186 protein-coding genes, 5 tRNA genes, 1 pseudogene and 2 riboswitches are annotated in these 230,686 nt (G+C 47.5%); of the genes and pseudogenes, 108 read left to right on the top strand and 84 right to left on the bottom strand.

What is annotated here, in order from left to right:
* Positions 1–57 precede the first annotated feature (57 nt).
* The 6 genes from GA0116948_RS21270 (at position 58) to GA0116948_RS21065 (ending at position 7,056) form a co-directional block, all read left to right on the top strand.
* Positions 58–228, top strand: a complete 171-nt coding sequence (locus GA0116948_RS21270) for a hypothetical protein (RefSeq protein ID WP_165798436.1) — start codon at positions 58–60, stop codon at positions 226–228.
* A gap of 197 nt (positions 229–425) precedes the next feature.
* Positions 426–2,522 carry an RHS repeat-associated core domain-containing protein gene (locus tag GA0116948_RS12125; RefSeq protein ID WP_089712503.1) on the top strand — a complete coding sequence of 699 codons (2,097 nt, stop codon included), beginning with the start codon at positions 426–428 and terminating at the stop codon, positions 2,520–2,522.
* Between the two features lie 14 nt (positions 2,523–2,536).
* Positions 2,537–2,797, top strand: a complete 261-nt coding sequence (locus tag GA0116948_RS12120; RefSeq protein ID WP_089712501.1) for an Imm32 family immunity protein — start codon at positions 2,537–2,539, stop codon at positions 2,795–2,797.
* A 121-nt stretch (positions 2,798–2,918) separates the two neighbouring features.
* Positions 2,919–6,290 (top strand): SH3 domain-containing protein, encoded by a 3,372-nt coding sequence (locus GA0116948_RS12115; RefSeq protein WP_089712499.1) that lies wholly within the window; start codon positions 2,919–2,921, stop codon positions 6,288–6,290.
* Positions 6,271–6,660: a hypothetical protein gene (locus tag GA0116948_RS12110; protein ID WP_123891768.1), complete on the top strand. Its 390-nt coding sequence runs from the start codon at positions 6,271–6,273 to the stop codon at positions 6,658–6,660. The genes GA0116948_RS12115 and GA0116948_RS12110 overlap by 20 nt, the downstream gene beginning before the upstream one ends.
* A 144-nt stretch (positions 6,661–6,804) precedes the next feature.
* On the top strand, positions 6,805–7,056 hold the full coding sequence (locus GA0116948_RS21065) for a hypothetical protein (RefSeq protein WP_123891769.1): 252 nt from the start codon (positions 6,805–6,807) through the stop codon (positions 7,054–7,056).
* 77 nt (positions 7,057–7,133) lie between these two features.
* Here the strand turns inward: GA0116948_RS21065 and GA0116948_RS21700 are convergent, their stop codons facing one another.
* On the bottom strand, positions 7,134–7,265 hold the full coding sequence (locus GA0116948_RS21700; protein WP_262487121.1) for a hypothetical protein: 132 nt from the start codon (positions 7,263–7,265) through the stop codon (positions 7,134–7,136).
* Positions 7,266–7,323: 58 nt separating this feature from the next.
* Here GA0116948_RS21700 and GA0116948_RS12105 point away from each other — a divergent pair, with 58 nt between their 5' ends.
* Together GA0116948_RS12105 and GA0116948_RS21780 are read left to right on the top strand one after the other, a co-directional pair.
* On the top strand, positions 7,324–7,653 hold the full coding sequence (locus tag GA0116948_RS12105) for a hypothetical protein (RefSeq protein WP_089712495.1): 330 nt from the start codon (positions 7,324–7,326) through the stop codon (positions 7,651–7,653).
* Between the two features lie 208 nt (positions 7,654–7,861).
* Positions 7,862–8,128, top strand: a complete 267-nt coding sequence (locus GA0116948_RS21780) for a transposase (RefSeq protein WP_089712493.1) — start codon at positions 7,862–7,864, stop codon at positions 8,126–8,128.
* 155 nt (positions 8,129–8,283) lie between these two features.
* Here the strand turns inward: GA0116948_RS21780 and GA0116948_RS12095 are convergent.
* The 3 genes from GA0116948_RS12095 to GA0116948_RS12085 all read right to left on the bottom strand — a co-directional run bounded on the left by GA0116948_RS12095 (position 8,284) and on the right by GA0116948_RS12085 (position 9,516).
* Positions 8,284–8,369: transfer RNA gene (locus tag GA0116948_RS12095), tRNA-Leu, on the bottom strand.
* A gap of 50 nt (positions 8,370–8,419) precedes the next feature.
* Positions 8,420–8,495, bottom strand: a tRNA-Gly gene (locus tag GA0116948_RS12090).
* Between the two features lie 157 nt (positions 8,496–8,652).
* Entirely contained in the window at positions 8,653–9,516 is an 864-nt protein-coding gene (locus GA0116948_RS12085; RefSeq protein WP_123891770.1) for an RHS repeat domain-containing protein, read from the bottom strand.
* 137 nt (positions 9,517–9,653) lie between these two features.
* Here GA0116948_RS12085 and GA0116948_RS12080 point away from each other — a divergent pair, with 137 nt between their 5' ends.
* From GA0116948_RS12080 to GA0116948_RS12070, 3 genes are all read left to right on the top strand, one after another.
* Entirely contained in the window at positions 9,654–10,679 is a 1,026-nt protein-coding gene (locus tag GA0116948_RS12080) for a DUF3667 domain-containing protein (RefSeq protein WP_165798437.1), read from the top strand.
* Positions 10,680–10,688: 9 nt separating this feature from the next.
* A complete protein-coding gene (locus GA0116948_RS12075) occupies positions 10,689–11,468 on the top strand; it encodes an enoyl-CoA hydratase-related protein (protein WP_089712487.1) in 780 nt (259 codons plus the stop codon).
* A gap of 63 nt (positions 11,469–11,531) precedes the next feature.
* A complete protein-coding gene (locus tag GA0116948_RS12070) occupies positions 11,532–12,050 on the top strand; it encodes a hypothetical protein (RefSeq protein WP_089712485.1) in 519 nt (172 codons plus the stop codon).
* Positions 12,051–12,128: 78 nt separating this feature from the next.
* On the opposite strand, the gene GA0116948_RS12065 is transcribed toward GA0116948_RS12070, so the two are convergent.
* The gene (locus GA0116948_RS12065) at positions 12,129–14,405 is read right to left on the bottom strand and encodes a Tex family protein (RefSeq protein ID WP_089712536.1); all 2,277 of its coding nucleotides are present in this window, start codon (positions 14,403–14,405) and stop codon (positions 12,129–12,131) included.
* A 220-nt stretch (positions 14,406–14,625) separates the two neighbouring features.
* On the opposite strand from GA0116948_RS12065, the gene mazG reads away from it, so the two are divergent.
* The 3 genes from mazG to GA0116948_RS12050 all read left to right on the top strand — a co-directional run bounded on the left by mazG (position 14,626) and on the right by GA0116948_RS12050 (position 20,547).
* Positions 14,626–15,399 carry a nucleoside triphosphate pyrophosphohydrolase gene (gene mazG / locus GA0116948_RS12060; RefSeq protein WP_089712482.1) on the top strand — a complete coding sequence of 258 codons (774 nt, stop codon included), beginning with the start codon at positions 14,626–14,628 and terminating at the stop codon, positions 15,397–15,399.
* 12 nt (positions 15,400–15,411) lie between these two features.
* Positions 15,412–19,167: a sensor histidine kinase gene (locus tag GA0116948_RS12055; RefSeq protein WP_089712480.1), complete on the top strand. Its 3,756-nt coding sequence runs from the start codon at positions 15,412–15,414 to the stop codon at positions 19,165–19,167.
* A 474-nt stretch (positions 19,168–19,641) separates the two neighbouring features.
* Positions 19,642–20,547 carry an Abi family protein gene (locus GA0116948_RS12050; protein ID WP_089712534.1) on the top strand — a complete coding sequence of 302 codons (906 nt, stop codon included), beginning with the start codon at positions 19,642–19,644 and terminating at the stop codon, positions 20,545–20,547.
* A gap of 2 nt (positions 20,548–20,549) precedes the next feature.
* On the opposite strand, the gene GA0116948_RS12045 is transcribed toward GA0116948_RS12050, so the two are convergent.
* The 4 genes from GA0116948_RS12045 to GA0116948_RS12030 form a co-directional block, all read right to left on the bottom strand.
* Positions 20,550–21,044 (bottom strand): GNAT family N-acetyltransferase, encoded by a 495-nt coding sequence (locus GA0116948_RS12045; protein WP_089712532.1) that lies wholly within the window; start codon positions 21,042–21,044, stop codon positions 20,550–20,552.
* A gap of 108 nt (positions 21,045–21,152) precedes the next feature.
* Entirely contained in the window at positions 21,153–22,097 is a 945-nt protein-coding gene (gene plsX / locus GA0116948_RS12040; RefSeq protein WP_089712479.1) for a phosphate acyltransferase PlsX, read from the bottom strand.
* A 46-nt stretch (positions 22,098–22,143) separates the two neighbouring features.
* Positions 22,144–22,338 carry a 50S ribosomal protein L32 gene (rpmF, locus tag GA0116948_RS12035; protein WP_089712477.1) on the bottom strand — a complete coding sequence of 65 codons (195 nt, stop codon included), beginning with the start codon at positions 22,336–22,338 and terminating at the stop codon, positions 22,144–22,146.
* A gap of 27 nt (positions 22,339–22,365) precedes the next feature.
* The gene (locus GA0116948_RS12030) at positions 22,366–22,902 is read right to left on the bottom strand and encodes a YceD family protein (RefSeq protein WP_089712475.1); all 537 of its coding nucleotides are present in this window, start codon (positions 22,900–22,902) and stop codon (positions 22,366–22,368) included.
* A 281-nt stretch (positions 22,903–23,183) separates the two neighbouring features.
* On the opposite strand from GA0116948_RS12030, the gene GA0116948_RS12025 reads away from it, so the two are divergent.
* The gene (locus GA0116948_RS12025; protein WP_165798438.1) at positions 23,184–25,628 is read left to right on the top strand and encodes a response regulator; all 2,445 of its coding nucleotides are present in this window, start codon (positions 23,184–23,186) and stop codon (positions 25,626–25,628) included.
* On the opposite strand, the gene GA0116948_RS12020 is transcribed toward GA0116948_RS12025, so the two are convergent.
* Entirely contained in the window at positions 25,625–26,503 is an 879-nt protein-coding gene (locus GA0116948_RS12020) for a fructosamine kinase family protein (RefSeq protein WP_089712472.1), read from the bottom strand. The two genes, GA0116948_RS12025 and GA0116948_RS12020, sit on opposite strands and share 4 nt — an antisense overlap.
* 18 nt (positions 26,504–26,521) lie before the next feature.
* On the opposite strand from GA0116948_RS12020, the gene GA0116948_RS12015 reads away from it, so the two are divergent.
* Positions 26,522–27,601, top strand: a complete 1,080-nt coding sequence (locus GA0116948_RS12015; RefSeq protein WP_089712470.1) for a DUF3810 domain-containing protein — start codon at positions 26,522–26,524, stop codon at positions 27,599–27,601.
* On the opposite strand, the gene GA0116948_RS12010 is transcribed toward GA0116948_RS12015, so the two are convergent.
* Complete coding sequence (locus GA0116948_RS12010) at positions 27,598–28,548, bottom strand: arginase (protein WP_089712468.1); 951 nt, start codon at positions 28,546–28,548, stop codon at positions 27,598–27,600. The two genes, GA0116948_RS12015 and GA0116948_RS12010, sit on opposite strands and share 4 nt — an antisense overlap.
* 229 nt (positions 28,549–28,777) lie before the next feature.
* Here GA0116948_RS12010 and GA0116948_RS12005 point away from each other — a divergent pair, with 229 nt between their 5' ends.
* The 6 genes from GA0116948_RS12005 (at position 28,778) to GA0116948_RS11980 (ending at position 34,719) form a co-directional block, all read left to right on the top strand.
* Positions 28,778–29,917 carry an acyl-CoA dehydrogenase gene (locus tag GA0116948_RS12005; RefSeq protein WP_089712530.1) on the top strand — a complete coding sequence of 380 codons (1,140 nt, stop codon included), beginning with the start codon at positions 28,778–28,780 and terminating at the stop codon, positions 29,915–29,917.
* A 120-nt stretch (positions 29,918–30,037) separates the two neighbouring features.
* Complete coding sequence (locus tag GA0116948_RS12000; RefSeq protein WP_089712466.1) at positions 30,038–30,709, top strand: YggS family pyridoxal phosphate-dependent enzyme; 672 nt, start codon at positions 30,038–30,040, stop codon at positions 30,707–30,709.
* Between the two features lie 335 nt (positions 30,710–31,044).
* Positions 31,045–32,292 (top strand): peroxiredoxin family protein, encoded by a 1,248-nt coding sequence (locus tag GA0116948_RS11995; protein WP_089712464.1) that lies wholly within the window; start codon positions 31,045–31,047, stop codon positions 32,290–32,292.
* A 181-nt stretch (positions 32,293–32,473) separates the two neighbouring features.
* A complete protein-coding gene (locus GA0116948_RS11990; protein WP_089712462.1) occupies positions 32,474–33,043 on the top strand; it encodes a hypothetical protein in 570 nt (189 codons plus the stop codon).
* A gap of 99 nt (positions 33,044–33,142) precedes the next feature.
* A complete protein-coding gene (locus GA0116948_RS11985) occupies positions 33,143–33,742 on the top strand; it encodes a hypothetical protein (RefSeq protein WP_089712459.1) in 600 nt (199 codons plus the stop codon).
* 62 nt (positions 33,743–33,804) lie between these two features.
* Positions 33,805–34,719: a hypothetical protein gene (locus GA0116948_RS11980; RefSeq protein ID WP_123891771.1), complete on the top strand. Its 915-nt coding sequence runs from the start codon at positions 33,805–33,807 to the stop codon at positions 34,717–34,719.
* Positions 34,720–34,745: 26 nt separating this feature from the next.
* Here GA0116948_RS11980 and GA0116948_RS11975 read toward each other — a convergent pair whose 3' ends face one another.
* The 8 genes from GA0116948_RS11975 to GA0116948_RS11940 all read right to left on the bottom strand — a co-directional run bounded on the left by GA0116948_RS11975 (position 34,746) and on the right by GA0116948_RS11940 (position 50,646).
* Positions 34,746–37,037: a S9 family peptidase gene (locus GA0116948_RS11975; protein WP_205686121.1), complete on the bottom strand. Its 2,292-nt coding sequence runs from the start codon at positions 37,035–37,037 to the stop codon at positions 34,746–34,748.
* A gap of 4 nt (positions 37,038–37,041) precedes the next feature.
* Positions 37,042–38,142 carry a thioredoxin family protein gene (locus tag GA0116948_RS11970; protein ID WP_089712456.1) on the bottom strand — a complete coding sequence of 367 codons (1,101 nt, stop codon included), beginning with the start codon at positions 38,140–38,142 and terminating at the stop codon, positions 37,042–37,044.
* Positions 38,139–40,553: a zinc-dependent metalloprotease gene (locus tag GA0116948_RS11965; RefSeq protein ID WP_089712454.1), complete on the bottom strand. Its 2,415-nt coding sequence runs from the start codon at positions 40,551–40,553 to the stop codon at positions 38,139–38,141. Before GA0116948_RS11965 ends, GA0116948_RS11970 begins: the two co-directional genes overlap by 4 nt.
* Positions 40,554–40,574: 21 nt before the next feature.
* Entirely contained in the window at positions 40,575–43,010 is a 2,436-nt protein-coding gene (locus tag GA0116948_RS11960; protein WP_089712452.1) for a zinc-dependent metalloprotease, read from the bottom strand.
* A gap of 31 nt (positions 43,011–43,041) precedes the next feature.
* Positions 43,042–43,989, bottom strand: coding sequence for a hypothetical protein (locus GA0116948_RS11955; protein WP_089712451.1), 948 nt, complete (start codon positions 43,987–43,989; stop codon positions 43,042–43,044).
* A 23-nt stretch (positions 43,990–44,012) separates the two neighbouring features.
* Complete coding sequence (locus GA0116948_RS11950) at positions 44,013–45,533, bottom strand: RagB/SusD family nutrient uptake outer membrane protein (RefSeq protein ID WP_089712449.1); 1,521 nt, start codon at positions 45,531–45,533, stop codon at positions 44,013–44,015.
* Positions 45,534–45,550: 17 nt separating this feature from the next.
* Positions 45,551–49,177 carry a SusC/RagA family TonB-linked outer membrane protein gene (locus tag GA0116948_RS11945; protein WP_089712447.1) on the bottom strand — a complete coding sequence of 1,209 codons (3,627 nt, stop codon included), beginning with the start codon at positions 49,175–49,177 and terminating at the stop codon, positions 45,551–45,553.
* A 296-nt stretch (positions 49,178–49,473) separates the two neighbouring features.
* Entirely contained in the window at positions 49,474–50,646 is a 1,173-nt protein-coding gene (locus GA0116948_RS11940; RefSeq protein WP_089712445.1) for a FecR family protein, read from the bottom strand.
* A gap of 208 nt (positions 50,647–50,854) precedes the next feature.
* Here GA0116948_RS11940 and GA0116948_RS11935 point away from each other — a divergent pair, with 208 nt between their 5' ends.
* Positions 50,855–51,460 (top strand): RNA polymerase sigma factor, encoded by a 606-nt coding sequence (locus GA0116948_RS11935; RefSeq protein WP_262487120.1) that lies wholly within the window; start codon positions 50,855–50,857, stop codon positions 51,458–51,460.
* Between the two features lie 32 nt (positions 51,461–51,492).
* On the opposite strand, the gene dcd is transcribed toward GA0116948_RS11935, so the two are convergent.
* Positions 51,493–52,029, bottom strand: a complete 537-nt coding sequence (gene dcd / locus GA0116948_RS11930) for a dCTP deaminase (RefSeq protein WP_089712442.1) — start codon at positions 52,027–52,029, stop codon at positions 51,493–51,495.
* Between the two features lie 145 nt (positions 52,030–52,174).
* Here dcd and GA0116948_RS11925 point away from each other — a divergent pair, with 145 nt between their 5' ends.
* The 7 genes from GA0116948_RS11925 (at position 52,175) to GA0116948_RS11895 (ending at position 60,112) form a co-directional block, all read left to right on the top strand.
* Complete coding sequence (locus GA0116948_RS11925) at positions 52,175–52,825, top strand: 4'-phosphopantetheinyl transferase family protein (RefSeq protein ID WP_089712440.1); 651 nt, start codon at positions 52,175–52,177, stop codon at positions 52,823–52,825.
* 101 nt (positions 52,826–52,926) lie between these two features.
* Entirely contained in the window at positions 52,927–53,430 is a 504-nt protein-coding gene (locus GA0116948_RS11920; protein WP_089712438.1) for a shikimate kinase, read from the top strand.
* Positions 53,423–53,812 carry a DUF423 domain-containing protein gene (locus GA0116948_RS11915; RefSeq protein WP_089712435.1) on the top strand — a complete coding sequence of 130 codons (390 nt, stop codon included), beginning with the start codon at positions 53,423–53,425 and terminating at the stop codon, positions 53,810–53,812. Before GA0116948_RS11920 ends, GA0116948_RS11915 begins: the two co-directional genes overlap by 8 nt.
* Before the next feature lie 172 nt (positions 53,813–53,984).
* Complete coding sequence (locus tag GA0116948_RS11910) at positions 53,985–55,160, top strand: alpha/beta hydrolase (protein ID WP_089712433.1); 1,176 nt, start codon at positions 53,985–53,987, stop codon at positions 55,158–55,160.
* Positions 55,161–55,181: 21 nt separating this feature from the next.
* Positions 55,182–56,618, top strand: a complete 1,437-nt coding sequence (locus GA0116948_RS11905) for an alpha/beta hydrolase family protein (protein ID WP_089712432.1) — start codon at positions 55,182–55,184, stop codon at positions 56,616–56,618.
* A 45-nt stretch (positions 56,619–56,663) separates the two neighbouring features.
* Positions 56,664–59,276: an FtsK/SpoIIIE family DNA translocase gene (locus GA0116948_RS11900; protein ID WP_089712430.1), complete on the top strand. Its 2,613-nt coding sequence runs from the start codon at positions 56,664–56,666 to the stop codon at positions 59,274–59,276.
* Positions 59,277–59,461: 185 nt separating this feature from the next.
* Positions 59,462–60,112, top strand: coding sequence for a LolA family protein (locus GA0116948_RS11895; RefSeq protein ID WP_089712427.1), 651 nt, complete (start codon positions 59,462–59,464; stop codon positions 60,110–60,112).
* Positions 60,113–60,330: 218 nt separating this feature from the next.
* Here the strand turns inward: GA0116948_RS11895 and GA0116948_RS11890 are convergent, their stop codons facing one another.
* Together GA0116948_RS11890 and GA0116948_RS11885 are read right to left on the bottom strand one after the other, a co-directional pair.
* Positions 60,331–60,579 carry a hypothetical protein gene (locus GA0116948_RS11890; protein ID WP_123891772.1) on the bottom strand — a complete coding sequence of 83 codons (249 nt, stop codon included), beginning with the start codon at positions 60,577–60,579 and terminating at the stop codon, positions 60,331–60,333.
* 104 nt (positions 60,580–60,683) lie between these two features.
* Positions 60,684–61,274 (bottom strand): TetR/AcrR family transcriptional regulator, encoded by a 591-nt coding sequence (locus tag GA0116948_RS11885; RefSeq protein WP_089712424.1) that lies wholly within the window; start codon positions 61,272–61,274, stop codon positions 60,684–60,686.
* Positions 61,275–61,485: 211 nt separating this feature from the next.
* On the opposite strand from GA0116948_RS11885, the gene lpdA reads away from it, so the two are divergent.
* Positions 61,486–62,892: a dihydrolipoyl dehydrogenase gene (gene lpdA / locus GA0116948_RS11880; RefSeq protein WP_089712422.1), complete on the top strand. Its 1,407-nt coding sequence runs from the start codon at positions 61,486–61,488 to the stop codon at positions 62,890–62,892.
* A 73-nt stretch (positions 62,893–62,965) separates the two neighbouring features.
* Here lpdA and GA0116948_RS11875 read toward each other — a convergent pair whose 3' ends face one another.
* Entirely contained in the window at positions 62,966–65,698 is a 2,733-nt protein-coding gene (locus GA0116948_RS11875) for a S8 family peptidase (protein WP_089712420.1), read from the bottom strand.
* Positions 65,699–66,216: 518 nt separating this feature from the next.
* Between GA0116948_RS11875 and GA0116948_RS11870 the strand changes: the two genes are divergently transcribed.
* Positions 66,217–67,041 (top strand): M57 family metalloprotease, encoded by an 825-nt coding sequence (locus GA0116948_RS11870; RefSeq protein WP_089712418.1) that lies wholly within the window; start codon positions 66,217–66,219, stop codon positions 67,039–67,041.
* A gap of 171 nt (positions 67,042–67,212) precedes the next feature.
* Here GA0116948_RS11870 and GA0116948_RS11865 read toward each other — a convergent pair whose 3' ends face one another.
* Both GA0116948_RS11865 and GA0116948_RS11860 read right to left on the bottom strand, forming a co-directional pair.
* The gene (locus GA0116948_RS11865) at positions 67,213–68,127 is read right to left on the bottom strand and encodes a class I SAM-dependent methyltransferase (protein ID WP_089712416.1); all 915 of its coding nucleotides are present in this window, start codon (positions 68,125–68,127) and stop codon (positions 67,213–67,215) included.
* A gap of 57 nt (positions 68,128–68,184) precedes the next feature.
* Positions 68,185–69,732, bottom strand: coding sequence for an acyl-CoA mutase large subunit family protein (locus tag GA0116948_RS11860; protein ID WP_089712414.1), 1,548 nt, complete (start codon positions 69,730–69,732; stop codon positions 68,185–68,187).
* A 97-nt stretch (positions 69,733–69,829) separates the two neighbouring features.
* On the opposite strand from GA0116948_RS11860, the gene GA0116948_RS11855 reads away from it, so the two are divergent.
* Complete coding sequence (locus GA0116948_RS11855; RefSeq protein ID WP_089712412.1) at positions 69,830–70,744, top strand: M23 family metallopeptidase; 915 nt, start codon at positions 69,830–69,832, stop codon at positions 70,742–70,744.
* A 77-nt stretch (positions 70,745–70,821) separates the two neighbouring features.
* Here GA0116948_RS11855 and GA0116948_RS11850 read toward each other — a convergent pair whose 3' ends face one another.
* The 3 genes from GA0116948_RS11850 to GA0116948_RS11840 form a co-directional block, all read right to left on the bottom strand.
* Positions 70,822–71,382 (bottom strand): DUF7935 family protein, encoded by a 561-nt coding sequence (locus tag GA0116948_RS11850; protein WP_089712411.1) that lies wholly within the window; start codon positions 71,380–71,382, stop codon positions 70,822–70,824.
* Between the two features lie 118 nt (positions 71,383–71,500).
* The gene (locus tag GA0116948_RS11845) at positions 71,501–72,697 is read right to left on the bottom strand and encodes a pyridoxal phosphate-dependent aminotransferase (protein WP_089712409.1); all 1,197 of its coding nucleotides are present in this window, start codon (positions 72,695–72,697) and stop codon (positions 71,501–71,503) included.
* 180 nt (positions 72,698–72,877) lie between these two features.
* On the bottom strand, positions 72,878–73,579 hold the full coding sequence (locus GA0116948_RS11840) for a DUF4397 domain-containing protein (protein ID WP_089712407.1): 702 nt from the start codon (positions 73,577–73,579) through the stop codon (positions 72,878–72,880).
* A 782-nt stretch (positions 73,580–74,361) separates the two neighbouring features.
* On the opposite strand from GA0116948_RS11840, the gene secDF reads away from it, so the two are divergent.
* A complete protein-coding gene (secDF, locus tag GA0116948_RS11835; protein WP_089712405.1) occupies positions 74,362–77,535 on the top strand; it encodes a protein translocase subunit SecDF in 3,174 nt (1,057 codons plus the stop codon).
* A 93-nt stretch (positions 77,536–77,628) separates the two neighbouring features.
* Here secDF and GA0116948_RS11830 read toward each other — a convergent pair whose 3' ends face one another.
* From GA0116948_RS11830 to nusB, 5 genes are all read right to left on the bottom strand, one after another.
* Positions 77,629–78,369, bottom strand: coding sequence for a hypothetical protein (locus GA0116948_RS11830; RefSeq protein ID WP_123891773.1), 741 nt, complete (start codon positions 78,367–78,369; stop codon positions 77,629–77,631).
* Between the two features lie 113 nt (positions 78,370–78,482).
* Positions 78,483–79,076, bottom strand: a complete 594-nt coding sequence (coaE, locus tag GA0116948_RS11825) for a dephospho-CoA kinase (protein ID WP_089712401.1) — start codon at positions 79,074–79,076, stop codon at positions 78,483–78,485.
* A 171-nt stretch (positions 79,077–79,247) separates the two neighbouring features.
* Positions 79,248–79,574 carry a preprotein translocase subunit YajC gene (yajC, locus tag GA0116948_RS11820; RefSeq protein WP_089712400.1) on the bottom strand — a complete coding sequence of 109 codons (327 nt, stop codon included), beginning with the start codon at positions 79,572–79,574 and terminating at the stop codon, positions 79,248–79,250.
* 43 nt (positions 79,575–79,617) lie between these two features.
* Complete coding sequence (locus GA0116948_RS11815; RefSeq protein WP_089712397.1) at positions 79,618–80,043, bottom strand: DUF1573 domain-containing protein; 426 nt, start codon at positions 80,041–80,043, stop codon at positions 79,618–79,620.
* A gap of 48 nt (positions 80,044–80,091) precedes the next feature.
* Positions 80,092–81,018: a transcription antitermination factor NusB gene (gene nusB, locus GA0116948_RS11810; RefSeq protein ID WP_089712395.1), complete on the bottom strand. Its 927-nt coding sequence runs from the start codon at positions 81,016–81,018 to the stop codon at positions 80,092–80,094.
* 339 nt (positions 81,019–81,357) lie between these two features.
* Between nusB and GA0116948_RS11800 the strand changes: the two genes are divergently transcribed.
* From GA0116948_RS11800 to GA0116948_RS11775, 5 genes are all read left to right on the top strand, one after another.
* Positions 81,358–81,636, top strand: coding sequence for a co-chaperone GroES (locus tag GA0116948_RS11800; protein WP_089712391.1), 279 nt, complete (start codon positions 81,358–81,360; stop codon positions 81,634–81,636).
* Positions 81,637–81,688: 52 nt separating this feature from the next.
* Entirely contained in the window at positions 81,689–83,326 is a 1,638-nt protein-coding gene (groL, locus tag GA0116948_RS11795; RefSeq protein ID WP_089712389.1) for a chaperonin GroEL, read from the top strand.
* A gap of 226 nt (positions 83,327–83,552) precedes the next feature.
* The gene (locus GA0116948_RS11785; RefSeq protein WP_089712385.1) at positions 83,553–84,065 is read left to right on the top strand and encodes an FKBP-type peptidyl-prolyl cis-trans isomerase; all 513 of its coding nucleotides are present in this window, start codon (positions 83,553–83,555) and stop codon (positions 84,063–84,065) included.
* Positions 84,066–84,102: 37 nt separating this feature from the next.
* Positions 84,103–85,530: an L-serine ammonia-lyase gene (locus GA0116948_RS11780; RefSeq protein WP_089712383.1), complete on the top strand. Its 1,428-nt coding sequence runs from the start codon at positions 84,103–84,105 to the stop codon at positions 85,528–85,530.
* Between the two features lie 127 nt (positions 85,531–85,657).
* A complete protein-coding gene (locus GA0116948_RS11775; protein ID WP_123891774.1) occupies positions 85,658–88,474 on the top strand; it encodes a BamA/TamA family outer membrane protein in 2,817 nt (938 codons plus the stop codon).
* A gap of 43 nt (positions 88,475–88,517) precedes the next feature.
* Here GA0116948_RS11775 and GA0116948_RS11770 read toward each other — a convergent pair whose 3' ends face one another.
* Together GA0116948_RS11770 and GA0116948_RS11765 are read right to left on the bottom strand one after the other, a co-directional pair.
* Positions 88,518–89,027 (bottom strand): hypothetical protein, encoded by a 510-nt coding sequence (locus GA0116948_RS11770; protein ID WP_123891775.1) that lies wholly within the window; start codon positions 89,025–89,027, stop codon positions 88,518–88,520.
* Positions 89,028–89,103: 76 nt separating this feature from the next.
* Entirely contained in the window at positions 89,104–91,740 is a 2,637-nt protein-coding gene (locus tag GA0116948_RS11765) for a valine--tRNA ligase (RefSeq protein WP_089712377.1), read from the bottom strand.
* A 409-nt stretch (positions 91,741–92,149) separates the two neighbouring features.
* Here GA0116948_RS11765 and GA0116948_RS11760 point away from each other — a divergent pair, with 409 nt between their 5' ends.
* The gene (locus GA0116948_RS11760) at positions 92,150–92,740 is read left to right on the top strand and encodes a collagen-like protein (RefSeq protein ID WP_123891776.1); all 591 of its coding nucleotides are present in this window, start codon (positions 92,150–92,152) and stop codon (positions 92,738–92,740) included.
* A 131-nt stretch (positions 92,741–92,871) separates the two neighbouring features.
* On the opposite strand, the gene GA0116948_RS11755 is transcribed toward GA0116948_RS11760, so the two are convergent.
* Complete coding sequence (locus GA0116948_RS11755; protein ID WP_089712372.1) at positions 92,872–93,897, bottom strand: threonine aldolase family protein; 1,026 nt, start codon at positions 93,895–93,897, stop codon at positions 92,872–92,874.
* Between the two features lie 320 nt (positions 93,898–94,217).
* On the opposite strand from GA0116948_RS11755, the gene GA0116948_RS11750 reads away from it, so the two are divergent.
* From GA0116948_RS11750 to GA0116948_RS11710, 9 genes are all read left to right on the top strand, one after another.
* The gene (locus GA0116948_RS11750; protein WP_089712370.1) at positions 94,218–95,075 is read left to right on the top strand and encodes a sigma-70 family RNA polymerase sigma factor; all 858 of its coding nucleotides are present in this window, start codon (positions 94,218–94,220) and stop codon (positions 95,073–95,075) included.
* 103 nt (positions 95,076–95,178) lie between these two features.
* Positions 95,179–96,048 carry a DUF4249 domain-containing protein gene (locus GA0116948_RS11745; protein ID WP_089712369.1) on the top strand — a complete coding sequence of 290 codons (870 nt, stop codon included), beginning with the start codon at positions 95,179–95,181 and terminating at the stop codon, positions 96,046–96,048.
* Positions 96,049–96,066: 18 nt separating this feature from the next.
* A complete protein-coding gene (gene trxB / locus GA0116948_RS11740) occupies positions 96,067–97,017 on the top strand; it encodes a thioredoxin-disulfide reductase (protein ID WP_089712367.1) in 951 nt (316 codons plus the stop codon).
* Positions 97,018–97,125: 108 nt separating this feature from the next.
* Entirely contained in the window at positions 97,126–97,476 is a 351-nt protein-coding gene (locus tag GA0116948_RS11735; RefSeq protein ID WP_089712365.1) for a dihydroneopterin aldolase, read from the top strand.
* Between the two features lie 152 nt (positions 97,477–97,628).
* Positions 97,629–98,381, top strand: a complete 753-nt coding sequence (locus tag GA0116948_RS11730) for a tetratricopeptide repeat protein (protein ID WP_089712364.1) — start codon at positions 97,629–97,631, stop codon at positions 98,379–98,381.
* Between the two features lie 42 nt (positions 98,382–98,423).
* Positions 98,424–99,299 (top strand): DUF3822 family protein, encoded by an 876-nt coding sequence (locus GA0116948_RS11725; protein WP_089712361.1) that lies wholly within the window; start codon positions 98,424–98,426, stop codon positions 99,297–99,299.
* Positions 99,290–99,859: an RsmD family RNA methyltransferase gene (locus GA0116948_RS11720; RefSeq protein ID WP_089712359.1), complete on the top strand. Its 570-nt coding sequence runs from the start codon at positions 99,290–99,292 to the stop codon at positions 99,857–99,859. Before GA0116948_RS11725 ends, GA0116948_RS11720 begins: the two co-directional genes overlap by 10 nt.
* A gap of 3 nt (positions 99,860–99,862) precedes the next feature.
* On the top strand, positions 99,863–100,336 hold the full coding sequence (gene coaD, locus GA0116948_RS11715) for a pantetheine-phosphate adenylyltransferase (RefSeq protein ID WP_089712357.1): 474 nt from the start codon (positions 99,863–99,865) through the stop codon (positions 100,334–100,336).
* A 49-nt stretch (positions 100,337–100,385) separates the two neighbouring features.
* Positions 100,386–100,826 carry a hotdog fold thioesterase gene (locus GA0116948_RS11710; protein ID WP_089712355.1) on the top strand — a complete coding sequence of 147 codons (441 nt, stop codon included), beginning with the start codon at positions 100,386–100,388 and terminating at the stop codon, positions 100,824–100,826.
* Between the two features lie 75 nt (positions 100,827–100,901).
* Here the strand turns inward: GA0116948_RS11710 and GA0116948_RS11705 are convergent, their stop codons facing one another.
* A complete protein-coding gene (locus tag GA0116948_RS11705) occupies positions 100,902–101,528 on the bottom strand; it encodes an NUDIX hydrolase (RefSeq protein ID WP_089712353.1) in 627 nt (208 codons plus the stop codon).
* A 110-nt stretch (positions 101,529–101,638) separates the two neighbouring features.
* On the opposite strand from GA0116948_RS11705, the gene pyrE reads away from it, so the two are divergent.
* On the top strand, positions 101,639–102,274 hold the full coding sequence (gene pyrE / locus GA0116948_RS11700) for an orotate phosphoribosyltransferase (protein ID WP_089712352.1): 636 nt from the start codon (positions 101,639–101,641) through the stop codon (positions 102,272–102,274).
* Between the two features lie 103 nt (positions 102,275–102,377).
* Positions 102,378–102,752 carry a heavy-metal-associated domain-containing protein gene (locus GA0116948_RS11695; RefSeq protein ID WP_089712350.1) on the top strand — a complete coding sequence of 125 codons (375 nt, stop codon included), beginning with the start codon at positions 102,378–102,380 and terminating at the stop codon, positions 102,750–102,752.
* A 175-nt stretch (positions 102,753–102,927) separates the two neighbouring features.
* Here the strand turns inward: GA0116948_RS11695 and GA0116948_RS11690 are convergent, their stop codons facing one another.
* Positions 102,928–103,383, bottom strand: a complete 456-nt coding sequence (locus GA0116948_RS11690) for an LEA type 2 family protein (RefSeq protein WP_089712348.1) — start codon at positions 103,381–103,383, stop codon at positions 102,928–102,930.
* A gap of 676 nt (positions 103,384–104,059) precedes the next feature.
* Between GA0116948_RS11690 and GA0116948_RS11685 the strand changes: the two genes are divergently transcribed.
* Together GA0116948_RS11685 and GA0116948_RS11680 are read left to right on the top strand one after the other, a co-directional pair.
* The gene (locus tag GA0116948_RS11685) at positions 104,060–104,701 is read left to right on the top strand and encodes a WbqC family protein (protein ID WP_089712346.1); all 642 of its coding nucleotides are present in this window, start codon (positions 104,060–104,062) and stop codon (positions 104,699–104,701) included.
* Positions 104,702–104,939: 238 nt separating this feature from the next.
* A complete protein-coding gene (locus tag GA0116948_RS11680) occupies positions 104,940–106,379 on the top strand; it encodes a type III PLP-dependent enzyme domain-containing protein (protein WP_089712345.1) in 1,440 nt (479 codons plus the stop codon).
* A 600-nt stretch (positions 106,380–106,979) separates the two neighbouring features.
* Here GA0116948_RS11680 and GA0116948_RS11675 read toward each other — a convergent pair.
* Together GA0116948_RS11675 and GA0116948_RS11670 are read right to left on the bottom strand one after the other, a co-directional pair.
* Positions 106,980–107,816: a hypothetical protein gene (locus tag GA0116948_RS11675; RefSeq protein ID WP_089712343.1), complete on the bottom strand. Its 837-nt coding sequence runs from the start codon at positions 107,814–107,816 to the stop codon at positions 106,980–106,982.
* A gap of 189 nt (positions 107,817–108,005) precedes the next feature.
* The gene (locus tag GA0116948_RS11670; RefSeq protein WP_089712341.1) at positions 108,006–108,452 is read right to left on the bottom strand and encodes an Hsp20/alpha crystallin family protein; all 447 of its coding nucleotides are present in this window, start codon (positions 108,450–108,452) and stop codon (positions 108,006–108,008) included.
* A gap of 228 nt (positions 108,453–108,680) precedes the next feature.
* Between GA0116948_RS11670 and GA0116948_RS11665 the strand changes: the two genes are divergently transcribed.
* The 13 genes from GA0116948_RS11665 (at position 108,681) to GA0116948_RS11605 (ending at position 119,296) form a co-directional block, all read left to right on the top strand.
* Positions 108,681–109,094 (top strand): BrxA/BrxB family bacilliredoxin, encoded by a 414-nt coding sequence (locus GA0116948_RS11665; protein ID WP_089712339.1) that lies wholly within the window; start codon positions 108,681–108,683, stop codon positions 109,092–109,094.
* Positions 109,095–109,241: 147 nt separating this feature from the next.
* On the top strand, positions 109,242–110,405 hold the full coding sequence (locus GA0116948_RS11660; protein ID WP_089712337.1) for a prolipoprotein diacylglyceryl transferase: 1,164 nt from the start codon (positions 109,242–109,244) through the stop codon (positions 110,403–110,405).
* A gap of 2 nt (positions 110,406–110,407) precedes the next feature.
* Positions 110,408–110,821 carry a hemerythrin domain-containing protein gene (locus GA0116948_RS11655; RefSeq protein WP_089712334.1) on the top strand — a complete coding sequence of 138 codons (414 nt, stop codon included), beginning with the start codon at positions 110,408–110,410 and terminating at the stop codon, positions 110,819–110,821.
* Between the two features lie 571 nt (positions 110,822–111,392).
* The gene (locus GA0116948_RS11650; RefSeq protein WP_089712331.1) at positions 111,393–111,959 is read left to right on the top strand and encodes an RNA polymerase sigma factor; all 567 of its coding nucleotides are present in this window, start codon (positions 111,393–111,395) and stop codon (positions 111,957–111,959) included.
* On the top strand, positions 111,959–112,528 hold the full coding sequence (locus GA0116948_RS11645) for a hypothetical protein (RefSeq protein WP_089712330.1): 570 nt from the start codon (positions 111,959–111,961) through the stop codon (positions 112,526–112,528). The genes GA0116948_RS11650 and GA0116948_RS11645 overlap by 1 nt, the downstream gene beginning before the upstream one ends.
* Positions 112,512–113,594, top strand: coding sequence for a hypothetical protein (locus GA0116948_RS11640; RefSeq protein WP_123891778.1), 1,083 nt, complete (start codon positions 112,512–112,514; stop codon positions 113,592–113,594). Before GA0116948_RS11645 ends, GA0116948_RS11640 begins: the two co-directional genes overlap by 17 nt.
* A 76-nt stretch (positions 113,595–113,670) precedes the next feature.
* On the top strand, positions 113,671–114,390 hold the full coding sequence (locus GA0116948_RS11635) for a head GIN domain-containing protein (protein WP_089712326.1): 720 nt from the start codon (positions 113,671–113,673) through the stop codon (positions 114,388–114,390).
* A gap of 100 nt (positions 114,391–114,490) precedes the next feature.
* Positions 114,491–114,982 (top strand): YajQ family cyclic di-GMP-binding protein, encoded by a 492-nt coding sequence (locus GA0116948_RS11630; protein WP_089712324.1) that lies wholly within the window; start codon positions 114,491–114,493, stop codon positions 114,980–114,982.
* An 87-nt stretch (positions 114,983–115,069) separates the two neighbouring features.
* Positions 115,070–115,318 (top strand): type B 50S ribosomal protein L31, encoded by a 249-nt coding sequence (locus GA0116948_RS11625; RefSeq protein WP_089712323.1) that lies wholly within the window; start codon positions 115,070–115,072, stop codon positions 115,316–115,318.
* A 62-nt stretch (positions 115,319–115,380) separates the two neighbouring features.
* Entirely contained in the window at positions 115,381–116,562 is a 1,182-nt protein-coding gene (locus GA0116948_RS11620) for a putative sugar nucleotidyl transferase (RefSeq protein WP_089712321.1), read from the top strand.
* 39 nt (positions 116,563–116,601) lie between these two features.
* The gene (gene tpiA / locus GA0116948_RS11615; RefSeq protein ID WP_089712319.1) at positions 116,602–117,360 is read left to right on the top strand and encodes a triose-phosphate isomerase; all 759 of its coding nucleotides are present in this window, start codon (positions 116,602–116,604) and stop codon (positions 117,358–117,360) included.
* Positions 117,361–117,547: 187 nt separating this feature from the next.
* Positions 117,548–118,168 carry a 2'-5' RNA ligase family protein gene (locus GA0116948_RS11610; RefSeq protein ID WP_089712317.1) on the top strand — a complete coding sequence of 207 codons (621 nt, stop codon included), beginning with the start codon at positions 117,548–117,550 and terminating at the stop codon, positions 118,166–118,168.
* Positions 118,169–119,020: 852 nt separating this feature from the next.
* Positions 119,021–119,296: an acylphosphatase gene (locus GA0116948_RS11605; protein WP_205686123.1), complete on the top strand. Its 276-nt coding sequence runs from the start codon at positions 119,021–119,023 to the stop codon at positions 119,294–119,296.
* Positions 119,297–119,619: 323 nt separating this feature from the next.
* On the opposite strand, the gene GA0116948_RS11600 is transcribed toward GA0116948_RS11605, so the two are convergent.
* From GA0116948_RS11600 to GA0116948_RS11530, 14 genes are all read right to left on the bottom strand, one after another.
* The gene (locus tag GA0116948_RS11600) at positions 119,620–121,695 is read right to left on the bottom strand and encodes a M56 family metallopeptidase (protein ID WP_089712315.1); all 2,076 of its coding nucleotides are present in this window, start codon (positions 121,693–121,695) and stop codon (positions 119,620–119,622) included.
* 69 nt (positions 121,696–121,764) lie between these two features.
* Positions 121,765–122,154: a BlaI/MecI/CopY family transcriptional regulator gene (locus tag GA0116948_RS11595; protein WP_089712313.1), complete on the bottom strand. Its 390-nt coding sequence runs from the start codon at positions 122,152–122,154 to the stop codon at positions 121,765–121,767.
* A gap of 365 nt (positions 122,155–122,519) precedes the next feature.
* Entirely contained in the window at positions 122,520–123,392 is an 873-nt protein-coding gene (locus GA0116948_RS11585) for a DUF4249 domain-containing protein (protein WP_089712308.1), read from the bottom strand.
* A gap of 5 nt (positions 123,393–123,397) precedes the next feature.
* The gene (locus GA0116948_RS11580) at positions 123,398–125,773 is read right to left on the bottom strand and encodes a TonB-dependent receptor (RefSeq protein WP_089712306.1); all 2,376 of its coding nucleotides are present in this window, start codon (positions 125,771–125,773) and stop codon (positions 123,398–123,400) included.
* Positions 125,774–126,134: 361 nt separating this feature from the next.
* Positions 126,135–126,779 (bottom strand): NAD(P)-dependent oxidoreductase, encoded by a 645-nt coding sequence (locus GA0116948_RS11575; protein ID WP_089712304.1) that lies wholly within the window; start codon positions 126,777–126,779, stop codon positions 126,135–126,137.
* Positions 126,780–126,960: 181 nt separating this feature from the next.
* On the bottom strand, positions 126,961–127,392 hold the full coding sequence (locus GA0116948_RS11570) for an Rrf2 family transcriptional regulator (protein ID WP_089712303.1): 432 nt from the start codon (positions 127,390–127,392) through the stop codon (positions 126,961–126,963).
* A gap of 173 nt (positions 127,393–127,565) precedes the next feature.
* The gene (locus GA0116948_RS11565) at positions 127,566–129,776 is read right to left on the bottom strand and encodes a sodium-translocating pyrophosphatase (RefSeq protein WP_089712301.1); all 2,211 of its coding nucleotides are present in this window, start codon (positions 129,774–129,776) and stop codon (positions 127,566–127,568) included.
* A 177-nt stretch (positions 129,777–129,953) separates the two neighbouring features.
* Positions 129,954–131,516, bottom strand: a complete 1,563-nt coding sequence (locus tag GA0116948_RS11560; protein WP_089712299.1) for an NAD(P)H-hydrate dehydratase — start codon at positions 131,514–131,516, stop codon at positions 129,954–129,956.
* A gap of 75 nt (positions 131,517–131,591) precedes the next feature.
* A complete protein-coding gene (locus GA0116948_RS11555) occupies positions 131,592–132,131 on the bottom strand; it encodes a hypothetical protein (RefSeq protein ID WP_123891779.1) in 540 nt (179 codons plus the stop codon).
* 48 nt (positions 132,132–132,179) lie between these two features.
* The gene (locus tag GA0116948_RS11550) at positions 132,180–132,644 is read right to left on the bottom strand and encodes a hypothetical protein (RefSeq protein WP_089712295.1); all 465 of its coding nucleotides are present in this window, start codon (positions 132,642–132,644) and stop codon (positions 132,180–132,182) included.
* Between the two features lie 148 nt (positions 132,645–132,792).
* A complete protein-coding gene (nhaA, locus tag GA0116948_RS11545; protein WP_089712293.1) occupies positions 132,793–133,938 on the bottom strand; it encodes a Na+/H+ antiporter NhaA in 1,146 nt (381 codons plus the stop codon).
* A gap of 45 nt (positions 133,939–133,983) precedes the next feature.
* Positions 133,984–136,197, bottom strand: a complete 2,214-nt coding sequence (locus GA0116948_RS11540; protein ID WP_165798441.1) for an OstA-like protein — start codon at positions 136,195–136,197, stop codon at positions 133,984–133,986.
* An 8-nt stretch (positions 136,198–136,205) separates the two neighbouring features.
* Positions 136,206–137,198: an MlaD family protein gene (locus tag GA0116948_RS11535; protein ID WP_089712289.1), complete on the bottom strand. Its 993-nt coding sequence runs from the start codon at positions 137,196–137,198 to the stop codon at positions 136,206–136,208.
* Between the two features lie 102 nt (positions 137,199–137,300).
* The gene (locus tag GA0116948_RS11530; protein WP_165798442.1) at positions 137,301–138,827 is read right to left on the bottom strand and encodes an N-acetylmuramoyl-L-alanine amidase family protein; all 1,527 of its coding nucleotides are present in this window, start codon (positions 138,825–138,827) and stop codon (positions 137,301–137,303) included.
* 281 nt (positions 138,828–139,108) lie between these two features.
* Between GA0116948_RS11530 and GA0116948_RS11525 the strand changes: the two genes are divergently transcribed.
* Complete coding sequence (locus GA0116948_RS11525; protein ID WP_139111385.1) at positions 139,109–141,853, top strand: putative LPS assembly protein LptD; 2,745 nt, start codon at positions 139,109–139,111, stop codon at positions 141,851–141,853.
* A 32-nt stretch (positions 141,854–141,885) separates the two neighbouring features.
* Here the strand turns inward: GA0116948_RS11525 and GA0116948_RS11520 are convergent, their stop codons facing one another.
* Positions 141,886–142,647 (bottom strand): lysophospholipid acyltransferase family protein, encoded by a 762-nt coding sequence (locus tag GA0116948_RS11520; RefSeq protein WP_165798443.1) that lies wholly within the window; start codon positions 142,645–142,647, stop codon positions 141,886–141,888.
* Between the two features lie 47 nt (positions 142,648–142,694).
* Positions 142,695–143,375, bottom strand: a complete 681-nt coding sequence (gene ung, locus GA0116948_RS11515; protein ID WP_089712279.1) for a uracil-DNA glycosylase — start codon at positions 143,373–143,375, stop codon at positions 142,695–142,697.
* A gap of 321 nt (positions 143,376–143,696) precedes the next feature.
* Between ung and GA0116948_RS11510 the strand changes: the two genes are divergently transcribed.
* The 3 genes from GA0116948_RS11510 (at position 143,697) to darG (ending at position 145,644) form a co-directional block, all read left to right on the top strand.
* A tRNA-Arg gene (locus GA0116948_RS11510) sits at positions 143,697–143,770 on the top strand.
* 306 nt (positions 143,771–144,076) lie between these two features.
* On the top strand, positions 144,077–144,583 hold the full coding sequence (gene darT / locus GA0116948_RS11505) for a type II toxin-antitoxin system toxin DNA ADP-ribosyl transferase DarT (RefSeq protein WP_205686124.1): 507 nt from the start codon (positions 144,077–144,079) through the stop codon (positions 144,581–144,583).
* The gene (gene darG, locus GA0116948_RS11500; RefSeq protein ID WP_089712277.1) at positions 144,583–145,644 is read left to right on the top strand and encodes a type II toxin-antitoxin system antitoxin DNA ADP-ribosyl glycohydrolase DarG; all 1,062 of its coding nucleotides are present in this window, start codon (positions 144,583–144,585) and stop codon (positions 145,642–145,644) included. The genes darT and darG overlap by 1 nt, the downstream gene beginning before the upstream one ends.
* A 24-nt stretch (positions 145,645–145,668) precedes the next feature.
* On the opposite strand, the gene GA0116948_RS11495 is transcribed toward darG, so the two are convergent.
* Together GA0116948_RS11495 and GA0116948_RS11490 are read right to left on the bottom strand one after the other, a co-directional pair.
* The gene (locus GA0116948_RS11495; RefSeq protein ID WP_089712275.1) at positions 145,669–146,025 is read right to left on the bottom strand and encodes a hypothetical protein; all 357 of its coding nucleotides are present in this window, start codon (positions 146,023–146,025) and stop codon (positions 145,669–145,671) included.
* A gap of 64 nt (positions 146,026–146,089) precedes the next feature.
* Positions 146,090–147,382 (bottom strand): S41 family peptidase, encoded by a 1,293-nt coding sequence (locus GA0116948_RS11490; RefSeq protein ID WP_089712272.1) that lies wholly within the window; start codon positions 147,380–147,382, stop codon positions 146,090–146,092.
* A 154-nt stretch (positions 147,383–147,536) separates the two neighbouring features.
* Here GA0116948_RS11490 and dcp point away from each other — a divergent pair, with 154 nt between their 5' ends.
* Positions 147,537–149,675, top strand: a complete 2,139-nt coding sequence (dcp, locus tag GA0116948_RS11485; protein ID WP_089712270.1) for a peptidyl-dipeptidase Dcp — start codon at positions 147,537–147,539, stop codon at positions 149,673–149,675.
* A gap of 81 nt (positions 149,676–149,756) precedes the next feature.
* Here the strand turns inward: dcp and GA0116948_RS11480 are convergent, their stop codons facing one another.
* Positions 149,757–150,134 (bottom strand): hypothetical protein, encoded by a 378-nt coding sequence (locus GA0116948_RS11480; protein ID WP_089712268.1) that lies wholly within the window; start codon positions 150,132–150,134, stop codon positions 149,757–149,759.
* 81 nt (positions 150,135–150,215) lie between these two features.
* Here GA0116948_RS11480 and GA0116948_RS11475 point away from each other — a divergent pair, with 81 nt between their 5' ends.
* Complete coding sequence (locus tag GA0116948_RS11475; RefSeq protein ID WP_089712265.1) at positions 150,216–150,581, top strand: DoxX family protein; 366 nt, start codon at positions 150,216–150,218, stop codon at positions 150,579–150,581.
* A 138-nt stretch (positions 150,582–150,719) separates the two neighbouring features.
* Here GA0116948_RS11475 and GA0116948_RS11470 read toward each other — a convergent pair whose 3' ends face one another.
* Positions 150,720–151,415 (bottom strand): Crp/Fnr family transcriptional regulator, encoded by a 696-nt coding sequence (locus GA0116948_RS11470; RefSeq protein WP_089712264.1) that lies wholly within the window; start codon positions 151,413–151,415, stop codon positions 150,720–150,722.
* 112 nt (positions 151,416–151,527) lie between these two features.
* Positions 151,528–152,799, bottom strand: a complete 1,272-nt coding sequence (locus GA0116948_RS11465) for a serine hydrolase domain-containing protein (RefSeq protein WP_240619198.1) — start codon at positions 152,797–152,799, stop codon at positions 151,528–151,530.
* 289 nt (positions 152,800–153,088) lie between these two features.
* On the opposite strand from GA0116948_RS11465, the gene GA0116948_RS11460 reads away from it, so the two are divergent.
* Positions 153,089–153,484 (top strand): hypothetical protein, encoded by a 396-nt coding sequence (locus GA0116948_RS11460; RefSeq protein WP_089712259.1) that lies wholly within the window; start codon positions 153,089–153,091, stop codon positions 153,482–153,484.
* A 575-nt stretch (positions 153,485–154,059) separates the two neighbouring features.
* Here GA0116948_RS11460 and GA0116948_RS11455 read toward each other — a convergent pair.
* The 5 genes from GA0116948_RS11455 to msrA all read right to left on the bottom strand — a co-directional run bounded on the left by GA0116948_RS11455 (position 154,060) and on the right by msrA (position 159,701).
* On the bottom strand, positions 154,060–154,446 hold the full coding sequence (locus GA0116948_RS11455) for a hypothetical protein (RefSeq protein WP_089712258.1): 387 nt from the start codon (positions 154,444–154,446) through the stop codon (positions 154,060–154,062).
* A 183-nt stretch (positions 154,447–154,629) separates the two neighbouring features.
* Entirely contained in the window at positions 154,630–158,031 is a 3,402-nt protein-coding gene (locus GA0116948_RS11450) for an ATP-binding protein (RefSeq protein WP_089712256.1), read from the bottom strand.
* A complete protein-coding gene (locus tag GA0116948_RS11445) occupies positions 158,028–158,438 on the bottom strand; it encodes a response regulator (protein ID WP_089712254.1) in 411 nt (136 codons plus the stop codon). Before GA0116948_RS11445 ends, GA0116948_RS11450 begins: the two co-directional genes overlap by 4 nt.
* 161 nt (positions 158,439–158,599) lie before the next feature.
* Complete coding sequence (locus tag GA0116948_RS11440) at positions 158,600–158,821, bottom strand: hypothetical protein (protein WP_089712252.1); 222 nt, start codon at positions 158,819–158,821, stop codon at positions 158,600–158,602.
* 232 nt (positions 158,822–159,053) lie between these two features.
* Entirely contained in the window at positions 159,054–159,701 is a 648-nt protein-coding gene (gene msrA, locus GA0116948_RS11435) for a peptide-methionine (S)-S-oxide reductase MsrA (protein ID WP_089712525.1), read from the bottom strand.
* Positions 159,702–159,929: 228 nt separating this feature from the next.
* Between msrA and GA0116948_RS11430 the strand changes: the two genes are divergently transcribed.
* The gene (locus GA0116948_RS11430; protein WP_089712250.1) at positions 159,930–162,047 is read left to right on the top strand and encodes an endonuclease MutS2; all 2,118 of its coding nucleotides are present in this window, start codon (positions 159,930–159,932) and stop codon (positions 162,045–162,047) included.
* 155 nt (positions 162,048–162,202) lie between these two features.
* Positions 162,203–162,287 (top strand) — tRNA-Ser (locus GA0116948_RS11425).
* A 443-nt stretch (positions 162,288–162,730) separates the two neighbouring features.
* On the opposite strand, the gene GA0116948_RS11420 is transcribed toward GA0116948_RS11425, so the two are convergent.
* A complete protein-coding gene (locus tag GA0116948_RS11420) occupies positions 162,731–165,097 on the bottom strand; it encodes an ABC transporter permease (RefSeq protein ID WP_089712248.1) in 2,367 nt (788 codons plus the stop codon).
* 314 nt (positions 165,098–165,411) lie between these two features.
* Between GA0116948_RS11420 and GA0116948_RS11415 the strand changes: the two genes are divergently transcribed.
* On the top strand, positions 165,412–166,434 hold the full coding sequence (locus tag GA0116948_RS11415; protein WP_089712245.1) for an LLM class flavin-dependent oxidoreductase: 1,023 nt from the start codon (positions 165,412–165,414) through the stop codon (positions 166,432–166,434).
* A 103-nt stretch (positions 166,435–166,537) separates the two neighbouring features.
* On the opposite strand, the gene katG is transcribed toward GA0116948_RS11415, so the two are convergent.
* Entirely contained in the window at positions 166,538–168,814 is a 2,277-nt protein-coding gene (gene katG, locus GA0116948_RS11410) for a catalase/peroxidase HPI (RefSeq protein ID WP_089712243.1), read from the bottom strand.
* A gap of 573 nt (positions 168,815–169,387) precedes the next feature.
* Here katG and GA0116948_RS11405 point away from each other — a divergent pair.
* Positions 169,388–170,140 carry a porin family protein gene (locus GA0116948_RS11405; RefSeq protein ID WP_165798444.1) on the top strand — a complete coding sequence of 251 codons (753 nt, stop codon included), beginning with the start codon at positions 169,388–169,390 and terminating at the stop codon, positions 170,138–170,140.
* A 238-nt stretch (positions 170,141–170,378) separates the two neighbouring features.
* On the opposite strand, the gene GA0116948_RS11400 is transcribed toward GA0116948_RS11405, so the two are convergent.
* Both GA0116948_RS11400 and GA0116948_RS11395 read right to left on the bottom strand, forming a co-directional pair.
* Positions 170,379–172,766, bottom strand: a complete 2,388-nt coding sequence (locus GA0116948_RS11400; protein WP_089712239.1) for an FtsX-like permease family protein — start codon at positions 172,764–172,766, stop codon at positions 170,379–170,381.
* A 162-nt stretch (positions 172,767–172,928) separates the two neighbouring features.
* The gene (locus GA0116948_RS11395) at positions 172,929–173,513 is read right to left on the bottom strand and encodes an NADPH-dependent FMN reductase (RefSeq protein WP_089712236.1); all 585 of its coding nucleotides are present in this window, start codon (positions 173,511–173,513) and stop codon (positions 172,929–172,931) included.
* A gap of 334 nt (positions 173,514–173,847) precedes the next feature.
* Between GA0116948_RS11395 and GA0116948_RS11390 the strand changes: the two genes are divergently transcribed.
* The 9 genes and pseudogenes from GA0116948_RS11390 (at position 173,848) to GA0116948_RS21060 (ending at position 180,485) form a co-directional block, all read left to right on the top strand.
* Positions 173,848–174,885, top strand: coding sequence for an aldo/keto reductase (locus GA0116948_RS11390; protein ID WP_089712235.1), 1,038 nt, complete (start codon positions 173,848–173,850; stop codon positions 174,883–174,885).
* 188 nt (positions 174,886–175,073) lie between these two features.
* Positions 175,074–175,466: a hypothetical protein gene (locus GA0116948_RS11385; protein WP_089712233.1), complete on the top strand. Its 393-nt coding sequence runs from the start codon at positions 175,074–175,076 to the stop codon at positions 175,464–175,466.
* A gap of 42 nt (positions 175,467–175,508) precedes the next feature.
* Positions 175,509–176,318: an SDR family oxidoreductase gene (locus GA0116948_RS11380; protein ID WP_089712231.1), complete on the top strand. Its 810-nt coding sequence runs from the start codon at positions 175,509–175,511 to the stop codon at positions 176,316–176,318.
* Positions 176,319–176,355: 37 nt separating this feature from the next.
* Positions 176,356–177,099 carry a hypothetical protein gene (locus tag GA0116948_RS11375; protein ID WP_089712229.1) on the top strand — a complete coding sequence of 248 codons (744 nt, stop codon included), beginning with the start codon at positions 176,356–176,358 and terminating at the stop codon, positions 177,097–177,099.
* Positions 177,100–177,205: 106 nt separating this feature from the next.
* Positions 177,206–177,430: riboswitch (cobalamin riboswitch) on the top strand.
* Between the two features lie 209 nt (positions 177,431–177,639).
* Positions 177,640–177,840, top strand: coding sequence for a hypothetical protein (locus GA0116948_RS11370; RefSeq protein WP_123891780.1), 201 nt, complete (start codon positions 177,640–177,642; stop codon positions 177,838–177,840).
* 235 nt (positions 177,841–178,075) lie between these two features.
* A riboswitch (cobalamin riboswitch) is annotated at positions 178,076–178,282 on the bottom strand.
* Positions 178,283–178,439: 157 nt separating this feature from the next.
* Positions 178,440–178,524: transfer RNA gene (locus tag GA0116948_RS11365), tRNA-Ser, on the top strand.
* Positions 178,525–178,968: 444 nt separating this feature from the next.
* Positions 178,969–179,199 (top strand): annotated as a pseudogene (locus GA0116948_RS21695) (RHS repeat-associated core domain-containing protein); the annotation flags it as partial.
* A gap of 243 nt (positions 179,200–179,442) precedes the next feature.
* Positions 179,443–179,907, top strand: coding sequence for a reprolysin-like metallopeptidase (locus GA0116948_RS21690; RefSeq protein WP_317041918.1), 465 nt, complete (start codon positions 179,443–179,445; stop codon positions 179,905–179,907).
* A gap of 2 nt (positions 179,908–179,909) precedes the next feature.
* Positions 179,910–180,485 carry a toxin-antitoxin system YwqK family antitoxin gene (locus GA0116948_RS21060; RefSeq protein WP_123891781.1) on the top strand — a complete coding sequence of 192 codons (576 nt, stop codon included), beginning with the start codon at positions 179,910–179,912 and terminating at the stop codon, positions 180,483–180,485.
* Between the two features lie 284 nt (positions 180,486–180,769).
* Here GA0116948_RS21060 and GA0116948_RS11350 read toward each other — a convergent pair whose 3' ends face one another.
* Positions 180,770–181,066, bottom strand: coding sequence for an NADPH-dependent FMN reductase family protein (locus tag GA0116948_RS11350; protein WP_089712221.1), 297 nt, complete (start codon positions 181,064–181,066; stop codon positions 180,770–180,772).
* A 94-nt stretch (positions 181,067–181,160) separates the two neighbouring features.
* Here GA0116948_RS11350 and GA0116948_RS11345 point away from each other — a divergent pair, with 94 nt between their 5' ends.
* Positions 181,161–182,048 carry a LysR family transcriptional regulator gene (locus tag GA0116948_RS11345; RefSeq protein ID WP_089712219.1) on the top strand — a complete coding sequence of 296 codons (888 nt, stop codon included), beginning with the start codon at positions 181,161–181,163 and terminating at the stop codon, positions 182,046–182,048.
* Positions 182,049–182,173: 125 nt separating this feature from the next.
* Here GA0116948_RS11345 and bla read toward each other — a convergent pair whose 3' ends face one another.
* Positions 182,174–183,022, bottom strand: coding sequence for a subclass B3 metallo-beta-lactamase (gene bla, locus GA0116948_RS11340; RefSeq protein WP_089712217.1), 849 nt, complete (start codon positions 183,020–183,022; stop codon positions 182,174–182,176).
* A 364-nt stretch (positions 183,023–183,386) separates the two neighbouring features.
* Between bla and GA0116948_RS11330 the strand changes: the two genes are divergently transcribed.
* From GA0116948_RS11330 to GA0116948_RS11290, 9 genes are all read left to right on the top strand, one after another.
* Positions 183,387–183,983, top strand: coding sequence for an RNA polymerase sigma factor (locus GA0116948_RS11330; protein WP_089712213.1), 597 nt, complete (start codon positions 183,387–183,389; stop codon positions 183,981–183,983).
* Positions 183,984–184,078: 95 nt separating this feature from the next.
* Positions 184,079–185,263 (top strand): FecR family protein, encoded by a 1,185-nt coding sequence (locus tag GA0116948_RS11325; protein ID WP_089712211.1) that lies wholly within the window; start codon positions 184,079–184,081, stop codon positions 185,261–185,263.
* A 167-nt stretch (positions 185,264–185,430) separates the two neighbouring features.
* On the top strand, positions 185,431–189,111 hold the full coding sequence (locus GA0116948_RS11320; protein ID WP_165798445.1) for a SusC/RagA family TonB-linked outer membrane protein: 3,681 nt from the start codon (positions 185,431–185,433) through the stop codon (positions 189,109–189,111).
* Between the two features lie 4 nt (positions 189,112–189,115).
* Positions 189,116–190,483 carry a RagB/SusD family nutrient uptake outer membrane protein gene (locus tag GA0116948_RS11315; RefSeq protein WP_089712207.1) on the top strand — a complete coding sequence of 456 codons (1,368 nt, stop codon included), beginning with the start codon at positions 189,116–189,118 and terminating at the stop codon, positions 190,481–190,483.
* 42 nt (positions 190,484–190,525) lie between these two features.
* Complete coding sequence (locus GA0116948_RS11310) at positions 190,526–191,455, top strand: ABC transporter ATP-binding protein (protein ID WP_089712205.1); 930 nt, start codon at positions 190,526–190,528, stop codon at positions 191,453–191,455.
* Between the two features lie 31 nt (positions 191,456–191,486).
* A complete protein-coding gene (locus tag GA0116948_RS11305; RefSeq protein ID WP_089712204.1) occupies positions 191,487–193,778 on the top strand; it encodes a Gldg family protein in 2,292 nt (763 codons plus the stop codon).
* A 10-nt stretch (positions 193,779–193,788) separates the two neighbouring features.
* Positions 193,789–195,114: a MutS-related protein gene (locus GA0116948_RS11300; protein ID WP_089712202.1), complete on the top strand. Its 1,326-nt coding sequence runs from the start codon at positions 193,789–193,791 to the stop codon at positions 195,112–195,114.
* Between the two features lie 3 nt (positions 195,115–195,117).
* Positions 195,118–196,440, top strand: coding sequence for a MutS-related protein (locus GA0116948_RS11295; protein ID WP_089712200.1), 1,323 nt, complete (start codon positions 195,118–195,120; stop codon positions 196,438–196,440).
* Between the two features lie 608 nt (positions 196,441–197,048).
* Positions 197,049–198,563 (top strand): carbohydrate-binding domain-containing protein, encoded by a 1,515-nt coding sequence (locus GA0116948_RS11290; protein ID WP_165798446.1) that lies wholly within the window; start codon positions 197,049–197,051, stop codon positions 198,561–198,563.
* 191 nt (positions 198,564–198,754) lie between these two features.
* Here the strand turns inward: GA0116948_RS11290 and GA0116948_RS11285 are convergent, their stop codons facing one another.
* From GA0116948_RS11285 to GA0116948_RS11250, 8 genes are all read right to left on the bottom strand, one after another.
* The gene (locus GA0116948_RS11285; RefSeq protein ID WP_165798447.1) at positions 198,755–200,263 is read right to left on the bottom strand and encodes a TlpA family protein disulfide reductase; all 1,509 of its coding nucleotides are present in this window, start codon (positions 200,261–200,263) and stop codon (positions 198,755–198,757) included.
* A gap of 284 nt (positions 200,264–200,547) precedes the next feature.
* Positions 200,548–201,387 carry an SGNH/GDSL hydrolase family protein gene (locus tag GA0116948_RS11280; protein ID WP_240619199.1) on the bottom strand — a complete coding sequence of 280 codons (840 nt, stop codon included), beginning with the start codon at positions 201,385–201,387 and terminating at the stop codon, positions 200,548–200,550.
* Between the two features lie 93 nt (positions 201,388–201,480).
* Positions 201,481–202,620, bottom strand: coding sequence for an NAD(P)/FAD-dependent oxidoreductase (locus tag GA0116948_RS11275; RefSeq protein WP_089712194.1), 1,140 nt, complete (start codon positions 202,618–202,620; stop codon positions 201,481–201,483).
* The gene (locus GA0116948_RS11270) at positions 202,617–203,321 is read right to left on the bottom strand and encodes a methyltransferase domain-containing protein (protein ID WP_089712192.1); all 705 of its coding nucleotides are present in this window, start codon (positions 203,319–203,321) and stop codon (positions 202,617–202,619) included. Before GA0116948_RS11270 ends, GA0116948_RS11275 begins: the two co-directional genes overlap by 4 nt.
* Positions 203,318–204,409 (bottom strand): type III polyketide synthase, encoded by a 1,092-nt coding sequence (locus GA0116948_RS11265; protein ID WP_089712190.1) that lies wholly within the window; start codon positions 204,407–204,409, stop codon positions 203,318–203,320. Before GA0116948_RS11265 ends, GA0116948_RS11270 begins: the two co-directional genes overlap by 4 nt.
* On the bottom strand, positions 204,402–205,277 hold the full coding sequence (locus GA0116948_RS11260; protein ID WP_240619200.1) for a UbiA family prenyltransferase: 876 nt from the start codon (positions 205,275–205,277) through the stop codon (positions 204,402–204,404). Before GA0116948_RS11260 ends, GA0116948_RS11265 begins: the two co-directional genes overlap by 8 nt.
* A gap of 44 nt (positions 205,278–205,321) precedes the next feature.
* On the bottom strand, positions 205,322–205,885 hold the full coding sequence (locus GA0116948_RS11255) for a YceI family protein (protein WP_165798448.1): 564 nt from the start codon (positions 205,883–205,885) through the stop codon (positions 205,322–205,324).
* Positions 205,886–205,942: 57 nt separating this feature from the next.
* A complete protein-coding gene (locus GA0116948_RS11250) occupies positions 205,943–206,134 on the bottom strand; it encodes a hypothetical protein (protein WP_123891782.1) in 192 nt (63 codons plus the stop codon).
* A gap of 224 nt (positions 206,135–206,358) precedes the next feature.
* Between GA0116948_RS11250 and GA0116948_RS11245 the strand changes: the two genes are divergently transcribed.
* Positions 206,359–209,592 (top strand): glycosyl hydrolase, encoded by a 3,234-nt coding sequence (locus GA0116948_RS11245; protein ID WP_089712184.1) that lies wholly within the window; start codon positions 206,359–206,361, stop codon positions 209,590–209,592.
* Between the two features lie 159 nt (positions 209,593–209,751).
* On the opposite strand, the gene GA0116948_RS11240 is transcribed toward GA0116948_RS11245, so the two are convergent.
* The gene (locus tag GA0116948_RS11240) at positions 209,752–210,729 is read right to left on the bottom strand and encodes a nucleoside hydrolase (RefSeq protein ID WP_089712519.1); all 978 of its coding nucleotides are present in this window, start codon (positions 210,727–210,729) and stop codon (positions 209,752–209,754) included.
* A gap of 409 nt (positions 210,730–211,138) precedes the next feature.
* Positions 211,139–212,185: a DNA topoisomerase subunit B gene (locus GA0116948_RS11230; RefSeq protein WP_089712180.1), complete on the bottom strand. Its 1,047-nt coding sequence runs from the start codon at positions 212,183–212,185 to the stop codon at positions 211,139–211,141.
* A gap of 80 nt (positions 212,186–212,265) precedes the next feature.
* Here GA0116948_RS11230 and GA0116948_RS11225 point away from each other — a divergent pair, with 80 nt between their 5' ends.
* From GA0116948_RS11225 to GA0116948_RS21685, 3 genes are all read left to right on the top strand, one after another.
* Positions 212,266–213,357 (top strand): Gfo/Idh/MocA family protein, encoded by a 1,092-nt coding sequence (locus GA0116948_RS11225; RefSeq protein ID WP_089712178.1) that lies wholly within the window; start codon positions 212,266–212,268, stop codon positions 213,355–213,357.
* Positions 213,358–213,467: 110 nt separating this feature from the next.
* Positions 213,468–214,289 carry a GNAT family N-acetyltransferase gene (locus tag GA0116948_RS11220; RefSeq protein ID WP_089712175.1) on the top strand — a complete coding sequence of 274 codons (822 nt, stop codon included), beginning with the start codon at positions 213,468–213,470 and terminating at the stop codon, positions 214,287–214,289.
* A 30-nt stretch (positions 214,290–214,319) separates the two neighbouring features.
* Entirely contained in the window at positions 214,320–214,448 is a 129-nt protein-coding gene (locus tag GA0116948_RS21685; RefSeq protein ID WP_262487112.1) for a hypothetical protein, read from the top strand.
* Here the strand turns inward: GA0116948_RS21685 and GA0116948_RS11215 are convergent.
* The gene (locus tag GA0116948_RS11215; RefSeq protein ID WP_123891783.1) at positions 214,438–214,779 is read right to left on the bottom strand and encodes a hypothetical protein; all 342 of its coding nucleotides are present in this window, start codon (positions 214,777–214,779) and stop codon (positions 214,438–214,440) included. The genes GA0116948_RS21685 and GA0116948_RS11215 overlap by 11 nt on opposite strands.
* 452 nt (positions 214,780–215,231) lie before the next feature.
* Here GA0116948_RS11215 and GA0116948_RS11210 point away from each other — a divergent pair, with 452 nt between their 5' ends.
* The 6 genes from GA0116948_RS11210 to GA0116948_RS11185 all read left to right on the top strand — a co-directional run bounded on the left by GA0116948_RS11210 (position 215,232) and on the right by GA0116948_RS11185 (position 226,184).
* Complete coding sequence (locus GA0116948_RS11210; protein ID WP_089712171.1) at positions 215,232–216,359, top strand: Gfo/Idh/MocA family protein; 1,128 nt, start codon at positions 215,232–215,234, stop codon at positions 216,357–216,359.
* 90 nt (positions 216,360–216,449) lie between these two features.
* Positions 216,450–217,040, top strand: a complete 591-nt coding sequence (locus tag GA0116948_RS11205) for a phage tail protein (protein WP_089712169.1) — start codon at positions 216,450–216,452, stop codon at positions 217,038–217,040.
* Positions 217,041–217,049: 9 nt separating this feature from the next.
* Positions 217,050–218,210, top strand: coding sequence for an ABC transporter substrate-binding protein (locus GA0116948_RS11200; RefSeq protein ID WP_089712167.1), 1,161 nt, complete (start codon positions 217,050–217,052; stop codon positions 218,208–218,210).
* Positions 218,211–218,222: 12 nt separating this feature from the next.
* The gene (locus tag GA0116948_RS11195) at positions 218,223–223,433 is read left to right on the top strand and encodes an Ig-like domain-containing protein (protein WP_089712165.1); all 5,211 of its coding nucleotides are present in this window, start codon (positions 218,223–218,225) and stop codon (positions 223,431–223,433) included.
* A 26-nt stretch (positions 223,434–223,459) separates the two neighbouring features.
* The gene (locus GA0116948_RS11190) at positions 223,460–224,452 is read left to right on the top strand and encodes a PorP/SprF family type IX secretion system membrane protein (RefSeq protein WP_089712164.1); all 993 of its coding nucleotides are present in this window, start codon (positions 223,460–223,462) and stop codon (positions 224,450–224,452) included.
* A 247-nt stretch (positions 224,453–224,699) separates the two neighbouring features.
* Positions 224,700–226,184, top strand: a complete 1,485-nt coding sequence (locus tag GA0116948_RS11185; RefSeq protein WP_165798549.1) for an ArnT family glycosyltransferase — start codon at positions 224,700–224,702, stop codon at positions 226,182–226,184.
* Between the two features lie 21 nt (positions 226,185–226,205).
* Here the strand turns inward: GA0116948_RS11185 and recQ are convergent, their stop codons facing one another.
* A complete protein-coding gene (recQ, locus tag GA0116948_RS11180) occupies positions 226,206–228,362 on the bottom strand; it encodes a DNA helicase RecQ (protein ID WP_205686192.1) in 2,157 nt (718 codons plus the stop codon).
* Positions 228,363–229,121: 759 nt separating this feature from the next.
* Here recQ and GA0116948_RS11175 point away from each other — a divergent pair.
* A complete protein-coding gene (locus GA0116948_RS11175) occupies positions 229,122–230,102 on the top strand; it encodes a sugar phosphate isomerase/epimerase family protein (RefSeq protein WP_205686191.1) in 981 nt (326 codons plus the stop codon).
* A 94-nt stretch (positions 230,103–230,196) separates the two neighbouring features.
* Positions 230,197–230,544, top strand: coding sequence for a hypothetical protein (locus GA0116948_RS11170; RefSeq protein ID WP_089712160.1), 348 nt, complete (start codon positions 230,197–230,199; stop codon positions 230,542–230,544).
* Positions 230,545–230,686: the final 142 nt, after the last annotated feature.

Here is a 230,686-nt window from a genome sequence, read left to right as displayed (position 1 = left end):
CGCAATTGGAATTTGTTTTTGGAGAGGGAGACCGGGCTCGAGGCGTCAACGCCGACCTTGGCAAGGTCGTTTACCCAAAGCCAGCAGGATACGCTATTTACGGGAGATAAACAATATGAGCTAAGCAACCACCTGGTAAACGTGCGGGCTACATTAAATGACAAAAAAATAGCAGTACCTTTAAACGACAGCACCACTGCCATTACCATAGGGATTACCAACCTATAGGCAGCAGCACCACGGCATTTAACCGGCTGTCCTACACGCCATCCGCGCCTGCCAGCAGTGGCGCCGCCCCCGATACCAGTGGCACAGGATTATACAACGGCAATATCAGTTACACTACCCTGGCCTTACCCGGCTTTAACCAAGGGATACCGGTAGGTTACAGCTATGGCTATGACCGGCTGAACCGGCTTCGCTACATGCGCTACCACCTCTTTGATTCGGTGGCCACCCAATGGAGCAACAGTAACACCGTAAACGACTATAAAGAAATTGTACGCTACGATGCCAACGGCAACATCCTGAACTACCAGCGCAACGGGACCACGCAAAACAGCCGCGCACTGGCCATGGATCAGTTGAGCTACTTCTACCAGCCCGGCAACAACCGACTTACCTATATCCGCGATGCGGTAAACAAAGACAACTACAAAGAAGACCTGGACAACCAACCGCTCAACAACTACCAATACGACCAGATTGGTAATCTGACCCAAGACCTGAGTGGCGGGGTAACGGCCATCCAATGGACAGTATATGGAAAGATCCGCAGCGTATCCCGCGGCACTGCCTACGGCATCAGCTATGGCTACGATCCTGGTGGCAACCGTATATCAAAAACCATCACCAGCAGTAACCCGTCCACCAGTTTCTACATCCGGGATGCCCAAGGCAACGTACTGGCGCTGTACGAATACAAGGCTGGTACACTCACCTGGAAAGAGCAACACCTGTACGGCAGCAAACGCCTGGGTATATGGCAGCCCAACCGCCCGGTAGGCGATAGCCTGCTCACCCAAAGCCGGCAGGATACGTTGTTTACAGGCGATAAACAATATGAGCTAAGCAACCACCTGGGCAATGTACTGGCTACGGTAAGCGACAAAAAAATAGCCGTACCTTTAAACGACAGCACCACAGCCTATTACACGGCTGCAATGTTATCGCAGACAGACTACTATCCCTTCGGGATGATCATGCCTGGGCGAGGCAGCCAGTATGATGCAGGCACGTCCAGTGGAGAAACCGGAGGAACCGGCAGCAGCGGCACCGGGGATTGCGCGGATGGATCATTACCGGATAACCTGCAGGTGAATCAGCGTGGTGCGGACGATCCGGCTGCGTATAAGGCCAGGAATAGTGTAGGGTTTACGGAGCGTTTTGTGGCGGATGGTAGTTCCTTTGTGGTGACGATAGACCCTGATGCTTCGGAGTGTGTGCCGGTGGTGCCGGGTGAGGGAAGTGGGGGAGTTGGAGGTGCACCGGAATACCATGATGGGTACCGGTATGGGTTTAATGGAAAGGAGAATGATAATGAGGTGAAGGGGGATGGGGATCAGCAGGATTATGGGTTTAGGATTTATAACCCACAAATAGGAAGATTTTTATCTACAGATCCATTAAGTAAAAAGGTTGCCTTTTATACCCCTTACCAGTTTTCGGGAAATAAGCCAATAGTAGCTGTAGATGTTGATGGTCAGGAAGATCGTTTTTATACAATATCCTTTTTTGATAAGCAAGGGAAGGCAGTTTTTACGAGCACACGTAATGAGGGAACGGTCATTGGAGTAGAACGGAATGGTTATGAACTATATGATAGGCCTGAGAAGTTTGTAGCAGAATATAATCTGGCGTTTGTAGATGGTACTTCCTATAGCCTGCGGGTAAGTTTTGATACCTATAAAGAAATGCAGGGTGTTAAACAATCCCAGTTTTTACCACAGGTTGTATCCCTCTCCATGTTGAAGGGAGTTGACATTGGTGTTGAAACATACGGTGGTGCTGAGTTATTGTATAGTGTATATTCTTTGTCTACGAGAGTATTGGCTCGCCAGATGGCAAAGGCGGCAGTTGATAACACTTTTGTTACGGTTGCCAAACAGACTGAAGGTAAGCTGGTTAAAACCGGAGTTAAAAACTTTGAAAATTTCGGTGGCGAATTTTTAGATGATGCGACTAGAACTGTTGAGACGCCTTTTGTTCCCAAAGTAGCGCCAACAGAATCTGGATTTAAGACATTATCCGAGTTGGGACTAAAGGATGGGATGAATGTTTCGCCAAACAAAGCCTTAGAGTTGGGTGAGCAATTTTTAGGTAAAGGTTACAAGGAGTTGGTCCCCAATAGTGGTCGATTTGTTTCTGCTGACGGTACTAGAGTTGTTAGGATGGGCGTTAGTGATATTACAGGTGCTCATGGTGGTTGGCCACACATGAATTTTGAAACGTTAATACCGAATCCCGCGAAGACGGGAAAAATGATGGTTGATAAGAATATTCACGTTTATTTAAAGGATTGATTAAAATATAATAAATGAAAGTAGTAAAAATTGAGGTGCCGTCATACGATCCGAACAAGGGTATTGAGTACAAATGGGAAAGCGGGTTTGAAATTGAAGCGAAAATTCAGGATGGGGTAATTAAGATTACAGCAAACAAAGAGGGGCTCGTTTCATTGGGTAACCACCTGTTAAATTTGGCACAAGATGATATTCCTTCAGGGTATCACTTACATTTTGATGAATATAATTCTTTAGATGAGGGATCATCTGAATTGGTTGTTCAAAAGAAATGACCTTCCCCTTAAAAACTGTAGTGCTGTAAATTATAAATTTAGGGTACACATCAATTAAGAAACTTTTCAGTGTTAGATTTGATCCACTTGTTGTTGCTGTTGTTATGCTGTTGATGTGTGCATGCAGCCACAAAACCAATCGAGCCTGGTATTGTATGCCCCATTAGACGAAGTAAAAACGGGCAACACCGTATCGGAAACCGCCTGGGGCAATAATGGGGTACTCAATGGCATAAGCTGGCAACCTTACGTGGTGCCGGTGTATGCCGCGCACGATTACCCGACTACCTATGCTTACAATACGCTGAACCAGGTAATCCAACAATATACACCGGATGCGGATACCAGCCATTTCTGGTACGACCGTATTGGCCGCCTGGCCGTATCCCAAAACGCAGAACAATACAAAGGCAGCAGCCTGCCCGCTCACCGTTATAGCTATACCCTGTACGATGCCATAGGCCGCACGGTGGAAGTGGGGGAGAAAAGCGGAGCCGCCGCCATCACCAGCATAGACCCCAAAAACGACGCCGCCCTGCAAGGCTGGCTATCTACCGGTCAGAACGCCCAGGTGACCCGCACGCTATACGATGGGGTGAACACGGCCCTGGTGAGTGATACCGCAATTACCTATCATCAAAACAACCTCCGCAAACGGGTGGTATCCTCCTTCTACCGCGATGCCGCTGCTACCCCAGCTACTACTTTCACTTACGACAATGCCACCCACTACAGTTATGATATAAACGGCAACGTAGACCACCTCTGGCAAGACATCGGCGCGCTAAAACCCATACAGGGTGCCAAAGCCTTAAAGCAAATTACATACGACTACGACCTGGTGAGCGGTAAAGTAAACCAGGTAAATTACCAGCCCGGCAAAGCCGACCAGTTCCTCTACCGGTATGACTATGATGCAGACAACCGTGTAACGGACGCTTACACCAGCCGGGATGGGCTGCTATGGCAACAGGACGTGCATTACCGCTACTACCTGCACGGGCCTTTAGCCCGCGAAGAAATAGGCGAACATAAAGTACAGGGCATAGACTACGCCTATACGCTCCAAGGCTGGCTGAAGGGGATGAACAGCACCCACCTGGAAGCCGGCAATGAAATAGGAAAAGATGGCCTGCCCGGCACCCCTTATAGCACCGTAGGCCGCGATGCGATCGGCTTTAGCCTGGGCTACTACCAAGGAGATTACCAACCTATAGGCAGCAGCACCACGGCATTTAACCGGCTGTCCTACACGCCACCCGCGCCTGCCAGCAGTGGCGCAGCCCCCGATACCAGCGGCACTGGGTTGTACAACGGCAACATCAGTTACACTACCCTGGCCTTACCCGGTTTTAACCAAGGCATACCGGTAGGCTACAGCTATGGCTACGACCGGCTGAACCGCCTGCGCTACATGCGCTACCACCTGTTTGATTCATCCGCCACCGGTTGGAGCAACAGCAACGCGGTAAACGACTATAAGGAGATCGTGCGCTACGATGCCAACGGCAATATCCTGAACTACCAGCGCAACGGCACCACGCAAAACAGCCGCGCACTGGCCATGGACCAACTGAGTTACTTCTACCAGCCCGGCAATAACCGGCTCACCTACATTGGCGATGCGGTAAACAAAGACAACTACAAAGAAGACCTGGACAACCAACCGCTCAACAACTACCAATACGACCAGATTGGTAATCTGACCCAAGACCTGAGTGGCGGGGTAACGGCCATCCAATGGACAGTATATGGAAAGATCCGCAGCGTATCCCGCGGCACTGCCTATGGGATCAGCTACGGCTATGATCCTGGTGGCAACCGTGTATCAAAAACCATCACCAGCAGTACCCCGTCCACCACTTTCTACATCCGGGATGCCCAAGGCAACGTACTGGCGCTGTACGAATACAAGGCCGGTGTACTCACCTGGAAAGAGCAGCACCTGTACGGCAGCAAACGCCTGGGTATATGGCAGCCCAACCGCCCGGTAGGCGATAGCCTGCTGACCCAAAGCCGGCAGGATACGGTGTTTACAGGCGATAAACAATATGAGCTAAGCAACCACCTGGGCAATGTACTGGCCACGGTAAGCGACAAGAAAATAGCCTTACCTTTAAACGACAGCACCACAGCCTATTACACGGCTGCAATGTTATCGCAGACAGACTACTATCCCTTCGGGATGATCATGCCTGGGCGAGGCAGCCAGTATGATGCAGGCACGTCCAGTGGAGAAACCGGAGGAACCGGCAGCAGCGGCACCGGGGATTGCGCGGATGGATCATTACCGGATAACCTGCAGGTGAATCAGCGTGGTGCGGACGATCCGGCTGCGTATAAGGCCAGGAATAGTGTAGGGTTTACGGAGCGTTTTGTGGCGGATGGTAGTTCCTTTGTGGTGACGATAGACCCTGATGCTTCGGAGTGTGTGCCGGTGGTGCCGGGTGAGGGAAGTGGGGGAGTTGGTGGTGCACCGGAGTATCATGGTGGTTACCGTTATGGATTTAATGGGCAGGAAAATAATAGTGAAATAGAAGGTGATGGAAGTATTGTATCATTTGAATATAGATTTCATGATGCTAGAGTTGGTCGCTTTTTTAGTGTTGATCTGCTGTCCGCTAATTTCCCATTTAATAGTCCTTACGCATTTGCACAAGATCGCGTGATTGATGGTGTAGAATTAGAAGGGGCAGAAGTAGTTTTGGTTAATGAGAAGCAAAATAAGCAAATCTACAATGCTGGTGTACATAATACTGACAAGACTGCAATTCATATCTATGCACACGGAACGCCATCTAACATGGGATTTCAATCAATAGGAAGAGATTGGTCTTCCGATCCTGCTGACTTCTTGGCAGCTTTGCAGTTGAGTGATGTTTATAAAATTGCAAATAAAACAGATAAGATAGTGGTTATATTACATTCTTGTAGAACAGGTAGGTCTTACTACGATGAGAAAGGAAATTATATACCATCCTATGCGGAGCAAATGAGCAAAGTATTTCCTAATTTAACATTAATAGCTCCTGATGAGCGTGATGTATTCAATGATAACGGAGAAATGGGACCTAGAGGGCTTGTATCTAATGACGTTAATAAAAGAGGTGATCCTTTGGATGGTAATCATGAAACGGGAGATAAGAGGGGACATTGGAATGTATTTGAAAATGGGAAGTGGATTGGCCAGTACAGTTCAGCATATAATGCATCTAGCAGACCCTCTTGGTGGGATAATACCTTTAACTATTCGGCAGTAAATATTCAGATTTTAGGTACAGTTAAGACTAATTCAGTAAATATTAGAAGTAGTACTGGATTTGGGAATAATATTATTGGTAAATTGCAAAAAGGGGATCTGGTAAATTTGACGGGTAATACAAGTGGGAAATGGTCTGAAGTTATATCATCATCAGGAACTTCTGGTTGGGTTTCAACTGATAAAATTGAGCTTAAAATTAAAATAATAGTTCATGATGAAAAGAAAAAGTAGCGTTAATTTTCCAATGATATTATTTATTATTTCGTTTTTGGTAAATATCTTATTATGCTGTTGGGCCTATCTGACAAAAACTACTATTAGAGAAGAAAAAATCATCATTAATACAGAAAAATCGTACGTATATCAATTGTCAAATGCAGAGACTTATAAAAAGGTCCTTATTCAAAAAGATAGAGAGGCATATAGGAGTTTGTTTGATAGTACGTTTGAAGAATTGCCTGTGCAGTCATTTTTGTTGTCTAGTACGTTTTATGCTCTAACTAAAGACAGTATTGCCAAAAGAGATATGGAGGCAGTGAAAGTAGAACTAAAAGCTCGATATGGGTTTGCGCCCCAAGCCTCTGGCAAAAGTGTTCAATAGGCAAAAGAAAAGCAGCTGAATAATCTACCTCCTAGGGAGTGTAAAATAAATAATGGCTGGGGGGAGTTTAATAGAAGTGGGCAAGCGCCACCTATTGTAAAGGCAGTTGCCAATCTAAGCCCTGTATTTGCAGTGCCTAATGCCTTGAGCGTACTTTCACAAAAACAAGATTTATATGGAATAAAAGCAGCAACGCCAACTGATCGATACTTTGCTATTTTAACACTAGTTGTAAGCGCTCCGGGATTGGATGCCGTGGCTCCTGTTATTGGAAAATTTGGTGCCAGCAAGACAACTGTAGAAAAAGCAGTTAGTGTAGGCTTCGGTGCTAACGCAGTAGGTACAGGCACAGGTTTCCTTAACGATGCCGGTGCTTTCGACAAGTTTAAGGAATAGTGTATCAAACGACAAATAAAAATTAATACCTTTTCTAATTATTGTTACATGTAACAAATTGTTGTTCCGCTTATTGTTCAAGGACCATCTTTCCTTTTTAGGTGTGTAGTTTTTGCAGGAATATTTTTCATAAGCGCTACTTTATTTTGCGCAAGCTTTACACCTAATATACCAGGAATAGTAGAAGCAATACTGGCAGGTTTAGGCATATTATGTTTAAGTAGTATTACCATCATCAAAACTTACATTATTGTTGGTACAATTACTATGAATGAACAAAAAATTATCATTCAGGAAAATAATGAACTTAAAAGTTACATGCTTTTCGAATTAGATAATCTGGAGCTTTTTGTTCTTGAAATTAAGGGGCAATTCTATTCGGGAAGATCGATGGCAACAAAACAAGGGGAAAATAATTTTCTAAAAATCGAATATCAGGGCGCAATTAAAGAATACCAGTTTTTGTTAGAACGTGAAAACGTATCCTTACTAAATGCAGTCCTTTTAGCCTGGACACAAAGCAGTGTTAACTTTGTATTACATAATGAGACCAGCAATAACTTCACTGACGATGCTTTTGTTCGCGATTGGAAATGATTCGAACTTGGATCTTTGTAGTCCTGACTAATATTGTATGTAACATGCGACGTAAAAGTGTAAGGTGTCGCACTTTTTCGCTATTGTATCTTTGTTGAAAAACAATAGCCTACTAGTATAAATTGGGACTACTCACTGTCGATAGCTTTTGATCTTGCCCTATTTTGAAGGACACTAAGTTAAGGTGCAAAAATCTTAATTTAGTAATATGACATCAAGAAAGAGCTACAACAGGGCGTTCAAAGAAAAGGCGGTTCAACTGGCTCAAAAATCTGGGGTTACACAAGTAGCGTCAGATCCGGGGATACATCCCAATATGATCTATATCTGGAAGCGGCAACTGGCAGGAATTGGCGATAAGGTCTTTCCCGGCAATGGACAGCTCAAACTCTTTCCCATAATACAAATGGACATGCTTATTTATATTGTCATAGAAAATTGTATAATGTTCCCCAGTCTCAACACCGATAGCTAATTTCTTCGCTTTTTCAAGCGCTATATGATTGGCCTGGCTATCCGCCCAAGCGCTACCAACATCCATCTCCCTCTCCAACCAAAAAACAAAAAAGCCCGCCATGAAGACGGGCTTTAAAGCCTTGCAATGTTAAAAACCGCTAACATTTCTCTATGTACCCGGGATGGGAGTTGAACCCACACTCGCATTGCTGCGAACGGGATTTTAAGTCCCGCGTGTCTACCGATTCCACCACCCGGGTAGACCACAAACAAAAATTCCAAACTGCCTGCGCAATTTGGAATCTGTTTTTGGAGCGGAAGACCGGGCTCGAACCGGCCACCCCGACCTTGGCAAGGTCGTGCTCTACCAAATGAGCTACTTCCGCTTATAGATAAGAACTTTCCAACTACCAAACCGTGACCGTGTTTTTTCGTTGGGATGGCAAAGATAGGAATTGTTTCCTTAAAACAAAAAGTTTTCTGTTTTTTATCACTACCTACCTCGCCATCCCGCCACCAGTAAGGTTTTAAGGGCATATATTTTTATTTCCCTAACTCATAAGTGTACTTAACAATGCCCAGGAGCTCCCGTTTTTTAGTATAACATTTCTCCTGCTGCGGCAGCCCATTCGCATCATAAGTATACTGCCATACGGTGTAATCGCCGGATTCGGCATTGACCGTAGTCATCTGCAGGAGGCGGCCCTGGGGGTCGTACTCAAACAGATAGTCCGGCAGCATGCGTTTATGCACAGTACTATAACGCAAAATAGCCGATAAATGTCCGCTGGAATCGTAATCGTAATATACGCGGCTGCTATGTACGCCTTTGCCTGTTTCTTGCTCTGCTGTTACCCTGAACTGATCGTCTGTGCGGAACAACACCACCGAAGTATCGGCGGGGTTGGTACTGCGTTGGCGCAGTATATTTAGCAGGCGGCCCTGGGCGTCGTAACGAAAGGTGCGGAACTCCGTAACGCGAAACTTTTGTTCGCGGGCAATGGAGGTAGATTGTATGGAAAGCAAGTGGCCCTGCTCGTTGTAGCGGTATTGCAGGGTCGTTATACTTGCCTCGCTGCTGTCTACTGTTTTGAGCAGTATGGCTTTAGGGCTGAACGTAGAAACCGTTACTGACCGCCCAGTAGCGCGCGATTTGGTGACAGCCGTGAGCTGCCGGTAATAATCGTCCAGCACTCGTTCACAGATAAAGTCATTGTCCGACGACAGGTCGGCATCCATGCTTTGTACCACCTGTTTGCGCACCTTGGCTGCTTTCAGTAAAGCCATGTTGGCGTTTGCCTGCTGATTGGCGTAAATGTCCTGGTAATAATACTGCGCCTGCGCCATGCCGGTAAATCCACCGGCGGCCAGTACGGAAAGAAAAAGCTGCTTAAAGGAAAGTTTCATATACAATGCAAATATAACGTTCGGCTGCATTGCTTATTGCACTGGTTTGCCGGCAAAGCATACCGGCCCTGGCGTATTTCTGCGTGCATGTAGGAATTATGCCCCGGGAAGCTTATTTTGTAAAAAAATAGATTGCCTTGAGTAATAACCTGCGGCACGACAAAAACTGCCTGAACTGCGGCCATGAAGTACCGGAAAGGTATTGTGGCCATTGTGGCCAGGAAAACATCCAGCCCCATGAAACGTTTGGACACCTCGTACACCATTTTGCAGCAGATGTGGTACACTACGACTCCAAGTTCCATACCTCTATCCAATACCTGTTATTTCGTCCCGGACGGCTCACCAAAGAATACCTGGCGGGTAAAAGGGTGTCTTTTATCAATCCCATCCGCCTGTACATCTTTGTATCCTTCGTGTTTTTCTTCACCGCATTTGCCATCACCCAAAAAGAGGAAGCGGGGCAGGAAAATGAAACAGGCATCCACCCGGCCGTCCTGGCCCAGGTGCGTGATTCCGTGATCAATGGGCTGCGCCAGGATGGCCTGGAAATATCAAAGGATGAAAAAGTGTATCCACTGGCAGATAAGGTAGGGAATGCCACTGCAAAACTAAACCTCGATACCACGGTGGCCTTTGGTAAATACAATACTGTAGCTCAGTATGACTCCGCCCAGGCCGCCCTGCCGGAAGCTCAGCGCGACACCCGCCGCCAGCGCTGGACTAACCGCCGGATTATTTACCTGAAAGGAAAATATGCAGGCGCTAATTTCCCGGAGTTGATGGCCGAAATCGTACAACACAATGGGCCCAAGGTGATGTTCCTGCTGCTGCCACTTTTTGCCCTATTGCTAAAAAGTATGTATAACTGGAAGCGATGGTATTATGCAGACCACGCCATTTTCAGTATTCACCTGCATAGCTTTTGGTTCCTGCTCATACTGGTGGTGTTGTTGCTGAACAGGATATTCGATACCGGTATGTTTAACCAGTGGGGTATATTGTTGGGTTTTGTTTACCTCGTGGCAGCCCTGCATAATAACTACCAGCAGGGCTGGATGAAAAGCCTGCTGAAAGCGGGGGCGCTTACTATCACTTATTTTATGGCGATCGTCTTCGTTATCGTGGCATTTGTCTTCTTGCTTCTGGGACTTATTCTGTAAATTGGGCGCATGCAACCGGAATTTTTGATCATACACCCACCACCGGCACAATACGTGGCCCACGTGCAGTTGCACCGGCCCGCAGCGCTCAATGCCCTGAACCTGCAACTGATGGCCGAACTGCGCCACACCCTCCGCTTGCTCGATGCAGATGATCAGGTGAGGGCCATCGTGATCAACGGCGATGAGCAAGCATTTGCAGCAGGGGCAGACATCAAACAAATGTCGGGAAAGAGCGCCATCGATAGGTATAATACCGATCAGTTCAGCACCTGGGACACCATACGGCGGATAAAAAAACCATTGATCGCCGCCGTCAGCGGATTTGCCTTAGGCGGCGGTTGTGAACTGGCCATGCTGTGCGACCTGATCGTGGCCAGCGAAACGGCCCGCTTCGGGCAGCCGGAAATTAAGCTGGGCATCATGCCCGCTGCCGGCGGCACCCAAAGGCTTACCCGCGCGGTAGGCAAGGCCCTGGCCATGGAAATGGTGCTCACCGGCCGGCAGCTCTCTGCCGCAGAAGCCCTGCAAGCAGGATTAATTAACAAGATAGTACCCGTAGCGTTATATTTACAGGAAGCCATTAAGCTGGCAGCCACCATGGCAACCATGAGTCCATTGGCGGTGCAAATGGACAAAGAAGCAGTACTCAAATCGTTCGATACCACCCTGGACGAATGCCTGCAATTTGAACAAAAGAATTTTTACCTGCTTTTTGCCACTGCAGATCAGCAGGAAGGTATGCAGGCTTTCGTGGAAAAACGGAAGCCCGTGTTCAAAGGGCGTTAATAATCATCACCAAATTGGAAAACCTTTGTGTTGCTGCACCATGCAGCAGCACCCATACTATCTATGCAAATCAATCGTTATGCTTCCCTGGCATTTATGCTGCTGGCACTGGCTGCCTGCAGGCCGGCAAATGAACAAGCTACCACGGCCAAGGCCAATAGCGGTACACCCATCGTCATAGACTCGATGGTGCTTTCCGGAGATACGGTGAACGTTACCCCGCTTACCTCCTGGAGTGCCTTTGAGCGCTTTGAAGGGCATTATGCCTATGAGATACACCTCATTAACCAGGAGCCGCTACACGGGCGTTTAAGAGCCCTGCTGGGCAGCCATGCGGAAGACTTCACCGAACGGTATCTGGTAGTGCCGCCCATAACGCTGGAAAACAAAGTGCTGTTCAACGAAGGCTGCATGCCCCATCACTGCCTGCAAGACGAGGCCGCCCTGGCCATAGATATGAAGCGGGATATTATTTATGTGGGCATTGCCGAAAACAAGCAGGTAACGCTTTGGGGCGAAAATGGTGATACCATATACCCCGCCAAGCTGCTGGAATGGCGGGATAAATTTAACGCGCAATAACGCTGGCAAGGCATAAAATAGAAGGGGGTACTTCTGCCAAGATGTACCCCCTTTAGTTCCCGGAAAATAAAAAATAGCTTAGTTAAATTTCTTGCGCAACTCATCCAGTTTCGACTGGAAGTCATTCACCGGGGCAGGCTTGGCTTCGGCTTTTTTGTGGCCGGAGTTAGCGGGCTGAGGGCGGTTGTTACGCGGTTCCTGGCGGCCGGAAGATGCCGGTGCAGCGGGCGTGTTCTCTTTCATGGAAAGCGAAATGCGCTTGCGGGAAGGATCTATTTCCAGCACGGTAACCGTTACTTTTTGGTTCAGCTTCACCACTTCATTAGGGTTGCCCACATAACGGTTGGAGAGGTGGGAAATATGCACCAGGCCATCCTGTTTTACGCCAATATCCACAAAGGCACCGAAGGCCGTAATATTGGTCACCACACCGGGCAGGGTCATGCCCACTTTTACATCTTCCATGCTTTTAATGCCATCGGCATATTCGAAGATGGCTATTTCATCGCGGGGATCGCGGCTGGGTTTGTCCAGCTCTTTCATAATATCTTCCAGGGTGAGCAAGCCCACTTCTTCACTCACATATTCTTTCAGGTTCAGGTTTTTGCGCAAGGCCTCTTGGGCCATCAGGTCGGCCACGGTGGTGTGTTGCTTACTGGCCATTTGTTCTACCAGTTTATAACGCTCGGGATGCACGGCAGAATTGTCTAGCGGGTTGTCCCCATTTTCAATGCGGAGAAAGCCCGCACATTGTTCAAATGCTTTTTCGCCCAGTCGTGGCACTTTTTTCAGTTGTAAGCGGTTGTGAAAGGCCCCGTTTTCTTTCCGGAATTTCACAATGTTTTCCGCCAGGGAAGGGCCTAATCCCGACACGTAGGCCAGCAGGTGTTTAGAAGCCGTGTTAAGATTTACGCCCACATTATTTACACAACTGATCACCACGCGGTCCAGGCTTTGTTTTAAATGGCTTTGGTTTACATCATGCTGGTATTGCCCTACGCCAATGGCTTTGGGGTCTATCTTCACCAGTTCGGCCAGCGGGTCTATGAGGCGGCGGCCTATGGATACGGCGCCACGCACGGTTACATCAAAGTCTGGGAATTCCTCCCGCGCCACTTCGGAAGCAGAGTACACGGAAGCGCCGCTTTCGTTTACCATGAACACATTTACCTTTTTACCAAAATCCAGTTTCTTAATAAATTCTTCTGTTTCGCGGCCCGCCGTGCCATTGCCCACCGCAATGGCGGCAATGTTGTGGCGCTCCACCCATTGGCGCAGCAGGTGCTCGGCGTCATCACGTTTATGATTTTTTTCCAGGGGATAAATCACATCGTTTTCCATCATATTACCCTGCTCATCCAGCGCCACCACTTTACATCCGGTGCGGTAACCAGGGTCCACGGCAATCACCGCCTTAGGCCCCAAAGGAGCGGCCAGCAACAGTTGGCGCAGGTTTTCTGCAAATACATTGATGGCTTCCACATCCGCCTTTTCTTTGGCCGCTGCGCGGAATTCATTTTCCAGCGAAGGACGCAGCAGGCGTTTGTATGCATCGGTACCAGCCTTGGCTACCTGTTCGCCGGCGGGATTACGCGCCAAAACAAATTGTTTGTTGATAATTTCCAGTGCATCCTCTTCCTGCGGGGCAATGGTGCCATACAGGAAGCCCTCTGCCTCGCCGCGCAGGATAGCCAGCACACGGTGGGAGGGAATATTCATCAGGTCTTCCTTAAAATCGAAGTAGTCTTTGTACTTAATGGCTTCTGCCTCCTTGCCTTCAATTACTTTAGAAGAGAAACCAGCGGTATGGGTAAAGAGTTTACGCATCTTATCGCGCAGCTCCGCGTTTTCATTGATCTTTTCTGCGATGATGTCGCGGGCACCTTTCAGGGCTTCCTCTATGGTTAGCACCTGCTCGTTGAGGAAAGGTTTGGCCAGTGTTTCCAGGTCGCCGTCTGCCTGTTCAAACAGCGTATCTGCCAGGGGCTCCAGGCCTTTTTCGATGGCCACGGTAGCACGGGTTTTGCGTTTGGGTTTGTATGGCAGGTACATATCTTCCAGTTCGGCCAGCACCCAGGAAGCTTCCAGTTTGGCTTCCAGTTCCGGGGTCATTTTGCCCTGATCGGTAATGGTGCGTATAATAAAGTTGCGGCGCTCTTCAATTTCTTCATACCGCTTCTTCAGGTCTTCTATACGGCCTATCTGCACTTCGTCCAGGCTGCCCGTTACCTCTTTACGGTAACGGCTGATAAAAGGTACAGTAGAACCTTCGGCCAGCAGGTTCATGGTGTTTTCGGCCTGCCGGGCGCTGATACCCAGTTCTGAAGAAATCAGTGCAATGTGTTTGCTATTCATATGTTTTACCCTTTTTAACACCGGGCCTTCCGGTAGGATGGGAGCGGCCCAAGGCCGCAAAAGTAAGTAAATTGGGTTTTACCCCCATAAAAAGAAATTAACATTTTTCATATAAGTATACATAGGGCTGTAACTCAATGCCAGCGCAGGTTATAGCTTATATAACACTGCCTTCCGCCCGCCGCTGCACGGTTTATCCCGATTTGCTTATTTTTACCAAATGCAACAACCGGCGCCCTTCGACAGATTATTACAAATTATGGACGACCTGCGGGAAAAATGCCCCTGGGATCGTAAACAAACCCTGGCCTCTTTACGGCAACTTACCCTGGAAGAAATGTATGAGCTAACGGACGCCATTAGCGCAACGGACTGGCCTAATATCCGCGAAGAACTGGGAGATGTGTTGCTGCACCTGGTGTTCTACGCAAAGATTGCCAGCGAACAACAGCAGTTTACCATGAACGATGTGATCAATGCCCTTTGCGAAAAACTGATTGTCCGCCACCCCCACATCTATGGCGATGTGCAGGCCGATACCGATGAAGCGGTAAAGCGCAATTGGGAAAAGATAAAACTAAAAGAAGGTAAAAAGTCGGTGCTGGCCGGCGTACCTGCCGGTATGCCCGCGCTGATAAAAGCCATGCGCCTGCAGGAAAAATCCAAACAGGTGGGCTTTGAGTGGGATAATACCCAACAGGTGTACGCCAAGCTGGAAGAAGAATTACAGGAGCTGCAACAAGCCATCAACAGTGGTGAGCAAGACGCCATAGAAGATGAAATGGGCGACGTATTATTTTCCCTGGTCAACTATGCCCGCTTTATAAAAGTGGATGCAGAAAATGCACTGGAACGGACTAACAAGAAATTCATCCGCCGCTTTCAGTGGATCGAAAACAAAGCCTCGGAAAAAGGCACCACCCTGGCGGATCTGTCGCTGGACGCGATGAACGCATTGTGGGAAGAAGTAAAACGCGAAGAAAAAAGCAAGTAGGCCACTCACACAATGGATGAAATTAAAGACATACGCCTTTTTGTGCTACGGCATGGTTACCTGCTGATCATGGCCGCCTGGCTCTTTACCCTGGCCTTTTTGTTTAACAACTACTGGTCTTATTATTCCTCTCCCCAGGGCGTGAAACGCAGCCTGGAAGAAAGCATCCAGGATAGGGAACGCAGTTTTTATCAACTGGCGGAAGACAAAAACCTGGTAAACCAACTCTTTGACCGCAGCTATGATGAAAAAACACTGGACCGGCTTACCCGCCAGCACTTTTATGTGTATGCCTACGAAGGGAATGACCAGCAACAATGGGAAACCTTCTGGAGTAGCAACGGCGTGCAGCCCGCAATAGTGAGTCCGCCCATGCTCAATGGTACCCGCTTTGAAAAACTAAAGAACGGGTATTACGAGGTTATTTACAAAAACATGAGCCAGGCCCCCCGTAAACGTTTTCTCATAGGCCTTATCCCGGTGAAGCTGGAATATGCGATCAATAACAACTACCTGGTAGATCACTTTTATGACAAACCTGCACTGGGCAAGGAATACGCTATTACCGACAAGCCGCCAGGCCTGCTGGTGGAAAACACAGAACATCAGCCTTTATTTTACCTCCATTATAACGAGCGCCTGGGTACCCCTCCCACTAACCTGATCAGCGTGGCACTGCGGGTACTGGCCTGCATTTGCGTACTGGTATTCATAAATTTGTTTGCTAACATGATGGTGCTGCGCTGGCATCCCTGGTATGGCTTTCTTTTCCTGCTGGTTACGGTGTTATTCATGCGCGCCTTCAGTTATGTATATGACTTCCCGTTTAACCTGCGGGCACTCCCTATTTTTACCCCGCTCATCTATGCCCGCGACGAGATATTCCGATCACTGGGCGACCTGCTGATCAATGTGCTGCTGTGTTTCTGGCTCATCCTGTTTTTCCGGGAACACCTCCAACGCATGAAGCTCCCGCAATTGAAAAAGAAGTGGCAGTGTTACCTGCTCATCGCCCTGGCTTGCTTTCTGCTTTACGGCGTAGGGCAGTTCCTGACCTCCTTGATAGAAAGCCTGGTCATCGATTCCCGCATTTCTTTTGACGTAACAAATTCGCTTTCGCTCAATGAATACAGTGTAGTAGGCTTTGTTATACTGGGTTTCATTTCATTCAGTTTCTTGTTTTTCTCCCAGATCATCAACTATTTCATCAACGAGCTAACCAATTTCCAGGTACGCACCAAGTATATTTTCCTGGCCTTCATCGGGGTCATCTGGCTGCTGTTTCACCTCAGCGATCCGGAACTGGGTTACTTCACCGTACTCGTATGTTGGCTGGTGGCCTACATGTTTCTGCTCGATACATTTGAATACCGGTTCGAAAACAGCATTGCCTCCGTACCCTTCCTGTTCTGGCTTTTCCTGCTTACGATCACTACTTCTGCGGTGCTGGTGTACTACAACAATGGAAAGGAAATTACCATCCGCGAACGGATGGCCGAAAACCTCTCCAAACAAAAAGATCCCTACCTGGAAATGCTGCTGGGCGATGTAGGGCAGAAGCTGGAACATGACGACCTGATCCCCACTTTCTTTGATGATGCTACCCGTGATGGCAAAAGAATATTGCTCAATGCCCTGCGCGAAAAATATTTCTCCGGTTACCTGAAACGTTTTAACGTTACGTTTTATACCTATGATGGCAATGGCGACCCCCTGTTCAATAATGATACTATCACGCTCAGCGCCTATAACCGCGACGTATTGCTCAACGCCGAAAACGCACTACAGGTAAGCGGTAACGACCTGTATTTTTACGAACGCAGTTTCAACGACTACAGTTATATCGGTAAAAAAGAATTTGCCAACGGATACCTGGTGTACGAACTCACCCCCGCCGTGGTAAACGTAGAACGCCTGTACCCCGAGTTACTGCTGGAAGGGGAGAGTGATGCCGGCAAGGAAAATACCAGCGCCTATTCTTATGCAGTGTACGACAAAGGTATCCTGGTGGCCAATTACAACGACTATCCCTTCCCGCTGCGCCTCAGCACTGCCGATATCCCGGTGAGCGATATCAGCCTGAAAACTAAAAAAGGATTTTCCCTGCTGTACTACCGTGCCGGGAAAGACAAGTCGGTAGTGGTGGTGAAGGAAGAACGCAACTTTATTGAATTTATCACCCTGTTTGCCTGGATGTTTTGCCTGTTCCTGCTCATCATCCTCGTGTATAAAATACTGGACCTGCTGATCCGTGCGCGCATGCGCCTGAGCAACCTCAAACAGTTGGTCAACATCAACATACGCCGGCAGGTGCATGGTACTATCATTTCTGTGGTGGTGCTGGCCTTTCTGGTGCTGGGTGCTACCACCATCCTGTTTTTCATTAGCCGCTCCAAAACCGAGAACCGCGAACGCCTGAGCAAGAACATCAACGAGGTGGCCCACGATATTGAAAAAGATTTCAATAACCAACGCATGCTGGATGGGGGCGTGGATGACCTGTATGCTCCCATTTTCCAAGCCCAGCAATCTTCTAATATGAGCGCCATTGCAGAAGACCGCAGCCTGGATATTAATGTATATGATCACGACGGTAACCTCCAGTTCAGCACCCAGCCCCTCATGACGGAAAAGGGATTGCTGTCGCGCAAAATGAATCCTAAGGCTTATTTTCAGTTGTTCCGCGAAAGCGAGGTATTGTACATCCAGGAAGAGAAAATCGGCAAACTAAGTTACCTCTCCGGTTATGTACCCCTGCGTAGTAATGGCACAGTGTATGCTTACCTGAATGTACCCTATTTTGCTACAGAAACAGAACTGAAACAACAGATATCCGACTTCCTGGTGGCACTGATAAATTTCAATGCGTTTATCTTTCTCATTGCCGGTATATTGGCCCTGCTTATTACCAATTCCATCACCCGTTCCTTTACCCTGGTTACGGAAAAGCTACGGCAATTTAACCTGGGCCAGCGCAATGATGAAATAGAGTGGACGAAGGATGATGAAATAGGATTGCTTGTGAAGGAATACAACAAAATGGTGCGCAAGCTGGAAGTGAGCGTGGCCCTGCTAGCCAAAAGTGAGCGAGAAGGTGCCTGGCGGGAAATGGCCCGGCAGGTGGCGCACGAGATTAAGAACCCGCTTACCCCCATGAAGCTCAGTATTCAATACCTGCAACGCGCCATTGCCGGCGATTCACCCAACGTAAAGGAACTGTCTACCAAGGTAGCTAATACCCTGGTGGAGCAAATAGAACACCTGTCTAATATTGCCAGCGATTTCTCTGCATTCGCCCATATTGGCGAATCGAATAATGAAAAACTGCTATTACAAGAGGTGCTGCAAAGCCTGGCACTGCTCTATGAAACCCTGCCGGAAGGGGATGTTACTTTCATGGCCCCAGACCAGCCTTATTATATCTTCGCCGACAAAACGCAAATGAACCGGTTGTTTACCAACCTGCTGCAAAATGCCATGCAAGCTATTCCCGAAGGCCGCAAAGGGGCCATCTACATACAGGTGCAGCCATCCGGCCAGCACCATGTAACGGTGAGTATCCGCGACAACGGTGCCGGCATCCCACCAGCAGTGCAGGCCAAAATCTTTGTGCCCAACTTCACCACCAAATCATCCGGTACTGGCCTGGGCCTGGCCATGTGCAAAAACATCGTAGAGCAAGCCCATGGCCACATCTGGTTCGAAACCACCCCCGGCGAGGGAACAGTATTCTTTGTAGAAATCCCTTTGATGAATTATGAATTATGAATTATGAATTATGAATTATGAATTATGAATTATGAATTATGAATTATGAATTGCTCCGGGTTTCATATGCTATGATTTATTAATCATGGTTTATTAATTGTAATTCTATAATTCACGATTCATGAATCATAAATCGCCATACATAATTATTACATAATAATCCATAATCCATAATTCATAATTCATAATTCATAATTCATAATTCATAATTCATAATTCATAATCCATAATCCATAATCCATAATTCATAATTCATAATTCATAATTCATAATTCATAATTCATAATTCATAATTAATTTGGTTGTTGATGAAAATTTACTTAGGTTTGCATCAACAGTACTCACCACGCTACCCATCAGAACAGCGTCCCAGGGTGAGTCTTTTGCTTTAATAGAATACCTCCTCTAAATTTATAAGCTATGCCTTACAAAGCGGGTTATCCGGGTTGTAGGGCATTTTTATTTACTGCCTATATGTACTATACAAAGTCAGCTACCTCCGTTGTCCGGCAACTGGAGCAACTACAGCAGCGTGGATTGGAAATAAAGGATATTCATGAAGCCCGCCATTTTTTGCTAACCATGGGTTATTACCGGCTAGCCGGCTACTGGTGGCCTATGCAGGCCGACAAAGTATCGCATGTGTTTAAACCTAACAGCCGTTTTGAGGATGTGGTTGCGTTGTATAATTTCGACCGCGAACTCCGTTTGTTGCTTTTTGGTATGATAGAGAAGATTGAAATTGCTTTGAGAACGGCGCTGGTATACTATCTATCTAATGAATTTAATGCGTGGTGGTTCCAGGATGCCGGTTTGTTCATCAACGTAAGGGAGCATGTAAAAACCCTGGCGCATATTGAAGAAGAGTTAGACCGGTCTAAAGATATTTTTATAAAAGACCATTTTAAACGCTACAAAAGCGATCAACGTTTTCCGCCCGCCTGGAAAACATTGGAAATTACCAGCTTTGGGAGTTTATCAAAACTATATGGCAATCTTAAACCCACCATTACTTCCAAAGACGTAATTGCAGCCGCTTTTCAAACGGTAAATCATACTTTCCTACCCAGTTGGTTGCAAAGCATTGCGCAGATTCGTAACATCTGTGCGCATCACGGACGTTTATGGAATAAAAACCTGCCTGGCAGGCCTAACCTGCTGCCTAAACCACCCGCGCCCTGGTTGAACAATGTGCCGCCTGCCACCATGCATCACCTGTTATATGTGCATGTATGTTGTATGAAATACCTTTTGAATGTAATTCACCCTGCCAATCCATTCACCAGCCGTTTACAGGCGCTTTTTGAAACCTATCCGAATGTAGATTTGAATGCACTGGGATTTCCGGCCCACTGGAACACGGAACCGTTGTGGCAGTAACCCTACAATATCTTCTGCAAAAATACCAAATCCAGCCACCGCTCAAATTTAAACCCTACCTGCGGCAGGCGGCCTACTTCCACAAAGCCATACTTTTTATGAAAGGCAATGCTGCTTTCATTGGCGGCATCAATGCCTGCCACCATGGTGTGCAGGCCCTGGGCCACGGCCAGGGCCATGAGTTCCCGCAGCAGGGTGCTGCCAATGCCCTGCCCACGGTAATGGGCGGCCAGGTATATGGAGTGTTCTACGCTGTATTTGTACCCTTCCTTGGGCCGGAAGCGGCCATAGCTCCCAAAGCCTATAGTCTGCCCTTCCAGCTCCGCCACGATCACCGGCATGCCGGTGGCCTGCTTGTCCTGCCACCAGGCTTCCTGTGCGGCCATAGAGCGGGGGGCATAGTCATAAATGGCGGTGGTATGCAGGATGGCTTCATTGGTAATGTCCAGGATGGCCGGCAGGTCGGCGGGTGTGGCGGAGCGGATGATAACAGGCATGAGCAGCAGATTAAAAATATTGTAAAGTACCAGCCCTGGGGGCCTGAAACGGCAAACGTTCATCCTGCTGGGCAAGATGAACGTTTGGGCAGGTGTATAACCTGGAAATTATTTGGCAATAAAGCTTTCTTTGATCTTTTCGAGTAGTTGGGTTTCCAGCATCCGTTCGGCTACGCCGATCATGTTTTTGAACGCGCGCTGGTGGGAAATGCCGTGGCCAATGATGACTGGTTCGGAAACACCGAGAACGGGAGTACCGCCATAGTATTCAAAATCAAAACGGTCTATATATTCGTCGTCAATACCGCGTCTTCTCGCAATTTCATGAAACGATTCCGCCATTTTCAATACAATGTTGCCGGTAAATCCTTCGCATACGATCACATCCGATTTGTCCGTAAAAATATCCCGGCCTTCTACGTTACCCACGAAATGAATGCGGGTTTCATCTTTCAGCATAGGATAGGCGGCTTGCGCCAGCAGGTTGCCCTTGCCTTCTTCTTCACCAATGTTTAGCAAACCTACCCTGGGCGTAGCTTCATTAAGAATGTGCTTCGAGTACAGGGATCCCAGTATGGCAAATTGTACAAGATTCTCCGGTTTGCAGTCTGCATTCAGACCCACATCCAGGAGCAATCCATACGTACCATTTTCGCGGGGTACCAGGGTGGCAATTGTGGGGCGTTGTACACCTTCAATGGCCTTGATAGAATAAAAAGTTCCTACCATCATCGCGCCGGTATTGCCAGCACTGATAAATGCGTCGATCTTTTTATGCTGCAACAGGTAAAAGCCGATGGCAATCGAGGATTGCTGCTTTTCTTTCAGTGCTCTGGTAGGGTGTTCATTCATCCCAATTACTTGCGATGCATGTACCACGGTATACCGCGACACGTCTAGTTGCGCTTCTTCCAGTAAAGGTTTCAGGGCTGCTTCGTCGCCGATCAGCACTAAATGGGCATCGGATGTAACAGTGTCGAAAAATAATTTTACTCCTTTAACGGCTTCCCCGGGAGCGTAGTCGCCACCCATCATATCAAGTCCTATTCTCATGTAACTTGTAAGTTTGTTTAGCTAGTTCCGGGTAAAAATAGTAAAATTATTTGGCGGCATTTTGTTTTTCCAATACTACTTTTCCTTTGTAGTATAACTTGTTTTCTACCCAATGAGCGCGGTGTCTCAGGTGTACTTCGCCGGTTACGCTGTCGGTACTCAAAGTATCAGCAAAAGCCTTGTAATGCGTTCTTCTCTTGGCTGAACGTTGCTGAGAGTGTCTGCGTTTCGGATTTGGCATTTTATTTAATTTTTAAGATGGTACTGATTAATTATTCTTGAATTTATCCAATCCCTTCCAGATTGGATTTGTTTTCTCTTCTTCCTGTTGGCTCATCCTGGCCAGCATAGCCAGCACTTCCGGGTCGCAACCACTAGTCCCATCCGGCAAATCCGGGTGGATATGCTGCATCGGGATACTCAGGTTGATGAACTCATAAATCCAGTCCGCCACATTTAAATGCGAATCGGTTCTGGCAATGTACGCTACATCCGGATCTTCATCGTTGCTCATCGCTTCGGGATTGTCCACCAGCTTTACGACCAGGTTAAAATCATCCCACAGCCGCAACTCAAATGGTGTCCCGCAACGGTCACAGTTTACAGTGGCTTTGCCACCAATTTCGAACTTCAGCATGAAAAAACCCGCCTTCTTGTCAAATGCAAGTTTTATCGTCGCCTCACAATCCCGAAAATCCTGCTCCCCGTAATTTTCAAAGAAACTATCCGTAATTTGGTACTCAAATGAGTGCACTCCAGGTGTTAAGCCCACAAAGGGTATATCAAATTCGCGGAGTGGTTTCATAAAAAAGTCCTCACTTTTAGAGGGATGCAAAGGTAGTTAATTATTTGAAAACGCAAAAATTTCCTGTATTTGAGCGCTTCCCAACCCATAATTATATATCTTTTTTTCTAAAAATATATGATATTTGAGTCACTTTAACCATTAAGTAAACAATTGCTTAGGTGCCCCGGTCAAGTTATCCTCTCCTGTTACTCCGGATTGATATTTGGTATACCGTTGCACCGGCCATAAGCCTGGTAATGATTACCCGAGTGTCGCAACACTCCTTTCACCGTAAACGCATGAATTTACTTAGAAAAGATGGAAGCAGGAAAAATCCTATGCCCGGCAGTATCCCCATATTGGCCGTACCTCCCATTTTTTCCCTGCCCATATCCAGCTATCTGAGCAATACGAGTGCCGGTATTATGGTGACCGACGATCAGCACCAATTAATCTGGCTGAACGAGGTGGTCCTCAAAAATACGCCGCCCCAGGACTTGGCAAACCTCCTGTACCTGCCCTTCGATGCCGTGGTGAGGCATTATTGTGTGCAGGTGGCCCAGCCCGTAGCCTTTGCCGCCCGTATGCAGGATCTCGTTCATCATAAAAAACCTTACATCGGCTGGGAAATAGCATTCCGCAACGGCCGCTACCGCGAGCTGAGTTATATACCCATTTTCGACGCCGGCGTATTTGTAGGCAGCATCTGGGAGGTGATTGATATTACCAAACACCACACTGTACAGCAGGAAATTCAGCGCAATGAGGAAAAGTTCCAGGTAGTGCTGGACAATCTCAATGCCGCCCTCTGCGAAACCGACCTAAATGGCAATATCACCAAGGCCTACGACGGCTTTTGCCGCATGAGCGGGATGGAGGAGGAACAGCTTATCGGGAAAAACCTGATAGACCTGTTCGTACCGGAAGAAAAACGCCCCTACGCCCGGTTGCTGCGCCAGCGCCGGCTGGATAAAAATATGCCCCTCCTGTATGAAATGGAGATAGAAACACCCCATGCTGGCCGGCGCTGGGTGCTGGCCAGTGCCACCAGTATCCGCAACCAGGATCAGGTGGCCACGGGAAGCATGAGCATATATATGGACATTACCCCCCAGAAAAGGTTACAGCGCGCCCTGGAACAGTCGCGCGAAGCGGCCGAACAGGCCCGGCAGGCCCAGAGGGAATTCCTGGCCAATATCAGCCACGAAATACGCAACCCGCTTACCGCCATCATCGGCATGTCGCACCTACTAGAAAATACCCCCCTCACCGCCGAACAGCGGGAATATGTGGGGATACTGAAATTATCCTCCGATTTTTTACTGGAACTGGTGGGTAACCTGCTAGACCTGTCTAAAATAGAAGCAGGCAAGCAGGAGGTGCAGCAACGGGAATTTCACCTTGTGGCCCTCCTGAAGTCGCTGCTAGACATCTTCCGGCTTAAAATGGGCAAAAAACCGGTAGTACTTACGCTGGAGGTAGACCCCTCCCTGCGCAACTGGCTCATTGGCGACGACCTGCTGTTGAAACAAATACTCCTGAACCTGCTGACCAACGCCGAAAAGTTTACCTCCGAGGGCGAAATCGCCATAAAAGTGCGCCCGGAAGGCGTGAGTGAAAATAAATTATGGCTTACCTTCCGGGTGTGCGATACCGGTATTGGGCTAGACCAGGAGCAGTGGAATGCCGTGTTTGAAGACTACCGGCAGGCGGTGCGCAACACCAGTGAGCGTTATGGCGGCACGGGGCTGGGCCTGGCTATTGTAAAACAGTTGGTAGAGCTACAGGGCGGCCGTATTTTCGTGGAAGAACTGCCCCTATACCGCACCTGCTTTTGCTTTACCCTGCCTTATACCGATACCGGCCGCAGTGCAGACCAGCGCCGTATGGCAGCGCAGGGTGACACCTATCCGGCCCCCATACCCGCCGTGCGCTTCGAAGAAGCTTACGTTCTGGTAGTGGAAGACAATATGATGAACCGGAAATACATTTCCGGCCTGCTGAACCGGGCCGGCCTGCGGTTTCAACTGGCCACCAATGGGCAGGATGCCCTGCACCTGCTACAGCACCGGCAGTTCGACCTCATCCTGATGGATTTGCGTATGCCGGGTGTAGATGGTTATGAACTGGCTGCCCGGGTAAGGGCCGATGAAATGCTGCCCAATGCCGCCACACCTATTGTGGCGGTAACCGCCAGCGCCGTAGAAGATACTGCCGACCAGGCCCGCCTGGCAGGCATTAATGATGTTTTATCCAAACCATACACTCCGGATCAGCTTATCCGGATACTACAGAAATTCCTTAACGAAGACGAAACAGCCCTTATGGAAACGCCCAACACTAATGGATATCAGTTCCAGTCTGCATTGGACACTAAATTCCTGGACGCCCTGTACGAGAACAACCTTGGTTATGCCTCCGATCTTTTCGAAGTATTCGTAAAGACTATTCACGAAGAAATGGCCAAGATTAAAACACTGCTGGAAGAGAAAGACTGGGAAGGCATGGGATTTCAGGTACATAAACTGAAACCCAATTTTTCCATGGTGGGGCTTACCGCCATTGCTGCCAATATGCAAACCCTGGAAAACTACCTGAAGAGCAATCAGCTAAATAAGCATTTGCCGGAAATACCAGGCCTGTTTGCCGAGGTGGAATCCGCCCTGGCGGCCAATATGCCAGTAGTAGAGGAAGAACTGAAAAAAATGCGCGCCTTCGAGGAAAACGGTCATCAACATCCCTAAAACGCCTGCAACACTGCTTTAATATCCGCGTAATAGCTGCCGCCAAAGAGCAGGTAATGCACCAGCAGGGGGTATAACTGGCAAATCCCAATGCGCGACTGCCAGCCATGGGAGAGGGGGTATATGGCCTGGTAGGCATAATGAAAACGCGTGTCGAAACCGCCGAAAAGCCGGGTCATAGCCAAGTCTATCTCCCGGTGGCCATAATATACAGCCGGGTCGTAAATGCAGGCCTTACCATGATCTCCCACCATAAAATTGCCGGACCACAAATCGCCATGCAGTAATGCCGGCGGTTCTGCCGGGAAGATTTCCGGCAGGCGCTTACACAGTTGCTCCAACTGTTGCACCGTTTCCTTATCCATCTTTTGCTGGTCAAAGGCCTCCCGGGCCAAAGGCAACAATCGGTTCATGGCATAAAATACAGGCCAGGAACTGTATGCCGTATTATATTGTTTCAGATTACCGATATAATTGGAGGTATGATAACCGAAGGTGCTATTAGATTGCCGGTGCAACTGTGCCAGCGATGCAGCAAAGTTTTCCCAAAAATCATTGACGGGTCTTGTTTTGGTAATCAACTCGGTTACCAGAAATGCATATGCGCCGGCGGTGCCGTAGAGGAGGGGTTTAGGAACTTTTATTGCATTTGTTTTGCCCAGGGTTTGCAGGCCATCGTACTCCTTGGCAAACATAGACGGGTAAAGCGTGGCGTTGTTCATTTTCAGAAACCATTGCCCTTCGTTACTTTCCACGCGATAGGTATCATTGATATCGCCCCCTGCGATGCTAACTGTGCGATTAATCTGTATTTTCACGCCCAGTTGCCGCGACAACGCAGCACTGAGGCTAGTTAGTAACGTTTCATCCATCATATTGCTCAGTGGATTATTATGGAATTAAAAGCGAAAATAAACAGGCAATTATACAACATCGCATCGCTTATAGTGGTGCTGCTCCTATTAAAATGGGCGTTTGAGAGTGCTGCATTTTCCCGCTTATACTTTCATAGGTGGTATCCTTGGGTGAGTGCAATCTTTCGATCCGCTTTAGGGATTGTAAAATTAAGTGTTGGCGATGTAATTTATAGCGTCTGGGTAGTAACGGCTTTTATTTTTCTGTTAAAGGTATGTTATAAAGCTATCACCTTGCAGTGGCAGCAGGTGTGTTATGCATTGCTGAAAGGCGTGCGCGCCCTGCTGGGCCTATACCTGGCCTTCCTGCTGCTGTGGGGCTATAATTACCAGCACGACGCCGTGGAGGAAAACTTAGGGATTAAAAGCGGGGAATATTCCGACACGGCCCTGCAAACGCTGGCAGATACGCTGCTGCGGGAGGTAAACGAGCTGCGCCCTGCCCTGGGCGATACGTTTGCGCTGCGGTTCACCATGCCCAACGATTCTCTCTTTGCCGCCGCCCGCGCGGCTTACAGCCGGGTGGCAGACAGCGTACCTGTATTACGCTACCGTCACCCATCGGTAAAAGGCTCCCTGTTTGCCCACTGGATGAATTATATGAATGTAGGTGGTTATCTCAATCCCTTTACCGGCGAGGCGCAGGTAAATACCACGGTACCCGGTTTCCTGCTACCCTTTAACGTATGCCATGAAATGGCCCATCAGCTAGGCTATGCCAGGGAGGAGGAAGCCAATTTTATTGGGTTCTTGGCCGCCAGCCACAGTGCAGACCTGCGTTTCCGGTATGGGGCGCATTACGAAATGCTGCTCTATACCATAGGCCAGTTGGGCCACCGCAACGATACCCTGGCCAAAACATTGTGGCAGCAGGCCTATGCAGGGGTGCGCAACGACTACCGTGCGGTAATAAAATTCTATAAACCCTATCATGGCGCCGCAGACGCTTATGCTACCTTATTATACGACCGCTACCTGAAAGCCAACAACCAGGAAGCGGGGATAGAGAGCTACAATGAAGTGGTGGCGTGGCTGCTGGCTTATTATAAAATTCGTTAGTTCATCATCAACACGTTTACGCTGCGCTGCAAAATGTTGAAGGCTATTTCCGCCATCAGGTTTTCCCGGTCTAGTGTAGGATTTACTTCAGTGATTTCGAAGCAGCAGATTTTGCGGTGTTGCATGAATTTGGAGATCAGGTCTTCCGCCTCACGCTCCCGCAGGCCGTTGCTCACCGGCGTGCCAGTACCCTTTGAAATTGAGGCATCCAGGCTATCTACATCAAAAGATACGTAGATGTAATCGCAATCGCTGAGGTAGCGGAATACAGCACGCGACACATTTTCCGGCCCCTTGCGCCGCACCTCACTGGTGGTGAACACCTTCATGCCGTACTGGTGGATCAAATATTCTTCCTCTTTTTCAAAATCGCGCAGGGAAATAAATACCACGTCTTCCGGCAGCACCTTGGGGCATATGCCGCCAATGTTTTTTAGTTTTTCCCACCAGAGAATGGTGTTTTCATCCAACTCATGGTTCTTACATGCCTGGTTATCCTCCCCGATGGCGGTGGCCAGGGGCATGCCATGCAGGTTGCCGGATGGGGTGGTAAATGGCGTGTGAAGGTCTGCATGAGCATCTATCCAGATAACGCCTAACTTGGCTTCGGGATGGGCCATTTTAAGGCCGGCAATGGTGGCCCCGGCATTACTATGATCGCCGGAAAGTACTACGGGAAACCAATTGGCTTTTACCGTATCGTACACGCTTTTGGTAATGCGCTCGTACATGCGGTACACCCCTTTTACCCGCTTGGCGTAGGGCGATTCAATGGGTTCAAACAATAATTTATTTTCCGTTTCGATCGTTTCCGTAGGAAAATGCACAAAGAAATTACTCATGAAGTCCAGCGCGGCGATCTTGATGGCTTCTACCCCCAGGCTGGCGCCCCGGGTGCCGGCGCCAATCTCCGAATTCACTTCTATAATTTTAATATTCTTCATCATACCGCCAAGCTAGGATATTTACCGGAACACCCCGGTGCAGCAAGCTGCAAAAGGTGTGCATTTAAACCGGAAAAACTAAATCAAATCCAACGGGGCCTGCGGATTATAAAACTAAATTCAATGTTTGCAGGGAAACAATGGATAAGCTGTAATTCTGGGGATGCTTCTTTTTTACCTGGGTATTAAGGGGTATTATTGTAAACACAGCACCAAAACACGTTATAAAAAAATGAATTACCAGTTAACAGCCGAACACCTGATGATCCGGCAGGCAGCCCGCGACTTTGCGGTGAATGAACTGCTGCCCGGTGTTATAGCACGCGATGAACACCAACAATTTCCGGCAGAACAGATCAAAAAACTGGGAGAACTGGGTTTTATGGGCATGATGGTAGACCCCAGATACGGAGGCGCAGGCCTGGACACTATTTCCTACACCCTGGCGATGGAAGAAATTTCTAAAATAGACGCTTCCGTGTCTGTCTGTATGAGTGTAAATAATTCATTGGTATGCTGGGGCCTGGAAAATTTTGGCACCGAGGAGCAAAAGCAGCAATACCTGATCCCCCTGGCCACTGGGCAGGTGATAGGCGCCTTCCTGCTCAGCGAGCCGGAAGCCGGCAGCGACGCCACTTCCCAGCGCACCACCGCTGAAGACAAGGGCGATCATTACCTGCTGAATGGAACAAAAAACTGGATCACCAACGGCAACTCTGCCGGCGTGTACCTGGTCATCGCGCAAACGCACCCCGAAAAAGGTAGCAAAGGCATTAATGCCCTGATTGTAGACAAACATGCCCCCGGCATTACGGTGGGCGCTAAAGAAAATAAACTGGGTATTCGTGGTAGCGATACCCACAGCATTATGTTCCAGGACGTGAAAGTGCCCAAGGCCAACCGCATTGGGGAGGATGGCTTCGGCTTTAAATTTGCCATGAAAACCCTGGCTGGAGGGCGCATTGGCATTGCCTCCCAGGCATTGGGCATTGCCAGCGGAGCCTATGAACTGGCCTTGCAATATGCCAAACAACGCAAGGCCTTTGGCAAGGAAATCAGTCAGCACCAGGCCATCCAGTTTAAACTGGCCGACATGGCCACCCAGATAGAAGCGGCCCGCCTGTTGGTACATAAAGCAGCGTGGGAAAAAGACCAACACCTGGACTATACCCTGAGCGGCTCTATGGCCAAGGTATTTGCCTCCGAAACCGCCATGGCGGTCACTGTAGAAGCCGTGCAGATACATGGGGGCTATGGCTACGTAAAGGAATACCACGTGGAGCGCCTGATGCGCGATGCCAAGATCACCCAGATCTATGAAGGCACTTCCGAGGTGCAGCGCATCGTGATTAGCCGGGCTATTTTAGCTTAAGTTACTAGGCAGTGGTCAATATAAAATGATAGCGGGCGGCGGTGTATATCTGCTGCCCGCTGCCGTTGGCAGGAGAGAAGGCTACCAGACACTTACTCCCTTTTTTACTACTTTCGCGTCATGTCTATACAACTTCCCGCTTACCAGCAAATACAGGCCGCCTTGCTTCCTTATGGCGCGCGGCTGGTAGCCGTATCCAAATTAAAACCGGTGGCCGATATAAAGGCGCTGTATGCCGCCGGCCAGCGCGCTTTTGGCGAGAACTATGTGCAGGAACTGGTGGAAAAACAGCCACAATTGCCTGCCGATATCGAGTGGCATTTCATTGGCCATCTGCAAACCAATAAGGTAAAATACCTGGCCTCCTTTGTAAGCGTGATCCATACGGTGGATAGCCTGAAGCTGCTCCAGGAAATAGAGAAACAGGCCGCCAAGCAGCAGCGGGTGATAGACTGTTTGTTGCAGGTACACATAGCCCAGGAAACCACTAAGTTTGGGCTGAACGAATCTGAACTTTTGCAACTGCTACCGGCCGTGCAGGCCGCCGGTTTTGCGCACGTACGCATTACCGGGTTAATGGGCATGGCCACTAACACGGAGGATGAAAGCCTCGTACAGGCAGAGTTTCAGCAACTGAAAGCCTTACAGGAAAAGGTGAAGGCACAGTTTTTTGCAGACCAGGTATATTTTAAAGAATTGTCTATGGGTATGAGCGGGGATTACCAATTGGCCTTACAGGCGGGTAGTACGCTGGTGCGCATTGGCAGTTTATTGTTTGGCGCGCGCGGGTAATGGCGGTGGTGGCCTTTCCGGGGATCATAGACCACCTGTTGTAAGGTAGGGTGATGGGATGCCCATGGATAAGTGGCTAGCCTTTGGGGGCTGGCTTTTTTTATTTGATCCTGTTGATGGGTTTTTGTTGGCCCTGTCGGGCAGGATATAGGCAGGCATAAGCATAGCGGAGGGTAGGTAAAGGCCTATAAATAGTAGGCCCAGGGTTGGGTATCCCCTGGCTTGCTGCTGCGCTGCGGTTATTTTTTCCCTGATATGCTTACTTTTGAAGGAGGCGTTGCCACCACCACGGCGCTGTTTGTACCTATTTATTTACGATTAACCAATCTTACAGCATGAAACAATTGCTCTTTTTCCTGGCCTGCTGCTCCGGCTTCCCCTGCCTGGCGGGCGATGGTGGTACATTTGCGAACGGCACCTGGCAGGGCCGCCTGCACCGCACCGATGGGGTAGACATCGTGTTTAATTTTGAGGTGAAGGATAGCGCTGCGCGCAAGGTGATCTACATCCGCAATGCCGGCGAGCGCCTGCTGGTAGATGAAGTATCTGTGAAGGGAGATTCAGTAAACTTTACCATGCCGTTTTTTGACTCCGAATTTAAAACGGCACTACAGCCCAATGGACGACTGGAAGGTCAGTGGATACGCCACCTGCCGGAGCGCAACGTAGTATTTCCCTTTACGGCCATCCCCCACGAAAGCGCACGCTTTTCTACTGCGGTGGCACCGGCAAAAAATGTAAGCGGTCGCTGGGCTACCTATTTCGTAACGCCCAAAGACACCGATTTTGCCGTAGGCGAATTTAAACAAACCGCTAGCAAAGTAACGGGTACCTTCCTCACCACCACTGGCGACTACCGTTTCCTGGAAGGCACCGTGAGCGGCGATACCCTGCGGCTAAGCACCTTCGACGGATCGCATGCATTTGTATTCCAGGCTATCATAAACGACGATCATTCTCTGAGCGAAGGGGTATTTTACGCAGGCCCAGGCAGCAAAGAACAATGGTATGCCCATAAGGATGCCAAGGCTTCCCTGCCTGCAGCAACCGCCCTGGCGGGCATGCGTCCTGGACAAACACAACTGGACTTTGCCTTTCCGGCGCTGGATGGCAAAATCGTTTCCATCAAAGACCCGGCTTTTAAAGGTAAGGTGGTGATTGTAACCCTGCTGGGCTCTTGGTGTCCCAACTGTATGGACGAAAATGCCTACCTCGCCAAATGGTATGAGCAAAATAAATCCAGGGGAGTGGCCATCATAGGGCTTGCTTACGAACGCACCACCGATGCCGCTGCTTCCGTAAAAGCGCTGCAACCTTTTATTCATCGATTTGGCATTACCTACCCCCTCTTGCTCACCGGTGTAACGCCCGGCGATCCGCAGAAAGGAGAGAAAACTCTGCCACAGCTTACTGGCGTGAAAGGATTTCCTACCACCATTTTCATAGACCGGGAGGGTAATGTGAAAGCAGTACATACCGGCTTTTCCGGACCAGGTACGGGCGAACATTATGAAACCTTTAAAAAGGAATTTAATGAACTGGTAGACCAACTGCTGAAACAACCGCTTGCCGCAGCCAACTAGTGGTGTCTATATATTTTGCGGGGTTGACCAAAAAGTATTGGTCAGCCCCTTTTTATTCGGGTACCTGATAAAAACCTATTATTGATTAAGCGATTCAAAAAAGCTTTCATTTTACTTTTTGGTCAGCCTCTTTCATTTTATGGAATTTTTTAATATTTTGTACCATTATAATCGTTGTCCTATGTCTAAGCCCGTGTTTTTTTTGATGGTTCTTTGTTGCCTCACCGCCTGCCATCCTACCACTTCCACTACCCACCCAAAGGATACTACCTTGCTGGTAACAGACACTGTGCATACGGTACAATCTGCGCCACCCCCTATAGGAAGCGCCCGGCCTGTAAATCCGTATGAGGGGCTCGATACGTCGGATGTGCCGCTGCCAGCACTGGCCCATGTAACCACCCTGGCGCTGGACACCCTACAAGGCCTGCCTGAATTTACGGACGGTTGTGTATTGATGGCCGCCGGCAGCCGCAAGGCATTCCGGGAGGGAATCTACCTGCTGGCCGGCGATTTTTCAGTGATCGTGATAAAGATAAAAGGCACACCAGTGTACCTGCATATATCGCACAAGATGGAGGCCGGGGAAGACGACCAGTGGTATGAAGGCCACGGTATTAAAGTACATATCCATTCCAATGACCGTACCGGGCCGGATGCCAACGATAGCATTATTTATGCCGGAATGATAGAAGTGGAGTGGGGCAATCAGAAAATATCCATCCCGGTGAATGGGGCAGTGGGCTGCTGATACAAAAAAAACAAGTATAAAAATAGAGGGCGATGCCGGATGTTGATTAACTTGCCCTACCGGTCTGATATTCGGCTGATAGCTAAATCTGTTGATTCTATGCATAAACTTGCCTTCATTTTTGCACTGGGTACACTCGGTGTGATGGCCTGTAATTCCAACATCAATACCAACACTGCCCAACAGCAGGATACTACTAATGCAACGATTGCCGATACTGCCTTAGCCGGCATGAATAAAACCGCTTCTGTAAATGATAGCGTGGCCGCCAATGCCCTGCCCAGCACCCGGCAGATAGATACCTCTGATGCGCCGATTGCCGCACTGGCCGGTGCTACCGCTTTAAAACTGGATAAGATGGTAGGCATTCCCGACTTTATCCAGGGCTGTACAGACGGATCGGCAGAAAGTGAAGCGGATCTTGATAAAGAGCAATTTATTTTTGTAAGCGATGGCCAGTTTGTGGGCATGCTTCAGGTAAATGGGGTGCGTGTGTTCCTGCGGGCAGACCTGAGCCACGATAGCAAAGAAGGCCAGGATGTGTGGTATAAAGGACATGGATTTGTCGTGCATCTCACCATTGCCCACCAGCAAACGCACGCGGCCACCGATACCTTTACCTACGATGGTACGCTGGAAGTGATGAAAGACGGCAAAAGCATTAGTAAGAAAAAGATATGGGGCGGCGGCGCCTGTTAAAATCATTATAAGTGTAGCAGGCAGTAGTTGTTTTATGCCCGATGAATATATTTGCAAACCCTATGTGTAAAGTAAGTATCAAATATTTAATGATCATGGCGGCCCTGCTGTTATGCGCTACGGCCTGTCATACCCGCTCTAATAAGCGGCTGAATGAAATGGCTTTGCAGGATAGTTGGTACGCCCTGCACCTGCAATGGAAGGTGAAAACCCTTACGCAATACGAATACATTGCCCGCAATGGAGAAAAACCCGGTGCCTGGTACCGCAAGGACGTTTATAATTTTGACCAGGACGGCTACCTGCAGGAAAATCAAATCTATTTTAACCAGGGCGCTTATCAGGACCTAAAACAGCCTGCACTTTATCTCCGCCAGGAATATACCTACGACAACCGGCAAAATCTGGTGCTTAAAAAAGTGTATGCCAGCGATGGTCACCTGAACTACCGCGAACGTTTTGTATACGATGATCATAACAGCCTGGCCCGCCAAACCGGCGTGAACGGAGGGGGCATCGATACCTTTCGCATTGCTTACCAAAATAAATATAACCGGGGTGGGCAGATCGTGGAGCGGCGCACCTCGGCCGGCAAGCCGCCCAAACCCGTGGCGAAAGAAATATACACTTACAACGCGAATGGCAATTTGGAAACAGAAAAGAAATATGGCAGCGATCCGGTGAAAAAGAATTTTTACCTGCTCTACAGCATCACCTCCAAATACAACGGCGACTGGCTACTCATTAGCCAGGAAAAGCGCGATGCCCTTGCCCATACGCTCTCTACCCTTACTTACGACCTGAAAGGGAACGTGCTTAAAAACCTGGTGAAAGATGATGATGGCAATATTGACAACAACGCCACCGATGTGATGACTTACGAATTTGATAAACGCGGCAACTGGACTATACAGACCGTTGCTGATGCAGCAGGCAAAGCTAAGACGTTTTATAAAAGGGAGATCGTGTATTACTAACAGCATGGATCATGTTCATTGCCCTATTATTGCTTCATTAGATCAGTGTTCTCGCCCAGGCCTTCGCCGTCAATCAAATACCGGCCAAAGAAGTGCCATTGTTTACGTTGGTAATAAGTTTTATAATCCCCTTCATAAGTATGCGTTTGCCCCGGCAGTATCAGGAGCTCAAAGTCTTTGCCGGCGTGAATAAGGGCGTCTGCCATCCGGAGCGTATTGCTGGGGTTCACGTTCATATCGTATTCTCCTGCAACCAGCAATAACTTTCCCTTTAAATTTTTTGCCAGGGATTGGTTTTTATCCACCTTAAACGTAAACGGGGTGGCCACTGCGTTTTTATTAGCGGTCACTTCGTCCGCAGCGCTATCGGCCCCCAGGCTAATGCCCTGGTAGCTTTCTCCCCAGGTGCGGTTATAGATGCTGTTATCATGATTGCCGGAAGAGGCAACACCCACCTTATAAAAATCGGGATAGGTACACAGGGCTGTAGCCGCCATGGCGCCGCCGCCGGAATGACCGGTGATGCCTACCCGGTGGATATCTATAAATGAATACCGCTGCGCAAGCTGTTCCAGCCCATACTTATCGTCTTCCAGTGCATAGTCTCTTAGTTGGCCATAGCCATATTTGTAATAAGCCGCGTTGCGATACGGCGAGCCGCCTCTGTGGCCCATACACACCACAATGCAACCCAGTTGCGCCAACGAAGTATTATTATACCGGTCTAACACAGTGAAGTCTGTCCACACGGTTTCCGTTTGCGGGCCGGGATATACCTGCGAGATCACCGGGTATTTGCGGGTGGAGTCGAAGTTATACGGTTTCCACATAATGCCATACAGGTTGGTGATGCCGTCTTTAGCTTTAACGGTAAAGGGCTCTGGTGTTTTCCAGCCATAGGCGTATAGTTTACTAATATCTGGCGTAAATACGGCCTTCACCCATTTGCCATGGCTGGTTCTTAATACAGTTTGAGGGGCCTGGTCAATGCGGGAATAGGTGTCCACTATGTATTGGCCCGTGGGTGAAATAAATACCTGGTGGGAGGCATCTTCCGGCGTGATGAGCTTTGCTGCGCCACCGGAGAGCGGTGATTCGTAAACGTGAGGGAAATTGGGATTACGCCCTTTTTCTTTGCCATAACCATAATACAATAGGGTGCGGTGCAGGGTATCCAACTGCAATATCCTGGCAGCTGTCCACTCACCATGTGTTACAGCGTTCTTCATGGTGCCATCCTTTGCATACAGGTAATAATGTCCCCAACCCGAACGGTCGGACCACCATAAAATGTCGTTGCCGCCATTCCATATTTTTACGGCAAACAGGTCGGTATTGATATATGGTTTACTTACTTCGTTAATCACTACGCGTACTTTGCCGTTTTGGATGTCTACGGCACAAAGCTCCATTTCATCACGGGTACGCCGGGATCTGGTAAAAAATATTTCCGGCGAACGGGCATCCGATGGGATTACCGTGATCTCCTGGTCCTGCCACTTCTCTATGTTCACCTGCACCAGCTTAGCATCTGCAACGTGGCCAATGAATAGTGCAAATTGTTTTACGTTTTTATCGCCGGGCAATTCATATTTGTAAGTTTCTACCCGTGGGCGAGGCCATGCCAGGGAATTGATCACTGACAGTACGCCTACCTTGCGGGTATCTTCCCTTACCAGGCAAAAGGTGGTGGCATTGTGCCAGTAGCGTTCCGTGAAAGAAAGAGCTGTTTCGTTGTTGGCCAACACCCTGTTTGGGGTAGCTGTATCGTGCAGGCTTTTTAAAACAATTTTATTCCCATCCTCATAAATTGTCCATTGCTTATCGGGGGAGATACTGCCAGGGGCCCATACCCGTTGTGCTGCCCGAGGGGTAGCAGTGGCTTTCGACAGTTTGCCCCGCACGTAGTTGTAAAGATAAATGTCTCCCTTGTAATCAAATTGCACAACATCCGGTGATGTTCCCAGTTTGGGCAATTGTTGCTGGGTGTCCGGCAGCCGGATGCTATCTACCGGCTCTTTTCGCAAGGCGGCCAATTGCGGAACAATTTTTTGCTTGTCAAAAAGCAGGTATTGCTGCTGCCTTTTAGGATCTACCAGGAAGGTATTTTTATGTGGAATGCCGCCATCGCTAAACCAGAATGCGTCGCTGTGATTTATGAACTGGGGGATGACCAGCAGCGTGCCTATCCGTGTGGCCAGGCTGTCTGCTTCGTATTTGTTGGCGGCCGCGTAGTCTGCTTTTTGCGCAAACAGTGCCATTGCAGCCAGTTGTAGACAGCCAGATAGCAGGCTACTCCGTATAAATTGTTGTACCATGTGCTTAATTGCGGATCATCGATTTAGCCATACCAGTTAGGAAATGGTCTTGAGATGTTTGCAGGATTTTCTCCGATATTTCGTTCAGCCTGGGGATAGGGATCTTTGTGCCTGCATTGCAAAACGTCCAGAAAGAATAGGCAATGCGCTGATTTTGCGGGCTAAAGTGATCAATATGATCAGCCAGGAGGTTAGATACTTTGAGTTTATCTTCTTCTCCTGCTGCCTGTGCAATATCCATGAGCAACAGCAGCTGGTCTTTATCAGGCAGGTCTGTAGTCATGAGCTCCCGGCGATGTGTATCAAATTCGGCTTTGTTATAAGGGTATCCTTTTTTGAAATAAAAACCTTCCAGCGCGTAGGCGGCAATTTTCCGGTACATATCGCCCAGCCGGTTTTCCACCACGGCTTTGCCATTTTCTTTTACAAATGCACGCCAGTTGGCACAGAGATAGGCAAAGTTTTCGCTGTGCACGTCCGAGAGGTAAAGGCGGTATCTGTTTTCGGCAAACAGGAACCAATTGGAAGCGGCAGTTCTTTGTTTATCGCTAAGGTGATGGAAGTATTCTTTTGCAAGTTGTTTGCCTTCGGTAATCTCCATCATTTCCAGTTTGGTGCGGATATAATTGCTGATAAAGGAATCTTGCCGGTTGCCCTCTGCGTATTGCCTGTTCATAACGGCAATTTTATTATCGGGTTGAAGCCCTGCCCGGATCTTTTCCATGAATTCATTGGCAGACATGGCACCTACAAACTTGTAAAGGATATCGCCATTTACGTTGAGCAGCAGGAAGGAGGGAAAGGCACCTATCTTGTATTTCTTCATGGCTGCCAGTCCTTCGCCCTGCTCCATGTCCAGACTAACACTGATGAGGTGGGCATTGAAAAAATCGGCCACACTATCTGTTTTAAACACCGTAGCGGCCATGGCCTTACAAGGGCCGCACCATTGCGTGTAGCAATCTACAAAAACTGTTTTGCCCGTGGTCTTGCCTTCCTGCAAAGCGGCGCTCAGCGCATCTTTTTGGAAAGCGATCTCCCGGTTTTGAGCCCGGGTGGGAAAACTGGCCAAGAGAAGTAGTATAAAGCAGTGTAGGATCCTCATTGTCCTTTGTTTATATAATTATTATTTAACTGAATTTTCATTAGTTTATAATGCTGCTGTACCATAGGGTCCTGGGTCGTATTGCAGGCCTGATCCAAATGTTGTATAAATGTATCCATGTAGGCATTCATTACTGCGCTAATATCTGACACGCCTCCAGATATCCTGTTTTTAGCAGCGAGGTCTATCAGCGCGCTGGTCATTGCAGCTTGTATAGCCAGCGTATAGGTGTTATTAGTGGCACTGGGCTGAAAGTCCTTAAAAATATAATGATCGATATTGCGAAACAGGTCGGCAGTGGTAAAGGCCTTGTTGCCTTGCATTTCTTCGGCTTGCAACAGGCCGCGGATCATGTCTGGGCTTACCAGCGCATTGATCACGGTTTGAGCTGTTCGCAGCATAATCTTCTCCGTGTTAGTACCATCGAGCGATTGCGCCCGGTTGTTTTTTATCCATTCTGGCAAGCCTTGTAGTAAATGCGTATTCAGAAAATCAAAAGTTTGTTGCTGCCGTTCTTTTGATACAAAGGTATAGGGTACTTCGTTATAATTTCGCATCACTACGGTGCTGTATTTCCCGCCAATATTGGGCAGCACACTGGTAACACAAGAACTGTATTGCGTTAAAAAATTAGTGGCAATGAGCAGGTAAGGAAACCATTCATCGTCTTCATTTTTCATAGCAGCCGTAATCTTTTCCAGTTGAGGGTAAAAATATTGGATGTTGCGAAGGCCCATCGCCGCCGCCTCCAGGTTATCTGACGACAGATCACCGTGTTGGGTGGCTGGACTTCTTTTATCTTCTGCGGTGTAATAATAATCTGGATCGATCACACCGTTTTTGAGAAAGTGGCGATTGCGTTTTTCTACTGTTTGTTCCCGGTAGGCCCATTCTATTGCAAAGCGGTCATAGCTGCCCACATGGGGAATCACGGAGGAAACGTCTACCGTTTCTCCTGGCTGTGGCAGGAAATTAAATAACAGGTCGTCCGTTACAGAAGATGTCATGCCGTGCGTGGCTACAAAGTGGGCATTCCTAAGCTGGGCAGGCGTGTAAGCTGCACTGCCGGCATAATTGGGGCGCATACCCAGTAGTTTGGCCATGGCTTGCGCTACCTTGTATTCCAGGAGATCGCTTTTCACGGCAGGGGAGTGCAAGTCTTCCTGTATCCTTTTATCGTACATTCCGCACTGCACAAAATATTTGGGCAGCAGGTCTTCCAGCATTTCTTCAGATACATTCATCCTTGCCGCCAGTATTTCACCTGTTCTTGGATCATCTATGAGGGTAGTGGCGGGTTCCTGATACGCGTTGCCCCACTTCACCATTATCTTGCCGGTGGCTATCCAGGCATCATCGGGTGAAGTAGTGATCTGCAATGCCTCTTTAAAACCGGCTGCTTCAAAGCATTTATTCCATTGCAGAATGCCCTTTTTAATGGCGGCTGCATATATGGCTGGAATGCTTTTATCAAGGTATACCAGGATAGGTTTTGCCGGTGTTACCAAAGTGCCTTGTTCGTATTTTTTTACATCTTCGGGCCTTACACGAAGGTCCCATTTTTTGATAACGGATACTTTTTTGGCGGTGTAGGTGGCACGGCCAAAGTCGGTATAGTTTTCGGTTTCAAAGCCTACCCGGCGATCGCTGTAGGTAACCGGCATCTTTGTTTTATCGAGTTGCTGGAAAATGAGTTCCAATTCATAGGTTGAAGCTTTGTCTTCTCCCTTGCCCGCGTTAGGATCTTTTGTGTAATCGGTTTGCGAATGGGTAACGGTAAATACTACGCCCTTATCTACCGGCTTTACCCCTAGCACGCCAGATCTGGCCGGGTCGGGGGTACTAAGCTGGCTGTAGTTCTGGAAGGAAAAAAGATCGCCTCCCTGGTTCAGCTGCTGGGTAATGTCTATGATATAACTGCCTGTCTTTTTTCCCCTGGCTTCTATGTGCAGCACATAACTCACGGGCTGTAAGGTAGACTTATCCAGCAGTTCCTGCATACCGGCATTTTCCGAAGCAGTTTCGCTGTAAGTATCGCGGGTTACGTTCAGGTTTTCATGAAATCCCCGTGTTATTTTTATAATGCCGGACGACTTTGCCAGGATGGCGGGTCCGTTTTTCAGGTCGCCGATTACAAGGATATCCCGGTTTTGCATCTCCGGATCTATTTGCATAAAATACCGGTCTTTATCCCGGTATACGGTAAAAGCCCCCGGCAGTGTTTGCATAGTTGGTTTATAAAAGTGTTCAAAAGCAGGGAGGCTGTCTGTTTCACTACTATGCCCTTTGGCGCCACTTCCTTCGTTTGCAGGGTAGGTCGTTTTTCTGCTATTGCCTTTAGCCGGGTGCTGGGCCATCGTTATCGGCATTCCCAGCGCTAGCAGGAGGCATATATTTAACATTTGTTTCATCTCAACTTTCAATGTTATGGACTATTTATTCAGTTTGTTATCCGGGTTTCCATTTTCCCACAGGGCTATCATATCAGCAATAGCCCGCAAATGCATTTTGGAAAGATGATCCGGGTTTTTGTCGGCAGCTGCCTTTGTGGTAGCGGCAATTTTATCTAGCTGCATTTTCATCAGCACGGCTATATTATCTGCCTGGTAGGCTGGGTTGATGGCTCCGTTTATTAGCTTTGACACATACGATTGTTGCAATAGCCGTTTGTAAGCAGAAATGGGTGTGGCATCTTCCACATGGGAAAATACCCCTTCGTACAGGTCATTAAAAAATGCAGCGGTGGTGTAAGGATCTTGGTTGTCGTGCAGGTGTTCCTGGCCGGCAATGTACAGGCATTTGTACAGAATCTTGCCCAAGTAAGTATCGTAGTCTGCAGCTACCTGGTCGTTAAATCCAAAGCCTGTTTTGTTACAAATGTCTTTAGGGAAAAGCCAGGTAGGCTCTTCAAAAAAATAGGTTTTGAGAAATTGCATGGCCTGCTGTTGCTGAGCCTTGGTCACAGCAACATAGTGCGGCTGGTTATCAGTGCGCAACGATTCGTTGGCCCATCTTCCTGCCAGGTTTTTGATAACATGGGTGAGGTAATCGCCATAACGGCTTACGGAACTGGCGTACATCTGTCTTAAAAGAGTATAGTTATCGTCATCATCTTTTTCCGTCCATGCCGCTATATTTTTTAACAATAGTTTCAGGTTGTTAATGCCCAGTTCTCCGGCTTTCATAGCATTATTGCCCACATCTTCTGCTTGCACGCGGGGGTCAAAGAAATCGCCTTCCTGCAAGTAAAATAAGCGCGGATCTTTTAGCTTTTCAGATACCCAGGATCGCAGGTATTTGCTTTCTTCCAGGGATGTTTTAAACTGGGGCATGTATTTATATCCCCAGGCGATGGCATAGTTATCGTATACGCCTACCCGTGGTAGCAACAGTTCGGCTGGAATGTGATCTTGTGGCTGTACTACATAATCGAAGCGCATGTAGTCCATCATGGATGCGCCAAAGCTATTTTTTTGTAAAAAGTCCTGGTTTCGAATGCTGTCTATATCGTAGGCAGAACTGCCTGCAAAGTTGTGCCGCAGGCCCAGCGTGTGGCCTACTTCATGGCATACCACCGTTTGGGCCAGTGGCCCCATAACATCAGGGGTAAATGGAATATGATGGGTGCGTGGGTCCAATACGCCGCACATTACAAAGTACCAGCGCTGCACCAGGTCAAATACATTGTGGAATACGGCTACGTGCGAACTGAGTATTTCACCCGATCGCGGGTCTACGATAGATGGGCCGTAGGCATTAGGATTGGCAGAAGGTTTGTAGGAAATAATAGAATAATGAACATTATCGATGGCGTAGGCGCTGTCTTCTTGCTGTGAAGGCTCCATTTTCCCGAGGATGGCGTTTTTAAAGCCAATTTGTTCAAAGGCTTTTTGCCAGGCATTTACACCTGCAATAAAGTAGGGGCGCAGTGCTTCGGGGGTGTTACGGTCTATGTAAAAAACTATGGGTTTGGCAGGTTCTACCAGCTCACCACGTTCGTAGCGGGCCACATCTTCAGGCTTTGGCTCCAATCGCCAGCGGGTGGCTACTACGGTATTTTTTACCTGGTTTGGATCGCGGCTATAATCTTTCATTTGGCGCATGAAATAGCCTACACGTTTGTCGGCAAGCCGTTGTTGCATCGGCACATCGGGGAGCAGGTACCAGCAGGCCCCCACCTCCCACACCGTGGGTGCAGAAGTTGGTTTTTTTTCATCGTTGGCAGGCCTGTTTTCTTCATCCTGTGGCGCACTGCCCCCTGGGCCGTAGGTTTTCACGGATCGGAAAATGATATTGTCTTGATAACAAGTTACACTTAAAGGATAGGAGCGTTCCCGCATATAACTACCCAATTTTAGTTCTTCTTTCACGCCTTTAAGGGAAAACATTGGATTGTCTCCGGTAAAGGCGGTGGTAATATCTATGAGTACCGAACCACTGTCTGCCGCCTGTATGTCGAATGCCATGTACACCGGCAGGGTAGCAGATTGCAGCAATTTGTAATAACTGCTGCTGCTGTCGGCGGCATTGTAGAAAACCGGTTGTGTCAATAATACCTTCTGATTGGCTCCCTGGCTAAAACGGATTACGCCATCATACACTGCATCTCCGGCAAAGCCAAAACGCTGTTGTACATCCCGAACTGCCTGGGCAGAACCTTTGTTGATGGTTATCGTGGTCAGGATATCCCTGTTGAGCAGGGCCAGGGGAAGCTGCATGAAGTATTGCTCATCTTGCAGATAGATATTGAACATGCCTTTGTAAGCTTTTGCCCCTGGCTTTATAAACTGGCTGACGGTGGGTAATTCCTTTGCTTGTAGCGTTATGCCAAAGAGCAGGAGGAGGATAATTGAAAAACCGGATCTCATAAATGTTTAAATTTGGCGGAAGGGTTGGCCTCTAAGGGTTGCAAGCGTTCCCTATGGCTTGCAGGTCTACGTTGTAAGTAGTGATAAAATAATTTCTGACAATGTTGTACCGCTTCTGTATAATTCCATTAGCATCTTTCTTACTGTTAAGGATGCCCGTAAAGGTGGCATCGTACGTAGAAAGCGCCGCAGTATGCAAAGTTGTTTCCGATACGGTGGTCATGGCCAGCAGATACTGGTACCAGTCGGAGGTAGCGGTAGGCCCGTTGTAATAGGGGGTTAGCATGCCTTTGGAATATGCATCGAGCATGCTGGTAGGCGTAGACGTATAGTTAGTCTGTTCTGTAAATTCTTCAATAGGGCTGGTGATGCCACGACCTATGATACTTTTGATAAAAATGAGATTCACTTTTGTGAGGTAGGCCAGCGAGTCGGCCTGGCTCATGCTCAGTACGCGCTCATTGCCATAGTTGATGCAAATATTGTCGTAGTTATACCAGGCGCCCACGTGTTTGGTTCCTTTGGTGATGGTAGGGGGCGAGGTGGAGAAGTCGTAGTTGTTATACACCGAATCTACCTCGCTGCATAGCAATATTTTTACTGGTAAAAATGCTTTTAAAAATGTATCGGAATAAAAACGGAGGCAGCTTACATCGAATAAGCTAAGCTGGGCCTTGATATAAGGATCCAGGGCAGGTGTCATTTCAAAGCCGTTCGACCAGTAGCCGCTGGTACCCAGGGTGGCGTTTTTATAACCGGTAGGTGTCCAGTAGGCGTCTTTTTCGCTAAAATTATACAGAAAATAACTGTGGTATTTATCGAAATAAGACTGGATCAGCGTATCGTAATCATGCGTGCCCTGAGGCAGCGTATAGCCATCATTGATAGTGGTAGGCGTAAGCCGTCCTTCAGATTTTTTACAGCTTGCCACGCTAATCACGAGTACCAGCAGTGACATGTATTTGATATATCTGTTCATGGTGTTTCGTTTTAATAAGGGTATTACCTTGGGTTTTGCATTAGCTTGTAATTCCGGTTGATGGCGGTAAAAGGAATAGGGAGGGCGTAAACCAGGCTGCCGGAAGGCAAGGTTACATCCGTGGTACTGCCATCTGCCGCAATAAAATGGTGGGAGATAGACAGGCCCCAGCGCTTGATGTCTACCCATCGGTGGCATTCTTCCAGGCACAGTTCGCGCCTGCGCTCGTCCTGGCAAAATTTAAACAGGCTGTCGGCATCGGTTATATTCACGGGCACATAAGCGGTGTTGCGCGTGTCGTAACGGGATGCACGCAGGGTATTCAGGTCGCTGAGTGCATTGCCGGAAAAGGTGGCATTACCGGTAGCGATATACTTCCTGGCATATGCTTCAGCCCTGTTCAGATATACTTCTGCCAGCCGAATGCCATTGGTACCATACTTGGCAGTACTATTTATTTTACCAGTGTAGTTCAGGTAATAACCATTGGAATACCAGCGGGTGAAGTAAGATGCGTAGCGCAGGTCCCCCTGGTTGCTGGTAGAAGTGCCAGGATCGTAAATAGATTGCAGGGAGGCCGATACTGTGTAAGGCGGCTTCTCATATCCTTGTGAAGGAAAGTATCCATTAGCAATAGTTGGATTAGCGCCGGAAACCCATATTACTTCCGGGCTGCGGTCTGTATTGTAAATGCCTGCATCGCTCATTAAACCGGCAGTGGTAAGATAGGAGGTGAGCTGTGTTAGGATAGACCTTTCCGCCAGTACCTTGTTGGCATAGGTAACTACGCTGTCCATGTCCTGGTCGCGGCCCATATACAGGTACATGCGCGATAACAGGCTGTAGGCCGCCACGTGGCCTGCCCGGAAGGCAGTAGATGGCGTGAAGTTAGCCTTTAATAATTCCGCAGCTTGTTTCAAGTCTTTTTCTACCTGCGCATACACTTCGGCAATGGTGTTGCGGGTAGGGTAGTTGTCTGTAACGGTACTCGACAAAATGAGTGGAACGCCCAGGCTCACATTGGGATCTATGCCTTTTCCGTTAAAGGGCTGGCTGTACAGCGTTACCAGCCGGAGATAATAGTATCCGCGGAGAAACAGGGTTTGCCCCAGGATGGCATTTTTTTGCTGATCGGTTCCAGATACTTTACTCAGGTTATCCATGACCACATTACAACCATTGATCTTGCTGTAGTAAATGCTATAAGAGTCGGTACCCAATGAAAGGATAGGGTCACCATCAAACATTTTGGGATCCCAATTGAACACCAGGGTGCCATTTTGCAGGGCACTCAGGTAGCTGGGGTCCGGGTCGCCATTGTACAGCTTTCCCTGTCCATTGCTTTGAATGTCGTCTGTCAGCAGGTCTACAAAAGTATTTACGGCGTCCTGATAGGGATAGGCTTCCGCATTCATCAGCGAGGTGAGATCATCTGTTGTCTCCGGTTTAATTTCATCCGGGCTTGTTTCCTTCAGGAATTTCCGGCAGGATATGCATGTGCATAGGCTGAATAACAGGATTAAATATGTGATGCGTTTGGTCATGACCATGGTATAAAAAGTTAGAAACTGCAATTAACATTCAGTGTGTAAGCACGGGTAAGCGGTTGTGCGCCGGTAGCTACCTCCGGATCACGTCCTTTAAAATCCTTGCTCACAAAATTGAGGAGGTTGGAAGCGCTGGCGCCTGCATTAATATTGTGGAACCCAAGCCCTTTCACCAGTTTGTCTGGCAAGGAATAGTTCAGCGAAATATTATTAACGCGAAGGGAGGTAGCGCTCACCACCCTGGCTGTGCTATAATTGTACATATCGTACACGGCAGCCTGATTAAGCGAGTTCACTGTAGAGCCAGGCAGAGATACATAGGGCGCACGGCTGTCTGGCAAGCCAGGCAGTGTGGCATTTACATTTGTCGGTGTCCAGCGTTTCAGCAATTCTGTAGAGAGGTTCTCATACTCAGTAGGCAGGGTAGAGGTGAGCGGGTAAGCGGGCGCCAGGAATTTCTTGCCACCTAGTTGAAGGTATAGGGATGAATTGAAAGTGAGCTTTTTATAGCGTAGGTTAATGCCCATGCCACCTACAAAATCAGGGTCTAGCTTACCTACATATTTCATATAAGCAGTAGGGTCTACCGTAGGATCGCTTCCGGCTTTTACATCCAGGTTAATGATAGGATAGCCGGTTGTTTTATCAATACCCTGGTAGTCAAATGCCCAAAAACCGGATACGGGATGACCGGCTTCTACCAGTGCTCCGGAGGCCGCCGTTTTCCAGTTTACATTTTGGGTGCCTGTCTTTATTACTTTGTTATAATTTTTGGAAGAATTTAACGATACCGAAAAGGTAAAGTCTTTTGTTCTTACTGGTACAAAGCTGGTGGATAACTCCCACCCTGTGTTCTTCATAGAACCGCCATTCACCGGCATGCTTTGTACGCCATATTCAACAGGCACATTCAGCAAAGAGATGAGGTCTTTACCGGTTTTGTTGTAGTAATCGAGGGTGAATTGTATCCTGCCATCTAGCAGGTTTAGGTCTGTACCCAGGTTCACACTGGAGTTTTTCTCCCAGCGTAAATCGGCATAAGGCAGCGAGGCAATGTCAAGCAGCTCTTCCCCTGTGAATTGATCGATGACATTAGAAGCCGCGCCGGAGGGGATTTTCAGGATCAGCGTAGGACTTACGCTGGTTACAATATTTCTTTGATAACCGCCGGATGCTCTCAGGCTGATATCGGATATCCACCGGGTTTTTTCAAACCATTTTTCGCGTGCCATGTTCCAGCGCAAGCCACCCGCGTATACCGGATTAAAGCTTTCATTGGTAAACTGACCAAAACGGTTAGAGGCATCGGTACGTACGCTAAAGTTGGCCACGTAACGGTTGTCGTAGGTATAACTGCCGGTGAGGTAGAAGCCCATGGTATTCGTCAACCGATTAGTGATAATGTGCGGCTGGTAGGTGCTGGATAGCAAATCATTTGGTACAGCGCGGGCGGTATAAGTAAGCGGTACAGTAGCAAAAGTATTACCCCTGTCCCGTAGGTAGCCATAGGTAGTGGAAGACAGTCCATTGTAGCGGGTACTGTTCGCTTCCTGGCCAAAAAGAAATGCCAGGGCATGTTTTTGTTTAAGAATGGTTGAATAAGACAGGCTATTGCGCCAGTTCCAGGCAGCACTGGTGTTATTATCGGAATTATATTCTCCACCCCTGGGTAGCTTGGCATTCAGGTAGGCCGTACTGTTGGGCAGCACCGTGCCGTAATCGTAAAAACGGAAATTATGAGCAATGTATTCTGTTTTCTCGGTAGCATAAGAGGAGGCTACGGTAGAAGTGGCATTATAACTAAACAGGGTTTGGAATTTCAATCCTTTTATGATATCGTAATTCACTTCCAAACTTGTGTTAGCAGAAATAACCTTGTTGGTAGAGCCGGTATTATTTCTTTCATTCAGAAAGTTGTAGCTAAAACCATTAGGGTCTTTGTAGTAGAAAAGGCTGCCATCTGCATTGGTGGCGGGCAATACGCGGTTCATTCCCTTGGCATAGCTATAAGGATCTACCAGGTAAAAACCATCGGTGTTTTTTTCTGATCCGGATAGGCGTACGGCTACGTTTAGTTTGGGGGAGAGGGTCATGTTCACGCTCATATTGCCGGTGTAGGCTTTTGCTCCATTGCCTATAGCCGTTCCCTGGGTATTGTTGTATCCAAAGGATGTATAAAACCTTGTATTGGTACTGCCGCCAGATATGCTGAGGTTATGATTGGTGCTGATGGGAGTTCTGAACAGGATGCTGAACCAATCGGTATTTACGGCCTCCATTTCGTGTACCTGCGCGTTAAACTCATCGTAAGTGATATCTTTATTCAGGTATTGGGTAAGTGCACCAGCATAGCCAATGTTACTGTTTACATAAGAAGCTGTAAGGCCGCGTTCATAGATCTCGCGCGACACAGCTATTCTTTGCCGGGAGTTCATAAGTTCCAGTCGTTTATAGTCTACCGGGTCTGTGGTGTTCATGCCAAACGAATAGTTGATTGAAGCGGGGCCAGATTTGCCTTTTTTGGTGGTGATCACGATCACCCCATTGGCGGCGCGTATGCCGTAAATGGCCGTGGCAGATGCGTCCTTCAATACAGTGATGTTTTCTATGTCCATGGGATTTAGCCAGGCAATGGAATTGCCCACATAGTCCCGGATATAGTCGAAATTATCGCGGGTAATTTCGCCAACGGAATTGAGGACTTCCTGTTTAAATGGAAGTGGGTCTTGCTGGATAATACCATCTACCACCCATACAGGTTCCTGGGTGCCCAGTAGGGTAGAGGTTCCCCGTACCCTTGTTTTCTGTCGGGTGCCTACAAGGCCACTGGTATTTTCTATCATAACCCCAGTTAGTTTACCCTGCAAGGCTTGCTCTATTGAGGTGAAGCCATTGATGTAAAGGTCTTTGGCATTTACGCTACTAACCGCACCTACCATGTCCGACTTTTTGATGGTTTGGTAACCATTTACCACAAATTCATTCAGGGCACTTACGGTGGCGGTTAGCACTACGTTTAGATGTCGCTGCCCATTGTAGGTTATTTGTTGGTTTTTCATGCCCACGCAGCTAAATGCCAACGTAGCGGCCCCATCATCTGGTATGGGTACGGTGAAGGCACCATTTACATCGGTAACAGTGCGCTGGTTTACCTCCATCGACCATACGCTTACATTCAGTAAAGGAATACCATTGTTGTCCCGCACGATACCGGAAGCCACTTTCCCGGAATCAGACTTAACATCTGCCGCGGTAAAATGCTGTGCATTATTGGTACCGGCTGTTTTGCGCTTTACTGTAATGGTTTTGTTGCTGAGGGAATAGCTCAGCGGCTGGTTGGCAAAACAGATGGTTAGCACTTCTTCCAAAGAAGCTTTGGAAACATGAATGGTAACCGGTTTGGCCTCCTGGATCAGTGAGGAGGTGTAAATAAAATCAAAACCGCTTTGCTGCCTGATTTCTTTAAAGATTTCTGGCAGTGGGGCATTTTTCTTACTAATGGTGAGCTGTTGCGCCAGGGTAGTAGCGCTGAGTTGCAGTATAAAAACACTCACCAGGATAAGCGTCATCTTAGCCATCCTGGCCATTTTTACAGGGAATAATGGATAAGGATTATCCCTGAGAAAGATGGAAGACCTCATGTACATACAGTTTTAAGCGCAGGCCATAAAGACCGCGGAGATTTGGTTGATAATGATTTTTACGAAACGGAAAGTGCAACTTCGGCACAGTGCGGTACACAGTTTCCAGCATGCAGGAATACCGGTAAACCGATTTTTAAGTTGTAATTGGAACTATCATGTACATAGGTTTGAGAACCACCAGATGGCAGCAGTGTTAGATTTGGTTGGTATTAATTTTTATTGCTATTATAAAAGATGGAAATAGCTTGCTCGTGTATACATCACTTGCCGGTATCCATATCCTTGAACATTTTCTACTGTGTAACTTTTACGGTTCGCCCATCGATGAGGAACTTTACTGCCCCTGTTTCTTCCAGGGAATTCAAAACTTCCCTTAGATTCTTTGATCGAGATATTGTTCCGCCAAATGTTTCCTGCGTAGGTGGCCCTTCAAACACTACTGTTACATTGTACCAGCGGCTAATGGCCCGCATGACGGTTTGAATGTCGGCTTCATTAAACTGGAAGTTGCCATTCTTCCAGGCTATTTCATCTTCTGCATTTACTGCCAGCACATTTAGGACCCCGCTTTTCAGGCGGGATTGTTCACCTGGTTTAATGATGCGTTGCTGGCCGGCGGCCTTTACGCTAACACTTCCTTCCAGTAGCGTAGTTTTGGTAAAAGGTTCATCACTGTAGCTATCCACATCAAAATGAGTACCCAGTACTTCTACTTCCTGACCAGCAGATTTTACGAAGAAAGGTATCCGGCCTTTTGTATTGCTAATCTTTGCTACTTCAAAATAAGCTTCACCCTGCAGCTCTACTACCCGCGAGGCCGATGAAAAAGCGGCGGGAAACCGGATAGAGGAAGCAGCGTTGAGCCAAACCTGGGTGCCATCCTGCAATACTACCTGGTACTGGCCACCAGCAGGAGTGGTAATCGTATTATAGCCAGTGCGGGCGGCTTCTTCTTGTACCGTCGACAAATCGAAAACTAGTTGACCGGTTTTGGTTTTGCCAATAGTAATGTTATCTTCTTTAATTACCTGCCCGGATTTTGAACTGTCGAGCAGAATGATTTTGCCATTATATAGCGTAAGCCTGGCCATGCTTCCTCCTGGAAAAATGGGTGATTCGAGCCTACGTTGCGTATGCAGGTAGAGTCCTGCCGCTACTACGAAGACTACCGCCGCTGCCGCAGCAGCTATCGCCGGCCATAATTTTCTAATAGGTTTGCTGCTGGTACTGGCCGGTGGCAGGGCCGGTTGCAAGTGGGCCAGGATAATTTTTTCTTTTTGATCGAGGTCTATTCCATTTAGCATACCAGGCGCCGGTTCCTTCGCTAATTGTTCATCCAGCAAATGCCGTAACACTTCTTCCTGTGCAGGATCTTCAAAAAAATGAAGCAGTGCCGCAATCTCAGCTTCGCTGCATTGATTGCGGATGAATTTTTCGAATAGGTCCTTTGGATCTGTGTGACTCATTTTTACCTGTTAAATCCAGTTTTTGCGAAACCGTCTATAATGAATACGTAGCCGGAACAAAAAGCAATGAATCGTTTTTAAATAATTTTAAAAAAAAACACGATTCCTCTCTCAGCCTGCGCAAAACATCCTACGTGTCTTAAATTTTAATTACATTTAAGCAGCAGAATTGTGATTTTTTAGTTCTCGCCATCAAATAGCACGCATTGTGAAGGAGAATGAACTGCAAGATTTATTGGTCCGATTGAAAGGTGGAGACAGGAACGCATTTACGCGCTTGTATCACCATTTTTTTAAATCAATCTATGTGAAGGTATTTGCCTTGGTGAAAGATAATGGCATTACCGACGAGCTTGTGCAGGATATTTTTTTGAAGATTTGGCAAAAGCGGGAGGAAATAAATTTGGAACTGCATTTTAATGCATACTTGTTCAAGGTGGCACAAAACCAGGTATTTGATTTTTTCCGGAAGGCTGCCAAAGATGCAAAACTTACCGCCCACCTGATGAATAATGCCATCGTACAATATTTTCATTCCGATGTGCAGCTCGAAGCAAAGGAAAATGAAAAATTCCTTCACGAAGCCATCGCTCAGCTATCACCGCAGCGAAAACAAATTTTTATTTATTGCAAACTGGAAGGAAATAGCTACAAAGATGCCGCTACTAAATTTAATATCTCGGTGGCTACCGTCAATAGTCATATCACTGCATCGCTGAAGTTTATCAGGGAATTTTTGCTTAACAAGAACAAGACGGCTGCGGTAATCTTCGCTTGTACCACGATTGCCGAGCTGTTAACCCAGAAGCCATAGCAATCACACAGCTTTTATGTTAAGTGGCAGGATTAAAATTCATTCTTCCACATCATACTTTCCACAGGGCGGATGGTACGGCTGTTGTACTTGGCATTACCTTTTTTGTTGTAAAGAATTTCTACATCCCCTTCCACCACAAAATAAATAAGCTGGCCAATGGGCATGCCAGCGTAGATGCGTACCGGCTGCGCGCAGGAAATTTCCAGGGTCCAGGTATTGCAAAAGCCTACATCGCCCTTGCCGGCAGTGGCATGTATGTCTATGCCGAGGCGGCCAGTGCTGGACTTGCCTTCCAGAAAAGGTACGTGGGCGTGGGTTTCAGTATATTCTTCTGTTACCCCCAGGTATAAGGTGCCGGGATGAAGTACAAAGCCCTCTTTGGGTATTTCAAAATGCTCAATCGTATTATGCGCCCGGGCATCCAGCACACGGTCCTTGTAAGTAGCCAGGTATTTGCCCAGATGCACATCGTAGGAATTTGTCCCCAGGTACTTGCGGTCAAAAGGCGCTATGAGGATGGTGCCTTTGGAAATTTCTTCCAGTATACGTTTGTCGGACAATATCATAATCGTAGTATTTGATGATGCATTGTAGGGTGTACTATCTACAAGGCTTTATGCAGTTCCCTCGAATGCCGTACCTTGTACCGAATATCTTGTACCAGATACATTCATTTGGCATTTCGCTGTTTAACTTTTAATTTGGCAAGATATGCCATTAATACGTACCATACAAATTGATCCCGGCACCATATTGGGCGTGTGGCAGATAGCGGAAACCGCAGCTTTTTTTGAAGCAAGGGTACAGGTACAGTCCAGTATTCATCACCTGCACAAGCGCCTCCAACACCTGGCGGGGCGCTACCTGCTTACCAGTTTATTCGCCGATTTCCCGGTGGCCGATATCCGTATTTCCAATAACCGTAAGCCGGTGCTTACCGACGGGCGTTTCCATTTTTCCATTTCGCATTGCGGTAATTATGCTGCCGCCATCATTAGCCGTCATGGCAGCGTGGGTATAGATATTGAAGAAATGCAGCCCACCATTGAAAAAATAGCGCCCAAGTTCCTGAGTGTGGCCGAACGCGCTTTCATAGACCCGGCGCGGGCTTTGGCCCACAAAACCATTTGCTGGAGCGCCAAGGAAGCCGTATATAAATGGTATGGCCATGGGGGCATTGATTTTAAAGAGCATATCCGGTTGCAGCCCTTTCCCTGCCGGCCCGCAGGCCTTATCCACTGCCGCTTTCATAAGGGCGATGTAGAGGCCCTGCTCCAACTGCAATACCTGCTGGAAGACACCTTATGCCTGGCCTGGACGCTTACCTCTGATGCGGTGCAGGGAGCTGCGGCAACGTGTTGATATAGTGTATTTGTCACCCCTCGTTGCAATCAATCGAAATTTAGTTTAATTTGATTCCGCAAATGCCAGCAGCAACGCTCTCATCTTAAAATAACATCACTTTGAAAATCTTCTTATTAGGCTTTATGGGTGCCGGTAAATCCTTTTGGGGCAAACAATTGGCAGACCACTACCAATTGCCATTCTATGACCTCGACGAAGTAATTGTACAGGATGAAGCAATGACCATCAGCGATATTTTTGCTAACAAAGGGGAAGATTATTTCCGCCAGAAAGAAAGCAACCTGCTGCGGGAGTTATCCAAACAAGACAAATTCCTTATTTCCTGCGGCGGTGGCACGCCTTGCCTGCAGGAAAACATAGACCTTATGAATGGGCGGGGTGTCACCATCTGGCTTCATCCTTCTATCGATGTCATGGCAGAAAGGCTGGTGCGCAAGAAATACAAACGCCCCCTGATCGCCGATATGCCCGATGAAGACGTGGCAGATTTTATTGAAAGGAAACTCAGTGAGCGCGCACCATTTTATGGACAGGCGCAGTTGATCATAAACCAGGATGATATTTCTTTGGATACCTTTACGGAAAAACTAGCAGATGCATAAAGGATTTTTAGTGTGGGCGGCAGTACTGGGCGCCCTGGCTGTAACCTTCGGCGCTTTTGGCGCACACAAATTAAAAGAACTGGTAGCACCGGAAGCGGTAACCACTTTCCAGACAGGCGTTACTTACCAGTTCTATCATGTATTTGCCTTGCTGGCCGTAGCCATCCTGTATAACTGGATGCCGGGCGCACAGCTTACCTGGGCTGGCCGCCTTTTCGTGATAGGCACTTTTTTGTTTTCCGGCTCTCTTTACGCCATTGTTCTTTGCAAAGCCGCAGGGGTGGAGTTTCCGCGGGCCATTGGTGCAATTACACCATTAGGCGGGCTCTGTTTTATTATAGGGTGGGTGCTGCTGCTACTAGCTGTACTGAAATGGAAATAAGTCGTAAAATTCGCTGCAAACCTACCGTGTCGCTGCTGAATGGCTACGGCACCGGAGGTTTGCCGGTAAAAATAAGGCAGGGCTTTAACGAATCTTTATGGAGAGAAATCCCTTGATTGTCGGCAATTTGATGTAGTTATGTACCGCAACAACGCCTGCTAAACACGCCTGGATGAATTTTTTTGTACGCTTCGTAAGCCGTTGTATCCGCCGCGTGGCCCTTAGCCCCGCAGCCCATACCGGAATAATATACTGGATCATAACAGGCTTGGGCTGTTGTGCATGGGCCATGGCCGCCGCGCAAATCCCTGCCGCCGCCCTTCAACAGCCGAAGCCACCTTTTGCCTACGCGGTGGAAGAAGTACGTTTCCGGAATGCTACGGCGCAGATCCGGCTGGCAGGTACATTCACCCGGCCCCGGCCCGATGGCCGCTACCCGGCGGTCATCACCATTACCGGCTCAGGCCCGCAAGATCGCAACGAGTCGCGCCCCCATCATAAGCCATTTTGGGTGATCGCTGATTACCTGTCTAATCACGGTATCGCCGTGCTGCGGTTCGACGATCGCGGCGTGGGCGGTTCCACCGGTAAGTATGACAAGGCCGATATCTTTGACTTTGCAACAGACGTACAGGCCGCCATACAATACCTGAGATCCCGGCCAGATGTAGATACCACTGCCATTGGCCTGCTGGGACATAGCGAGGGCGCAGAAGTAGCGCAGATCGTTGCGGCAAGCTATCCAGGCGTGGCCTTCGTGATCAGCGCCTCCGGCCCGGGCCTGAAAGGGGCCGACATTAGCTTGTCCCAACAGGGCGTACTGGCCGGGATGATGGAGATGGACAGCGCCTCCGCCACCCGGGAAATACGCAGCAACGCCGCCTTTTTTGATATATTGGTAAAAGAGCGCAACAAAGACACGATGCTTGCTAAAGCCGCCGCCTTCCTTTCCGCCAAATACCAGTCGCTCCAGCCCGAAGAGCGGGGCCATGAAAGCGAAGCAAAGTATGTGCGTAGCCTGCTGAAAGTGCAAACCAAGCCGGAAGCCTTGTCGGTGCTGCGTTTCGACCCTCAGTTATACCTTCCCCATATTCATTGCCCCTTCCTGGCCATATCCGGCAGCAAAGACCTGCAACTGGATGCCAGCGCTAATTTAAAAGCCATCGCCGAAGGCCTGGCTACCGGCGGCAACCGAAACGTGACCATCAAAGCATTTGAAGGCCTGAATCATTTGCTGCAGGAATGCAACACCTGCAAACCCGAAGAATACATTACGTTGCCGCAAACGATTGCCCCACCGGTGCTGGCGCTGCTGGCTAACTGGATACAGGAAGTGGTGAACCATTGAATTAAACATAAATTTAAAGCCATGAAATATGTTATTGCTTTTATGCTGGCCTTACTCACCGGTGCAGCCGCAATGGCCCAGAAAGATCCCCAACCCGACATTACCGGCAACTGGTACAGTGTGCTGAATGTAAATGGGCATAAGCTTCGCATCAACCTTATCTTGCAAAAAAAGAGCGATACTAGCTACAGTGGCCAATTACTAAGCCCCGACCAAATGAAAACCGGCCTGCCGCTTACCCGCGCAGCCCTGCATGGAGATACGCTTTTCCTGGAAGTAGCCACTGCCAATGCCCGCTTCGAAGGCGTATGGGATTACCGCGCCAGCGCTTACATAGGCAGTTATAAACAAAACGGGTTAAGCTTGCCAACGGGTTTCAGCCGCACCGAAACCTCCGTGCAGGATATACAGCCCAACCGGCCCCAAAATCCAAAACCACCCTTTAACTATGTGGTCCAGGAAGTGCTGATCCCTAACGACAGCGCCAGGCTTACGCTGGCCGGCACTTTTACACGGCCCAGTCGCAATAAACGTTATCCCGTGGTGGTGATGATCACCGGCTCCGGTCCGCAGGACCGTGATGAAACCGTGTTCGGACACAAACCATTTTGGATTATCGCCGACCAGCTTACCCGTGATGGCGTGGCCGTACTTCGCTACGACGACCGTGGAGTGGGCGCATCCACCGGGGCCTACGGCACTGCAGGCATCGCCGACTTTGCCTCCGATGCCAAAGCCGCCATTGCCTACCTGCGCACCCGGCCGGATGTAGATGTGAACCACATTGGCCTGCTGGGCCACAGCGAGGGGGGCAATATTCTGCAAGTAGTAGCGGCAGATAATCCTCAGGTGGCTTTCGCTATTTCCCTGTCTGGCCCCGGCGTGAAAGGGGAAGACATGATGTTAAAACAAAATGAACTGGTATACCGTTCTATAGGTGCACCTGATACCGTGGTGAATAATAGGTTGTCTAACATGAAAGCGCTGTTTGATATCGTGACCACCCAAACAGAAAAAGATATTATAAAGCAGCAACTTACTGCGGAAGCAACAAAACAATACGCCGCCCTAAGTCCCGAAGACAAAGCCAAAATGCCCGAAGCACAATATGTAGTAAGTATTGTAACCAGCTTAATGAGCCCGGAAATGTCGTCTATCCTGCGCTTTGACCCGGCAGCTTATTTGCCCCGCATTCATTGCCCCTTCCTGGCCATAGGCGGCAGCCGGGACGTGCAGGTAGACGCAGACCAGAATTTAAAAGGAATGGAGGCGGAACTGCGCAAAGGCGGCAATAAAAAGCTTACGATCCGTAAATTTGATGGACTCAATCATTTGTTGCAGGAATGCCAGGAGTGTACGGTAGGGGAATATAAAACCCTGGAACAATCCATCTCGCCCACCGTGGTGGATTTCATCAGCAATTGGGTTACATTGTTGCCAACCCTGGAAACCAAATAATATTTAGGGTATTTTCAGCGGGCCGGCTTAATTTTGACCAGAGATATGTCGAAAAACAAACTGAAAAACGAGAAGCCTGACAGCAAAAAAACGCCCCCTGCCAAGGATCCCGCGATGGTACTGAAAGCAGATAGGGTGGCCGATGTGAAGGTAAAAGAATTGGTAAAGGACGAACGTACCCACAAGGTACTGGGCGTGGGGTTGCTGTTGCTGGCCTTGTTGGGGTTTATTGCCTTCACCTCTTACCTGTTTACCTGGGAAGAAGACCAGGACAAGGTATTCCGCTATTCCTTTCATCTCATGTTCATGGGCGACGAACATGTGGAAAACCTCCTGGGCCGGTCCGGGGCATTTATCTCCCATTGGTTTTTTTACAACGGTTTCGGGCTGGCCTGCTACCTGTTTTGCTACTTCGCTTTTATTCTTGGTACTAACTTCATCGTAGGACGCCGCGTATTTCGCGTGTGGCGCAATGTGAAATACGTTTTATTTGGCCTGCTCTACATTAGCATGGCAACCGCTTTCGTGGCCGGCCACGCAGGCTTTCCCTGGGGCGGTGCCGTGGGCAATGCCCTGAACCGTTGGACTACCGGTTTCCTGGGCACCCTGGGTACCGGCCTGCTGCTGCTGGTAATTGGCTTCTGCTGGCTTATCTGGAAATTTAACTTCGAATTTAAACTGCCCCAGCGTAAGCCCAAACCCAAGCCGGTAGCAACACCCGAAGTGCTGGTCGAAGAAATGGCCGCCGAACCGGAGCCGGTAATGGAAAAATCCAAAAGCAAAAAGAATGGACTGAAGAATGATACAGGCGTTACCGTTATTCCGCCCGCTGTCATAGATCCTGAAGAAACCGGCGTAACAATGGAGCTCATAGAACGCGAAGAGCCCGTCGTTTCCCCACTGATTACCGTGATCCCCGCCGCCCATGCCCCACAACTGGATGTGCTGGTGCCGGAAGAGGCAGATGGCCCGCCGCCTTTTGCCATGAACGATGAAAAAGTACCCGACCTGGAAGAAACTTTTGCCCCGGCCAACAACCGTCGCAAGAACAACGCCCCGATGGATGTGGCCTTTGAAGTAAAACCCGTATTCGAAGACGAACCCGCCGTAGACGATAGCCAGGACCTGGGACCGGCCCAACCCGTGAGTGTAGATCCTTACGACCCTATCCTGGACCTGCGCGATTACAAATATCCTATCCTGGAACTGCTAGACCAGCATAGCACCGAAAAGGTGGTGCAGGACGCCGCAGAACTGGAGAAAAATAAAAACCAGATTATCGATACGCTCAAAAACTACGACATCGCTATTCAGAAGATCAGCGCCACCGTAGGGCCTACTGTTACGCTGTACGAGATTGTGCCGGCAGCGGGCGTGCGCATTTCCCGTATTAAAAACCTGGAAGACGATATCGCTCTGAGCCTGTCTGCACTGGGCATCCGCATCATTGCTCCCATACCAGGCAAGGGTACCATCGGTATTGAAGTGCCCAATATCCGCAAAAGCATCGTGTCGCTGAAGAACATGCTTTCATCGGATAAATTCCAAAACAGTAGCATGGACCTGCCCATTGCCATTGGTAAAAAGATCGACAACGAAAATTTCATCGCCGATCTTTCCAAAATGCCCCACCTGCTCATGGCCGGGGCTACCGGCCAGGGTAAGTCTGTAGGCATTAACACCCTGCTGGTATCCCTGCTATATAAGAAACATCCCAGCCAATTGAAATTTGTACTGGTGGATCCCAAGAAGGTGGAACTATCGCTGTATAAACTCATTGAAAAACACTTCCTCGCCAAACTGCCTGGCGAAGAAGAGGCCATCATCACCGATACCAAAAAGGTGATCCACACCCTCAACGCACTGTGTATTGAAATGGACCTGCGCTACGACCTGCTCAAAGAAGCCGGCACGCGCAATATCCGCGAGTATAACGCCAAGTTTACCCAACGACGCCTCAACCCCGAGAAAGGACACCGTTACCTGCCCTTCATCGTGCTGGTGATCGACGAATTTGCAGACCTTATTATGACCGCCGGCAAGGAAGTGGAAATGCCTATTGCCCGCCTGGCACAGTTGGCGCGCGCAGTAGGCATTCACCTCATCATCGCTACGCAGCGCCCTTCAGTAAATATTATTACAGGTACTATCAAGGCCAACTTCCCAGCCCGCATAGCCTTCAAAGTATCCTCCAAAATAGATTCCCGCACCATCCTGGATATAGGCGGCGCAGAACAGTTGATCGGGCAGGGCGATATGCTGGTGTCTTTTAATGGGGAGCTGGTGCGCCTGCAATGCGCCTTTGTGGATACCCCGGAAGTAGAGCGGGTGGCCGAATTTATTGGCCAGCAACGTGGGTACCCCGACGCCTTTCTACTGCCGGAATACGTGGATGAAAAAGACCTGGAAGGCAAAGAATTTAGCCTGCAAGACCGCGATCCGCTGTTTGAAGAGGCTGCCCGCATTATCGTGCAAACCCAGCAGGGATCTACTTCCTTGCTGCAACGTCGCATGAAACTAGGCTACAACCGCGCCGGCCGGCTCATGGATCAGCTAGAAGCTGCCGGCATTGTAGGCCCTAACATGGGCAGCAAGGCCAGGGAAGTACAGGTGAAATCGGATGGAGATCTGGAAGAAATACTGGATGGCTTGTTATAAACCCACTGCTAATGAATGTTAATTCAGCATAAAATAATCCACGCACCCGGAAATAAGGCTATCTTGTTGTATCCGCTAAAAATCTTTAACAATTAAACACCACGAATGCCGGCTGCTTAATCCGTACCGGCATGGCATTTGTCTTACCCATGATAAGTGAATATAAAACCTAAACCATCAACTACATGAAGCAAATTTTTCTCTTTGGATTACTGATCGGCGGCTTTGCGCTTTCTGGCATGGCGCAGCAGAACGATCCCAAAGCAAAGACCATCCTCGACGGTGTGAGCAAAAAATTTAAAACGTTGAACACTGTTGTAGCCAACTTCTCACTCAAAGTGGATGGCGCCAATAATAAAGTAACAGATTCCAAAAAAGGCCAGGTGTGGATGAAAGGCAATAAATATAAGGTAGCCATGGACGGGCAGGAATTAATTTCCGACAACAAAACCTCCTGGACCTACACCAAAGAATCGAACGAAGTAACTATTAATAACGTAGACCAAAGCAACGCCACCTTAACGCCGGCTAAACTTTTCACCAATTTCTACGATAAAGACTACCTCTACCGCCTGGCCGATGAAACCACCGAAAAAGGCAAGTCACTGCAAAATATTGAAATGACGCCTACCGACAAAAGCAAGCCTACTTTTAAGGTGGTGGTATCGGTGGATAAAAAAACACAAACCATTTACCGCGTTAAAACTTTCAATAAAGATGGCAACCGCTTCACTTACGAGATCACCAGCTTTACACCCAATGTCCCGGTAAATGAAGGCCTCTTCACCTTTGATCCCAAGAAATACCCAGGAGTAGAGGTAGTAGACCTGCGCTAACCGGTAACCGTATACATATTTAAAAAAATCCCCGCAGCAGTCAGGTTGCGGGGATTTTAATTCCAATTATAGGAAAGCCTATAGCTGCGCAAGCGCGTAACTATCCCGGAATGGGGGCGCAGATGATCCAAGCCGTAATTGATTTCAGGGGTGTAAAATGAATGTTCATTTATTTATTTTGTAAAAAAAAGGAAAATTGTATCCCTGCTGCATGACAGCTAAAATTGGAAACGGCTTTCCGGTACTAATTCATCCCGCAGAGGCGTACACTGCAAGCCAAGGCCGTTAAGCAGCGACATAAGATCGGCTTCTTCCATACCCAGCACCACCACCCGCAGTACCTCGTCGATGTCTTCGTGATCAATAGACCATTGCAGTACATTAGATTGGGCATTGAGCAATAAAGCTACCCGCACTTCTGCATTGGCCGAAAGAATGTTTGTTTTAAAGACCAATATTTGATTCATGAGTACATGCATACAAAAAAGTGAATATTCATTATTAACTGTGAAAAAAAGACCTGATAAACAATATGGCACATCTAAGAAAGGCCGCTGGTCTGTTTCGCAGGTCAGGGTTGCAGTGCCTTTAACACCTGATGCAACGTTCGCTCCAGGATATCATCGGTCAGTACAAAGGATGCTCCATGGTAGCCCTTGCCTGCTTTGTGCATTTTAATCAGGTTTATCAGCGGGGAAAAGGCAATAGACCAATACATTTCAAATGGCATTTCTACCAATTCCCCATGGTCGATCGCCTTTTGCGAAAACCTGGACATAACCTGGTTAAACTTTGGGTCCAGGATGCCCTGGGAGTGAAGGCTGAGCGGCGTAAAGGCCATGTGTTCCATGAAATGCCCCACTGCCGGATGTCGTAGCACGTAAGCTGCCCGCCGCTTCCACTGCACCCTCATGCCTTCGGCAAAACTCATCTCCGGATCAAATCCCTGCAACACATAGTCGAAATATTTTTCCACCTCCCTTTTATACAATTGCAGGATCAGGTCGTCCCGGTCCTTGAAATAGATATAAATGGTAGCAGGCGACACCCCTGCTGCCTTGGCCAGCTTTTGCATGCTCAGGCCGTCGAAGCCCTCGCGCACAATCATCTGCAAAGCCTCTTGCAACAAGTTGTTCTCTTTATTTTCGTCCCTGGTTCGCATTGGCGCCGCAAAGATAAGTGAATATTCATTTACTTATAAATAATTTTAAATGCAGCTGCGGGTTCCCTGGTGCTGCGGGGAAGGCTCGGGCGGTATATTATTATGAAAATTCGCATGTATACGGCCGGTTATCCGCATCCGGTTAGACTTAATATATACTACTTAATACATTTTCCCTACCTTTGGCAAGTTTAAATAAAAACAAAAGACTATGGCATACGACGTAATCGTAATCGGTAGCGGTCCTGGTGGTTATGTGGCAGCTATCCGGGCTTCACAGCTTGGCTTTAAAGTAGCAGTGGTAGAAAGAGAAAGCCTTGGTGGTATCTGCCTGAACTGGGGCTGTATTCCAACGAAGGCACTGCTGAAATCCGCCCAGGTATTGGAATATATGCATCATGCAAAAGAATATGGCCTGATCGTAACCGATCCTAAAGCCGACTTCGACGCAGTGGTGAAAAGAAGCCGTGGCGTGGCCGATAAAAATAGCCGTGGCGTACAGTTCCTCATGAAGAAGAACAAGATCGATGTGATCATGGGTACCGGTAAAGTAAAAACCAAAGGCCAGGTGGAAATCACCGATGCCGCTGGTAAAGTAACTACCCAGGACGCTAAATATATTATCCTGGCCACAGGCGCCCGCAGCCGTCAGTTGCCGAACCTGCCTATTGATGGTAAAAAAATAATCGGTTACCGCGAAGCACTGGTATTGCCCACTGCTCCTAAATCCATGATAGTGGTAGGGTCTGGTGCTATCGGTGTGGAGTTTGCCTACTTCTATGCTACGATGGGTACCAAGGTAACCGTGGTAGAATTTCTGCCCCGCATCGTGCCGGTAGAAGATGAAGACATCTCCAAAGAGCTGGAAAAAATTTATAAGAAAAAAGGTATAGAGGTAATGACCAATGCCAGCGTGGAAAGCGTAGATACCAGCGGCACCGGCGTAAAAGCCAGTGTGAAAACCGCCACCGGTAACATTACGCTCGAAGCGGATATCGTGCTGAGCGCAGTAGGTATCTCTGCCAACATCGAAAATATTGGCCTGGAACAACTGGGCATTAAAACTGATAAAGGCCGCGTATTGGTAGATAAATACTACCAAACCAATGTACAGGGTGTATTTGCCATCGGCGACATCATTCCTGGTCCGGCCCTGGCACACGTAGCTTCCAAAGAAGCCATCATTTGCGTGGAAGCCATCGCTTACAACGAAAAGAAATTTGCGCACAAACCGGAGCCGATCAACTACATGAACATCCCGGGTTGTACTTACTGCGTACCGGAAATCGCTTCCGTGGGTTATACGGAGAAAGCGGCCAAGGAAGCAGGTTACGAAATCCGTGTGGGCAAATTCCCGTACTCTGCCTCCGGCAAAGCGGGTGCAGCCGGCGCTCCGGAAGGTTTCGTAAAAGTGATCTTCGATGCCAAATATGGCGAATGGCTAGGTACCCACATGATAGGTGCTAACGTAACCGAGATCATTGCGGAAACCGTTACTGCCCGTACATTGGAAACTACTTATCAGGAAGTGCTGAACTCCATACACCCACACCCAACAATGAGCGAAGCGGTGAAAGATGCGATCGAAGTAGCTTACGACGAAGCCATCCACCTGTAAATATTTTCGGCAAAAAATACCGTACGGACCTGTCCTTTGGGATGGGTCCGTTTTTTTTAGTAGCCTTTGAAGATTAGGGAGCTATCACTACCAGTTGCTGTTGCATCACCCTCCTGCCTTTCTCATACACTACGCATATGTAAATGCCCGCCCCTAACTGGTTTACAGGCACCGTTGTTTGTGGATTACTGATACGGCGGGATAATACCAGGCGGCCCTTCATATCAAAAAGTTGTAGCTGTACATTTTCGGTTAGATAGCTGAAGAACTGGAATTGTGTTTGCGCAGGATTGGGAAACAGCCAGTAAGGATGTAAGCCTAGCAGGTTTACCCTTACTTTCTCAGAGGGATAGGCCCTGCCTGCATCGGTGAGCAGGGTTACCCGGTAATACACGATGCCGGTTAATGCAGTGGTATCCACAAAGGAATAATATAATCTATCGTCCACTGGTTGCACAAACAAGGTCTTGAAATCATTGCCTAGCAAGCGTTCCCAGCGAATGCTATTCAGGTGGTAAGTGGTGCCCAACTGTAATTGTAACAATACGCCTTTCAGCAGCGTATCTGCATTTAATGACTGGATATAACATTGCAACCCCTGGGTGTGATAATTATACGTAAGGCTTTGCAGCCCGGTATCGCCGTCCGGGGTAATGGCCCGCAGTGAAAAGTAGGAGGGGCCTTCTGCCGGGAGGAGCAGGCTGGTATCACTGGTAAGGCTATACGGCGTCAGCAGATTACCAGTGATGGCGGAGAGGCTGTAGCTGCCCGCGCCGGCCTGCGTGGACCACCATAACAGTCCCGCATCGGAGCAGTCGAAACCCACGTGTAGCAATGGTTTAGGAGAGATCATAAACGTATCGCTCACAAACGACTGACCGGCGGTTTCCATTTTTAGCAACCCGGTGCAAAAAGTATCTGGCAGCGCCCAGGCAAAACCATCGGCTTGCAGGGGTAGGGTGGTGGCCAGTGTTTTCCAGGTGTGGCCACGGTCCAGGCTATACGAAATATTACCCGTGTTATCTCCACGGGAAAACCAATGTAAAGTTTGCGTGGTGGCGGCTTCCAGCTTGCTGCCGCCCAAGGGATATTCCCAGGTAAAAACGTGCGCCGGCAGCCAGTCGTACACAATGAAAAAACGCTGCGGCCCTGTTGGAATATGATAACCATTTACTATCAGCGTGTAACTGCCTGCCAGTGGATTGTCCAGCGTTACCTGCTCGGTGTTGTTAAGACTGTCGCGGCCACGTATAGCAGGTTTTTGCAGGGATGCGGGTTGGGGGGCCAACACCCAAGGCAGCAGCCATTGCCCATCGGGCGCATGTACCTGCAAGTCCAGGTCGTTTACCAAGGCTAGGGGCGCATGGATAGCAGCGGGCGGATCGCTCCACGTGAGGGATACGGTTAGCCGGCCCATACCAGCAGGTACCGTTAGCGGGAAGTGCTGTGTGGTGCCATTGCTGACTACACCTGTTAGATAGCGCCCCGCTAATAAAGTTTTCATAGCATTCGCGGCATGCAAGGCTCCATAACCGTTGGTATAGTCTACGCCGGCTGGGCCAATGTCTGTGGCGCTATTTACCAGCAATCCCTTTACCAGCGCATTGCCCGGCCTGTGCCCCGTTTGTTGCAGGAAGGCTTGTTGCAGTAGCGCTGCTACCCCACTTGTTAATGCAGCAGCGCCCGAAGTACCATCTTCGCCATACGCAACGATGTCTGGTTTTACGCGGCCATCGTAAGCTGGTCCCTTAGAACTTAGCAGGGGCGTGGTATTGTCAGCATCTGTGCCCCCTACGACGATTACATTTTTAGCCTGTTTAAAATTGCCGGATAAATTAGCAAAACCCAGTACTCCAGCGTAAGTTCCGGCAGTGGCCACGGAATCACCGATATTCCCTGAAGAAAAAACATGCACCAGTGTATCCTGCTCCCATGCCTGCTTGTCGAAGGCCAGCGCTTCCAGTCCATAGTAATTTTCCACAGATGGGGTCCCATACGAATGATTCTGTACGCCAATGTGATACTGTTGATAATAGGCATCTTCCTCCGGCAGCAGGTTAGTACTGTAATCTGCCCCGCTCAGTTGTGCAGCGGGTGCTACCCCCTTGCCGGTTACATCACTATTGCCAAGGCCAGCGGCCAGGGTGGCCATAATGGATGCATGCTCGCTGATGCCGGCAGCAGCCACGCCGGAGGGAATGTTTTTGCCCAGCAGATCTATATCACTGGTGTCGAACATCGCTTCTTTTAAAGAGATCACCATGTTTTGTCCCTGTAGTAACGGGTAGTTTTGTTGCAGCAGGGCAATACGGTTCAGCCACATGTTGCTGCTGCGGATGATCAGTTCTGGCACTACTTTTTTAGGCAGGTCTGCAAAGCGAACGGCTTTCAGGGATAATAAGCTATCTACAGCGCCTGCTGCAATGGTTATTTTGTAAATGCCCGGTTGCAGCAGTATGGCGGGCCATGGCAGCTTATCCGCAGCTACCAGTAAGGTAAGGTTGCGCTGCGGCGCTGGGGCAGATAGCAGTTGCAATAAAGAAGGACTGGCTTTCCAACGGTCGCCTACCGTGTCTGTATTGATCATATGCCAATACTGCTTTGCATGTTGCAAAAAATAAATATCAGCCTTCCACCTGCATACTAGTCCTGGCTGTTGAATCCGCGCAGCAAAGGAGCCGGAGAAATGTACGCTAAAATTATTGTGGCAGCTACTGATGATTATAGCCGGATTACCCTCCGCGCCGGCCAGGGCAGAGCGCAAAAAAAACAGCGTGTACATATAGAAAGAGAGGCGCAGGAGCATAGTGATTTACAAAAGGGGAACAACGATAATAAGTCTTTTTACTGCGATTAAACCAACACTCCATTTTTTTTTACAGGCTTTAAAAATGTTTTTTTGGTTCTTAAAATTTTGCTAATATTGAGATAAGAGCAAGTAATCGGGGCAAACTAAAATCTAAACTGAGCAAAGAACCTGAAGCGCTATCCATTTGTTTTTGATCATACCCGGTTTTCATTAAAACACTTTACAGTAAATACTTTCAGATAATCCTGGCACAACTGTTTCCGCTTTATTAATTGATCAATATGATGTAGTGTACGCTGTTTTCAACCACCGGTTGCAGCCCTGCATTGGCATACACCTATCGCCATAACTGTAACGAGTTATTTGCTAAACTGCATGCCTTAAAAATTACGTGTATGCGTTAACGTTATAACAATTAAGTAAATCTGTATGATCCGTTTGCTGTGCATCGCAGAAATGCGTTGCAGGCATTGTATTTCCCAATATTTAACCCACTTCAAATCAAAATCTGAGCTATGAAAAAGCAAATGAGCATTGTTCTGACCTGCCTTTGTGCAGTCGTATTGGTCGTATCTTGTAAGAAAGACCAGCATACCCAAACCCCCGCAGCATCTGGCGAAATCTCCCAGGCAGCGTTAAACGCCATTTACAACAAAGGGTTTAGCACCGCGGATGTTCATAAAGTGAGCGGCGGTTATCTCGTGGAAGGCGATATCTTTTTAAGCGAGGAAGACCTGGCCACCTCCTTCTCCGGTCCTGTGCTGCGCGTTGCCAACACGGAGCAATACCGTACGACCAACCTGGTAACCAATTTGCCCCGCACCATCAAAATAAAAGTTACCGGCCTGGGTACTGCCTTCGTGGCAGGGGCAGATACGGCCATCAACCGTTATAACCACGCCAACATTTCCCTTACTTTCACCCGCATAACCAGCGGCACTGCCGATATCACGATCTCCGGTTTTAACCAGGGGCCTAGTGGTGGTTATATTACGTTAGGCTCTTCCGGGTTTCCTACCAGCAGCGGTAATCCTTATAGCGCCATCAGTATGAATACTAATTCGCAGGCCTATGGTTCCAATCCCAATGTGTTATATGTTGGCTCGGTGATCCAGCATGAACTGGGCCACTGTATTGGTTTCCGTCATACAGATTATTTTAACCGGTCTTACAGTTGCGGGGGCAGCGCTTCCAACGAAGGATCTGCTGGCGTAGGCGCTATTCTTATCGCGGGTACGCCAAGCGGGGGCGATCCCAATTCTTTTATGCTGGCTTGTTCCAATGGAGGCAATCGTACGTTTAATGCAAACGACTTGATTGCGCTAAACTACCTGTATTAAGTAATAACACCGCATGTGCCCAGCCCGCCGTCATCCAGCATTAGAGAGCACTATGTCATTCGGCGGGGCGGTGCTGCGGCCATGCGGTGATAATTTTCATAACGGATCATACGTGCTAAGGCCACGCTATTGTAGCGTGGCCTTAGCACGTAGGAAAATGGACCGGTAAGTTTAGTCTTTTTCAGGTGTTGCCACTACTTTGCATTCATACACGATGGAACTGCAACGGTCTACTTTTTTCAGCCCTTTTCGATAGGAGCGCAAGCCAGTAAAGAAGCCACCAATCAGGCCACTGCGGCCTGTTTTGTACTTCTCACTCAGCAGGCTTACATAAAATGCGTCGAACACCATGGGATGTTTCCGCACAATTTGTATACCGTATTGCTTTAACAACGTTTCCATAGCAGCAGGAGAAAAGTGATAAAGATGGCGGGGTACATCGTAAGCAGCCCAGAAAGGTCCGTAGTGCTGCGCATCCATGGAAGTATAGTTAGGTACTGCAATGAGCAGGGCACCGCCCTGTTTCAGTAACATAGGCAGGTGTTGCAGGTAGGCGTGTATCTCATGTACATGTTCCAGTACATGCCACATGGTAATCACATCGTATTGGCTGGTTTCCAGGCTAAATAAATTATCTACCGGCAAAGCCTCCACCTGGTACAGTTCCTTTGCCTTCGCGCGGGCGCCGGCATCGGGTTCCAGGCCAGTAACATCCCAGCCTATTTGTTGCATGTAATGCAGGAAGGCACCAGTACCTGCCCCAATATCCAGCAATTTGCCTTGCTTTAGGCCGGCGGCAGATTTCACCCAATTTTGTTTGGAGCGCATGGTGATCTTGCGCACACTGTGGTAAAGACGGTTAATCAGGCCTTGTTTAGTTTCGGTATGACTAATATATTCCGCTGCGGCATAGTAGCGTCCTATCTGCCCGCTGGTAGGGATGTTTTGGGTAAAACGGCCCGTGCAGGCGTCGCAATGCCATATCTCGAAAACTTCATTCGATACCGTAAAATCCTGTGCTTTCAGGCTCGGGTGAATTTTAGCCGCACCACACAGGGGGCAGCTATTGTAATAAATTAAACTCATGTAAAAATCTTTATTCCTCCAAAACCTTACGAATGGTTGGTTTTGTTTGCTACTGTGCTAAATGTATTCGCCCCACACTTTACGCAGGGTATCGGCAATTTCTCCCAGTGTACAATAATTTTCTACGGCGGTAACAACAATAGGCATAAGGTTTTGCGTGGTGGTGGCCTGTTGCGCCAGCTCCTGTAAAATACGTTGTACCTGTTCATTGTCGCGTCGTGCACGCAGGGCTACCAGCTTTTCTGATTGTGCCTGCCTTATGCTGTCGTCTATCCGGAATACCTCTGGTGCTACTTGCGCAGCCACGGTAAATTTATTCACCCCAACGATAATTTTTTCGTTTTTTTCAATGGCCTGCTGGTAGCGGTAGGCGCTCTTTGCAATTTCATCCTGCACAAAGCCTTGCTCAATGGCGCTTACTGCGCCTCCCATGGCATCTATTTTTTCGATAAGCTGATGGGCCCTGGCGGCTATTTCATTGGTCAGTGCTTCTACGTAAAACGAGCCTCCCAAGGGATCTACCGTGTCGGCCACGCCACTTTCGTATCCAATGATCTGCTGGGTGCGCAGGGCAATACGGGCGGCTTCTTCCGTGGGTAAAGACAACGCCTCGTCGTAACCATTGGTGTGCAACGATTGTGTTCCACCCATTGTGGCCGCCAGCGACTGGATGGTAACACGCACTATATTGTTGTGCGGCTGCTGCGCCGTAAGAGTGCTGCCCCCGGTCTGGGTGTGAAACCGCAGCATCTGTGCCTTGGGATCGGTGGCACCCAGGTCTTTGGTGATCTGCGCCCACATGCGCCTTGCAGCCCGAAACTTGGCTACTTCTTCAAACAGGTGATTATGCGCATTGAAGAAAAAAGAGAGGCGTTTAGCAAATATGTTGATGTCCAACCCCTTTGCCAAGGCAGCTTTCAGGTAGGCTTTGCCGTTAGATAAGGTAAAGGCCAGCTCCTGCACTGCGTCGGAACCGGCTTCACGGATATGATAACCCGAAATGGAAATAGTATTCCACTTCGGCACTTCTTTACTGCAATATTCAAAAATATCGGTGATGAGTCGCATAGAAGGTTTGGGCGGATAAATATAGGTGCCGCGCGCAGCGTACTCTTTTAATATATCATTTTGGATAGTGCCGGATATCTTTTTTAAGTCGGCCCCTTGACGTTTGGCCAGCGCAATGTAAAGGGCCAGCAGGATAAACCCCGTGGCGTTGATGGTCATAGAGGTGGTAATCTGCTCCAGGGTAATGCCGTCAAACAGCTCCTCCATATCTTCCAGCGAATCGATGGCTACCCCTACTTTCCCCACTTCGCCCTCCGCCATGGGATGATCGCTGTCGTAACCAATTTGTGTGGGAAGGTCAAAGGCAACACTAAGTCCCATTACACCCTGGCCCAGCAAGTAATGATATCGTTTGTTAGACTCCCTGGCAGTGCTAAACCCCGCATATTGGCGCATGGTCCATAGCTTATCCCGGTACATGGTGGCATGTACGCCCCGGGTAAAGGGAAAAACGCCAGGTAGCTCCGTCATGGGCAGCGGTGTGCAGTAGAGCGGCTGGATTACGATGCCGGCATCGGTTTTGATGGTATTTTCCATGGCATTGAAACGATAGTTGCAATGTTACATAATTATTGCGGGACTTCCTTCCAGTGAAAATTTATTAATAATTTGTGCCTGGTTCTTAACAATTGCTATGGTTGTCTTTATCTTATTGGGCTTAACGCTGGTGCTGGCCCTGGGTAGTATGTTCCTTTTGTGGATAGCTGCCGCCCGGCCCCTGCAATATTCCCGATCACTCGTATTTCTTTCCCTGAGCCTGGCCTTATTCGTTTACCTCTATGGCGCCTGGGTGTTCCTCAGCGTGTATGCGAAATATACCTTCGGCGCCCTGTTCGTGCTGGTGGTCATCGCCGCCATGCAAAGAAAACGAAAAGACAACGTGCGTCTGCGCCCCGCCTGGACACACTGGGCTAATCGTATTATAGCAATAGTGCTTTGTGTACTCATTGTATTGTATTTTACCGGCACCACCGGCCTTCCCCGCCAGGTAAAAATGGGCCTGCCTTTTAAACACGGCCACTACTTTGTGTTACAAGGCGGCAAAGGCCTGCCCACCAATCTGTTTCACTACAGCCTGCGTGGTGCCGTATATGCCATGGATATTGTAAAATTAGACCAGTACGGGCGCCGCGCTAATACGGTGTTTTCTAGCAACCTGCACGATTACGTGAGCTTCGGTGACACCATCTACGCACCTTGCGATGGTCACGTAATAGGGGCTTTTAATACCAATCCTGATAATATTCCACCTAACATGAAGCGCGGCCCTACCAACACCAACCAGGTATTACTGGAAACCTCTACCTGCTACATTTTCATGGGCCACATGCGCAAAGGCTCTGTTATGGTGAGGGTGAATGATTGGGTAAAAAAGGGCGATCCCCTGGGTTGTATCGGTAATTCCGGTTTCAGCGCCGAACCACACCTGCATATCCAGGTACACATGAAAGATGGCAATACACCCTGGTACAAATGCCCGCCGTTGTACATTTTATTTGATGAGAAGGGTTATTTACTGAATGAGGTCATTAACGCAGATAAGCAATAAAAATACTTATCCCATAAAAAATACCGGCCACGATTATTCGCTGCCGGTATTTTTTTAGAAATGGTCTGGTAAAATGGTTATCCCATAATACGTTTTGCTTCACTACTGATAATCTGGGCGGCCAGGTCGGTAGGCGCTTCCGGAAACTGCATATAGATGGTGAGTATAGCCCTGTTTAAATCTGCTGCTGTGGCCCCTGCTGGCAGGGAGGAATAGGTTTGGTTAATCAATGCAATGGTGTTTTCCTTCACCGTTTTCACCGCATCCCAGGCTCCGCTGCTTACATAAATCTGTTGGGTAATGTTATGATCAAATTCCGCTTTAATGGTAGATATTAATGCTACATGCATTTCAGTAGCGCTCATCTCCTGATCATACACCCGGTTGATAAGGCTTTGCGGCGTGAGGCGCTCCACTAGCAACACCAGGCGCTCATAGGCCTGTAATTGCAAAGGCAATGTTTTATGATCTGTAGCGATAGGTGCCACCCCAGGAATAGTGGTGCCAGCGGGGGGCGTAGCAGTAACTTCACCAGCCTTGGGCTTTTTCACCAGGTCTTTCACAGTGGTAAAGATCATGTAGATCGCTCCCAGTGTAAGCACGATGTAAAGCAGGGTAGTGGGATTGGAGAAATTCATTAGGGCAAAGTCTTTTAGGTTGGCAGCAAATATATAAAAATGTGTTATGTAATGATAGAAAAATGGCCGGGGTGTTATACTTTATAGCCCCGGCCATCTTATATCCTGCAACAATAAGTTAAGAAAGTTTGCCTAACCAGGTGCCCAAACGTTCCAGGCCTTTACCCAGCTTATCCATGCTAGTGGCGTAAGACAGTCGTATGCAGTTTGGCGTTCCGAAAGCCCCGCCGGCTACCGTGCTTACATGGGCTTTGTGTAGCAGGAACATACAAAGATCGTCTGCATTCTCAATGGTTTCTCCTTCAAAAGACTTCCCAAAGAACGCGCTTATATCGGGAAACATATAAAAAGCGCCTTCAGGCTCATTCACCTTCAATCCCGGGATAGCGGCCAGGCCAGCAGCAATGAAGTCGCGGCGCTTGCGGAATTCTTCTACCATGGATTGGGCAGTAAGCAGGTCGCCGGTGAGGGCAGTTACCGCAGCACGCTGGGAAATAGAGCTGGTGGCGGAAGTAAACTGGCTTTGAATTTTGTCGAATGCTTTGGCCAGCGGCAGTGCCGATGCCGTATACCCCAAACGCCAGCCCGTCATGGCAAAACCTTTACTCAAACCATTGATGATGATCACCTGGTCTTTAATTGCCGGAAATTGAGCAATGCTTTCATGAGGTCCGGAGTAATTAATATATTCATAAATTTCATCAGACATGATGTATACCTGTGGATGCCGCTGGAATACGGCTGCCAGGCCTTCCAATTCTGCTTTGGAATATACCGAACCCGAAGGATTGCACGGGGACGAAAACATAAACAGCTTGGTTTTAGGAGTAATGGCTGCTTCCAGTTGAGCAGGGGTGATCTTGTAATTGTTTTCAACGCTGCATGCCACAAATTTAATGTCGCCATGGCAAAGCCTTACTAACTCTGAATAAGTTACCCAGTAAGGAGTGGGAATGATCACTTCATCCCCAGGGTTTACTACGCTAAGCACTAAGTTGGCAATGCTTTGTTTGGCACCGGTAGAAACAACAATCTGTTCTGCGGTGTAATCCAGCTTATTATCCCGTTTAAACTTTTGCGCTACCGCCGCACGCAAGTCTGCATAACCGGCTACCGGCGTGTAGTGGGTATAACCTTCATCCAAGGCCTTCTTAGCGGCATCGCGGATATGCACAGGCGTATCAAAATCCGGTTCGCCTATACTCAGGTCTATTATGTCTATACCTTGTGCTTTTAACTCACGGCTGAGTTTTGCCATTTTGATCGTCTGTGGCTCAGAAATTCGGGAAAGTCGCTCTGCTAATTGAAATGTCATGATGAATAGATTATGGCCTTGGCCGACAAACCTAAAAAAAATAATTGTATTAAATGGTGCAAAATAGAGGAACGCCTTACTAATTCAAAAAGCCCGCAACAAATGGTTGCGGGCTTTTTGAATTAGATATGTAAAATATATATGTGTATTATACGCCAGCTATCTGGTTTATAATATTCATTAATAACTGGTGGCGTAAGAAGCCAGGTTCACATAGATTTTCTGGGATCCAACGCCGTGAAGGTAACCATTGAGGTAAAGCTGGTAGGCGTTTGCTTGCACCAGGTCTATAGTTCTGGTCACAATCACAGAGTCGTTACTATGCAATTTCACCTGCAGGTTGGCGTTGCTGGAGGCCGGGAACTTTGTCCAGGTCTGGAAGAAACCCGTGCTGGGCGTGTAGGAAACCTGGGAGAATACGATCTGGTTATTAATGTATACATCTACCGGTGCAGTAGTATCACTCAGGTGATAGAAGCGGATATTGGCAGAATCGGCAGTAGTACCGTCGAAATTCTCGGATAGGTTGGCAATTTTACCTACTCCATACAGGATAATAGTATGATAGCTGAGAGAATCGAAGCTGGCAGCTACCAAACCGGCTACCTGTGTAGAAGTTTGATAAGTGGTGAAGTTGTAGTTATGAATGCCCGGAACATCGCGCAGCACTGTCCAGTCGCGGAATTTAAATCGGGTCGTGTCTAACAGGGTTGAGCCGTCATTTATATTAACGCCCACGGTATCCGGATAAGCGTTGATTACCGTAGAGTATGCCCAGGTGGTCTGGGTGCTACTGTTGGATGTTTTTAAACAGGCGGTCATTGTCGTCATTCCCAGGAGGCTGGCAGCCATCAGAAAACCTGCAAATTTTTGTCTGATCATATTGGTGAACTTTATTTAAGTGTTTCAAAAGGTTTAATAATAATGACTTTGGTTGCAGTGCAATGTATAGATCCATTAAACGTCGCAGGACCGGGTAATATTTTCATGGTTTCCCCGTTTGGCAGGCAAACAGGCTTATCTGTTGTTTCCTGAAGCAACAGCACCCTTGCACAGTCTTACATCCTAAGACGAAAGTTTTTGTTAAAAGTTACAGCGCCCCCCAAAATTTAGGTAGATCGCACCGGTACAAGGTTAGCAGTTTCAGTCACTTGCGGGCGGAAAGGGTGGAAAACATCCTAATAAAGGAATGGTCTGGCGCGGGGAAGCACATTATTTACCGGCTATGCTGCGGTCATCGTTCCTTTCATCGTGTACGCCGGGTAAAAATACTGGTCCGGCTCAACTTGGTAGTAAAAATCATGAAAATAAGGTACATTGCGCGCATCACAATCCGTCCGGGTGTGCTAAACCTCGCCAAACTGGCGAATTAGGGTTGATGCGTCACCGTTCTGTGGTTGTGTGGTATGTTAGAAATCCTGGAACCAGGGATCTGTAGCCGGCCCTTGCCTGAATGCATCTGAAATGTTGAAAGTTGTAAATGTATGTAGAACCAGTCCTGCCAGGCTTCTGCCGGCAGAAGGCACAAAAATTCCACTTTCCTGCCCTCATTGCCTGAAAGCAGCGCCACTATTAAATTTCGGCGGTTTTTAACGGCTCTTTAATATATCAATTTAAATTCTATCTTTGCAACTCTAAAAAATTTTTTTTAAACCCGATACAATATGCAACTTAAAGGACTTGTAAGAGTTTTTACCGTCGCACTGATCCTTATCTCTGTGTATCAATTGTCCTTCACGTTTGTGGTACGCAATTATGACAAGAAGGTAAATGAACAGGCACAAAGTGATGTGTTCAAAAGCTTTCCTGCCGCTACCACAAAATATGCTGGTAATGCAGAACAGCAGGCATTCTACCAGGATACACTGTCCGATCTGGTGAAACTCCGTAAACAAGCCATCCTCGATAGCGTTGGCAATAAAGAGATTGCCGGCTTCCCGTGGTACGTAAACTACGCCACTGCAAAGGAAAGAGAACTGAATCTCGGCCTGGATCTGCAAGGGGGTATGCACGTGGTACTGGACGTGAGTGTGGAAGATGTAATACGTTCCCTGTCTGGTCACTCCAAGGACGGCGCTTTTAACCAGGCACTGAAACTGGCCAACGAACACAAAAAAACCTCTCAGTCCGACTACGTAACCCTGTTCGGGCAGGCTTACGAAGAAATAAATCCTAGTGGCAAACTGGCGGGCATCTTTGCTAATGCATATACCAAAGAGATTGATTTCAATACCTCCAACGCTAAAGTACTGGACGTACTGCGCCGAGAAACCCGTGCCGCCATCCAGAATACTTACCTGGTGCTGCAAAAACGTATTGATAAATTCGGCGTTTCCCAGCCCAACGTGAGCCTGGATGAAAATAAAGGTATCATTTCCGTAGAACTGGCCGGTGTAGACAACCGCGACCGTGTGCGCAAATACCTCCAGGCTACGGCCAATCTGGAATTCCGCGAGGTATATAAGAGTAGTACAGAAACCTATAACACGATCCTTCAACCCATCAATGAAGCGATCCGCGCGGCACAATCCGGCAAATCTGCTGTCGATTCTTCCGCGAAGAAAGACAGTACTGCACCCACCACTGCAAGTACCACTGCCAAAGACACTTCCGCAGGAAGCGCCAGCCTCAGCCAATACCTGGGCGACAGCACTAAGAAAAAAGATAAGAACGCTACAGCTGCCAATAGCAAAGAACAGCAACAGGAGGAAATTCGCCGCCAGAACCCGCTGTTCAGCATCTTAGCTCCCAACGTAACACAGGATGGCCAGATAGCTCCAGCTCCTTACATTGGACATATTTTACCAAAGGATACTGCCACCCTGCGTGCTTACCTCGATATTCCCGCCGTAAAAAATCTCTTGCCTAAAGATTTTGTGCTGTCTTTTGGCCCTGAAAATAAAGAAGACAAACACGGTTATATTGAAGTGTATGGCCTGAAGGTAAATCCTGCCAATCCTACACCCCGTGTAGGTGGCGAACGTATTGTAAGCTCCCGCAGCGACGTACGCGAAGGCAAGGTGGAAGTAGATATGACCATGGATAACATTGGTGCCAGAGAATGGCGCAAAATGACCCACGATGTTTCGCTCAATTTTGCAGAAAACGATCCGTTCAGCGTTAACTACATCGCTGTAGTACTGGATGGTACCGTATATTCTGCTCCTTCTGTTCGGGCAGAAATTCCCGGTGGCACTTCCTCTATCTCTGGCAACTTTAGCCCCGAAGAAGGTAAAGACCTGGCCAATATCCTGGAATCAGGTAAAATGCCAGCACCCGCAGTAATTGTACAGGAACAAGTAGTAGGACCCAGCCTCGGTGCAGATTCTATCCACGCCGGTGCCACTTCCTTCCTCATCTCTTTCGCCGTGATCTTTGTGCTGATGCTGGTGTACTACAATACCGGTGGTATCGTGGCCAACATCGCCCTGATCCTGAACCTGCTGTTCACCTTCGGTATACTGGCTTCCCTGGGAGCGACGCTCACGATGCCTGGTATTGCCGGTCTGGTACTCACTGTGGGTATGGCAGTAGATACCAACGTAATTATATTTGAACGTATCAAGGATGAACTAAGCCGTGGTAAAACCTACCAGCAGGCTATCATCGACGGTTATAAAAAATCATATGCACCTGTGTTAGATGGTCACATCACCTCCCTGCTCACGGCCTGCATCCTGTTTTACTTCGGCCTTGGCCCGGTATTGGGCTTTGCCACCACACAGATTATCGGTCTGTTGCTGTCGCTGTTCTGCGGTATCATGGTATCCCGCCTGGTAACCGACTGGTGGACTACCAAGAACCGCCACTTCGAATACTTTACGCCAATCTCCCGTAAGATCTTTAAACACGCTAATTTCGATTTTGTAGGCAAACGCAAATTTGCTTATATCATTTCTGCCGTTGTAATGGTGTTGGGTATTGCATCCTTCTTCCATGGTTTCCGTGCAGGGGTAGACTTCTCCGGTGGCCGCAGCTACACGGTGCGTTTCGATCAGGCGGTAGACCAGGCCAAAGTAACTGAACACCTGAAAGATGTATTTGGTTCCGAGCCGGTAGTGAAAACCTTTGGTAACGCTAATCAGCTCTCTATCACCACTGCTTATAAAGTGGAAGAAGCCGGACAGCAGGCAGACAAAGAAGTTTCCCAAAAATTGTATGAAGGCCTGAAACCTTACAATAACCCGTCTACCACCTACGAGCAGTTTATGACCAAGAACTTGCTTGGGTCTGAAACTGTATCGCCTACGATTTCTGTGGCGCTGCGCGGGGGAGCCATTAAAGCAACAATCTTCTCGCTGGTAGTAATCTTCCTCTATATCCTGCTGCGCTTTAGTAAATGGCAATACTCCCTGGGTACCATTTTCTCCCTGCTGCACGACGTATTGGTAACCCTGGCGGTGTTTTCTTTCCTGAAAGATGTAGTACCCTTCCCCCTGGAACTGGACCAGCATTTTATCGCGGCCATCCTTACGGTAATTGGCTTCTCGATGAATGATACGGTGATTGTATTCGACCGTATCCGGGAGAACTTCCGCACCACTAAAAACGGCGACCGGAATACTTTGATCAATAACGCCATCAACAATACCCTGAGCCGTACTATTATGACATCGCTCACGGTGTTCCTGACCATCCTGATCTTGTTTGTATTTGGTGGAGAAGTAACCCGTGGTTTTGCTTTCGCCATGCTGATCGGTGTGATCACTGGTACTTACTCTTCTATCTTCGTGGCAGCCCCGGTACTGGTGGATTTCGACCACAAGAACGAGCTGGCTAACGAAAGCGATGTAATAGAACTGGATACAAAAACAACCGTAGCCACGGTGAAAAAATAAGCTGACTAGTTAATGTTTGATAGAAAAGGTCCTGCCAGTTGGCGGGACCTTTTTGCATTGGGAAGTTATTGCATGCTGCGCTGGCTGGGAAGATTACTGTGGTGGAGCATTTAAATGCTGCAAGCTGTCGCAGAAACGTTTGTAAGATTGGTGAATAAAATATAACATATCATAATCACTGCCATCGTGTACCTGCTCATAGGTAGGCCGGTATTTGTTCACAAAGTAGGTTAGCGAATCGCCGCGCAGCGGCACGGTGGATGCTACCAGGCTTTCTGTATAATGGGCACTCACAAAACCTTCATGCTCGTAGCTGATGAGCTGATTGCGAAAGAAAATTTTGTGTTTATTGTTCTTAATCCGCAAAGCTTTGTACAACTGGTTAATATTTACCCCAATACCGGGGAAGCCAAGTGCTACAACTTCGGTGAAGCGGGGCCGGCGGAAGTTGAAGGAGGAAGCATATTCCTTGCGCACAGCAATAGAGTCGTCGCTGTAAGTATGACGGCGGATGGAAACTGGCATCAGATCCATTACGCGGGATTGCAGGAAAATGTTTTGGATGTTGCGGCCGGCATTGTACGGCACTATCCAGTAGCGGGCAATGATGTTGAGTCCGGAAAATAAAATGGTATCTCCCGTAAAGGCCTGTAGATCGAAGTTGGCATTTGCATCCGAAGCCGTAGCTATTTGCAGCCTACGGTTTACGATAGACACGCCGGGAATTGGAACCGAGTCTTTACGGAGCGTACGTCCTGTAATGTGCTGCTGACCGTTGGCCAATGCTGGCAGCAATAAAGCGGCGGCAAAAACTGCCAGGGGAAAAGCCTTCAAAACATGAATAGAATAGGTTTGAACCTGAATATACGGCAAAATGTAAACTATCGCTTTCCATCAACAACTATTCCATTACATGGGTGAACAGGCCTGTAGGTCGAATTAAAAAGTCAGGCCTTGGCCCTGGCCAATAATTTTTCGTGCAGGGCAAGTACCTGCGGAATGACCAGTTGCTGCTCATCATTGAAGATAATATGATCGGAGAGACGCATTTTTATATCCTCGTCTATCTGCTTGCGCATGCGCGCCAGCACCTCTTCCCGGGTCACGTGGTCGCGTTCCATAACCCTTTGAATGCGCAACGCTTTGGGGGCCGATACGCCAATAACTTCATCCAGGTAGTGGTTAGAGCCGGTTTCAAAGAGGATAGCCGCTTCTTTGATCACATAAGGCGTGGTTTGTTTTTCCGCCCAGGATGCTGAGTCGCGGATTGTAGCAGGATGGGTAAGTGTGTTGAGCAGGGCCAGGCGTTGGGGATCATTAAAGACAATATTCCCCAGGTATTTGCGGTCTAATTGGCCTTCCGGGGTATAAGCCGCATCGCCGAAGTGGAGGCGGATGTCGGCCATAAGCCGGGGATCTGTATTCATAAGGCGTTTGGCCGCATCGTCGGCAAAGTACACCGGGATGCCCAGTACTGCAAACATGCCGGCTACGGTGCTTTTACCAGAGCCTATACCACCCGTAATTCCGATCTTTAACATATGGCACAAAGGTAAGAAGTATTGTATTAGGTACTGTGTACGATACACTTGTACCCTGTATAAATATTACCCCCTTTTTATTTACCATCCGGGATAAATTTAGTCATACATACCACCATAAAAACAGGCCCTCCTTTTCGGGGAGGGCCTGTTTTTATGGGAATAGTATCATTATTTCTTTACTTCGGCAGCAGGCTTGTTCAGGGCGGCCGTATATTCCAGGCTCACCGCAGAACGTTCTATGGTAAGGTAGCTGGCGGTGCTTACTTCAATCTGCAAGGTACCGTTGTCATTGATCTTTTTTACTTTACCGTGAATGCCGGCAATCGTAACGATTTTATCCCCTTCTTTCAGGTTGTCGATGAATTGTTTTTGCTGTTTTGCTTTCTTTTGCTGTGGGCGTATCATAAAAAGCCACATTACAAGAAACATACCGCCAATCAGCAGCATAGGCTGAATGCTGGCAAATCCGCCGGCGGCCTGAAGTAAAATGCTCATGTTTATAGTTGTTAATAGTTAATCGTTAGTTGTACCGTACCGCTTATTTCACCACATTACACACGATGCGCGGCCCGGGTATAAAAGGTGTTTCCGTATTGGCCTTGATGGAGATCGATTTCTCCTGGGCACCTTCTTTTCCACTGCTGTTAAAAGACACTTTTAATTCGCTTTCCTCGCCCGGTTTAATGGGTGCTTTAGGCCATTCCGGAATAGTGCATCCGCAACTGGCTTGTGCATCGGTAATGAGGAGGGGCGCATGACCGGTGTTTTTAAATTTGAAACTGTATTCCACCACCTCGCCTTCATGTACGGTCCCGAAATCATGCACTTCCTGGTCGAAGGTGATAACCGGAAAACCCTGTTGACTGCTGTCGCTGGCAGCAGGGGAGGCTGTGTGAGCCGGTTGTCCCTGGCGGCAGGCGCCCAGCAGTAGGGCAGTGGCTATCAGATAGGAAAATAATTTCATGCGCTGCGAAAAATTTGCCGTAAAAATAGTGCTTCCAGCCAGGAATCCCTATTTTTTGCGGTCTGTTTTCTGGATGAGTTGCTGTTGTTCCAATTCTTTCAGCACATTGTCCAGGATACCATTGATGAACTGCCCGCTTTGCGGCGTGCTGTAGGCCTTAGCCAAATCAATATATTCGTTGATAGTTACTTTAATCGGGATGGTGGGAAAATACAGGAACTCGCACACGCCCATTTCCATGAGCAACATGTCTACCGCCGCAATACGCTCTGAGTCCCAGTTTTGGAGTTTAGGTTTTATAAGCTCCAGGCAATAATCTTTCTTATCGATCACCGTAAGCAGCAACTCGCGGGCATAGTCCAGCTTTTCTTTGCTGATCAACTGAAGAAAATTAAACAACTGCGGCTTATTAAAGTAGTTGCCAATGAGCAGGTGCATCATCTCTGCATCGTCGGTCCAATGAGCAAATTGATCTTCCATATGTTGCTGGAAGCTTTCGTTTTTGCTGAGAATATCATTATAAATGAATTCCAGGATATGCTTTTCACTGGAGCGCACACGGGTTTCGTCTGCAATGTAAGTTTTGTAAGTATCAGATGCAGCCAGCTCGTTGTACAGTTTGCGCAACAGCTCGTTGTCGGGGAGGTATTTTAGTTTCCATTGTTCCAGGTTTACCTTAAAATCACTGTCTGACAGGATCTGGTATAGAAATTCGTTCCCGGCTATTTTGGTATTCACATGCAGGTCGGCTTCACTGGGCAGGTGCTTGTTGGCACGGGTCTGTGCATCGGTTTCCGCGTATTGCGCCACACGAATGATGGAGTAGAGCAGGTAGGTAAAAATTTGTCGGGTTTGTTCCAGCTTTTCATTCAACAAGCTAGTGGCTGTTCCCGGCTTAATAGTGCTTTGCTCCATCGTTTCCAGGGCATAAAGTGTTTGCATCACCTTCACCCGGATATTTCTTCTACTAATCATGAATTTAAGAACTGGTATGAGGGCGCAAAGCTAGGCATTTCAGGCCATTCTGCAAAAGGAGGCTTTCATTGTAGCAGAAATTGTTTTGATCTCCCGGTGCATGCACCCGGTATTTATACCCGGCGTGTTTCGTTCATTAATTCCCTGTTTTGCAGCTCCGACAATCTGGCTGTCAAGATGGGCAACTTGGCAGGCGGCCTGGTGGGTATAAAACGGACAAACTGCAAATTTGACCAGAATGCGCGCCTGATGATCGTAAAAGGGGGCTTGGCATAATTCTCGTGGCCATGCAATCACACAAACAAACCATCAATCTACGTTTTAAAACTATACTAAACTATGGCTAATTTAAGTATCAAACCATTGGCTGACAGGGTAATCGTTAAACCCGCAGCCGCTGAAGAAAAGACCGCCGGAGGTATCATTATCCCCGACACCGCTAAAGAAAAACCACAAAAGGGTACCGTAGTGGCCGCCGGTCCTGGTAAGAAAGATGAACCGGTTACGGTAAAAGTAGGCGATACGGTATTGTATGGTAAGTACGCCGGCACGGAAATCAGCGTGGAAGGTCAGGACCTGCTGATCATGCGTGAATCTGACATCCTGGCTATTGTGTAAGGTCAATTCATCCAATTCACCATTTCCTAAAAATTTAAATGATTTAAACATTATGGCAAAACAATTATATTTTAATACAGAAGCCCGCAACAAAATGAAAAAGGGTGTTGATACCCTGGCTAATGCGGTGAAAGTAACCCTCGGTCCTAAAGGCCGCAACGTGGTGATCGAAAAGAAGTTCGGCGCACCTGCTGTAACTAAAGACGGCGTTAGCGTTGCAAAAGAAATTGAACTGGAAGACGCCATCGAAAACATGGGCGCCCAGATGGTAAAAGAAGTAGCCTCCAAAACTGCCGACATCGCAGGTGATGGTACTACCACCGCTACCGTTCTGGCACAGTCTATTATCGGCGAAGGCCTGAAAAATGTGGCCGCCGGTGCTAACCCGATGGACCTGAAACGTGGTATCGACAAAGCCGTAAAGGTGGTTGTTGAAAACCTGAAATCACAATCTAAAGAAGTAGGTAGCAACCACCAGCTGATTGAACAGGTAGCTACTATTTCTGCCAATAATGATTCCGCTATCGGCGCCCTGATTGCCGAAGCCATGCAGAAAGTAACCAAAGACGGTGTTATTACCGTGGAAGAAGCCAAAGGTACCGACACTACTGTAGAAGTTGTGGAAGGTATGCAGTTCGACCGTGGTTACCTGTCTGCTTACTTTATCACCAACAGTGAAAAAATGCAGGTAGAATTGCAGAATCCCTACATCCTGATCTACGATAAGAAGATCAGCACCATGAAGGATATACTGCACATCCTGGAAAAAGTGGCCCAGCAAGGCGCTCCCCTGGTAATTATCTCTGAAGACCTGGATGGCGAAGCACTGGCTACCCTGGTAGTTAATAAACTGCGTGGTACCCTGAAAGTAGCTGCTGTAAAAGCCCCTGGATTTGGCGACCGCAGAAAAGAAATGTTGCAGGACATCGCCGTACTCACCGGTGGTATCGTGATCAGCGAAGAACAAGGTTACAAACTGGAAAATGCAGACCTCACCTACCTGGGTAAAGCAGAATCCATTACCATCGATAAAGACAATACTACTGTTGTAGGTGGCCGTGGCGAAAAAGAAAATATTGCCGCCCGCATCTCCCAGATCAAATCCCAGATCGAAGTAACTACCTCCGACTACGACCGCGAAAAACTCCAGGAACGCCTGGCTAAGCTGAGCGGCGGTGTTGCAGTATTGTATGTTGGCGCTGCTACCGAAGTGGAAATGAAAGAAAAGAAAGACCGCGTAGATGACGCCCTGCACGCTACCCGCGCCGCAGTGGAAGAAGGTATAGTACCCGGTGGCGGTGTAGCTTATATCCGCGCCATCGAAGCCCTGCTTAATGTGAAGGCAGACAACGAAGACGAAGAAACCGGTGTAGCCATCGTTAAACGAGCCATCGAAGAACCCCTTCGCCAGATTACCGAAAACTCCGGTATCGAAGGTTCTATCGTAGTACAGAAAGTGAAAGAAGGCAAAGGCGATTATGGCTTCAATGCCCGCACGGAAGTATACGAAAACCTGTTTGCAGCCGGTGTAATCGACCCGACGAAAGTAAGCCGTATCGCCCTCGAAAACGCTGCTTCCATCGCTGGTATGTTGCTCACCACCGAGTGCGTGATTGCAGACAAACCAGAACCTAAATCTGCTGCCCCTGCTATGCCAGGTGGTGGTCACGGTATGGGTATGGATTATTAATCTTTCCGACAACAATGTTAAAAAACTCCCGGCTGCATTTGCAAACCGGGAGTTTTTTTATGAAATCCACTTGCTATGGTATTATTCTCCTCACCCAAGGTAATAAATACCCAGGTCCGGTGTTTAATAGGTGAAGCTAGGAAAGGCAGCTGCATACCTGCCATTCCTTCCTGCACATTTCCCAAAAAAGAGTAACTTTCGGACACCTGTACCGTTATAACAATGTATGAAACGAATTTTGCAACTTTTTATAGCTGTATGCCTTGTGAGCGGCCTTTTATCCGCCTGTAAAAAGGAAGCCAGCAGCGCCGGACCAGGTACACTGGATCTCATCAGCGTTCGCCAGGATTCTATCATTCTCCAATACCTGACCGACAATAATATCACCGCCAATTACGACCCCTCCGGTCTTTATTTCCGCATCATTAAACCAGGAGACGGCATTCACTACATTACCCTCACCGATACGCCTTATGTAATCTATACCCGTCGCCTCATTAACGGGATAATAGTAGAATCTTCCAAAGGACAGATCACCAACTTCGATGGCCGGCAGTTAAAGGACCATATTCCCGGCTGGCAGATCGGCCTGCAAAAAATTTCAAAAGGAGGCTCCATTGAACTCTATATTCCGGCAGTATTGGGTTTCGGGTCACAAGCCATTTACGATGGCAATGTACTGATTGTACCTGCCAATGCCGTGCAGATCTGCCAGGTAGAACTCGTGGATTTTCATTAAATGCGCTTATCTTGCACTACAACATAAACCAACCATCGTGGCGCACGAAGCAATATCCGTATTCGACATCTTTAAGATCGGCGTAGGACCCTCCAGTTCCCACACTTTAGGCCCCTGGCGTGCCGCATTACGTTTTTTACAAACTCTTTCTGATCACCACCAGTTACACCAAGTAGCCCAGGTACGCGTACTGCTATACGGCTCCCTGGCCAAAACCGGCATTGGTCATGGTACCGGTATTGCTGTGCAATTAGGACTTTGTGGAGACGATCCCGTAACCTTCGACGTAAACCAGATTACCCCCAAAATACAGGAGATGCAACGCCGGAGAAAAATGTCGCTGGCCGGCCAATACGAAATCGATTTTAATCCAGATACGGACGTGGAATTCTTGATGGACGAATCTCTGCCATTCCATCCCAACGCCCTCACGTTTTTAGTGAGCCTGCATAATGGGGAACAACACGCCGCTACCTACTATTCCATTGGCGGTGGTTTTGTAGTGCAGGAGGGAGAACACAAAACTGGCTCCACAAGTGTAGACCTGCCTTTTCCCATCGATACAGCCCGGCAGTTGCTGCAATGGTGCATTAAAACAGGCCTTAGCATTTCCGAATTGGTGATGGAAAATGAACATGCCTGGCGCCCGGAGGCAGAAACCCGTGCCGGCATACTCAGGATATGGCAGGTAATGAAAGAATGTATTTACCGGGGCGTACATACCGCAGGCGAATTGCCGGGGGGCCTGAAAGTAGCCCGCCGCGCGGCTGCGCTTAATAAAAGATTACTGAATGGACGTAATTATCACGACTTCGACAGTTGGCTGGCCGCCATCCGCGAAGGTGGGAACCACTTCGGCTACACGCTGGACTGGGTGAGCTGTTTTGCCCTGGCCGTAAATGAGGAAAATGCCTCCTTTGGCCGTGTGGTAACCGCGCCCACCAATGGGGCCGCCGGCGTAATACCCGCCGTACTGGCCTATTTCATTACCTTTTGCGATGGGTATGCAGCAGAAAAGATCCTTCAGTTCATACTTACCGCTTCCGAAGTGGGCAGTATCTTCAAAAAACGCTCTACTATTTCGGCAGCCATGGGCGGCTGCCAGGCAGAGATAGGCGTGTCTTCCGCCATGGCGGCAGCGGCGCTTACGGAAGTATCGGGCGGTTCGCAACGCCAGGTGCTGATGGCTGCAGAAATTGCCATGGAACATCATCTGGGCCTTACCTGCGACCCCATTGGTGGCCTGGTACAGATACCTTGTATAGAACGGAATACGATGGGCGCTATCAAAGCCATTACAGCCTCTCAGCTTGCCCTGCAAAGTAATCCGGACCTGGCAAAAGTATCGCTCGACGCCGTGGTGAAAACGATGTGGGAAACCGCCCTGGACATGAATTCCAAATACAAAGAAACTTCCGATGGCGGCCTGGCCACCAATATTCCTATTAGCCTTCCGGAATGTTAATCCAGGTGAACGAACCTCCCGGTAGCCCCTTGGAGGGATAAAAACGAATGATTAGCTTTAGCCCCACGCATTAAACATTACACCTTTTCATTCGTCTATTGCCTTGTCAAGTTCACAAACAAATGCCTTGAAGTATTTACCCATACTGCTTTGCTGCTTAGTTACCACTGCCGCCATGGCACAGCAGTTTGGCGGTAATCCACCTTCGTTGAAATGGGACCAGATCAATAACGATACGGTGCGGGTCATTTTTCCCCGTACACTCTCTGGCACGGCACAGCGCGTAGCCAGCCTGGTACAATACATTAATCAGCACGATCGTAGTTCCATTGGCAACCAGCAGCGTAAAGTGAATATGGTACTGCAAAACCAAACCATGATCTCTAATGGTTACGTACAGTTAGGCCCCTTCCGCTCCGAATTTTACCTGGCCCCACCACCCAATACCGACCTTGGCCCCGCCTACTGGCCCGACCAGCTATCAGTACACGAATATCGCCATGTGCTGCAGAACATGAATTTTAGACAGGGCATTTCTAAAGTATTGTACTACCTGGGGGGCGATCTGGGGCAGGCCGGTGCTACTAACCTGGCAGTTCCCAACTGGTTTTGGGAAGGGGATGCTGTAACCATGGAAACTGCACTGGGCGTGCAGGGCAGGGGTAGGCTACCCGGCTTTTTCGATGGCATGCGCGCCCTCTGGCTGGATCATAAAAATTATACCTACATGAAGGTGCGCAATGGCTCTTATGTAGACTTCATCCCCGATCACTATCCCCTCGGCTACATGATGTCTTACTACGGCCGGAAACATTATGGACAAACATTTTGGAAAGATGTGACGACCGATGCAGTACGCTTCCGGGGTGTCTTTTATCCATTGTCCAATAGCCTGGAAAAACGTACCGGTCAGCGGATCACAGGGTTCTATCATGCTACTATTAAGGAATTTGAACAATATTGGCAGGATGATTCTTTGCGTATGCCCCCCAGCGCTGCTACCCGGTTTTCTCCAGATAGCCACACCGTTACCAATTACCCCTACGTGTACAATGCCGGCCCGGATACCTGGGTGTACCTGAAAAACAGTTACAAAAAATTACCCGCCTTCTTTCGCCAAACACCCGATGGACAGGCGCATTTTATAGCCCGCCCAGGTACCAATTTCGACGACTATTTCAGCTATCGCAATGGACGGCTGGTATGGACGGAGGCCCGCTTCGATGCCCGATGGAACAACAAACAATATTCCATCGTAAAAATAGCCGACAGTACCGGTCATACCCGCAATCTTACTACGCGCACCAAATACTTTAGCCCGGATATCTCCAACGATGGAAAACGGGTAGTGGTAACCGTTAGTCCACCCAACCTGCAATTTAGCGTGCAGGTATTGGATGGCGAAACAGGCCAGGTAGTACAAACCCTTCCCAACCCGCAAAATTGGTATTACAGTTATCCAAAATTCACCGCAGACGACCAGGCCATCATTGCCGGGGTAAGGGACGTGCATTCCCGCATGGCCCTTATCCGGCAGTGGTTGAAGGATGGGAGGGTAGATACGCTGATCGCTTTTGGTAGCAATGTGATCGGAATTCCCACCGTTACCCGGGATGCCGTATATTTTACCAGCGGTTATGAAAGCGTTGATAACGTTTACGCATATACGTTTTCTGATCGTAAGATTCACCAATACACCGCGCGTCCCAACGGTGTAAAACAGGTGGCTATCGATGTCCGGCAGGATAAATTGGTTTTCAGCGAGTTTCGCACCGGGGGATTTACGCTGTATACCGCGCCGCTGGCGCCTTATAGCCCGCAGGCAATAGACTTTAGCAAAGACGGGCGCAGCGCGTGGCTACATCCAGATTTTAAAGAAGGCGGTAATATACTCGACAAGGTACCGGATACACATGTTGAAGAAAAGAAATATCCGCTGCTCGCCCATCCGTTTAACTTTCATAGTTGGGTGCCTACCTTTAATGATCCCGATTACACATATAGTTTACTGGGAAACAATATCCTCAATACCACCGAAACGAATGTGGGATATGCCTACAACCGCGATGAGGGCTATTCCCAGGTGAATGCAGGCTTTACATTTGCGGGCTGGTTCCCCTACCTGCAAATGAGTACGGCCTACACCACCAACCGAAACGCCTACCTGCGCCAAGGACATATTTACTGGAACGAGTGGACCGGCCTCCTGGGATTGGCAGTGCCGCTGAACCTGTCTTCCGGCATTTACAACCGGGGCCTTTCCATCAGTACCAACTATAACTTCGTGGAGCGTACACGCATGGATAAGTCCAGGCTGCAATTCGTTGGATCGGCTAAGGATATTCAATATATTTTTAGTAGCCTTACTTTCGTGAACCAACGCAATACTGCCGTACAACAGCTTTTCACCCACTTTGGCCAAACCTTGCAGGTGCAATACGCCCACTCTGCCACCAGCACCGAAGCCTGGCAGCTCTTCTCCAGGCTGGACCTTTATTTACCGGGATTTTCCAATAACCACAGCATCTTACTACAAGGCGCTTTCCAATTGCGCGATACATCCCGTAACTACGTCTACAGCGATCACTTCGCCTACGCGCGGGGGTATAACACGCCCGCCTATACAAAATTGTATAAGCTGGGTGCCAACTACTACTTTCCGATAGCATATCCCGATTGTGGCTTTGCACAGCTTTTGTATATCATGCGGCTGCGGGGCAATATATTTTACGATTACAGCATGGGATACGAAAATACATACCCCCGCAGCCATACGCGTTATGCCTCCACAGGCGCAGAGTTATATTTCGATACAAAGTTGGGCAATGAGCTGCCCTTCGCTTTTGGCTTCCGCTTCAGCCACCTCCTGGACCGCGACCCACAGGACAACGCCAGGAACCGTTTCGAAGTGATCATCCCGCTTCAACAATTATTTAACTACTAATACGAAAAAGTCCTGCCGGTAAGAGCAGGACTTTTTTAGGAAGTTATAATATTACAAACCGCAGGTCGGGTACCTTGTAATACTTATCCGGCGGGTATTTCACGATAATATTACTAAAGAACAGTTCATCTCCACGCTGTAAAGTTTCCTTCAACTTATTCACCCAGATATCCGACAGTTTCGCGGTATGTTTGAAATTATCGCCCAGGTATTCGATGTAGTAACCGGCTTTGTTGGTGGTATCGTTTACAAAAGACGTTTTTTGCTCGTAAGTAAATTCGAAGGAAATTATTTCGTACTTGTTATTTTTCTGGTCGCGCACCACCAGGTTCTGGTCTAGTGTTTTAATCACTTCGGGGCGGGGCAGGGTATCGCTGAGGTAAATGCCCCAGGTGCTGCGGAAACGCAGATCGGTCTTTTTGGCCAATGGTGCTTGCGTAGCAGTTTTGGCAGCGCCAGGCTTAGCGACCGGTTTTGCAGCCGGTTTTTGTTGGGCATGGGCTTCAAAAGCAATTCCACAAAGCATTACAGCAAATAACCATATTCTGGACATGCGATGAATTTTCAGGTAAAGGAAAGGGAAAGACTGGTCATCTTTCCCTTCTCAAAACGTTATTACAAGCGTAAAATTATAAAGCCTTCAAACTTTCCCCAATGGCCTTGATCTTGGCTTCGGCGTCATCTTTCTTTTGCCGCTCCAGTGCAATAATTTCCGGTTTGGCGTGCTGCACAAAACGTTCGTTAGAAAGTTTCTTGTCTACTGATTGAAGGAAGCCCTCGTAATAGGCAAGGTCTTTCTCCAGCTGGGCTTTCTGGGCTGCCGGGTCCATGGCCGTTTCTGTTTCCAGATAAAATTTATCTTTCTGGATCACCAGCGCAATGGCACCACTTACAGCAGCCTGGGCAAAGTAAATGTCCGATGCATTTACCTGTTTGGCCAGGATGGATTTGATGGGACCAAAGGCCGCTTCATTACTGGTTTCTATGTGCAGTACAATGGAGTCCTTTGGTTTTATGCTGTGCTTGTTGCGCGCATCACGGATAGCGGTGATCACTTCCTTGGCGAGATCGCCGGCGGTAAGTAAAGCCCCGTCTGTGGCAGTTGGGGTGGAAAACTGTTTAATGATCAGGTCATCCCCTTCAGCCCTGTTGGCCAGGTGGTGATACAAGTCTTCCGTCACGAAAGGCATGAAGGGGTGCAACAATTGCATCAGCTCTTCAAAAAAGGTGATGGTTTGCTGGAATACGGCTGCATCGATGGGCTGTTCAAAATTAGGTTTTATCCATTCCAGGTACCAGGAGCAGAAGTCGTCCCATACCAGACTGTATATGATTTTTAATGCCTCACTCAGCCTAAAACCTTTGTAAGCTGCTTCCACGCTGGCCTTGGCTTCTGCCAGGCGGTTGGCAAACCACTGTACCGCAAAATTGTCTTTGGTAGATGCGTTGGCATCGCCCTTGCGGCGGGTCTCCCACATCTTCACCAGTTTCAACGCGTTCCATATCTTATTGGCAAAGTTGCGGCCCTGCTCACAACTACTATCGTCGAATAGCAGATCATTGCCCGCAGGAGAGGAGATCATAATACCAAAACGTACCGCATCCGCGCCAAACTGTTTAATTAGTTCCAGCAGATCCGGCGAGTTGCCAAGTGACTTGCTCATCTTACGCCCTTGCTTGTCGCGTACCATACCGGTAAAGTACACATCGCTGAAAGGCTTTACCTGCTTATATTCCAGGCCAGCCATGACCATACGGGCCACCCAGAAGAAAATAATATCCTGGCCGGTTACCAGCACAGAAGTGGGGTAGTAATAATTAATGTCTGCATTCTCCGGCTCCGTAATGCCTTTAAATACTTGAATGGGCCATAGCCAGGAAGAGAACCAGGTATCCAGGCAATCTTCGTCCTGCGAAAGATCGTTCACACTGTAGGCGAATGCCGGATTTTTTGCCTGGAATTGCGCCAGTGCTTCCCCGGCACTGTTGGCCACTTCAAAAGTACCGTCTGGTGCGTAGAAGGCCGGAATGCGTTGCCCCCACCACAGTTGGCGGGATATGCACCAATCCTTCACATTCTCCATCCAATATTTGTAAGTAGCCATGAATCTATCACCGGGGTGAATGGTTACTGCTCCACTTACTACCGCATCCAGCGCGGGTTTGGCCAGCTCTGGCATTTTTACGAACCATTGGGTGGAAATGCGGGGCTCTACTACCGCATTGGTGCGTTGCGACATGCCGGTTTTAGAAGGATAGGTTTCTTCCTTCACCAACAGGCCTTTTTCTTTCAGCTCTTCCACCACCTTCTTGCGCGCCACAAAGCGGTCCAGGCCTACGTAAATCTGGGCCGCCGCAGACAATGTGCCATCGTCATTAAGCGTGTCTATAATCTCTAGGTTATGTTTCAGTCCCAGGTTGTAGTCGTTAATATCATGCGCCGGCGTTACTTTCAGACAGCCGGTACCAAAGTCCTTATCCACATATTCATCGAAAATAATGGGAATACGCCGGTTGATCAGCGGTACCAGGGCATACTGTCCTTTCAGGTGGGAATAGCGTTCATCGGTCGGGTTTACGCAAATAGCGCTATCACCCATGATGGTCTCGGGGCGGCCAGTAGCGATGGTGATATACTCCGTACTGCCTTCCAGCTGATACTTTATATGGAAAAGGCGTCCTTCCACTTCGCGGTACTCCACTTCCTCATCGCTCAGGGCAGTTTTGGCGGCAGGGTCCCAGTTAATCATACGCGCACCCCGGTAGATGAGTCCTTTCTGGTATAGATCAATAAACACTTTGATCACCGCAGCATAATAATGGTCGTCCATGGTGAAGGTCACCCGGTCCCAATCGCAGCTACAGCCCAGTTTTTTGATCTGGTTGTAGATGATACCACCATATTTATCTTTCCATTCGTAGGCATATTGTAAAAAGGTTTCGCGGGTAAGCTGCGATTTATCGATGCCTTTTTCTTTTTTGAGCATGTCTACTACCTTGGCTTCCGTGGCTATGGACGCATGGTCCGATCCAGGTACCCAGCAGGCGTTGAACCCGCTCATGCGGGCATGCCGCACTAGTATGTCCTGCACCGTTTCGTTGAGCGTATGCCCCATGTGCAATACACCCGTCACATTCGGGGGGGGGATGACTACCGTAAATGGCTGACGATCATCCGGTTGAGACCGGAAGTAGCCTTTGTCCATCCAGTGCTGGTACCATTTCTCCTCGGCTGCCGCAGGCAGGTAATTTTTCGATAATTCCATTGCTGTCTAAAATATAAGTGTGCAAAAATAACTGACATTCCGCAAAGCGGGAAATCTGTAATGGTGAAGTACATTTATCGTTCAAAATCCACCACGTGTCCAAAAATCATTGCCATCCAATAAATGCAGGTTTGCTTTCCGCGGAATGCGTGACATCTTTACAATACCGTCAAACATTGACTTGCTATTTTTAATTGGATTCACCCTGCTGATCGCAAAGTGGCCTGTAGCACGGCATTGTCCATGTAACATACCTACAAATGTTGTCTGTAATCCGCCATGATAGCGGTTTGCAGTATCCAGCACTATATGCTTATATACCCCACAGATAAACGAGTTTCTTTAAACATTCAATCACCATTCTTTTGCAAGGCAATCAGTTAATTTAAACCTTTAACACATCTACTGTATGAAAATTTCTTCATGGAGAATGTTTTTCTCCGTTACGCTATTCGTGTGCTTCCTCACGATCATTTCCTGTGGAAAGACAGGCCCCGAAGGCCCCGCTGGTCCGCAAGGAACCACCGGCGAGAAGGGAGATAAAGGAGATACCGGCGAACAAGGTGCTATTGGTGCCACTGGCACGGCAAACGTGATCTACTCCAACTGGGTATACGCTACCAATTTCAACGATTCCACGATCGATAATTCGGTTTTGAAAATAGGTTATGTCGCTGCTCCGTCTTTAACCACCAACATCCTGAACTCCGGCACAGTGATCGTTTATTTTACATACGGGGGTGGTACGTTTGTGCTTCCTTATACCAGCAATGCCGGTGGTAAGCCCAACACCATATCTTTTACACCCATGCTCAAAAAGATTTTGATCACCCGTTTCACGCATGATAATACGGCTTCGGTAGTGCTTAGCACCCTGCTGCAATACCGCTATATCATTATCCCCGGTGGGGTGAGTGGCGGTCGTCAGAAGGATGTGTTCCAAAATCTCGACTGGCATAATTATTCGCAGGTGAAAGCCTTCTTTGGCCTGCCAGATTAAGGATATCTTACGTAGGATTTGGGTAATCCTGCCAGGCATAACGGCCTGTCCGCTGGTCGTTTTGTTTGGAATAATATAAAAGCGGCGCATCCTTACCGGTGCGCCGCTTTTATAAAGAGGTGTGATATGGATCAGGCATGATGATGCATATGGGAGATTACACTGCAGGTATGCTGCACCATATCCGGTGTCACGTCCAGGTGGGTGACCATGCGGACCTGGGTAGGGGAGATGGCCGCCACACGGATGCCTTCCTTAGCCAGGTGTTCAGAAAAGGAAACCGGTGTCCACGGTTCCAGCACGTCGAAGATGATGATATTGGTCTCCACCGGCAAGATGTGGCCTATGAAGGAACGGGTTATCAGCGCATCAGTGATCATCTTTGCATGGCGGTGATCTTCGCCCAGCCGCTGTATATGATGTTCCAGTGCATAGATACCGGCTGCGGCCATAAAGCCTGCCTGACGCAGGCCGCCGCCTAGTTTCTTGCGCACACGGCGCGCTTCTTTTATAAATGCCTTACTGCCCACCAGCACAGAGCCCATGGGACAGCCCAGTCCTTTATTTAGACAAATAGAAATGGTATCAAATGCCTGTCCATATTGTTCAGGCGTTTCTCCTGTAGCCACCAAAGCATTGAAGAGGCGGGCGCCATCCAGGTGAAGGGCCAAATTATGCTGCTGGCATACTTCGCGGATACTAAGAATATCCTCAAAGTTATAACAGGCACCTCCACCACGGTTGGAACTGTTTTCCAAACATACCAGGGAAGTACGGGCGCGGTGTACATCGTTAGGATTAATGGCAGCCGCCACCTGGGCAGCAGTGATCATACCACGGTCGCCGGTAAGGGTACGGGCCTGGCAGCCTGCGTTGTAAGCAATACCTCCGCCTTCATACACGAACACATGCGCCAGGTCGCTACAAATTACTTCATCACCGGGCTGGGTGTGTACCTTAATGGCCACCTGATTACTCATGGTGCCGGATGCACAATAAAGAGCTGCCTCTTTGCCAAAAATGTCTGCCATCATGGCCTCTAGTTCATTTACCGTTGGGTCTTCTCCAAACACGTCATCACCCACCCGGGCATGCATCATCGCATCCAGCATACCAGGCGTAGGTTTTGTGAAGGTGTCGCTTCTGAAATCAGCCATTAGATTTTAAAAATATTATAAGAAAAATGAAAATAAATTAGTGAAAATAACAATTTAAAGCAGCCTATTTATCAATTGTTAAAATTTACTTAAAGGCGCTGGTTGGCTGAACTAAAACAATAGCATTTGTCGTTTATATTTATTATTTTGTTTATGCTAAAACGTTGGCAGGAAGAATTTGGCAGAGTGCAGCATTAGCACGATCTTTGCAGGCTTATTTACGGTGCAGAAATTTTGTAAGATAGAATTTTTCTGAATATTCAACAAAAAATTTGCGCCGCTGTCAATTATTTAATCATCTATAAAACAACACTTTCTATATGAGGCAACTTAAAATTGCCACCCAGATCACCAACCGCGATTCGCAGGCGGTAGAGAAGTATCTGCAGGAAATTTCAAAGATTCCTTTGTTGACTCCTGAAGAAGAAACGGTTCTCGCTCAGCGGATTAAGATGGGTGATCAAAGGGCGCTCGAAAGATTAACGACCGGCAACTTGCGTTTCGTAGTATCCGTAGCAAAGCAGTATCAGCATCAGGGCTTGAGCCTCAGCGACCTCATTAACGAGGGTAATTTAGGGTTGATCAAAGCAGCGCAACGTTTCGACGAAACCAAAGGGTTTAAATTTATCTCCTACGCAGTATGGTGGATTCGTCAGTCTATTTTACAAGCATTGGCTGAGCAGGGTAGGTTAGTGCGCCTGCCGCAAAATAAGATCGGTACTTATAATAAAGCCAATAAGGCATATATGGCATTCGAACAGGAAAATGAACGCGAGCCTTCTACTGAAGAACTGGCCGAAATCCTGGAAATGTCAGAATCCGAAATTAATAATATTTTCCAAAGCAATACCCGCCACATGTCGCTAGATGCACCCGTGCACGAAGCCGAAGATGTAGCAATGGGCGACCTTCTGGAAGGCGGCGACATTACCGACGACGATGTAATGCGTGATTCTCTCCGCGAAGAAATTCGCCGTGTACTCAAATCCCTGAGCCCCCGCGAAGCCGAAATTGTAAACGCCTATTTTGGCCTTGATGGCGAAAATGGCGCTACCATTGAACAAATTGGCCAGAAATACGACCTTACTAAAGAACGTATCCGCCAGATCAAGGAAAGAGCAATCAAACGCTTGCAGAAAGCACGCTATAGTGGAGCCCTGAAATCCTACCTCGGCTAAGACATATCGTATTGCAGTATACAAAAATTTTGACTGCCGGCCTGTGTTATCCGCACAGGCCGGCTTTATTTTTGCCGGTTTGGGCCGGATTTAACTTTACACCATGCGACGTTTTGCAATGCCTATTGTACTGCTGGGACTATTCTCTTGCGAAAAAGAAGTGCATATACATTCAACTAATACGGTTTCCCAACTGGTGATAGAAGGAAAAATAGAGCAGGGCGCCTATCCTGTAGTGGTGCTAAGCCACAGCCTGGGTTACTTTTCTGGACTGGACAGTACTCAAACGAAAAACAATTATGTGCACGGAGCCACCATTACCGTTACCGACAATGGTTATAATTATGACCTCCGGGAGTACAGCCGTGATACAGTAGGCGGATCCATATATTACTACACGGCAGACAGTAGCCGCCAGCCTAACCGGGGCATCCCCGGTCATAATTACGGTCTGAAAATAGTGGCCGAGGGCAAAACCTACATATCCAGTACCACCATCCCCTCCAGCCATATGACCCTGGACTCTATCTGGTACAAACGGGTACTCTATGATGGAGATTCTAATTATGCAGAATTAAGAGTGCGCATTTCAGATCCACCGGAAAAGGGTAACTTTGTACGCTATTTTACAAAACGCAACCGAGAGCCTTTTTATCCGGGATTATTTTCTACTGAAAATGACGACCTGGTAAATGGTGCTCCCTCCAATATCACTTTGGACCGGGGCATAAACCGCAATGAAAAGATCGACTATCAGACCTATGCTTATTTCAGGCTGAAGGATACGGTAACGGTAAAATTTTGTGGTATAGACAGGGCAACCTATAATTTTTGGCGTACTTTGGATTTCTCGTTCAACAATAACGGTAATCCCTTTTCATCACCCATTGTGATAGTAGGGAACATACCGGAAACACAAGGCTACTGGGGCGGATATTCCGTACAGTATGCCACTATCATCATGACAGATTAAAAAGGAATAAATAATAGTATGGAAAACAACCAGCCGTTAGAGCATGTACATTTATTAATCATCGGGTCAGGCCCGGCAGGTTATACCGCTGCGATCTATGCCGCCCGTGCTAATCTTAAACCCGTACTGTATCAAGGCATCCAACCAGGTGGCCAGCTCACCATTACCACCGAAGTAGAAAATTATCCGGGTTATCCTGAAGGTATCCAGGGACCGGAAATGATGGTGGATTTCGAAAAACAAGCCAATCGTATGGGAGCTGATATCCGCTATGGTATGGCTTCTTCCGTCGATTTTTCCAGTCAGCCATATAAAGTGACTATCGATGAAGACAAGGTAATCACCGCCGATGCAGTGATCATTGCCACCGGGGCCTCTGCCAAGTGGCTAAACCTGCCCTCCGAACAACGGCTCAATGGTAGCGGCGTTTCCGCTTGCGCCGTATGCGACGGTTTTTTCTTCCGCAATAAGGAAGTAGCCATAGTAGGGGCGGGAGATACTGCTGCTGAGGAAGCATTGTACCTTTCCAAACTTTGCACCACCGTCCATATGTTTGTGCGCCGACACGAAATGCGCGCCTCTATGGTGATGCAGGACCGGGTATTAAAAACATCTAATATTATCGTGTACTGGAACACAGAAACCGATGAAGTGCTGGGAGATAAAAAAGTACACGGTGTACGTATTCGCAATATCCAAACCCAGGAAACCAAAGAGATACCGGTAGAGGCCTTCTTCGTGGCCATTGGACACCAGCCCAATTCCGGCATTTTTGCCGACTACCTGGAATTGGATGAACAAGGCTACATCGTAACGGTGCCAGGCAGTTCTAAAACAAAGGTCGAAGGCGTTTTTGCCTGCGGCGACGTACAAGACAAGATTTACCGCCAGGCCGTAACCGCCGCCGGCAGTGGCTGTATGGCCGCTTTGGACGCAGAGCGTTACCTGTCTGCCAAGGGATTACACTAATCCAAACGAGACATCCTGAAAATAATATAGCAAATTCCAATCCGCCAGTGCAGGATTGGAATTTGCATTATAAGGATGTCGTAGCTTTGAGGTCCTAATCTGAAAGGCATGTTAACGATCGCATTGGAGCATATAGAGATGTACGCATACCACGGTTTTTATCCGGAGGAAACCGTGATGGGCAACTGGTTCATCGTAGACGTGGCGGTGAGTTTTGAAGAACACCAGCCCGTTACGCATTTATATGAAACCGTAAACTATGAAGGACTGTTTCATATTGTACAACAAGTAATGACCCGTCCAAGGCCTTTGTTGGAAGAAGTGGTGCAGGATATGAGCCTGGCTATGCATGAAAAATACGCGATGATCCGCAAAAGCATCGTCACACTTCGCAAGCTCCACCCGCCATTGGGGGGGCAGGTACAGCATTCTATGGTAACACTGGAAAAGCAATACTAAGCATACACATTCCGTTTCCTTCAGCCAGGGAACAATTTTTGTTAACATTTTGAACGGGGCGACTGCTCCACGAAGCGTTTTTTAGCTGCTACGATACAGCCTAAAGATTGGAACCCCTTTTTTCATTATTTTTATATATAAATATTCTTTCTATGTTCAGAGGTTTACTTTTTGCCGCTATGCTAGGTTTTTGCCTGCCCGCCAAGGCGCAGACGGTGGAAGAATTGTTGCAGCAAGGCGATCAGTTGGAAAAACAAATGAAAGAAGTAGACGCCCTTAATAAATATAAGGAGGTGTTGAAAATTCAATCTAATAACCTCACCGCCCTTACCTGGGCCAGCCTTTTAGACTCCCGGGAGGGTGATCGGCAGGAGAAAAAAGAGGCTAAAAGCCGTTTTTTCGAGGAAGCAAAAGCATATGCTGCGCAGGCATTGGCTGTAGGACCCAATGACCCGGATGCCAATTATGCCATGGCAGTAGCGATGGGCCGCATTGCACTGATTGCTGGGGCCAAAGACAAAGTGGCCGCCTCTAAAGATGTGAAACAATATGCAGAACTGGCCATCAAGTTTCGCCCCAACTTTGGAGAAGCCTGGTATGTGCTGGGCAAATGGAATTATGAAGTGGCCACCCTGAATGCCTTCGAAAAAGGTGCCGCCAAAATGCTCTTCGGCGGCTTGCCCGATGGAACCCTGGCCAATGCCATCGCCGATTTCGAAAAATGCCGCCAGTTAAACCCTGGTTTTATTCTTAACTATTACGACCTGGCTATTGCCTATAAGAAAAACGACCAAATAGACAAGGCCGAGGAAATATTGCGTAAGGTGCCTGCCCTGCGCCCCATCCACCAGGACGATCCAAAGTTCAAGGCAAACTGCAAGAAATTGCTGGAAGATATGCAATAGCAGCAGGGAAGTTTGTATTTTTGAAGGCAACAAATTAAGACTATGTCTGTAGTGCATCAAATACAGCCTGCGTTTACCGTGGACGACTCTTCTTTATTGGAAACGGATCTTACTACCTGCCACCTGTTGGTGCTGGTGGGAGCAGGCTCGTTCAGCTATGTGGTGTTTGAACCAGTGGAGAACAAGTTCCTGGCCATGAAATCTTACCGCTTTGAACCGCAAAAAGCCGCTGTGGCCGAACTGGAGATGATAGAACAAGTATTTGATGCAGACCGGCTGCTGTTTACCGCCTTCCGCTCCGTACTCCTGGCTTTTGACCTCTCCAATCAAACCCTGATACCTGCCAAATTTTACAACAGCAATCTTAAAAAGGAATACCTGCACCTTCTGTTTCCTGAAAAAATGCAGGAAGCAGTATTGACCGATACCATAGATGAACTGGAAGTGGTAAATGTGTATGGATTGGATAAGGACCTCGTAGGTTTTTTACGCAAAGAATTTTCAACCGACAAAGTAATTAATGCCAATACCGCCCTGCTCCGTTCCTATGTGTACGACCGGGACTACCAGCAGCGTGATGGCATTGTGTATATTGAAATACAGCAGCCTAAGGTAACCCTTACCGCCTATGCATTTGGGCGCCTACTTTGCCAGCAGGAATTTAACTTTCAGGGCGGCCTGGATATCGTTTATTATCTCACCAATATGCTGCGCCAATTAAACCTGGATGAACAAAAGGCCCAGGTAAAATTAGGCGGCGCTGTTACCGAGGCAGATGCCCTCGTAGAAGAGTTGCGCAGTTTTGTTCCGCAAGTGCAATGGCAGGAACGCTTGCCAGGCTTCCTTTACATTGGGAAAATGCAGGAACTTCCCGCCCATTATTTTCAAAATCTTTATGCACTGGCCTTATGCGTATAATCGGAGGCGATATGGGCGGACAACGGTTCCAGCCCCCTACCAACATGCCCCATACCCGGCCCACTACAGATATCGCCAAGGAAGGATTGTTCAACGTTATTCAACATAACCTGGACCTTTCTACCCTTAAAACGCTAGACATTTTTGGCGGAACCGGCAGCATCAGTTATGAATTGTACAGCCGGGGTGCACGCGATCAGACAATTGTGGAAAAAGACCCTGCCATGGCAGATTTCATTCAGAAAACCGCCGCGCAATTAAAGATTGAACACTTGAAGCTGGTACGCATGGATGTGTTTAAATACCTGGAGCAGTGTACCGAAAAATTTGATTTCATATTCGCAGGCCCTCCCTACGCGCTTAATACCATCGATCAGTTGCCAAAAATTATATTTGAACGGGAACTGCTCCATCCTGAAGGCTGGTTTGTGTTAGAACATACACCCCGTAACCATTATGAACAATACGACTATTACCGGCTGGAAAAGAATTATGGTACTACCATTTTCAGCTTTTTCATTAACCGCGAATCGCTGAAACAAAGCATTTCTAAATCCTGAGCCATGCAACGTATCTGCTTATTTCCAGGCACATTCGATCCCATTACCCTCGGCCATACCGACATCATTGACCGGGCACTGGAACTTTTCGATGAAGTGGTAGTAGGCATAGGAGTGAATGCTACCAAAATACCCATGTTCCCGGTAGAGCAGCGCCAAGCCTGGATCCGCGACATTTATAAAAATCAGCCTAAAGTAAAAGCCCTCACTTATGAAGGACTTACTATAAAATGTTGCCAAACTATAGGCGCCCGCTACATCCTGCGTGGCATACGGTCTTTCACCGATTTTGAATATGAAAAAGCTATCGCGGAAGTGAATCGTATGATGGATCCATCCATAGAAACCTACTTCCTCAATAGCAGTCCAAATGTAGGCACCCTGGCCAGTACGCTGGTCCGCGATGTAATCCGTAACAGCGGAGATGCCAGCCGATTATTACCTGCCGCCGTATGGCAGTCTGTAAAAAAGCCATAGGCGGCTCTGGGGAAATGCTTACCTTTTCAATGATCAAATTATACCTAACATGAAATCTATCTGGCATACGATGAATGTGTCTCTGGATGCGCTTAATGAGCGGGGAGATAATACCTTGGCCGCTTGTATGGGTATGGAGTTTACCGAGATCGGGCCAGATTACCTGCGCATGATGATGCCGGTGGATGAAAAGACCCGGCAGCCATACGGGTTGCTGCACGGCGGCGCCTCCGCCGCGCTGGCAGAAACCGTGGGCAGCATGGCCTCCGCACTGATCATCGATCCGCAAACGCAAATATGCGTGGGCATGGAGATCAACGCCAATCACCTGCGTGGTGTGCGCGACGGTTATGTGCATGCCGTGGCTAAGCCTTTACACCTGGGCAATACTACCCACGTGTGGGATATCCGCATTACTGACGACGCCCACCGCCTGGTATGTGTGAGCCGCCTTACCGTGGCCGTCATTTCTAAAAAAGATAAAGGGTAAAATGCTCAAAGAGTGTATAAAAAAAAGGCTGTCATTCGAAATGACAGTCTTTTTAGCTTATAGGGCAGTATTAAGTTAAAGTTGAAAGCCATCCTTTTCGAACACGGATCGGATGTTCTGGTAAGAGTACTGCATATATTTACCAATATTCTCCGGTTGTATCCATTGAATGTCCATAATGTCTTCTTCAATCTGCGGAACGGTAAGCTCGGTGCCGGTGAATTGCATCTTAAACCAAATGGTATGTTTGAGAAGGGGCCGGTTTTTATGAGAATAATAGTGGTAGGTTTCAGTTATCTTGTTCAGCAGGGATATGCTGGTCAGGCCGGTTTCTTCGGCTACTTCCCGCAAAGCGCACGCCTCAATTGTTTCACCTTCTTCCAACTTTCCCTTAGGCAAGTCCCATTTGCCACGTCGAAACATGAGTAACACTGCGCCTTCATTATTTACTACCAGGCCTCCGCCTGCCACCAGTACGGTAAAGTAAGACTTTACCTGTTCCAGCAAGGCATTCACATCGGGAGCTATGAGTATCGTGGCGGTATATTTACCAGTTTTGAGGTCGTGGATGGAAGCAGCTATCTGCGCATGATCCGGTTGGGTGTACAAGGGCGCATTCAGCCATTCGGCAGGAATGCCATGAATGGAATCGCTGAGCATTAAAGGCCGTTCGTCGATGAAGATCGTGTATAGCATAGTCATAATACAAAGATAAAGAAATCACCGGCATACACCGTATAGCGCGGAAACCTTTACCGTAGCAGGTTTCAGTAAACCGCAGGTGGTTAAGCCTAATTTATTATTTTTGCGACATGCAAAACATCAGTGAAAAACAGGTAGCAGAGAAACTGCTGCAGGTGCAGGCGGTAAAATTAAGCCCCGCACAGCCCTTCACCTGGGCCTCCGGTTGGAAATCGCCCATTTATTGCGACAATCGCAAGTTACTTTCCTTCCCCTACGTGCGCGACTATATCAAGTCCGAACTGTGCAATGTGGTGTTTGAAACTTTTCCGGATGCGGCGGTGATTGCAGGCGTAGCTACAGCAGGCATCCCCCATGGAGCCCTAGTGGCAGATCAGCTAAAACTGCCTTTCATTTATGTGCGCTCCAAACCCAAGGAACATGGCATGGGCAACCAGATCGAAGGCGTTCTGCAGGAAGGCCAGCAGGTAGTAGTGGTAGAAGACCTGATCTCTACCGGCAAGAGCAGCCTGGAAGCAGTATCGGCTATCCGCGCAGCCGGAGGTATAGTAGTGGGTATGGTTTCTATCTTTAATTATGGGTTCGAAAAAGCCGTACAGGCTTTCGCAGCGGCAGACGTACCTTATAAATCCCTGAGTAATTATAATGCCCTGATCTCCGTAGCGGTAGAAAAAGGCCTGGTGTCTGAAGCGGATGTAGCCATGCTACAGGAATGGAGAATATCCCCCGATACCTGGGGTAAGTAAAAATTTTCACGGTACCCCGGTTTTGTTTATTCCTTGTTAAAACCGAGTCGCCCTTGTTTTCATATTAAATATTCCACTATATTAGAGTGCAAAATTGAAAAGTATGCGTATCATCCAATTAATGACGGTGTTGCTGTTGGCTGGGGCCGGCGCAGTATCGGCCCAGGCCAAGAAGGGCACGTTAGCCACTGCCAAGATTAACTTACCAACGGTGCAATGCGAAGAGTGCAGCCAGAAAATTGAGCGCTTTGTAGGGCATGAAGAGGGGGTACAATCCTTAAAAGTAGACTGGAAACACAAAACGGCCACGGTAAAATACTTCACTGACCGCACCAATATAGAGAATGTTAAAACGGCCATTGCCAATACCGGCTTCGACGCCGATAACGTAACTGCAGATAAAGAGGCTTATGACAAACTGCCGCTCTGCTGCAAAAAACCGGAAGATGGCGGGGGTATGCCTGACAAGAAACACTAAAGCTTCCATAAAATAACGCTATAACCGGAAACTGGTACTTACAAAAAGACAGTTTCCGGTTTTTTGTTGGTAACCTTGTGCGCTTCAACCACAGGTCAAAAACAGAAAGTCCAGTTTTCATCAAAGGCAATGCCTTACTGAAAACTGGACTTTTTTATTGTTATAGCCGGTAGGCTTAAAAAAAGTTTAGCTGCTGTTTGGTCTCGCATTTGATCGGGAAGGGGAGGTATACCCCGCCTTTGCCTACTTTGCAGTTGCCGGTGGCACGGATGGTAACTTCCCGGTTAGACAGGGCGCTAAGGGCGTTGCTAAAGACATTTTTCATATTTATGTCCAGTTTTACCGGAAAATAAAACGTATCGCGGGAAGGTATGTCTATCATGGTGTCCTGAACAGAATGGCCAACAGGCACGTCATCAAAAAAAAGATCGAAAGAAGCATCTTTAAGGCGGAGATTAAAACCATTGGGGTTGTAATAGGCCAGCTCAATGCGCACCTTGCTTTGGGTAAAACCAAGTGATTCGAAGGTTACACCGGCCACCCTTACAAATTGTAGATCCTTTACTTTCTCACAGGCGCTGCTGCCTATCCAGCAAAGCGCCACCAGGCCAATCCAAAATCCTTTCTTCATGTATTATTTTTTGCGATCCCAAACCTACGCGAAACGGCCAATATCTCAAACATCCGGCGCTGAAAATAGGAAACATTTAACTGGACGATCCGGCGGACTAAAACTAAGAACTCAGTTTTAAGTGGTAAAAATTAAAAAAAAAGGATGGGGAATGGATTTTTGCCTGCCCTAATAGCGATTTTCTACATCCTTAAATTTTAATTGATCCATGCAAGCTCATCTATAAAAATTGAATTTCTTTTTTTTTAATTCGCTCTATTGAAAGAATAAGTCTTTTTAGCGAACACATCTTATGTGACAAATACGTTTCGTTAGTGACAAATATATAATAGGGTAGGGTTACTTTCTACCGTACCCATCCATATTGCTAATCCTTCATCCTTTCTTTCGAATTGCATTTTGCTGCTCTAGAGCACAGCTTTTATTTTTCACCTTACATTTTACTTTAAATAAAATTACCTGAAAATGAACGATTTTTCTACTAACAACTTTAGTAATTTTGCAAGGAGAAACGCAGCTACCTGAAAAAATAAATTGCTAACTATAATAGCATATTTTATATTTTTCTATGAGCTGCATTTCAATTACTTACAATTAATTGTCAAATGTAGAAACATAAATTATTGAGCCTACAGATTGATGAATTTTTAAGCTTTTTAAATACGGTTAGGACACTATGTCAGAGGAACAAAAAAAAGGAACATTACTTATTGAATCTCAATTGTTTCCAAATATTACATTCTATAAAACTTTAATTAAGTGCGAAAAATTGCTTTTGGAGCAGTGGGAACACTATCAAAAAGTAAGTTTTCGAAACCGTTATTACATTGCAGGCCCTAATGGCCGTATTTTATTGTCGGTGCCCCTTACCAAAGGAAAGAACCAAAGAACGCTTGTAAGGGATGTTAAAATCAGTAATGAAGAAAAATGGCAGGATCAACATTGGAAAACTTTGGTCTCCTCCTACCGCCGCTCCCCCTGGTTCGAATACTATGAAGATGAACTTAGACCCCTCTTTGAGCAGCCATTTGAGCGCCTGCTGGATTGGAACCTGGCCTGTTTTGACTGGGTAAACAAACGGTTGGGGCTGGAACTGTCTTACACACTTACAGATGAGTATGTTAATGAGTATCTGCCGGAAAGTGGAGTTACTGATGCACGTAACACCCACCGTCCTGGCGATAAAAATGCGCAAAGCATTGATTTGCCTGTTTATACGCAAGTTTTTGGTGAGCGTACCGGCTTCCTGCCCAACCTTAGCATATTAGATTTGCTATTCTGCGAAGGCAAACAGGCGATTAAACGATTCGATATTTAATATTTAATTATAGATGAATTCATGTAACTGATTGATTTATAATAAAAATAATTTATTGGTTGTTTTTTGTAAAAAACCTGCTGAAAATTGCGCCGCAATACGGCAAAATATTTAGCTTTGCAACCAATTTTACTGGATTCCGAACTGACGTAGGTGTATAAACCAGGAGTTTACCAGTGAGGTGATAACATTTATCTGAATAAATTTTACTAACGCTGAATTTCATTCAAAGGAATAAATGAATAATACCTACACGGACCTCGTTAATCAGACTTTTGAATTTCCACAGGAAGGTTTTGAAGTCAAGGATAACTATCTGGAATACAATGGCCTGGACATGAAAGGGCTGATAGATAAATACGGCACGCCCTTTAAACTGACCTATCTGCCTAAAATTGGTATGCAGATCAATAAGGCAAAGAAGATGTTTGCGGATGCCATCAAGAAGAACAAGTACGATGCAGCCTATTATTACTGTTATTGTACCAAAAGTTCTCACTTTTCATTCATTATGGAGGAAACCCTGAAGCATGGGGTACATATTGAGACATCTTTTGCTTACGATATTGATATTATTAATAAGCTTTACGAGAGAAAGAAGCTTTCCAAGGATACCTACATTATTTGTAATGGTTATAAAACCAAAGCATATACAAAGGCTATCTCCAAGCTAATTAATAGCGGGTTTAGCAATGTATTGCCTATCCTGGACAATAAAGAGGAATTGGACGATTACCAGAAGAATATTCCCCGGGGAAAGAAAGTGAAAGTGGGTATGCGTATTGCCACCGAGGAAGAACCAACTTTCGATTTTTACACCAGTCGCCTGGGTATTCGCTCCAGAGATATTTTGGAATTTTATGTAGACAAATTGAAAGGTAACGAGAAGTTTGAGCTTAAAATGCTGCACTTCTTCATGAATAAAGGGATTAAAGACGATATCTATTACTGGAGCCAGTTTAACCGCGTGGTGAACCTGTACTGCCAGTTGAAGAAGATTTGTCCGGAGTTAGACAGTATTAATATTGGTGGCGGTTTTCCGATCAAGCATTCGTTGGGGTTCGATTACGATTACAATTACATGGTGAATGAAATTGTATCCAATATCAAGTCTATCTGTAAAAAGAACAAGGTGCCGGTGCCTAATATTTACACCGAATTTGGTTCTTATACTGTAGGCGAGAGCGGATCTGTTGTTTACAGCGTGATTGGTGAAAAAATGCAGAACGATCGCGAGATCTGGTATATGATAGATAGCTCTTTTATTACCACCTTGCCAGACACCTGGGGTATTGGGGAAAAGTTCCTGATGCTCCCCATTAACAAATGGGACCAGGAATATCAGGAGGTACACTTAGGTGGACTAACCTGTGACGGATATGATTTCTACACTTCGGAAGAACATATTAATGCCGTGTTTTTGCCCAAACTGGGTAACTTGGTGGAAACGGGAGAATCTACTACATCCACTAAAAGCGCGGGAGAGCCTTTGTATATCGGGTTTTTCCACACGGGAGCTTACCAGGATCAATTGAGCGGGTACGGAGGCATTAAACATTGCCTCATTCCTTCGCCCAAGCATGTAGTGGTAGGCTACGATAAAAACGGGCAATTAAAAGATTGGTTATATGCCAAAGAGCAAACTGCTCAAAGCATGTTAAAGATTTTGGGTTATTAAAAAAATGGGTTAGTAATCCACCTTAGGTACCCCTCGGTTTTCCGAGGGGTTATTTTTTTTAAGCGGTTCCACATAAAAAAGCCCTCCTTTTGGAGAGCTTCAATTTCATGGAATAGGCTAGCATTTACAAATTATTCATAGCCAGGATGTAAAAAGCATAAGGATAATAGCGCTGTCAATATGTGTGATGACCCTCTAAAGATACAACCCATCTGAGGTACTGTATGTACCTTTTCGTTGTAATTTCTTTCACAGTTTTCCTGGTATTTATCTTCCATAAAACCTCACCACCAGCAGGCAAAAATATATAATTCCCAAATTACGTATTATCATAAAAATATATTTATTTATATAATAAAATATTGCATGTATGATAACTCAGGCGTGTCATGTATTTGCAGGGCGGGGTGCATGAGGAAAGCCGAGGCACCTGTGTTTTTTGGATGTGTATTAATATATTCCTTGCTGGTAAGCGATTGGATGCTGCGAAGATCATGCAGTGGTTGAGGAGCGTAAATTTGTTAGGTAATATTAAAGCATATAATTATTTATAATGCAAAAATTATTGTTATAAATACACATCACACATATGTGTAGGCTTTAAATATTTGCAGAGGAGGGTCCATTTTGGAGAATTTCCAGGGCGCTTTCGCATTGTTTTTCAATTTCTGTAAAACAGGCATCCAGCAGCTCCAGGTTACCATCGGACTGGCGGCCGGAACGGGATAAGCCTTTTACCAGGAGGAACTGGCGGGTAAGATTTTGGTGCAGGAGGTCGGCGTGCAGGCGTTGCTTGTGCAGGGTTTTTCTTCGTTCCAGGAAAACGATGCTGCGGTAATAACTGCCTAGTAGTCCGAGTAAAAATAGTACGTCAATTCCGGTAAATATGGGGTTAGCTACGTGCCGGAAAAAGTAGGTATAAGCCGGGAACACGTATACATTGATATAGTTAATCTTAAAGTAGGAGCATACGCCCAGGTATGCCAATAGCAGTATTACCAGCAGTGCGGTGGTGGTGCGGCTGGCGGTTACATAAGCAAGTAGTATGCTGGTCAGCCACATAAAGCCATATTGGGTAGTGATATCGATATTATTAAAAAGGGAGGAAAGCATAGAAGTGATCAGCGTGGTAGCCGCCACCAGGTTACCAATGCGCAAAGTATGGATGCCGCAGCGTAATTTTAAAAGCGCCGCTATCAGCACAGGGTAGGGCAATGCCGCCAGTAGGAAGCCGGGGTAATTCTGTTGGTATAAAAGAAAGAGCAAGGCTGGTAACTGTAAAAGCAGGTAAAAGAAAATGAAATTAAAAAGCAATTTGATTTTACACTGTTCATAGGTATCCGCCTTCTTCTGTATTGCGCTTCCCAACGTTGCTGTTAAAGTAGCGTTGTACGCAATGGAGGCCCAGGTTTTCGGGTGGGAGAATAAAGGCTGCATTTCCGCTGTGATTCTAATGTTATACCAAATTATCTTAAAATAGTATGGCGGACGTGAAACGTTTGTGTGAATTCTGCTGCGGCGGCCATATTGCACTGAAACGTGAAAATCCCGCACAGTGGCGGGATTTTCACGTTCATTCTTATTCGTTCACCTTAAATATTCATTAAAACTATTCCATTATACCGGTTAGCTTACTACAATCTGTTTGGTTTCTTCGGGTTGTTTTTCCTTTTTAGGCAAGGTTACCTTCAGGATGCCATTTTCGTATTTTGCGTTGATATTTTCTGCATCTACATTTTCGGCCAGGCTGAAAGAGCGTTTAAAGGCGCGGAAACCAAATTCACGACGCAGTTGTTTTTCGTCTTCGCTGTGGGTTTCAATTTTCTTTTCTGCACTAATGCTAAGCGTATTCTTCTCCACATTCAGTTTGAAATCGGCTTTATCATGACCTGGTACAACAAGATCAATGTTATAACCATCCTTGGTTTCATGAATGTTTACCGGGGGGTAAGTACTGAAAAAGTCACTGCTTAATACTTCATCCTTAAACAGTTTGTTCCAGGGTTGTGCAGCAAATACGTCGTCGAGGATGTTACCGTAAGTTTTAGGCTGATTAAATTTTAAAAGTGTCATGGCTTATCAATTTTTTCGTTTTGTAAAAGTTTGTTATCGTTTGGTGAGTATTGATCAAACCTAATACCATGGCTGGAAAACTGAAAAATTGCTAGTTTTAAGGCATTTTTATATGACTATATGGCACGTTTTGTAAAAATTATATGACGAAGTGTCCTTAATGCTGTTTTTTTTATTCATGAGCTATACATACCTTTGTGTAAACTGTAACTAAAATTATATAAGTATATGTATCCTGCAGAATTAGTATTGCCAATGAAGGCAGAATTAACAGATCACGGTTTCGAAGAACTGTTGACGGTAGAAAAGGTAGATCAGACGCTGAAAGAAAGCGGTACTACCCTGGTAATGATCAACTCTGTATGTGGCTGCTCGGCGGGTTCTGCTCGTCCGGGTGTATTGATGGCTGTATCGCACAGTGAGAAGAAGCCAGACCGTTTGACGACTGCCTTCGCAGGTTTCGATACCGAAGCGGTAAAACAGGTTCGTCAGCATTTGCTGCCTTATCCTCCTAGTTCACCTGCTATTGCCCTCTTTAAAGATGGTAAGTTGGTGCATTTTATCGAGCGCCACATGATAGAAGGCCGTCCGGCTCAGATGATTGCGTCCAATCTGGAAGCAGCATTTAACGAATACTGCTAAGTGGTATCCGGATTCCCTGGCAATTATTAACCGGTGAATTTGGATTTTGTGACTTTAACAGCTTATTTTGGTGGTTTGATTTTCCTGTTGACGAATTGGCTTTGTTCGTAGGAAAACCAGATCACCAAATTTTTTTATAAACCCATTATGTATCCTAATTTATTCTACGCCTTCCGTGACCTGTTCGGATGGGAACTTCCAAGGCTGCAAATTGTACAGACATTTGGCTTTTTCGTGGCCATTGCCTTTTTAGCGGCAGCATATGCGTTAACCAAAGAATTAAAGAGAAGAGAACAGTTAGGATGGTTAATTCCCGTGAAAGAAAAAATGATAGTGGGCAAGCCTGCAGCGTTCGGCGACCTGGCGATTACTTTTGTCATCGCATTTATAGCAGGATGGAAGTTAGGCGGCATCTTCTTCGACTGGGATCCTTACCAGGAAAAACCGATGGTCTATCTCGCTTCGATGAAAGGGCTTTGGTGGTTGGGTGTTTTGGTGGGAGCCGCATTTACCTATAATGTATACCGGGTGCGCAAAAAAGAAGAATTACCTATACCGGAAACCCGCATTGTAGATATTTACCCGCATCAGCGTGTGGCAGATATCACGGTAATGGCGGCCATTTTTGGACTCATTGGCGCCAAGATATTTAATAGCCTGGAAACCTGGAAAGATTTTGTACAAGACCCGATAGGTTCTTTGATATCCGCCAGTGGTCTTACTTTTTACGGGGGGCTTATTGTGGCGGCCTATGTGATCATCCGGTATGCGATTAAAAAGAAGATCAATGTATGGCATTTAGTTGATGCCTCTGCACCTTCGCTGATGCTGGCTTATGGATTAGGGCGCATGGGGTGTCAGTTTGCCGGTGATGGTGATTGGGGAATTGTAAACGAGCAGCCCAAACCATTTAGCTGGATACCCAACTGGGCCTGGGCTTTCAATTATCCGCACAACGTGGTAGGTGAGGGGGTACCTATTCCAGGATGTACGGGCGACTACTGTAATCAGCTGATGCCACCAGTGTTTCCTACACCATTATATGAGATCATCGTATGCTTAATCCTGTTTTTTATCTTGTGGAGTGTACGCAAAAAAATTACTACGCCTGGTTTAATGTTCGGCATTTACTTAGTAATGAATGGCGTGGAAAGATTTTTCATTGAGAAAATCCGCGTAAATACGCGTGACTACAATATCTTTGGTTTTCATCCTACGCAAGCTGAAATCATTTCTACCTTATTGATACTGGGTGGAGCTGTATTGATCTGGTACAGTAAAAAATATAATCAACTAAAAATAACCGCCTGACAATGCCCTTGCATGCCACTTTACAGCCACTGATGGAAGAGCATCAGCGTATCCTTCAAGCTTGTGATTACCTGTATAAGACCGAACATAAGCCTGCGCTCACTACACAGGAACGTTTTGCGTTTGTTGTAAAAACTTTTCAGCAGGAAATGGTGCCTCATCAACGGAAGGAACAATACATTTTTGACGCCTGCAAAGGCAAGCTGCCTGAGTTGGATTTTCTAATTGCGGAGCTGGAGGCGGAGCATTTACATTTGTCGCGATTGTACAGTACCCTTACAGAAACGGTAGAGCTGGATGAGGTGATAGACCAGATTGCTGAGGCACTAACGGTTCATATATTAAAGGAAGAAGCTCATTTCTACGAAATAGTGCAGCGACAACTGCCAGAGATTATTGACAATATTGTCTGGTAAATATAAAATTTAAAAAATTGTAAGGCTGGCCTGAAGGGCTGGCCTTTTTTATGGATACTATGCACGGATATTGAGTAAGTCAGTTCTTTCGTTTAGAATATGTTGATAGTCAAATAATTAGTTAATTTATTCATTTAAAGCAAGCGCAGTATTACCGTTTATCCCTCGCATGCAACCGCCTATGTATATATTTAGTACTATGTATAGCAAACTACCTACTTTTACATTGTAGTTGTTAATGAAAGGAACTTCTCCATAACTAGAACTACTTAATCAATAGAACTATTAAAAATAATCAGCACTAAAACATGCTTCAAGCCTTTTTATATGAAACTTATTACAGATAAATACTAACTGGTAGTGGTACGGTGGATTGAATGTTAAACAACACTCTCTTTCCGCCAAAAGAATACACCTCCATCGTACCCACCACATTAGCGTTTATCAAATTTTTTTAGGTATATAAGGATGGATAACAACGCAGCTCTTTCGTTGGGCTGCGTTAATTTTTGCCTTTTTTCTTACATTTTCTTTACCGCATGCAACCTTTTGCTTTTATCCTGTCTTTATAATGAAAGCATCCAACAACATCTTGAACTCCTTGTCACCGACAGAACAACTGGTATCCCGTTGTAAATCAGGGGATACGCGCGCTTTTCGCGAGCTGTACGACGCTTATTCCAATGCGATGTACAACATTTGCCTGCGTATGCTGGGGAATGTGAACGACGCGGAGGATACCCTTCAGGAAGCGTTTGTGCAGGTGTTCAGGAACATTGGGCAACTAAGCCAGGGTAGCACATTGCCGGCCTGGATAAAAAGGATAGTAGTAAACCACTGTTTGAACCAGTTGCGTAAAAAAAAGTTGTATTTCCAGGATGTTGAAGGGGTGGAAGTAGAGCAGGAGCAAGGCCCGGACGAACAGCATTTCACCTGGACGGTGAATGTAACCAAAGAAGCGATCGCTTCGCTGCCCGATGGTTACCGGACGGTGCTAAACTTGTACCTTTTCGAAGAATATACGCAACGGGAGATTGCGGAAATGTTGCAGATTACGGAATCTACCGTAAAAACGCAGTATATGCGGGCTAAAGAAAAAGTAAGACAATTTGTAAAGGCAAAAACAATGTTACAGTGATGGAAGAAAACGAATTTGAAAGTTTTGTACGGCATCACCGGCATGCTTTTGAAGAGGGAGGCCCAGATGCCAAGGTCTGGTCTGCGTTGGAAAAAACATTTCCTGCGAAACCTTCCGGTGGCATAGTACGCAGTATGCAGCATCATTGGCTGAAAATTGCCGTGGTACTGGTGTTGCTGATAAATGTGGGCGTCTTGATAAAGATGTTCGTATTTGACAAACCCGTAGCCAGTGAAACAGTAGTCAACAATAATGCTGTTGCGCCATCTGCCCAGGATGCCCAGGCTTATTACGCCAGCCAGATTGAGCAAAAATTACAAGCCATCCGCCAGTTCCCGCAAGACCAACTTGGCCTTGACAGCGCAGCCCAGGCAGAATTGCAGTTGCGTAACAGCACCTACGAAGCACTTCAGAAAGAACTTAAAGCCAACCCTGGAAACGAACGCATACATGCAGCGCTCATTCAATATTACCAGTTAAAAGTAGAATTGCTGGATAGAATATTGGACGAGTTGCAGGAAAAACATCCCCATACAAAAAATACCATTCATTATGAACGTACAACTTAAAATAGCCTTATGCTTGCTGCTCCTGCCTGCGGCAGTACTGGCAAAAGACGGCAAAGATCAATTTAAGCGTACCATCGACGTAAGTTATCCGGTAAGCGATGGCGCAGCGTTGAATGTAAGTAACAAATATGGCAAGATCATCCTGCATACCTGGAATAAAAAAGAAGTGAAAGCCACCGTGGTGATCACCGGTTTTGGGAAAAATGCGGAAGAGTCTAAAAGCATTACGGAATCGGTAGATGTGAACATTAATCACTCAGAAAGTGCTGTGAGTTTCCAAACTAACTATATGTCCAATGGCCGTGGATGGCTGTCTTGGTCTGGTAAAAAAGATTCCAAGGATTATGTAAACATAGACTATGAGGTATATGTACCTACCACAATCGGGCAACTGGCCATCGGCAATAACTTTGGCGATGTGATCACCGACGATCTGCCTTGTTCGTTGAAGCTTACCATGAACTATTGCTACTACGATATCCGTTCCGTAAGTGGTACGTTGGATGCCAATATGAATTACTGCACAAAAGGTAAATTTGGTAAGGTAGGCAACATGCGGGCCCGCGCTAATTACTCCACCATCAAATTGGATGCGGTGAATACGTTGGATGCAAAATCCAACTATTGTGAATACGTGATTGAGAATGTAAATGAATTGTTGGTCAGCGCCAATTACGATGACTACACCATCACCAAGGTAGGTCGCCTGCAAAGCAATACCACCTATTCCGATTTTAAAATAGGCACGCTTACCCAGGATGCGGATGTGAAACTTGTTTACTCCGACGTGAAGATCAAAGAACTGGGGGCTAATTTCAAGGGTATTAATGGGCGTGGTACCTATTCGAATATTAGTGTGTGGTTGTCAGACCGGCTGGATGTGAAAGTAGAAGGAGACCTAAACCACGGTGATGTGAATATTACAGGTTTAAGTATGAAGAATGTAAATTCTACGGAGAAATCCGGTCATGTGAACTATTCAGGGAGAACCAATGCCAGTTGTAGTGCCTGTCCGGTAATCCGCCTCACGGGTGTATATTCCGACCTTACCGTAAAGGGTAAATAAAATCTTTTTGTATTGATCAACAGGTACGCCATTCTAAAGCCTGATTTACATCTTTCATTCACCTCAAAAAATTTGTATGAAAAAAATGATTTGCCAAATGAGCCTGGCGCTGGCTTTATTACTATCCGCAGGGGTTGCAATTGCCCAGGAACGTATTGCTGGTAATGGTGACGTTAAAAAAGAAGTACGTGACGTTACTGGTTTCAGTGGTATAGCCGTGGGGGGCAGCGCGCATGTGTATTTGGTACAGGGTAATACCGAATCCGTGCAAATTGAGGCCGAATCTAACTTGCTGCCCTATATTATTGCGGATATTGATCATCACAACCTCTCCATTCATTTTAAAAGAGGCTATAACCTGAAGAATACCAAGCCTATTAATATTTACGTGACTGCCAAAGACATCGACTTTATAGGTGCCAGCGGCGGGGTAAAGCTGGATGCTATCCAAGGCATTAAAACAGACAAAATAAGACTGGAAGCCAGCGGTTCGCTAAGTATCAATATGAAATTGGATGCCAAGGCACTAGACGCCTCGTTCTCTGGTTCTGTGGAGGCAAAAATAGAGGGAACTGTGGAGGAAGCTGAGTATGCTATTTCAGGCTCTGCCAACGTTTCTGCCCCTGGTTTGCAAACCAGTAGCGTAAATATTAACATTTCTGGCAGCGGCGACCTGGATCTGGCCGTGGTGAAGGATTTAAACGTATCGATATCAGGCTCTGGCAGGATACATTACAAGGGATCACCTAGTATTACTAAACATATTTCCGGTTCCGGGAGAATTTATAACGATTAAAGATACAATGTTTTAGATTTTGGTATGATGCGGCAGGTAGCTTTCTACCTGCTTTTTCTTTTTATATATTTGCAGCAGAAAAGATCAAAAATTTCAAATTATGGCATCCTTTGATATTGTAAGCAAAGTAGATCCTCAAACGTTGGATAATGCCGTGAACACGGTAAAAAAAGAAATATTGGGCAGGTACGATTTTAAGGATTCTCATGTCTCGATCGAACTGAACAAGAAAGACTTCCTGGTAAACCTGGAGGCAGAGAGCGATATGAAAATAACGCAAATAATAGATGTATTGCTGAGCCGGAGTATCAAACAAGGTTTGGAAGCGTCTATTTATGACATAAGCAAGCAGCCTTACCAAAGTGGTAAGGTTGTAAAACAGGAAGTTCCGGTTCGCAACGGGCTGAAGCAGGAAGATGCTAAAAAGATTGTGAAACTGATCAAGGATGCAGGTCTGAAGGTGCAGGCCGCCATTATGGACGATATTATCCGGGTGACGGGTAAAAAAATTGACGATCTTCAGGAAGTTATTGCATTATGCAGGACTGCCAAATTGGAAATTCCTTTACAATATGTGAACATGAAGTCGTAAGGGAGGGTGTGGATAAATTATTAAAATTAATTAGAAGAAAAAGGAAAATTTAGTTACCTTTGCCATCCGTATTTACAAATTATTGATATGAAACAGGGAATTCATCCGGAAAGTTACAGATTCGTAGTATTTAAAGATATGTCTAACGGTACAAGCTTTTTAAGCCGTTCCACTGCTCCTTCCCGTGAAATGATCAAGTGGGAAGATGGCAACGAATATCCGGTGATTAAGCTTGAAATCTCCAATACTTCTCACCCGTTCTATACTGGTAAGAATGTACTGGTGGATACTGCCGGTCGCATTGACAAGTTCAACAAACGCTACGGAAAGAAATAAATTTTCCAATAATTATTTGAAAGATCCCGCCCATTCGGCGGGATTTTTTATTTTTAGCCCTGATGAACCGTAACTACATCTTATTTGATACACCTGCGCGTGATCAGCTTTATCCTTTTACGTTGACGCGCCCGGTGTCTGCTTGTCGCACTGGCATTCTCACGATCCAAGAAAAATGGGAGCTTTGGCTACAAGCTCCTTGTAGTTACTATACAGTGCATTGGCTCCAGGAGAAATATCCTTTGCCTGAAATGGATGCAGACTCTCTACAGGTATTAATCAATGGCCACCTGTTGCCCGATGCTGCCCTGGTGGCTGCTGTGCAGGGGATGGAAGAGGGGTATGAATTATACAAGGATAACCAACTCATTGCTAAGGCGATCAAAGGAAAGGATTTTCTTCATCCTAGCTGCAAGCGGTTAGATTACCATGCACCTGTATTGCAGGTGCAGCTACCCTGGGATTTTTCTCAATTGAATGATAAGGCGCTGCGTGCCGATTTTGTGAAACTTACTGCGGGCCGAACCTCGGCTCCGTTATCTTCCACCAACCAGGTGCTGGGGGCTGGGCAGGTATTCGTGGAGGCGGGAGCCCAGGTGGAGTTTTGTTTACTCAATGCCATGGAGGGGCCTATCTATATTGGGAAAAACGCCCTGGTTATGGAAGGTAGCCTTATTCGTGGTCCCTTTGCATTGGGGGAAGGAGCAGTATTAAAAATGGGTACCAAAGTTTATGGGGCTACCAGCATTGGCCCAAACTGTATAGGTGGTGGGGAGATTAAAAACAGTGTAATCTTTGGTTACAGTAATAAAGCCCACGACGGCTATCTCGGTGATTCCGTGATTGGTGAATGGTGCAACCTGGGCGCTAATACTACCAATTCTAACCTGAAAAATAATGCTGGTACTGTGAAGGTGTGGATGGAAGCAAAGAAAGAAGCCTGGCCCGCTGGCCGCAAGTGTGGCCTGATGATGGGTGATTATAGCCGTGCAGCCATCAATACATCTTTTAATACTGGTACAGTAGTAGGCGTTAGTTGCAACGTGTTTGGCGCTGGCCTTACCGACAAATTTATTCCCTCCTTTGCCTGGGGAACAGGCCAATATGTACTGGAAGCCGCTTTCCGCGACATTGCCGCCTGGAAAGAACTGAAGGGAAAATCGCTGTTGGCGGCAGATAAAACCATCCTACGTGCTATCTTTGAGCGGGTGTATGAAAATATGGCGGCTCTGGAGATTGTCTGAGTATTATTTAACTTTTAACAATAAAGCTATTAACACGGTATGAGAAAAAAAATTGTTGCGGCAAACTGGAAAATGAATTTAACGCTGGCGCAAGGCGAGAAACTAGTGAATGAACTGTTGCAGTCCGGCATTCAATTGGATGCGCATAAGGAAGTAGTCATTGCTGCGCCTTTTCCTTACCTGATCATCGTAAAGGAATTGTTGAAGGGGCATCCCGGCTTTTACGTTGCGGCGCAAAATGTGGCTGCTGAGAAAGCGGGTGCATTTACCGGAGAGGTAAATGCAGAAATGCTACATTCTATACACACTGATTTTGTTATCATTGGCCATTCTGAAAGAAGAGAGTTGTTTGGCGACAGCAATGCAATAGTTGCCAAAAAAATAGACCTGTCTTTGTCGCACGGTTTAAAACCTATTTTCTGCTGTGGAGAGCCGCTGGAGGTACGTAAAGCGGGAACTCAAAATGCGTTTGTAGCGAAACAACTGGAAGAAGGTTTATTTCATCTTACGGTAGCGCAACTGAAAAATGTGGTAATTGCTTACGAACCTATTTGGGCAATAGGAACCGGCCTTACCGCCAGTTCGGCACAGGCGCAGGATATGCATGCATTCATCCGTAGTCAGGTAGCTTCCAAGTATGGTGCTGCTGCGGCAAACAACCTGAGCATCCTTTATGGTGGTAGTGTAAAGGCTGCCAATGCAGCCGAGCTATTTGCTTGTGAGGATGTAGATGGAGGCCTGGTAGGCGGTGCTTCGCTGGTAGCGGCAGAGTTTGCAGGTATTGTAAAAAGTATCTGAACGAGGTAAAAATTTATAGGCCAGCAGGCAATGTGGATAGCTGAAAATGGCTAGGGCATTGGCTGCTGGCTTTTTTTTGCCCTGATATCTAAATTAGTTAGTAAAAAATGCTAAATAAATTAGTAAATCCGGAAAAAGGTTGTATATTTGAGGGGTCATAAAGAGAATAACCACTAAAAATTCTGTTATGCAGGTACATCCAGCAGGAGCAACCCACTCCACTTTTTTGGAAGAAGAAAAAACATTCGATTATTTATTAGTCATTCATCCTGACTCCCAAGTGAGTGAAGATGTGAAAGGCATGAAAATGCAACTGGCTAATGCATTAGGATATTACAACAGTCAGTTTTCTAATGCATACATTTCGCTGTTTCGTTCTGAATTCCCGGAACGGTTTGAGGCTAGTTTCATTGATATGCTGGAAACGGTATCCAGGCGGCAGCATGGATTTACCATATACACATCGCGGCTGGAGAAGTTTGATCTTGGCAATTCAAAACATACTATTTATGTGAATGTTGCCAATCCAAAGCCGGTAACGGAATTACACCGGAAAATCATGCAGTTGTTCAGCATTGGCGGCGGGCAATTTAAGCCGCATATTACTGTAGCCAGGGCTATTAATTCAGCGCAATTAGAGAAGGTTCATCCGCATGTGCATAATCAATTGTTTGTGCGTAGTTTCGAATGTCATGGTTTCTTATTACTGCGCAAACCTGTTAGGGGTGGTCATTATGAGGTAGTGAAGGCGTTTACATTCGGGGACACTGAGGCGCAGGGTAACACTTTGTTCAATCATGCTGCTTAAGTAACCTTTCTGTTGTAGCAGCAGGATGTTTTGCTTATATGAGCCGAAAGGTATTGTTGATTAGAACAAGTATTTGCGATTGTATTGTTACCCCATACCCCTTATTTGTTGTTAGCTGTTTTGTGTTTTTGTTGTTGTTATAATGGGTTTGTCATAACCACTGCCTCATTGGAAGTTCCATCATAAATTTTAGTATTAAGTTAATCAACTTCGCCTGCCAGCTGTGCCAGGTAGATTACTATTTTTCATTTTAGTTTTTATATCATGGACAATGCCGGCCATGCGCAGTAAGTTGTGTGGTGCTGTGAAAGATTGTTTTGGCTCATTATGCGATATATGGCCATTCGTGATTTTATCTTGGATTATTGAAGCATCTGGCGGCATGTAGCTACAGCAAGGAGATCATGTGCGAGGCCTGTATTGATCATGCAAGGGTGAATTAGTTAATGAAATTATATCCATTGTTAGTTGTTAAAAGGGTTTCGTCCATTGTTTTCCTTATAAGAAACATTTGAAAGGAAGTTTGTTTTATGCTTATTCGGTTGGATGTATTTTAAGATTGGAAAAGATATCATTCATTGTATTGTTAGGCCTTCGTATCGGGCGGGCATGGGTTTGGTGGGGCAGTTTATGGGAGTGAGGTAAATGTGGATTCCACTAATGTTTATGCCCTGTCCGGTACGTAAAAAGTACCCTCGGGTGGAATACAAAATGAAATGTTGTGTATTCTGATGTTGGCGGCAGCATTAAGTGCTGCCGCTCCGTCCGGGGGAAATGCGGGGGTAAGTTTGCTGCAAAGCATTTTGTGTGGCTATTGCTATATTTACACATAACTTATTATCTGTTTTTATTATGGAGAAAATACATAAAGAAATTATTGTGCGTGGGTTGGTACAGGGGGTAGGCTTCCGTGTATATACCTGTAAAGAAGCTGTAAAGCTTGGTATTAGCGGAACCGTGACCAATCAGACGGATGGGAGTGTTGCCATTGTTGCCGAAGGATCGCTCAATAGTATGGAGACTTTCATCGCATGGTGCCGGAAAGGCCCTGCCATGGCGTCTGTGGAGCAGGTGGTCATCACTAATGGGGAGGTGAAAGGATACGATAATTTCTCGATCATAAAGTGAGGGCCGTGCCATTCCTAGTGTGAAGAACGGGATACATCCAGGTAAGAAGCTTATGCTGCCGGTTAACTTACTAGTAAATATTATACATCGTCTTTCTACTACAATTAAATCATCCATTTGTTAACCTCAAATCCATTCAGCAATTATATTATTCCGGAGCCGCATATCCATGCGGCTTGTTTATACAAACAATGATGTGATTAAGTGCATGTTATGCCAGCTTTAGTGTTTGAATACAGAAGCCACCAGTATTTCACTGATGGCTTCTTTTTTAAGTTGAATGGGGAGATAAAATGAGCAAAAATCCGGATGGGTACATTTTATTAATCATTAATATTAATATCCAGAGAACGGTGGTTTTCTTTATCCGAACCTTTAATAAAAATGTTTTTCTTGCCCTGGAAATAGTCCTTGTATTTATTTGTTATATCGGCAGATTGTTTTTTGCCATTGAGGTAGAGATCATTTCCTTTTATTTGGATGGAATATTGTTCCGGGTTGATTAGTTTATCGGATTGCAACCTGTTAATGAGCGTGCGGAAGTTGTTATTTTGGGCTTGATCCATCTGGGCATGCGCTGCTGAGCGGGATGCGTCAACGGCGGCCTGTTGTTTGAGCAGTAAGCGTTCCTTCATGGCTTCATCACGGGCTTTTATGGATTCAGCTATAGCTTTATTACGATCTTTCATGGCCATTGCTAAAGCCTTCTGACGCTCTTTGTTGCTATCATCCATTTCTTTTTTCCAGGCGGCCCGGTTGGCATCTATTTCCTTGCGCATCACTTCTTCTTGGGCGCGTTGCTGTATGCCGGCCTTCACCTGGTCTTTGATGGATTCGGTGCTGATGCCGGGCAAGGAAGTATCCACATTTCTCATAGCCTGATTGATCTCGTTATCAATTTTTTTCCAATCTACTTTTTTCATGGCCTCCTCTACCTGGGAGTTAATCTTTTGCCAGTCTACATTTGCCATTGCTTTATCAGCGTAGGTCATAGCACGCTTAATCTGGTATTGGAATTTCGGGCTATTTACATAAGTGAAGGTTTTATTTGCATGGGCGGTATCGTAGTAAAAAAAGTTTTTGTCATTGAATTGCGCCGAATCTGTTGTAATGAATATTTGGTCGCCGGAAGTATCGGTGTTAAAGGAATAAGACCTGTTTAAATTCAGTGGAACATTTACCTGAGGCTGCATGGAGGCAGGAAGTGCAGGCACTGTAAGCGGTGCTACCGGCGTGATAGGTGCCGTTGGTGCGTTGTTGTCGCTAATGTTTACGTTATACAACAAGGTACTGTCTACCAAATGAGTGATGGTGGTGTCTGCGGCTACAACATTGGCGTGTGGCTTGTTTGCTATTTTCTTTTCCCTCGTTGGATTTAGCCACGCAATGGAAAATAAGCCGGTGGCTACAATGAGTAGGGCCAATATTTTTTGACTATAATTCAAGTTTTTAGTTTTCATTTCCATGATGCGTTTAATGCGGTGAAATAAATGCTGCTGATTGTTGGCCGCCGCCATGGCTAGTGGGTTGGAGTTTAACCGGTATTCCTCCAGGGCCACCAGGGCTTTGGCGTAACCAAGCGGTTGTGCCAAGCGGGCTATCACCAGATCGTCGCAGCAGTGTTCTCTTTCCAGGCGGATGTTTTTAGATATGCGCCAGATGAATGGATTAAAGAAAAGGGTTGTTTCAACAATGGTTTGGAAAATATTCAGTAAATAATCATTGCGTTTGATGTGTGCCAGCTCGTGTAATAAAATGGCCTCGATCTGGTCGGATTGAAGATTGCTAAATAGCGCCAGGGGTAGCAGGATAACTGGCTTCAGGAAGCCGATCATTACCGGTACCTGTATGTAGTGGGAGACGAACAAGGATACATTGCCCCGGATCTCGAGTTGGGCAGCCAACTTATTGAGGTGCTGTATCCAAGCCGGATCGGGCTGGCTGAGATGACGTTTGCGGATGTTGGCTAACTGATGTAGATCGGCTACCATTTTAACGCCCATAATGATTACTCCTGCCACATAGATTGCCACCAGCAATGGAAAATAATCTTCCAGACTGGGAAAAAGGGATAGGAGGGCCTGCTGGTTCCGGTAAGGCGTAGCAGCTGCTGGGGGCAGTAATACGTCCTGACCGGCAAGCTGTACCAGGTGAGCAGTGATGGCCGCAGTTTGCCGCAGGGCAGATAATTGTTGGCTAAACGTTACGACAAACCATGCAAAGGCACCGCTGAGTGACAAGTAGGAAAGATTGTATTTGATCCTGGCACTGGCTTCCGGCAATAACTTTAACGTTAGCCGGAGGCAGGCACAAATAAAGAACGTCTGCCAGATGGAGTGTAAAATGGCCCATCCGAGCGCGCGGACGATATCAGCTGTAAAAGGGACCAGTGAATTCATCTTATGTCAGCGTTTTTGAGCGTTAAAAGATAGCGGCAAATCTTAGCGCAGCAGGTACATTACTTATCATTATTTGCTTTTTTTCTCCATTTCATCCAGATAGGCTTTGATTGCATCCAGTTCTGCGGCGGAGGAATGGCGGTTTCCTAACGCCTGCAGTACTAATTGAGAAGCCGACCCATTAAAAACGGTATCAATCATTTTACTCAGTAATTGCTGTTGTGTGTCTTTTTGTGACACCGTGGCCCGGTATACGTGCGTTTTGTTACTGGTATCGCGATCCACCAAGCCTTTCTCGAGCATAATCTGCATGAGCTTAAGGGTGGTGGTATAACCAGCATCTTTCCTTTGTTCCAGTACTTCGTGAATGTCCCGTACGGTGGCTGGACCTTTTTCCCATAAAATAGCCAGTATTTCCAACTCGCTTTCTGTTGGTTTAATGTTTTTGTGATTACTCATATGATTACCGTAGCCTGTTTCAATAATGTATTTACGAATATTTTCGTAGTCAAATGTACGATACTTTTCGTAGTGTGCAAATTTATTTTGAGGAATGAGGAGGATAGGCGAAAACAGGGGATGGGTGGCTGGGGCAACGCGCTCGTTTTAAATGGTGAGCAGGATCCTATCCTTGATTAAATAATTACTTGAAATGAGTGCTACGAAGCGAGTAGGGATATCTTTTATTGGCAGGCATCCGGGTGCATTTTTTTGTAAAAAAACAGGCCTACATAACGGAATAGTAAATTCTGTTTTGTAGGCCTGTTTGGTAAGTGTTTATTACAATAACGGTAATGGATACACGCTATTGGAAGATGTTTAGCTTATGGCTGAATGATCACTGATTTATAACGCACGCTATTCGTGCTAAACCAGCCCAGTATTTTTTGGGTGCTGGAGGGAGATACGTTGAGTGCATTACTTTTCACGTTTTCCAGCACGGAAGCAAATAGGCCTCCGTTGTTGATCTGGTTGTAAGCCTGGTTCATGAAATTATAAGTAGGATAAGTGAGCGATGAAAATTGTACGATCACTGTATCTCCGATTTGGTAAGGCTTGTCGTCGCGGGTGATGCTTTCACTCAATGGAAGGATGAGGGGAAAACCATCGGCCAGGCCTTCGTTGAATGCGCCATCTATCGCAAAGGCGTCTGTATTGCGGGTTTGCAGGTTGTTACGGTAAGCGCGTAGCCAGTAGTGATCGGTAGCACCTTTAATATCTGTGATGAATACCCGCGCAAAATAACCTTCTTTGCCTGCCACATTATCTTCTTTGGATTTGTATTTATAGGTCACGGAATCTATTTCTGGGATGCGCTTGATGGTATCGTAGGCTTCATAAATTTCACCTTGGTATTCTATGTGGAGCTTGTACACATGGCCCAGTTTTCCGATGGCAATGTTTTCGCCAGGATTATAGCTGTAGTAGCCATCTGCGCCGTAGATAAAGGGATAGGTGTTATTATCCGTTACATCTAAAAGCGTCATGGAAGCGGTGGTTATGACCGGTGCGGTGCTATCATCCTGGTAAGGCACCGAATTGGTAAAACGGATTTTTTGTACGCCTGGCTGGTCGGTAATTACGGCATCCAGCACCGGGTAGTTTTTCTTGTTGGGCACATCCAGTTTTATAACATCGGTGCAGGCTCCAAAAAGTAATCCTGTGGCCAATAATAAGAGGAGGGGGAACTTTTGCATGTTGATTAAAATTTAAAGTTGTAGGTAATGCCGGGGATTATGCTACCAATGATGGACAAGCGCACCGCTTCCCGGTGGGCTGCATTGTCGGGGTCCTGCTGGAAGTAGATGGAATAAGTATTCCGGCGGGCGTACACGTTATATAGCGAGAACACCCATTCGCCTTCCCAACGCCTGTGTTTGGGTCGTTTCAGTGTGTAGCTCAGGTCCAGCCGGTGATAAGCGGGCAGGCGGTAATTACTGCGCTGATCGGTGGTGTTATAGGGAATGTCCCATTGCTGGTATTCCAGGCGGGCATCGGCATAGGTGGCAGGTGTGCCGGAAGCGTAGGTGAAGTTGACTGATAATGAGTGGCGTTTGTCAAATTCATGGGTGCCTACAAAACTCAGGTTATGGGTGCGGTCGTAACGGTTCAGTATCCAGTCGCCGCCGCTGATGCCATTGGTTTGTCGTTCGGAGCGCGACAGGGTATAACTAATCCAGCCGGTGTTATTCCCGATATCTTTTTTCACGTACAGCTCCAGCCCGTAAGCGCGGCTATGCGAGGGGAGTAGGTCGCCTTCCACGAGTGCGTTCAGGTATAGATTTGAATTATCGATGTAGTCTATCTGGTTTTCTATCTTTTTGTAGAACACTTCTGCGGATGCCTCAAACGCATCGTTGCGGGCATTGTAAAAATAGCCTAGTGATATTTGGTCGGCCAGTTGTGGTTTTATGTTGTTGGAGCTGGGTGTCCAGATATCTACCGGCGTGGGGGATGCGGTGTTGGAAATCTGGTGCATAAACTGCGAGGTGCGGGTATAGGAGGCTTTCAGGGCCTGGTCGTCTGTCAGGTTGTACCGCACGTTAATGCGTGGCTCCAGGTATTTGTAGGTTACAATTTTTTCATTTTTGCCAAAGTCCTTTGAATGATCGAAAGGCTTGCGGATGCCGGGGGTGGTATCGCGGAAATAGTAGGCGGTACCGCTGCCCAGGTAAGTAAAGTCGGAGAGACGCAGGCCGTATTGGAGGCCGAATTTCTTACCGATCTTATATTCATGATCTACGTAAAGGGCTGCCTCCACAGCGTGTTTGTCGGGCAGGATGGTGGCTAACTGCGTTCCTCCGCTGGAACCTATGCCGGTACCTGGTTGGAAGGTGTAGTAAATGGCATTCACCCCAAAGTGAATGGTGTTATTGGTATTGAGATAATACGTGAATGCCGGTTTAATACCGTAGTTCTTGATGTTAGACTTCCAACTATAGCCCTCTGATTGTTCGTTAGCGTCTTTGCTGGTGGAGTTATTGAAGCTGATGTTATAATCGTAGTTGCTGTAATAGGTAGTGGCATTGAGGAACAGGCGGTCATTGAACACGTGGTTCCAGCGGATGCTCACGGTGGAGTTGCCCCAGTTCAGGTCGGCTTGTTTCTGGAAGCCAAACACGTCGCGGCCAATGTAGCCGCTTACAAATAGGGTATTATTTTTATTGAGCTTGAAATTAAGCTTGCCGGTAATGTCATAGAAGTTCAGTTTTGTGTCTTTCATGTCGCCCTTTAGGAAGGGTTTCATTAATATATCCACATAGGAGCGGCGTGCAGCAATGATAAAGGAAGATTCGTCTTTCTTGATGGGTCCTTCCACGCTTATGCGGCTGAAAATGTCGCCAATGCCGCCATTTACCTGCATTTTCTGATTGTTCCCATCCTTCATGCGGATATCCAGTACGGAGGAGGTACGGCCGCCGTATTCGGCTGGAAAACCTCCTTTCATGAGGTTGAGGCTTTTTACGGCATCCGGATTAAATACGGAGAAAAAGCCAAGCATATGCGAGGAGTTGTAAACCGGGGCTTCGTCCAGCAGAATAAGATTTTCATCGGTAGCGCCGCCACGAACGTTGAAGCCGGAAGAGCCTTCACCTACGGTAGTTACGCCCGGGAGCGTTTGGATGGCACGCAGCACGTCTACCTCACCCATGAAGGTGGGCATCTTTTTCATTTGGGCCATACTGAGTTTCTGCAATCCGGTACTCATGTTGTTCACGGCTTTGTCGTTCTGCTTTCCGGTGATGGTTACTTCGTTCAACTGGCTGCTGGATTGTTCCAGCTTCACATCCATGGATTGGTTGCTTTTCAGGGCAATAGTTGTTTTGAAAGTGGTATAGCCTACGTAAGTAAATTGTATGTCGTGGGTACCGGCAGGGAGGGTCAGGCTATAAAAGCCATACTCGTTGGTTACCGTGCCGAGGCCCGTTCCAGGTACGCCGATGGAGATGCCGATGAGGCTCTCGCCGTTTTGTTTGTCTTTCACGTAGCCCCGCAGGGTATAGCGTTGTTGTGCCATTGCTGTTTGCGTGAGTAGGAGCGAAAGGAGCAACGCGCAAAGATTGCTGAATGTTTTCATAGCCGGTAAAGTCATGTAGGGGAAACTGGTTAGTAATGTCGTTACAGTCAGACATGTAGGAACGGAATTACCCTCCTGACGCTTTTTTAAATCAGTTTGAGCAGTGAAATAAGCGGGTGTACTGGTCATTAGACGATTAAATGAACCTTTATATTTTACCAGGTTCCGAATGAATCTGCAAAGGAACTGTTTTAACCGCCGAATGGGGAGAATTTGCCATTATTTTTTTAAAAAATGTGTAGCATAGACAGGCACAAGACAACAACAGGGCAAAAAAAACCGCAGGCGCTCAAAAAGGAGCCTGCGGAATAACCGGATATCCGGATTTACGGAGGACGGTATGCAAAATGGAGTACCAGGATTAGTACGCCAGGGTAAACCGTTGTTTAATGTGCTGTGGTTTTTCCAGTTCGTCTATCACTGCTACGGCAAAGTCTTTGGTGGAAATACGGCTTTCGCCTTTTGCATCGGCAACTACCTGGTCGCGGCCCAGGCGGAATACGCCGGTACGGGGGCCGGGTTCTATATTCATGGCGGGGCTAATAACCGTCCAGTCCAGGTCCGACTGAGCCTTGATGGTGTAAAAGGCTTCGCGGGTGGCGGTGGCACCGGCTTTCCAAAGTTCGGGGAATTCTGGAGTATCCAGCAACTGAAGGCCGGGTTCAATTTCCAGGCTGCCCGCACCGCTTACGGCCAGGAAGCGATGAATACCTGCGTCTTTCACGCCATTAAGTATACTGCGGATGGCGCGGCCATAGGTGTCGAGGATGTCACTGGCATCCTGACCGGCGTTGTAGGAGCTAATCACGGCTTCATTGCCTTTTACGGCAGCTGCCACTGCGACTTCGTCCAGCACGTCTGCCTTCACCACGGTGAGTTGAGGGTGGGTGTCGGTAATCTTTGTAACATCGCGCACGATGGCGGTAACTTGGTGGCCACGGTTCAGTGCTTCTGCCAGGATTTCTTTTCCAATATAACCAGAAGCGCCAATAATTGCAACTTTCATAAGAGTGTGTTTTAAGCGTGTGATATATAAAACATAATTTTAAACGAACAGTTTCTTCCATCAATTAAGGAGCCAACTGCTGCTGATGGTTATAATTGTTGTAAAAATTGTTGCAGTTATAACTAAGAAAAAACATAACACATGTTTGCATAGCATTAAAAAATGTAGACCTGAAAAATGTTTATGGTTGTTTTGTTTTGCAATTAGCAAACTGCCTGCAAAAATCCGCCAGCGTAATGTGGTGCAGGCAATCGTGCACGGAGTTGTCGATGCGGCAAAAAAGGTGATCGAGCGATTGATTAATTTGTTTGCCCACCGGGCAGTCTTCACTGGGCAAATTGGGGGCGTAACTGAAAATGTGGTCTTCCTTAATGGCTGCAAATATATCGGATAAGAGGACTTCATTCCCGGGGCGGGTAAGCCGGGAACCACCATTTTTACCTTCTTTGCTTTCCACCAAACCTGCTGATCGCAGGGCGCCTAACTCCTTACGTACCAGGGCAGGGTTTGCATTGAGCGAGCTAGCCAGGTACTCGGAGGATGTCCATTCTTCCTCACTGTTATTCAGGAGGGAGAGGATGTGAACTGATATGGCGAATTTACTTTTTACCATTCTGTAATAAATCGTATTACAGTACAAAGATAAGCCGGGTTTCGGAAAATGCAAAATTTTTTAGGCGAAGGGGCTGGTATAATAGGCGGGTTTGGAAAAAATGCCGGGATACACTTTTAGGTAAAATACCCCATGTATCCCGGATTTTCCGTTAGCCGATGCCGGCCTTTTGCTTAGTGGTGTTGCAAAACCACTGTATATGGAGCCGGGGTAAGGATAGCCATTGCCACTTCCGTTTTTATGGGTGGCTTTTGCGCGGTAGCTGTATCATCATGGGGGAACATGGTAGACAGCGTAGGAGCAATGACCAGCGACACGATAGACATCAGTTTAATCAATATGTTCATGGAAGGTCCGGAGGTATCCTTGAATGGGTCGCCCACTGTATCGCCGGTTACAGATGCTTTATGGGGTTCGGATTTTTTATAGAACATTTCTCCATTGATCAACACCCCTTTTTCAAACGATTTTTTTGCGTTATCCCATGCACCGCCGGCGTTGTTCTGGAAAAGGCCCATCAGCACCCCGCTTACGGTGGCACCGGCCAGGAAACCGCCTAGCACTTCTGGCCCAAAGAGGAAGCCAATGAGTAAAGGAGAGATGAGTGCAATGGCACCGGGCAGCAGCATTTCGCGGATGGAAGCATTGGTAGAAATGGCTACGCATTTATCGTATTCGGGTTTGCCGGTGCCTTCCAGTATGCCGGGTATTTCGCGGAACTGCCGCCTTACTTCTTCCACCATAGCCATGGCGGCACGGCCCACGGCGGCGATGGCCAGCGAGGAGAAAATGAAGGGTATCATTCCACCTACAAACAGGCCGGCCAGCACCTTGGCTTTGTAAATGTCGATGCCGTGAATGCCGGATACGCCTACAAATGCGGCAAAAAGCGCCAGCGAGGTTAGAGCGGCAGATGCAATGGCGAAACCTTTGCCGGTGGCGGCTGTGGTGTTTCCTACGGCATCAAGGATGTCTGTTTTTTCGCGTACTTCTTTGGGAAGTTCGCTCATTTCTGCAATACCACCGGCGTTATCGGCGATAGGGCCAAATGCATCGATGGCCAGCTGCATGGCGGTGGTGGCCATCATGCCGGCGGCGGCAATGGCTACGCCGTAAAGTCCTGCAAATTGATGGGCGCCATAAATGCCCGCCGCGAGTACCAGGATGGGCAGGGCGGTAGATTCCATACCTACGGAAAGGCCCCCTATAATATTGGTGGCATGCCCGGTGGCAGACTGGCGGATGATGGAACGCACCGGTCGTTTGCCCATGGCGGTATAATATTCTGTGATAAGGCTAATGAGGGTACCTACTACCAGGCCTACGATGATGGCACCAAAAACGCCGTTGCGGGTGAAGGTATTGCCGCGCAGGGTGAGCTGGCCGTCGGGCAATATAAATATGACCAGGAAGTAACTGGCGATGGCGGTAAGCACGATAGCGCCCCAGTTGCCCATGTTCAGGGCCTTTTGGACTACACTGGTAGTAAGCCCTGCGTTATCGCTGATGCGCACAAAGAAGGTGGCAATGATTGATAAGATGATACCGGTGCCGGCAATGAGCATGGGCAATAAAATGGGGGAGAGGCCGCCGAATCGGTCGGTGGCGGCGGTTTCTGAGCCCAGTACCATAGTGGCCAGTACGGTGGCAACGTAGGAGCCGAAAAGGTCGGCTCCCATACCAGCTACATCGCCTACGTTATCGCCTACGTTGTCTGCAATGGTAGCGGGGTTACGCGGATCGTCTTCTGGTATGCCGGCTTCCACCTTGCCTACCAGGTCGGCACCTACATCGGCGGCTTTGGTATAAATGCCACCACCTACGCGGGCAAACAGCGCAATGCTTTCTGCGCCCAGCGAAAAGCCAGTGAGTACTTCAATGGTTTTAATCATTTCTGGGGCATTGGCGCTGGCGCCGAAGTAAGCCTTAAGTACGATAAACAGGCCGCCTAGTCCTATTACGGCGAGGCCTGCCACGCCCATGCCCATGACGGAGCCGCCGGTAAAAGATACCTGCAAGGCTTTTGCCAGGCTGGTACGGGCGGCGTGTGCGGTGCGCACATTGGCTTTGGTGGCGATCTTCATCCCGATAAAACCTGCGGTGGCAGAGAAGATGGCGCCTACGATAAAGGCCAGTGCAATGGTCCAGTCGGAATTTGCGTGGGAAGCGCCCATGAAGCCAAGCAGCATGGCGGCGATGATGACAAAGTAAATCAGTATTTTATATTCTGCTTTGAGGAAGGCCATGGCGCCGTCGGCAATGTATTTGGCGATTTCGATCATGCGCTCATTTCCTGCGTCCTGGCGAGACACCCACGCACTACGGAGTGCTGTAAATAACAAGGCGATGATTCCAAAAAATGGGACTAAATAAACGATGTTCATACTGGTTCTAGGTTTTTATAATACGTGGAAATATTTGACTAGATAGCGCTTCGTTTATCCTGGCAATGTATCGTTTGGTCGTAAATTTTCCGCAGTGGCGGAGGCTAAAGTTTCTTTGGAGTTTTCACAGGCTTTACCAGTTAAACATGCAACAATATAACAATTTAACGATTACCATTAAAGATTTTTGGAAGGGTGTTGCAGGGTTGCATAGCCAGCTATTTCCTGGTAGGCCTTACCAATGTATTGTACCATATCGGAGGCTAGCAGGGCTTCCTGGCTACTTGCTGCTGCGCCCAGGTCGCCGGCCAGTCCGTGCAGCCATGCACCCAGTACCATGGCGTCTTTGGGAGCATAACCCTGGGCCAATATGCCGGCCAGTATGCCGGTGAGTACATCGCCGCTGCCGCCGGTGGCCATGCCAGCATTGCCAGTAGCATTAAAATATACGGCACCATCCGGCCCTGCGATCGCAGTATAGCGGCCTTTGAGCAGGATGTAAAGCTGGCGTTCGCGGGCGGCTGCGGCTAGTTTTTCCAGCCGTTCCACATCATTGGCCGAAGGGCCGAACAGCCGTTCAAACTCTTTAGGGTGGGGGGTAAGCAGGGAGTGGGGTGGCACCAGGTCCAGCAGTTGCTTTTCGGCGGCCAGGATGTTGAGCGCATCGGCATCGATGACCATGGGGGAGCGGTAGCGTTGCAATAATTTTTTGAATGCCCGGGCGGTATCGCCACTGGTACCCAGGCCAGGGCCAATGGCGATGGTTTTGTATTTGCCGGCACCATCTGCGGTAACGGCTTCATGAAATTGAACGCTTTGCTGGGGGTTGTCATCTACCAGGCACATAGCTGCCGGCGCGGCCAGTTGAATAATGTTATACCCAGCTTCCGGCACGTATACCGTGAGCAGCCCTACTCCGGCGTGCAAACAGGCCTGGGCGCTCAGCACCGCAGCGCCCAATTTACCATAACTGCCTGCAATAAGTAATACATGTCCATAAGTTCCTTTGTGGGAAAAAGGCTGGCGGGGTTTATAAATGCTTTGAATAAGCGCGGTGTCTGCCAGTTCATAGCGTGTAGGCGTTTGGGTTATATAATCTTTGTGCAGTCCAATGGGAAGTATATGAACCTCGCCGGTGCGACTAGCATTTTCCGGCAGCAGGAAGGCGAGTTTATATACTTCGAAACTCAGGGTATGATGGGCTTGCACACTCAGCAGGTCTTTCGTGCTTTCATCGGCCAGCATGCCGGAAGGCAGGTCTATGGATACGATGGTATACCGGTCTTTCAGGGCATTAAGTTGCTGTACGGTTTCGGCCAGGAATCCCAGCAGGGGGCGGCTCATGCCAGTGCCAAAAATGGCATCTACAAGGATGGCATGTTCCGGGAGTGCGGGAAACTTGTCGCCTGGCTGTAAGGTGATTATGGCGGCAGTTTCCTGGCTGTGCAGGGCGGCCTGGTTGGCGCGGTTATCGGTAGAAAACTGATCGGTATATTGCAGCAGGTAGGCGGTGGCTTCATAGCCCAATTGGCGCAGCAAGCGGGTAATGGCCAGGCCATCGCCACCGTTATTGCCCGCACCGCAAAAAATATGAAAGGAGTAGCCCTGGCTGTACCGGGTTTCTAGCCATTGTGTACACTGGATGGCAGCCTTTTCCATCAGTTGCAGGCTGGTGATGGGCAGGTGTTCGATGGTGTAGGCATCGGCCTCGCGCACCTGTGCGGCGGAGAAGATTTTCATACCTGGAAGTTAGTGCATATAAACAGCAAAACCCCAGCCAAAGCCAGGGTTTTGCACGATAAAGCCTTGCCAGCATTATTTAAAAGTATAACGGGCTGCTACGCCGCCCATTTGTTCGGCCATATACTTAGTAGGGCCGCTGAAATTTACATAAGGTTTCAGGTCTGCACTCAGGTTGATGGGCAGTTTTTTGAAAGTGTAGGACACTCCGATAATGCCATCTATACCACCAGTTACATAAGACCCATCTCCTTTTTTATAGAAGCGGTCCCGGTTAAAGTCCCACCGGTCGTACACGCCGAAATGCAGGCCACCGCCGAAAAACAGGCTCCATTCCGGCAGGTCTTGAAATACTTTCAGGTTGTACTCATACAAGCCGGTAAAGGTTACGTTGCCATTGCGGTTGATGTCTGTAGTGATCATGCCTTCAATGGCGTGTGGTCCTTCTACAAAATGTTTTACGGTAAAGCCAATCAGGTATGGATTTCCTCTTACGCCCAGAGCGGTGTTGTAGTCAGTGCCCACTGTTTTGTAGCTGCTATGGCCACGTTGCTGTGCCATGGCGCTGAAGGTGATGAAGCTGCAAAGACTGAGGATAAACACTCGTTTTTTCATATGGTTTTGCTGATTTAGTAATAAGCGTTGTTGTGTGGTAATAAAGGTTTAATTGTTGTATCCAAAAGTGTAACGTACAGATATGGCAAACTGTGCCAGTTCGGCGGAGTGTTGAAAGTGAACGGCTGGTTTCCAGTCCAGGCTTAGGTTTAACGGCATTGCTTCGAAATTATAATCGGCTCCGGCTATGGCATCCAGTCCGCCGATAAATTGCGCTTTGGAATGTATCTCGCGTCCACCTGCATGTGCGCCGCCGCCGAGGTACCATCCAAAGCCATTGACGGTGAGTGCGGAAAGGTCGAAGTGATATTCGTACAAAGCAGTAAGCGATACGGTACGATTGTAAATACCCAGTATACCCTCGCCGCCGGAATGCTCCGTGAACCAGTAACGGCCGGTAACGCCCAAGGGCAGACCTAGTCTGCCGCCTACCTGCACCTGGCCCGTAGACTGCGCCGTTGCACACCGGGCAGCACCCATTACGATAAGTACACAAAAGAGTTGTTTTTTCATGAACGGAGCCAATTTGCAAGAACAATGCCAAGCCCCCATCACAGGGCATTGCAAGGTGGTGAATAAATGGTTGAACATACAGTACGCCGTCGCTAAAACGTTCTAATGGAGCTGCTTAGTATGGTTGATGACATAGCACTGAATAGCTTTATTTTTTCAGGAAAGTAAAATATAAAATTCCGGTTATTCCTGCCAGTAAAGATGCAGCCATTACGCCTATTTTGGCAATATCCTGCCCGTGGGTATCTGCAAAGGCCAGCGTGGACAGGAAGATAGACATAGTGAAACCAATGCCCGCCATAATTCCCATACCCAGCAGGTGTTTCCAGCCCAAATCTGCCGGTAGGGCCAATAACTTTGCTTGCACGCCCAGCCAGGAGCAACAGAAAATGCCCAAAGGTTTACCGATTACCAGGCCTGCTATTACCGCAGCACTCAGCGGATGCATGATGGCAGGTAATATAGGATGGGGGAACAAGATAGCCGTATTGGCCAGGGCAAATAAGGGCATGATCATAAAATTCACGGGTACGTGCAGCTTATGCTCCAATGCGGAGATGGTGGGCAGCGGCACAAAAAATGCCAGCAGCACACCGGCCACGGTGGCATGTATGCCGGAGTTGAACATGCAATACCACAAAATCAGGCCGGGCAGCACGTACCATCTGAAGCGCTGTACGTGGTAGCTGTTCATCAGGAATAGCACCAGCAGGCAGCCACCAGCACTCCACACATACATCCAATGCAGGCTATCTGTATAAAAGATGGCAATTGTTAAAATGGCACCCAGGTCGTCTATGATGGCCAGGGCGGTGAGCAGGATTTTTACGGACGGGGGTACGCGCTTGCCGACCAGTGATAAAATGCCTAAAGAAAAGGCAATGTCTGTGGCTATGGGAATGGCCCAGCCATGCCGTAGGGCTCCGCCGGCATTTACGGCGAGGAATAATAAGGCAGGGCATATCATGCCCCCCAGTGCAGCCAGTGCCGGGAGCAACGCCCGCTGTGCGGTAGCTAATGCGCCGGCCCTCAATTCCCGTTTGATCTCTAAACCGGCCAGCAGGAAAAACAGGGCCATCAGGCCGTCATTGATCCAGTGTAAAGCAGTAGGGGGCAGGTGTAAAAAGGAAGGTGCCGGCGAGGCCAGGTGCCAGGCTTGCAGCCAGGGTGCCTGTAGCGGGCCATTGGCCAACAGCAGGGATATTGCCGTGCAGCATATGAGCAGAATGCCCATGGAACGGCTATCGTGCAGCAAGGTGTTAAACCAGGATCGGGCAGTAGGTAGTACAGACATTTTTATCAATTATTATAAACCGGGTACTGGTACTCCCCGCTGGTTTTAGTTACCGAGCAATTCGTATTTAGATTTGGGCTGGCGTGCCGGTTCCCAATGGAAGTTGGGCAGCAGCATTTTGTCGCGGGGACGTTGGGTGAAGGGGTACATCACACCTTCAGGATCTTTCACCAGGTTTACTTTATAGAGCTGGTTGTCGATAAAATAAATGTTGATGATGGCTGCCAGAGCCTTGTTAACACTCAGGTAGGCGCTATCGGAGTCCTGGATATAGTAGATGCTTTCGGCGTTACCGTCTACATGCATCCAGTCCAGTTTATTATTCAGGAAATAACCGGTGATCATATTGCCTTTTATCTGGTTGTACAGGGTGGGGCTGGTTTCATTTACGATCAGGCCATTGGTGTTGAGCAGGATCTTATCTGCATGCTGGTTTTTGGTGAAGAGATAAATTGTATCTCCGCTCATTTGTGTATTAATATTGGCCCAGAGAAGGGGCTGTCTGTACATGCGGAAGGTAGAGTCGATGGTGGAGTAGTAAGCACTGTCTGACACCCCTTGCAAGGAATCGGAATATATTTTTACGTGGTGGTAGGCCAGTACGTAGCGCTGCTCGGTGGTGTCTTCTGCCGTGTACGCAGTGTCTGGTGGCGGGGTGACCATGGCTATTTGTATGGCGCTGTCTTTTACAGTTGAATCTTTTTTAGGCGAAGGCAGGGCCTTGTTCAGCAGGGTATCGTTGCCATTGCGTACCAGCAGGGAATCCTTTTGTTTTCCGAGGCTGATCTCCAGGCTATCGGTGGGTACGGCGGCGTTGGCCAGGCGCTGGAAGGCGTTTTTATGGGTGGTATCGCCGGGCAATGGCACGGTAACGGGGAACTGCTTCACCCTTGTTTTCGCACTGTCTATGATGGCGGTAACGTTAGTGGGCAATTGCTTTTTGAGGGTGTCTACTCCTTTTCGCAGGCGGGCCATGCTGTCGGTACTGATGTGGGCTACACTGTCTGCTGCGGGTGGCAGGGGGGGCAGTTTTGGAATGGCTTCCTCGTCTTCATCTTCCTTGCTCAGCAGGCTATCGGTGGCCACCAGGTGTTTGGGCGCGTCTAGCCGGGCTTTACGGGTAATTCGGTTTTGTTTGCGGATAGAATCTGCCTTGATCTCTTCACGGGCCAGGCTATCACGGCGGCGATTCAGTGCCCTTATTTCCTGCCGGGTAATTACGCCGGAAAACAGCGTGTCGGAGGCCATGAGCAAGGTATCGCCATCTTTCTCCAGTATCATCACGGGCTTCTGGGTGGCCAATACCGTTTTCCGGAACTGGTTTACTTCTGCATGATTAGAGAGCAGCGATATTTTATTAATGGTATCGTGATACACCACGTTTCCATCGGCGAAGGCCATGCCATTCAGCTTATCCATGCGGATATCGTTGGCCTGTATGGTGCCGGTACTATCTTCAATAATAGGGCGATTGCCGAAGGTGCCGGCGCCGGTGTTGGTATCGTAAAAACCGGAGGTGGTGTACATGATGGTTTTGCCATCGTTGATGGTGGTGGGTGCCATAAAGGTAGCCACCTTGGTATCTGTATTATACAGTAAAGTATCGGTGCTGATGGTGTACTGCGGATCTACCAGCAAAACGTCTTGTTTAAAATAAGTATCCTTCGTATCGGCATAATAGTAGCCCAGGCGGGAGGTCAGTACGCTTTGGCCATTGACCAGTTTTCCGCCTTTCTCATACGTGCCGATGCGGGCATTCATATCGTAATGCAGTTCCGGCCCGGTGATGGTTACTTTGCCGTCGGTGAGGCGGGCATTATCGTGCAGGGTGGCTTGCCGGGTGAAGCCCTCGTAGTGCAGGTAGTCGCCATAAATATTAACGCTATCGGCCTGGTTAATGTGTACATGACCGTAGGCATCCACGATATTGGTTTTGCGATCCAGGAAAGCGCTGTCGCAAGAAAGTACAGCATTGCCCTGCTGGAAAGCCACGTCGGTAATGAATTTGGTAAGTTGTATGGTATCGTGGGTCGTGCTATAGAGTGCGCCGGCTTTCAGCAGGCGGATGATGGTGCCGGAGGTCGTATCTTTTTTGGGAGTGGGCAGGGTAGGCTGTACCACGGGTTGGATCTTCACGGGCGCGGGCGGCTTCACGGCAGATTTGGCGGCGGGCGCGGGTGTTTTCTTTACCTGGGCAAAGACAACAGGCATGGCCAGGATGGCAGCGAGCAGCAGCAGGCCGTATCGGAATAATTTCATTTGAAGGATCATTTGGCCGAGTCGGAAGGAATGGGCCTCATTTTTTCTTTTTTACCGAATAAAGAGAAATGCACGTAGCGTTTCGGATTATACCGCAGGTCCTCCAGCAGTTTATTAAGATTGCTAGTGGTGGCCTGGAGATTGTTGTACACCTGTTTATCATTGAGCAGCAGGCCTACGGTGCCGTTGCTGCTGTTGATATTGGCGATGATGGCTTTCAGGTTGTTCATGCTGGTTTGCAGGTCCTGCAAGGTTTTATCGAGCTGGCCATTGGCCAGTGCATCCGTTGTTTTCTGGGCATTGGCAAGGATGGCAGTAATCTTATCATTGTTATTGCGCAGGTTACCGCTGATGGCGGCAAAGTTATCAAAAGTAGCTTTGATGTTGCCATGCTGCGGGTCCAGCATCTGGTCTATGGAGCCGGAAGCGTTAGACAGGTTGTGCATGGTGTGGTTCAGGTGTCCCACGGCTTCTTTCAGGTTTGTTTGGGTGGAAACATCGAAGATGGTGTTTACCGTTTGCAACACAGAATCTACTTCAGTGAGCGTACCTTTCACTTTGCTCACGAGCGGGTCTAGCTGGGCTTTCAGCGCGTCGGTGATGGAGCCGTCCAGGGCGGAGTTGATGGTATCTTTATCCTGGAGGTATTGCTGCGCATCGCCGAAAACGAGGGTTACAGATTTGGTGCCCAGCAGGTCACTGCTGATGCGGGCTATGGTATTCTTCGGAATATTTAATTGCTTGGTAATGCGGATGGCCACCAGTATCTGGCCGGCGTTCTTATCCATGAGTTCCAGACTGCTTACGTTGCCTATAGTAAGGCCGTTTACCTGCACCGCATTAGAGGGCTGCAAGCCGTTTACCTGGTTATACTTGGCGTAAATGGTGAAGGAGCGGGAAAAAATGTTCTTGCCTTTTAGCAGGTTAAAGCCCACCACCAGCATGACGATGGCTACAGTTGCTATAATGCCAACCTTTGTTTCATTAGAAATCTTGAGCATTGCAATACGAATACGTTCGTTGCAAAAATATGCAAAAAGAGGGTGCGGGGCGTGGTAGGGTGGTAATTCTTTGTGGGAAGGGCTAAAAAGGGAAAGGGGGGACTAGAGCCGGGCTTCGAGGCGGCTACCGTTGCGGTCTAGGATGAAGGCGTCTTTGAAACCGAGTTTTTTGGCGTTGTGGAGTGCAGCGTTTGCCTGGGCGAAGGTCTTGTAGTTTACGCAATAATATTTGTATATTTTTTTTCGGCCGGCAGCGATAGTTTCTTTTACGATAGTGGCTTTCAGTTTGGCGAATACTTTGGCGTGGGGGGGATAGGACGTTGGGCAGGACATAACCTGCACTTTATAACTGCCGGTGGCAGCCAGGGCGTTTTTAATGTTTTCGTGTTCCCGTTGCCGTAACTTATCCCTGGAAGATGGCGTAGGTGGCCCTTTTTTGCCTGGCCGGGCGGAGGCCATTCGTTCTTTGCCTTGCTTGCCACGGGGAACGGCCGCTATATCATTGCGGCTATGGGCCTTGCTGGCAGCCAGGTCGCTTTTTGCAGGCTTCCTGCTGGCGTTGTTGCTGGCTTTCCGGGAATGGAGGTTAGCCTCCATTTTATTGCGGAGGGAGGAAGGCCGGCTGGCAGGCGTACGTTTGGCAGTAGCGGCCGCCAGCAGGGTCTTGTCTTTTACGGGGGCATGTTTTTTATTGCGGGTGGTAGGCGTGGGCAGGTCGTTAGACGTGGGTGCACCAAAACGTTCCAGTTCTTCCTTATACCGCTGTATAGCATTATATATGGAGGTGGCAGTAGCCATCTGCCCTTCCTGGGAATTGAGGAAGTCTTCTTCTTCGGGATTGCTAATAAAACCCACTTCCACCAGTACGCTGGGCATGGCCGTGCCGGATAATACCCAAATGCCTTTTTCATTCCGCTGGCGGGCGCCCCGGCTCAGGCGGCCGGTTTTGGTAAATTCATCCTCAATAATGCTGGACAGGCGCAGGCTTTGATCGAAGTAGGCATTGCGCAGCGTATTGAGCATAATATAGGTAGCCGGATCCGTGGGGTCCATATTAGCGCGGGAAGAATCGTCGTCCAGCACAATTACGGAGCTACTGTGTTGTTTCAGCGATTCCAGTTTGGCATTGTTCTTACTCGTGGCCCATACATAGGTTTCGGTGCCTTTGGCCTCACTGGGATAGTAGGCGTATATGGGTACCTTGGTAGCAATCTTACGTTTGCCTTTTTTACGGGTCACGGTTTTATAACCGACGGTTTTGCGGACTTTAACGGTGGAATTGCAGTGGATAGAGACAAACAGGTCGCCATGTGCATCATTGGCAATTTCTGCTTTGCGGTGTACATCGTCGTAGCGGTCGGTGGTGCGGGTGTACACCACTTTTACATCTGGCATGTTATCTTCTATCATTTTGCCCAGCTTCAGTGCTACGGCCAGTGTGATCTGTTTTTCGGTAGAATAGCTTCCCCTGGCTCCCGCGTCTTCGCCTCCATGGCCCGCATCAATTACAATGGTGTGAATGGGCTTGTCGTGCCGGTAGGGCTTTTTACGGCCCGTAGTGGCAAAAATAAAGAGGGAGCTAACCAGGACGGTGCCCAGGGTAAAGATCCAAAATCGTTTACGGCGCATGCTTCTCATCTCGTTTTTTAATGGGTACCTTTTGTCATTAGGTAAAAATAAATGACTTATTTTTCAGTTAGTATGGTAAATATCGCTTATGCAGGATAACGTCCGTATTTCCAGTGCAGGTTACCTGCATTTTAACAGGGCGTTGTTATTAATTTGTTTAAAAACATGTAGGTTTGTGCCCGCTCTAACACATGCACGCTCGATACAAAAATAACTATAAAAAGTTTTTCCGGTCGCTCTACCTGCTAATTGCAGGTATAATTCTCGTATTTCCTTTTATAATGGATACGATGGGTCACCCGGTGTTCCATCGTTCCCCCCCGGTTAGCGGTTATTTTGCCGCTGACACTACAAAGCCTGTACGTAAGCCGGTAAAAGCCAAACCCATTAAAGATACACTGCACGGCAAAGATACGCTTCCTCCTTTACCGAAGGATACCGCCCACCCCGCACCCAATGATACTGCCGGCATAGACTCCATACCTGCCGGCTTCATAACGGAAGACAGTCTTAAAAATAAGGACACCATTCATGTAAAGCTTTCCAAGGATAGCCTGGATGCGCCCGTGGCCTACAAGGCGCGCGACTCCATTGTACTGATTGTACCGGATAAAAAGTTTTTCCTATATGGCAATGCCAATACTAAATATAAGGACGTAGACCTCACCGCCGAAAAAATGGATTATGCCCAGGGTACTGGCATCATGCACGCCATGCCCTCCAAGGACACTGCGGGCAAGCTTGTAGGCCGCCCGGTGATGGTGAATGCCGGACAAACCTTTAATTCCGATACGCTACTGTATAACATTAGCTCCCAAAAGGCGCTGATCTTTAACACCCGGTCGCAGTATGGCGAAGGTTTCATTCAAAGTTATGAAACCAAGAAAGCGCCGGACAATACCATCTTTGGTTTCAAAAATGGCTATACTACCTGTAACCTGGATACGCCGCACTTTGCTTTCCGCGCCCGCAAGATTAAGGTGATCCCTAACAAACTGGTGATCTCCGGTCCGGCAAACCTGGAGATTATGGGCATTCCCACGCCCATCTACATTCCGTTTGCCATTTTCCCGTTGTCGCAGGGACAGCGTTCCGGCCTGTTGCCGCCGCAGTACACGACCACCCAGCAAAAAGGGTTGGGCCTGGAGAATGGTGGTTACTACATTGGCCTGGGCGACAACTTTGACCTCACGCTGCGCGCCAGTATTTTCTCGTACGGGAGTTGGGCCATTACCGCCAGCCCCACGTACCGGAAGCGTTACCACTATAGCGGTGGACTGAACCTGAGCTTTTCTAACACCCGCTACGGCGATCCGCAGGTAAAGCAAGACTTCACCTCCACGCACGACTTTCACGTAACCTGGAACCACACGATGGACAGCAAGGCCCACCCCGGCACCAACTTTGGTGCGAGCGTAAACTTTGCCTCCTCTACGTATAACCTTTATAACGTAACAGACTATAATACGCGTGTAAATAATAATATCGGGTCTTCCATCAACTTTTCCAAAAGCTGGCAGGGCAAGCCTTTTAACCTGTCGCTGGGCCTGAACCATTCGCAAAACCTGCAAACCCACGATGTAACCATTTCTTTCCCCAATGCCGCTTTTACGGTAAACACCATTTATCCTTTCCAGCCGAAAGAAGTGGTTGGTACGCCTAAATGGTATTATAAAATAGGGGTGGGCTATTCAGGCAACCTGCAAAACAGTGTGGCCTTCAAGGACTCCTTGTTTGGTAAGCAGCCCATGTGGGACGCCTTGCAAACTGGTTTCCAGCACCAGGTACCCATTAGCCTGTCGGTGCCGGTGATGAAAGGGTTTACCCTGTCGCCCGGTATCAGCTACTCGGAGCGCTGGTATACCAAGGAAATAGTCCGTACCTGGAACCCGAACGAATACAACCATGGCCGTGGCTACCGGGGTAAGGTGGATACGCTGTATAAAGATGGCTTTTTCTCCTCCCGCGATATCAGCACCAGCCTTTCGCTCACCACGGCCATGTATGGCATGTACGTGTTTAACAAAAATTCCAAGATACGCGCCATCCGCCACGTAATACGGCCCACGATCGGTATTTCCTACCGGCCAGACCTGAATGGGAAATACTTCTATAACCTGCGCTACGATACGGCGTCAGCAGCGGTGCAGCGGGTGTCTTATTTTGATGGGTCTAACATTGGTGCCCCCTCATCGGGTACTTCGGGTAGCATTAACTTCGGGATAGATAATAACCTGGAGATGAAAGTGTTCTCCAAAAAAGATACGTCGGCCAATCATGAGAAAAAGATTAAGTTGCTGGATGGTTTCGGGATCAATGGGTCTTATAACTTGCTGGCAGATTCCTTTAAGCTGTCTACCTTCAGCCTCTATGCACGTACCAACTTATTTGATAAACTAAACATCACCGCCTCCGGAACACTGGACCCCTACACCTACGACCGCAGGGGTACCCGTGTAGACCGTTACGTATGGCAGGATGGTAAGATTAGCCTGGGGCACCTCACCAATGCTTCTATTGCCATGAGTACTTCCCTGCAATCGCAGTCAAAAAATGCCAAGGCCAAAGACAAGGAGTTGCAGGACCTGGCCGAGCAGCAAAATACAGATGCGGCTATGCTGGCGCAGCAACGGCAGGCACAGATGATACGCACCAACCCGGGGGAGTATGTAGATTTTGATATTCCCTGGAAGGTAGATTTGTCTTATAGTTTATCTTATTCTAAGGCGATCAACATCGATTCCGGGCGTTCTGTAACCACCTTTAACCAGGGCTTTACGGTAAACGGGGATTTCAGTCTTACCCCGAAATGGAAGCTGGGTGCGCAGAGTACCTTTGATTTTGTGAAAATGCAGATCGGTTATTCCAACCTTTACATTTCCCGCGACCTGCACTGCTGGCAAATGTCGATCAACGTTATTCCTTATGGCTTTTACCGTTCCTTTAGTGTGACGATTAACCCGAAAGCGGGCATCCTGCGCGATCTGCGGGTAAACAGGACGCGACAGTTTTATGGAGATCAGTGACGATGCGAAAAATTATAGGTTGCGAAACGCCATCAACGGGAAGTTGGTGGCGTTTTTTCATGGGCTACATAATGTGCCAGCATGATATTAAACACCCTTTCTTTCAGGGCCGGAATATCGTCCCGTGTCATGCCTTTGGTATCGATGGGAGGGAGGAAATGATATTCCACTGCGTGTGGCCAGGCGTAGAAGCCGCCGGCAGGCAGGATGTTGCGGGTATGGAAAAGTACCGAGGGCAGGAGGGGTAGTTGGGTATCGATGGCCAGGGAAAAAGCCCCATCGTAAAAAGGTTTTATGGGTTTGTCAGTGCGGTTGCGCGTGCCTTCGGGATATAGCAGGATGTGAATGCCCTGATGCAGTGCCTCCTTCATACGGATATAACTTTGCTTGCGGCTGTCTTCATCCTTCCGGTTTACCAGGATGGCGCCGAGGCGGTAAATGGGGCCAAAGACAGGAATATTGCCCATAGACTTTTTAGCCAGCGTTTTATTGCTCCCGGGGATGGAGGAGGTAGCCACCAAAATATCCATGAAAGAATTGTGATTGCAGGTAAGCACATAGGTTTGTCCCGCTTTGAAATTTTCCAGCCCTTTGCGGCGCATAGGGCAGCCTATCAGCGGCATAAACACCGCCATCCACCCGCGACCAATGGTCACGAAAATACGGTTGCGATAAGGTTCTTTGAACAACCAGGTGGCATAAAGAGGAATAAATAAAATGATGACTGTTGCGGAAAACAGGAGCAGGATATACGTGGCATAAAGGCCGCCGAGGAATTTTTTCAGCCTATTCATTCTATTATGTACAGGTGTAAAACAAATATAAGGCATTCACGGAAATGCTACAATTTCCAGTCTACCGGGGCGCGATTGTGCTGCACCAGGTATTCATTGGCCCTGGAGAAATGACGGCAGTTAAAGAATCCCTTGTCGGCACTAAAGGGCGAGGGATGGGCCGCTTTCAGCACCAGGTGTTTGGTGGCATCGATGAGAATTTGTTTTTCCTGTGCAAACTTGCCCCAGAGCATAAACACCACATTTTCCTTTTCATCAGAAATTTTGCGGATCACGGCATCGGTAAAGTTTTCCCAACCTATTTTACTGTGGGAGGCGGGTTCATTGGCGCGCACGGTGAGCATGGCATTGAGCAGCAGCACGCCATGGGTGGCCCAGGGCGTTAGGTTGCCCGTTTGTGGAATGGGCATGCCCAGGTCTTTATGCAGCTCTTTGTAAATATTCACTAAAGAGGGGGGCGGTTTTACGCCGTCTTGCACGGAAAAGCATAACCCGTGAGCCTGTCCGGGGCCATGGTAGGGGTCTTGGCCCAGTATTACCACGCGCACGTCTTCAAAAGATGTTTTATCGAATGCGTTAAAGATCAGGGAACCGGGTGGATAAATGGTTTTGCCTGTAAGGCGTTCCGCTTTGAGAAATAGCACGATCTCATCGAAATAGGCCTTCTGAAATTCTTCCCGGAGTGGCTTTTTCCAGCTTTCCGCTATTTTAATGTCTTTAACATCCATATAATCCTGCTTGGGGCGCTAATATAATGAGAAAAAACGTTTTCGTAGTTTCCCCTGCCCAAGCATAGTTTAAACGATCTGTAAAAATCTTCATCATCCCTGCTTGCTTACCTGGGGGGATATGAACGAAGTAATGCTGCATCTCGCGTTACGAAAAAGGCAGCGCGGAACGAAGGGCTTACCATGCGCGCAGGTAGTAGCACAGGCGTTTGCACGGAACTTCCTCCCGCGCAAAGTAGACCCTGGTCGTGAAAATATAGTTTTTAGATATGGTAAAATGCGTTAATTTTGCCGCTCTCCGCCGTTTTTGGGAGGGTAAGGGTTCCGGTAGCTCAGCTGGATAGAGCAACTGCCTTCTAAGCAGTAGGTCATTGGTTCGAATCCAATCCGGAACACACATGAATTTCAAAAAAGACAAATTAAGGGTATCTTTAGTTTGTCTTTTTTTGTGTTCGGACTTTATCATTTGGTATGTCGGTGATTTGATCTTTTCTATTTGGGGTATTGAGATTATAACGGAGACATTTTAATCAATAAAAGGTATCATTTATCATTCAATAATTAATGCCAGGAAAGGTTCCAGATATTGTAAAAATTTGTCGCATCGTTCACAACGATAACCTTGAGTATTTGTTGACGCATGGTATGTTTACCCGAAATCATCAAAGTGCTGATGCAAATTACATTAATATAGGTGTGATGTGGAACTCATTGCGAACCGGCATAATTATCCTGTTAAAATTAACCCTCCTAATGGAACTTTAGGCGAATATGTACCTTTTTATTTCGGACACCTTTCGCCTATGCTTTTAAAGATAAAAAATGGCACACAGGGTATAACACAACGTTCCCAAAGGGATATTGTGTATGTTATTTGTAAGGTTGAAAGCATCGTTCAATTATGTGAAAATTGGTGTTTTACGGATGGGCACGCAAAGAACGCTATCACAGAATTTTATAATAACTTGTCAGACTTGGATAAAATTGATTGGGATATAGTGTTTGAAAAATATTGGGGTAATAAGGATGATGATTTTGATCGTATGCGAAGAAAGCAAGCGGAGTTTTTGATAAAAAATCATGTTTTGGTAGGTTGTATCGATGCGGTCGCAACGATCAATGAATCTTCAAAGGCGGTTATTGAAGGAATAATGCTTAAATTAAGGTTAACTATACCGGTTATGGTAAACCCAAATCTTTACTACTAATGGAGTATTTAAAAGGAAATTTGTTTGATGCCAATACGCAGGCACTCGTTAATACTGTAAATACAGTAGGTGTAATGGGTAAGGGTATAGCCTTGCAATTTAAAGAAAGGTTTCCGGTAAACTATAACCAATACATCACCGCTTACAAAAAAGGTATATTACAAATAGGAAAGCTTTTGGTGGTAAAAGAGCAGACCATTGAAGGCGAACGGATCATTGTTAATTTCCCTACTAAAACAGAATGGTATCTTAAATCAAAATACAGCTATATCGAGGATGGTCTTAAAGAGTTGGTCAAGGTAATTGAAGCGGAAGGAATTGAAAGCATAGCCTTGCCACCTTTAGGGTGTGGCAATGGAGGTTTAAAGTGGGAGAAAGTGAAAGTGATGATTGAAAAGTATTTAGGACATTTCACAAGTGTCCGCATTCAGGTTTACGAACCAAACGAAGCGGTTAATGAAATTTTAAAACAACAGGAAATATCCAGAAAAATAAAGCTAACCCAGCCAAGGGCTATGCTTTTGTATGCCATGTTTTATTATGAATCGCTAGGGGAAAGTAGTAGTTTATTCGTGGCAAATAAACTTGCCTATTTTTTACAACGGTTGGGCGAAAAAAGCTTATATAAACTGCAGTTTGAGGGGTATCTTTATGGCCCATATAGCCCTGGTGTAGTGCATGTGCTTCATCATTTAAATGGCGTATACATAAAGGGGTTAGAGCAAATGAATGCAAAAGCTTTTGAGCCCCTGGCATTGCAGTACGATAAACTACAAGAGGTAAGTGATTATGTGAAAAAAGAGCTATCTGCAGAACAAAGGGAGCGGCTTAGCAATTTAATTAAACTGATAGATGGTTTTCAGTCTGCATTATCATTAGAAATATTAGCAACAGTAGATTTTATCAAAAGGGAAAATCCTGGCATTACCTATGATGATATAGTTAAGACCATTCAGCAATGGTCGGAACGCAAGCATAAGCTCTTTAAGGAAAAATATATAAAGGTCGCTGCCTTACACTTAGAGCATTATAGTAACCGGCTTGAAATTATAGGAAACTAAATGCACAAAGAATGGTTGCTTCACCTAACCAGCCTGCGCCCAACAAACCCTCTCCATGCGATAAATAAGCAATGATGTAACACTTGCAGGTATCTTGCAGGCATTGCCCCTCACAACAATCCGTGGTGGTTTTAAAGATATGCGGTTATTTCCCCCAATGTTACCAACCACGTTGCTTACCAGCGCTGCTACCGGTTGCGCCACCTGCAGGAACAGGCTTTCCAGCGCGGCCAAGATGGCTTCCGGCGCATTACCTTCTTTCAGTTGTTTCATGGCTATTCCCACCATCCTTTTATACAGGCCTTTGCCGCGTTGTGCCAGGGGAATTTGTTGGAACACCCCGGATATGGGCGGAAAGCAATTGGAAACGCCATCCTCCATCACCGGCGCGCGATATTAGCCGTGCATCATGGGCCTTAATAGGCCGCAGGCTTCGGCCATGCCATTAGTCCTTTCGTTTTACCACCGTCGTAAAACCATCGTCATACTCGTAAATAATTTCCTGGGCTTGTTTTGAAAAAGTGAGTTTTACATAATCATAATCTGCCAGTTTAAAAGTGGTGGCCGACAGGGGGAGTAGTTGTTGCTGCTGCCCATTTCTGAGGATGTAAAGTTGTCCATTGGCATAAGTCACCTCCCGTTCATCGAAATGGCCGGTATAAGCCTTAAGCGTAGCGGAATCCAGTTGCGGCGGGTATATGCGGGCCACGGTAAGGTCTTTGGCCCATTGTAATTTGCGGATACGCGCGGCGTCTTTTGCTGTGCGGAGCTGCGTGTTGTAATAATGCAGCAGCGCGGCATCCAGCGCGGTACTAGCCGCCACATTTATATCCGGCGCCACACCGGTGCCTTCCCAGTTTTTAAGCGTTACCGGGTTAATGGCGCGGGCATAGGGAATGTTACCGATAAAGCCATGGCCAATGGTAACCGGTGCTACGGGATGTGCGCCGCCGCCAGTGGTATCGCCTACCAGGGTAACGCGGTGTTGCGTTTGCAGGTTGTAACTACATTCTTCTGCGGCAGAAAAAGTACGGTGACTGGTGAGTACATACACCGGGATGTTTTCAAAATAATGGGAACTGTCTACCGGCAAGGTATAAAAGCGCTCGGTAGTATTGTTGCGGCGCTGGTACAGGTCATTAATATGCGTGTTGGGGGGTAGCAGGAAACTACAAATGTATTGTACCATATCTGGCGAGCCGCCCCCGTTAAAACGCAGGTCCAACACCAGCGCATTGCAGTGGCGCAGGGTATTAAAAACCGCCTGCACCGTGCCTTTGGCGGCAGGGGTAGGTTCATGGAAGCCATCCAACAGGATATAACCTACATTGCCATGCAGCAACTCTATTTTCCGGAAACCATAATTCTGATCCCCGCCATCCGGTGTGTCGGAGGGTGGTGTGTGGCGGGTGGTATCTTCCAGGCTGGCAGCAAAAAGGGAATCAAAATAAATGTTAAGGTGCATATCGCGGTAAATATGCCGCAGGTCTGCTGTGAGGGCCTGCGAAAATTCATCGGGCGTAGTGAGCGTGTTATACGCCCCGCTTTGCAAGCGTTGGCTTACATAGTTGCCCATGTTGCGGGCGGTGTCCAAAAAAACGTAATGGTCTGTAAGGGCTTTTTGCAAGCGGGTCACCACTGCCGTTTTAGTGGCGGCGCTGAGGAGTGGAGATGGGGTCTGGGCGATGATGCGCTGGGCCGCCAGCAGGCATACGCAAAGTAGCAGGGATTTTTTCATGATATACTGTTTTACAGAATAGAAATCTACGAAATGTTTCGTATAAACTACGAATATTTTCGTAGGATTGGTTATATAGCGGGATGAATGTAGGGGAGCGGCGATATTTTCACTATTTTACAACTCTTTTTCACCTCTTCTTATTATTTTCCAGATGCGCGTTACAACAATCTGTTCACTCCAAGCCCTGGCCATCATGGTTCTGGGTATGTCCTGCAACAGCAGCTCCAAACCCTCCGCCAGTGCAGATTCCACGGATAATCCTTTTTCCCGGGAAAGTACCCTGGCCTTGCACGCACCCGACTTTACGAAGATCAACAACAGCGATTTTTTGCCCGCCCTGGAGGAAGGTATAAAACAGCAACAGGCAGAAATTGCCCTGATCGCTAATAATAAGGAAGCGCCTACTTTTGAGAACACGCTGGTGGCCATTGAGAAAAGCGGCGCGTTACTATCCCGTGTTAATGGCGTATTTACAGCGCTGGTGGGGGCCAATTCTAATGATACCCTGCAAAAAGTACAAGAGGAGGAAGCGCCTAAACTGGCCGCCAATCACGATGGTATATTTCTGAATGCGCTATTATTTAAACGGGTGCAAACGCTTTACGCGCAGAGAGATTCGTTGCAGCTAGATCCAGAATCGATATACCTGCTTACGTATTATTATACGCAATTTACGCTGGCCGGTGCTGCTTTGTCGGATAGTGCCCGGGAAGCGCTGAAAAAATATAACCAGGAGGAGGCCAGCCTCATGGCCAAATTTGGCAGCAAATTGCAGGGTGCCAACAAGGCCGGTGCGCTGGTGGTGGCTGATAGCACTTTGTTGAATGGGCTGAGTGCAGGGGAAAAGAAATCTGCCGCAGAAAATGCCAAAGCAGCCAAACAGGAGGGCAAATGGTTGATCTCCCTGCAAAACACTACCCAGCAACCATTTTTGCAGGTACTCACAAATCGCAACGCACGGCAAAAATTATTTGAAGCTTCTTTTAACCGCGCTGAAAAAGGGGATAGTAATGATACCCGTGCTATCATTGCCCGCATTGCGGAGATCCGCGCGGCACAGGCAGAGTTAATGGGATATAAAAATTACGCCGCCTGGAAACTGCGCGACCAGATGGCTCAAACGCCCGAAGCGGTGGTGACTTTCCTGGACAGGCTGATACCCGCCGCCAAAGCCAAAGCTAAGGAGGAAGCGGCTAACATCCAGTCGGTGATAGACCAGCAGCAGGGTGGTTTTACATTGCAGCCCTGGGATTGGAAGTTTTATGCGGAGCAGGTGCGTAAAGCCCGGTACGACCTGGATGAAAACGAAACCAAACCTTATTTTGAACTGAATAAAGTACTGAAGGATGGTGTGTTTTATGCGGCCAACCAATTATATGGTATCACCTTTAAGGAGCGGAAAGACCTGCCGGTATATCACCCTGATGTGCGCGTGTTTGACGTGATAGACAAGGATGGTCAACAACTGGCTTTATTTTACTGCGATTACTTTAAACGGGATAATAAAGACGGGGGGGCATGGATGAATGAATTTGTGCCTTCCTCCAAACTGCTGGGACATAAACCGGTGGTATACAACGTATGCAATTTCCCCAAACCTGCTGCCGGCGAGCCTGCGCTCATAAGTTATGAAAGTGTGACCACCATGTTCCATGAATTTGGACACGCCCTGCATGGCTTCTTTGCCGATCAGCAATACCCATCGCTGGCCAGCCCTAATACGGCCCGTGATTTTGTGGAGTTTCCCTCCCAGTTCAACGAGCACTGGGCCATGGATCCGAAGGTGTTTGCTCACTATGCGGTACACTACAAAACCGGCGCGCCCATGCCACCGGCGTTGGTAGAGAAAATCCGGAAAGCAGCCACCTTTAACCAGGGGTATGCGCTTACGGAAGCCCTGGCAGCAGACATGATAGATATGCAGTGGCATACCCTGCCTGCCAGCGCCGGCAAGCAAAATGCCGATTCACTGGAAGCCCTGGCCCTGGAAAAAAATAAGATACACCTGGCGCAAGTGCCGCCCCGCTATCGTTCCAGCTACTTCCTCCACATCTGGCAAAACGGTTATGCAGCTGGTTACTACGCCTATGCCTGGACGGAAATGCTGGACGATGACGCATTCTCCTGGTTCCAGGAAAATGGTGGCCTTACCCGTGCAAACGGGCAGCGCTTTCGCGATATGATTCTTTCCCGTGGCAATACACAACCTTATGGCGATATGTTTAAGGCATTCTGTGGCCACCCGCCAAACATTGCTCCCATGCTGAAAAGCAGGGGCCTTACTAATTAGGCGCTGCCTCACATTTATGATCAATAAAAATGGGCTACCACCATGATGGTTAGCCCATTTTTTTTAGTTGTTTTGTATAAGTTATTCCGGCACCAGCTCCCCATCGCCAGTACGGGCAAGGTCTACGGTATCTATTACGGTTTTATTGTCGCCATTAACGGTTTTGAAAATTACATGCACATGATTATGCTCCTCCGTTTTTTTTAACACCCGGGTGTCATATATCACGTAACCTTTATCCCGCTCGCGCTGGGTAATGGCGTCGTTAATAGAGCGTTGATCTGAAGAAGTGCATGCCGGAGAAAAGGCGGCAAGGCTGGCAGCAAGGCCTGGAAAGATAACTCGTTTCAGGTACATGGCGTTTTGTTGGGTGTAGCGGATGCTAAAGTTACAATGCCAGGCCCAGCCGGCAAAAAAAGTTTGTCCTTCATCAGCTGTCCCTGGAATGTTTAGTATCATAAAGGTTATCGCTATCCTTTGGTATAACGGCTAACAAGGGGCAATGAATGTTGCTAGTTTTGTTATAATTAAAAACACCATATGAAAGCTATAAACATTACCTATTGGATCAGCACCATACTGATATCCCTGATGATGGCATTTTCCGCCTATTCCTATTTTACGAACCCCATGGTAGCCACGGGTTTTGCACACTTGGGATATCCTGACTATTTCCGCGTGGAGCTGGGCCTGGCTAAGATACTGGGAGTGTTGCTATTGCTTATTCCGCAGGTAGGGCCGCGCGTAAAGGAGTGGGCCTACGCAGGGTTTACGATCACCTTTATCTCGGCCCTCATTGCCCACACCGTGTCTGGCGATCCGGTAAGCGCCAAGGTGAATGTAATGGTGGCGCTGGTTTTATTGCTTACTTCGTATTTCACTTATCATAAATGGAAAAAAGCATAAGCAATTGGTATTATGACGAAGCGCCCGCAAACGTTGTCTTCCTGATGCTTTTTTTAGCAGGATATGCACGTAAAGCATGCCTGCCCTATGGGTATAGGGCCGTGTTTTCCTGTGGAGTAGTATAAAACTTCTCTTTATTTAACCTTGAGTGGCCCGCGTGAAGCCGGCCAATTGCGCAGCGTCCAGGATCTGTATGTCGCGGCCCGTATGTCGTATAATGCCTTCGCCAGACAGTTCGGTGAGCAGGCGGAAAACGGTTTCGTAGGTAGTGCCGGCGTAGGCGGCCAGGTCTTGCCGGCTGAGAGACAGGCCAATATTTCCTGCCGGGGTGGTGCCAAATTTTTCCTGGAGCAATAGCAAGGCATTGGCCACCCGCCCTTTCACCGGCATATGTGCCAGGTTGCGCATTTGTTTTTCAGACAGTTGCAGCTCGCTGGCATAAAACATCATAAGTTCGTATAGTAATTGATGATTTACCCTTAGCGAGCTGTTAAAAAAGTCAAGGGATATAAAGCATACCGACACTGGCTCCAAGGCTGTAGCGGTAATAGGGTAATACTGTTCACTGCCAATGCCACGGTGTCCTACGATATCGCCGGCGGCAGCAAATCGCACGATCAGTTCTTTTTCCTCCCCCCATTTTTTATGCACTTTCACTGTGCCACTGTAAACGAAGTATATGCCGGTTACAGGATCTCCCTCCCTGAATAGGGCAGCCCCTTTTTTATACAGGAGGTGTTCCCGGTTGGCATTCACAGCGGGCAGCCATTCCGGCAGGCAGCGCTTACATAAAAAACAAGTCGCCAGATCGCAACCCTGCTTCAATTTCTTCATTTCCGACGGTGTAAACTTACTTTACAGTATATTGTAATTTATTGAACGGTGGGTAAATTAGTGATTTATCTAAGAATATTTATTGAAAAACTTAATTATTTAAACAGATGTCCTATTGAATTGCTTGGTAAATGAGTTCTTCTAACTTATATGAATAATCGTAATGTGTGTTGGGCGATTGCTGTGTCATGATCAGCACTATCAGATGTGCCTTAGGGTCTGCCCAATAAGTGGTGCCGAAATAGCCGCCCCAAGCAAAGCTGCCAGCATTGCGTGGATTACGTGCTGCAGAGGTGTCGCTGGTGATATCGAATCCCAGGCCAAAATTGTCGGCCCCATTGAAGGTAAATGCCAGTTGTCCGCTGGTCATGATCTCTACGGTGCGGGGAGAGAGGATTTTAGCGCCGTTGTAGGTGCCATGGTTAAGCAACATTTGCAGGAAAATGGCATAATCCCAGGCAGTGCCGGTTAGTCCGGCGCCGCCGGAGAAATAATGTTTTTTAGCCAGCGGGTAGTTAGGATCTACGCCGGCTATTTCGGTCATAGGGATAACGTGTTGCAGGGAGTCTTCCGTATACACGGCGGCCAGGCGGCCGGCCTTTGCGGCAGGTACGTTAAAGTAAGTATCTTTCATGCCCAGGGGTTGAAAAATGGTTTCGCGCAAGTAGGTTTCCAGGTCTTTGCCACTGATCACTTCCACCAGGGCGCCCAGTACGTCTATGCTCAGGCCATAAGTCCACCGCTCTCCGGGTTGGTGTGCCAGGGGCAATTTGGCCAGCACTTGCATGCGTTCCAGCAAATTTTGATCTACTACACCAAGGCCGCTGGATAGGTTGTTTTTGGCGTAAATGGCCTTCATATTCGGGCTGCCGATCACGGGATAATCAATACCGGAAGTATGGGTAAGCAGGTCGCGGAAAGTTATCTCCCGTTTGGCCGGCAGGGTAGTGTAGGTGGTATCTGCTGCATGATACTGGTTCAGCACCGTGGGATGTTGGAAGGCGGGGATGAAATGCCATATGGGTTCGTCCAGCGTAAATTTTCCTTGCTCGTAGAGGGTAAGGATGGCGGTACTAACAAGGGCTTTAGACTGGGATGCCAGTCGGAATAAAGCATCTTTGGGCATGGGTATTTTGCCTTGGGTATCCAGGCTGCCGTAGCCTTTGTATTGCACCACCTGGTTATCTTTTACAACCAGCGTAACCAGGCCTTTCAGCCAGTTGTTGCGCAGGTAGGTATGGATCAGGGTGTCTATCCGGGTAAGTCGCTGATAGTCTATAGCCGGATTGGGGGCGCCGCTGGTGCGAATTTGTTGTGCAGGGGTGGAAGTGGTAAGCAGTAGGAGTAAGGCAACCACCAGGGGGGCCATTTTTAGTGATTGCATAACGTGGGTTTAGTTTTATACAAAATACGCAATTGCCATTAAGGGGACAAATGGAAAAATTTTAAAGCCATCATCAACATGATACAAAATTAGAATGCGTGGTGGCAATGGTAGATTTTGTTGTTAATATATTATACAACCACCTGTAAAAATGTTGTTTTTTGATGTAAATTTCGCGTATATGCATATGGCCTGGAAGTGGGGCGCACACTGGATTTGGGCTTAAACGCGCCAAGCTCTTGCATAAACAAAAATTAGGGTGTATCTTTTCATCAACCCACATCCATTCATGTCACATCATTATGCAGCAGTAACCGTATTAGCCTCCTATTTTGTGATGAAGGAATATGATCATGTTAGTATAGGACGTTTAGTATTTTCAGGGACGCACAAGCCAGGATCATTAGGCAATGACGATGCCGATTTCATTAAAACGAAGATCACCCGTGTATTAACGGATGGGGCTTTGAATGCCCTGGTGGTGGATTTTAGTGATATGGAATTTCAGCACTGCATTGCCATTCAGGACGCTATTAGTCGTTTGCACAAGGCCCGCATTCCCGTGGCGATTGTGTACAGCGAGAAGTGTGAAAAACTGGCGGAGCCGCATACGGATATGTACGTGGAGAGCTTGGAAAAAGCCATGGAGCTTATTGCAGGGAAGGTGCCGCTCCGCAAACAATGAGCATCCCGATTTCATTATTCTTTTACCATATTTACACAGCGCCCGCCATCACATTGCCATGCATTGCTGTTATCATTGTACCTGTAAAACCCAATGTCCAATGTATAAAGGTGGCCCAAACCATATAGCCAAGAGGTAATTCCATGCCATTGCACAGGAATACATTTATCATTGCAGCCCTTTATACAAACCATTACGGGATATACACACTACTCATCTTTTTTGGAGGTTATGCTATTGCCCGCCGGCAACATTCCATTAATTATTTTTCGCTTGCATCATGCGTGCAAATGCTATACTGAGGTAATTATCCGACTATCACCGGAAGCCATCTTATTGAACCATCCCTGATCTGAAGCTGGGCCCAGGCCAACTCTCCCGAAGAGGTGGCCCGGCAGGAACAGGTAAGGCGCGGCGCTCTGCATGCTGGAGGAAGTGCATGCAAAGGAGCATGTGGAGCCTCCCCGCGTCCTGTTAATGAGCACGTTTATTTACGCCCATTATCCTTATAGTGCCATTGTTACAACCCTCGGACATCAAAAGGCCCCGGCCTATGTGCCGGTTTTTTTTGACTATCATTTGCTGGTAGTCCACGAAGTCCAGGTCTGGTTTGAAAGTACCTGAATGCGCACATCGCATGCATCGTCCAGTTGTAAAAACTTCAATTCCTTTTCTGATATGATGGTTTTGTAATGTGCGGCGTTGCCAACACTGCAGGGGCTTTGACCGTCCAGTTTAACCAATGTAATGGTGTCGTTATGAAGTTGGTAGCTCATACTTTCCAGGGCATTACCTGGCGTGCTTACCGGAAAGAGCCGCAAGGTGTCTTTGTCGAATTGTAGGTAACAGGGGGTGGGGTCGGGAATATTTACGGAAGCAGTCCAGCGGGTAGCAGCGAGTTGAGCCTTAGCTATGAAAGGAAGGCTGTTGCCAATAACCAGGAAAAACATTATTTTTTTCATAAAAGAACTTTTTTTGGGGAATAATTAAAAATACAGAAAATACAATTGCTGGAAGTGGTTTGTGAATAACCTGCTGCCGTTGCCACCTATTTACCCCACTCCTGGGCGTAGCGGCAGCGCATATGTGCTGTTTAGTGCAAAACCCTTCGTCATGTAGTTCATGTTAGTGCTATGCGCAATAACTTACCAAGGCAGAAATACGATGAAGCTGGCGCCTTTTTGGGCGGAGGATTGTGCATAAATGGCACCGCCATGATGCAGCACAATTTTTTTACAGATAGCCAAACCTATGCCTGTACCCGGGTAGGTGTGGCGGTCGTGGAGGCGTTGGAAAATAGTGAAAATCTGATCTGCATAAGACTGGTCAAAGCCAATTCCGTTGTCGGAGAACTCCAGGCGCAGGTAGCGTTGTTGTTTGCTCAGCGAGGGTTGCAGGGCCAGTTGTGCAGGCGTGGCTTCCATGGCACGTATGTAAATGCGGGGCGCTTGTTCGGTAAATTTTAGCGAGTTGCCTACCATGTTGGAGAACAATTGTGATAGCTGCACCGGGATGGCATTAATGACCGGCAATGGATCTGCATAGATCTCCGCACCTTTTTCGCGGATAGTTACTTCGTAATCACTGCGCACATTGCGCAGAATGGCTTCCAGGTCTGTGGGTTTAAATGATTCCCCCATGCGCGACACCCGGGAAAAGGACAGCAGATCCTTTATCAGCGAAGACATTCGGGAAGCGGCGTTGTGTATTTTCAGGAGGTATTTGCCTGATTCAAAATTTGGATTGCTGTTATTTTGCAATAGCAGGTCGGAGAAAGTTTGGATTTTTCGCAATGGTTCCTGCAAGTCGTGGCTGGATACGTAAGCGAATTGTTCTAATTCCTTATTGGTTTGTGATAAAGTATCGTTGGCCTTTTGCAGTTCGCTGGTGCGCTGTTCCACCATTTTCTCCATTTCCTGGGCGTTATGTTGGGCCATTTCGCGCGATCTTACCAGTTCAGTTACATCATTGGCTACAGCAAGCAGGCCTATCACCCTTTCCGCTTCATCGCGGAAGGGTTCAAAAACAAAACTATGATACATGACCGTATTCTTGCCATCGCGTAGCAGGAGGATGGGGCGTTCTTTGGCCTGTACGCTTTTACCGTGTTGAAAGGCCTCATGCAATAGTGCGCCAATGCCTTGTTCATTCAGTTCGGGCATGGCTTCCAGCATAGGGCGGTTAATTAATGCTTCGTGGGTACGGCCAGTATTTTCCAACATCTTATCGTTCACCACCTCCATCCGGAAATCGGGCCCCACCAGTAGCGCAATGGCCATGGGCGCCCTTTCGAAGATGTTATGCAACTGGTGACTGGTATAGCGAAGGGGCTTATTGCTTTTCAGCCGGGAGCATACGCGGGCAAGCAGTTCCTTGGCGGAAAATGGTTTTACGAGGTAATCGTCTGCCCCAAGTTCATATCCTTCCGTACGGGCCGCTTCGTGGTCTTCAGCTGAGAGGAGGATCACGGGGATATAAGCGGTGTGATGATTGGCTTTGAGATGACGCAGCAAGGTAAGTCCGTCCATCACGGGCATTACCACGTCGGTGATTACAAGATCGGGGCGTTGCCGCTGGATGGTTTCCAAGGCTTGCTGGCCATTGTCGGCAGTAATAATTTGCGTGTGGGGTAGCAGCAGCCGCTGCATAACAGCACGAAGATCTACGTTGTCATCTACCAGTAGCACCAAAGGATTTGCGGAAGAAGTTGTGGACGGTGGAGGGGTGGCTGGCCGGAAATTATGAAAGGTATCTCGCAGGAACAATTCCTGCAAATGCGTATGATAAGATGGGCGGGGAGGAATGATCTGAGCAGTAGACAAATGTGCTTCACCCATTGGAATACTTACGGTGAAAACGCTTCCCTTACCCAATGTGCTGCTTACCTGCGTATTGCCGCCGTGCAGGTTTACCAGTTCCTTTACCAGTGCAAGGCTAATGCCTTCACCTTCCGGGGTGCGGCTGGTGCTTTGACCTACGTGTTGAAATCGTTCAAAGATGTGGGACATTGCTTCATGGGGAATGCCTATCCCGGTATCGGTAACCCTCAGTACGGCGAAGCGCTGCTCGTAATGAATAGTTACCAAAATTTTTCCCTGCAACGTATATTTATAAGCGTTATAAAGTAAGTGCAGGACAATGGTTTCCCACATTTCCATCTCCACATATACCGGCGCTGATGAAGGCTCACAGTATATCTCATATTTCAGGCCTGCCTTTTCTATTACGGAGCGGAAGCTGTTGGCCAGGTAGGTAGTGAAATCGCCCAAGGCAACTGGTGAAAATTGCGCAGTAGCCTTACCTGCTTCCTTACGGCTAAAATTTAGCAAATAGTTGGTCATCTGCAGGGCGCGCAAAGTGTTGCGCAATATGGACTTAATATTTTGTGTGAATTCCTGTGAGTTGTCGTTGGGCTGGGCGAGCAGGTTGTCTAATGGTTTCAGTAAAAGGGGTATCAAGGAGCCAAATTTGTGACTCATATAGCTGAAAAAAAACGTTTTATCCTGGTCTATGGCGGTTGGTATACCAGTGCCGGTACTGTTGGATTGGCTATAATAAACAGTAGACAGGCTGTTGGCTAGCTGATTAACCACCAGTTGGAAAAAACTTTGGTAAGGATCGTCTAAAGGACGATAAGGATTCAGGCCAACGATGAGTACTGCTGCGGGCTGTGCCTGGCCACTGCATAAGATGGGCAGGATGAGGGCTTCGTCTGGTGGCATCTGCCAAGGACCTGTGGGCAGCTCCTTATACCGGCTGCGCAATTGGCGGGCAATGGCTTGTTTGCCGCTGCTTATCACCTGCCACAAGTGCCAGGGAGTATTATCGCGAGTGATGTCCACTTTTTCCGGGAAGAGGGTTGTTACATAGCTGGGAGGATTACAATTTACCAACGTTGCTTGAGAGGAGTTTACAGCGGTCTCGTACAGGCAGGCAAAGGGAAAGTCTGCCGGATTTTCTGCCAGCACTTTCATGGTGGCTTGAAAAACGGTTCTTTTATCCATGCGGTCCAGCGTAATTTTATTCAGGTTGCGCAGGGTGTGAAGTTGACGTTGGTATATTATGCGTTGTGTATCGTCGCTGTTGGTGCAGATAATACCGGCATGAAGACCATCATTACCCGGCACGGCACTCAAGGAAAAGGAGCAATAAGTTTCTTCAAGATAACCATTACGATGGGTAATAATAAGCAGCCCCTCATCTATACTATTTTCTGTATGGAGCAGGTTGCCAGAAACATGATCACCTAAATACTTCCAGCCCTCCGGCCATGCCTGTGCGGCGGGAATACCTACAACGATTGGTTGTTTATTACCCCGCATGAGGTGGTGGGCATCATTAAATAAATGGATATGGTCTTTTCCCCACCATATAAACATGGGTTTGCGGGAATTGAGGATAATTTGCACACAGGTTTTTAAGTTTTGCGGCCATTCTTCCACATTGCCTAAGCTGGTTTGCCCCCAATCTTTCGCCATCATTAGCGCTCCAAGTGTTCCCCCACCTGCAAATAAGTGTTGGGCTTCATTTTCTTCCGCGGTATTCATGCAATCTTTGTGGCATTTTGTTGATCAATAAAAAAATTGTCCAGTGCCTGCGAGAGCAGGGGCAGCGTAGGATGTTTAATGATAAAGGCGGTTGCGCCCAAGGCACGTGATTTTTCTATGTTGTGATGGTCTTCGGAGGTGGAATAGATGGCCACCGGAATCTGGGCCAGGGCGGGTATTTGGCGCAAATTTTCCAGGCATTGAAGGCCATTCATGCGTGGCATATTCAAGTCCAGAAAAATATATTGTGGCAGAATGTTTCCAGCAACGAGCTGAGCCAGTGCGTCGATGGCATTATTGATAAAAATAAAGTTGTAATTTCTTCCAATGTCCTTCATGGCCATTGAAAAAATTTCCTGGTCATCCACATCATCATCCACGATCAGGCAAGTGGTAATAGTATTCACGGCAAAATCTTAAAATGAAAGATAGTTGAAACGTTACAAATCGCGTACCGTGGCGGTGCTACAAAATAGGGGGGGGAAGTTAGCTGAAAGGCCATACTGCGTCCTGACTACAAGCGTGGCAGTCGGTTATGAGAAAGGCGATGTCAATACCGGCAGCGGTGTTAGCTGAAATACTGCTTAATTACTTTTTCAAGCCGGTCGGTAAGGGCGGAGGTTACGGACTGAGCCTGGCCGCAAATGTGAGCGCCCTCTTCAGGAACTAGTTCAAATTCCAGTTGCACATCGTCTACTTCAGCCAGCACGCGGGGTTGATGGGGTAGCTTCTGGAAAATCACTTCTTTGGAAACGCCATTTACGGTAAAGTAACATCTAATGCGGTCCATAGGATTTCTTTGTTAGGATGATGGGGTGATATGGTTATGAATCTCAACAGAATAGTAAAAACGAATATATGGTAAAAATATGATATTTAGTTAAAAAGTAATCAATTAAGCAAAAAAATGATATTGCTAGGATAATAAGGGCATTTAGGAGGGGTTAAACCAGCGAGATAGGCAGCCATAACTGTTTAAGGCCAGTAAAAAGCCCCACAGTAGGCTGTGAGGCTTAGGTGAATTATTGTTGTTTCAGGTGTTCCTTAAATACCTTCTTGAATTTTTCCAGTTTGGGCCGGATCACGAACATACAATAGGGTTGAGAACCATTGTTGGCGTAATAATTCTGGTGATAATCTTCGGCCTTATAAAACTTCGTAAAGGGGGCAATTTCCGTTACGATAGGATCAGTATAGGCACCGGACTCCTGCAATTTTTTTTTGTAGAACTCCGCTTCTTTATGTTGCTCTTCGTTATGATAAAAAATGACAGAGCGATACTGAGTCCCTACATCATTACCCTGCCGGTTCAGTTGGGTGGGATCGTGGCTGGTCCAAAAGGCTTGTAATAATTCGGCGTAAGTGAGCTTGGAAGGATCGTAAGTAACCTGCACAACTTCTGCATGGCCAGTTTCGCCGGTGCATACCGCTTCGTAGCTGGGATTAGGCACGGTGCCGCCGGAAAAGCCCGATTCTACTTTTAAAACGCCCTGTAATTGTTGTAATTGAGCTTCCGTGCACCAGAAACAGCCGCCACCAAATGTGGCCGTTTCAGTTTTAATGTTATTGGGAATGTTGTTCATATCCTTGGGAACTTTATCATTGCCATGCTGAGCGCAGGCACTGAGGCTGATACCGAGCAAACCGGTGAAAATCCATTGTTTGAGCATATTATGAATGTTTAAAAATAATGCCAGATGCATTTTGTCAGGCAGCGTAAATTTACGATCATCTAATAGGCTATCGTTGTGCAACTTCGTAACTTTAACTTTTCATTACATTGCCCGCCAGGATGGCAATTACGCTGGTGCGGACCTAAAAATTGATGTATCTATATTTCCCGGGCAATGTTTTTATAAAAGGTTGTCCCGGCATTTACCTGAAAAACAAGCTTTTAATTGAAATACTTTCCTGAATCTGCCTTACTGCAACTAGAGTTTGATAAAGTACAGGCCCTGCTTAAAGAACATTGTAAAACCGAACTGGGTAAGGAACAGGCCACACAATTGCGCCTGCATACGCACCTGGATTACGTACAAACCGCCTTGCAGCAGGCGCACGAATACAAGCAACTGTCATTATTGCAGGATCATTTTCCCAACGATTACGTCTTGAACCTGAAAGCAGAACTGCGCCTCTTGCAGATACAGGGGGCTGTGCTGGCCGAAGAACAGTTGATGCAATTGCGGAAGCTGGCTGAAAGTATGCACAGCATTGTACGCTTCTTCGACCACGACCGCCGCACGCAATACGCGGGCCTTTTTCTGGTAATACAACATACCCATTACGAAAAGAAGATTACCCAACTGATCGACGAGGTGCTGGACGAAGAAGGGCAGGTGCGCGACAATGCCACGCCGGAACTGGAACGCATCCGCATGGCGCTGTACCGCAAGCGCACGGAGCAGCGCCGCGCTTTTGACCGCGTGTTGCAAAAGCTGCAAAAACTTGGCTACCTGGCCGATACCGGCGAGGCTTTTCTCAACAACCGCCGCGTGGTAGCCGTATTTGCCGAAAATAAACGCATGGTGAAAGGTATTTTGCATGGAGAGTCAGACACCCGCAAAACTGCCTTCATTGAACCAGAAGATACTATAGAGCTGAATAACGATATCTTTTCCCTGGAGCGCGACGAATCGAAAGAAGTGTACCGCATCCTGCGCCAGCTCACGGCCCACCTGGGCCAGCATGCTGACTTGCTCAACGGATATCATGAAATACTGGGTATTTACGACTTCATTCGCGGCAAGGCTAAATTGGCCTTGGATATGGACGGCAATTATCCCATGCTCACCAAAGATCCGGAGGTACACCTGGTGGAAGCACGGCATCCCTTATTACTGCTGTATAACCGCAAGAGTGGCAAACCCACTATCCCGATGAGTGTAACGTTGAATAAAGACCATCATATTCTGGTGATCAGCGGACCCAATGCAGGCGGCAAAACGGTGACGCTGAAAACGGTGGGCCTCATCCAGCTTATGTTACAAGCCGGCTTGCTGGTGCCGGTACACCCTTCCTCTCGACTGGGCATTTTTAAACAACTCATGATCCATATCGGCGATACACAATCGCTGGAATTTGAGTTGAGTACTTATAGTTCCCACCTCAAGAACATGCGCTATTTCATGGAGAATGCTAACGGGAAAACCCTGTTCTTCATCGATGAATTGGGCAGCGGTTCCGACCCTAATTTAGGGGGGGCATTTGCTGAAGTGATTATGGAGGAACTGGCCAAGAAACATTCCTTCGGTATTGTTACCACCCACTACCTGAACCTGAAGGTGATGGCCAATAAAGTGAAAGGTATTATGAATGCCGCCATGGGCTTCGATGAGGAAAATCTTTTACCCATGTACAAGCTGATCGTAGGCAAGCCCGGTAGTTCGTATACATTTTCCATTGCACAGCGCATTGGCCTTGAACCCCGGCTCATACAGCGTGCGCGTAGTCTGGTGGATGAAGGCCACTTTCGCCTGGATAAGCTGCTGAATAAGGCAGAACAAGACTTGCAGAAGGTAGAGGCTAAGGAAAAAGAATTGCAGCAATTGCTGAAGGAGAATGAAAAACTAAAACGGGAGTACGAATTATTGTCGGACAAGGAGCGTAAGCAACAACAATACACCACGCTGAAGTTGCAAAACAAAATCAAGGAAGAAGAGCTTATTTATCTAAAGGATATGGAGCGCAAGATGAAACAAATTGTAATTGAGTGGAAGCGCACAGATGATAAGCAAAAGGTTTTACAACAGGCCGAAGCCCTGCTTTTCAGGAAAAAAGAAAAGAGCATCAACGAACGCCAGGCTAAGAAGATAGACGACCGTTTCCAGGAAATAAAGGGCGGTGTGGAAGTGGGTGACCAGGTGAAGATCCGCAGCAACCACCAGGTGGGCAAACTGATAGAGATCCGGGACAAACGCGCCATTGTGCAGTTAGGCAATATACCCATTAACGTGAAGCTGGATGACATTGTAAAGGTAAAAGAACGGCCTAAAGAACCGGTAGAAAGTAAATAAATGAGGAAGGCCGCTGCTATGCATGCGGCCTTTTTTATCAATGTGCAAAAATATTTTTTGGCTGAAAGCAGCGCCAATACAGTGTTTAGGCGGTTGATGATGGCTTAATGGGATAATTTTTTTTGTAAATTGATTTCGTTTTATACTTTTGCGGCGGAGGAATGGCAGAGCGGTCGATTGCGGCAGTCTTGAAAACTGTTGACTGTTACAGGTCCGGGGGTTCGAATCCCTCTTCCTCCGCGGTTTAAAAAAAAGGAGTTACTTCTTATGGAAATAACTCCTTTTTTTTGTTTTAGGCGTAGTACCCTATTGATATTTATTTTAAAATACGGTGTTCAAAATCCCGCGTTATGTTTGAACTCACTCATTATTTCCAAAGCTTTTAATACCTCTAATATTCACCGTGATTTCTACAATTATTGCAGTAATGATATAAATCGTTAGATCTGAAAGTATACTATCGACAAACTACAACCCTCCAGGGAAAATCTGATTTATAAATACATATCTATTCTCCCAAGATATTTTTTCATAAATATCCCAGGTGGATGTAAGATAGATTAATATCTCTGACATCCTTTCTGCCCTGATCTAACGATCCTATATCAACTGTATTAATCGGGACCTGCCTCATCAAATAGGAAGTATAAATCAGGGGTTATTTTTACAAATCCGAAGTCAAATCATTCCATGCGGAGGCTGCACACCGGATTCGTCAGCGCGGCCTGTATGCACTTGAAGATGACGGTTAACATGGCAACAAACAGTGTTATTGCCCCCGCCGCCCCAAACACCCACCAGCTTAGGTTAGTACGGTAGGCGTAACCTTGTAAAAAGCTGTTTAAGCCATACCCCGCCACAGGAAAGGTAATGGCCGCGGCGACCAGCACCAGTGCTAAAAAGTCCTTTGACAGCAAGGTTACAATTTGCGGCACACCTGCGCCCAATACTTTACGCACGCCAATTTCCTTCACTTTGCTTTCAGCGGTAAAGGTTACCAGGCCAAACAAACCAAGACATGATATTAATATGGCTATCAAGGCAAAGCAGTTGAATAATTGGCCCACATGTGTATCGCTTTGGTATAGATTGTCGAACTGCTTGTCTAAAAAATCGTATTCAAAAGTATAATCAGCGTTATATTCTTTCCATATCTTTTCCGCGGCAGCCAATGCTATCCGGGCATCCTTTCCTGTTGTTCTTACGTACATTTTTCCCCGCCAATATTCGTTGTATTGCATCAAAAGAGGTAATATTTTTTGATGCATGTCCTGGAAATGAAAATCTTTCACCACGCCGGCAATTACTCCTTTAATACCCTGAAAGGTCAACCGTTTGCCAATTACGGGTTCTTTTATGCCGGCTGCCTTAATAGCTGTTTCATTTAATATAAAATTGGCGCTGTCGGCAGGTGAACCGGTAAAGCCGTTCCCCTCCACCAATTGCATACCCATGACTTGTATAAAATTTCTTTCTATTGGCATCTGGACAATGGTAAACGACCGTTGGTCGACCCTTTTGTCATCCCAATCTACATCGGAACTGCCTGAACTACTATTGATGATGTCCACGCCTGATTCCGTAACGCCTGATATGCCGGGTTGTTTCAGCAGTTCGTTCACTGCCGCATCATAATGGCCGTTCATGTCACGCATCCAAAAGCTAAAAACATTTTCTTTGTTATAGCCCAGGTTCTTCTCCCGGATATATTTTAATTGTTTACCAATAATGATAGTGCTTGTAATAAGCAGAATCGAAAAACTGAACTGCACGACTACCAATACTTTTCTAAAATTGCCTTTGCTGCCAAAGCCGCTTAGCTTGCCTTTCATTGCCTCCAGTGGTTTGAATGACGACAGCGTTATCGCCGGGTAGATACCGGCCAGCAGCAGTGTTGTTAGCATGGTAAGGCCGTACACCTCCAGTACGTTGGTAGACCAGGGCTTGAAAACAATATTTTTACCTGAAATATTTTTGTATAAAGGCATTACAAGGTAAATAATGCCTGTTGCCAATACCAGTGCTAACAGAAATGTGATCATTGATTCACTTAAAAACTGCATGAACAGTTCAGCCTTGCCCGCACCAACGATTTTACGCAAGCTAATTTCTTTACTGCGCTTAATTGCCCTAGCGGTAATAAGGTTTACGTAGTTGATGCAGGCTATTAACAACACGATTACAGCCACCATAAGCAACGCCCGAACAACCATCATGCCCTGCTCCTTACCGTCTAAAGCGTACAGATGCAATTTAGTAAGCGGGTTAAGCAGGTAGGTGAGATTTTTATTTGCCGGTATATCATAGTTTTGGCGATGTATGATACCCATTTTGTTGGCCGCCAGAACTGGGCTTGTATTTGGCTTCAGCAATACATATGTTTCGAAACTATACTGGTCCCAATTAGTGTTAAGCGTTTTAAAGTTGTTTGTAGTGTCGTATTCCTGTTCCAGTTGCTGAAAATTAAAAACAACGTTGTAATGTAATGTCGAATTGGCGGGCATATCCTTCATTATCCCTGTTACAGTATATAATTTTTTGTCGTCGCCCTTCAATATTTTGCCCATAGGGTCTTCATCGCCAAAAAGTGTTTTCGCTGTTGTTTCGGACAATACTATGGAGCTTGCGTCAATAAAGGGGTGTTGTGGATTGCCTTTGACAAACGGGAAAGTAAACATGGTAAAAAGAGATGCTTCAGCCAGGCAGTTATGCCTTTCAATGAATTTTTTGCCGTTGTATTCAAATAAGGATACACGCCCATTACTGGTTATACGACAGGCATCTTCCACCTCAGGTACTTGTTTTTTGGCATACACCGCTATGGGGGCGGGTGTCATGTACCAAATGTTTTGGTCATCAAATTTTGGTGACAATTTATAGATGTTAGCTGCATTTAAATTAAAGCGGTCATAACTCAACTCGTCATTTACCCAAAGCAGCAACAATATACTAATCGCCAGGCTTAGGGCCATGCCGGTAATGTTGATAAAGGAATAGGTCTTATTGTTACGTAAGTTGCGCAGAGCGATCGTGAGATATTTACTGAACATCGGAAGGAGATTTGGAATACGGCAGCATTGCAGCCAGAAAAGTGCCTGTTTTTTTACGTATTAATAATCAATTAGTTAGGATTTAGCGATAATAACAAATGTCCGATGCCGCACACCTCACTGTTCTGTTTTGTGCCTAAGATCCCTTCTATGCGGATTGATGGAATGTTGGATCAAATGTTCTCTAAGCGATCAAAAGTATACGGTTAAGTAAGCATGCATACGGCAATATTTTCCCCATATAAGAAGATTGTTCTGAGCATGAATAAAGTACCTATTTTTGTGTCTACTATAATACAATCGAAAAGACTGGTATGAAGAAAATAGGTTTTTTATCATTTGGACATTGGGCTAATCACCCTGCCTATAAAACCCGTACGGCCAGCGATACCCTGCTACAGTCTATTGAGCTGGCTGTAGCTGCCGAATCAATCGGGTTGGATGGTGCCTATTTCCGGGTGCATCATTTTGCGTCGCAGCTGGCCTCACCATTTCCTTTGCTGTCTGCCATAGGGGCCAAGACAAGCAAAATCGAGATAGGAACGGGGGTTATTGACATGCGTTATGAAAATCCCCTTTACATGGTGGAAGATGCCGGCGCCGCCGATCTAATTGCGGGCGGGCGTTTGCAGTTGGGTGTTAGCAGGGGATCGCCAGAGCAGGTAATTGATGGCTGGCGTTATTTTGGATATGAGCCAGCGGCAGGTGAAACAGATGCGGATATGGGGCGCCGAAAGGCTTTAGAATTTTTGGACAAGCTTAAAGGTGTAGGATTTGCACAGCCTAATCCTCGTCCTATGTTTCCCAATCCGCCAGGCTTGTTAAGATTAGAGCCCTACGCTGCCGGATTGCGGGAACGTATCTGGTGGGGGGCTGCTACGAATGCTACCGCTATTTGGGCCGCCGAAAACGGCATGTACCTGCAAAGTTCTACGTTGAAAATGGATGAAAGCGGAAAGCCATTTCATGTACAACAGGCAGAACAGATCCGATTATATAAAAATGCCTGGAAAGAAGCCGGACACCAGCGCGCGCCAAGGGTTTCCGTAAGCCGTTCCATTTTCCCATTGCTGAATGACCAGGACAGGATTTATTTTGGGCAGGATAGTAAGAGCGCAGACAAAATTGGTTATTTAGAAAGTGACCAACGCGCCATTTTTGGAAGAAGTTATGCCGGCGAGCCGGATCAGCTTATAAAGGAACTGGCGCAAGACGAAGCCATCCAGGAAGCTGATACCCTCTTATTGACGATACCGAATACATTGGGGGTGGAGTATAATATTCATATCCTGTCGGGTATGCTGCAGCATGTGGCACCCGGGTTGGGCTGGCGTTAAATATTTGTTCAGCCGCATTTAATACAAAAGCCTTTAAGTCTTTTTGAACTTAAAGGCTTTTGTATTAAATGCTTTGAATGTTAGGCATAAAAACATCATAGCATCAGGCTATTTCAAACCGGTCCAGGTTCATGACTTTATGCCAGGCTGCTACAAAATCTTTCACAAATTTTTCCTGCGCATCTGCGCTTCCATACACTTCTGCAATAGCCCGCAATTCTGCATTAGAGCCCAGCACCAGATCGGCACGGGTGCCATACCATTTTATATCGCCCGTGTGGCGGTCGCTGCCTTCGTACAATTCATTGTCTGGGGAAGCTGCTTTCCATGCAGTGTTCATATCCAGCAGGTTTATAAAGAAATCGTTGGTAAGCAGGCCAGGCCGTTGGGTGAAAACGCCATTTTTTGAGCCATCGAAGTTGGTGTTTAATACCCGCAGTCCTCCTATTAGTACCGTTAATTCGGGCGGTGTAAGGGTCAGCAATTGGGCTTTATCTATCAGCAAAGCTTCGGTAGATGCGGATACATTAGCCTGCCGGTAATTGCGGAAACCGTCTGCAATAGGTTCAAGGTAACCGAAAGATTCCACGTCGGTTTGTTCTTGTGCGGCATCTGTGCGGCCTGGTGTAAAGGGAACGGAGATGGTATGTCCTGCATCTTTTGCTGCTTTTTCGATAGCTGCGCCACCGGCCAGTACGATTACATCTGCCAGTGAAACCTTTTTCCCATCTGTTTGCGCGCTATTAAATGCCTGCTGGATACCTTCCAGCTTGTTTAATACTTGCTGCAATTGCGGTGGATTATTTACCCGCCAGTGTTTTTGGGGTGCCAGGCGAATGCGGGCGCCGTTGGCGCCTCCGCGTTTATCGGATCCCCGGAAGGTAGAAGCGGAGGCCCATGCGGTGGATACTAATTCGGCAATGCTCAATCCGGCTTCAAGCACCTTTGCCTTCAAGGCGGCGGTATCTTGCTCATTAATTAGTATATGGTCTACTGCCGGAAGGGGATCTTGCCAGACTAATATTTCTGCAGGTACATCGGGTCCCAGGTAGCGCACGCGGGGGCCCATATCGCGGTGGGTTAATTTAAACCAAGCCCGGGCGAAAGCATCTGCAAATTCTTCGGGATTTTCCAGGAATCGCCGGGATATTTTTTCGTAAACCGGATCAAACCGTAAAGCAAGATCAGTGGTAAGCATGGTGGGAGCATGCTTTTTCGCACTATCAAAGGCATCGGGAATAATATCGGGTGCGCTTTTGGCCACCCACTGGTGAGCACCGGCGGGACTTTTAGTAAGTTCCCATTCAAAGCCAAACAGGTTTTCAAAAAAGTTATTGCTCCATTGAGTAGGTGTTTTCGTCCAGATTACTTCCAGTCCGCTGGTGATAGTGTCGGCACCTTTGCCAGTGCCATAGCTATTGCTCCAGCCAAGGCCTTGCGAGGCCAGGTCGGCAGCTTCCGGTTCTTTACCTACGTGGGTGGCAGGGGCGGCACCATGGGTCTTGCCAAAAGTATGACCACCTGCTATCAGTGCTACGGTTTCCTCATCGTTCATGGCCATGCGACCAAAAGTATCGCGGATATCTTTGGCGGAGGCAATGGGGTCTGGATTTCCGTCGGGACCTTCCGGGTTTACATAGATCAGGCCCATTTGCACAGCAGCCAAAGGCTTCTCAAGGTCACGGGAATGGATGTCGCCATCTGCATTGTCGTCAGACACCAGTACGCCATGAGGTTCCTGTACGCCTGGTGATCCGTGTGCATAGCGCAGGTCACCGCCCAACCAGGTGGTTTCGGCACCCCAATACACCGATTCATCCGCTTCCCATGCGTCTATACGGCCTCCGGCAAATCCAAATGTTTTAAAGCCCATGGATTCAAGGGCTATATTACCGGTAAGGATCAACAGGTCTGCCCATGAAATTTTACGCCCATATTTTTGTTTAATGGGCCATAGCAGTCTCCTGGCTTTATCCAAACTTACATTATCGGGCCAACTATTCAGCGGGGCAAAACGTTGCAGCCCTGCGCCTGCGCCACCACGGCCATCTCCCACGCGGTAGGTGCCTGCACTATGCCAGGCCATGCGGATAAACAAGGGGCCATAATGCCCGAAGTCTGCCGGCCACCAGGATTGCGAATCTGTCATCAGTGCATGTAGATCTTTCTTTACTGCTTCCAGATCCAGGCTTTTAAAAGCTTCCGCATAATTAAAGTCTGCATCCATTGGGTTGGAGGTGGGCGAATGCTGTCGCAGTATATTTAATTTAAGTTGGTTGGGCCACCAGTTGTGGTTTCTGGTGCCGCCACCGGCCACATTATTTTTAAAGCTCCCGTGTGGAAATGGGCATTTACCGGTGTCGTTTGATTCTTTTTCCATTTTTAAATGTTTAATGGTGTAGAATGAACAATTATTTGCAATTGATGTTTGGAGGTATAAATGTATGCTATTGAAAAATTACCGTCAATCAATTAATTCTATAAGTAAATCATTAAAACCTATTAAGGTCTTGGGAGTTCTGAAGTGGAACTATAATTATACGAGGGATTAACAGGCGAAACAGAAAGGTAACGCAAATACTAAGATATATGGTCAAGTAATAAATTTAGTTTGAAGTATATGTAACGGTAGCATTATATTGGCAGTATAGCCTAGTGATTACCTTTTTAAAGGCTATTAACAAGATAGCCTTCTCCCTGGGCGGCTGGTACATTTGGATGAATATGTTCTGCTAGCTGCGTCGTTGAAATTTATTTAGCATATACAAACGCAAGTGTATGACTAAACTTTAAATGTTAGAGGGATTAAACACCTTGCATTTTTTATTTATAATCGTACCTTTGGCCCGGATTATTAACAACCAATCCGTGTGTGCTTATTACAGAACGATGCCCGGCTTCCGATAAGGTTATGGAATCGTTTCATTTTATGCTTAACAAACTTCATTATGTTATGAGAAATGTAATTGTTCTTTGCCTATTGCTTTTTTGTGCTCATCCTTTATTTGCCCAAACACCTATTGAAATTGGTGTAAAAGGCGGACTTAGTATTCCTAATCTCACTGCCGGAAATAAAGATAATCCGCTTGTATCGGGATATAGCTCCCGTGTAGGACCAGACTTTGCCGTGCAAGTTGAATTTCATTTGTCCAAGCATTTTTCCATCCAGCCACAACTGGAATATTCCGCTCAGGGTGGTAAAAGGAATGGCTATCAGGCCTTCCCGCCGCCAGCAGCATTGGTAGCCGGTATTCCTGCAGAACAGGTACCAAAATACCTGTATGCTACTTTTAACAGTACCGCTAAATTTAATTACCTGATGTTGCCTATCCTGGCGAAGTACCGTTTACAACTGGCCAAAAGATGGGGTTTCTATGTGGCAGCAGGTCCTTTTGTTAGCAGAATGTTGAATGCCAAACAAGTGACTTCCGGTACCAGTGTCATATATGCTGATGCTGGGCATACTACACCCATTGCACCTGAAACTTCTTTAAACCAAGTAACAAATATTAAGGATGATCTGCATGACTTTAACGCAGGTTTGTCTGGCCATGTAGGCTTTGCTTATATGTTTGGCAAAAGCAGCGTGTTTGTTGAAGGTGGTGGTAATTATGGTTTCGTGAAGGCTCAGAAGAGTGATGTGAATGGTAGTAACAACACCGGTGCAGGTGTTGTGAATATTGGCTACTCTTTCCGTGTGCATTAAGTGATAACTTCTTTATAAATAAAAATGCCTTCTGTTTTCCGGAAGGCATTTTTATTTAAACTCTATTCGTAGCCAAACCCTTTGCCTGCATTGGCCAGCATAATTTGTATCCATCCCTTCAGGCCCCATTGTACATCATAGGGCTGGAAGCAGCCTGGGGTAATAGGAATGAATGCTCATTGAATACATGTAAAAGCCTTCCCGCTTGGAGAAGGCTTTTACAATTATAGCAGGTTAACTATTGCTCGTTAAGGCTGCGCGAAGGGTTTATCAGGGCGGCTTTGGCAGATTGATAACTTACCGTGAGCAGCGTAATTACCACGATGGTAAAGGCCGCCAGGATAAATAAATTTGGTCCGATAGCAATGTGGTATACAAATTTATTAAGCCAGCTGTGCATGGCCCACCAGGCCAGTGGGAAAGCCACCAGCATAGCGATGAGCGCCAGTTTTAAAAAATCTTTGATGAGCAACAAAATTACATTAGACACAGATGCGCCCAGTGCTTTGCGTACGCCGATCTCTTTGGTGCGTACTTCAGCATTAAAAGTAGCCAGCCCGAAAAGTCCCAGGCAGGAGATTAAAATGGCCAGGCCTGCAAAGTAGCGGGAGAGCAGAGAAATCCGCTGCTCCGAGATGTATTGGGCCTGGTAATTTTCATCGAGAAAATGATAACTAAATACATAACCAGGATTGTATTGTTTATACAAGGCTGCTATGGCTGGTAGCGCCTGGCTTTCCTGACCGGTGGCCAGGCGCACCATTACTACGGCGGTTGTTTTGGGATTGTACCGGAATATCATAGGTTGTATCGCCTCGTGTAAGGAAGTAATATGAAAATCTTTTACTACGCCCACGATGGTACTGGTTTTTCCCCACATTCTTATGGGGGTACCCAACGGGTTCCGGAGCCCCATGATCTTAATGGCGGTTTCGTTGATGATCACCTTAGCGCTATCGGAGCCGAACTGGTCGGAGAAGGTACGTCCTTCTTTCATTTGCACGCCCATGGTTTCCAGCAATCCAATGTCTAAGCTACGGGTTACAAAATCTATATTGGCTTGGTTTGGTTTGCCCGGCCAGCTTACATCGTAGGTACTGGAGCCGCCGCCCACGCCGGCTACTACAGACTCTTCAATGCAGGAAGCATTGATTACCCCTGGTATTTTTTTTAACGCGGTGAGGAAGGCAGGTGTGCTTTGCATAAGGGCCCCTTCCCGGTCGAACTGGATGAGGTGGGCCTTGTCGTATCCCAGGTTTTTAGACTGTACAAAAGCTAACTGCCGGTAAATAACCATTACCGCGATAATGAGTACCAGTGAAACTATGAACTGAAACACCACCAGGCCCTTACGTGCCAGCAGCTCTCCCCACGAACGGTGCATCAACTTACCTTTTAAAACCTCCACTGCATGGAACCCCGATAAATAAAATGCAGGATAACTGCCGGCCAGCAGGCTGGTAAATAAAGTAGTGGCCAGTATCCAGGCCACCAGTGAGGCTGTTAATTGCACCGTAATTTGCTTACCGGTAATTTGATTGAATATGGGCAGGAAGATGGCTGCCAGCCCAATGGCGATTAGCAGCGACAGTACTGTTAAAAACAAGGCTTCTCCCATAAACTGCGCCACCAGGGTAGTACGGGTAGCGCCCACTGCTTTTTTGATGCCTACTTCTTTTAACCGCCGCGAGGCCCGGGCGGTAGAAAGATTCATAAAATTAATACAGGCAATGATCAGTATAAAAATGGCTACCAGGGAAAACAGGTGTACATATTCAATGCGGCCACCGCTCTGCACGCCATTTTCGTAATGGCCATATAGATAAGCGCTGGAATAAGGACGCACTTGCAGGGAAAATAATGTACCCCTGCTATAGCGTTTCAGGTAGTCTTTAATTTTGGCATTAAATTTTTTCAGATCGGTACCTGGCCGCAGTTGAACATAAGTATGGGGCCCTTCATTGTACCATTCTTTAAAGTTTTGACCAACGCCTTTGAGCAGCGATGCATAATTGATCACGAAATCGAAGGGCATGCTGTTATTAGCCGGCAGCTTGTCCAGTACACCAGTGATCACTGCGGAATTTGGCTGACCAAACATTTCCCATTGCACACTTTTGCCCATTGCATTTTCCACGCTGCCGAACAGGCTGCGCGCTATTTCCGCAGACACTACCATGCCATTCTCATTGGCCAGTACTTGTTGGGGTTGTCCGGCCAATAATTTAAAGGAGAAGATATGGAAGAAATTGCTGGTGGCAAATAGCCCATAGTTTTTAATACTTTTTTCGGCTGTCTTGATGGTAGCGGTGATGTTGAAGTTGGCGAGGGGTAGCACCGTGGCGGCAGTAGTGACTTCGGGCAGATCTTTTTCCATGGCGGCGGCCAGCGGTCCCTGGGTAGATTCGTGCATGCGTACCTGTCCATTTTCAGTACTTTTTTCAATGACTTGGTAAAGCGTTGCGTCATTGGCATGAAATTTATCAAAATGCAGTTCATCATTAATCCATAAATAGATGAGCAGCACACAGGTTATACCGGTGGAAAGACTCATTAGATTAATCGCAAAAGCACCTTTGTGTCGTTGCAGATTGCGCAGCATCATGCGGAGGTGATGTTTAAACATATCATTGGTTTTGAGCGGGAAAATGCGCGCCAGCCACTTGTTGTGCCGGCGCGCATGTGGTTACCCAGTATTAGTGCCATTCTATTACGTTATTCAATCTCAATTCATTATGCAATGATACCTGATAAGCATTGTCCGGTTATGATGCAATGACTGTTCGCATTAGTACATGCTGGGGGCTACCAGGTATTTGGTTACACTATCTGGCGCCGTGATCACCTGGTAGAGCGACTGGATAAGTTTTTGCAGTTGTTGCAGCAGGCCGGCATCTGTAATTTGGTAGTTTTGGTTAACTTTTGTTTTTACAGCAGGAACAACCAGTTGTGTATCTTCAGTAATACGGGCATCTATTACAAGCAGGGTGTCCAGCAATGAGGCATGCGCCTTGTGTCCGGAAGTGGAGGCGGTGATAAGGGCCACTGGTTTGCGGTAAAATTCCATGGAAGACACTGTCCAGTCGATGGCGTCCTTCAGTACGCCCGGCACGCCAAAAGCATATTCCGGGGAGCAGATCAGGATGGCGTCTGCCGCGCGCAGCGTTTTGCGAAAAGCGGTGATGGCCGGCGGTTCCATGCCGGGTTCTGTGTCTTCATCCGGATTAAAATGCGGTAGTTTCAGCAGGCCATCGTAAATGGTCACGTTAAATAATTCCGCGCTCATGCCGGCGATCGCGCGGATCAAATTTAGATTGGTAGAACGCGCACGGGTGCTGCCGGAAATGGCAAGGACGTTAAAAGGTTTGTGCATGCTGGGTTTCGGTTAAATTGGAATTTGTTAAACTTAGTGTATCAAAAATAATAAAACAGTAGTTGTTCAGCGCATGATTAGCCGTACAAAATATTTTCTGATAAGCAGTCTTATGGATGTTTCCGATAATGATGATGGGCGTAAAAATAAATAATTTAGCGCAACCGTTTGCAGTAAAAAAAATGGGCGGTTTCCAAAGTCGCTTTCCGGTGTTCGCCGGTTACATCTCCGAAAAGTACAAGCATTTGCCTGTGATGTACCAGTAAAACAAAATGTTCTATCAGATATTTACCAGGGAATGTATAAATTATACAAATTTTAAAATACAGTAGCTATGGAATACAGACAATTAGGCGCATCCGGACTGATGGTGCCGGTATTAAGTTTTGGTACGGGTACCTTTGGAGGTAGCAATGAATTTTTTAAAGCCTGGGGCAATACACAACTGGACGAAGCCCGGGCGCTCGTACACCAATGCCTGGACGCGGGGGCGAATTTTTTTGATACGGCCAATACCTATTCTGCCGGCCGTTCAGAAGAAATATTGGGCGAGGCGCTCAAAGGCCTGCGCGATAGAGTTTTGATCTCCACCAAAGCCACTTTTAATATGGGCAATGGTCCGCTGGAACAGGGATCTTCCCGCAGCCAATTACTGAAGCAGGTGGAAGGCAGCCTGAAACGCCTGCAAACAGATTACATTGACATTTACCACATGCATGGTTTCGATGCCAATACACCGGTGGAGGAAACCCTCAAAACCCTGGATACCCTGGTGACCAGTGGTAAGGTGCGTTATATTGCCTGTTCTAATTTTTCCGGGTGGCACCTCATGAAATCACTGAGTGTATCGGAACGTTATGGCTGGACCAAATATGTAGGTCACCAGGTATTATATTCCCTGGTAGACCGAGAATATGAATGGGAATTAATGCCCCTGGGATTAGATCAAAAGATAGGTGCTATGGTGTGGAGTCCATTATCCAGCGCACTCTTGTCTGGCAAATATCGCCGTAACCAGCCGCTGCCGGCAGACAGTCGCCGGCAGCAGGGTGGGGCCCATGGTCCGGAACATGATTGGGAGAGTTTGTACAAGATCGTGGATGTTTTGGATGAGATAGCTACTGAAACCGGTAGAAGTGTTTCGCAGGTGGCCATTAACTGGTTGTTGCAAAGGCCTACGGTGAGCAACGTAATTATTGGCGCGCGAAATGCCGAACAGCTTAAACAAAACCTGGCCGCGGCAGATTTTGCCCTCACTACAGAGCAAGTAAAAAAGCTAGACGTCGCCAGCGACCGCGATCCTGTATACCCTTACTGGCACCAGCGCCAAAATACGGTGTTAAATCCGCTGCCACCTTTTTACGGGAAATAATAAATAACGGATCTATCTTTTTTTTAGCCCACCAGCCATTACCGCGGTGGGCTTTTTAGTAGGTTAAAATGACACGAAGAGGCAAGTTTATAGGCCAGCAAATAAAAATATATTTTTATATGAACATTCCTTTTTAACAGTTGTTATGGAAACCGATAGTCTTCCGGATAAACACACTTTTCAAACATATGCAAACAATTACCTTGTATATGCAGCGCCTGAGTGCATTGCAATTCATGGAAATGAAAGATGCATTGCAATTGCAACTGCTGATCAAAAAGGTAAATGGTTACCTGAACATCCTTCGCCGGCAGTACGCGCCCGCGCAATGCAATCTGCTGGATCATACCTGTAGGCATTTACGGGGATGTGAGCATGTGCTGCATACGCCGTATCTGCCGCATGCTTTCCGGTTTACACTGGCCAAACAACGGGCCATCAGCGCCCTGCAACTGTTACAACTGCAAGGGCAGTTGCAGCGCTTTCAGGATTGTAAAGGAGCATTGTTGGGGCAAGCGATCCGGCAGGTGGCTATTTTACAAGTGGCATTAAAATACATAGGCCCTATTTGCATTAACTAGCGTAATGATCTTCGTATCTTGAAGCATATTCAATAGGAAGACATGAGTGATTTTAAGGACCGCGTGGTGCTGATCACCGGTGGCGCGTCGGGCATTGGGAAAATAATGGGCCGGCTAGCCCTGGAAAAAGGGGCCGCCCACCTGGTGGTCTGGGACCGGGACGCCACCGCACTCCATACCACTGCTGCCGAATGGGAAGGCGCAATCACCCGCCTGCATACCCGTATGATAGACATCACCCACACTCCGCAACTGGCGGAGGCCTGCAATGAATTGCTGGCGGAGCTGGGCAAAGTAGATATACTCATTAACAACGCCGGTATGGTGGCCGGCAAACTTTTCCAGGATCATACACCTGCTGATATAGACAACACCATGCAGGTGAATGCATTGGCCTGCATGCACCTTACCCGGCTGCTGCTGCCAGGTATGCTGGCCCGTAGGCAGGGGCATGTGTGCAACATAGCCTCTGCGGCGGGTTTTATTGCCAATCCCCGCTTATCAGTGTACTGCGCCAGCAAGTGGGCTGTTATAGGCTGGTCGGAAAGCCTGCGGCTGGAAATGGAGCAGCAACGCAGCGGTGTGCGGGTAACTACTGTGGCGCCGTATTACATTAATACCGGCATGTTTGCCGGTGTTCGCTCGCTGATACCCATATTAGAACCCGAATTTACGGCCCGGCAGATCGTGCGGGCGGTGGAGCGCAACCGCATATTTATCAAGCTGCCATGGGTCATAAACCTGCTGCCCCTGGCCAAAGGGATACTGCCTATCCGCTGGTTCGACTGGCTGGTGGGCAAGGCGCTGCGTACCCACTCCACTATGAAGCATTTTACGGGGAGGCCCCAATAAATTTATTATCTTGGGATCAAATTATTGTTAGCCGTTTATGTTTGCATATTGGAACAATTCCTATTATCTCGTTATCATCCTGCAGGTACTGGCTATTATTCATGCGTTTAAGACCGGAAGACGGGAGTGGCTGTATATTCTGCTTTTTCTTCCGGTAGTGGGGCTGCTCGTTTATTTTTTTATGGAATTGCTGCCGGCTATCCGTAGCGGCGACTTCTTCTCCAATTTCCGGCGCATTTTCCTACCCGCACAGCAAATTCGTGAATGGGAGCGAAAAGTACGTATATCCGACACCGTTAGTAACCGTGTACAACTGTCCCAGGCCTATGCCGATCAGCGGCAGTATGCCAAAGCCATTGAACTAACGCTAGGCTGCCTTAACGGTATGTATGCCAACGATGCGGGCATTTTGCTGCAATTGGCCCGCCAGTATTTTATGAATGGGCAGTACCGGGAAAGTTTGCAGATTTTTGATAAACTTAAAACCCTTAAAACAGGCCGCATCAACATGGCGGAGGATGATCTCATGTACGTGCGGGCGCAGGAAGGCGTAGGTGATTTGGCAAATGCCGAGGAGGGTTATAAACAGATCATCCGGGTACATCATTCGCTGGAGGCGCGTTATTACTACGGCTTGTTCCTGAAAAAACAATCACGCGGACAGGAAGCGAAAGCGCAATTCCAGGCCGTACGGGAAGACATGAAGTTGCTGCCGCGTTATGCCAAACGACTGAATGCAACATGGGCGCGGAAATCATTGAAAGAATTGATGTCTACATAACCAGGATAAACTTTATTGGATACATGCCGGCGCGGATCACGTGCCGGCATTTTTCATGCCTGTTCCCAGGGGTGTGGTGAAACTTGGTATTGTGCCACACTTGATGTAGGTTTGCAGCGCAATAGGTTGTTGCGGAGCTTCATGCCCGTAGCATTAAAAGGGAATCCGGTGTAATACCGGAGCTATCCCCGTAGCTGTAACCTTGGGCCTGCATTTCGCAGGCAAATATTTTCCGGAATTCTCCAATGCCACTGTGCCGGCGCTGCCAGCATGGGAAGGCCCCCCGGAAAAGCAAGGAAGCCAGAAGACCTGCCTCCTGCCATTTTTCATTCAGGCGCTTTCGGGTGAAAGGCGTGGAATGTAAGCCCTGCAAAGGTTTTATATTCTACTTTTTTTGTGTAATGGATTGCCCGCCTTTCTGCGCCTGGCCTGTGCTGGCCTGTACTTTTTTTTCATTGGATGGGAAAAAGCGAAGGGGAGAATTATGTCCGCCTGTTTGGAAAAGGATTGTGTGAATACCATCACGAAACAACCTTTTATATGAGAAAAATTGTACCCCTGTTTACACTGGCGGCAGGCAAGATATGGCTGTTCGCTTGGTACAAAAACGACCAGGATGCCCGGCCTACCGGCGATCTCATTACCGCCGTGCACACGGCGGATACTATTCGCATAGGCGATACCGTAGAACTGCGGCCACCGGCCACTTTCAGCGGGCAGGTGCAGCTATTAACAGTATAGTATGCCGGTATTTCACTAACTCAACTTTTATATCCAATATCCATAGAAACCAATCCTGCGTATGTAGTGCTCCTGCCGCCCCGGCGGCAGGGCTACATATCAGTGATATGGGATGACTAAAAGCACTTTTATGCACAAAAAGATTTATATCGCTATAGCTTTGCTGGGGCTGGCCTTCAGCAGTTGCACCAAAGAAAAATGGGTTACCTCCTTCACACCGCCCCGAAAGCTGAAAAATTAAGGTGTGTTGATGGCAGGTATTCTGACTTGTTCCTGCTCCTGGCGGCCTTCCCATTCCGGTGAAGCGGAACAGTGGCGATGATGATGCCGGAGCATGTATGGAACTTACAGCAGCGGGTCTGTCCAGGATTTGCACCTGTGTTCCCTTTTAAGTATTGCCGTCCTGGCCGGACGGAAGTACGCCATAACGTGTGCAAAAGTTGGGCATTTTATCATAAAGCAGGTCTTTTATAAATTGGGCGGAGAAGGGTTGTGGTGGCTGTTTTTAGAAGGGTAGGGGCGTGATATACCGGTGAACGGTATAAAATTTACGGATGGTTTATTTGGTAGATAAGGGCAGACAGTATTATTTTGCACCCGGAGGAATGGCAGAGCGGTCGATTGTGGCAGTCTCGAAAACTGTTGACTGTAACAGGTCCGGGGGTTCGAATCCCTCTTCCTCCGCAAGCTTTAAATTAAGCCTTCAGGTCTTGGGATCTGAAGGCTTTTTTGTGTTCGAAGTTTTATTGTATGTTGTGGAAGCAAGTGATCATACTTGCAGATTTTAACCCGTTTATAAATCCGGAAGTAGTCCCTGTATCATGAAATGGTTATCCCTTTTTATTGTTTGGTTATGCTTGTTTGTTCCGCAAGGTGTGCGCGGGCAAATTGATGTTAAAACTGATCCGCGTATTGCGCCGCTTTTAAGACAAGCTGCGAATATCGGGAGGAATGGATTTTGCCTATACGGTAAGCCATAAGCGAGGAGAAAAGTTATATGAACTATCAGATCATCGTGGGAATGTAATGGCTACAGTGAGTGATATAAAAATGGCAGTGAATAATAGTGATGGTGTAGTGGTTTACTAAAATGTTGATGTTGTAAATTCGAATGATTATTATCCATTCGGGTCATTAATTCCAGGGAGGATGTATAGCAAAGCGGGTAAGTATCGCTACGGGTTTAATGGGAAGGAGAATGATAATGAAATAAAGGGGGAAGGGAATCAACAGGATTATGGGATGAGGGTGTATGATCCGAGGATTGGAAGATTTTTATCCGTCGATCCGTTAATGCCCAAATATCCAGAACTAACATCCTACCAATTTGCTTCAAATTCACCAATTATTGGAACCGATTTAGATGGGCTCGAAATAAATGTTACTATAAATTCTTTAACTCATAAAACGAAATCATTGATTGCTGTAAATGCTACAGCCGATATTCATTACAAGATACTTAATCTATCCGGTACTGCTCTTACAAAAGAAAGATTTGATTTAGAAGCCAGTATTGCCAAAGGTCGTATTGATGATATACTTTCTGGAGATGCCCGCACCGTTTTCGGGGATTGGGTGTCTAGTGGCAAAGGTGTCGGAAAAATGAACCGATACGAAATGACGGGGAATGTTGATGTGCATTTTTCGATGGAACAAGTTAGTAGTATAAAAGACATTAAAAAAGGAGATTATGCTATTTTGCTTGTTGATCAGCTTAGTGAAAGCGACGATGGAGCGGTAGGACATGGTGACCTCGGAGGAAATTTAATAATGCTAGATGTAAATTATTTTTTACGGAGGGCTGATAATTGGAATCTAATCGCCCATGAAGTTGGGCACAATATCGGTCTTGCACATGAGAAGGATGAAGCAAATTTTATGTATGCCTACAATTCGAAAAAAAGCATAAAATCAACATCAGAACAAAGGGGATATTTATTGTACGGAATTGGTATAAATAATAAAACAAAAAAAGAATCTTTTCAATTTTCAAAAGATTATGATACTAAAAAGGCTGTATTTAATTATATAGCCAATCTAAATAAAAAGGGTAAAAGACACGATTAAATATGCGACCACAATATATAGGATTATTACTTTTATTACTTGGTACTCTAATTGCCAATTTAGTTTTTTGGGGTTATTGCAGAAGATGTGCTTGTAAGGAGTGTCATAAGGAAGACAGCGTGGGGGAATATAAAAACGGTAAAAAGCAGGGCCAATGGGTTAATTACAAAAATGGCCAAGTAACAGAAAGAAACTTTTATTTAAATGATACAATCCTTTATTCAGTACGATATTCAAGTGATGGTAATTTAATGTTTGTACAATCATTTGTTGGAACCTTATGGCAAACTATTTTTGATAGTGCCGCGTATAAAAGGCAGGTTTTAAATATTGTGCCATATGAAATATCTGAGAGCAAGGGGCAGCATATCTATATATCATACTGTGCTAGTTGTCATCATAAAGTTTTTGAATTAGTTAAATCAAAAAATTATCCATCGCGTGACCTAACTATGTTTCATTATTTAAATACGGCACATCCAATTGTTAGATTTAATTTCGATTCCAGCGACATAAAATCGCTTCGTGCTTACTTTGAACCCTCACTTGATAAGGGAGAAGATTTTGACTCCAATTAGTTCTACCACTAACACGGGACTGGTCGAAAATATGTGAAAGGAAGGGGAAAAGGATAGTTTTTTAACAATCTAAATATGCAAAGAAAGAGGCGCAACAATAAATTATATTTCATGATACAGTGGTTAAGCTACTTTTTGAAAAGATTTAGGTATGTGATAGGTTTTTTATTTGGCCTCATTGTTTGCATTATAACAATTCGGCTGAGTATTTTGGGTATTACTTCTTATCTGTATTACGATCCCAAGAGGTATGAAGGACCTATCCATATACCTGTTGTCGGCAATTATATTATTGGTGTAGGTGCCATGGCATTATCTTTTCGAAGGTCATGATGGCTGGTATTGCGGCGTTGGTTTAAGAAATGATTCATCAATGGCTTAGTATGCCAAACAATAACGTCTGCCCACGTAAAATTTTCAATTTCTTGTTGTGTGTCGAAGTCATCGCTTGCATTCGTAACCCTTACTTCAAAACCATTTTCTACCATAAAATTTTCCGTCCAGTTTGTCAGGGTCTTATTAAACAATCCCTTTGATTCGTCAAACACTTGGCCTCCATTGATGATAAATACCTTTGTCATGCTATCTACTATTTATGATTATGGGCAATATTATTTCCTTTTATTGTATAATATAAATAATGTAAATTTACCTTTGTTATAATAATTATTATATATGCAGGCAAATCTTGAATGGTTCAGGACATTTCGGGCCATATACGAAACCGGTACCATGAGCGGTGCAGCAAAGCAGCTGTTTGTTTCGCAGCCTGGTGTGGGATTACATTTGAATGCGTTGGAAGTATATACAGGCTTTCCTTTGTTCGAACGAACCGCACGAAAAATGATACCGACTGAAAAGGGTAAATTGCTTTATCAGCAAATGCTTAACTCGTTGCTTTGCCTGGAAGATATTGAAACGCGCTTTCAACGGAAATCGGGCAGCGACAGGGCAACTGTAAGCGTTGGCATGTGCGTGGAAACATTCCAGCAGGCTTTAGAAAAACATATACCTTCCCTTGACTTTAATCTAATAATGCAATTTGGAAGCAATGAGCAATTGGTGCAATCGTTGGAAAGTGGATCTGCCGACTTGATATTGACTAGTTCTACAAGCGTTGGAAATGGCTTGGTATATGCTCCTTATGCTATAGAGCGGTTGGTACTTGTAGCTGGCAGGAATACGGATATTGCAGGATTTCAGCTACAGGATAAGGAAAGTTTGAAAGGCTGGATGAAATCCCAATTGTGGTATAGTACCGCAGCGGATATGGGCGTTCTGAACCAGTTCTGGGAAAAAAATTTCGGTGAACGTCCCGGGTTTGTGCCTAACTATATTGTGCCTAATAAATTTTCTATTATCAGATGTTTGGCTGAGGGAAACGGGCTTGCTGTTTTACCCGATTTTTTGTGTAAGGAAGCGATGGGTAACCATAAAATCATTAAAATCTGGGACGGCTATACTCCCTTTGAAAATACTTTATATTTCGGCAAACGGAAACAATCCTTATTGATGAATGAGATAGAATTGATAGAAAAAATGTTGGTGGATGAGTTTAAATAGATGGTTGTAGCATATAGTTCGTTGTTAATTTTTTTTGGTTCGTTCATTTCTTCTTTGACAGCCTACCCATATAAATGGATGATTGAAAATGTGATGTGGCGTGTATAAAAATATTTTTCTAATTTTTAAGGCTCGTTTACTTTTCTATCAAACTGTTCCTGACAATCTTTAAGCTCCTCATCATATCCTTTCCTATCAATAAAAGCAGCGGGATTATACTGGTAGCCGATCTTGTGTTTACTTTCAAGCCCAAACTGGCTGGCATGAGAGGCAAGCCAAATGTCGAACGATAGATTTTTCATTTCATGGAGCGTATAGGCATAATCTGCTGCAATATTGGGATAAGAATGTATATCGGCAAATCGCTTGTGTGTAACGATCGTCGGCATGTTAGCGATTAATACCCTATAGGATCGTTTTGCATCTTTCACATCAAATAAAAAACTACACGAACCCTTGGTATGTCCCGGGTGATGCAACATAACCACTTGCATGCCGCCTAGTTGGATGGTATCGTGGTTGTGTAGTATCCGGTCTATCTTTACCGGTGCAAACAGGCTTACGCTATCATCATTTATGTAATCCGATCGGCCACCGTCCGCTACCGCCTCAGCATCCGCTTCATCCACCATCATTTTGGCACCCGTCAATTTTTTTATAGCGGCCATGGCCCCCATGTGGTCGTAATGCGCCTGTGTGTTTAAAAGAATTTTGGTATCGGTAAGTTGGAAGCCCAAGGCCTCTATGTTGGCCTTAATCATAGGTGCAGATGCTGCTAACCCGGTATTGATAAGTATATTGCCCTTACCTGTTACAATAAGATAACAAGCCAATTCGTAAGTACCTACATAATAAAGATTGCCGGCAATTTTAAAAGGTGGATAGGGCTTACTCCATTCGGGATTTGTATTTGCTGGTTCGGCTACCTGCTGGGCAGCTGCCCAGTAAGTGATAAATAATAAGCCGATTAACAATAGGTTGTTTTTACAAACATATATTGATGATGAAGTTTGAGCGAATCTTTAATGGGTGTTTGGAAGGACCACGCGTTGTATCGAACATGAATATGAAATCTGAATGAATATTCATTTTTATGATCGTATACTTTAAGTCCACCGTGTTTAATTTAATTTTTCTGGTAAAATAATCAATAATAGTTTGAGTTGTCTGCATTTTTGCGCTGGATACGTTAAAATCCGTAGGCATTACATTCAACGACGCGCTTCCATCCGGTTAGAAAAATTTGATAGGGTGGCTGAAGGGGCTTCCCCGAAATTAAGCCCCCCTTTTAATTTTTTTACATAGTTTACACCTGAGTTTAAAGGATCATTTCGGGAATTGCAGTTACATCATAGCAACAATACAGACGAAAAATCGCTGCTTTTACAGATTGCAGCAGGGGATGCAACCGCCTTCAAGGTGCTTTATCGGCGGTATCTTCCCGATGCCTATTCGCTTGCTATTAGCTTCCTGCATATGCCCCAGGCAGCGGAAGACCTTGTACAGGACCTCTTCATAAAACTCTGGCTCAAAAGGGAGGAAATGGCCGGTATTGAACGCTTCAGGCCTTATATGATGGTGAGCCTGCGTAACATGCTGATCAATGAACTGGATAAAATGAAAAACCGGTTGCGGCATGAGCAACTTGGAAGCCATTTGTTATTCCCGCCGGCTACCCCCTATGAAGAAACCACCGCCAGCGAATTACAGGCAAAAATTCAGGAAGCTCTCCAGGCCCTGAACCCACAACAACAACTCATTTACCGCTTAAGCCGCGAACAGGGGAAGGATATTGCCAGCATAGCCCAGGAGCTGAATGTTGCTCCCAAAACCGTTTCCAATACCATTTCCATCGTACTACACCACCTCAGAAGCTACCTGCATGAATATGGCTACATATTTTACCTACTATTCTATATGGGTATTATATTATAAATAAAAATATATAATTTTTTCGGGAAGAAGGTTATTGAAAACTGTCTTTATAGGCAGTTGCGTTCTTCCGGTAACCGCGAAACGTACAAATTCTTATGAAGCAACCATCTTTTAGCGAACTATTAGCGAAATATAAAACAGGCAGTTTGACAGAAGAGGAGCTGCAGCAATTTTTTGACCTGCTGCCGGAGGAAGCGCATCGTGCTTATTTAAAGGCCGCTATAGACGAACAGGCTGCAGACCAGCAGCAGTTGCTCCCGGAAAACGAAACGCGCACCAAACGTATCCTGCAACGGCTGGATGCTGCCATGGATGCTTTGCAGCGGCCCGGAAGGATTGTGCCGGCCCACCGGGTACATTTCATGCGGCGCTGGGGATGGGCAGCTGCTTCCTTATTGTTGTTGGTAGCCGCCGGCGGTTATTTTATGGCGCGGCATCACCAGCCATTGTCTGCACCGGGACCTGCACTGGCGCACCAGGATATAGCGCCCGGCAGGCAAGGGGCCATCCTCACGCTGGCTAACGGGAAAACTATCGTTTTAGACAGCGCGCATAATGGCTTAATTGCCTACCAGAACGGTACACAGGTGGTACTGAACAATGGGGGATTGGATTACAAAGCTACTGGTCAGGATGGTGGGGCACCGGTTTACAACACGATGACCACCCCCCGCGGACGCCAGTTTTACATAAAGCTGCCGGATGGTACTGGTGTATGGTTAAACTCGGCCAGCTCGCTCCGTTATCCAACGGTATTCAGCGCCAGCGAACGGCGGGTGGTGGTGAGCGGGGAGGCCTATTTTGAGGTAGCGCTAGATATCAAAAGACCTTTTAAAGTAGTGGCCAACAATAAAGCGACCATAGAGGTTTTAGGTACCCAATTCAATATAAATGCTTACGACAATGAAAAAAGCCTGAACACCACTTTGCTGGAAGGGGCTGTACGGGTTACATACGCATCCGGTGCCGAATACCTGAAACCTGGCCAGCAGTTGCAACTGGCAGGCAAGGCTAAGGTAGTGGAGCATGCGGACCTGGAAAGGGTGATGGCCTGGAAGAACGGATTATTCGATTTTAACGACAAGAGCCTGCCCGAAGTAATGAAAGAATTGGAACGCTGGTACGATATAGACGTGGAGTTTCCTGCGGATATTCCCAACATAGAATTTTTTGGGAAGATTAACCGGAACATCAGCTTAAACGGTGCATTGAAAGCACTGGAACGATCCGGAGTGCATTTTAAATTAGAGAACAACCGGAAATTAATCGTGCTGCCATAATAGAACGCATCCTATACTGATTATAAATTATAAATGAGGTAACAATGAATTAAAGCCAACCATTAAAAAAAAGCCGGAAGTGGTCGAAGACTCCCGGCAAAAATTTAGCTGCATTAAAAAGGCGTCTTAAACCAGATTTATTAACAACCAAACTCTAAATGCAAATTATGCAAAAAAGTGCTAATTGGTTCCGGGAAACTATTGCCTGGACCAAAGGGGCCGAACCGGTTGCTCAACCAGACCGGACAACTTATGGGCGGGTCCTTATCAAAATGTTGTATGTAATGAAACTAACATGCGCTATGTTGCTGGCTTTTGTGATCCAGGTGCACGCTTCTTCCAGCAAGGCACAATCGGTAACATTAGTCGGGCAAAATCTCTCTCTCAAGAACGTATTTGCGGTGATTGAAAAACAGACCGGTTACGTGGTATTTGGCAAAAAGGAATTGTTGCAAGAAACATTACCAGTGACGGTATCAGTGTCTGGCATGCCTTTAACTGATTTTATGAAAATGGTAATGAAGGGGCAACCGCTGGATTACTACCTGGATGCGCAAACCATTATCATTTCTGCCAAAACGCCCGCAGCCGGTAAGGCGTCGGATGCGCTCGCAGGTGATGCAGATACTACTACGATGGTACAGGGAAAGATCATCAATGAAAAGGGAGATCCGGTGATCGGGGCATCTGTATTCCTGTTGTCTACTCACCAGGTAGCGACGACCAATGAGGCAGGTTTCTTCCTGTTCCGGAGTGTACCCCGCGGCACTTATACCTTAAGTGTAACACACGTGAGTTATCAGCCCCAGAAACAAACGTTGGTGGTAAACAGTCGTCAGCCTATCATAACCAGCGTTGTCATGAGAGCAGGTAAAATCGAGTTGCAAGCCGTATCTATCAGCACGGGTTACCAAACTATTGGAAAAGAGAGCACCACCGGTTCCTATGGCGTGATCACGGCAAAAGAGCTGAAAGAAAATCCCTCCCTCAACCTGCTGGAAAAAATGAACGGCCTGGTGCCAGGTATGCGCGTAGATCCAAGAAACAACTCGGTGCAGATCAGGACTTTTAATTCCCTGACGCCCGACGTTACGGCGAATGCTCCCCTGATCGTTATAGATGGTTTCCCTGCCCTTCAGAATAACCTGGTGAGCAACCCAGGAACATTACTGAGCAGAACATCTTCGCCTGATAAAACGAATGCGATATTGAACACCTTCAACCCAGACGATATTGAAAGCATCACGGTGCTGAAGGATGCGGCGGCTGCTTCTATCTGGGGTTCCCAGGCAGCTAACGGCGTGATCGTTATTGAAACCAAAAAAGGACACCGTGGTCAGCAACCTTCCCTCACCGCTTCGGCAGCCCTTAGTGTATCTGCTCCGCCGAACCTGAACCAGATGAAAGTCATGAATTCCGCGGAATATATCGACATGGAAAAAGATCTTTTCGATAAAGGATTTTTCCAGGACCCCAATTCATATTGGCGTCAACCGCCTACAAGTGAAGCTGTGCAACTCATGTTTGATGCTCAGGATGGTAAAATAACCGCAGCCCAGCGGGACCAGGAGCTTGCTCGATTAGGAGCGGTCAACAATAAAAAACAACTTACTGACAACTTGCTCCGCAACGCCGTTACTCAGCAGTATAACCTGTCGGTATCAGGAGGAGGCGTTAACAGTAATTATTATGTTTCCGGCCATTACGCAAAAGACAATCCCATTTATAAATATAACGATGCTCAATCGTACGGTCTTACCGCTAACCTGAATAATACTTTCCTGCATGACCGTGTAACACTGTCTACCGGGATTGATTATACCTACAATAACAGCCTGTTAAATTCAATGCCGCAAACATTGTTGACACCAGGTATGCAGGGTATTCGGCCTTATGAAACCCTGTTTGATGCAAACGGACAGCCTACCACTAAATACCTGGCATTCAGCCAGCCGGTGGTGGATAGTTTTTCACGCCTCGGATTTCTGCCCTGGTCATTTACGCCGATGGATGAGATCAACAGTACCTACACCACTTACAAGACCAATACCACCCGTATCATTGCAGGATTACATGGCATTGTAACAAACTGGTTATCCCTTGATGTAAAAGGTTCGCTGTCAAAATATAACACGTTCATGAACTATCTGCAGGGCGAGAACAGTTATACCATAAAGGACCTGCTGAATACGGGTACGTATAATGATAATGGCAAACTGATATTTGGTGTTCCGCGGGGAGATATATTGAAAACCAGCAATACCATCTCTGATGACTACAGTTTGCGTTTTCAGTTAAATATCAATAAACATTTTGGGGAAGATCATGCATTCAGTTTTCTGGCGGGTAATGAGTTCCGGCAGAACCGCGTGCAAGGGTACCTCGATACTTACTATGGGTATGATAAAGACGCCAGCAACAGCGTAGTGGTAAATCCTACCACGCCGTATAAAACTTACTTGGGGACTACTACTACATTGGGATCCACCGATAATTATATCAACCAATCTATTATCCGTTACCTGTCTTACTTCGGGAACGCAACCTATAGTTATAAGAACAAGTATTTCATTTCCGGTAGTGCCCGTTTTGATGACTATACCCAGGTGGGCCTGGAAAGAAGAAAGCGGGCCAAGCCTTTCTGGTCTGGTGGGGTAAAATGGGAGGTACTGAAGGAAGATTTTATGAAAAAAGTGACCTTTCTGGACCAGCTCTCCGTGCGGGCTACATTGGGTACCGGCGGTCGTGTGCCGGTGGGCGGACAATTGAACTCGCTTTACCAATACGGAGGTATTGACCAGATCACCGGGTTGCCCTATGGAAGTATCACCACTCCCGGAGACCTGGATCTGGGTTGGGAAACCACGCGCACCCTCAACTTTGGATTGGATGCTGCGCTATTGCATAACCGCCTCCGGGTGTCGTTCGATATCTATGATAAAAAGACAACGGATTTGATTATCACTGCTTCCGTAGATCCTACTTATGGCTGGACCAGCCTTTCGTATAATTCCGGAAATATGACAGGCCACGGTTACGAGGGAAGCATTTCAGGTGATATAGTTCGCAACCGTAACTGGACAGCCACTACTACCTTTAACCTGGCATATACCAAAACAGAGGTAACAGACAGTCGTTATGCACCGAATGATCTTACTTTTGTTCCCGGCTCGCCGCATATATTAAAAGGATACCCTGTAGATAACTTGTTCGCCTATCGTTGGGCAGGGCTCAGTAATAAAGGACAGCCCCAGATCTATGATGCAACAGGAAAAATTATCCCGGATGGTGGCACTATTAATTTTGCTGACCTGAAATATATGGGCAGAACAACCCCTGCATTTTATGGTGGATTTTCCCAAACTGTCCGGTATAAGAGTCTTCAGCTCAGGGCGATGATCACTTATAGTTTGGGATACAAAATATTCTACGATCCGATCAATGTTAATAACCTTCCTTTCAATAATAGTGCAAGCGGTTTTCTGAGTGACTCAAAAGCTTTGGTAAACCGTTGGCGGAAACCTGGGGATGAAGCCAATACCAATATTCCAAGCCTGTTAGACCTTACCGTAAATGGCAAGAGCGATTTTGCGTACGCGGATATCAACGTGTTGTCCGGTAGTAATATACGCCTCACCCAACTGGCGTTAAGCTACAGTTTTCCGGAAAGGATTCTGAAATCAACCAATGTGATCAAAGCCATGAGCCTGGGTATGGCAGCCAGTAACCTGGGCCTTATCTGGAAGGCTAACCATGCAGGTGTAGATCCTGATTATATTTTTACGGGTAATTACAGCAGTATGAAGCCTACGCCCAATTTTAACTTTAACGTGAATATAACACTCTGATAAAATGAAAAAACATATTTATTTCACAATAGCCGGGCTGCTTTTAGTAGCGCTGAATGGTTGCCGGAAATATGTAGAAGTGGACCAGCCAGGTACCAGGGTATTAAAATATACGGATGATTATGCCAGTTTGTTGAATAATACTTATTATATAAACACGGCGTATTTCGCGCCCTGGTTATCTGCCGATGATATCGATGTAACGGATCCTGCACTGTTTACCCGTCTTACTGGTACCAACCTGATGATATATACTTGGGCAGAGGATTATTACGGGAGCACGACAAATGATGCAGATTGGACCAGGATTTATAAGCAGATCTATACGTATAACGAGATCATAGAAGAGATCATGGACAGTGAAGGCGGCTCCTATAGTGAGAAAAAGCTGGTGATGGCGCAGGCCCGTATGTTAAGGGCTTATTCTTACCTGGACCTGGTGAATATGTATGGCAAGCAATATGATCCTGCTACGGCAGCCACCGATCTTGGCGTACCGCTAATGCTGCGGCCTTTATTTGATGTGGCACATCCGCGTGCTTCCGTGAAAGCGGTATACGACCAGATCACCGAAGACCTTAATACGGCCCTTCCTGTACTGCCGGATATTGCCGGCGTAAATACCCAGGCATCGAAGGTGGCCACCTTCGCCATCCTGGCAAGAGAAAACCTGTACATGAGTAATTATGAACAGGCCGCCGCTTATGCAGACAGTGCATTGAAATTAAAAAGCGATTTGCTGAACCTGGCAGATTATGCAGGGGGCACCCAAACTTTTCCCCGAAAGATCAATCATCCGGAGATCATATTGGATAAAATTATTGCGGCCAACAGTATGCAGTTTTATCCGCTGAGTGAACCATTGCAAGCCCTCTTTCAAACAACAGACCTGCGCTGGCAGCTCTATACCATTGACGGTAAAAATAACCCTTATGTGCCTTTCCAGGGGCGTCAGTTCTATCGAGCCAAACTAACCAATGAAGGCGTTTATGTAGGGCCGGATGTGCCGGAAATGCTGCTCATAAAAGCGGAATCGCTGGTGCGCACTGATCACATTCCGGAAGGGCTGGCCGCTGCCAATACCTTGCGGGCACACCGTTTCCTGCCGCAGGATTATACCCCGCTCTCCGCTACTAACCCTGCAGATGCCTTGAAGCTGGTACTGCAGGAAAGAAGAAGGGAAATGATGGGCCGCGGCACCCGCTGGTTCGATCAGAAACGGTTAAACAAAGAAACTGCGTTGGCAGCAACCGTAACACGCACCATTAATAGCGAAACCTATACCCTGGCGCCCAATAGTAACCGTTATCTCTACCCGATAGGCCAAACGACTATCCGGCTGAGCCCTGAGGTAGTGCAGAACCCAAGATAAAAACGCCCGTGCTTACGGAAACAATCAGTAAAAACAATTTGTATGAATGCACCAATTGTCAGTGTAAGAAATCTATCGCACCGGTATAGCGTACAATGGGCTATTAAAGACATCAACTTTGAACTGGCCAGCAATGGCATTTACGGATTACTCGGCGCCAATGGCGCCGGGAAATCCACCATCATGAATATCATTTGCGGGGTCGTAAAACAAACCGATGGAGAAGTGATCATCCGGGGGATTAACCTGGCAGACCAACCCGTGAATGCCAAAAAACATATAGGGTTTCTTCCCCAGCAGGCACCCTTGCAAAAAGACCTAACCGTGGAAGAGTACCTGGTGCATTGCGCCCGGATGCGCCTCATGCCGGAACATACAATTAAAGCCGCTGTTACGGAAGTGATGGAGAAAACTACGATCACCCATTTCCGGAAACGACTGATCAGTAACCTGTCTGGCGGCTATCAGCAAAGGGTGGGCATCGCCCAGGCCATTATCCATAAACCGGATTTCGTGGTATTGGATGAACCGACCAACGGCCTGGATCCTAACCAGATCCTCGAAGTAAGGGCGCTGATCAAGGAAATTGCGCAGGAACATACCGTGATCTTGTCTACCCACATTTTGCAGGAAGTACAAGCGCTGTGCGATCATATCTGGATGATCAATGAAGGTAACATGATCTTCTCCGGCACACTGGAGGAGTTCGATAACTATATTGTTCCCAACAAACTGGTGGTGGCACTGGTGGCCCATCCCGCGGCGGAAGAGCTGTTGTCTGTTCCCGGCGTGGAAGCGGTGGAAGAACTGGGCGGGGCCCGCTACCGGGTTCGTTTCTCGGATGCGCAGGAAACCATTGAACGCCTGGTACAAACCAGCGTACAAAAAAACTGGCGCCTTATAGAGATCGGGCTGGAAAAGAACTCGATTGAAACTGTTTTCACAGAGCTCAGTAAAAAGAAATCTAAATAACGGAGACCAACTACACCCTTATCAGTACATCATGAAAACAATCTATAACATTGCCAGGGCAGAACTTAAAGTACTGTTCTATTCGCCGGTGGCATGGCTCATCCTGATCGTTTTTACCTTCCAGGTGGCGAATTCCTTTTGCGGGATTTTTGGAGGAGATATCAATGTCCAGCACATGGGATATCCGCTGAACGATGCTACCATGAGCCTCTACGGAGGAATATTCGGGGTATTTACGCAAGTGCTGAAATACATGTACCTGTATATCCCGTTATTAACCATGAGTATTATGAGCCGGGAGTATAGCACCGGTTCCATTAAACTTCTTTACTCTTCTCCGCTGAGCAACGTGCAGATCATTCTCGGGAAATATCTTAGCCTGATGATCTTTGGGTTGGCCATCATCGCTATCTTATTGGTATTTGGCGTCTTTGGTATGCTCACCATAGATCATGCGGATACACCAGTTATCCTTTCCGGGCTGCTGGGCATTTACCTGCTCATCTGCGCTTATGCCGCGATCGGGTTGTTTATGTCGTCGCTGACCGCTTATAACATTGTATCCGCATTGGGTACCTTCCTGATCCTGGGCTTGCTGGGTTGGATTAATGGCGTAGGGCAGGATATTAATTTTGTGCGGGATATTACTTACTGGATGGCCATGTCTGGCCGTAGTGGTTCCTTTGTAGACGGGATGATCACCTCGGAAGATATATTGTATTTCATCATTGTAATATGCCTGTTCCTGGCGTTTACCATCATCAAATTGCAGTCGGCCCGGCAACGGACCTCCCGCCTGGCCAACTTTGCCCGGTATGCAGGTGCATTTATCGTAGCTGTGTTGTTGGGCTATTGCAGTGCTAAACCTGCTATGAAATTTTATGCGGATGTAACCCGTACAAAGGTAAATACGCTCACAAAGTCGAGCCAGGAAGTGATGCAAAAACTCACGGGCGACTTTACCATACATACTTATGTGAATATGTTGGACGGGAACTATTTTCTAGGTATGCCAGGGGGGTACAAGACGAATGAAAAAATGTTCGACCAGTACATCCGTTTTAAGCCTGATCTGAAAATAGACTATACCTATTACTATAAACAGGTGCCCAACGAGGTGTACGACCGCATGTTTAAAAAGCTGAATGAAAAACAACGGATAGATACCCTGATACGGATGAACAAGTGGCGCTTTAATATAGTTCCTTATAACGCTATCAGCAGCACCGTAGACCTGAAAAGCGAGGACTACCGTTTTGTGCGGGTGCTAGAAAGAGGCAACGGGAAAAAAACATTTCTCCGCGTATATGACGATATGATGCGCAATCCTTTTGAGTCCCAGATCACGGCCGCCATCAAAAGACTGGTTACCGACTTGCCGGTGGTAGGCTTTGTGGCCGGTCATGGAGAACGGGAGAGCAATGGCGCCACAGACCGTGGTTACAGCATCGTAGCACAGGATAAAAGCTTCCGGTATTCGCTGATCAATAACGGGTTTGACTTTAAAGATGTGCTGCTCGACAAACCGGTGCCGGACAACATTCGCCTGTTGGTGATTGCTGAGCCTAAAAAGTCTTATACACCGGAAGAATTAACCAACCTGAATGACTACATCAAAAAGGGTGGGAACATGTTCATCCTCGGAGAACCCGGGCGGCAGGAACAAATGAATGCCATTACCACGCAATTGGGGGTGCATTTTGAGCCGGGCATTCTGGTGAAACCCAGTAAAACTAACGATGCCAGCCTGCTGGCCATGAAGCCTAACAAAGCCGCCATGGCGTTTTCTTACCAATTGGCAGACATGCAAAAAAGGGAAATGATGGTCACCATGCCTACTGCCGGAGGGCTTACCTATGAAAATGATAAAGGGTTTAATATAACACCCTTATTTTGTTCAGACACTACCGGTGCCTGGAATGAACTGCAGACGACCAACTTTGTAGATGATACTGCCTCCTTAGATCCCGCTACCGGTGAAAAAGAAGGCTCCTATCCGGTAGTACTGACCATGTCCCGTAAAGTGGGCCATAATGAACAACGCATCATGGTAACTGGCGATGCAGACTGGTTAAGCAATGGAGAATTGAGCATGAACCGGAAAGACCTGCGGTCGGGCAACTTCTCCCTGATTACCGCTGCGTTCTTCTGGCTGTCCAACAATGAAGTGCCTATTGATATGAAAAGGGATACACCACCAGATCAATCTGTGCGCGTGGGAGAGGGCGCCTGGAACATTATAGAACCGTTGCTGAAATGGCTATTCCCGGCAGCATTATTATTATGCAGCATCCTGATATGGGTACGCAGAAGAGGCAGATAAAGTTATTCTTATGAGTTTTATTGTAGATAAGCAAACATTGGACGACCTGAATATTTTCAGCAGGAAAAACAGGGAATCCATTTACACTTTATTTAACCGCACAAATACCAAAGGAGGAGCGGAGGTGCTGGAACAGATGTTCCGGTACCCGCTTTCCGTAGCGGCGGAAATCAGCGCAAGAACTTACACCATTGGTTTTTTCAACACCCATGATATCAGCTTCCCGGTATCGTCTGCCTGCATAGACGCCGTAGAAACCTACCTGTCGGACAAGGATGAAAGAAGCCGCTTGTCAGGGTCGGATAACCTGGCCCGTAAACTCAATAATGTGGTGGGTGCCGATACTGCTTATAAAGCGGTGAGTAGTGGGATTACGGCCGTGTTACACTTATTGCAGGACTGCCATAAAAGCATCACTACCTGGGTGCAGGCTGTAGGTTACGGGAGAGTATCTGAAATACACGAAATGGCCGCGCTGCTGGCGGATGACGGGTGGGTGGCACTCCTGACCGCTCCGGTGGTAGCGAAACGCAGCTATGAAGAAAATGTGGCATTGGATCAGTTGCTGCGTTTCCGGAAAAGTGATCAGTTACACCGTTTGCTATACCTGCTCTACCGCATCGACGTTTACATCAGCGTGAAACAAGTAGCCTTTCAATTGGGTTTTGTTTTCCCTGAGGTACTGGAAAACACCGCTACCACGCTCCGGCTGGAAGGGGTGTACCACCCGTTGCTGAAAAATGCGAAAGGAAATAACCTGGTAGCAGGTAGTGACAGTAATATTATTTTCCTGACGGGGGCTAACATGGCGGGAAAATCTACCCTGATGAAATCACTGGGCATTTGCGTATACCTGGCGCATGTGGGCTTCCCGGTGCCGGCGGCAGCAATGTCATTTACCGTAATGGACGGTCTTTTTACCACCATCAACCTGGCCGATAACCTGAACATGGGTTACAGCCATTTTTACGCGGAAGTGATGCGGGTGAAAAGGGTAGCAGAGCAGATTCATAAAGGCAAAAATTTGTTGGTGATTTTCGATGAATTGTTTCGCGGCACCAATGTAAAGGACGCCTGGGAGGCTACGGTGGCCATTACCACCGGTTTTGCCAAGAGACGGAATTGCCTATTTGTAGTCTCCACCCATATCATCGAAGCCGGGGAAGCATTGCGGCCATATGATAACATCCGGTTTGTATACCTGCCCACCCGGATGAAGGGCACCGTGCCGGAATATACCTACCAGCTGGAAGAAGGCATTACGGCAGACCGGCATGGTATGATTATCATTCACAACGAGGGCATCATAGAAACCCTGAAAAAAGTAAAAGCATAACGGATGAGGGGTACTTTTTTATACGACAAACAAACAATGGATGACCTGAATTTGCAGGGTAAATTCCAGGGTAATACCATCTTCAGCTTGTTTAATCAAACCGTTACTGCGGGCGGAGAACGCGTGTTGGATACTATGTTTCGTACACCGCTGTCCCGTGAACAGGAGATCAATACAAGAAGTGGTATTTTCCATTTTTTTCAGCAGGCTGCTATGCCGTTTCCGTTGGAAAATGAACTGGTGAAAGCATTTGAGCAGTATTTGAGTTTTGCCGTACCAGGATTATTTTCATCCATGGTGCAGGTAACACGCAGAAAAGCGCTGGCCGTGATGGGCCTCCGGGAAGAGCATCAGCTCATGCTCAAGGGGCTGGACGCGGCGATCCGTTTATTGAATACCATGCAAACATTCATTCACCGGTTATTGAAAGAACATCCTGCTAGCCCACTGGATAGTCGTTTCAGAGAAGTAGCTGCCATTTTTGCGGACACCCGGCTGCAATGGCTATCCGCGGCAGACAGTGCAGCAACGCTGGGTTATGGTAAATTGGTGCGGTATGAATACCTGCTTAAGCAAGTGTTGCGTAAGCAAATGGAGCAGTTGCTCCACTTTGTGTACGACCTGGATGTATATATCGCGGTAGCTACGGTGGCCGCTACACGGGGGTTTACCTATGCAACAGCGCAAGCATCCGGTGATAATATGCTCACCATAGCGGAGGGCTATCATCCCAGCATAGAAAAGGCCATCCCCAATACCGTTACACTGTCTGGCAGTAGCAACATCATCTTCCTTACAGGTGCTAACATGGCAGGAAAATCTACCTATATGAAAACAGTAGGCGTCCTCGTATACCTCGCCCATATGGGTTTCCCGGTATCGGCAGCAGCCATGACGTTTTCTGTGATGGAAGGTATTTATACGTCGATCAATGTGCCGGATAATATCGACATGGGCTATAGCCATTTTTATGCGGAAGTATTACGCGTAAAAAATATTGCCGCCGAAATCAGCGCCCCTCACAACCTGGTGGTTATTTTCGATGAGCTTTTTAAAGGCACTAACGTAAAAGACGCCTACGATGCTACGCTGGCAGTAACTGAAGCACTGGCGGCACACCGTAACTGCTTTTTTATTGTTTCCACCCACATCGTAGAAGTAGGAGCAGCCTTGCAGCAGCAATTTAATAACATACAGTTCCTATATATGCCTACAGTAATAGAAAATGGCAGGCCAGTATATCCTTACCGTTCCCAGGAGGGCATCAGCGCCGATAGGCATGGGATGACGATTATCCGCAACGAAGGGATTCTGGAGTTGCTTTAAATGACTTCGCATCATCAGGGGCAGCATAAAAAGATTACCTACGTTCTCAACATCCACGTTTAGCTTCCGGCATTGTCCTCCAGGGCCGGGCGGCGATGAGCCGCATAGGGTATTAAACTTTCTACAATATATTTGCTTTACCAGGATTTTCCTGTACTACAATAATACCCTGTTTGTTGCGCGTTAAGCGCAACAAACAGGGTATTTGAGCGCATTATAGTGGTGGCTGTTATCGTTAAGGTCTACTAAAATAAACAAAAATCGCAAGCAGGGATATGAATGTAAAGGAGGGCGAAATTTAAAATAAAATGAAAAATTTGGGAAAAACAACCCAAAAATTACTTTTAAAACAAATTAAACTTTTAAAAAAAACAGGTGTCATACGTTTAATATTTTCTGTTTTCTGTCTTGTGGCTTGATATATAATAAGCGTTAGTGAGTGTTGATCAATCGTTGTACTGGGTTATACCCCAGCATATTTTGTCCATAAATTTGTTGTCTTATAAATCAAGCGTTTTTTTTGTTGTAATTATTTGTGTTTTATTTTTTTGGTTAATAAATGATAATATATGCCTATATGCCCAAGCTACAAATGGCTGTTTAGACCAATGATTTTTGGCCAGCTGTTCTTACTTACCTGCTTTTCTACCGGTTGTAAAAAAGATAACAGTACTGCATCAACCGGCGGAACAACAACTGCCAGCGGAACATCATCTATTATCTCTACTACAGTTGTTTCCGGAACAGCAGAAGGTTCTACGGAAACCGGTGCCAATGCAGACGACGAGATTGCCAATTCTACTTTTTCCAGCGTTGTATCAATTAATCTTGGATCCACCACAACCATCAATAATCCATTGGCTTCGGATGGGGTTACCGTCACACAATCTGATGGCGATGTGGTGATCAACGCCACCGCCTCGGGGGTGGACTATCAGGTCAGTGGCACCACAAGTGATGGTTCCATAAAGATATATAGCGAGAAAAAATTTAAGCTGACACTCAATGGCGCGTCTATCACCAACAACGATGGGCCTGCCTTGAACATCCAGTCTTCCAAACGAGCCTTTATTGAATTGGCCGCCGGCACCACCAATAGTTTAACTGATGGGGCTACCTATGCCACTTCCACCGAAGATCAGAAAGGTACCTTGTTCAGTGAAGGCCAACTGATCTTTACCGGAACCGGGAGCCTCACGGTAAATGGAAACAATAAGCATGGTATAGCCAGTGATGATTACATCCGCGTGGTGAGCGGGGATATCACGGTGGCCAGCGCTGCTACAGATGGCATTCATACCAATGATGCTTTTATTGTGGATGGTGGTACGATAAATGTAACGGCTAAAAGTGATGGCATTGAAGCCGATGAAGGTTATGTGATCATCAACGACGGTACTATTAATATTAATGCGGCAGACGATGGCTTGGTAGCCTCCTATAAAGGTACCAATGATACGATCACCCCTTATGTAAACATTAATGGCGGCACGATCACGATCAAAACCACTGCGGGCGAGGGCATTGAAAGCAAAAGTATCTTAACGGTCAATAATGGAAGCATTACAGTAAACTCCTATGATGACGGCCTCAATGCGGCCAATGCCATCTACATTAACGGCGGTACTATTTATGCTTATGCCACCAATAATGATGCGATCGACTCGAACGGTACGTTAACTGTTACCGGTGGCATCGTAGTCGCCATTGGCGCTAACCAACCAGAAGCCAGCTTCGACTGTGATGCCCGCACCTTCAAGATTACGGGTGGTAACATTGTCGGAATTGCCGGTGCTACCAGCGGGCCCAGTACTACCTCTACGGTACGATCTGTAGTAATGGGAAGTGGAACAGCTAACAAAATCGTACATATTGAAGCTGCAGATGGCACTGAGGCACTCACTTTCCTCGCACCAAAGGACTATTCTACACTGCTCTTTGCCAGTCCTAAGCTAGCGGCCAATACCGCCTATACCTTGTACACTGGCGGCAGTGTAGACAACGGCACCGACTTTCATGGGCTATATTCGGCAGGTACTTATAACAAGGGTACAAAAACTTCGACCACTTTTACTACCAGCAGTTTGGTTTCACAAACTGGCGGCAGTATCAGCAGAAATTAAACTGCCTGCTATAACCAGCAGTTGCCCTTTATAAAAAAAAGCCGCCTCATCGTTTTATGATGAGGCGGCTTTTTTTATTATATTTTACGGGTTGCAGCTTTCAAAGGAGGTGATCGCTTTTGTATTGTGCTGACACGCATTTTAAAGGAAGGCTAGCCGCTGCGTAATAATGATATTACATTATTTTACAGCTAATTTTTGCCAAGTAAACTATCCAATTCATCATGAAGCTGACTAAGGTTGCTGGGTGTTGACATATGCATACTGATAAATTTCCCGTGTTTATCTACCAATGCGTATCTCGGTATATATTGTGCTACTTCACCCTTATATACTTTGTCAGCAATATCTTTAGACAATTTTTTTCCTGCGAGGATATGAGCCCCCTCCAGCTCAAAATGTTTAATATTTTGCTGCCATACATTTTCCATGGAAGTATCGTCTAAGCTTATATACAAAAGGTTAACATTTTTTTCTTTTAATAATGCATTAAGTTCTTTTTTATATCTGAACTCCTCTTTACAGGGCATGCACCAAGTTGCCCATATGTCGATAAACACGGCGGTATCTTTAAAGTATTTTTTAATAACATAATTAAGGTTGTTCATAGATCCTGAAGAATCGATCAGGTGGATGTTATTATTTATTTTGGCAGGCTGATTAGTTATAGGGGAATATTTTTTATGAAGGCTATCGATAATTTTAATATAAGCGAAATCAGGAAAAGTATTTTTCAGGTGTGAAAAGATGGTGTCAAAAGAAAAACCATATTCCTGATTTTGAATTGTTTTATACACCATCATTTCAGCCCAAAAAAACTTACTATATGCTGGTGTTAAATGTGCGCTGGCTTTATATTTACCACCGTATTTATAATAAAATGTATCATAGATAGGGTAGTCTTTTTTCCGGAATAATACATCATATTCACCCACAAAATCTGCTAATAACCCACCTCCAAAATTAGTATGCATTAGAAACGGGTCTACATTCATTGAATGCTGAAGGATGTCCCTGCTTAAATCGTTTTCCGGTTCTGAAATGACCCATATATTTTTTTTCTCCAATATTCCTATGTTATGAAACACATCCCAAAACAGGGCATTTCTAAAATCACTTTTCGCAATTTCCAGGAAATATTTTGAAGTTTTTTTCTGCGTATATAGTGAATCAAAAGGTAATAGATAGTTGTTTATCCCAGATAAGAGGGTATCATATAAATTAGATCCTTCCGGATATTTTTTATCTAACAAATCTCTTACGTAGTTATACTTGTTAAATAAATTTGCATTCATTTTATTATAAAGATTATTGAAGGCTGCGTTACTGCCAGAAAAAACTACTGGTTGCATGGCAAAAGTATCTGCATAGGGAATTGCTTGCTCCTCCACATGAATGCTGTCGCCATTCTGGGCTAATATGAAAATTCTTCCTTTCTTCGACTTTATTTCAGCAAATCCAGCAGAATCCGAAGCATAAACTATTTTAAATGCTCCGCTGTCATTTAGAACAGGGGTGGTTTCGGAAATAAAGTAATTCTTATGTCCATCGAATGGTTTGTTATAAATAACACTATCTCCCTTATGAAATCCAATTAACTTCCCTTCAATGGTCACGTATTTCTTTTGGTGGGAGCAAGCAACTAAACAAAGAAAAAGTATAGGCCAAATGACCAGCTTGTTTTTAGTGGTATAGAGCATAGTAGTATAAGATTTTATGGGAGGAAACATATTTCGTTATTAAAACATAAAAGGGGCGAAACTCTATATGGAGGGGGCTGATTTTTTCCTGCGCTGGTGGGGTAACTATTGAACTATTTAAACGAAACCTTGGTTAAAATAATCAAATTTATTTATAGAACTAATTTTTATTATTAGTCCTAGATAATCAATGGGTTACAACTTTGTATGTGACGGTACATCGGGTGAAAAAACGCAGGGGAAAGATTTATCCAATGGCAAGCGGATGTAGCTAACAACAATTATCAATGCTGCTTTAGTTGTGGTACCAGCATATCGGCGATCTTTTTATTCCCCTTATCGGAAGGATGTAACCCATCGTAGGTATAATTGATAGCCGCTACCGGGTAAGGATATTCGTCCGTGTCAGGGTTATACGGAATGCCTTGGTAGGCTGGAAATGAATAACGTTCATACTGGCCGGTGGCGGGGTTCTTCATGTATTTAAAATTTACCACATTGGCAGGTGTTATGCCGCTTTTATAGTAAAGGTCTACTACTGTAAGATGTTCATAGGCCCCTATCTCCTTTACGGCATCAGCAAATTGGGAGAGCAGCTGTCCATTTTTAGCCTGATACGATCCGGTAGCATGGTTGCGATGGTCGGCTATGTATACGAAGTCGCCGCGCTGTAGTGGGGTTATTAAAATGATTTTAGCATGGGGATTTAAGGCCCTGATTTTATCAATAATCACCCGGAAGGCGCCGCAGGTAGTGCCTGTGCTGGTGCCATTCTTATAATCGTTAAGGGTACCCAGTGGCAAGCCAGCCCACCAATCGTTGGTGCCGAGCAATATGGTATAAACATCACTGGAAGTTAATCCAAGTTTATCGATCTCTTTTGCAATTTGTACCGCTGTCCACCCATTGTGGCCCTGGTTAATGTATTGGATAGCTGGCAGTTGTTCCACCACAGCTGTCAGATACCCTTTGGTAACGCGGTGGCCTGTTTCGTCCAGGTGGTCATTCAGGTAGGTGATAGAATCGCCAATGGCTGTCCAGGTGCAGGTTTCAGGCCTGAACGATGTTACGCCAAACAATACAACTCCCATTAAAGCAGATATCTGCCATAGCCTTTTTTTCACGATACAATGCTGTTTGAATAATGATTACTGGTGCGACAAGTTAAGTTTTTATTCAGATACTGTAATCATCGGTGCAGGCAGCAGGGGGATTCTTCAGAACGTAGGCCCAAAGGTATTTTTGATCAATGCTTTTTTCAGGAAGGGCAATAATTGCATGCTTCGTAAAAAGAGCGAGGTGATTTTGTTCCTGCCAAAGTTGCCTTGCAGCAGCCTGCCTACAGACAGGCGGCGGGAAAACTGCCGTTTCCAAAGTTGTTGATATTGTGTTTCCATTTGCGCCCGGGTAATATGGCCGGATAAAAATGCAGGAATGATCCCGGCGGCCAGCTTAGCGGCATGAAAGGCCATGCTCATCCCATTGCCGCACAGTGGGGCAATGAGTCCTGCTGCATCCCCCAGCAGCAATACATGATCGTACACCTGTTCTTTTTGCTGAAAACTTATTTGCGAAATGGTGACGGGCTGTTCCCATAAAAATTCAGCCTCCTGGAAAATCTTTTTGAGTGCGGGATTTTGAAACAAAATATCCTGTTCCATTTGCCGGATGCTGCCAGCCTTTTGCAACTGACTGGCGCGGGTGAGGTAACAAAGGCAGCATTTACCATCCTCAATGGCGGAAATACCGCCATAACCGTCTTTAAAATTATGCAGGGCAATCAGCGACGGTGGCCATGGATAGCGGATGTGGTATTTAATGCCTACGTAATTGTTCAGCGGTTTGCGGGGCGTGCGGATAAAGGGGCGCTGCCACTTTACATCCAGGTTGCTGCGTTTGCCCCAGGTGCCGCAGGCTACACGGGCTGTATAAACTTTTCCACCGGCCGTTACGGTACACTGATCTCGCTCAGAGATCACCTCATCTGCCCGGGTATGGGTGAGCAGGGTGCAGCCGGATTCCACGGCCAGTTGGGCCAGCGCGGCGTCCAGGGTATAACGGCTGATGCCAAAGCCGCCGGGATGGAGTGGGGCAGCTACTATACGGCCTTGTACGTCTGTTACCTGCAACTGCCGGATGGCTGGCAGGGCCATTTGCGACAGGGGGAGGCCCAGGCTTTCCAGGAAGGGTTGGCTTTCCAGGCTAATGTATTCCCCGCATACTTTATGACGGGGATAATCTTCTTTTTCTATCACCAGCACCTTTACCGCCGTTTGCCCCAGCCGGATAGCCAGCGCCAGGCCAGCCAGGCCGCCGCCAATAATGATCACATCGTATGTGGAGGAAATTGCTTTCATGATGGTACGGTAATGAGGTAACGAAAGGCCCATTGCCAGCGAATACGGTAGCCGGTAATGCCGGCCTGCCCTAATAGCCGCTGCCAGTCTGCCCGGGAGAACCCTCTTTTTACAGACAGGGGAGCATCGTTTTTTACGAGATAAGATTTGGAAAACAGCCGGGTGAGCAGCCGAATGGAATGATAAGCCAGCCAGTGGCGGTGCAGGTCGTTGATAAAAAAGCCCCGGCGGCTATGCTGTTGCAGCCATTGCAGTTGAGCCACCATTTCTGCATCCGTAAAATGATGGCAGAACAGGGAAGAAAAAATGATATCCGGTGGGGTTTCCCATTGCACCTGCCGGTAGTCGCTGCATATCCAGGTGGCTTTCATTACCTGTCCGTATTGCGTGTGGGCGTAGGTGATACATTCTGGTTTAAGATCTATGCCTGTAAGTTCAAAAGGAATATTTCGCCCGTGCAGCCATTGCTGCAAGGCGAAGAGATTGTCTCCGCCGCCACAGCCTATTTCTGCAATGGTTACCGGCGAAGTAGGGGGGGCTGCCTGGTCTAGCAGGGTGGCCAGTCCCCGGCGCGATACCGCGTGACCGCCCAGCAAGGTATTTACCTGGTTTAGTTCCTGCATATTGCGCTGGATGTCTGCAAAGGGTATGTCCGGATGATCGAGCAACTCTTTTTCGTAAGAACGGTGGCGCAGGCTCATACTACTTTCATTAAAAGGCTTTCCATGGTAAGTCCGGGGCCAAAGGCCGCACCAAATATGGTAGTGCCAGGGCCTTGGGATTTTGTTTCCCATATTTCCTTCAGCACAAACAGGAGGGTGGCAGACGACATATTTCCGTAGGTTTTTAAAATGTTCCGGGAGGGGGCCAGGTCGTTTTCCTGTAAAGACAGGCAGCTTCCAATGGCATCCAGTATGCGGGCCCCGCCGGGATGAATGCACCAGTGTTGTACGGCCTGCTGCTGGTACCCTGCCTTTTGCAAGGCTCGTTGCACCATGGGGTTAAAATCCTGGCGGATAAGCTCGGGTACATAGCCGGAGAGCGACATGAGAAAGCCTGCAGCGCCCAGTTCCCAGGTCATGGCATGGCTGCCGCTCCAGCATACTTCGGCATAAAAGCTGTCTAGTTGCAGCCCAGGCGCCGGGTAGGCATTATCCGTTATCAGCACCGCCGCAGATCCATCGGCAAAAAGCAGGGGCGCGGTGATGGCGTCTTCATGATAGTTTTTTTGGAAATGCAGGGTGCAGAGTTCTGTACACACCACCAGCACCTTGGCATCGGGCTGGGCACCTACGATGGCTGCTGCCTGTTTTAACCCATGAACGGCTGCATAACAGCCCATAAAATTAATGGCGCTGTGTTCCACCGTATTGTTCAGCCCCATGGCCTGCATGAGCATCAGTTCCAGGCCGGGTGCGCTCATGCCGGTGCAGCTCACGGTAATGAGGTGGGTGATTTCCCCTTTGGGCAGGTGACCCTCCAGGCATTTTTCTGCCGCCTGCAAAGAAAGCGGGCAGGCGTAAGTATGGAAGGCCGCCATCCTGCTTTCCATCATGGGAAAAGGTTCCAGGTTTTCTGAACGGGGAAAAAAGGTCCATTCGTCCATGGGTGCGGTGTAATCCGGGATCACGGAGTAGCGGGTGTCTATGCCGCTGTGCCGGTAAAGGTGGCGCAGCACGCGTTGCCTGGGTTCATCTACCCCGTACGCTTTTAGCATGAAATCCCGGATATCATTTTGCCGGTGCTGATAGGGTGGCACCGCGGTAGAAATAGATATGATCTTAGCCACAAAAATATTTGTAAAGAATGATGGAAATAAACCCGCCGTTGGCACAGGCAGCTGCCAGCCAGTTCATGCGCATGGTGTTGGAAAAGCTGGCCGCACGTTCATCGTTCCAGCACTCCCAGGCCCAGCGAAGGAACCGGTAAATCACCGGCAAATACCATGCTTGCAGTACGTAAAAATAAAGCAGGTGGCCATCTGCCTGGAAATACCAGCCCAGCACCCCAAATGCCACGAGGTATATGGCCCCTGCATACACAAAAGTGCCGCGCACGCCCAGCAGGTAACTAAGGGTGGTAACACCGTCTTTTTTATCCTGTTGGTGCTGGTATACCTGCGTAATGGGATAAAATGCCCCGATGAGCAGGGAGCTTACCACGGGGCCTGCCCAAGGAATGGGGGATGGAGGGAGGCCCGCATTGTGGTACACCATGTAAAACAGGAGCGCCCCCTGGTTCAGCACTACGGTGAGATAGCCGGTAACCGGGTATTTTTTTAAGCGGATGCCTCGATAGCTGTACAGCCGGGAAAAAAGGATGTACACGGCATAACAGGCGGCAAAATGCAGGCTGATGAGAAAGGCCGCCATAAAACCTATGATATCCATGAGCAGGCTTACCGTATACAGCTGCCGGGTAGGTGCCATGGGGTGCTGCACACCGCCTATGCTGTCTTCGTCCCGGTCCATGAAGCTATTGTATCCATTACTGGCGGGATACAGCAGCCCGTGAATGAGCAGGAACATGCCCAACGCCCGCCACCAGGCCACGTTGTCCAGCATAGACAGGGCAAAGAGGAACACCGGCAGCAGCAGCCAGGAAAAACGGAAACGTAATAATTGCAGGGTAGCAGCTTGTAAAGGAAAGAGGGCCATGTCCGGAATTCAATGGTGGGAAAAAGAAAGCGCCTGATGCCTGGTCATGCTTTCAGGGCCAGCACTTTCAGGGTTACCGTAAGCTCGTTATCGATCGAGTTATCGGGACCTACCTGGTAATCCAGCCGCTTGATGTTAAAGCTGCCTTGAAACAGGTAACCGTCCTGCTGAGGGGTGGCGGTGAAGGTAAATGTTACGGGCTTGCTCACGCCTTTGATGGTAAGCGTGCCGGTGAGCTGGTAAGTGTTTGCCTGCGCCACCTTTTCCACTTTGGTGGATTGCAGCAGGATGGTGGGAAACTGCTGGGCGTTAAAGTATTCTTCTTTTTTCAGGTGATTGTCCCGCGCGCCTATGCCTGTGCTGATGGTACTTACGGCTACGGATACTTTAAAACTGGCATGCTCCGTATGCTCCGGTTCAAAGTGGATGCTGCCCTGCAACTGCCCGAGGGTGCCGGTTACGGTAGATTTGAAGACCAGGTGGTTCACAATCCGGAACCCCACCTCAGATCCTTTATCCGTAGGCGTATAGGCCTGTGCCGCTGCATGCATGGCAATAAACAAAGTACCGCACCAAAAGAGGACGGCTATAAAGAAAACTTTATTCATACGTATTTGCATCACTTATTACTTAATGAAGGTTTTTCATCACCGTCTACATTGCGGCTACATTCCATACACTGCCCATCCGTTATACCGCATCACCTGGCCCTGAAAATAAAATCTACGGGCGGTGTCTGGCCCATACGCTGCAATGGGAATACGGTTGCCCCGTTCCTTAACAATCCGGGGGAATAAGCAGGCCAGGCTCATGCTAATGGATATAGCCTGGCTGCCTGCTACCAAGGTACTGCTCATTTTCAACAAATGAAAGGTAAGGAAACGGGTGATTTTGCGCCGCTGGGTAAACACAAAAATGATTCATCTTGTTCAAATAATATTTATAATCTTTGGACCAGGTATTTAGTGCAACAACAGGTGCAATGCAGAAGGATTAAACATATTTCTAGGTAGCTACGGACTACCTTTTTCGCTTTTACATGTTATTTTAAACGGACAACTACGGCTTCATTATTTATTGTATGCTTCCACTTAGAATTTCAGGCATTGCTATTCTTTTCCTTTTATTAGCAAATGGCTCCCCTGCACAAAGTAGAATTACGCTGCCATCTTTCTCCGCTATTGAAACCGGCTTTACACATATTCCGGACTCCGTTCAAACCAGTGTATATTGGTATTGGATATCTGGCAATATTTCCAAAGAAGGGGTGGTAAAAGACTTGGAAGCCATGAAAAAGGTGGGCATCAACAGGGCATTTATCGGCAACATTGGGCTAGATGATGTACCCAATGGAAAGGTAAAGTTTATGTCTGAAGCGTGGTGGGATATTTTACATACAGCCCTTAAAACGGCTACCCAGTTAAATATTGAGATCGGTATATTTAACAGCCCCGGCTGGAGCCAGTCTGGTGGCCCCTGGATAAAGCCGGCGCAGGCCATGCGTTACCTCACCGCTTCGCAGGTAGCGGTAAGAGGGCCGGTGCTTTTCCAGGAAAAGTTAGCGCCACCCCAACCCAACTTCCAGGATGTAAAAGTACTGGCATTCCCGGTAGCTGATGGCTATGCTACCGATATCAGCACCCTGCAGCCCACCTTGTCTGTCGTTCCGGTGATAGATTCCCTGCGGAATCTAATGGATCATGATGAGCGCACCGCCGTTCATTTTAGTCCTCACCACACCTATTCGCTCGATATAAATACGGCTAGCCCCTACACGGTGCGCAGTGTAATATTTCATACCACCCCGCAACCCGTATACCTGGAAGGCGATATCCAGGCTAAAATAAATAATGCCTATGTTACGGTGAAACACTTTGCCGTGAATCGTATTAACCCGGCGCTGAATGTGGGTTTTACGCCCTTTGGCCCTGCGGTGATCTCCCTGCCGCCTACTACTTCCAATAGTTACCGGTTGGTATTCACCTATGTTTCTTCCGATTGTGGCATTACAGAACTGAAATTATCCGCCACAACCATGGTGGAAAATTATATAGAAAAATCATTGGCTAAGATGTGGGCTACGCCGCATCCTTTTTGGGAAGCCTACCAATGGCCACCTTCGCCAAAAGACAGTGCCACCTTTGTAGTAGATCCTGCCACCGTGATAGACATTTCCCATTACCTGGAGGCAGATGGTACGCTGCGCTGGAAAGTGCCTGCGGGCAACTGGATGATACAACGCAGCGGCATGACTCCCACCGGGACCACCAATGCGCCCGCCCCGCCGGAAGGGCAAGGATTGGAAGTAGACAAAATGAGCCAGGAGCATGTTACGGCACATTTTAATGCTTTCCTGGGGCAGATACTTCAGCGTATCCCGGCGGAAGACCGGAAAACCTGGAAAGTAACGGTAGAAGATAGTTATGAAACCGGCAGTCAGAACTGGACAGACGCCATGATTTCTGCATTTAAACAGGCATACCAGTATGATCCTACGCCTTACATTCCGGTATTGCAGGGCACTGTAGTGGGTAGTGCAGACCAGTCAGACCGTTTTCTTTGGGATGTAAGAAGACTTATTGCAAATGAAGTGGCTTTCCAATATGTAGGTGGCTTAAGGAATATCAGCCACCAGCACGGGCTTACTACCTGGCTGGAAAACTACGGCCATTGGGGTTTTCCTGGCGAGTTTTTGCAGTATGGAGGACAATCGGATGAGGTAGGCGGAGAATTTTGGAGTGAGGGCGACCTGGGAGATATTGAAAACCGTGCGGCATCTTCATCTGCCCATATTTACGGCAAAACAAAAGTATCCGCAGAATCGTTCACAGCGGCTGGAGATCCGTTTTCACGCTATCCGGCTATCTTTAAAAAACGGGGTGACCGCTTTTTTACGGAAGGGATCAATAATACCTTGCTGCATGTCTATGCGCAGCAGCCAGATGATAAGGCACCGGGAATAACGGCCTGGTTTGGCGTAGAATTTAACCGGTTAAATACCTGGTTTTTTGATATGGATGTATTTCTTCACTATATCAAACGCTGCAATTTTTTATTACAGCAAGGACAATATGTGGCCGATGCCGCTTATTTTATAGGAGAGGATGCCCCCAAAATGACGGGTGTTACCTATCCTGCACTTCCACAGGGTTATTCTTTTGACTATATCAATGCAGACGTTATTAAAAGTACTTTGTCTGTGAAAAATGGCCAGTTCGTATTGCCAAATGGTATCGCTTACCGCATGTTGGTGCTGTCCCAGTTAAAGACGATGCGGCCAGAATTATTGGCTGTCCTCAAAGAACTGGTGCGGCAGGGCGGGGTTGTCCTGGGGCCTGCGCCAGCAAGTTCACCCAGCCTGCAAGGCTTTCCTACAGCGGATCTACAGGTTCAGCAAATGGCGGAAGCGCTTTGGGGCAAGGTGGATGGAAAGATGGTAAAAGAAAATCATTATGGTAAGGGATTGGTATTAAACGGCATGAGCATGGAAGAAGCGTTTGCACGGTTAAAAGTGATACCGGATGTTAAGATTACCCAAAGCGATTCTATCCTGTTCATTCATCGTGTATTGCCACAAGGATCTATTTATTTTATCTCCAACCAGAAAAACGCAGCGGTAAAAATTCAAGCTGCATTCCGCCTCACCGGCAAACGGCCTGAATTATGGAATGCCGTAACCGGCACGCTGCGTGATTTGCCTGCCTACCGGCAAACTAATACCACCACGCAGGTTCCCTTACAGCTTGCGCCCTATGAAAGTGCATTTGTGATATTCCGGAAAAATGCCATGAGCAGTGGCCATGCCGCCACTAATTATCCTGCGCCCGTAAAAATAATTACCATCCGCCAGCCCTGGCAGGTGACATTTGATACTGCTATGCGGGGGCCTGCAAAGCGGATGGTATTCGATTCCTTAACGGATTGGTCGCTTCATGCAAATGATAGTATAAAATATTATTCCGGCACTGCCTTTTACCACAATACGTTCAACATAGGCCCTGTTGCAAAAGGGTACCATTCTATCATCGACCTGGGGGTGGCCAGGGTGGTGGCAAAAGTGAAAGTAAACGGGGTGGAAATAGGAGGGGCATGGACACCGCCTTATCAATTGGATATTACGAAAGCCCTTAAAACTGGGGAGAATACCCTGGAAATAAAAGTGGTGAATACCTGGGTAAACCGGTTGGTAGGGGATGCCCTGCTGCCCCCTGATCAAAGAAAAGCGGTGGCGTTATATAGTCCCGATCCTAAAAATGGGTTACAATCATCGGGCCTTTTGGGCCCGGTGAAAATTGAGGTGATCCCGTATGAGTAAGATGAAAAGTGTTAGACAGCGGATGCTTTTACCTGTCGGATATGGAGATAATAAATAGGAATTTTCGCCAAGGTAATGAGTAGGCCCGGCCAGGTGAAACGGGGTTTCGTTGGGCCGTATGCGTACCTATTTTAAAATATGGCCGCCAAGGCATCCTGCTCATTTATGATGTTTGGGTTGGTGTTTCATCAGTTGGTTGATGTAAGCCTGCACCGTGGCCGGCGACGTCTTTTCAACGAGGTAGGCCTGTTGCTTACCCGACGTGTCCCAACTATTACTGCCATCGGCATGCAGCACGATATGGCCCGGTTGCAAGGTGTAATAAGTCAACGGATCTTTGCAGCCCACCAATACGGTGGATTCGTCCCAGCTCATGCGGCCCTCCCGGTCTTCCGCCGCCAGGGGAATACTCAGGTTAAATACGTCTTTTACCGGGCTGTGGGTAATGTGGGTATCCTGGATCAAGGGAAGCCCGGTCTTTATTTTTTCACCGATCTCATATCCGCTGAAAAGGAGGCGGGTAGGCCAGTGGGCAAATACATAAGCGGAGGAGGCCGTGTCCATCGCCACGTTAAACTCCTTGCCTGCCGGAAACTGGCCGGCCATGCTTACCAACTGTTTTACCTTACGCTGCACCAATTGGGTGCCGTTCAGGTGGGAATACTGGTCTGGCGGAGATTGCAACAGGTTGGCCAGGTTGGTGAAAAAGCCCACGCTGATAATCGTTACGCTATGATCTGGCTGGGTAGCCAGTACCTTCCGGTATACGGTTACGGCGTCGGGTACCCCGGCATTGTGTTGTAAGGTGTGGGGGTAGCGGGCTAGCAGGGTATCTGTCCAGTGCTGGTTATCGCGCAATAGCAGGCCATTGCGGTGGGGTACGCCAATGGGCAGGTGGGGGCGGCGAAAATAGGTGTTAAATACCTCCAACACGCCGGCTACGCCTTCATAGTTGGTACTAGCCACCGTGGCCAGTATTTTCACCTGGCCGCTATCGGCGAAGGCATGCAGGAGGGTAATGGCCCCCACATCGTCATAGTCTGGCCCCATATCTGTATCGAAGATCACCGGACGCTGAGCCAGGGCGGCCACCCCATAGATGGAAAAAGCAAGTGTAAGCAGAGTTTTAACCCACATAAGCGATAGCAGAAGTTTATGGCTTAAAGATAGGTATTCTCTACGGGGCGCAAAATCCTTTTCGACTGGGTTAAAGTGTACCGGGAGGCTTCCATCCATGGCATGTTTTTTTAAGGGCAATTATATCACTGCGTATTTTTATTTATTTGGGAAATATGAAAGCAAAACACGCCATCATGCTGCTAATAATAGGATTTTGCATTGGTATGGTAGGGGCCATATTCAGCATCCTGCATTGGAGAGGCATGAATTATCTGTCATTAGCTTTTCGCTGATGGCGGTGGGCGGGGTAGTCCTGTTATACAAGATCATTACCTATTTTAAGGTCCGCTACTACATGAACCATTGAGCGCCCTGGAGAAGGCTCATGGCAAAATAGCCAGGCATAAAAAAAGCTGCGGTGGTGGTTTTAAAATATACCCAACACCTGGGTGGTAATATCAGGGTGGGCCTGTAAATAATCTACTGTTTGCATAAACACATAATGCTGTAATTGTTTCTTCACCTTCGGCATGTCCAGCTCTAGTTTGGATGATTTGGCGTAATGCAGCGCTGGCCCTTGAATGGCTACGATGCCGCTCAGGTTTGCGGCCACCTTTTTCCGGGCAATGTTTAGCTTCTTTTTTTCTTTATGACGGCCCGCCATTTCTTTCAGTGCCATGCGAAAACCTTTCTTCACAGCATCCAGGTGAGAGCCTCCTTCGGGCGTTTCTTCCGATCCTGCAAAGCTGCGCAACTGTGGTTTGGGTTTGGGGGGCGTAGTAAATAAAAAGCAAAGGCTTACCTGGTAGGCATAACGTCCTATTTCCGTATGCAGGTCCAGGCGAAGTAGGGGATGATTATACCCGGCAATATAGGTATCTAACTGCTCGGCCACGCCACGGGGATAATGGAAAACGTTGTGCTGGTATACCGTGCGCTGGTCAGTGCTGATGATGGTGATGCCGGGATGCAGGTAGGCGAACTGCTGCAGGAAAATATTGAAAAAACCATAGCTGATTTCCAGGGGTCCGAATAGGGCGGGATCCAGGGAAAATTCTACCGTGCTGGTGTGCAGGGGTAAAGGAGTAGGATCGGTGCCAATGCTATACTCCCCGCGTCCTCCGTACAACACGCCGGTGGCGTTCTGGTAATGAACGCTGATCTTCACATCGGTATTTAGCGCCAGCAGTATGGCGGGAGCCTGGACGGGACGATCTTCGCTATCCCCGTCATGCGGTGTGAAAAGATCGGACAAGTGGCTGAGCCGCACGTAGCTAAAGGTTATCAATACCCGGTTACCGGGGTGAAAAACAATTTCCACCGTTATTGGTGACAACTCTGCCTCGGGCAGATCTTCCAGCAGGCAGCGCACCATATTCACTACGCCATTGTGGTTGATGCTGCCCAGGTAACGAAGGGGATTTTTTCGGATCGTTTGTATTGCCAGTTCAATTGAAGGGATATTATTTTCCATTCGTGTATTTTATCACTGATTGTAACAGTGTGTTAAAAATATAATAATATCTTGTATGCCGTAACATATACGGAACCTTTATGTGCAAAAAATCTTTTACCCGCTTGCTGTTGCTGGCGGGCTTTTCCCTGCTATCGGGCAGCCTAAAGGCGCAGTCGCTGTTGAATGTAGTGGTGGCAGGCCTGAACCACGATCATATCCACAATATACTCCACGCTTACAAAGCCGGGCAGGTAAACATTATCGGCATTGCCGAGCCAGATAAGGCCCTGCAACAGCGCTTTGCAAAAACCTATCACCTGCCGGACTCCCTCTTTTACAGTGATCTGAAAACCGCACTGGTCCATGAAAAGCCGGATGCCGTACTGGGTTATAATGCCGTAGGTCACCACCTGGATGTTATACAGCTTTGCGCCCCGATGGGCATTCCAGTGATGGTGGAAAAACCCCTGGCAGCCACCCTGGCGCAAGCGCAGCAAATACAAGCACTGGCCAATAAATATAAGGTGAAGGTATTGACCAATTACGAAACCACCTGGTATGCTTCCTATTTTGATTTGTACAAATCGGTGCAGGCCGATAGCATTGGTGGCATCAAAAAAATGGTGGTACACGACGGCCACCAGGGTCCCAAGGAAATTGGTTGCAGTGAGGCCTTCCTAAGCTGGCTTACCGATCCGGCACTGAATGGGGCCGGGGCGCTCAACGATTTTGGCTGTTATGGTGCAGACCTCATGACCTGGTTCACGCAGGGCCAGCGTCCGCTGGCCGTTACGGCCATCACCCGTCATTACAAACCCGCCGTGTATCCCAAAGTGGATGACGATGCCACCATCCTGATAGAATACCCATCCAGTACCGGTCTTATAGAAGCGTCGTGGAACTGGCCTTTCGCTATCAAAGACCTGGAAGTGTTTGGCGAAACCGGTTACCTCCACGCGCTGGACGGCACCCACCTGTACAAGCGCCAGCGGGAAAATAAAGTAAGCGTAAGCAACGCCCCACCACTGCCCACGCCCATCAATGATCCTATGGTATACTTGGCGGCCGTGCTGCATGGCGAGCTGCCTGGCACAGATGATCTTTCTTCCCTTCGCTACAATATGATCGTGATGGAAATACTGGACGCCGCCAAGCGGTCGGCTGCTACGGGCAAACGGATCGTTCTGTAAAATATGGCTTACCTGATTAATACCGGCGTGGTACCATGCCCTTTAGCCTGCGTGATGGCGGAGTGTATGGTACCCCTTACTTTATACCCGATAGGTGCTACATTTGAATTATGGAAATACGTACGCTTGCCCATCTTCCGCTGTCTGTACTCGTAGATTGTTTTGTACAGTCATTCGAAGGCTATTCCGTGAAGGTGTCCAACAGCGTGGAGTATTACGCTGCCCGCTGGAAGGCCGCCATGGTGCGTTTAGACTGCTCCTATGGTATGTTTGACGGGGAGTTGCTGGTAGGTTTTGTACTGCATGCCATAGACACCCGGCAGGGGGTACGCATGGCCTTCAACGATGGTACTGGCGTACTGCCGGCCTACCGGGGCCGCCGTATTGTACAGGCTCTTTATGCGCAGGCCATCCCGGCATTAAAAGCGATGGGTATAGCGCTGTTGTCGCTGGAAGTGATCCAGCAAAATGAGGTGGCGCTGAAAGCATATACACGCGTAGGATTCCGCATCGTGAAAGAATATTTTTGCTTCAAAGGCGTATTGCTGGCACGGCCCGACGCGGCCATGCGACTGGAAGCCACCACTTTTCACCGCATGGAGTGGAATACCCTGCCGGCGCAAGCATGGCAGGCCTGGGAGCACCAGCCGGAAAGCCTGGAAGGCGGTAATTTTCAATATTATTACGTGTGGAGAAAGGAAGAACGCGTTGGCTACTTCGTGGTGCAGCCGGAATATAACTATGTAGCACAGGTGGATTGTATGCACCATAGCCCCGTTCACTGGAATGCTTTGCTGATGGGCGTTTCACAAATAGCTAACCCTGTAAAGGTTAATAACGTAGACAGCCGCCAGCCGGAAAAGATACACTACCTGCGCAGGCATGGACTTCAGGCATATATCCATCAATATGAAATGCAAATGCCCCTGTAAGCGGTGTTAATACCGTTGGGTCAAACCATTATGCCACGGCTTCCAGACCTGTTGCAGCATACCAGCCCGGAAACCGGGCAAGGGGCTGCGCAAAAGTCTATAGACTTACTCCGCCAATGCCCGGCTCCGGAAGTGGAGGTGTGGATGGCTATGCAATAGTAACCAGCTGCGCATAACTTTCCAGGGCGGCTTGCAGGAATGGGGGTGGGTTTTGCAGTGGAAGGTAGGGGGTAAAAAGCGCACCAGGATATTTGCCATGATAACGGGAGCGGGTATACGCTTCTTCCAGCAACGATGCCGGAAGCCGGGTGCCGGTGAATGCGCAAAACTGCTCCAGGATGGGCAAGGGGCCCAAGTTATAATTCAGCAGCAAGGTATTTGCATCCTGCCGGGCCATGAGCAGCATGCGTTGATAATAGGTATCCAACACTTTACACATGTAGGCATCCAGGGAAATAAGCGGTTCGTTAGCCGGTTCCCAGCCGAACATGGCCGCTGGCAGCAGGTACGGTACTGCATGCCTGCCCCGCCGCCGTTGCTGCGAGCGCAATACCGCTGTGGGATGCCGGTACAGCAATACAAAAGGAACGCTGGGATATCATGCGCGCAACGTATCATAAAAACAAAGGTGCCGGCTATCTGTTTATAAAAAATAGGGAAGTTGTAAAAAACGATTTTCCATTTTGTGGCCAGGTTGCGTAAAACCAGGAATGCTACAAATTAAGCGCTGAGCTACTGCCAAATCAAATACTATTAGGGTATCTGCCCACTGATTTAAACAAATTTAAAAATAATTGTATTCGGAATCTTTTTTATATTTGTTCTGATTTTCATTCAACATTGTCTGTCTTATTCGCTATGAAGTGCGCAGGTGCGCTGTAAAATGGATCGATTCGTATTTTGTTTATCCTGTTTTCGTTATAATATCCTATATGCTATTCTATGGATCATTCTCCGAGAAGGGCATTCCTGCGGCAAGCGGCCGTATTGGGTGCAGCTTTCAGTATTTTATCACAAGGTTTTTTACGGGCGTCATCTAGTATTCGTATAGGCATTATTGGTTGTGGCCAATGGGGCCGCGACTGCCTGGGCCATGCCCTGCGCCACCCTGGTGTGCAGGTGCGGGCGCTTTGTGAACCGGATGCCGTGCAGCGTGCGCTGGCCTTATCATCTTGCAGTTTTTCCTCCCCTTCGTTATGTACGCACTGGCAGCAGTTGGTGCAACGCAAAGACATAGACGCCGTGCTGATAGCCACGCCCTGGCAATGGCATGGTGTGATGGCGCTTGCCGCCCTGCGCGCGGGCAAACATGTGCTGTGTGGGCCAGTGGCCGCCACTACGCCACAAGGGCATGATGCACTGGCCCTTGCCAGCCTGCAACACGGCAGGCAGTACATCACCCTGAATGAAACCGACTTTCACGAAGATCAGCAAGCCTTGCAACAAATGGTGAAAACCGGTTTGTTTGGTGACATCCTGCAAATTCATACCGGCGTGCATTGTGCACAATTGCCAGGGCACCGTTATGCCCTGCAAGGCGCTTCCAGTGCAGTGTCTATGCTGGGCGTAGATACTGCAAATCCTTTTGTGCAGCTAAGCCTGCGTAAAGAAACTATGGAATACATCACCCAGCGGGTAGGGCGTAAGGGACAGCCTTACCTGGTACACCAGCATGGCCGGTTGCCAGTATTGGAAGCCACTACCGCCAGCGGACAATCTTTGAAATTACAGGCGGGCCATATGGGCCAATCGCCGGTGGCCATTGGCTTCCGGCTACAGGGTAGTAAAGGCCAATGGCTGGAAAGCGGTAGGGTGCTGCAACGTACCGAAATGCTGGCCTGCCATCAGTGGGAAGCCGGCAGGCCCTATCTGGAAGCGCATAAGCCAATCAGCAGCTTACCTGCTTCCGCCCTGGCTTTTGATCATGCCATTGCATCCTTAAAAACTGGCGGCCCAACGGCGGACGCCCTCTATCAAACGTTGGCGATGAGCAGGCTGCAATCCTTTGCCCGCAAAACTTTGCGCAGCCCGGATGCCACGCTGCAATTGCCAGCCTGGATAAGGGATTGACCATTGGCTATACCTAGTGAACCCCAGGCATGCAGTTGTGCTTATACTTTGTTATCAACTTAATTTCATTATCATAAAACGAATATTCTTATGGATGTTTACATGGCGCTTATCTTCATATTTGGAGGCAATTATGCAATAAATGGTTTTGCATTTTGCCAGGGTCAGGCTCTCAGCATTAGCCAGAACACGGCTTTATTTTCGATCTTAGGCACATTGTACGGTGGCAATGGAAGCAGCTCTTTTTGCCTGCCAGACCTCCGTGGGCGTGTACCGCGCGGAATGGGCCAAGGCGTTGGTCTGTCTTATGTTAGCTTGGGCGAAATGGTGGGGAGTGAAAGCGTTTCACTGAAAACCACTAACATGCCTTTACATACCCACGCTGCCACCTTGAGCAATGCCAAAGCTAGCTTTCCGGCCAGTAACCAGGTGGGCACCACCAATGTGCCAGACGGCACCGTGTCTTTGGCAAAATTTCCCACCCTGGGCAGCGGCCCTGGAGCTCAGGCCATAAAAGGATATGCCGCGCCAGACGGCACTACTTTTTTATCGCCCGGCACCGTTACAGCGGATGTGACGATTGGAAATACCGGTGGAAGTGTACCATTTAATAACTTAAATCCATACCTGGGTGTAAACTATATTATTGCACTACAAGGTATATATCCTTCCCGTAACTAAGGCTCCTGCATGCGCCCTCTTAAAATTGGCTTTCTCACGCCCTATTCTGGCATATATCCATTTTATTCCGCCCACCTCGTACTGGGTTGGTTGCTGGGCATGGGCCTGGATCCCATTCGCCAGCGCAGCGTAGTAATCTGCCCGGAGTATACACATCAGGGCGGCTTGCAGGCTACCTTGCAAGCCGCCCGTAAGTTGCTGTTTTTTGACCAGGTAGACCTGCTCTCCGGTTTAATCAGCTATAAGTCTATGACCGATCTGGTACCGATGGTAGAGAGCCATCGGAAAACCGCTTTTTTATTTGACATGGGAGAATACGTGCCCCATTTTCCCTATCTCAGTCCCGATATTTTTTATGCCTCCCACCAGTTGTGGCAATCTGAATATGCCCTGGGTTACTGGGCGCAGCAACATTATGGCGATGGTGGACATCTTATCATGCCTGTTTATGAAGCAGGATACCACTTTGCTAATACATTCCAGCAAGGTATAGTCGCTGCAGGGGGCGCAAATCTGCATAAAACCATACTGCCCTTCGACGAGCAACGCCCCCAGGCAATGAACCTGGACCCCATTTTTTACGCCTTGGAAAAACAAGCCCCCCCTTATGTACATGCCATTTTCTGTGGCGATATGGGCAACCAATTTCTAGTAGAATGGGCGCAACGAGGCATGCATAAAAAGTTTCCCCTGCTGCTCAATGAAACCATGGCATACGACGATATTTTACAAGATGTGCAGCACATCAATATGGAACTATATACCGCCATGATGTGGAACCGCGATGATGAAAGCAAGGAAAACCAACAATTTGTAAAAACATTTGAAAAGGCAGGCCAGCAGCCCGCTAATATCTTTGGCCTGATGGGGTATGAGGCAGGCCTGTTATGGAAAGAACTACTTACACCCGCCCGCAAAGGAGATTGGGATACCGTGAAGAAAGCATTGCGTGCGGATACCATTAAAGGCCCAAGGGGTGAAAAAAATTTTTATCCCCTTTCCGGCTTTGCACTGCCACAGGCCGATATCATGAAAATTAATATTACCCAGCATAAAATACACAAAATTATTGTTGATCAGGGTAAAGGTATGCACTTCAATGCTCCTGTATTTGAAGCCATTCACCAGGAATGCGTATCCGGGTGGCAAAACCCCTTCCTCTGTGTTTAATACATCCCGCTTATGCGTATATTTTTTACCCTCCTGAAAACCTGCTTTTTCGTTGTTTATCTCAGCCTGACTGGCCTGAGCGGCCATGCTCAAACATATACGGAAGCACTGGTAGAATCTGCCCGGGCAGACCGGTACACGGCCATCGCTAAGGACGATGCAGGCAATATCTATGTAGTACGCCCCGGTACGCTGCCAGGATATGAGGTCGCTAAATATACCAACGGCACCGGTACGCCCACGGTGATCTTTAGTAACCTCCACTCCAACCCTGATGCGCTGAGCCAAACATACCCCTATGGCATTACCGTAGATGGTAATGGAAATGTATTCGTAGTGGACGCTTTTAATAGCGGCACGGAAAATAAAGGACAGATCATAAAACTAACCCCAAACGGGAGTGCCTACACGGCATCCACATTCGCGCAGGGTGCCTATTACACCGCCATCACCCACGATGCCGATAATAATATTTATACCCTGGAATACGACGGAACCGCCAATTATGGCGTGAGCTTTTATAGCGCAGGATCCAACCAGGGGTCACTGCTCTGGCATGGCTTACCGGTGGTGCCAAAAGATGCCGGAACTTTATTGACCTCAGAACCCTGGGGACTGGTGGTAGATGCCGCTAAAAACATTTACTTCACCACGTTCTTAGAAGGAACCGGTTCTTTTGATGTGGGAGGCGACATCCTCAAGCTAGCCCCTCCCTATGCCAGTTCTGATCTTTCTGTTATGCAGGCAGGCAATGGATATACCGCGCTGGCTATGGGAAGTAATCAAAAATTTTATACGGTTGAATATAATTCCGGCAAAACGGCTTACGAAGTACGCGTATACGATGATCTTTCAAAACCCGGCCTCTCATTATATTCAGGTCTAATACTCACTCCTCAAGACGGGCTTACTTATCCGCTGGGACTGGCCATCCGCGATAATGCAGAAATCTATACCGCAGATGTAGACCAGTCTAATGGTTTACAAGGCAGGCTACACCGCCTTTCAACACAAAATGTTACAGTTAAGTCTATTGATCGCGCTTTACCTTCGTCCATCACCAATGCCCCTTCGGTAACCTATACCGTTACCTTTTCCAGTGACGTTACGGGGGTAACTGCTTCCAGTTTCTCCTTAACCACCACCGGCGGTGTTGGTGCAAGCATAAAGAGCGTAACGCCCGTAAGCGGCAGCGTGTATACCGTTACCGTTGATCCCATTGCCGGCAATGGCACCATCCGGTTGGATTTGACCGGCAACGGTATAACTCCGCAAATTACCAATGCACCTTTTACCGGCGGAGAGGTTTACACGATAGACCAATATGCGCCTACCGTAACACTCAGCAGCACCGCTACTTCACCACTGCGTACAGCCATCCCCGTTACCATCACCTTCAGTGAGGCGGTTACCGGCCTATCTACGGCAGATATCAATGTTACTAACGGTACGGCCAGCAACCTGCAAACGGCGGATAACATCACCTACACCGCCACCATCACGCCTGCGGCAGATGGAACGGTAACGGTACAGGTGCCCGCCGGCGCCGCACAAGATGCCGCCACCAACGATAACACCAAATCCAATCTCCTCACCTATACCTACGATGCCACGCCTCCCGCAGCGCCCGTAATTACCGGCGTAGATGGTAACAATCCGTCTAACACGGCAAACAACGTCCTGCAAGGCACGGCAGAAGCCAATAGCACGGTAAAAATTTCCCGTGATGGTGCCGTATCCGTAACAACCCGTGCAGATGCTTCTGGTAAGTGGACATTCTCTACCGGCGACCTGGCACCAGGAACGTACAACTACACCGCCACCGCTACTGACGCCGCCGGAAATAGTAGCCCGGTGAGCAATACTTACAGCCTGGTGGTAGACCTTACTCCCCCCACTGTAACCAGTGTAGCGATACCTGCCAATGGTACTTATAAAGCGGGTGATAAGCTAACCTTCACCGTACATTTCTCCGAAAATATAACGGTAACCGGGGTACCCCAACTACCCATCACGATTGGTACTTCCACCGTGAATGCAGATTATACCGGTGGTACCGGCAGCACGGCATTGACCTTCACATATACCGTAAAAGCAGGCGATAACGATAACGACGGGATAACGCCAGGGGCCGCACTGCTGGCCAATGGTGGCACGCTTACCGATGCTGCGGGCAATGCTGCCGTACTCACCCTAAACAACATAGCTAGCACGGCCCAGGTGTTGGTAGATGCCCAATCGCCTACCGTAACACTCAGCAGCACCGCTACTTCACCACTGGGTACTTCCTTCTCCGTTATCATCACCTTCAGTGAGGAAGTCAACGATTTCACCGTGTCAGGTATCTCCATTAGCAACATTAAGCTTAAGTACCTGGTAACTTCAAATTACATTACCTACACCGTCACCATCATTCCTGATGCAGATGGAGCGGTAACCATACAGGTGCCAGCCGGCGCCGCACACGATGCCGCCAACAACGATAACATCGAATCCAATCTCCTCACCTTTATCTACGATGCCACGCCTCCCGCAGCGCCCGTAATTACCGGCGTAGATGGTAACAATCCGTCTAACACGGCAAACAACGTCCTGCAAGGCACGGCAGAAGCCAATAGCACGGTAAAAATTTCCCGTGATGGTGCCGTATCCGTAACAACCCGTGCAGATGCTTCTGGTAAGTGGACATTCTCTACCGGCGACCTGGCACCAGGAACGTACAACTACACCGCCACCGCTACTGACGCCGCCGGAAATAGTAGCCCGGTGAGCAATACTTACAGCCTGGTGGTAGACCTTACTCCCCCCACTGTAACCAGTGTAGCGATACCTGCCAATGGTACTTATAAAGCGGGTGATAAGCTAACCTTCACCGTACATTTCTCCGAAAATATAACGGTAACCGGGGTACCCCAACTGCCCATCACGATTGGTACTTCCACCGTGAATGCAGATTATACCGATGGTACCGGCAGCACGGCATTGACCTTCACATATACCGTAAAAGCAGGCGATAACGATAACGACGGGATAACGCCAGGGGCCGCACTGCTGGCCAATGGTGGCACGCTTACCGATGCTGCGGGCAATGCTGCCGTACTCACCCTAAACAACATAGCTAGCACGGCCCAGGTGTTGGTAGATGCCCAATCGCCTACCGTAACACTCAGCAGCACCGCTACTTCACCACTGCGTACAGCCATCCCCGTTACCATCACCTTCAGTGAGGCGGTTACCGGCCTATCTACGGCAGATATCAATGTTACTAACGGTACGGCCAGCAACCTGCAAACGGCGGATAACATCACCTACACCGCCACCATCACGCCTGATGCAGATGGAGCGGTAACCATACAGGTGCCAGCCGGCGCCGCACAAGATGCCGCCACCAACGATAACGTTATTTCTAATACCCTCACTTTCACCTATGATATCACTGCGCCAACAGTAACCAGTGTAATTGTACCCCTCAATAAGACCTATGTGGCCGGCGATGTGCTGAGCTTCACCGTTCAATTCAGTGAGCCGGTCACTATCACGGGTGCGCCCTTCCTCAACCTGGTGATCGGCAGCGACACGCACGCAGCAACGCTGCAAGGCAGCACTCCTACCAGCGCCACCTTTAATTACACGGTGCAGGTGGGCGATGCAGATGCTGATGGCATATCCCTTCCAGTGGCCATAACAGGCAATAGCGCTACCATCCGCGATGCAGTGGGTAACGATGCCGTACTTACCCTGAATAATGTGGGCAATACCAGCAACGTGAAGGTAGACGCCGTGGCACCCGTGATCGCATCCGCACAGGCATTCACCGCCACCACCGACGATGCCGCCGGCACCCTCACCGGTACCCTCGCTGGTCATGACCCTGCCGGTGGAGGTATCTTGCAGGCATGGACACTGGTGAGCGACGATGCAGCAGGAGCAGGCCTGGCAGCCTTCTCGCTACAGGCTTCATCCGGCGAGCTTACAGTGAAAAACACAGCCGCGCTGAACCAGCTCGTTAACCAAACTATCACCTTCCAGGTTACGGTGTCCGATGGCTACAACACCAGCATCCAAGTGCCGGTACAGGTGAAGATCGTTCCGAGATTCCTGTCACCCACAGACATTACCCTAAGCAACAATACCGTAAACGACCGTTCCCCGCTACACACCACCGTGGGCACTTTGGGCAGCACTACAGCGCAGCCAGCCGTAACCTTTACCTACACGCTGGCTGGCGGCGCGGATGACGCAGCCTTCAACATCAGTGGAAGCCAGTTGCAAACCAATGCTGCCATTGACTATGCGGCGAAGTCCAGCTACAGCATTCGCATCCGTACCACCGACAGTAATGGGCAAACATTTGAGAAAGACTTTACCATTACCGTAAACTTTGTAAACCAGGCACCAGTGATTAACCCGGTGAGCAATGCCACGGTATGTGCCACCACCGATGATCAGACCATCGCGGTAAGTGGTATATCCGCAGTAGAGGCAGGACAAACTTACACGCTGGCGGTATCCTCCAATAAGCCTCTTTTCGAAACCCTCTCCATTTCCGATGATGGTGCCGGCAAGGCTACCATTCATTACACCATAAAAGAAGGGGAGTACGGCATAGCACAGATCACGGTAACGGTGAAAGACAATGGCGGAACGGCAAACGGGGGCCTAGACACCCGCAGCACCAGCTTTACCCTCAGCATTGCCCAGCCACCGGCACTGACCATCACCAGCAATGTAGGCCTGTCTATCAACAAAGGCGATTATGTAAGCCTGGAGGCCAACAGTGATCAGGCTACCCGGTACGCCTGGACAGGTACGGCCGATATCATTAGCGGCCAGGGTACTGCTACCATCAGCGTAAGGCCTCTGTCTAGCGCCACCTACAGCGTAACGGTGACTAACGATGCCGGCTGTACGAACACGGCTTCCGTGTCGTTGCAGGTGTCTTCCGAAATATCGGAAAACGCCCTCAACATCCTTACGCCAAACGGAGACGGCAAGAATGATCATTGGGTGGTGAAAAATATAGACCTGTTCCCGAATAATGAAGTAAAAATCTTCGACCGTACGGGCCGCCTGGTGTATAACAAGAAAAACTACACCAACGACTGGAAGGGCACCGTGAATGGGCAACCACTGGCTGAGGGTACTTACTATTACATCATCGATTATGGCCCGGGCCAGCATATTGCCAAGGGTTACATAACGATTATCCGCGATAAATATTAATAAGGTTTACGTTTAGACGTTGTACAATGAAAATTATAAACTATAAGCATAAAGCGGAAGTAGCGCAGCAGGGAACTCCGGCGCTGGCCCTTACGCGTTGGATAAGGGTACGTTGCCTGGCAGGCCTGCTGGTGGTTGCCCTCTGCATGAGCTGGCAGTTTTCCGCCCTTGCCCAATCTACCAACAGCACTCCCGCGCTGCTGGAGCCTTCGGCTACGCAGTATTTCCAGAATCAATATCTCGCCAACCCCGCCATGGCAGGGCTGGATACGGGCTTGCACATCAACGCCGCCTACCGCCGGCAATGGTCGGACATACAGGGGGCGCCGGAAACTAAATACCTGACGGCAGATATGTATGCCGGCAAAAGGGTAGGGCTGGGACTCAATATTTTTAATGACCAGGCAGGCCTTATCCAACGCACAAGGGTAGGCTTATCTTACGCCTATCATTTACCCCTGAACGACCCTGCCAAACAAATACACTTTGGACTAACGCTGGCTTTTAATACAACTTTCATAGACCGCAAAAATATTAATGGCGATAATTCCGACCCCTCCGTGGCCCGCTACAATCAACGCGATAATTATTTTGATGGCGAGTATGGCATGGCCTACACCGCCCCCCACCTCACCGTACAGGCCTCCCTGCCCAACGTGATCAGCATGATCAAAAAAGATCCTAACGATGCGGTGAATGGAGGTACTATCTTCTATTCCGCCGTAGGATACCGCTTCCTTACCGGTGATGCCGTAAGCACGGTGGAACCCAAGGTGGCCTACCGCAGTGTGAAAGGGTACGACGATATTTTTGACTTTGGCGCCAATGTAGCTTTCCTGCATAATGCTTTTAACATTACTGGCTTATACCACACCACAAAAAGTTTTACAGCCGGTGTGGGCTTTAGGTATAAGTCTATCCTGGGTTTACAGGGATTTTATACCTCCCAGACAGGGGGAATAAAATCTTATGTAGATGGTACATTTGAAGTGGCACTCACCATACACCTGTTTAATTAGTGAACGTGTAAGACTGCTAAAAAAAATGCTACCAGCAAGGGTCTATCACCCTTAGCTGGTAGCATTTTTGTTTGTACTATGTTCTAATGTTATTTTAATGTACTTTTAACCCAATCATGTGTTTACGGAAACTGGTGTAACCCACCACTTCAGCGTATCAACAGAATTATCATCGTTTTTAGCAGTTAATCGGCCGGAGGGCATAGTCGCATTCTTTGCCACAGGAATGCTTTTTAAGGAAAAGATAATGGATAATCGTTTTATAGCTGGTTTGAAAAAAGACCGCTTTTTGTGGATCGCTGTGTTGTGTATTACGGTGTTGCGGCTCGCTTTTGTTCCGCTCATGGGTATGATGCCCCAGGATGCTTATTACTTTTTTTACAGCCAGCATCTTTCCCTGTCTTACTTCGATCATCCGCCAGCTGTGGCCTGGATGCTCCGCATCTTTACCACCGTTTTCGGGCGGCATGTCTTTGCCCTAAAGCTGGCCGATACGGTGGTCACCAACTTAATGATGGTAGTGTTCTATCAACTGGCTGGTTACTTCCTGCCGGACGGGCGCCGGCAGCGTGCTTTGCTGCTTTTAATGTCTACTTTCATGATCACCATCCTCAGCTTGGTGTCTACTCCAGACATTCCTTTGCTGCTGATGTGGTGCTTATCCCTGTGTTTTTTATACCAGGCCATTTTCCGGGAAAAGAAAGCCAGTTGGATAATGGCCGGTATTTTCATGGGCCTTTCTTTCGATAGTAAATACACGGCAGTATTCCTGCCAGCGGGGCTTACCTTGTTTTTACTGCTGTCTGCCGCGCATCGCCGGTGGTTGTTTTCCCGCTGGTATGTGGGTACGCTATTGTCTTTTGGTATCATGACCCTGCCAGTGATCATCTGGAACGTACAAAACGGGTTCGCCTCTTTCCGCTTTCAATCTTCCTCCCGTATGCAGGCAGCGGGCAGCCATGTACAAATACATCCCCTGGATTTTCTGGGAGTTATAGGACACCAAAGCGCCATTTTATTGCCAGTGCTATTCTTTGCGCTGGTGATATTGCTTTGGAAAACCATAGGGCGGGTGTTCCTGCGTTGGAAGCGCATTTCCGCGCATCAGTTATTCCTGCTCAGCTTTTTTGTACCCCTGTTTCTCGGGTTCTTTTTATTGTCGCCTTTTTATTGGGTGAAACTAAACTGGATGATGCCGGCTTACCTGACGGGCATTATCTGGGTAAGCATTTACTGCTCACAAAAGTGGCTGCGGGTCCAGTATATTTTTTCCCTGGTAGTACATGGAGTGCTGGCCGTAGAGGTGTTGTTTTACCTTGTACCCATCCGTTCAGACGATACCTGGGTGGGCTGGGATACCCTGGCCAGTGAAATGCGCAGCATCCAAACGTTATATCCAAATCATTTTATTTTTTCGGCAGACGATTATAAAACCTCCGCCGTACTCAATTTCTACCTGAACGAAGAGGTGTACAGTGTAAATATCCTTCACCGCCCGGCCCTGCAATTCGACTTTGTTGGCACTGACTTACATTCACTGAAAGGACGCAGCGCCCTGTTCGTGGATTCGAATAACAACGGTTTTAGGCCGGTGCCTAAGACAACCTCCTACCCGGTGGAGATCAATCAATATTTTGAAAAGGTAATCCCTTTGAAACGCATTGTGGTAATGCGGAATGGGGCCGTAGTACGCACCTTTATGGTGTACGAGTGTGTGGGCTACCGGCCCTGAAAAGGGCTGGCTTCCCAGCCATTACCTTTCCTGTAAGGCCAGTAAGGCCAGCCTGATCTCATCGTAAGACACTGTGCCGTTAAAGTGCTCATAATAAGGTTTTAACTTGTCGGTCACCTGCAACTGGGCATACACGGGCCGCATTTTCAGCAACAGGTCTGGTGCCACCAGGTCCTGAAAACGCACTTCCTTTCCTTTCTCCGCCCAGTGTTGCAAATGCAGGATAATCGTATTCTGCGTAAGTCCCCGCTGCGTGGCAATGTCTTCCACGGATAGCCCTTGCTCATACAGCTCCCAGGTTTGGCTATAAGTATCTTTTTTTTGGTAAGTGTACATGAAATCCTGGATGGCGTGAGTAAAGCGTTCGCCATACCTGGCGGCCTTGGCATCACCTACGCCAGGGATGCGTTTCAAAGCGTTCATATTAACCGGCATATGGGCTGCCATTTCCTTCAGCGTGTTATCGTTAAAGATCACATAGGCAGGTATATTTTCTTCTTTGGCTATGCCGTAGCGCAGTTTACGCAGCGCTTCAAATAGCTGCTCGTCTGCCGGTATGTCCTGTTTAGCTTTCTTTTCCCTGGTGTTTTTTTCTTTGGTGGGTTTGCTGGGTACAAAATCCACGGGGCGGGTCAGTTGCACACTGCGCTTTTCTGCCAGGATGGTTTTACCAAAGTCGGTCACCTTCATGGTAAAATTTTCGTCATAGGCTATTTCTACAATACCCTGGTCTAGCAGTTGTAACAAGTACTGCTGCCAGTCGCGGTTACTCACGTCGGCGCCGGCGCCGTAGGTTTTAATCTTATCGTAGCCATGCTGCAATATCTCCGCCCGTTGGGAGCCGCGCAGCACGTCGATGAGCATTTGGCTACCCACGCGTTCATGTAGCCTTAGCAGGGCACTCAAGGCCTTTTGGGTGAGCAGGGTGCCATCAAAGAAGGAGCGGGGATTGGCGCATACATCGCAATTATTACACTGCTGCTCCAGCGTTTCGCCAAAATAGGAGAGCAGCACCTTGCGCCGGCAGGTATTAGCCTCGGCATATTGACGCATGCGGTTTAACTTTTCCATGTTCATCTCCTGCTGCCCGCTTTCCTGGGCAAAACGGGTCAGCATGTTCAGATCGCCCATATTAAAATACAGGATGGTATCGCTGGGCAGCCCATCGCGCCCGGCCCGGCCTATTTCCTGGTAATAACCTTCCATATTGCGGGGTAGGTTGTAATGCATAACCCAGCGCACATTACTCTTGTCTATCCCCATGCCAAAAGCAATGGTGGCGCACATCACCTGCACACGGTCGTTGATGAAGTCCTGTTGTACCGCGTCGCGGTAATCGGCAGGCATACCGGCATGATAGTAAGCTACTGAAATGCCCTGGGGCCGCAGTGCGGCACCGAGTTCCGCCGCCACCTCCTCCGTGGTTTTGCGGCTCATGCAGTAAATAATGCCATTGTCCTGTGGGCGGGACTGGATAAAATCCTTGATTTCCTCCATCTTTTCCCGCTTTTGTATATTACTGCGTACTTGCAGGCTCAGGTTAGGTCGGTCAAAAGAAGCCAGGAACACATTGGCCTGCGGCAATGCCAGTTGTTGCAGGATATCTTTCCGGGTGGTTTTGTCGGCTGTGGCCGTGAGGGCCACCAGGGGTGTTTTCGGGAAATAGGTCTTCAAACTGGCCAGTTGGGTATACTCCGGCCTGAAATCATGCCCCCATTGGGAAATACAATGGGCCTCATCAATGGCAATAAGGCTCACCGGCAATCCGGGCAAAAAAGCGCGAAGTTCCGTCTGTAGCCTTTCTGGCGATATATACAGGAGCTTAATACGCCCCTGCACGCATTCGTGTTTAATCCACTGCTCTTCGTCCATTCCAATGGTACTATTCAGGTAAGCCGCGCCAATTCCATTGGCTTTCAACGCTGTTACCTGGTCTTTCATAAGGGCAATGAGGGGGGATATCACAATGGTAAGCCCGGGAAACACCAGGGCGGGTACCTGGTAACAAATAGACTTTCCCCCGCCGGTAGGCATCAGCACCAGCACGTCCTGCTGTTGTAGAATTTTTTCGATAATTTCTTCCTGCAACGGCCGGAATTGTTCGTAGCCGAAGTATTGCTTCAAAATCGCCCTTGCCTGGACGATCGTTCCATTTTCCTGCATAGTGAAAACAAACATAGTAAATTTTTTAGGATTGCCAGTAGGGTGTGGGGGCCGGTTGAAGAGGATTTGCAAATCCAAAATACTGCTCACCTATAATTAGGAATCCTATTGTTTGAAATATTTTTTTTTGTAGTTATACAATTACAAAATAATTATATACGATTCTGAGAAACCGGTAACCTTGCGAATGCCCTAGGAGTAAGCTTTTTACGTTAACTAGCAGTTAACATAAATATTAAATTCAAATTCCGAATTTTACGTTGGGTTAACAAACAATGGATATATATTTAATCGGCCTTTGATTCTTCTCGGGCCGATCCTTTTTTAAAACCCTGTCATTCTTATTGATGCAAACCAATAGGCGGCTTGGTACTTCTCGTTTTTTTACTACAATATCCTTTACAAACCGTCGTTGCTTAGCATTCTATAAATTATTCCGACAGGCATCCTGTCATATTGATAAACTTCTTTCAATTTATCCGTTTCTGGAATTACCTACCAATTACCCGCAGTCGTTTCACCATCTGTTTAAAAAGAAAACCCATATTTCACCTTCCACATGTAAACAGTCGTTCAATTAAATGTAGTAGAAAGTATTGCTCCCGTAAAACACGTTCGGTGGTTCCACTTAGCGTTGATGTTTTGCGGAATTTCTCGCATGGTGGCCATCCATCCACCATACTTTTACTTTCCGCTGAAAAAACGTATTTTGTTTAGGTAGCATTACCATGCCACGGATTGTATTATTTTTTCCACGCAAAAAAAAACTGCTTCATGCAACACCGTTCCGTACCCAACCGCAGAGACTTTCTGCGTCAGCTTGGCCTATTTACCATGGGCGCCGCCGTAATGCCTGGATTTGCCAATGCCGCCACCCGGACTGGCACTGCTGCAAAAGAGCAGCCCACGGAACAAGACCTGTTCTTTAAGATCTCCTTGGCAGAATGGTCTTTTCATAAAGCCCTTTTTTCCGGAAAAATGAATCACCTGGACTTTCCCCTGCGGGCCGCCAAGGAGTTCGACATCCACGCCGTGGAGTATGTAAACCAATTTTTTAAAGACAAAGCCACCGATAAAGCCTATCTCGCCAACCTGAAACAACGCTGCACCGACAATGATGTGCGCAGTGTGCTGATTATGTGCGATGGGGAAGGAGAGTTGGGACACAGCGATGATAAACTCCGCAAACAAGCGGTGGAGAATCACTATAAATGGGTGGAAGCCGCTGCATACCTGGGCTGTCATGCCATTCGGGTAAATGCAGGCCGCGAAGGCGACCCTGCCGTCGTAGCCGCTGCCAGTGTAGAAGGCCTGCAGCAATTGGCCGCATTTGCCAAACCCCACAATATCCAGGTAATCGTGGAAAACCATGGCGGCATTTCTTCTAACGGGGCCTGGCTGGCCGGTGTGCTGAAACAAGTACCCAATGGCGGCTCCCTGCCGGATTTTGGCAATTTTTGCCTGAAACGTGGCACCCCTGTGAACGGACACGAAACCTGCGAGGAAGAATATGACCGCTATAAGGGTGTTACGGAACTAATGCCTTACGCCGCCGGCGTAAGTGCTAAAACGTACGATTTCGATGCCGCCGGCAACTGCACAGAAACCGATTACCTGAAGATGATGGGCATCGTAAAAGCTGCCGGCTACCATGGTTACGTAGGGGTAGAATACGAAGGAACCCAGTTCACCGAAGAAGAAGGCATACGCAAAACCAAAGACCTGTTGCTGAAAGTAGGAGCGGCTTTGAGTTAAGGAATGGTATAGGGCAGGAGGGTATTACCGGATGCCCATGCGCTTCGACCGGCATGATTTGTGTCTTAGCCCTATCGAACTAATACCGTACTTTATGGAAAAGCCAGCAGAAATGACCACCCTCAGCCGCGTGTTGGAAAAACTCCGCGAAAAAGGATTGGACGATGAATTTAAAATGTCGGACCATGGGCGCATGCAAAGCCCGAAAACCGGTAAGATCTATAATCCTGAAGACCTGATCATCATTAAAACCTACCGCTTTGAAGGAGAGTCCGACCCCTCCGATTCCAGCGTGGTGTACGTGATGGAAGATGGTGAAGGCAAAAAGGGCTATGTCCTAGATGCTTTCGGTGCCTATAGCAACCACGAAGGAGATGGGTTCGACGAATTTCTGAGAAAGATCCGGGTGGAAGACCGCGACGAACAATTGATCTACCAATAAGCATTGACAACAAATAACACGATAACCCGCTCCCGCCAGGGGGCGGGATTTTTTGGTGCGCCACGCATGGCGATAAACTAGACGGTGTAAGTCCGTTATGGGGGTATGTAATCGCCAACCATTAGCCAAGAGCAAGGGTGTC

Source organism: Chitinophaga costaii (genome assembly GCF_900094705.1).
Classification (GTDB): Bacteria; Bacteroidota; Bacteroidia; order Chitinophagales; family Chitinophagaceae; genus Chitinophaga; species Chitinophaga costaii.
This window is presented reverse-complemented; position numbering and strand designations above follow the sequence as displayed.

Excerpts from the sequence above, each read along its gene's own strand:
- GA0116948_RS12050 (WP_089712534.1), top strand. The coding sequence starts at position 19,642 with ATGTACTATACAAAGTCAGCTACCTCCGTTGTCCGGCAACTGGAGCAA.
- GA0116948_RS11185 (WP_165798549.1), top strand. The coding sequence starts at position 224,700 with ATGGATAATCGTTTTATAGCTGGTTTGAAAAAAGACCGCTTTTTGTGG.
- pyrE (WP_089712352.1), top strand. The coding sequence starts at position 101,639 with ATGCAAAACATCAGTGAAAAACAGGTAGCAGAGAAACTGCTGCAGGTG.
- GA0116948_RS11655 (WP_089712334.1), top strand. The coding sequence starts at position 110,408 with ATGCCCTTGCATGCCACTTTACAGCCACTGATGGAAGAGCATCAGCGT.
- GA0116948_RS11285 (WP_165798447.1), bottom strand. The coding sequence starts at position 200,263 with ATGCTCTATACCACTAAAAACAAGCTGGTCATTTGGCCTATACTTTTT.
- GA0116948_RS11755 (WP_089712372.1), bottom strand. The coding sequence starts at position 93,897 with ATGGCTGATTTCAGAAGCGACACCTTCACAAAACCTACGCCTGGTATG.
- GA0116948_RS11380 (WP_089712231.1), top strand. The coding sequence starts at position 175,509 with ATGAGTGATTTTAAGGACCGCGTGGTGCTGATCACCGGTGGCGCGTCG.
- GA0116948_RS11770 (WP_123891775.1), bottom strand. The coding sequence starts at position 89,027 with ATGTCCAGAATATGGTTATTTGCTGTAATGCTTTGTGGAATTGCTTTT.
- GA0116948_RS11985 (WP_089712459.1), top strand. The coding sequence starts at position 33,143 with ATGCATAAACTTGCCTTCATTTTTGCACTGGGTACACTCGGTGTGATG.
- GA0116948_RS11395 (WP_089712236.1), bottom strand. The coding sequence starts at position 173,513 with ATGCACAAACCTTTTAACGTCCTTGCCATTTCCGGCAGCACCCGTGCG.
- GA0116948_RS11760 (WP_123891776.1), top strand. The coding sequence starts at position 92,150 with ATGAAAATTTCTTCATGGAGAATGTTTTTCTCCGTTACGCTATTCGTG.
- trxB (WP_089712367.1), top strand. The coding sequence starts at position 96,067 with ATGGAAAACAACCAGCCGTTAGAGCATGTACATTTATTAATCATCGGG.
- GA0116948_RS11955 (WP_089712451.1), bottom strand. The coding sequence starts at position 43,989 with ATGAACAGATATATCAAATACATGTCACTGCTGGTACTCGTGATTAGC.
- GA0116948_RS11475 (WP_089712265.1), top strand. The coding sequence starts at position 150,216 with ATGAAAGCTATAAACATTACCTATTGGATCAGCACCATACTGATATCC.
- GA0116948_RS12015 (WP_089712470.1), top strand. The coding sequence starts at position 26,522 with ATGGAATTAAAAGCGAAAATAAACAGGCAATTATACAACATCGCATCG.
- lpdA (WP_089712422.1), top strand. The coding sequence starts at position 61,486 with ATGGCATACGACGTAATCGTAATCGGTAGCGGTCCTGGTGGTTATGTG.
- GA0116948_RS11300 (WP_089712202.1), top strand. The coding sequence starts at position 193,789 with ATGAGTTTTATTGTAGATAAGCAAACATTGGACGACCTGAATATTTTC.
- GA0116948_RS11190 (WP_089712164.1), top strand. The coding sequence starts at position 223,460 with ATGAAAATTATAAACTATAAGCATAAAGCGGAAGTAGCGCAGCAGGGA.
- GA0116948_RS11575 (WP_089712304.1), bottom strand. The coding sequence starts at position 126,779 with ATGAAAGTTGCAATTATTGGCGCTTCTGGTTATATTGGAAAAGAAATC.
- GA0116948_RS11390 (WP_089712235.1), top strand. The coding sequence starts at position 173,848 with ATGGAATACAGACAATTAGGCGCATCCGGACTGATGGTGCCGGTATTA.
- GA0116948_RS11995 (WP_089712464.1), top strand. The coding sequence starts at position 31,045 with ATGAAACAATTGCTCTTTTTCCTGGCCTGCTGCTCCGGCTTCCCCTGC.
- ung (WP_089712279.1), bottom strand. The coding sequence starts at position 143,375 with ATGGATGTTAAAGACATTAAAATAGCGGAAAGCTGGAAAAAGCCACTC.
- GA0116948_RS11595 (WP_089712313.1), bottom strand. The coding sequence starts at position 122,154 with ATGAGTAATCACAAAAACATTAAACCAACAGAAAGCGAGTTGGAAATA.
- GA0116948_RS11640 (WP_123891778.1), top strand. The coding sequence starts at position 112,512 with ATGAACGTACAACTTAAAATAGCCTTATGCTTGCTGCTCCTGCCTGCG.
- GA0116948_RS11875 (WP_089712420.1), bottom strand. The coding sequence starts at position 65,698 with ATGCTCCTGCGCCTCTCTTTCTATATGTACACGCTGTTTTTTTTGCGC.
- GA0116948_RS11520 (WP_165798443.1), bottom strand. The coding sequence starts at position 142,647 with ATGAATAGGCTGAAAAAATTCCTCGGCGGCCTTTATGCCACGTATATC.
- GA0116948_RS11705 (WP_089712353.1), bottom strand. The coding sequence starts at position 101,528 with ATGACTATGCTATACACGATCTTCATCGACGAACGGCCTTTAATGCTC.
- GA0116948_RS11200 (WP_089712167.1), top strand. The coding sequence starts at position 217,050 with ATGCGCCCTCTTAAAATTGGCTTTCTCACGCCCTATTCTGGCATATAT.
- GA0116948_RS11295 (WP_089712200.1), top strand. The coding sequence starts at position 195,118 with ATGAGGGGTACTTTTTTATACGACAAACAAACAATGGATGACCTGAAT.
- yajC (WP_089712400.1), bottom strand. The coding sequence starts at position 79,574 with ATGAGCATTTTACTTCAGGCCGCCGGCGGATTTGCCAGCATTCAGCCT.
- GA0116948_RS12070 (WP_089712485.1), top strand. The coding sequence starts at position 11,532 with ATGCAAATCAATCGTTATGCTTCCCTGGCATTTATGCTGCTGGCACTG.
- recQ (WP_205686192.1), bottom strand. The coding sequence starts at position 228,362 with ATGTTTGTTTTCACTATGCAGGAAAATGGAACGATCGTCCAGGCAAGG.
- GA0116948_RS12030 (WP_089712475.1), bottom strand. The coding sequence starts at position 22,902 with ATGAAACCACTCCGCGAATTTGATATACCCTTTGTGGGCTTAACACCT.
- GA0116948_RS11325 (WP_089712211.1), top strand. The coding sequence starts at position 184,079 with ATGAAGCAACCATCTTTTAGCGAACTATTAGCGAAATATAAAACAGGC.
- GA0116948_RS12010 (WP_089712468.1), bottom strand. The coding sequence starts at position 28,548 with ATGATGAAGAATATTAAAATTATAGAAGTGAATTCGGAGATTGGCGCC.
- GA0116948_RS11415 (WP_089712245.1), top strand. The coding sequence starts at position 165,412 with ATGAAGAAAATAGGTTTTTTATCATTTGGACATTGGGCTAATCACCCT.
- GA0116948_RS11890 (WP_123891772.1), bottom strand. The coding sequence starts at position 60,579 with ATGAATCAAATATTGGTCTTTAAAACAAACATTCTTTCGGCCAATGCA.
- GA0116948_RS21690 (WP_317041918.1), top strand. The coding sequence starts at position 179,443 with ATGAACCGATACGAAATGACGGGGAATGTTGATGTGCATTTTTCGATG.
- GA0116948_RS11695 (WP_089712350.1), top strand. The coding sequence starts at position 102,378 with ATGCGTATCATCCAATTAATGACGGTGTTGCTGTTGGCTGGGGCCGGC.
- GA0116948_RS11405 (WP_165798444.1), top strand. The coding sequence starts at position 169,388 with ATGAGAAATGTAATTGTTCTTTGCCTATTGCTTTTTTGTGCTCATCCT.
- GA0116948_RS11270 (WP_089712192.1), bottom strand. The coding sequence starts at position 203,321 with ATGAGCCTGCGCCACCGTTCTTACGAAAAAGAGTTGCTCGATCATCCG.
- GA0116948_RS11315 (WP_089712207.1), top strand. The coding sequence starts at position 189,116 with ATGAAAAAACATATTTATTTCACAATAGCCGGGCTGCTTTTAGTAGCG.
- nhaA (WP_089712293.1), bottom strand. The coding sequence starts at position 133,938 with ATGTCTGTACTACCTACTGCCCGATCCTGGTTTAACACCTTGCTGCAC.
- GA0116948_RS11290 (WP_165798446.1), top strand. The coding sequence starts at position 197,049 with ATGATTTTTGGCCAGCTGTTCTTACTTACCTGCTTTTCTACCGGTTGT.
- GA0116948_RS11725 (WP_089712361.1), top strand. The coding sequence starts at position 98,424 with ATGTCTGTAGTGCATCAAATACAGCCTGCGTTTACCGTGGACGACTCT.
- GA0116948_RS12105 (WP_089712495.1), top strand. The coding sequence starts at position 7,324 with ATGAATGAACAAAAAATTATCATTCAGGAAAATAATGAACTTAAAAGT.
- GA0116948_RS11915 (WP_089712435.1), top strand. The coding sequence starts at position 53,423 with ATGCATAAAGGATTTTTAGTGTGGGCGGCAGTACTGGGCGCCCTGGCT.
- GA0116948_RS12085 (WP_123891770.1), bottom strand. The coding sequence starts at position 9,516 with ATGAAACTTTCCTTTAAGCAGCTTTTTCTTTCCGTACTGGCCGCCGGT.
- GA0116948_RS11570 (WP_089712303.1), bottom strand. The coding sequence starts at position 127,392 with ATGGTAAAAAGTAAATTCGCCATATCAGTTCACATCCTCTCCCTCCTG.
- GA0116948_RS11350 (WP_089712221.1), bottom strand. The coding sequence starts at position 181,066 with ATGACAAAGGTATTTATCATCAATGGAGGCCAAGTGTTTGACGAATCA.
- GA0116948_RS11895 (WP_089712427.1), top strand. The coding sequence starts at position 59,462 with ATGAAGCAAATTTTTCTCTTTGGATTACTGATCGGCGGCTTTGCGCTT.
- GA0116948_RS11685 (WP_089712346.1), top strand. The coding sequence starts at position 104,060 with ATGTCAGAGGAACAAAAAAAAGGAACATTACTTATTGAATCTCAATTG.
- rpmF (WP_089712477.1), bottom strand. The coding sequence starts at position 22,338 with ATGCCAAATCCGAAACGCAGACACTCTCAGCAACGTTCAGCCAAGAGA.
- GA0116948_RS11440 (WP_089712252.1), bottom strand. The coding sequence starts at position 158,821 with ATGGACCGCATTAGATGTTACTTTACCGTAAATGGCGTTTCCAAAGAA.
- GA0116948_RS12065 (WP_089712536.1), bottom strand. The coding sequence starts at position 14,405 with ATGAATAGCAAACACATTGCACTGATTTCTTCAGAACTGGGTATCAGC.
- GA0116948_RS11400 (WP_089712239.1), bottom strand. The coding sequence starts at position 172,766 with ATGTTTAAACATCACCTCCGCATGATGCTGCGCAATCTGCAACGACAC.
- GA0116948_RS11420 (WP_089712248.1), bottom strand. The coding sequence starts at position 165,097 with ATGTTCAGTAAATATCTCACGATCGCTCTGCGCAACTTACGTAACAAT.
- dcp (WP_089712270.1), top strand. The coding sequence starts at position 147,537 with ATGCGCGTTACAACAATCTGTTCACTCCAAGCCCTGGCCATCATGGTT.
- GA0116948_RS11960 (WP_089712452.1), bottom strand. The coding sequence starts at position 43,010 with ATGAGATCCGGTTTTTCAATTATCCTCCTCCTGCTCTTTGGCATAACG.
- GA0116948_RS11710 (WP_089712355.1), top strand. The coding sequence starts at position 100,386 with ATGAAATCTATCTGGCATACGATGAATGTGTCTCTGGATGCGCTTAAT.
- GA0116948_RS11750 (WP_089712370.1), top strand. The coding sequence starts at position 94,218 with ATGAGGCAACTTAAAATTGCCACCCAGATCACCAACCGCGATTCGCAG.
- GA0116948_RS11370 (WP_123891780.1), top strand. The coding sequence starts at position 177,640 with ATGAGAAAAATTGTACCCCTGTTTACACTGGCGGCAGGCAAGATATGG.
- GA0116948_RS11665 (WP_089712339.1), top strand. The coding sequence starts at position 108,681 with ATGTATCCTGCAGAATTAGTATTGCCAATGAAGGCAGAATTAACAGAT.
- GA0116948_RS11620 (WP_089712321.1), top strand. The coding sequence starts at position 115,381 with ATGAACCGTAACTACATCTTATTTGATACACCTGCGCGTGATCAGCTT.
- GA0116948_RS11305 (WP_089712204.1), top strand. The coding sequence starts at position 191,487 with ATGAAAACAATCTATAACATTGCCAGGGCAGAACTTAAAGTACTGTTC.
- GA0116948_RS11255 (WP_165798448.1), bottom strand. The coding sequence starts at position 205,885 with ATGAATAAAGTTTTCTTTATAGCCGTCCTCTTTTGGTGCGGTACTTTG.
- GA0116948_RS11460 (WP_089712259.1), top strand. The coding sequence starts at position 153,089 with ATGTCACATCATTATGCAGCAGTAACCGTATTAGCCTCCTATTTTGTG.
- GA0116948_RS11950 (WP_089712449.1), bottom strand. The coding sequence starts at position 45,533 with ATGACCAAACGCATCACATATTTAATCCTGTTATTCAGCCTATGCACA.
- GA0116948_RS12045 (WP_089712532.1), bottom strand. The coding sequence starts at position 21,044 with ATGCCTGTTATCATCCGCTCCGCCACACCCGCCGACCTGCCGGCCATC.
- GA0116948_RS11565 (WP_089712301.1), bottom strand. The coding sequence starts at position 129,776 with ATGAACATCGTTTATTTAGTCCCATTTTTTGGAATCATCGCCTTGTTA.
- GA0116948_RS11215 (WP_123891783.1), bottom strand. The coding sequence starts at position 214,779 with ATGTTCGGCTGGGAACCGGCTAACGAACCGCTTATTTCCCTGGATGCC.
- GA0116948_RS11585 (WP_089712308.1), bottom strand. The coding sequence starts at position 123,392 with ATGCAAAAGTTCCCCCTCCTCTTATTATTGGCCACAGGATTACTTTTT.
- GA0116948_RS11550 (WP_089712295.1), bottom strand. The coding sequence starts at position 132,644 with ATGAAAAAACAACTCTTTTGTGTACTTATCGTAATGGGTGCTGCCCGG.
- GA0116948_RS21700 (WP_262487121.1), bottom strand. The coding sequence starts at position 7,265 with ATGCCTAAACCTGCCAGTATTGCTTCTACTATTCCTGGTATATTAGGT.
- GA0116948_RS11975 (WP_205686121.1), bottom strand. The coding sequence starts at position 37,037 with ATGGTACAACAATTTATACGGAGTAGCCTGCTATCTGGCTGTCTACAA.
- GA0116948_RS11650 (WP_089712331.1), top strand. The coding sequence starts at position 111,393 with ATGAAAGCATCCAACAACATCTTGAACTCCTTGTCACCGACAGAACAA.
- GA0116948_RS11345 (WP_089712219.1), top strand. The coding sequence starts at position 181,161 with ATGCAGGCAAATCTTGAATGGTTCAGGACATTTCGGGCCATATACGAA.
- GA0116948_RS12020 (WP_089712472.1), bottom strand. The coding sequence starts at position 26,503 with ATGATGGATGAAACGTTACTAACTAGCCTCAGTGCTGCGTTGTCGCGG.
- tpiA (WP_089712319.1), top strand. The coding sequence starts at position 116,602 with ATGAGAAAAAAAATTGTTGCGGCAAACTGGAAAATGAATTTAACGCTG.
- GA0116948_RS11900 (WP_089712430.1), top strand. The coding sequence starts at position 56,664 with ATGTCGAAAAACAAACTGAAAAACGAGAAGCCTGACAGCAAAAAAACG.
- GA0116948_RS12075 (WP_089712487.1), top strand. The coding sequence starts at position 10,689 with ATGCAACCGGAATTTTTGATCATACACCCACCACCGGCACAATACGTG.
- GA0116948_RS21780 (WP_089712493.1), top strand. The coding sequence starts at position 7,862 with ATGACATCAAGAAAGAGCTACAACAGGGCGTTCAAAGAAAAGGCGGTT.
- GA0116948_RS11905 (WP_089712432.1), top strand. The coding sequence starts at position 55,182 with ATGAAATATGTTATTGCTTTTATGCTGGCCTTACTCACCGGTGCAGCC.
- GA0116948_RS11220 (WP_089712175.1), top strand. The coding sequence starts at position 213,468 with ATGGAAATACGTACGCTTGCCCATCTTCCGCTGTCTGTACTCGTAGAT.
- GA0116948_RS11865 (WP_089712416.1), bottom strand. The coding sequence starts at position 68,127 with ATGAGTTTAATTTATTACAATAGCTGCCCCCTGTGTGGTGCGGCTAAA.
- GA0116948_RS11455 (WP_089712258.1), bottom strand. The coding sequence starts at position 154,446 with ATGAAAAAAATAATGTTTTTCCTGGTTATTGGCAACAGCCTTCCTTTC.
- GA0116948_RS11195 (WP_089712165.1), top strand. The coding sequence starts at position 218,223 with ATGCGTATATTTTTTACCCTCCTGAAAACCTGCTTTTTCGTTGTTTAT.
- GA0116948_RS11225 (WP_089712178.1), top strand. The coding sequence starts at position 212,266 with ATGTGCAAAAAATCTTTTACCCGCTTGCTGTTGCTGGCGGGCTTTTCC.
- groL (WP_089712389.1), top strand. The coding sequence starts at position 81,689 with ATGGCAAAACAATTATATTTTAATACAGAAGCCCGCAACAAAATGAAA.
- GA0116948_RS11970 (WP_089712456.1), bottom strand. The coding sequence starts at position 38,142 with ATGAGGATCCTACACTGCTTTATACTACTTCTCTTGGCCAGTTTTCCC.
- GA0116948_RS11470 (WP_089712264.1), bottom strand. The coding sequence starts at position 151,415 with ATGAAGAAATTGAAGCAGGGTTGCGATCTGGCGACTTGTTTTTTATGT.
- GA0116948_RS11690 (WP_089712348.1), bottom strand. The coding sequence starts at position 103,383 with ATGAAGAAAGGATTTTGGATTGGCCTGGTGGCGCTTTGCTGGATAGGC.
- GA0116948_RS11645 (WP_089712330.1), top strand. The coding sequence starts at position 111,959 with ATGGAAGAAAACGAATTTGAAAGTTTTGTACGGCATCACCGGCATGCT.
- GA0116948_RS11940 (WP_089712445.1), bottom strand. The coding sequence starts at position 50,646 with ATGAGTCACACAGATCCAAAGGACCTATTCGAAAAATTCATCCGCAAT.
- GA0116948_RS11840 (WP_089712407.1), bottom strand. The coding sequence starts at position 73,579 with ATGATCAGACAAAAATTTGCAGGTTTTCTGATGGCTGCCAGCCTCCTG.
- GA0116948_RS11855 (WP_089712412.1), top strand. The coding sequence starts at position 69,830 with ATGGTTGTCTTTATCTTATTGGGCTTAACGCTGGTGCTGGCCCTGGGT.
- GA0116948_RS11990 (WP_089712462.1), top strand. The coding sequence starts at position 32,474 with ATGTCTAAGCCCGTGTTTTTTTTGATGGTTCTTTGTTGCCTCACCGCC.
- GA0116948_RS11260 (WP_240619200.1), bottom strand. The coding sequence starts at position 205,277 with ATGGCCCTCTTTCCTTTACAAGCTGCTACCCTGCAATTATTACGTTTC.
- GA0116948_RS11210 (WP_089712171.1), top strand. The coding sequence starts at position 215,232 with ATGGATCATTCTCCGAGAAGGGCATTCCTGCGGCAAGCGGCCGTATTG.
- GA0116948_RS11600 (WP_089712315.1), bottom strand. The coding sequence starts at position 121,695 with ATGAATTCACTGGTCCCTTTTACAGCTGATATCGTCCGCGCGCTCGGA.
- GA0116948_RS11885 (WP_089712424.1), bottom strand. The coding sequence starts at position 61,274 with ATGCGAACCAGGGACGAAAATAAAGAGAACAACTTGTTGCAAGAGGCT.
- GA0116948_RS11580 (WP_089712306.1), bottom strand. The coding sequence starts at position 125,773 with ATGAAAACATTCAGCAATCTTTGCGCGTTGCTCCTTTCGCTCCTACTC.
- GA0116948_RS11910 (WP_089712433.1), top strand. The coding sequence starts at position 53,985 with ATGAATTTTTTTGTACGCTTCGTAAGCCGTTGTATCCGCCGCGTGGCC.
- darG (WP_089712277.1), top strand. The coding sequence starts at position 144,583 with ATGGAGTATTTAAAAGGAAATTTGTTTGATGCCAATACGCAGGCACTC.
- GA0116948_RS11310 (WP_089712205.1), top strand. The coding sequence starts at position 190,526 with ATGAATGCACCAATTGTCAGTGTAAGAAATCTATCGCACCGGTATAGC.
- katG (WP_089712243.1), bottom strand. The coding sequence starts at position 168,814 with ATGGAAAAAGAATCAAACGACACCGGTAAATGCCCATTTCCACACGGG.
- GA0116948_RS11660 (WP_089712337.1), top strand. The coding sequence starts at position 109,242 with ATGTATCCTAATTTATTCTACGCCTTCCGTGACCTGTTCGGATGGGAA.
- GA0116948_RS11205 (WP_089712169.1), top strand. The coding sequence starts at position 216,450 with ATGGATGTTTACATGGCGCTTATCTTCATATTTGGAGGCAATTATGCA.
- GA0116948_RS11945 (WP_089712447.1), bottom strand. The coding sequence starts at position 49,177 with ATGAGGTCTTCCATCTTTCTCAGGGATAATCCTTATCCATTATTCCCT.
- GA0116948_RS11735 (WP_089712365.1), top strand. The coding sequence starts at position 97,126 with ATGTTAACGATCGCATTGGAGCATATAGAGATGTACGCATACCACGGT.
- GA0116948_RS11745 (WP_089712369.1), top strand. The coding sequence starts at position 95,179 with ATGCGACGTTTTGCAATGCCTATTGTACTGCTGGGACTATTCTCTTGC.
- GA0116948_RS12110 (WP_123891768.1), top strand. The coding sequence starts at position 6,271 with ATGATGAAAAGAAAAAGTAGCGTTAATTTTCCAATGATATTATTTATT.
- GA0116948_RS11850 (WP_089712411.1), bottom strand. The coding sequence starts at position 71,382 with ATGAATTTCTCCAATCCCACTACCCTGCTTTACATCGTGCTTACACTG.
- dcd (WP_089712442.1), bottom strand. The coding sequence starts at position 52,029 with ATGATATTGTCCGACAAACGTATACTGGAAGAAATTTCCAAAGGCACC.
- GA0116948_RS11480 (WP_089712268.1), bottom strand. The coding sequence starts at position 150,134 with ATGATACTAAACATTCCAGGGACAGCTGATGAAGGACAAACTTTTTTT.
- GA0116948_RS11540 (WP_165798441.1), bottom strand. The coding sequence starts at position 136,197 with ATGAAATTATTCCGATACGGCCTGCTGCTGCTCGCTGCCATCCTGGCC.
- GA0116948_RS11610 (WP_089712317.1), top strand. The coding sequence starts at position 117,548 with ATGCAGGTACATCCAGCAGGAGCAACCCACTCCACTTTTTTGGAAGAA.
- GA0116948_RS11675 (WP_089712343.1), bottom strand. The coding sequence starts at position 107,816 with ATGCAGCCTTTATTCTCCCACCCGAAAACCTGGGCCTCCATTGCGTAC.
- secDF (WP_089712405.1), top strand. The coding sequence starts at position 74,362 with ATGCAACTTAAAGGACTTGTAAGAGTTTTTACCGTCGCACTGATCCTT.
- GA0116948_RS21685 (WP_262487112.1), top strand. The coding sequence starts at position 214,320 with ATGCCACGGCTTCCAGACCTGTTGCAGCATACCAGCCCGGAAACCGGG.
- GA0116948_RS11250 (WP_123891782.1), bottom strand. The coding sequence starts at position 206,134 with ATGAGCAGTACCTTGGTAGCAGGCAGCCAGGCTATATCCATTAGCATG.
- GA0116948_RS12120 (WP_089712501.1), top strand. The coding sequence starts at position 2,537 with ATGAAAGTAGTAAAAATTGAGGTGCCGTCATACGATCCGAACAAGGGT.
- GA0116948_RS12055 (WP_089712480.1), top strand. The coding sequence starts at position 15,412 with ATGGATGAAATTAAAGACATACGCCTTTTTGTGCTACGGCATGGTTAC.
- coaD (WP_089712357.1), top strand. The coding sequence starts at position 99,863 with ATGCAACGTATCTGCTTATTTCCAGGCACATTCGATCCCATTACCCTC.
- GA0116948_RS12005 (WP_089712530.1), top strand. The coding sequence starts at position 28,778 with ATGAATTACCAGTTAACAGCCGAACACCTGATGATCCGGCAGGCAGCC.
- GA0116948_RS12000 (WP_089712466.1), top strand. The coding sequence starts at position 30,038 with ATGTCTATACAACTTCCCGCTTACCAGCAAATACAGGCCGCCTTGCTT.
- GA0116948_RS11490 (WP_089712272.1), bottom strand. The coding sequence starts at position 147,382 with ATGAAAAAATCCCTGCTACTTTGCGTATGCCTGCTGGCGGCCCAGCGC.
- plsX (WP_089712479.1), bottom strand. The coding sequence starts at position 22,097 with ATGAGAATAGGACTTGATATGATGGGTGGCGACTACGCTCCCGGGGAA.
- GA0116948_RS11385 (WP_089712233.1), top strand. The coding sequence starts at position 175,074 with ATGCAAACAATTACCTTGTATATGCAGCGCCTGAGTGCATTGCAATTC.
- GA0116948_RS11785 (WP_089712385.1), top strand. The coding sequence starts at position 83,553 with ATGAAACGAATTTTGCAACTTTTTATAGCTGTATGCCTTGTGAGCGGC.
- GA0116948_RS11495 (WP_089712275.1), bottom strand. The coding sequence starts at position 146,025 with ATGGAGGATGGCGTTTCCAATTGCTTTCCGCCCATATCCGGGGTGTTC.
- GA0116948_RS11240 (WP_089712519.1), bottom strand. The coding sequence starts at position 210,729 with ATGTGGGTTAAAACTCTGCTTACACTTGCTTTTTCCATCTATGGGGTG.
- GA0116948_RS11560 (WP_089712299.1), bottom strand. The coding sequence starts at position 131,516 with ATGAAAATCTTCTCCGCCGCACAGGTGCGCGAGGCCGATGCCTACACC.
- GA0116948_RS11625 (WP_089712323.1), top strand. The coding sequence starts at position 115,070 with ATGAAACAGGGAATTCATCCGGAAAGTTACAGATTCGTAGTATTTAAA.
- GA0116948_RS11555 (WP_123891779.1), bottom strand. The coding sequence starts at position 132,131 with ATGAAAAAACGAGTGTTTATCCTCAGTCTTTGCAGCTTCATCACCTTC.
- GA0116948_RS11800 (WP_089712391.1), top strand. The coding sequence starts at position 81,358 with ATGGCTAATTTAAGTATCAAACCATTGGCTGACAGGGTAATCGTTAAA.
- GA0116948_RS11320 (WP_165798445.1), top strand. The coding sequence starts at position 185,431 with ATGCAAAAAAGTGCTAATTGGTTCCGGGAAACTATTGCCTGGACCAAA.
- GA0116948_RS12025 (WP_165798438.1), top strand. The coding sequence starts at position 23,184 with ATGAATTTACTTAGAAAAGATGGAAGCAGGAAAAATCCTATGCCCGGC.
- GA0116948_RS11605 (WP_205686123.1), top strand. The coding sequence starts at position 119,021 with ATGGAGAAAATACATAAAGAAATTATTGTGCGTGGGTTGGTACAGGGG.
- GA0116948_RS11925 (WP_089712440.1), top strand. The coding sequence starts at position 52,175 with ATGCCATTAATACGTACCATACAAATTGATCCCGGCACCATATTGGGC.
- GA0116948_RS11465 (WP_240619198.1), bottom strand. The coding sequence starts at position 152,799 with ATGCAATCACTAAAAATGGCCCCCCTGGTGGTTGCCTTACTCCTACTG.
- GA0116948_RS11980 (WP_123891771.1), top strand. The coding sequence starts at position 33,805 with ATGTGTAAAGTAAGTATCAAATATTTAATGATCATGGCGGCCCTGCTG.
- GA0116948_RS11175 (WP_205686191.1), top strand. The coding sequence starts at position 229,122 with ATGCAACACCGTTCCGTACCCAACCGCAGAGACTTTCTGCGTCAGCTT.
- GA0116948_RS12115 (WP_089712499.1), top strand. The coding sequence starts at position 2,919 with ATGCAGCCACAAAACCAATCGAGCCTGGTATTGTATGCCCCATTAGAC.
- GA0116948_RS11375 (WP_089712229.1), top strand. The coding sequence starts at position 176,356 with ATGTTTGCATATTGGAACAATTCCTATTATCTCGTTATCATCCTGCAG.
- mazG (WP_089712482.1), top strand. The coding sequence starts at position 14,626 with ATGCAACAACCGGCGCCCTTCGACAGATTATTACAAATTATGGACGAC.
- GA0116948_RS11730 (WP_089712364.1), top strand. The coding sequence starts at position 97,629 with ATGTTCAGAGGTTTACTTTTTGCCGCTATGCTAGGTTTTTGCCTGCCC.
- GA0116948_RS11845 (WP_089712409.1), bottom strand. The coding sequence starts at position 72,697 with ATGACATTTCAATTAGCAGAGCGACTTTCCCGAATTTCTGAGCCACAG.
- nusB (WP_089712395.1), bottom strand. The coding sequence starts at position 81,018 with ATGATTAGTAGAAGAAATATCCGGGTGAAGGTGATGCAAACACTTTAT.
- GA0116948_RS11815 (WP_089712397.1), bottom strand. The coding sequence starts at position 80,043 with ATGAAATTATTTTCCTATCTGATAGCCACTGCCCTACTGCTGGGCGCC.
- GA0116948_RS11670 (WP_089712341.1), bottom strand. The coding sequence starts at position 108,452 with ATGACACTTTTAAAATTTAATCAGCCTAAAACTTACGGTAACATCCTC.
- coaE (WP_089712401.1), bottom strand. The coding sequence starts at position 79,076 with ATGTTAAAGATCGGAATTACGGGTGGTATAGGCTCTGGTAAAAGCACC.
- GA0116948_RS11720 (WP_089712359.1), top strand. The coding sequence starts at position 99,290 with ATGCGTATAATCGGAGGCGATATGGGCGGACAACGGTTCCAGCCCCCT.
- GA0116948_RS11765 (WP_089712377.1), bottom strand. The coding sequence starts at position 91,740 with ATGGAATTATCGAAAAATTACCTGCCTGCGGCAGCCGAGGAGAAATGG.
- GA0116948_RS11530 (WP_165798442.1), bottom strand. The coding sequence starts at position 138,827 with ATGCGCCGTAAACGATTTTGGATCTTTACCCTGGGCACCGTCCTGGTT.
- GA0116948_RS11965 (WP_089712454.1), bottom strand. The coding sequence starts at position 40,553 with ATGAAACAAATGTTAAATATATGCCTCCTGCTAGCGCTGGGAATGCCG.
- GA0116948_RS11870 (WP_089712418.1), top strand. The coding sequence starts at position 66,217 with ATGAAAAAGCAAATGAGCATTGTTCTGACCTGCCTTTGTGCAGTCGTA.
- GA0116948_RS11860 (WP_089712414.1), bottom strand. The coding sequence starts at position 69,732 with ATGGAAAATACCATCAAAACCGATGCCGGCATCGTAATCCAGCCGCTC.
- GA0116948_RS21060 (WP_123891781.1), top strand. The coding sequence starts at position 179,910 with ATGCGACCACAATATATAGGATTATTACTTTTATTACTTGGTACTCTA.
- GA0116948_RS11630 (WP_089712324.1), top strand. The coding sequence starts at position 114,491 with ATGGCATCCTTTGATATTGTAAGCAAAGTAGATCCTCAAACGTTGGAT.
- GA0116948_RS11170 (WP_089712160.1), top strand. The coding sequence starts at position 230,197 with ATGGAAAAGCCAGCAGAAATGACCACCCTCAGCCGCGTGTTGGAAAAA.
- GA0116948_RS11450 (WP_089712256.1), bottom strand. The coding sequence starts at position 158,031 with ATGAATACCGCGGAAGAAAATGAAGCCCAACACTTATTTGCAGGTGGG.
- msrA (WP_089712525.1), bottom strand. The coding sequence starts at position 159,701 with ATGCTCAAACAATGGATTTTCACCGGTTTGCTCGGTATCAGCCTCAGT.
- GA0116948_RS11230 (WP_089712180.1), bottom strand. The coding sequence starts at position 212,185 with ATGGAAAATAATATCCCTTCAATTGAACTGGCAATACAAACGATCCGA.
- GA0116948_RS11635 (WP_089712326.1), top strand. The coding sequence starts at position 113,671 with ATGAAAAAAATGATTTGCCAAATGAGCCTGGCGCTGGCTTTATTACTA.
- GA0116948_RS12125 (WP_089712503.1), top strand. The coding sequence starts at position 426 with ATGCGCTACCACCTCTTTGATTCGGTGGCCACCCAATGGAGCAACAGT.
- GA0116948_RS11245 (WP_089712184.1), top strand. The coding sequence starts at position 206,359 with ATGCTTCCACTTAGAATTTCAGGCATTGCTATTCTTTTCCTTTTATTA.
- GA0116948_RS11680 (WP_089712345.1), top strand. The coding sequence starts at position 104,940 with ATGAATAATACCTACACGGACCTCGTTAATCAGACTTTTGAATTTCCA.
- GA0116948_RS11535 (WP_089712289.1), bottom strand. The coding sequence starts at position 137,198 with ATGCTCAAGATTTCTAATGAAACAAAGGTTGGCATTATAGCAACTGTA.
- GA0116948_RS11275 (WP_089712194.1), bottom strand. The coding sequence starts at position 202,620 with ATGAAAGCAATTTCCTCCACATACGATGTGATCATTATTGGCGGCGGC.
- GA0116948_RS11525 (WP_139111385.1), top strand. The coding sequence starts at position 139,109 with ATGGATACGATGGGTCACCCGGTGTTCCATCGTTCCCCCCCGGTTAGC.